Source organism: Deinococcus aerolatus (genome assembly GCF_014647055.1).
In the GTDB taxonomy this organism is placed as follows: domain Bacteria; phylum Deinococcota; class Deinococci; order Deinococcales; family Deinococcaceae; genus Deinococcus; species Deinococcus aerolatus.
In genome coordinates this window covers 164,840-334,916 of record NZ_BMOL01000002.1, presented here as the reverse complement: position 1 = coordinate 334,916, position 170,077 = coordinate 164,840, and the positions used below count along the sequence as shown (strand labels likewise).

Here is a 170,077-nt window from a genome sequence, read left to right as displayed (position 1 = left end):
ACCTGATGGGCTGGCTCGGGGTCTGCGGATGGCACTACCGCATCCGGATCAAGTCCAGCCTGATCCTGGCCGCCCCCGATGGCCAGCGGCTCTGCAAGGTGCGTGACGTGCAGCTCTTGCCCAGAGAAACTCGCTGTTTCCACAACATCACCCTCACACGGAAGCATTTCGGTCCCGTTCATATCGCTCTGGGCCGTCCGTCGGACGGCCCAGGGCAGTGGCAGGTGGTCAGCGACGAACCGACGAGCGTGGAGACCTTTGCCGAGTACGGTGAGCGCTTCCAGATTGAGGAGGGCTTTCTGGACGAGAAAAGCGGGCTCTTCGGGTTGGGAGATTCCAGACTGCGCGATGCCGCCAGTCTGGAACGGTTGATCCTCGTGCTGGCCGTGGCGACCCTACTGCTTGTGTCCGAGGGCATTGAGGTGGTGCAGCGTGGGGATCGACGACACGTCGATCCCCACTGGCGGCGCGCAATGAGCTACCTCAAAATCGGTCTGCGCGCGGTTCACTACGCGTTGAGCCGTGGTCAGGCGGTCTTCTCGCGCCTGACGCTCCAGGGTGGGCCTGACCCTGAGCCCCCAGGTCAGTGGAAACGCCCCCACGCCCCTCCTCAAACCAAACTGGAGGTCGGCTGGCAACTCGTTTTCCGTCCAATCTCATAAAATCTGTCAGGCCGCCAGCTCCGGCCCCTCCAGTTGTCCTCACCCTGCCACGACAGGCGGCCTGGCGCTTGGGCGTGTCTGTTCTGCCCCCAGACCGCCAAGCGACCACAGCCGACGGCTGATAGGCTGCGCCGAGTCAGCGCCCGCGCCGGTAGTGCAGGGCGACCGCGCCATTGCGCAGCGGCTTCGCCGAGACCAGCTCGAGCCGTCGCGTACTGGCCAGCCCGCCCTGGTACAGGGTGGGGCCATGGCCGGCGATCCTGGGATGGACGAGCAGCTGATACTCGTCGATCAGATCCAGCTGGTCCAACTCGGCGGCGAGGGTGCCGCTCCCCAGGAGCACGCCGGCCGGCGTCGCGTCCTTGAGTCTCTGCACGCCTGTTCGCAGGTCGCCAGCGATGTGGTGGCTGTTGGCCCACGGGAAGTGCGTTCGCGTCGACGACACCACGTACTTCGGTTTGGCCTCCAACTTGACTGCCCAATCGCGGATCGCTGGCGGCGCCTCCACGTCGCCGCGAGCAACCGCCGGCCAGTCACGCTCCATCATCTCGTAGGTGATGCGCCCCCACAGCATCGCCCCGCTCTCATCCATCAGGCGGGTGAAGAACGCGTGCATCTCGTCGTCCGCGATGCCCTCCTGATGGTCGACGCAGCCGTCCAGGGTCACGTTGAGGCTGAAGGTCAAGAGTCCCATGCGACGAGCCTACGCCCTCCGCTCGAAAGACGGAGCGCCATGAGTCGCGGTTGACGGTCAACGTCCGCGATGGGGCCTGTGTTGCTGATTCGTCCTGTTGCCAAACGCCAGCCCCAGTTCCGGTCAATGGGGTGATCAAAAAGGAATCTCACCAGGCTGATCGGCAGATCGCGCTCCCCGCGTGACCGCCCATGCTCCGAGCAGGGATCCCCAGGCCTGACAGCGGGGGCGGAAATTGTCATCTGATCGTCGGAGTTGTTGCGCGCAAAAGCAAGATTTTGCCGCTGGCCCAGGCTTCTGGACGAAGTCTCAATTCACCTCAGACTGTGCGGAATCCTGTCAGGATCTGCTTGGTAGCTTGCCGTCTCCATGCGTAGCCGCTTCAGTCTGCTCCTGACCGCCTGTGGCAGCGCCCCCCCGCCCTCGGGCATGGCCGCCCTGGCGGTCAACATCGCCGGTGTGCCCAACGACGCGGTGGCTGACGTCACCGTAACGAGTCTCGGCCAGTACGACGCCTTCGTGCAGATGATCGGCCAGTAGGTCAAGGCGTCACTCCCGGCCACACTTCGCTTCAGAATGTCGGCCCCTCCCATTCGGTGGCGTGCGACCCGTTGTCAGCCAGCGTCGGCGCGTCAGCGCCCCCGGAAAGAAGCGTGCGCAGGTCCTCGGAGATCATCTTGAGGTGATCAGCCAGGGCCTGCAGATGGTTCTGCAGCACCATCTGACGTTCCTCGATGCCGGCGAGCGTGCTTTCCAGGCCATCCAGCCGACCCATCAGCCGCTTCACGCTGGCCGGCGGCACCGGTTCGACGAACAGGTCCAGCGCCCGTTCCAGCGCCTCACGGAAAATCATTCCGGGATGCTCCAGCATCAGCGTCCGCGCACGCTGCATGTCGTTGATGGTCTGGTCGTCCAGTCGACGCTCGATGGTCCGCTCGGTGAGTTGCGCGTACACGTCGAGCCATTTTTGGACCGTCGAGGAGTTCACGCCGAGTTCGTCGGCAAGTTCTGATCGAATCATGCTTCAACTGTAGCCAGGGGGTCTGCGGTCCACCTGGCCGTGTGTCGTCTGAGGCTTTCCGAGTTGTCCAACTGCGCGGGCTGGACATTCCGGGCTCCGACAATGGTGTTGCACTGAGGCGTGCGGTGTCGTGCAACTCACTGGATCGGCTGTGTGCACGTCCGTGGAATGTGATCCTTGTGGAGTGCTGAACCATCGGTGCGCTGGGCGGCGTAGGGGCATTCTCATGTTCCGACGGCCAGGGCCGTCCAGACCGAGGAAACGTAACCCTGCAACACTTTGAATGACCTAGAACTCCTGACGGTGTGCTGGTGCATCCGGTCTACCCACCGAACCGCCGAGACTGGCGTCCCGGCGCGGGCTGCTGCGTGACCCAGGCGCGCGCCGCGCCGTCCCTGCACCAGTGCTGTGGGCCGCTCCAGCCCAGGCGCGGGCCATGAGGCATCCCACGCCCGCACCCACCATGCGTTGCGTCGTGTGAACCCACTGCGTGACCGAGTCCGCCGTCCGTCACTCGACCGCACGCACCCACCACGGGCGCGCCCTAGGCCTTAACCCATCACCGGCGGTCCATGCCGGTTGAGCCCACCAGCGGTTATGTGCAGCGGCTGGGATGACATCACGGGACGGGGGAATGCGTGATGGGCGTACCACGGGACAGATGTGCGCGCTCGCGCAGCACCAGTCCGGCGGACCTGCTCGTGCATGCTCGCGGGTCACCGCGCGCAGCGCGCCCATCACCGGTGGCCGCCGTGCGCTTCCCATCCAAGGACAGTGCGTCGCGCGTCGCCGGGCAGGAACCCAGAACGGGGAGAACAGGGACACACAGGCGAGAGGCCAGGGGACGGCAGGAGGACAGAGAAATGCAGAAACAAAGCACACACAACCTGCGCGTCAGCGTGGATCAGAGCGCGCAGCTGCGCGAGCTGGTCCGCACCGGCTGGATGCGCCAGACGACAGAGCCGGTCAGCGGCCTCGCCGGGGGCCGGGTGTACGTCCCCAACGCCGCTGCTCTCACCCGGCAGTGCGGGTGGCACGATGAACGGTTGCAGCTGGGTGACGTCAGGCTGCAGACCCAGCTGTACCGGCTCCCGACACTGGAGCAGACGGCGCTGGTGCAGGCTTCACCAGGCTACGCGCAGCACCAGGACGAGCGGCTGCTGACCCAGGGCCTGCTGGGGCAGCTGGGCCCGGCGCAGCAACGGACGTGGGTCCGTCAGGTGATTCAGACCACGTGCCAGGGCCGGCGCGCCTTGCCCGTGGTCCTGGGCGGCGGTGGCGTGCGCTGGCTGCAGGCTGGAACGCGGCTGGTGGAACTGGAGGGCCTGTGGTTCGCGAGTCTCACGTTCGAGCTGCCGACCGTGCCGCGCCGGGCAGGCGGCATTGCCATCGGGATCGATGTCGGCCTGTCGCCGCTCGTCACCGCGGCGGGGCCAGGGGCGCTCGTCCAGCTGGCCCCGCCGGCCCTGCCGGATCGCCTGCGCTGGGCGACGTTCGCCGCCCACCTCGACCTGCTGCCGCCCACCGCGCAGCGTGAGCTGCAGGGCCGGATCCAGCGCCTGCACTACGCGGCCGCCCGGCAGCAGCTTGACCAGATGACGGCCTGGCTGCTGGGCCAGGCGGCGTGTGTGGGTGTGGAGCGGCTCGACTGGAGAACGTTCAGCACAGATTTTCCGGAGCGTGGCCGGGAGATGGCGATGGTGGACTGGCTGCAGAGCTGGCTGCCGCAGCGCCTGTATGCCGCAGGGGTGCGGCTGCGCCGGGTGGCGCCGTACGGCACCAGCCAGGGGTGTCACCTGTGCGGCCGCCCGGGGGCACGGACGAACCATCAGTTCGTCTGCCTGTCTGGCTGCGGCGTGATGGACGCCCATGAGAACGCAGCGCACAACGTGCGTCACCGCGCCTGGGGCGGACGTCCGTACGCGCGCCGCAAGCGGCAGCGCCGCCGGTAATGCGCTGAAGATCCACGGCTTGGACACAGGGAGGGGAAGTGCGGGCCTGATGCCTGCCCCCCTTTAGCAACCTTCCTGCGAGCTGAAAGCGGAAGGGCGCAGAACAGAAAGGAGCAACATGCGAAATAGACACGCCTTTTCCGGCGCTGTGCGCGGCCAGCCGTCTGGGGACGGGGGGCGCCTGCCGCGCCCCCAGCAACTCGAGACCACGCTTCCGCCAGAATTGCTGGCGCTGCCGCGTTGGTTGCCGTGGGTTGCGCTCCCCCGCGACAACGGTGGATTGGGGAAGGCGCCGGCGCTGCCCCGGGCAGGGCGGCTGGCTCCAGTGGACTGCCGGAGTGGGGGAATGCCGTGGCAAGAGGCCCTGGAACTCGCGCGGGGCCACCGGGCCGGCGGCGTCGGGGTCAGCCTGCCGCCATCGGCTGGCCTGGTGGCGCTGGATCTCGACGGGCCACTGACACCCAAGATGAGGGAGAAGCTTGAGCAAATCGACGGCTATGCGGAATACTCGCCCTCTGGCCACGGGGTTCACGTGTGGCTGCGTGGAACGTTGCCGCGCTCACGGCGCGAACACCACGCCGAATGGCTCGCTGGGGGCTTTGTGACGGTGACGGGACGGTCGCTCAGGGGGCGGGGCCGCCAGCTGGGCGACCTGGAACAGGCAGAGGCGGCGCTGGGGACCGGCAACGTTCCACATCCGGCTCGGGCCATGGGCATGCAGGGTCTCCACGGTCTGAGGGTCACGGATCAGGAAGTGATCCAGCGTCTGTGACGCGCACGCAACGGCGACCGGGCCATGCAGCTGCTGTCGGGAGCGTGGGCAGATCTGGGCTACGCGTCTGCAAGCGAGGGTGACTACGCCGCCGTCCGGTTCCTCGCGTTCTGGACGCGGGACGAAGACCAGATCGAGCGCCTGCTGCGGGCCAGCGGCCTCGTCCGAACCAAATATGACCAGCCGGGCTACCTGTCGCGCACGCTGACGCGGGCGTTGGCCCTGGGCGGCCCGGTGTACTCCGGGAAAGGGGAGAACGAATGACCCACAACTACGAATTGACCCTCTGGCCGGCTCCGGCGCAGGCCGCGCGGCTGCGCCGCATGGGATTGGCCCAGCGGCGGCTGGAACGGGCGGCGGACCAGGCGTGGGCGCTCGCCGTCCAGACGGGCACGGAGCCGGCCGGGGCAGGGCAGACCTGGGCGGCGGCGGCGGGCTTGCCCTGGGTGCTGATTGACGCCGTGGGCGCCCAGGCACGCGCAGCGGCGCTCGCGGGCTGCGTCCATCCGCCGGCGCGCCAGCCGGCGCTGACCGGGCCGGGGCTGGTGACGCCACTGGCACCAGGCTGGATTCAGGTGGCGGGTGTGCCGGGGCCCATCGCTGCGGGCACGGGGGATGCGCGGCAGCTGCCGCGCTGGGCCCGCGAGGTGCTGGGGCGAGAGTACGCCTCAGCGCCTGCGGGCCAGCTGGCGCCGCAGGCGCCGGCGCACGGGCTGGCCCACCGCATGGACTGGGCGGACATCCGGGAGGAACCTTACGGCTGGGTGCTGGAATTAAGCTTCGGCTGGGACGAGTTCGGGCCGTGGGCACTCAGCTGGACCGAAGCGGAGGCCAATCCTCACGACGCGCGGCTGCAACTGCTGATGCGCTGAACAAAGGGAGCGGGGGCGCAGCGCCCCCGCTCCCTTTCACTTTTGGACACAGGGGAGGCTGGTTGTGATGGGCGCTGAGCGGTACGGGGCGTTTTTACAGCTCGACCACCGTCGGGAAGCCCGGCGCGGACCGGTGCGCCTCGGGCGTGACCGAGAACAGTCCGCCGCGGTCGGCGTCCAGCAGTCGACGCGTCTCGTACATCGCGGGGATGCCGCCCTGCCGCATGTAGGTTAGCGGCGTCTGGCCGCCAAAAGGCGGCCGCCGGTTGGTCCGGTGTGGCCAGCCTGCGGCCGTGGCGTCGTCGTACAGCAGCCGCAGGGCCTTGTAGATGCCCACCACCAGGCTCAGCCGAGTCAACTGGTCCTGGCTCAACTCAGGGCCGTGCCCGTCTTCGCCGCGTTGCAGGCTCCGGACACTCAGGCCCAGCAGCGAGGCCTGTTCTTCGCGGCTCAGACCCAGGGCCTGCAGCATGTGGACGCCGGCCGGCAGACCACGCGACAGGCGGCTGGCGGTGGCTGGATCGGTCAGATTCGGCTTCTCCTGGTGCATCAGCGGCTCCCTCATTCTGTGCGTCCCCATCTGTCTCCTTTCGGATTCCTGTCACCAGAATACATGCCTGGAGTTCTGTGGGTGCCGTAGCGCCAGGTGACGGTGAGGGGGAGGTCAGCACCAGGAGCGGTTCCAACGAGGGCGTGTTGGGGCTGAATGGGGGGAGCCTGTGCCAGAGACTCTTGGACTGAGTCATCAGGCAACGGAATCTGAGCGCCGCGAAGATGTGCGCGCCACAGAAAAGAGAACCTGCTCAGCTGAGTCGACTGTCTCCGCCCTTGGCACTTCAATCACACTTGAATCTGCTTGCAGTGGAACTTGAGCCGACAAAGGGGCACGTGCTGACCAACCTGCCAGAAAAAGTCAGGGGACGTCTGCACTCAGGATGTTGTCGTTGGCGCGGCTTGCAGGTGGATTCGCAGGGTTTCGAGTGCCTCCCGCCAGCCTGAGCGCCCGCCCAGTGGGGGCGCGGCGGTACTGGCCGACTACGGCACCCTGGGACGGATGGTCGTTGCTTGAATGATCAGCCGCCGATAGGTGAACCAGACTTAACAAGGAGGCGCTGGCTGTCAAGGCGCTGTGCCGGTGTTGCAGGAGCTCCGCACCTGCCGCAGCGTGGTGGCCACGTTGGGGTAGGTGCCTGGTCTGGGTGCCCCAGAGCGGGGAGGGCCGCCAGAAGCAGGGGCAAGCGCTCTTCCCGGTCCGGCCCGGGGATGGACACAGGGGGGCTCGCCCGAGTGCAAGACCGGCAGAACAGGAGAAGAAGGGGGCCGCGTCCCCCCTGGCACCGGTCAGCCGAACACAATTTCGCCGAACAGCGCCAGCTGCACCGCCGCGTCGGCCTGCTGCGCGTCCAAGACCGGCGGTCCGTAATCGCCGAGATCCAGGTGTCCCCGCGCTGCCTCGCGGCAGTAGATCTGCGCGACCGCGTGGCGCAGCCGGGGAATGCTCAGGCGAGCCTCAGGCATCTTCGGCTCACAGGGGACGAACACCCAGGTGGCCCCCAGCAGCGGCAGGTCCTCGAAGCACGGCGTGTCACCAGTGTCGGTCGGCTCACCGCGCAGCGCGCTGGCCTGCTCGGGTGTCAGCCGGTCCGGAACCGCGTCGCGGTCCTCGACGCGGAGCTCATCGCACCAATAGGCGCAGCCGGACAGGGCCATGCCCAGCACACCCACCAGGTGCCGGTCGGTGACCTCCTGGGGCGTGGTCGGGAAGCTCTTGTCTGTGGGGTCGAATTCGTCCTGGGTCAGATACATACAGGTTCAGTCTCCGTACCCACCCTGCGGTCCCAGACTCTGGCGTACTGCGCCGGCCAGCTCCGCAGAGAGACCTCCCTACGCCACCGCTGCATAGGTCGGCGCTGAGGGCGTTCTGACGCCGGGGGATGGCGGGGGGACGGCTGCAAATCTACGCGCGAAGTCGTCCCCGCCCACCTTTCCTGACGACATGAACAAGCTGCTTCCTATCGCGTCGCCACTGCTCAGGGTGACTCTGGCCCCGTGCCGTGATCCATGGCGGCTGGGCCCCATGCTGATCACATGGCCGGACCGCATGGCCGGTCATTCTGGGCCCATCACGGGCCATGGCGGGCGGTCCAGATCCCACCGCGGGTGGCACGGACGGGGGGCACCGTCAAACCCATCGTCAGCACCACACTGGAACCCTTGAAGCCACCATCGGCGGTTTGCAGCAGCCGCCAGAACCACCACGGTCCATCGGGTGCGGGCCATGGCCCACCGGGCGCCTTCAGCCGCAGAGGGGCTGCCCCCGGCACGTTCCTGTGGTCATAACGGCGGGCGTGCTCCCGCCCTGGGGCGCGCGGTGTCGTGCAGCTCACCCGTGCCAGGCTGGAACGGTTGGGCGCAGGTGCCATGGACTGTGGTCTCGGTGCAGTACTGAATTTGCGCGCGCCGCGTGTCCCGCCGGTGCGCTCATGATCGGACGTCCAGTGCCGTCCAGGCCGGGGGAACGCATCTCCGCAAAACTTTGAATGACCTAGAACTTCCCGCCACCCGGATGGCCTCAGCCGTTGCATCTGGTCTGCCCGCCGAAGCGCGTAGATCGGCGCCCCTGGGCGCGCCGCTCCGTCCCTGCGGCAGCGTCACGCGCCGTCCGAGCCCACGCCCAGCCCATGCCATCACCCACCATGCGCATGCATCGCGTGCACCCACCACCAGTCATCACGGGCCGAGGCGTCCCCCACGCTGGGCTGCTGTCCACCGGCGTGCCCCCACCACCCGCCATGTGGGCCGGGTGATGGGGGCACCCCGTGGGCCCACCAGCAGCGCCCAGGGGCACCACAGAGACGAGCGCAGGAGGGTCACCTGGGGAAAGTGAAAAAATCCTGTACTGAACGGGACTTAATGCACCCATCCCCTCAGTCAGGAGCAGGAATGCACCACACCCACCACACCCACCACGTGATCCGCGTGGACCGCAGCGCGTATCCGCAGCTCAAACAGGCGGTCGCCTCGGGACAGCTGCAGCCCAGCGCCGAGCAGCTGGACGTGATGACCCACGGGCAGGTCTACCGCCCCGCCGGCCCGCTGCTGACCGCCCAGATGCTGGTGCATGACCGCGAGCTCCAGCTGGGGCATCTGGCCATTGCCGGCGAGTTCTATCGCCTCCCAGAGGCGGAATACACCTCCATCATCACCGCGTCGCTGGGGGTCTATCGCCAGTACCCGGACGTCTATCCGCTGCTGACCGCGCTGCTGACCCCGATGACGCCGGCGGACGAGACCAGCTGGTGGCAGGACGTGCGCGGGGCTGCCGTCCAGGGCCGCCAGCTGGCGAGCGGCGCGGACATGGTCGACGACATCTGGACGCCGACTGCGTGGCTGCGTGACCGCACGCGGCTGATCCGGCTGGGGGGCGAGTGGTTCGTCGTGCTGTACGTCGCCCAGCCCCCGCGCCGCGCCGTACCAGAGGGGCACGACGTGATCGGTGTCGACATCGGGCTGCACCCGCTGGCCACCGCAGCGTGGGGACAGCAGCACGCGGTGACGTGGAGCCTGGCGCAGCCCGCTGTGCCCGCGGGCGAGTCGGCCGAGGTCCGCACGCTCGCCGAAGTTCTGACGTACGCCGCGGCGCGCGCGGCCCTGGAGGATCTGATGGTGCAGGTGCTGCCCCAGGCGGGCACGCTGGTGCTGGAGACCATCGGCTACGCGCAGTTCCGGGGCGATTTCACGGTGGCCGCCCGCCGGCGCGCGGTGGCGGACTGGCACCAGTCGTGGGGGCCGCAGCGCGCGTACGCCCGGGGCATCCGGGTGGTGCGGGTTCCGGCGGCGTTCACCAGCCAGACGTGCAGCGCGTGTCCGGCGCACACCCTTGGCACGCGTCAGGGCCCGACGTTCACGTGTCCCCAGGGCCATGTGCTGAACGCCCACATCAACGCGGCGAAAAATCTGGTGCGCTGCTACTGGGGGCTGCAGGCCCGCGCCCGGCGCCGGCGCGCGCCGGCAGCACCGGGCGTGGTGCGCCCTTGACGCACAACCGGGAGGGCAAAGCATGTTGCTCTCCCACTTTGCCCCGGCTCGATCACCTGCAGACCACGCTGCCGGCGGAATTGCTGGAACTGGAGACCTGGCTCCCGTGGCTCTCCCTGCCGCGTGAGAACGGCAAGGTGGGCAAAGTCCCGGCTCTCCCCAGAGCCGGCGTCCTGCGGCCTATTGATTGCCGTGGGGCCGGGGTGACACTGGCGGAGGCCCATGACCTGGCCCGCCGGCACGGCGCCGGCGGCGTGGGCGTGGTGCTGGCCCCGGATCTGGGGATGGCTGTCCTCGATCTCGACGCGCCGCTGACCCGTCCTGCCCAGACCCTGCTGCGGGACGTTGCCGGCTACGCGGAGCGCTCGCCCGGCGGTGGCGTCCATGTGTGGCTGGGCGGCAGCCTGCCACGTAATCGTCGGCAGGCGGGCACCGAGGTGTTGGGGAGCGGGTTCGTGGCCGTGACCGGCGCGGCGCTGGGTGGGCGAGGCTGTGCGCTGGGCACACTGGGGCCTGTGCTGGAGCAGCTGGGCGTTGCGCCCCCGGCGGCGGCCCCCACCCTGGCGGACCGTGAAGTGCTGACTCGGCTGTACTCGGCGGCCAACGGCGCCCGCGCGCGGGGGCTGCTGGAGACCGGGGACTGGGCCGGGCCGGGGTACCCACCGGCCAGCGAGGCTGAGCTGGCCGCAGCGCGCCTGCTCAGGTTCTACTGCACCGATCCGGAGCAATTGGCTCGTCTGATGCAGGGCACGGCGCTGCGCCGGCCGAAATGGCAGCAGGGCGATTACCTGGAGCGCACCATTCGGCACGCGCTCGAACTGGGTGGGTCCGTGTGGCGCAGTCCGGCCGCCTGACCAGGCCTGCCGTGCAGTCGATTTTGGGCACAGGGGGGGAGGTGGACAGGCCACCACACGAGAGCCCTGCGTGGGCGTTTAGGGCTCGCCCACCGTCCTGAAGCCTGCCGCCGCGCATGTAGTCCATCGGCTTCTGACTGCCAAAAGGGGGGCGCCCAGCGGCGGCGGGGCTACCGGGCGGCCAGCTGCAGGTTGCGGCGGGCCTGACTCGTCTCACTCGAACTTGCGACGGTGCTGTTCGATCAGCTCAGGGAAATGGATGAAGGTCTCTTCTCCGGCGGTCACGTCAAGGTCGCTCAGGCCCGGGTTCTCACAGTCGAAGTACTGCTGGACCATCAACGCGTACCCCGCGCGGTAGCAGAGCAAGAGCCTGGCGCGGTCGTGAGCGGTGGTGGGCAGCGCCACCACATGTTCATCCTCATAGGTTACGTCCCAGTCTGGAGTGTGTCTGCCCAGCGCGTCGTTCTCGATCATATTGATCACAGTGACCCGACGGTGATCCGGAACTGGGTAGCCGTAAGACGTATCGATCGAACCCGGCCCCACAGCCTTTGCAGCGTCGAATTCGACCAGCACGTCACCGTCCAGCACGCCCCAGCGCAGCGAGAATCTCACCAGCTCATAAGCACTCACTCGCTCGTAGTCTCCCGACAGTTCGTTGCGGCAGGTCAGGCCCCCGTCGACTTCCGGGCGCTCATCAAACGCGACGGCGGCAGCCAGGATCACGGCGTTGCCCAGCGCCAGCGCCAGCGCGGCCAGGGCGCGGGCGGCCACATAGTCGCGGTGCGCCTTGCCGAAATTGGCATTTCCGAGCAGCACTTCAGCGCCGCGATCGGCCTCGGTGTCCGGATCGCCACCGTCTTCTGCGGCCACCACGTTGGCGCGCATCACGATGGCCACGACGATCAGGTCTGGGGTGGTCAGGCGGCGAGCGGTCGCCGCAAGATCGGCGCCAAGACGGGCGGTCTGGGGGGTAGTTTGTCATCATTGGTCCTCTCTGGAGTGAATGGGGGCGGTAGAATTTCCAGCTCGGGTCGTCAGCTGGGTACCCGGAGCGCCGGGCGCAGGTGGGTCAGATTTCCTGATAGGGCCGAGCTTTCTCCGACGCAGGTTCAGGCTAGAGTCGGAGCCCCGCCCTTTACCCCCCCGCGCCGACGTGTTTTGTCCTGGCGCACATTTTTCGAGGCGGCTGTTGCAGCGCACTTGAATCTCGGGGAGATTCGCCTCAGCGCGTGACAAATGTTGGAGGCAAGGGGCGACGCTGCGTACGCGCGAGGGCAGATGGGGCGAACTTCCGACAGGGCGGTGTGACAGGGTGCTGGAAGTGGACGGGGGAGCTGTGTTGGAACTGGATTTAGAACGGAATGTGGACGTGAAGCCGATTTTGAACTCCGGCGACCGAATGACCTACTGGAAGCGACATGACTGTCACGCCTGAAGGGCACGCGCGGGGCGCTTTTCTGGGCATGATCCTCGCTGGACCGCCGCTGCACCCGGACGCGGTGACTCTAGGCCTGCGGCTGACGGATGGGCAGCTGGCCGGCGCGCTCGCGCTCGCGGCTGAATGGACCGGGCGCTGTGCGGGTGAGCGCTTTTCTATCCGGCAATGCGGTTCCGGGACGCAGCGCAATGCAGGCTCTGACGGGCCTGGACCTGATGCTTCCTCTGACGGGCTTTACATGGACCTGGACGCTGTTTCGACGGCCATCATCGTGACTGCGTTGGTGGCCGAAATGGAATAAAAAAGCATCGAGGGCTTAGCGGTCTAAGGGCACTCAACCGCTCTAAATCCTTAATACCGGAGCTCAAGATTGTTCGCGGCTCCGGTACTCACGGACGAGAAGGTACATGGCATGTCCGGCCGACTCCACGCCGTATTCCTTGGCGAGCGAATCGATTGCGCAGGAGGAGATTGAAATCTTCCTGCAGAGATTTCTGGACACACGTTCGCATTCGTCGTGATCAGCATCAGACCAGGGAAGGGTAAAGTCCATTTTGCGGCAGCGACTTTTGATGTGGCAGTACAGGTTGTGAACACTTTCCCATTCTTTTTCAAGCCGGTTCAGGGTGAAGGCTACTTCCTCTGGTCCACCAGCCTCAGCCAGGGTCCACCGTGTCATCGTGCGCACTGCCCGGGCAGTGCGGTCTGGGTCCTGTATCAATGGGCGCAGGGCCGCGGCCAGAATGTGAGGAGTCGTGGGAGAGAGGGCGAGGATAGTGCCGTCGTGTGGGTCGTACACAATTCCATCAGTGAGCGCGTTCTGGGTTGCGTGAGGCAGCAATTGCCGCAGAGCCAAGTAAGCGCGATGCTGCTGGGCTGGGGGTAGCGCGACTCCAACAAGAATTTTGCTGAGTGCAATACAGCGATCGTTCTTATCACAATACGTTCGTCCGGCAGTTCGAGCGGGAATGGCGAAGGCCATGATCCGGCACCGATCCGGGGGAAGTTGTCTGTCCAAGTGCCGCGCGACGATCGGCAGTTGACCGGAAAGATGACATGCCCAGCTGAACAAATCCTGCCGAAGATCCAGCCGCGACGTCAGCAGCTTGAGCGTAGGCGAATCGGCCAACTTGATCACCCTGATCAAAACCGCCAGAAAGGCGCCGTCGCACGGCGTTCGACGGCGCCAGACGGTTGGGCGCTGCAAAGGCTGATGGGGCGATCGCTCAGAGGATCGCTTCCCGCCAGCCTGTAGGTACAGGAGGGGGGGATGACCAACGTCAGCGGCTGCGGAACCTGCCAGGCCTCCAGTCCCTTCAGGAATCGGTTCCACTGAAATACGCCTCGACGCGGCGGAGCCAGCCATGCAGGTCCGGCAACCCTTCCTCGAAATACTCGATGCCGCCCCAGCCGTCCTCCGCCGGGTCTCCCGGCCGGGGCAGCGGCGTGTCCTGGGCGTTCACGGCCACCGGCGCCTGTTGGGGCTGACCGGCAGGGAAGCGCACGCCGGCTTTGCCGCTGCGCTCCGCTTCGCGCATCTCCGCGAGATCGAGCAGGTTCTCGGTCTCCCGCATCCACTCGAAATAGCCTTCCGGGTCGAGTGCGAGCAGCGCCGCCATGGCTGCCTGCAGGCCCAGCCACGCCGCGGCGGTGTCGCCCAGGCAGGCGCGCAAACGCAGGTCGCGCACCGCCCCGCGCAGCGCGCCGGCGGCGCCCTGGTGCGTATCGATGTCCAGCCCGAACGCCGGGCGCCACTGCGCGGCCAGCCGCCAGGCCAGCGCCGCGTGGCCCCGGCTGTGCTCGGCCGCGCCGCCGGGGGTGAGCTGCACCAGGCTCCCGTCGTAGCGCGCCTAGCCGCTCGCGGCGCCGCAGCGCGTGATCTGCGCGTGTCCCCGCAGCAGCAGCCCGGCCGCGTTCACGCGCGCGTCACGCACGCAGCGGTCGATCGTCTTCTCGCTGCAGCCGCCCAGTTGGGCGAGCACGCCGCGGGTGACCATGAACGCGCTGGGGGCCTGACCGGGCGCGCGGCCGGTGATCAGCGCCCCCACCAGGGCCACGGCGGTCAGCAGCCCACGGGACGTCGCCGGCAGCTCACCCTGCCCGGCGGACCACAAGCGCGCCTGGGTGACCAGACCGGCCAGCCCGCCCAGTGTCACGGGGCCCGCGGGATCCTCAGGCGGGCCAGCGATCTCGTGCCACTCTCCACTCAGCTCGTCGTACGCCAGGTCGGGGGTCCACCCGAGGGTCTGCCGCTCCGCCGCCTGGGCGCGCTGACGGGCGTGGTGGAGGTCATTCAGCAGCGACACCGCCACCTGGTTCAGCAGCGGGGACTGCTGCTGGAACGGCTGGTTGCGGTCCACACCACGGGCCACCGCGGCCCGGGCGATGGTGCGGACGTTCGGTGACGTGGCCGCTTTCCGGGCAGAATGGGGGGGAGGGGAGAGGGGCATGGTGGCCATTTTGGGGTGCCCTGGGTCAGGTTCACACCCATGCCAGAACGCCCTGGTTGCGGGGCACTCTCATGCAGGCGCCGGCGTGTCGGGCGAGGACGGCCCAAAGGCGTGACAGACGCGGTCCGCGAATGTCCAGACTTCTCCAGGTACACTTCCCTGCCTTCGACAGCAGCCCTTTTTTATAGTGTGGACATGCCTTGCGCTGCCTCAGGGACGGCTTTTTGCGGAGGATGCCTTCCTGTTGCCGTGGGGCCCCAGGCCCCGCCCTGCCCAGTGGGCGTGCCAGCACGGTGCAGTCCGTGAGAATTTCCTTCCCAAACTCCATCGTCCGCCATTTCTTGGAACCGGTGCAACCCGGAACCTGCGCGGGGGTCGCTGGCCTGCCGCTGAGGTGGCCAGGACTGGCTTCTGGGGTCCGGCATACCAGCAGCCCAGACCCTTTCAAATTCAGGGCGCTTCCCGGGCGATCGGGAGCCCTCCATGAACACCACATTTCTGTCCGTCTTTTCCCAGAACCTGCGCGTCCAGCTGCGCCACCCACTGACCGGACATAACTACACCCTCCTGCGCGCCGTCGAAGTTGCAGCCGTATGCAACGAACCGCTCGTGTATGACGGCCTGTTCCGCGCCCGCCGGCAAGGACAGCCCTATGCCGTCACGGGGGCGGAGGCTTTCTGACCTCGGCCGCGGCGGGCTGGCGGGACGGCACGCACTTCGTGTTCCTGCTGTTTGACGACGCAGCACACGTGGTGGGCGCTCTGGACGTGAAATTGGCCGAGCGGGACACGGGCGAGGTGGGCGACTGGCTCGGCGCCGCGCACTGTAGGCTTCGTGCGCCTGTGGGCCAGACCCGACGCCGACAACAGCCGTTCGCTGGCGCTGCTGGACCGCGCGGGATTCAGCGCCTACGTCCCGGTCGACGCCCACGTGAACACGGCGTATCTCGAATGCCACCTCCGAGGCGAGCGCTGGTGGCGCCGGCACCAGCAGTGACCCGCCGGCCCACCTGCCAGGGTGAGTCCTGATATCTGCACCCGCAGGCGTCAGGTGGCTTGCAGGCTGCATCTCAGGCTTGCGCCAGCCCCTGCCTTGACGAATGGGTTGAGCGAAGTCGGGTCACGGCAGACATCGCTTTGCATTTTGTGTGTCCTGGATGCGGCATTCCTGTCGGGCGCTATGCTGCGCGGATGCCCGATCTTATCGGGGCGCCCGCCGCGCCTTCCTCCCTGGCTGAGCACCTCCAGGACGTCACCGAAGCCCTCGCTGCTGCCACCACTTCCGCGCAGGTCTTCGACATCGTCCTCCGGCCTGCCCTGGAGGCGGTGGGCGCGGTTGCCGGCGCCGTTCTGCTGGTAAGCCCCGCGGGCGATTGCCTCGAGATCGCGGCCACGCATGGGCACGCGGACGGTGCGCGGACGGTCTGGCAAGGTGGCCGGCTGGACGACCGCGTGCCTGCTGGGGACGCCCTGAAACAGCAGGTCGCATTGTTCTTCGAGGACGAGGACAAGTTGACGGCGGCGTATCCCGGGTTCGAGCAGCGTAGCAGTGCTGTGATCCCGGTGGCCAGCGCCGTCCTGCCGATGGTGCTGGCGGGGCAGGCCCTGGGCGTCATCATGCTGGAGTTCCGCGAACCGCATCACTTCACTCCAGGAGAAAAGCGCTTCCTGAGCATCCTGAGCACGCAGTGCGCCCTGGCCCTGGGCCGTGGGCGCCACTCGGCGGCCCTGCAAGGTCAGGTGGCCGCGCGCACCCTGGAGCTCGAGCAGGCCAGGGCCCGCGCCGAAGTCCTGGCCACCCTGGGTGACGCGTTGCAAGGCGCCCGCTCGCCGGACGCTGTGGCGGCCCTGGCCCTGGAGCCCCTGGCCCAGGGGCTGGGCTTGAGCAGCGCCATGGTCGTGCAACTGGGGCGCGGCGCCCTGGAGGCGGCGGCCAGCTGGGGGGAAGTCCTGCCCGCGGCGGCGCACTTGCAGGCCGGGGGCGCCGCTCTGGTGGAGGTGCCCGTGCTGGCCAGGGTCGCCCGCACGGACGAGGGGGAGTACCACGCCGATGACTGCGTGGCCTGGGGCGGGCCCACCAGCCTGCCCATGCGGGCGTTTGCGGTGGAGCCTATTCACACGCCCGGGGGCAGCGTGGCTGGGTTCCTGTGTGTCTGGCGGCGCTCGGAGGCCGAGCCCTGGCCAGGGGGCGACCGCGACCTGCTGCGCCGCGCGGCGGGCACCCTCGGTCAGGCCCTGGAGCGCACCCAGAACACCGCGCAACTCGAGTCCTACGCGCAGCAGATTGAGGAGCAACGCGCGGCGCTCGACGCCTTCGTCGCGTACAAGACCGCGGTGGGCAGCGAGAGCGACGTGCTGGCGCTGGCGCGCCAGGCCGTGAAGGTGGTGCGCGCGGGGCTGCCGCACGTGAGCGTGGCGTACTACGAACTGGACGGTGAATTGTGGACTGCGCGGGTGTGGTCTGACGATGTGCCGCCCGAGGTTGCCGCAGAAATTCAGGCGGGCGTTCCCGTTGACGCCCCCGACTTCAAAAAGGCGGCGCACACGCGCGCCGCGGTGTTTGCCGACGGGTGGGAGGCGGAAGGCAACGGTCTGCCCAGCACGGTGGCGTACGGCGCCGTCGCTCTTTTGCCGCTGGTCGTGAACGGCCAGACGCGCAGCCTCTTCGCCGCGGGCACCCGCGACGCCCATGCGTGGCAGGAGCGCGAGAAAGCCCTGATTCAGGCAGTGGTGCGCGGCCTGGATCTCACGCTGGACCGCACGGAAATCACCCGGCGTCTCCAGGAACAGAACGCCGAACTCGACGCGCGCTCCCGGGCACTGGAGGGCTTTGCCAACCTCACCCGCGACCTGAGCGTGGAGGTGGAGACACCCACCCTGGTGGCGCGCGCCCAGGAGGTGGTGATGTCGCTGCTGACGCCGGGCTACGCGCTGTACTACGAACGCCGCAGCGGGTTGTGGCGCAACACAGTGCAGACCGGGGCTCTGGGCCGCATGCCTGGTGAAGGGGAGGCGCTCCAGGCGGTGATCGACGCGGGCTTCCCGTACGACGGCCCGCAGAGCCTGGTCGTGCCCTGGACGACCCGTCAACCCTTCTACCAAGACACGTATCAGCGGGGCAGCGACACCGACGCGGCCATCGTGCAGCACGTCAACACCGTGGCCACCCTGCCGGTGTTCGTGAACGGTGAGATCGTGGGCATCATCTGCTTCGTGCTGTTCGACGCCCGCACCTGGACCGGCACCGACAAGGCGGTGATGGTCACCGTGGTGCGCAGTCTGGGGCTGGCCCTGGAGCGCGCGCGGGGCGTGGCGGAACTGACCCGGGTGTCGCGGTTCAACGAACTGGTGCTGAACAGCATCGGGGAGGGCCTGACGACCATAGACCGGCAGGGGCGCACCATGCTGGCCAATCCCGCGGCACTGAAGATGCTGGGCTACGCAGCGTCAGATTTTGTGGGCCGCCCGCAACACGCGCTGATTCACCACTCGTACCCGGACGGTTCTCCCTTCCCCCAGGAGCAGTGCGGCATCTACGCAAGCTTCGCGGACGGCTCAGTTCACACTGGAGCAGACGAGGTGTTCTGGCGCGCTGACGGAAGTTCCTTTCCGGTGGAGTACATCAGCACGCCCATCCTGAACGAGGCAGGGGAGACGGGAGGCTCGGTGCTGGTGTTCCGGGACGTGACCGAACGCCAGCGGGCTGAGGAGACGCTGAAACGGGCCAACGAGGAACTTCGCCGGTCCAATGCCGAGCTCGAACAGTTCGCGTACGTCGCCAGCCATGACCTGCAAGAACCCTTGCGGACGGTGACCAGCTTCTCGCAGCTGCTGGCCAGCCGCTATGCCGGGCAGATCGACGATAAGGGCCAGCTGTACATCCGTATGATGGGCGAGGGCACGGCCCGGATGTCCCAGCTGCTGCACGATCTTCTGGCGTTCTCGCGGGTGGCCAGCGGCGCGGCGCCGCCTGTGCGGGTGAACATGACCACCCTTCTGACCCAGGTGAGGCACGACCTGGACGCGCAGATTCAGCAGGCTGGCGGGGAGGTTGTTCTGGGCCAGGTGCCAGACGTGCTGGGCAACGCGTCCCAGCTGCACCAGCTGTTCCAGAACCTGATCGGCAACGCCCTGAAGTTCGCCCACGCCGGGCGCCCGCCCACCGTGCACGTCGAGGCCACGCGGGGCGGGGACTGGGTGCGCTTCAGCGTGCAGGACAACGGCATCGGGGTCGCGCCCGAATATTTCGAGCGCATCTTCACGATCTTCCAGCGGCTGCACACCCGCGAGCAGTACGAGGGCAGCGGCATCGGGCTGTCGATCGCCCGCAAGATTGTCGAGCGGCATGGGGGCCAGTTGTGGCTGGAGAGTACGCCGGGCGCCGGCACGACCTTCTTTTGCACCCTCCCGGCGCCGCGGGGCGCATGAGTCGGGCGCCCGCAAGACCGTGGTGCGGCATGGGGGCCGACTGTGGCTGGAAAGGACGCCGGGCGCCGGGCCGACGTGGGGCGATCAGGCCGTGCAGATTGACCGTGGTCCGGTACCGCCGGAAGATCCTGGGGTGATGCGGGTCCTGCTGGTCGAGGATCATGTGGTGGACGCCCTCCTGCTCTCGGAGTGGCTGGAGGGCCTGGCGTGAGAGGTCATTCACGTGCGGACCTTCGCGGCAGCGGCCTCGCGCTGGGAGGGGGACGGCTTCGGCGTCCTGCTGCTGGATCTGGCCCTGCCGGACGGCTTTGGATTGGACCTGGTGAGCCGGGGGCTGGCGCTGGCCGGCGAGGTGCCGGTGGTGGTGCTGAGCGGACTTGAGGATGGGGCGGTGGCCGCGCAGGCGGTGGAGCTGGGCGCGCGGGTCTACGTGGTCAAGGGCCCAGGCGCTGTGCAGGATCTGCGGGCGGTCCTGTAACAGCTGGGACGTTCAACTTTCCAGGCCACGCGCCGCTTCTCTGTCCGCCGGCACAAGCGGGCAAGCTGCGGAGACGTGTGTTTTTTGCACTTCGCGGCTCAGGACTGATTCGCAACTGGGCTTGAATCGAATCATGACGCCCGGCCCGTTCCAGGAGCCCACGAGGGTCCGGGATGGCTGGCGTCCGTCTGGAACCACGCCGCGTTCGGCCAGGGCCTGGCCGCACAGCAAAAGGGGGCGTTGGACGCGCTGGTGCCGGACATGCCGCAAAGCAGCGCGAGCGAGGGCGAGCAGTTGGACGCGCAGCAGGTGCGCTCTTTTCTCGCCGCCCGCCCTGGCCTGGAGCCAGCGGGATTTCCTGAGCGCGGCCTGCGCGCCGAAGGCCCGGCCACCTGACGCCACGCAGCGCTGTTCCCGATGGGGCGCGTATGTTGGGCGTCAGCGGGGCCTTTACGGCATTGATTGTGTTGCGCCGTCGCCCTCGCCAGCACTGAACCCGCCCATTGTCTGCTGGGCGCCCAGCTGGACCACCTTCCGTCGGCTGGCCAGGTGGGCATCGTGGCGGCGTTATCCAGGTGCTGGCCATGCGCAGTGGCGCTGGTGAACCGAACCGCCCTGAATGATCCAAGACGGTGTCGAGGTCCAGTCGGCGGCAGCGGTGTCTGAGCGGAATCTCGTCTCCGTGCCCAGCGTGACGGGGTTCCACGGCCAGCCTGAGTGGCGTGTGACTCAGACAGGGGACAACCGCTCCAGCGACTCAGGACGGGGAAAACGAACCTGGAACGAAGCGGCAGCGCGTGGGGCAACCAGGGGTCTGAAAAGGCGTTCTGGCTGGATGGTGATGCGGCGTCAGGGTGTCCAGGATCAATGGGGGATGAACGCTAACCAGAAATACAAATCCCCACATCTGGCTGCCCTGGCGGGCAGCGCTGCCGGGGGAAAGCCGGCAGACGCCCTGCGGGCCCTGCTCGGGGTCGGTGACCTTCCCCACGCTGAGTGCGTGCCGCCTGTTCTGGACCTGGCCGAGCGCGCCATGGGCGGCCAGTTTGGCCTGAGCGCGCGTCTGAACCGCGGAGCCGGGGAGCTCAACCGCCTGGTGGCCCTGGCACACCGGGCGAAGCCGAACGGACTGGACCGCGCCACCCTGCTTGCGGCCCACCAGACGGTTGGACTCGTGACCGGACATCTGCTCAGCCTGGCGGAACTGGTCGCCCTGACCCAGGGTGCTGGACGGCCGATCCTCGACCTGTACATGGTTCGCTACCGCCTGTTGAGCGGCTCCGGCCCGCTGGACGGACGCGCCACGCCGCACGTCTGGCAGCGGCTGGACCGTGCCGATCAGGCGTCGCGTCTTGTGGAGTGGCCGACGCCCGTGTCTGTGCGCCACCAGGACATTGCGACGCGGGATCGTCAGGTCGACGCCCTGCCGAACATCAATCTGCGACTGGGCCGACAGGGGGGCGACGGTTCACGTCGCCCCCCTGCCCCTTCAACTACTGCGCAACAGGTCTTCAGATGAGCGGGCCCGGACTCACCCGGCCGGGCCCGCTTGGGCTGTAATTCCATCGCACGCCATCTCACAGCGTTGCGCCTTGCCCCAGGGGCCTGTGCAGGAGTGAGCTTCCGCCCCGGCAGAACGTGCAAAGCGAGGTTCGCCTGCTCTGGAGGGTGATGTCTGTAGGGGTCCTCCCCTGATTCATGAGTCGCACACGTTCTGATGGGGAGGTGAAAGTCCGCCTGGGGCTATACCGTCCGGCCATGACTTCCCCCCCCGAGATTTCGCGCCTGACTAAGGTGATGCCTGCTGAGATTCTGGCCCTGGCGTTGGCCGGGCGCGCCCCCCGGCTTTGCACCCTGCACTTGACGGCCCGTACCCTCCAGGCGGCCCCCGAGTTGCAGCCCCGCCTGCTGGGCCACATCACGGACGGCCCCTCTGAACTGGCCCGACTGATGGGACTGGACGAACCGCTGGCCTGGGCCCTGTGGGGCCTGTGGTACGGTATTCAGCACGAACCGGTGTCCGCCCGGATCGCTCAGCTGGACCGCCAGTTGCACGTGGACGTGTTCCTGACGTCCGGTTATGGCCACCTGCGGGAGGAATACGAGCGCGAACACGGTCTGATCTGAGCCGCATCTCGTTGCTTTCCGGCCGCCGCTGACGTGCCGCTTGATGCAATGGCTGCAGCTCATGCTAGACATGAACAGGGCAGCTGCTCGCCACTGTCGGGACCGACCACTCTCAGGACGCTGAGGCAGCATGGACGGTGGTCCGCGCCCTGAATTGGTGGGCTGGTCCGCTGGATTCGGAGGGGGCTGGCGCCAACCCGCGACGCAGCACGAGACAAACGAGAGGCCGCGTCTCTGTCGGGGAGACGCGGCTTGAAGGCGGTGTGGCCTCGGCTGCCAGCGAGCGCTTCCCTCGCCACGCGGCAACAGACACGGCAATCCCGGGGCTGTTCGGCCGCGGAGCAGCGCAGCGCATGTCCAGCAATACGAAAGAGAATTGTTAGACCTCAGCCCCGACACTTTCCAGTAGACAGTTGCTGAACTTGATGTGGTGCAGGCACATGTCGGTCTTCACCTTGTCACATCATCTCTAGGAGATCCGCTTGTATGCGACTACCTGCCCTCTTTCTTCTCACCACGCTGCTGTTGGCCGGTTGTCAACAAAGTGCCAGCGGACCCCCGATTCCAGCTCAACCCACGGTTCCGACACCCACACCGGCGACGCAAGTCGTGGTCGGCGCCCCCATTGCGGTCACCTTCAGCGGTCTTGACCGCGCGCTGCCCTCCGTCAGTGTCCGTTCCCTGGGTCAATTCAAGGGTCAGGCCTTGACCAACACAGGTGGAGTGACGGTCGGCTCTACGCCCACAGTGCGGAGCAGCACGGATATCATCCCGCCAGGGCAGGCCCGCACGGCGGGTTACCGTTATCTGCACGTGACGCTGCCCGTCAGCGTCACAGGCGCGGCCATCACCAACCTCACGCTGCTGGGGGCCGCCCTCACGGGCAACTCCGCAGACAGCGCAGTCCTGAGCCTGGAGAAATATCCGGGTGGAACCGCAGCGCCCTATACGTCCGCGGAACTGTCCACTCTTGCGGCGGCGATCAATCCTGCCAGTCCGGTGACCCAAGACATCTTCACCCAGACGCCCGCGCTGGTGCCAGGCGAGGAAGACGCCCTCCAACTGTACGACGAGAGCGACATCAGCGGCCTGACTCTTCCCAGTGGTCAGACAGGCAGCGTCTTGCCTTACGGATTTGTGGGGCACGCGGGCGCCAGCCGCACGATCCCAGTGGGCACCGATACGGGCACCGTTACGCTGTCCATCAAGATTCCTTTACAGGCCCAGGCCAAAGATGATCCATACACCGTCGCCCTGACCTTCGTGCCCGTTCAGGACACGGTGACGAGCATCACGGAATCTCCGCAGGCTCAGCTCCCCGGAAACCAAGCTGCATTCCAGGCGGCCATTGACCGTCTGGGTACCCCTGTCCTGAAAACACTGCCTGGAACAACACGGACAGGCACGATCTTCTGTGGCGTTCGGACAGCAGGCGCACCCAACGCGGCGACGGCCTCGCTTGATGGATCGGTTGCTCCGGTGAGTCTGGCCGTGGGGGCCACAGCCAGAATTCCTGCCAATGCCACAGCCTGCCTGACTGGGGGCACGGGCGGCGCGGATTACACGATCATTCCCTTCAATACGTCCATCACAGCCAGCCGATCATTGACGGTCACCACCTCCAACACGACCGCCACCGTCGGGGCGCAGTCCCTCCAGGAGGGCGGCCCTGTCAGGACCCTGTCGGCAGACCGCAGCACACCAGCAGGGCTGACTCTCGCTGGAGTACAGACTCAGCAGACGTCAAATTCGCAGGTCACCACTGAGAGCGTAACCTCACCTCTCGCCAGGCTACAGCCACAAGGCCTGCCGTCAGGAACGCCACCCGTCGGTTCGCAAGTCGTGATCGAGACGAGCATGGGCTGTACGGATACGCCCAGCCCCCGCACCGGAACCGTTCGTGCCGTCGGCCCCAACGCCGTTCTGGTGACCGATGACCTCAATCCAGCGGGCGGTCTGACCCTCCCGGACTACCAGGAAATTGTCGATACCGTCACCAACGTCATCTGGCCTTCCATCACAGAAAATCTGGGCCTGCCTGCCGACGCGGACAACAACGGCGGGCGCGTCGTTCTGTTTTATACCTCCGCCGTCAATGCCATGACGCCAGCGGGCGCGTCCAATCCAGTCGTTGGTTACTCCCTGGCCCGCGACGAGTACGCCACGGCCAGCTGCGCGCTCAGCAACGTGGGTGAGGTCATTTACCTGGCGGCAGCCGACCCCACGGGCAGCGTGAACAGCAACGTCCGGACAGTCTCTTTTATCAAGGGACAGGCGCCGTTGATGATTTCCCGTGAACTCTCGCGCGTGATCAACAACTCGCGCCGGATCCGCGACACGGGCGCGCCCCTGGAGGAGGCGTGGCTCAGCGAGGGCCTCGCAGACAGCGCGGCTGAATTTGTCTTCTATAAGGCGACGAATATGACTGCTGTGGGCACGGCCATCACGCCGGGCCTGAATCCCCGCAGCAATATTGCCCTGAGCGATCTGACCACGGGCAGCAATGCCAGCCGCCGGGTGGGGGCGTTCAATACGTACGTCAATCTGGACTACGGCCTTTACCGGACGTTCCTCCAGAATCCGAACCAGATCGGGCCGTACTGGGTGAACCCCAGCACGGCCAACTTGACGAATGCTGGGCGCGGGGCAGCCTGGAACTTCCTGCGTTACGCGGTGGACCGGTACGTCCAGACCACGGGAAAGACGGAAGCCAGCTTCTGGAAAGCGCTGGTCGACTCCAACACGACGGGTCTGACCAACTTACAGGGCGTCCTTGGGGCGGACCCCGTGACCTGGATGAACGATTGGGCCGTGGCTGCGTACGCCGACGATGCCGTCCCGGGCATCGCTTCCGTCTTCAATGCACCCAGCTGGAACTACCGCTCGGTCTTCGCGGGTCTCAGCGGCTTTCCCCTCAACCGCCGTGCCCTGACCAGCGGCACACCGTTGACCCTGACCTATGAGAAGACGTCCGCCAGTTACCTGCGCGCCCGCGTCAACGCCAATCAGCAGGCGGGCGTGACGGTGACTTCACCCGAGCCGGGCGACTTCACCGTCACGGTGCTGCGAACGCAATAGGAGTGCCATGAAGAAACTTTTGCCTGTCTTTCTTGGCGCGCTCCTTCTCGGAGCATGCAATCAACCGCTGAGCCAGCCGGCGCCCACCGCGACGACGCTCACGCCCGTTGGCCAGCCGTTCACACTGACGTTCACAGGACTGGGGACAGCTGCATTTGAGGTTCAGTTGACCCCCCCATTGGGTGGGCAGACCCTGACCGACCAGCAGGGTCAGGTTGTTCCCGTACGCGTGCTTGGTAGGGGCAGCGTAGATATCGTTCCCAGCGGTCAGCCCCGGACGGCGGGATTCCGGTACGTGTACTCGGTGGTCAGCGTCACCAGCTCCGCTGCGCTGAGCAACGTCAGCTTTGTGGGTGTCCGCACAACGAGCAGCTTGCCCGTTAATACGAATGATACGGCCATCAGTGCCATGGTTCGCGCTCCAGGCGCGCCCCTTTACACTCCGGCGGAACTCAACGTCCTCTCCCTGAACACCCAACCGGCTCAGGCCAGCACCGTCAATCCCACCACCGGCGCGCTTCAAGTTCTGCGCAACACCGACGACACGGTGCAGTACCTCCCGGAAAGTGACCTGTTCACCCCGCCGGGCATGCTGGGCCTGCTGCCGTACGGCTTTACGGTCCTCAACAGCAGTGGCGCAGGCCGGACCCTCGCCATCGGCACAGAAGCCAACCGGATGGTGATTGGCATGAAGGTGCCCTTACAAGTGAACTCGCAAGATGATCCTTACGCGTTCAGCTTCACGTCCATTCCCGTCAGTGACAGTGAAACCCGTGTGACCCAGAGCCTCGAAGGCGTGCAGAGCACCAACAACACTGGTGTACAGGCGCGGGCCAGCGAGCTGAAGGGCACCATCACCGTCTTGAGCGGAAGCCCACTTGCGGGTGACCTGGTCCTGTCGGGTGTGCGGACGGCGGGTAAAGTGGGGACCGCCACGCGGGTCATAACACTCCCCACGCCCCCCTGAAGCATTCCTGGGGCCCCTCTGGGCGAAGCAGATCATTGTGTTTGTTAGGGAATTGTGTCTTTAAAAATCACGTCATTAACGGAGAACTATGATGAAGAAACGACAGGCGATGTGGATGTTGATGCTGGGCCTCTCGGTGGCTCAGGCACAGAGCGGCGGTGAGGTAACGATTCCCACCCCCGCGGGGCTGACTTTATCTGCCGCTGACGAGGGGAAAGTGCTCATCGTGCGCCAAGGCAAGCTGGTGCTGATTGATCCCCGAACGATCCCCAACTTACGTGGCCCTGTAGGACCGCAGGGTCCTGCTGGAGACAGAGGTGCGGTGGGTGCTACAGGCGCACAAGGACCTACCGGAAAGGGAGAGAAAGGCGATGCTGGGGCAGCAGGTCCCCAGGGCCCAGCCGGAGCCAGGGGCGAGACAGGTTCAGCCGGTGCGACGGGTCCACAGGGTCCAGCCGGTGCCGTTGGTTCGCAGGGTCCAGCGGGACCGGCGGGCGATAAAGGCGAGCCTGGTGCACAAGGCCCAATCGGTCTGACGGGTCCAGCTGGTGCTGTTGGTTCGCAAGGTCCAGCGGGACCGGTGGGTCCGCAGGGGAACACGGGTGCGGTCGGTCCAGTTGGTGCCGTTGGTGCTGTTGGTTCGCAGGGTCCAGCGGGACCGGCGGGCGATAAAGGCGAGCCTGGTGCACAAGGCCCAATCGGTCTGACGGGTCCAGCTGGTGCTGTTGGTTCGCAGGGTCCAGCGGGACCGGCGGGCGATAAAGGCGAGCCTGGTGCACAAGGCCCAATCGGTCTGACGGGTCCAGCTGGTGCTGTTGGTTCGCAAGGTCCAGCGGGACCGGCGGGCAATAAAGGCGAGCCTGGTGCACAAGGCCCAATCGGTCTGACGGGTCCAACTGGTGCTGTTGGTTCGCAAGGTCCAGCGGGACCGGTGGGTCCGCAGGGGAACACGGGTGCGGTCGGTCCAGCTGGTGCCGTTGGTGCTACTGGTCCCCAAGGTCCAGCTGGTCCCCAGGGTCCAATTGGGCCAGCTGGTCCCCAAGGCCCTGAAGGACCACAGGGTCCTCAAGGACCAGCTGGCCCAAGCGTCATACCTCTAGGCCGAATGAAACACCTTTTTGAAACGCCGCTACTTTAAAGCACCGTGCAACGTAACCTGAACATCGCCCCGCATGAGCGGGGCGATGTCGTGTGTGACCGCCAGACCGCGTCTGGGCCCGCGGGCTCTCGGGCAGTCAAGGCGGGCGCGACCGGATCCGTCGGTGGCGGCCCTGAACCTGAATAGCCCCTGGCCCACGCTGTTCGCAAGGAAAGACAGGGCGGCCGCGCGCGACAGACTGGGCCGGTCCGGTCCTTGAAAGGGCGACGGGACCAGCCAACGCAGGCGCGGCCCACCTCCCTGTGCCGGGCCCCGGCAAGGTCGCGCCGCCCTGGCGGCCGGGTGCGGTAAGGTCACACCACATCGCCGCCGTTCCCCGCCTTCAAGGAGTGTTTCCCATGTCGCTTCCCGAGACCCTGCTGCTCCGTCAGCCGGCCCTGAGTGCCGAGCACCTCGCCTTCGTGTATGCCGGAGACCTCTGGCTCACTGGTCACCGTGGACAGAACGTCCGGCGCCTGACGGCCACACCCGGCCACAAGCAGACGCCGCACTTCTCGCCGGACGGACAATTCGTGGCCTTCAGCGGCAACGATGACGGAGCCGCGAGCGTCTACGTCGTGCCGGTCGAGGGCGGCACGCCCCGGCGCCTCACCTTTCACCCGGGCGACGACCTGGTGCGCGGCTGGACGCCCGCGGGTGAGGTGCTGTTCGCCTCCGCCCGCCACACCATCTCCGCGCGCGTTCGCCGCCTCTACACGCTGTCCCCGGAAGGCGGGCACCCGGCAGCCCTGCCCATGCCGATGGCCGAGCGCGGCGCCTATTCCCACGACGGCCGCCTGGCCTACACGCCGTTCGCCGAGCCGTTCTGGTCCTGGAAGAGATACCGGGGCGGCATGACCGTGCCGATCCGCCTGCTCGATCAGGACACGCTCGACGAGACCGAGGTCCCGCACGAGAACGCGACCGACACCTTTCCCTGCTGGCTGGACGGCACCCTGTATTTCCTCTCGGACCGCCGCGGGGTGGTAAACGTCTGGCAGCACGGGCCGGGAACCGGCGACGTCAGGCAACTCACCTTCCACGACGACTTCGACGTGCGCTCGCTCACGGCCGGCGCCGGCCGCCTCGCCTACGAGCAGGGGGGACGGGTCCATTTCCTGACGCCCGGTGAGGCGCCCGAGCCCCTGCAGATCACGGTGAACGCCGACCTGCCCAACCTGCGGCCCCGCCGCGTGAAGGCCGCGCCACACGTCACGTCGTTCGGCCTCTCGCCCACCGGGGCGCGGGCCGTGTTCGCCGCCCGCGGCGAGATCGTGACGGTACCTGCCGGCAAGGGCGATCCCCGCAACCTCACGAACACGCCCGGCGTCTTTGCGCGGGACCCGGCGTGGTCGCCGGACGGACAGTCCGTCGCGTACCTGTCCGACGCGGGCGGCGAGTACCGGCTCGTGGTCGCCGACCAGAAGGGCGCCGTTCTCCGCACCTACCCGCTGAGTGAAACGCCGACCTTCTACTACAGTCCGGTCTGGTCCCCGGACGGCACCCGCATCGCCTTTACCGACAAGGCGCTGAACCTGGCGTACGTCGTGCTGGAGACGGGCGAGGTGACGCGGGTGGACACCGACACCTACGACCACCCGCAGCGCAGCCTGGATCCGGCGTGGTCGCCGGACGGACAGTGGCTCACCTACACCCGGCGCCTGCCGAACCACCTGCGGGCCGTGTTCGTCCACGACGTGTCCCGCGGCGGGTCGCATCAGGTCAGCGACGGCATGAGCGACGCGGTCAGTGCCCGCTTCAGCCGGGACGGGCGCCTGCTGTACTTCGCGGCGAGCGTGAATTACGGCCTGAACACCGGCTGGCTCGACATGTCCTCCTACGAGCGGCGGGTCACGCGCAGTCTGTACGTGGCGGTCCTGCGCCGGGGTGACCCCTCGCCCCTGGCGCCGCAGAGTGACGAGGAACCCGGGACGCGGCCCGAACCCGGCGCCCCCGAGTCCGGCAGTCCGGTGGCGGCGCCTGCGCCGGAGCCGGTGCGCATTGACCTTGACGGGCTGGGCCAGCGCATTGTCGCCCTGCCGGTGCCTCCCGGCGAGTACTCGCGTCTGGAGTCCGCCGAGGACCGCCTGTTCTACCTGGAGCGCGACCCCACCGCCGAGGTCAACCCGGAGCAGGCCCCCGAGCGGCACGTGCTGCGCGTCTGGAACACCAGGGAGCGCGAGGCGTGCGCGTTCATGCCGGGGGTCAGCGACTACCGGGTCAGCGCCGACGGGAAGCGGCTGATGTATGCCAGCGGGCAGCCCGCCACGTACGCCGTCGTCGGCGTGACCGACACGCCGAAACCTGAGGACGGCCGCCTGAACCTGGACAGCGCCCGGGTGCGCGTCGACCCGCGCGCCGAGTGGGCGCAGATCTTCGAGGAGGGCGTGCGCATTCACCGCGACTTCTTCTACGACCCTGAGATGCACGGACTGGACTGGGTGGCGGTGGCTGAACGCTACCGGGCCTTCCTGCCGCACGTCGGGCACCGCGAGGACCTGAACTTCCTGCTGGCCGAGCTGTCGGGCGAACTGGTCGTGGGGCACGCCTATGTCACGGGAGGGGACGTGCCGCGCGGGGAGGACCCACGCGTCGGGCTGCTGGGGGCCGATTACGAGATCGCGGACGGCCGCTACCGCTTCCGGCGCATCCTCAGCGGCCTGAACTGGAACCCGGACCTGCGCGCGCCCCTGACCGAGCCCGGGGTCAATGTCCGTGACGGCGAGTACCTGCTGGCGGTCAATGGCCGGCCGCTGCACGCACCTGAGAACCTCTACGCCCTGTTCGAGCAGACCGCCGAGCGCGTCACCGAGCTGCGCGTGGGCCCCACGCCGGATGAGGCCGACGCGCGCACGGTCACCGTGCGTCCGGTGGCCGACGAGCGCCGCCTGCGGCTGCAGGCCTGGATCGAGGCGAACCGCCGCCGCGTGGACGAGCTGTCCGGGGGGCGCGTCGCGTACGTCTACATGGCCGACACCGCCCGCGCCGGCTACGAGGCCTTCAATCGGTACTACTTCTCGCAACTGGACCGGCAGGGCGTCGTGCTCGACGAGCGTTTCAACGGGGGCGGCTCCGTCGCGGACTACGTGGTGGATCTGCTGGACCGGCCCCTGCTGAGCCTCTGGGCGACGCGTGAGGGCCGCCCCTTCGCGTCGCCCAATGCGTCGATCTTCGGTCCCAAGGCCATGGTCATCAACGAGCTTGCTGGCTCCGGCGGGGACGCCCTGCCGCATTTCTTCCGGCGGCGCGGGCTGGGCCCCATCGTCGGGAAGCGCACCTGGGGCGGCTTGATTGGCATCTACGACTATCCGCCCCTGATCGACGGCGGCACGCTCACCTCACCGCGCCTGGCCATCTTCAGCCCGGAGGGCGAGTGGGAGGTGGAGAACGTGGGCGTCGCGCCCGATATTGAGGTCGAGTTCACCACGAAGCTCGCCGCCCAGGGCCGCGACCCACAGCTGGAGCGCGCCGTGCAGCTGGTCCTGACCGCCCTGGAGGCCAACCCGCAGCCGCGGGTGCCGCGCCCCGCGCCCGATCCCCGGGCCGTTCGCGAACCGGCGGGGGACGGGGACTGGGCGCCAGACGCCGCGCGTGACAGCAAATGACAGAAGAGTTGCGTTGGGAAGTCAGGTGTCATCAACTCCCGGACCGACACCAGGCCATCCAGAATTCTTCCAGGATTGCGCATCTTTTCTGCTAGAACTTGGCGCTGACCTTGAGCTGGCTTAATTTCAGGGAATCGCCCAACACGCTGCTGCCGCTCAACACCTGTACTCCGAAGTACCCGTGCCCGGCTCTGGCCGCCTCATCAAGCGCCTGGCCCGAAAGAATCAGGTCCGTGACCTTCCCATTTTGCAAGTTGAGTGTGCCGATACGCTGGGCGCTTTCGCCGTCGGGAGCGCAGAATTGTGCCGACATACCCGAGACGCGATCACACGAGGGCAGGCTGCTGCGAAGGAAGATGGCCACGCTCCTCAGATTGCCCGCACCGGAGTACAGCGCCTGACCACTCAGCGAGACGTTGCTCAGGACATCGGGCATCGTGGCACCGTCAAAAGCATCGTCACCATCGTAAATCACAGCATTTTGCGCGCTGGTGCTGACGGGCAGGCTCAGGGTCTGGTCAGGGATGGCAACCGGAGGCAACGACACGATGCCGCAGCCCGATAGCAGGGCAGTGGCGGCAACAGGCAACAGCGATCTGTTCATGCGTTAAGCGTAAGGCTGGCCTCTTAAAGCAGTCTGACATCAGCCTCAAAAGCCTTGAATGAGGGAGATCCTGCTCCTGACCAGACCTGTGCAGTTGACCGATACTCATGTTCAGGGCGAGATCGTCAGCAGCTTGACCCTGGAGCATTTGACAGAAAAGAAGCTCCAATCGAATCAAATTCGGGATGGCCTCGAACTACTCCAGAGGTTGCCCTGGCTTCATTCTGAAACACAACTATTCTGCCATTTGCTGCGGTGCCCGAATGGGAGGGTCGGGTGGGCGTGTTGGCCGGGTGAGGCGGCTCGTCGCCTGAACGGTGGATCACGGCGCCCGGCTGCTCCAGGTGGGTCTGCGGGTCCGCTGAAGCCGGAGGGCGCTGGCACTGCCCAGCGACGCAGCGCCAACCCAACGAAAGGCCGCGCCCCTGTCGGGGGGACGCGGCCTGAAGGCGGTGCGGGCTCAGGTGCCGGCGAGGACTTCTCTGGCCAGGCGGCTCGCCACGGCACCGTCGTAACGTCCGTCGTACTGGGCCTTGAGCACCTTCATCACGGCGCCGATGTTGCCAGCGCCGCCCGTCACGGCCGCCGTAATGGCCGCGCTCAGGTCGGCCTCGGACATCAGCAGGGCCGATTTCTCGGCGTCCTGCTGCGCCTTGATCCCGCTGCCCTCGTCATGCAGCGCCTGGAGAATGCCCAGTTCCCGGCCCGCCACGTCGGTGCTGCGGCCCAGCGTGGTGAGATCCTGAACTTCTTTTTCCAGTGACGCGCGCTGCGCGCCGGTGACGCCGGCGATCAGGTCAAGCTGGGGCGTGGCCGGCTTGTTCTTGGCCTGGGTCTCGGCGTCGCCCAGCACGCGGCCCAGCACGGCGGCTTCGGCGGCGGCGTGGGGATCGGTGCGGGCGGCCTTGCGGGCCGTCAGGTGGCGGGTTTTCAGGGTGGTCAGGTCCATGGTGGGGCTCCTTTTTACGTCAAGGGTGGGGACAGGGTGCCTGGGGCAGGCGGCTGAGAATAGAACCGGAATGAGGCGCTCCAGTCCTGCTGGCGAGCGGGTTGGCCTGGAGGGTGTCGAGCAGACCGCGCAGCCCGTGAACCGCGACCCCCATGGGCTGGGTGACGCCCGGCTGGAAGCAGATGACGGTGTCGCCCGGGCTCAGGGCGCGCTGCGGCTGGTCACTGACCAGCCGCGTGGGGCCTGCGGGCACGTCAGCGGCCTCGTCCGCCTCCATGATGCGCCCTTCGGCGCAGTCGATCAGCGAGAGCTGCACGCGGCGGGCAAAATCCTTGCGGGTCTCGGCGCCCTGGCGGGTCCAGGTCTGCGCGCCGCAGCGCACCACGGCGGCGCGGGTCAGGTGGGGCGCGGCCAGCAGGGACAGCGGCATGCCGCGGCCGGCCTGGGCGTTCTGGCGGGGTGGTGACGGCGCCGCCCCGCGGGCGAGCCTGGGCAGTATGTCTGCTCCCGCCCCAACAGGCCCCCAGTCCGGTCCGATCACCCGCCTGCGCCACGCGCCTCACCCTGAACGGCTGCGCCAGCGCTTCTGGGCGCAGGTGCGGCGCGGCGCGGAGGCGGAATGCTGGCTGTGGGCCGGTGGAACCGGCAACAGCGGGTATGGCCTGTTCCGGCTGGGCCCCCGCAAGGTGGGCGCGCACCGCGTCGCCTGGATGCTCACGCACGGTGAGTTGCCCCCCAGCGCGCTGCATGTCTGCCACACCTGCGACACGCCGCTGTGCGTGTGCCCAGCGCACCTGTTTCTTGGCAGCCACCGCGAGAACATGCGCGACGCGACCGTCAAGGGCCGCAAGAAGGGCCGGGGTGGGCGGACAGGGGAGGGCAACGGGCGCGCGCGTCTGAACGCGCCCACGGTGATTCGTCTGCGGGCGCTGCCCTACCGCCGTGGCCTGGACACCGAGCTGGCCCGGGCGCTGGGGGTCTCGGTCTCGGCCGTGTACCTGGCGCGGACTGGCCAGACCTGGACGTCGCTGCCGATGCCGGGCGCGCCGGGCTGGGAGGCCGCGCTCGCGCGCCCTGATTGAGCGGGAAGCGCACCTTCTTACCAGTGGATAAGAGCTCCGGCTGGGGCGTCAGGAATCGTGTGCCGCCGGGCCTGCCGGCGGCGTGCTGGTGTGGTAAATTGTCCGTGCTTACCGCATAAGCGCGTGCTGTGGCTCTTGATTGAGACGTATTTAGCCTCAAAATCGAGCGGGAAACCGTGGGGGTTCGAGTCCCCCCATCGGCACCACCACGAGCACAAGCCCATGCGTCTGCGTGGGCTTTTTGCGTGTGCTGGGGCGGGCGGTGCGTGACGGTCAAGCTTTCAACCCGCCTGGACGGCATACCTCGGCTCAACTCCAGTCAACTGGCGGCTCCTGTGCCGAGTGACTGTTCCTTGCCCGTTGATGACGGGCGTTGACATGTTCCCAAAAGGGGAGACCGGAACTCCCGGCTCAAGCTTCCAGCCATGCACCGGGCCGCTGGAGCCGCTGGTCATCCCCGCTGGCCGCACTGGTAGGCACGGCGGCGCGACGCGGAAGCGATGAGTCCAGAGACGCCCCGCTCCTGACGCGGTCCGTACGCTTGTAAGCGACTTGTGAGAGCCCTTGACGCACCCTTACTGGCAAGACCGTTGACCCACACGGCATTCACCTTCCCACCAGCGTTCGATCACCCATCAGCGTCCCGTCCTGCGGCGCTGCCCTCCTATCACATCCCTGCAGGCCTTTGCCCCCTGAAGGAGTTCCATGATGAAACGCGCCCTGTTGCTGCTGTCCTTGCCCCTGCTCGCTGCCTCCTGCGGCTCTGTGTCGCCGGTGCCGACGCCGCCTGCTGCTGCTGAGCCAACCTCATCTGAACTTGTGTCGCTCAGGATCAGCGCAGCCGGCAACGTCAAGACCCAGGGTCTGGCTGGTGACTTTCCCGCCGCCCACTTCGACGTGCGGGTGCGGGACGCCAGCAATCAACCTGTTGCGTTTAACGGCGGCAATTACGATCCCACCGGCAAGGGCGCCCGCGTGCTGACCCTGAACACCTCCAATAGCTTCCAGCAGACCCTGCTGCTGCCGGCAGGCGAATACACCTTCGAGAATGCGGTGCTTGACGATTCCACGGGGAAAGTCCTGCTCGCCTACGGTCCTGCCAGTGAGAACCCAGGCACCATTCGTGGCGAGGGCAGCATTGTCCAGCTGAAGTTTCACGCTGTCTTTGATAAATCCGTCAGCACCCTGGCTCCCGCCATCAGCCTGCCTCAGCTGTTTACCGGGCGCACCTTCAACCTGGCCCTGAACCCGAAGACCGCCCCCGTGGGCGGGCTCAGCGCCGTCATCCCAACCGCTGACCTGGGCAACGTGACGTACACGCTGGGCAATCCCACCGACGGAGTGTTGAACAACGCCGGCGGCAAGGTGGGGGTCAACGTCACCGCCCGAGGCACGGCCAGCGACGCGGTGCTGAACGTCACAGCCTCCTTTAGTGCCTGGATTCGCAACGCCGGCACCGACACCGCGTCGTTTGGGCCAACGACGCTGGAATACGCCCAGAAGATTGAGCTGAGTGCACTGGTGGCCGACCTCAAGGTACCGGTGCTGACATTTGCGCCAGTGGGTAATGCGGTCCGCAACGTCTCAACCACGCTGTCGGGAACGGCAACCGACGACGTGCAGTTGGGTGCGGTCCGGGTGTACGACAACGGGGCGCTTCTGGCAAGCTCCGAGCCGGGTGAGGCCGCAGCCAGGATCGCCATTGCGGCTGGCGGGAGTTGGACGGTGGGCTGGACGCCACAAATAGCGGGCAGCCACACGCTGACGGCTGTGGCCACCGACAGCAGCGGCAACGAGTCGCGTGCCCAGCAGACCGTTGAGGTGGCGGGAGGGACGGCGCAGTCGACCGGAGAGTTCATCTTCAGCCCGGACACCCGTAGCGTGGAGTTTGACCTGCAAAACGGGGTGCCCCGAACTTTCCGGGTGGTGGTGCCTGCCGGCATGTCTGCCGATTACCTGGCCCTTTTCAATCCGGGGGATTGCATCCAGAGAGACTCGTTCTGCCTGCCTCAGGGCATCAAGCGCTTCTCCACATCCATGGTGAACGAGAAGGGTCAGGGCGTGCCGCTTGAGGAATCGATTTTTGATGTCACCGACGTGGGCGAGATCAAATACGATGAAACCACTGTTGGCCTCACGTCAGGCGAGTACTGGGTGACGGTCAAGCCCACTGCCGACACCCGCGTGTCCCTGTACGGCTACACCAACTGAGGATACAGGCGGACACTGCTTCAGCTTCAAGGCAGGTACATCGGTTCTATATGCGTGCAAACGTCCCACCCACGGCCGGTCATGGCGGGGTGGGGCTTTCAGCGTTCTCCTGGAGTTGTGTCGCGTGCGCCGGCCAGTGTCAGTCCCGTGGGTGCTGCGGAACCGGACGCTGGTGTATCCTGGGACCGCGCGGGTGCCGGACCCTCAACAGGCGACAAACTGCCCAGGGACGCGTTCTATTTGGGCACCCCACCAACGAGGTAAACCATGATCCTGAACCTATTTATCGTGCTGTTCGCGCTGATCTGTGTAGCGCTGGTGTTTTTCATCCTGTTGCAGGTGCCCCGGCAGGCGGGTCTCTCGGCCAGCATGGCGTCCGGCGGCTCCCTGTTGGGGGGGCGTGGAGTAGAAGGCGGTCTGGTTCGCATCACCAGCGTGCTGGGCGGCTTTTTCATGTTGATCGCGCTCCTGATCAGTCTCGTCTCTCGCTAGGCAGATCACCCGTCCCGGAACGCCACTGATGGGAGTGGCTTCCGGTTTTTGCTGACGGCAAAAGCAAGAATTACCTCTCAGACGTAAAGTGATGGGGGTAAGGATGGCCCTTGTAGAAGGAAAGGTGATTTCACGCTTGACCTTCTCTAAGCCAATTCATATATTGACCGCGCTGGAAACCCCACGACAACTCGGTATCCGTTTGGCCCAGGCCGGAACGGAGCCACTTCCAGAACTCAAGTTCTAAAGTTGTTGACCCATTCCCCGGAGGAATCACATGAAGAAAGCTCTTTTCCTGGCCCTGGCCATGACCGCGACCACCTCGATGGCTGCCCCCTTCGTCTACCCCGCTGCCTGGACGGGCGACACGAACACCGCCAACAAGACCGGCGGTGAGTTCCGTGACTTCACCATCTCGGACTTCAAGACCATCAACCCCTTCACCAGCGCCGAGGCCACCAGCATCCCCGGGACCATGGAAGTGGGCGCAGGCCTGTTTACCCAGGACCCCCGCAACGACGACTACATCCCCAAGATGGCGGCCGGCCCGGCTGTGGTTAGCAACAACAACAAGCGTTTCGTGGTCAAGATTCGCCCCGACATGAAGTTCAGCGACGGTCAGGCCGTCACCGCTGACGACTGGATCACCACCTGGAAGATCCACACCGACGACAAGGTCGGCTCCAACAGCTACGACAGCTTCTTCATCAACGACAAGCCCATCACCATCAAGAAGATCGACAACCTGACCCTGCAGTTCGACTTCCCCTCGCAGAGCTCCACCGCCCTGGCCACCATGAGCTTTACCCCCTGGCCTGACCACGTGTTCGGCAAGGCGTATAAGGCCGGCGGCGCCGACGCGATCAAGAAGATGTGGGCCCTGGGCACCAACCCCAGCGAGATCGTGAGCCCCGGTATGTGGGTTCTGGAGAGCTACAAAGCTGGTGAGCGTGTCGTGTTCAAGGCCAACAACAACTACGGCGGCTGGAACAAGGACGCCAAGGGCAACTCCGTGCCCTACCTGGACAAGTACTCCTACCGTGTCGTTGCTGACCAGAACGCTGGTTTGGCCGCGTACCTCGCCGGACAGATCGACACCTTCGGCGTGCGCAACGCGGACGATCTCGCCCAGATCAAGAAGGCCACCGACGGCGGCAACCTGAGGGCCTTCCTGAAGGCCAACGTGAGCCCCCAGGCGCAGTCCTCCTGGATCGTCTTCAACTGGAACAAGGCCGGCGACCCCGCCAAGCAGACGCTGTTCCGCGACGTGCGCTTCCGCCGCGCCATGAGCCACATCGCCAACCGCGACGCCATGATCAAGCTTGCGCTGGGCGGCTTGGGCAGTGAGAACTACTTCAGCGTCTACCCCATCTTCAAGGCGCAGATCGACGCCGGCATTGCCGCCGGTGCGCCGCGCTACCAGTACGATCTGGCGCAGGCCAGCAAGCTGCTGGGCCAGATGGGCTACACCAAGAAGAACGCCCAGGGCTACCTGACCGGCAAGGACGGCAAGGTGCTGGAATTCAACCTGGCCACCAACGCGGGCAACACCACCCGTGAGCAGCTGGGCCGCATCTTCGCCGACGAGGCCAAGAAGGTAGGCGTCAAGGTGAACTTCACCCCCATCGACTTCAACACGCTGGTGGGTCAGCTGACCGCCAAGGGCGAGAACCGTCCCTTTGATGCGATCCTGCTGGGACTGGCCAACGGCACCAACACCTGGCCCTTCGGCGTCAACGTGGTGCCCTGCGGTACCAACCTGCACAGCTATAACAACCCCACCGATGGCAAGTGCCTGACCAGCCAGGAACAGCTGATGACCAAGCTGTTCTACCAGGGACAGGCCGAGCTGAACACCGCCAAGCGTCTGGCCGTGGGCGCACAGATCATGAAGACCGAAGGCGAGCTGCAGCCGGTGGTCTACCTGGTGGGCAACAACTACCACGTCACCTTCAACAGCCGTGTGGGCGGACAGTACGACGACAAGATGATGGACGCCTACTACGGCAACCGCGACATCGCGCTGACCTACATCAAGTAATCGGGCCCTTTCATAGCCTGGGGGGTGGTCTGCTGTGGGCGGACCACCCCCCATCCCTTGAGCGCCTGTCCAGATCGATATTCAGAATTCCAATGAATTTCCAGAAGCTACGGAGTGAGGCATGTTTCCATTTCTTGTAAGGCGCTTTTTCCAGGCCATTCCCACGCTGCTTCTCGCCAGCGTGCTGATCTTTTTCGTGATCTCGCTGGCTCCCGGTGACTTTCTGACCCCGGCCCGTCTCAATCCCGGCATCAGTGAGCAGCAACTCGCCAACCTCAGCGCGACCTTCGGGCTCGATAAGCCGGCCTACGTCCAGTACTTCTACTGGATGCGCAACATGCTGCAGGGCGACTTCGGGCTGTCGTTCCAGTACACCCAGCCGGTGCTGCCGGTGATCTGGCCACGCATCGTCAACTCGGTGTATCTGGTGCTGCTTAACCTGGTGTTCTTCTACGCCATCGCCATCCCCATTGGCGTGTACGGCGCGGTGCGGCAGAACTCGTTCGGCGACAAGTCCATCAGTCTGGTGCTGTACTTCCTGCTGGGGTTTCCGAGCTTCTTTCTGTTTCTGATCGTCATCTACTTCATCTTGCAGATTCGTAACGTCACCGGCTGGGATATCCCCCTGGGCGGCATGACCAGCAACAACTACGAGGAACTTTCCTCGCTGGGCAAGTTCTGGGACGTGCTCAAACATCTGCTTATTCCGGCGGCAGTGCTGGCGATCACCGACGCTGCGGGTCTGACCCGCGTGATCCGCGGCCTGATGCTGGAAGTGATGCGCTCGGATTACATCCGCACAGCGCGGGCCAAGGGCGTCAGCGAGCGCACCGCTATCTGGAAGCACACTTTCCGCAACGCCATTTTGCCCATCGTGGCGGGAATCGGCGGCCTGTTGCCGGCGGCCATCAGCGGCGCGGGCTTCGTGGAGGTGGTCTATGCCTACCCTGGCATCACTCCCATGCTGCTGACCGCCATTACCGCGCAGGATCTGTATCTGATTGCGGGCTTCACCGTAATCTCGACGATCTTGCTGATCATCGGCAACGCGATCTCGGACATTCTGCTGGCCGTGGTCGACCCACGCATCAAGGTCGGCTGAGGCGAACATGACCACTGCACCCACTACCCAGACCAAGAAATTAAACGCGCAGGGCCAGTCGCAGTTCTCGGTGGCCTGGGGCCAGTTCCGCAAGAACCGACTGGCCCAGACCGGCGGCGTTCTGCTGATCCTGATTTACCTGATGGCCGTCTTTGCACCTGTTATCGCACCGGATGGACTGTCCAGCTACTCCACTTCCAACATCACGCGCTTTCATCCGCCTACCCCCATCCAGTTTCGTGATCCCGAGACGGGTGCCCTGACCCGGCCTTTCGTGTTCAAGTATGGTCAGGAACTGAACATGAACACCTTTGTCAACGAGTACAAGCCCACCGCGGAGCAGTGTCCCGTTTATTTCGGAGTGCGCGGAGCAGAGTACAAGATCCTGGGCTTTATTCCCGGGAATATTCACCTGTTCGGCACCGGGCAGGAAAAGCCCGACTGTAATGTCTTTTTGTTTGGCGGCGAGGCGCTGGGTCGCGACCTGTTCACCCGCACGCTGTACGCCTCGCAGATCAGCCTGACCATCGGGGTGCTGGCCGTGTTGCTTAGCACGGTTATCGGCCTGCTGATGGGCGCGCTGGCAGCCTTCTTCGGCGGCGTGGTCGACACCGTGATCATGCGTCTGGTGGAAGTGATCTCGGCCATTCCCTACCTGTTCTTGCTGCTGCTGTTGCGCTCGGTGTTCCCACAGAACATCAACCCCATCTTTGCGCTGTATGTAATTCTGGGCATTCTGGCCTTTATCGGCTGGGGTGGACTGGCCCGTGTAACACGCGGTCAACTGCTGAGCGTTCGCGAGCAGGACTTCGTGTCGGCGGCGCGTGCGCTGGGGGCCAGCGACAACCGCGTGATGTGGCGGCACATGTTGCCCACCATGACCACCTACATCATCGTGACCCTCTCCCTGAGTATTCCGGGCTTCATTCTGCTGGAGTCGGGCCTGAGCTTCCTGGGCATCGGCGCCGTAGAGCCCTACGTCAGCTGGGGCAGCCTGCTGGCGCAGGCGCAGGAAGGCGGACTGTCCAGCCTGAACACCCGGCCCTGGGTGCTGATTCCCGGCTTCTTTATCGTGTTTACCGTGGGCTGCTTCCAGCTGCTCGGCGATGGACTGCGCGACGCCTTCGACCCGCGCAAGCGGCAGTAGGCCCGCCGTGATGACACAGGATGTGAGAGAGGCATGTATGATGCGTTACGTGCGAACAATGGAGGAAAAATGACCGACCGCGCCACCAAACAGGCCGAGGTGCTGCTGGCCGTTAACGGCCTCAAGACCTATTTCAACACCGATGACGGGGTGGTCAAGAGTGTGGACGGCGTGACCTTCCACATCAACAAGGGCGAAACCCTGGGCGTGGTGGGCGAGTCTGGCTCCGGCAAGAGCGTCACGAGCCTCTCGATCATGCGGCTGATCCCGATGCCGCCGGGCGAGATTGCAGGCGGGGAAATTCTGTTTACCGGGTCTGGTGGCCAGCCCCAGGACATCGTGAAAATGTCGGAAGCCGAGATGCGCAAGATTCGCGGCAACGAGATTTCGATGATCTTTCAGGAGCCGATGACCAGCCTGAACCCGGTGTACACCGTGGGTGACCAGATCGCCGAGGCGGTGATGCTGCACCAGGACAAGAACCGCAAGGACGCCATGGGCGTGGCCACCGATATGCTGCGGTTCGTGGGCATTCCTGCCCCGGAAAAGCGCGTCAACGAGTACCCCCACCAGCTGTCCGGCGGGATGCGTCAGCGCGTCATGATCGCCATGGCCCTGTCGTGCAATCCGGCCCTCCTGATCGCCGACGAGCCGACCACCGCGCTCGACGTGACCATCCAGGCGCAGATTCTGGACCTGATGCGCAAGCTGCAAAAAGACATCGGCATGAGCATTCTGTTCATCACGCACAACTTAGGCGTGGTGGCCGAGATGGCAGACCGCGTGGTCGTCATGTACGGCGGGCGCGTGGTGGAAGAGGGCGACGTGATCGAGATCTTCAAGGCGCCGCGCCATCCCTACACCATGGGCCTGCTGAACAGCATCCCACGCCCCGGTGTGGACGCGCACGTGCCCGGCACGCCGCGCAAGCGCCTGGAAGCCATCCCCGGCAACGTTCCCAACCCGCTGAACCTGCCGCCCGGCTGCGCCTTCGAGCCGCGCTGCAAGTTCGCCATCCCCGAATGCAGCAAGGCAGTGCCCCCGCTGGAAGATACAGGCGGCGGCCACATGGCCCGCTGCATTCGCTGGCAGGAATTTGCCAAGGCTGATCAGGAGGTAACGGCATGAGCGCTCCCGCAATTGCGAGGACGTCCGCCGCCGATTCGCGCGGCATGACGCAGAAGGGCGAGACGCTGCTGGAAGTCCGCAACCTGGAAAAATACTTTCCGATTCGCGGCGGGCTGCTGTCGCGGGTGGTGGGCAACGTCAAGGCCGTCAACGACATCAGCTTCACGCTGGCACGCGGCGAAGTGGTGGGTCTGGTGGGCGAGTCCGGCTCCGGCAAGACCACGGCGGGCCGCGCCATCCTGCGCCTGATCGAACCCACCGGCGGCGAGGTGATCTTCAACGGCACCGACGTGACCAAACTGTCCAAGGGGCAGATGCGCGACTACCGCCGCGAGATGCAGATCATCTTCCAGGACCCCTTCGCGTCGCTCAACCCGCGCATGACGGTCTCGGACATCATCGGCGAGGCCATGCAGATTCACAACCTGAATCCGGGCAAGGGCCGCATTGACCGGATTGCCGAACTACTGCAGAAGGTGGGCCTGCGCCCCGAGCACATGCGCCGCTACCCGCACGAGTTCTCCGGCGGCCAGCGCCAGCGCATCGGTATCGCCCGCGCCCTGGCGGTGGACCCCCTGTTCATCGTGGCCGACGAGCCGGTCTCGGCGCTGGACGTGTCGATTCAGGCGCAGGTGGTCAACCTGCTGCAGGACCTGCAGGAAGAGCTGGGCCTGACCGTGCTGTTTATCGCGCACGATCTGGCCGTGGTGGAATACATCTGCGACCGGATCATCGTGATGTACCTAGGGCGCATCATGGAAATCGCGCCCAGCCACGAGCTGAACAACAACCCCAAGCACCCCTACACCGAGGCGCTGCTGTCCGCCGCTCCGGTGCCGGACCCCACCGTCAAGCGTCAGCGCATCATCCTGGAAGGCGACATTCCCAGCCCGATCAACCCGCCTTCGGGCTGCGTGTTCCGTACGCGCTGCCGCTATGCCATCGACGACTGCGCCAAGGTGGTACCTGAGCTGCGCGAGGTTGCGCCCCAGCACTTCAAGGCCTGCATCCGGGACGACATTCTCTAGGCCCGTTCGTCCAGTTCGGGATTTAATACGGGTCCGCCTCCGCTGTGGGGCGGACTTTTCTAATTCCCGTCTGACTGACCCTCTCACATCTCATAAAGTGCCATCGGCAACCATACGGGCATGAAACGAACCCTGCTGGTGGCCTCGGCACTGACCCTTGGCGCGGCCCACGCCACCGATCTCCGGATCTACCCCTCGTTCGCCGAGGTGCGCCAGCCTGTCAGTACTGCGGGCAACACCCTGAACGTCTCGCTGCCGCAACAGGCCTGGGAAAACGTGCTGGCCGGTTCCCTGGACCTGGAAGGTCTGGCCTTTAACAGCGCCGTGCAGAAGCAGGAGGCCAACTGGCTCAGCGGGCTGGAGGGCAAGACCGTGTTCCTGGCGCGGAACACGGACGGCGGCGAGAAGACCGAGCCCGTGACCCTGATCCGCGCCCGCGATCTATTGGTCAAGGACGCGGCGGGGCGTTACTTCAACGTCCGCTACGAGCAGCTGCGCTTCGACACCCCGCCGCCCACCAATCCGCTGAGCCCCTCGCAAACGCTCAGCTATAACCTGCCGAAAGCCGGCAGCGGCACGCTGGTCTACCTGACACGCAGTGTGGGCTGGTCGCCGCGCTACACGCTTAAAGCCAGCACTGCGGGCGCGCAGCTGTCCGCCCTGGCCGACATCCGTAACACCACCGAACTGCCCTACGACGTGAAGGACACCGAGCTGTATTCCGGCGACGTGAACGTGCAGGCCAACCCCAACGCGCAGGCAAACTTCGAGGCGGCAGACATGGTGATGCGGGGGGCTCCGGCGCCCATGACCGCGCAGGCGCCCAAGATTGGTGGCGGCTCCGAACTGCGCGGCCTGTACCGTTACGCGCTGTCCACCCCGTTCACGCTGCCGGCCAACAGCGTGGTCACCCTGCCGTTCCTGACGCCCAAACTGAGCAGCTTCGAACGTTACGTGGGCCTGAACACCTTCTTCAACGTCGCCACCCAGAGCGGCACGCTGGACCGCTCGTACCGCTTCAAGGCCGACGCCCGCCTGCCTGCCGGGCCGATCACGGTGCGTGAGGAGGGCCGTCTGGTGGGCCAGACCCGCCTGGACGAGACGCGCGAGGGCGGTACGGTGGAATTCAGTCTGGGCGATGACCCCGATGTGGAATACACCCGCACGGTGCAGACGGCCAACCAGAGCAAGGACAGCAAGGGCAATGTGGTCAAGACGACCTACAAGGTCACCTACGCCTTTGAGAGTAGCAAGGAGCGCAGCGTTCGCGCCGAGATCACCGAACGCGTCGGCGGACGGACCATCATCATTGACAGCGCGGCGCCCACCAAGAACGGCGGCATTGCTACCCTGAAGGTGGACGTCCCGGCCAAGGGGAAGGTCAGCAAGAGCTTCACGGTGGTGGTGGACAACTCGTAGGCCACAGCATGGAAGGCGCCGCCAGAGTGCAGATGCTCTGGCGGCGCTTTTGTGGATAGGATTAAAGTGTTGGTGTCGGCGGTGTCGGGGTCCCGGCCTGACAGTCCGGGCAGATGCCCTGCAACTCCACCCTGGCCCCGGTGATCTGCCAGTCGTGGCCCTGCCCCTGGGGTTGCAGGTCCGGCAGGCTCAGGGCCACATCCAGCAGGGTGCCGCAGCCGTTGCACCGCAGGTGAGAGTGCGGGGTGAGGTTGGTGTCGTACCGGACCTCGCCGCCGCCGCCGATGACCTCGCTGACCAGCCCATGCGCGCTGAAGACGCGCAGGTTCTGGTACAGCGTGGCGGTGGGAATGGGTTCCCCGGCCAGCCGGAAGCGTTCGGCGATCTCCTCGGGCGTGAAATGCCCGTCAGTCTCGGCAAAGAATTGCAGGAGCCGCAGGCGGGGCTGGGTGGTCCGCAGGCCGCGCCGTTCCAGATGCCGTTGCAATTCAGAGAGGGTCATCATGCACCACGGTCCTGGGTGGAGGGCTGGCGGTCCATGTTCCAGGCCAGCCCCCCAGCGTCGACGGGCACCCCCAGCTGCCCTCAGGCCGTCTGGGTCTCACGCTGGGCGTCTTGCCTTTCCTTCGTCTGACGCGCGGCCTTCAGGCCCTCGTCTACGCGGCGACCATAGTCAGGGTCGCATTTCGTGAACAGTTCCACCATGCGGGCCTGTACCTCGGGAATGGCCGCGGAGATGTTCTCGACGAGGTTGTTGATCAGATCGTCGCGCTCGCGGTCGTCAAAGGCACGGTAGCGCTCTCCGGCCTGCTTGAAGTCGTTGGTGCGCTCGATGCTGGCGCGCTGCAGGCGGCCCTCGACGTGCGGGCTGTGCTCGGGCAGGTCACGGGGGGCTTCCTTAGGCCCATTCATGCTGGACGGCTCGTAGTTGACGTGCGGGTTCTGCCCCGGCACGGTGTCCACGTGGTAGGCCATCTGACCGTCACGCTGGTTGGTGGCCACCGCCGCGCGCGGCGAGTTGATAGGCAGCTGCAGGTAGTTGGGGCCGACGCGGTAACGCTGGGTGTCGGAGTACGAGAAGGTGCGGCCGACCAGCATCTTGTCATTGCTGAAATCCATGCCGTCCACCAGCACGCCGGTGCCGAAGGCCGCCTGCTCCACTTCCGCAAAGTAGTTCTCGGGGTTGCGGTTCAGGGTCAGCATGCCCACCGGCATCATCGGGAACTGGTCTTCTGGCCAGATCTTGGTGTCGTCCAGCGGATCGAAGTCCAGCTCGGGGTGCTCGCCGTCCTCCATCAGCTGCACGCGCATCTCCCACTGGGGAAATTCGCCGCGCTCAATGGCGTCGAACAGGTCCTGGGTGGCGTGGTTGAAGTTCTTGGCCTGGATCGCCTCGGCCTCCGGCTGGGTCAGGTTTCTGACGCCCTGCATCGGCTCGAAGTGGTACTTGACCAGCGTGCCCTCACCCTTGTCGTTGACCCACTTGTAGGTGTTGACGCCGCTGCCCTGCATCTGGCGGTAGTTGGCGGGAATGCCCCACGGAGAGAACAGCCACGTCAGCATGTGCACCGCCTCGGGCGTGTTGCTCATGAAGTCGAAGATGCGCCCGCCGTCCTGGCGGTTGGTGACGGGATCGGGCTTCAGCGAGTGGATCACGTCCGGGAACTTGATCGCGTCGCGGATGAAAAAGACCTTGAGGTTGTTGCCCACCAGGTCCCAGTTGCCGTCCTCGGTGTAGAACTTGACGGCAAAGCCGCGCGGGTCACGCAGCGTTTCGGGCGAGTGGCCCGAGTGGATCACGGTGGAGAAGCGCAGGAACACCGGGGTTTCCCTGCCCTCGGTCTGGAACAACTTGGCGCGGGTGTACCGGCTGATGCTCTCGTCGCCCACCCGGCCATAGGCCTTAAAGACGCCGTGAGCGCCGGCGCCGCGTGCATGCACGACGCGTTCGGGGATGCGCTCGCGGTCAAAGTGGCTGATCTTTTCCAGAAACTGGTAGTTCTCCAGCGTGGCCGGGCCACGCGTGCCCACGGTGCGCTGGTTCTGGTTGTTGCTGACGGGATGGCCCTGACGGGTGGTCAGGGTCTGGCCGCTGTTCTCGTTCTGCTTGCTGTCTTTCGGCTCGATCATGGAAACTCCTTGGGTGGTCAGTGCAGGCCACGGGCGCACTTCACCGGAATGGGAAAAGCCGGGCACAGAATGCGGGCCCAGTCCCCGTAATCATAATGATTATGAATTAAGATGTCCACCACAAATGGCAAACGGCTCTACACAATGCCGCCCAGGTATTCCACCACATCCGCCTTGATGGGCATGAAGTAAGCGTGCTGGCCGCGCTCGCGGGCGAACGTAAGCAGTTCGGCAGCAAACCGGCGGTTCCACTCCAGCGTGGGCTGGAACTGCCGGGGAAACACCGCGTGGTTGCGCGTGCGCCAGTAGCCCAGTGAGCCCTCGGACGTGACGGACGTGGCCCCCCACCACACCTCCACGCCCTCCGGCAGCAGGTCGGCGTAGGTGTCCATCAGGCGCAGGTCGAAGAAAGGCTGGGTGAAAAAGCCACAGGCCCCGGCCTCCAGCTTGCGTTCCAGGTAGTCCTGCTCACGCGCGAGCGACTGGCGGTAGGGGTCCAGCCCCGCATAGACCTTCAGGTGCGGCAACTCGCGGCGAATGCGGCGTATGGCCTGCTCGGCGTCCACGTTATAGACCCTGGCGCGCATGTCACTGGGCGCGTCGCCGGTAATCACGATCACCTCGTCAATACCGTGTTCGTTCAGCTGCGCGGCCATCGGGAGCGGTTCATGCGGATTCAGGTCCACCGCCCGGATGTGCGGAATGGCCCGGTAGCGGGGGCGGGCAAAGGCGCAGCCGTGCCACGAACGCGTGCTAAAGCGTGGAAAGTCCGGAATGTTGATGGTGTCCGCGCCGGGCAGGTGTTCGGCCACAGCCGCGAGTTCTGCCCGCAGCCCGGAGCGCGAGCGGGGAACCAGTTCGATGGAGACGCGGGTCACTGCGGGTGGCCTGCGGCGACAGTTGCAAGGGTCTGGGGGGCATCGCTGCTTATGAATGTCGGTTCCGCCGGGTCATATGCCAGCAAAGGCCCCAGCCAGCGCTCGGCTTCCTCCACGCTCCAGCCCTTGCGCCCGGCGTAATCCTCCACCTGATCACGCCCAATGCGGCCCACCGCCAGATACCGCGCTTCCGGGTGGGCAAAATACAGGCCCGACACGGCGGCGGCAGGGGTCATGGCGCAGGACTCGGTGAGGTGCAGGCCGATTTCCCCGGCCCCCAGCAGCGAGAACAGCGTGCGTTTCTCAGTATGGTCCGGCTGGGACGGGTAGCCGGGTGCGGGGCGGATGCCGTCGTAGCGCTCGCGGATCAGGTCATTGTTGTCCAGCGTCTCAAGGGGCGCGTAGCCCCAGTGCCTCACCCGCACGTCGCGGTGCAGCTTTTCTGCAAAAGCCTCGGCCAGTCGGTCGGCCAGCGCCTTGATCAGAATGGCGTTGTAGTCGTCATGGTCTGTCTCGAAGGCGCGGGCCAGTTCCTCTGCGCCGTGGATGGCCACCGCGAATGCGCCGATGTGGTCTCCCCGGTACGCGATGAAGTCGGCCAGCGCCCCGTTGGGTGTGGCCTGATCGCGCTGCTGGCGCAGGGTATGCAGGACGGTGTCCTGCGGCAACGCCTCGCGTCCTGCCGCGATCTCATGGGTCTGATGGTCCAGCGTGTCGCGCACCCCGATGCCGTGCGTTCCCGCCTCCGCCTTCACCACGATGTCGTCGCCACGCCGCTCGGCGGGCCACAGGCCGATCACGCCCCGCGCCGTCAATAAGCCCTCGTCGATCACGCGGCGCAGCAGGGCCTGGGCGTCGGCAAACAGCGTGCGGGCCTGTTCGCCGCGCAGCGGATCGGTCAGGATGTTGGGGTAGATGCCCTTCATCTCCCAGGCGATGAAGAACGGCGTCCAGTCGATGTAGTCCAGCAATTCGGTCAGCGGCTGCTCGATGATCTGCCGTCCCGGTTCGCGCGGCGCGGGGGGCAGGGCGGGGGAGACGCGCGGGGCACGTTCGCGGGCCGTCTCGATGGGAATCAGGCGCACCTCGCGCTTGCCGTGGCGTTCGCGCAGGGCGTCGTATTCGGCCTGGATACGCTTCTGCACCCCTGCCGGATCGGCCAGGATGTCAGCGGTGGTGGTGACGGCGCGGCTGGCATCCAGCACATGCACCACCAGCCCAGCGTAGGCCGGATCAATCTTGACCGCTGTATGCGCCCGACTGGTGGTGGCCCCGCCGATCAGTAGCGGCAGCGTGCCGCCCCGGCGGGTCATCTCGCGGGCCACGCCCACCATCTCATCCAGGCTGGGGGTGATCAGGCCGCTCAGGCCGATCACGTCCGCGCCGATGCGCTCGGCCTCGTCCAGAATCCGCTCGGTGGGCACCATCACGCCAAGATCGGTGACCTGATAGCCGTTGCAGGCCAGCACCACGCCCACGATGTTCTTGCCGATGTCGTGCACGTCGCCCTTGACCGTGGCCAGCAGTACCTTGCCCTTGCCGCCGACCTCCTGCTTCTCGGCCTCCATGTAGGGCGTCAGGTGGGCCACGGCGCGTTTCATCACGCGGGCGGACTTGACCACCTGCGGCAGGAACATCTTCCCGGCCCCGAACAGGTCACCCACCACGTTCATGCCGTCCATCAGCGGCCCCTCGATCACCTTCAGCGGCGAACCCAGCTCGCGGTACGCCTCCTCGGCGTCCTCCACCACGAAGTCGGTGATGCCGGAGATCAGCGCGTGCTTGAGCCGCTCGTTCACAGGACGCTCGCGCCACTCGCTCTGGGCGGCGGCCTCGCGCTTCACCCCCTTGTAGCTCTCGGCCAGCGCCAGCAGGTTCTCCGTGGCATTCGGTGTGCGGGCCAGAATCACGTCCTCCACCGCCTCGCGCAGTTCCGGCTCGATGTCCTCGTACACCGCCAGCATCCCGGCGTTCACGATGCCCATGTCCAGCCCGGCGCGGATGGCATGGTACAGAAAGACCGAGTGCATCGCCTCGCGCACGTGGTTGTTGCCCCGGAACGAAAACGACACGTTGCTGATACCGCCCGACACCAGCGCTCCCGGCAGGTTGGCCTTGATCCAGCGGGTCGCCTCGATGAACTCCAGTGCGTAGCGGTCATGCTCTTCCAGGCCCGTCGCCACCGTCAGCACGTTGGGATCAAAGATGATGTCCTGCGGCGGAAAGTCGGCCTGTTCGGTCAGCAGCCTGTAGGCGCGGGCGGTGATCTCCTTGCGCCGTTCCAGGTTATCGGCCTGCCCCGTCTCGTCAAAGGCCATAACGACGGCGGCGGCCCCGTAGCGCCGCAGCAGCCGCGCCCGCTCCAGAAACTTGGCCTCGCCGTCCTTGAGGGAAATGCTGTTCACCACGCACTTGCCCTGCACCCGCTTGAGGCCCGCTTCCAGAATCTCCCACTTGCTGCTGTCCAGCATCAGCGGCACCCGCGAGATGTCCGGCTCCCCGGCCAGCAGGTTCAGGAACTTGACCATTGCGGCCTCGCCGTCCAGCATGCCCTCGTCGAAGTTGATGTCCACGATCTGCGCGCCGTTCTCCACCTGCTGCCGCGCGATCTTGAGGCCGGTGTCAAAGTCCCCGGCCAGAATCGCCTTGTTAAATCTGGGGCTGCCGGTGACGTTGGTACGTTCACCTACGTTGACAAAGTTCAGTTCTGGGGTGACCGTCAGCGCTTCCAGGCCGCTGAGGCGCAGGAAAGGCGGCAACTTGGCGGCGGTGCGCGGCTTGATCCTCGCCATCTCGTTGGCAATGGCGCGGATATGTTCTGGTGTGGTTCCGCAACAGCCGCCCACGATATTGACCAGCCCCTCGCGGGCGAAATCAGCCAGCACCGACGCCGTGTGTTCGGGCGTCTCGTCGTACTCGCCGAAAGCGTTGGGCAGACCCGCGTTGGGGTGGACCGACACCAGCGTTTCGGTGTTCGCTGCAATGGCCCGCAGATGGGGCCGCAGCAGGTCCGCGCCCAGCGCACAGTTCAATCCCAGGCTGAACAGGTTGGCGTGCGCCGTGCTGATGGCGAAGGCTTCGGGCGTCTGTCCACTCAGCGTGCGGCCCGAGGCGTCGGTGATGGTGCCGGAAAGCATCACCGGCAGCGTCCTGCCCGTGCGCGCGAACGCCTCCTCGCAGGCGAACAGCGCGGCCTTGGCATTCAGCGTGTCGAACACGGTTTCCAGCAGCAGCAGGTCGGCCCCGCCCACGATCAATCCCTCGGCGGCGGCGGCGTAGGCGTCTACCAGGCTGTCGAAGGTGACGTTGCGAAACTCTGGTCTTTCCACGTCCGGCGACAAGGTGGCGGTGCGGTTCGTCGGCCCGATGGCCCCGGCCACCCAGCGCGGTTTGCCGTCGGCGGCCTCGAACTCGTCGGCCACCTCGCGGGCCAGCCGTGCGCCGGCCTCGTTCATGGCGCGGGCCAGGGCTTCTGTGCCGTAATCCGCCTGCGAGATGGTGGTGCTGTTGAAGGTGTTGGTGCTGGCGATGTCCGCGCCCGCCCCGAAATACGCGCGGTGGATGTCCCGGATCACGTCCGGGCGGGTCAGTTGCAGCAGATCGAAATTGCCCCGATACATCCGCAGGGGATCGGCTCCATCGAACCTGAAATCCGCCTCGTTCAGGTTGGCCCGCTGCAGCATGGTGCCCCACGCGCCGTCCAGCACCAGGATGCGTTCACGCGCCGCAGCGCGAATATCCCTGTTCATTGTCCACCTCTTTGAAACCAGACCGCGTGTGCGGCCTGAACACGTCGTTGCGCCCTGTCCCGTGCGGCGCCCACTTCCGGCCATCGCGTCCCGCCCGCGCCATCGTCGGCGCACCCCAGCAGGAGGCTTTTCTGAAAGGCACCGTGGCCGCGATGGGGGCCGGTTGCCGCGCCGTCAATGGGCAGAAAAAACCCTCGGACGCTCTGGATGACCGCGCTTTGAGGGCGCGATAGGGCAGAGGATAGCGCGGCGTAGAGGGATCAAAAGGGGGGTGGGGTGGACAGGTTGGCTTTGGGACGGTGGTGGCCACCTGTCTGGCTGCGCCCTGCCAGCCGAACCGTGATGGTTGAGGACGACGAGGCAGCCCTCAGCCGACTTCTCAACGAAGAGAAGGACGAAGCGTCTGGGAACGGCCTTCTAGGCCTGGGCCATATATCGGTTGTTGCCCCCGCCCGCGTTCGCCATGTGTCCACATGTCAGAGCGAGGTGCGGGAGCGGCAGTCGGCGTAGGGGCCGGTTGAACCTTACTTCTTAACCTTACTTCGTCATTTCATTTTTCAATTTCTCGAAGGCTTCTGGGCGGTTCAGGAGGCGCCAGTTCAGGACGCTCGGGCCGCTCAGTTCGCCGACGCTCTGGCTGGCGCAGTCGTACTTGGCGTTGGTTTTCCGCATGATTGGCCAGACTGCCGCCGCTGCACGCCCGGCCACGTCCCGGCGGGGAATGGTCCCCAGCATGCGCGAATCCTCCGAGCCGTTGGCGGTGCGGTTGTCCCCCATCACGTAATAATGACCCTCGGGAACGGTAATTTCCGGCTCTGTGGGCACCACGCCGTAGGGTTCAGATGAGAAAGCATTGTTCGCCAGTGAGCTCTGGGCATCCCAGCAGCCCTGCTGCCGCCAGTAGTCGGTGGTCCAGCTGGAATCGAGTTTGACGCTGTTGACGTACACCTCGCCCGCATCCACCCGGATGCGGTCGCCCGGCAGGCCAATTACGCGCTTGATCAGAAATGGGCGGTATTCCCACAGCCCGAAGAAGTCTTTGCGCAGGTTGGGCACTTTCTCAAAGGCCTCGCGCGGGGGCTTGAAAATCACGATGTCGCCCCGGCTGAAGTCGCCCACGCCCGCCTTGTGCAGCCACGTCTCGTACTTGGGCACGAACACGCGCTCGCGGTCGCGCAGGTTGGGCATCATGCTCACGCCGTCCACGCCCACCAGCGTCGCCACGAACTGGGTGATCACCACCGCAAAGACAATGGGTTCTAGAAAATCCTTCCACACCTTCTGAAGGGTGGTGGGTGCGGCGGACTGAAGTCTGGTCATGCACCGCGCAGGATAGCGGATTGAGGGTTGGCAGAGGGTTAACGGGTCAGCCCGTCCAGCGCCCTTTCCTCAACTGCCGTCCAGGAGTGCTTTCAAACGCGGCAGTTCCGCCGTCGCGGCGTCCCGCCCCGCCGCGATGGCCTGCCCGGTGCGGTTGAAGTCCATCAGGTCGATGCTGCCCAGATCCGGGCGCAGCAGCACCTCGGGGCGGTAGAGGCTGAGACGGGCGTCGGTCAGCTGCGCCTGCATGATCTCCACCGCGCGCCGCAGCGCCCGCACCGGCCCCAGGTGGGCCTCGCGTTTCCAGATCAGGACCCGGCGTTCGTGCAGTTCCAGGGCGTCGGGGGCCGTCACGTCCACCGCCAGCACCTTTTGTACCCCCAGAAACAGCGCGGCGTCCACCGGTACTTGGTTCAGGATGCCCCCGTCCGAGAGCAGCATGTCGCGCATTGGCACGCTATCCAGCGCCCCCGGATACGCGCTGGTGGCCCGCAGGGCGTCATGCAGGCTGCCGCGCGTCAGGTACACGCCCCGGCCGGTCAGCATGTCGGTGGCGGTGATGGCCAGCGGGACCGTCAGTTCTTCGAAGGTCAGCGGCAGGTGCTGGGCCAGCCAGCCTTCCATGGCCGAGATCTTCAGGAGTCCGGTGCCGGGCCGCCAGTCCAGCAGGCGCCGCCACGACACCGTACCCGAGATGCGTTCCAGTTCCGCCCCGCTGTAGCCCGCCGCGATAAAGGCCCCCACCAGCCCGCCCATGCTGGTGCCGGTCACCACGCTGGGCGTCAGGCCGGCGTCCTCCAGTACCTGCCACACGCCGATGTGGGCCAGCCCGCGTGCGCCGCCCCCGCCCAGCACCAGCCCGAACCCCTTCATGGCCCTGCCCCACGCCCGACGCTGCCCATGTCCGCGATTGTAGCCCCGTGCGGCGGCCATCATGATTCCGGGCACCGTGGGTGCCCCATAAGCCTCGGCCGGCCCAGCCTTTTGATCTTTATTGATCGACTCTGGCGGCGGTTCCATGCGCTACTGTATGGACAATGGCTCTGGCGGGACAGGTGGTGGGCGACGGTGTGCGGCTGATCCGGCCCATCGGACGCGGCTCTCACAGTCTGGTGTATTTTGCGGTGGACGCCCAGGGGCAACCCTGCGCCGTCAAGGTGTTTCTGCCGGAGATGCAGGACTTCGCCGAGCGTGAGTACCAGCATTCCCGCGGCCTGGATCACCCCCGCCTGGCGTATGTGCTGGGGCGCGGTGCCCTGGAGGGCCGCCCTGTGCTGATCAGCACCCTGGCCCGCGGCGAGGTGCTGTTTTCGCGCTACACCCGGCGCCCTGCCCTGCGGGTGGATCGCCGCGCGTTTCTGCTCACGCTGGCGCATCTGCTGGACGCGCTGGCATACCTGCATTCGTGTGGCCTGGTCCACCGCGACATCAAACCGGAGAACATCGTGGTGGAGCCGGACGGCAGCGCCAAGCTGGTGGACCTGGACCTGTCCGGCCCGGCCCTGGAAGCCTTTCCGGTGCCCACCCGTTTCGGGACGGCGGCCTTCCAGAGTCCCGAAGCGTCCCGGGGCGAACCGCTGGGGCCAGAGGCGGATCTGTACGGCGTGGGCATGCTGCTGGGCTGGGGCATCTTCGGTGCGCTGCCGGACCCCACCGGTTCTGCGCCCTACCACCCGGACCCGCTCTGCCCGCTGTACCTGACCCTCACACGTCAGGACCGCGGGCAGCGCCCTGCTGACGCCGCCTGGGTGCGGGAGAGGATTCTCAAGCTGTCGAACCTGAACATCTGATAGCGGCCAGGGCTGGCCGGACCGAGAAGTCCAGAAGCCTACGTCAGGATGATGCGCGCCTCGTTGGGCCGCAGGCCCGCGCCGCTCCGGGGCTGATCGTTGCGGGAACTGAGCAGCGTGTGTCCCGCCGCCACGTCACCCAGGACATGCTCACCCGCGCCGAAGTTCAGCAGGATGGTCAGCGTCTCACCACCCAGGCTGCGGCGGAAGGCGAACACGTCCTCGTGACCGCTGTCCACGCTGTGGTACGCGCCGCCCACCAGGGCCGGGTGCTGCTGGCGCAGGGCGGTCAGGGCGCGGAAATAGCTCAGGTCGCTGTGCGGGTCCGCCTGCTGCGCCTGGACGTTGGTGGTCTGATAGTCGTCCGCCAGCGGCAGCCAGGGCGTGGCTGCGGCAGGGCTGAATCCGGCGTTGGCCGTGGCGTCCCACTGCATGGGGGTGCGTTCCGGGTCGCGGCTGGCGGCGGGGGAGTCGGGCTGCTGCAACCCTGCCGGGTCCACCATGCGTTCCAGGGGAATCCTGACGTTGTCCATGCCGATCTCGTCGCCGTAGTACACCGTGGGCGTGCCGCGCAGGGTCAGCAGCAGGGTCTGGGCCACCCGGTACTGCGCCGCGCCCACCCGTGATTTGAAGCGGTGCTGATCGTGATTGCCCAGGACCCAGTTGGGCCAGGTGCCGATCTTGAGGCACGCGGCGTCGTAGCTGTCGGCGAACTCGCGCACCGCCTGGGCCTGCCAGGGCCGCAGAATCAGGTGGAAGTTGAAAGGCAGGTGCACCATCGCCGCGTCCTCGGTTCCGGCGTAGGGCAGCAACTGCTCGACCGGCAGGTAGATCTCGCCCACCATCATGCGGTCCTCGAATTCGTCCAGCACGGCCCGCATCTCGCGGATGTACTGGTGGGTCTCCGGCTGGTCCTGGGTGTAGATGTGCTGCACGCTGTTGTGCTCAATGTCGCCCGGCAGCCACTCCGGGTTGACGGGTTCGTCCAGAAAGCGCTCGTCCTCGGCCAGCAGCCAGATCACGTCCACCCGGAAGCCGTCCACGCCCCGGCGCATCCAGAAGCGCAGCACGTCGAACATCGCTTCACGTACCGCCGGGTTGCGCCAGTTCAGGTCCGGCTGGCTGGGCAGGAACTGGTGCAGGTAGTATTGCCCGCTCGCCTCATCCAGGGTCCACGCCGGGCCGCCAAAAAAGGATTTCCAGTTGTTGGGTAACCCGCCGTCCGGGCCGGGGTCACGCCACACGTACCAGTCGCGCTTCTCGCTGCCTTTGCCCTTCAATGCCTCCTGAAACCACGCGTGGTCCGCAGAGGAGTGGTTGGGCACATAGTCCAGCATGACCTTGAGGCCCAGGCCGTGCGCCTCCTGGACCAGTGCGTCAAAGTCGTCCAGGGTGCCGAACAGCGGGTCGATGTCGCAGTAGTCGGCCACGTCGTAGCCGAAGTCGTGCATGGGGGACGTGAAGATGGGCGAGAGCCACGCCGCCTCCACGCCCAGGCTTTTCAGGTATGGCAGCCGCGCCGTGATGCCGCGCAGGTCACCCACGCCGTCGCCCGTGCTGTCCTGGAATGAACGCGGGTAAATCTGGTAGATGATGCCCTTCTGCCACCATTTGAGCTGTGCGGCCATCGCCTGCGCGGGTGCTGGATCGGTCATGCGGTCAGAGTAGCAGCAAAATCGGCATGACTTAATCGATACAGATGAGTGGGCGTGGCTGATCAGGAGGCGCTGAATCTGACCACTCCCGGATGTCGCTCCTGCGTGGCTCAACCCTGCACGGGGGACGCTTGCCGGTCCCTCCCTCCGGGTCAGTTGGCAGGAGTGTCGCTGCCGAGCCACACCGTCACATCCGCGCCCGGTACCCCTGGAACCTCAACCACCCGCCCGTACCCGACATCGCGCAGGACACGCTCGGCCTGTGGCCCGGACCCGGTGATGGTGGTGATGTCGGTGGCCTGGGTGCCGTTGGCAACGCTGACCCGCAGGTAGCCCAGCCCCTTCAGGCGGTCTTTCAGGCGGCGGGCGCTGCCGGCAGGAGCGGCAGTGTTGATCACGGCGACGCTCAGGCGACGCGGATCGTTGGGATCGCTGAAGTGGCGGTCCACCAGCGCCGACAGTGCGGCGCGGTCCGCCACCCAGGTGCCGCCCCCGCCGAAATTGCCCGGAACGGTGTGCATGGCAATCCTGGGGCCGCCCAGGGCCGCGCCCAGCAGCCCGGCCACCTGGTCACGGCTCAGGTTGCTTTTCATGTTGCCGTCCACCGCACCCACCATGCCCGGCACCCTCCACCAGTTCAGCGGATTCCTGACCTTGTTCATCAACGCGCCCAGAAAGTTCTGCTGCCGCGCCACCCGGCCGATATCGCCCAGGTTGTCCTTGCGGAAGCGCAGGTAGCCCTCGGCCTCCTCGCCGCTCAGGTGCTGCCGCCCCGCCTTGAGGTCGATGTGCAGGTTGCCGGCGTTGTCGTCGTACTGCATGTCCTGGGCCACGTCCAGCGTGACCCCGCCGGCGGCCTGGGTCATGGCACGCATGGCGTTCAGGGACAGCAGGACGTAGGCGTCGGCCCTGACGCCTGTCAGGGTCTGCACGGCGCCCACCAGCGCCTCCGGGCCACCGTGCGGATTGGACCCGTTGATCTTGCCCCAGCCGCTGCCGGGCACGTTGACCCAGGTGTCACGCGGAATGCTGAGCATGTTGGTGGTTCCGTCGGGCCGTACCTGGGCCAGCACGATGGTGTCGGTCAGGCCGCTGTAATCCTCAGGGCGGGTGGGCCACGGCCATACCGGAGCGCGCTCGTCGTATTTGGGGGTCACGCCGGCCAGCAGCACGGTAACCGGTCCGTCGGCCCTGTCTGGCAACGCCGCGTACCGGGACAGAAACGGAAAGGCGGGGGCCGCAAGGGCCACCCCGCCGGCCAGCACAACCAGACCAATCACACGACGCCGCACCCGTAGAGCATAGCGGCAAACAGGCGGGCCGGGCGAGCGCCTTTCGGATGAACTGTCTCAGGGCCAGCTGTGCCGGTTGCTGCCGTGAGTACAGCACGTGAAGACGGAAAGGGCCGGACCCTTTACCGGCCCGGCCCCTTCGTGCGTTTTGTTTTAGTTCAGGGTGACTTTGTTGGCAATAAGCGTGCTGGCCGACTCGTCGATCTCGCCCTCGACGGCCACGCTGGCGTCGGCGCGGTCACTGCCGAAGAACTCCTCGGCGGTGGTAGCCGAACCTTCAAACACCGTTTCTGGCGTGATGGTCACGGCGTAGTTGGCGTCGTTCTCGTTCAGGGTAAAGGTCTGGGCGGTGCCGTCGAAGTCGGTCACGGTGCCTTCCAGGCCGTCGCCCACGGCCATGTCGATTTCCTCGCCGACGGTGGCGTCGTCATCGTTGGTCATGGTGCTGTCCACGCCGGGGTCGGCGGCGTCGTCAGTGGCACCCTCGCCCTCACCGATGGCGTCGGTGGTGTCCACCGTGTCAGTCGTGTCAGTGGTGGTATCGACCACGGCCGGATCGGTGACGGTGGTTTCGGTGGTGGTGGTGGTGGTTTCTTCCTTGGGTGTGCAGGCGGCCAGCATAGAACCGGTCAGCAGAATCATAAGAATGTTTTTCATGCCCCAATTGTCCGTGCAAGGTTCATGACCCACATGAAAGGGGTTAGGCCTAACCTTTATCTCCGCCGGGCGTCGGCCTGATGCATGGGGTCACGGGCCCCGAGCGGGTCATCCTGTAAAGACGAAGATCCCGTCCTGGACCCCGACGTCCATGTGACCTCCGCCCTTCAGCGTGCCGAACAGCAACTCGTCGGCCAGCGGGCGCTTGATGCGCTCCTCGATGACGCGGGCCAGCGGCCGCGCGCCCATCTGCGGGTCGTAGCCCAGTTCGGCCAGCCGGGCACGGGCCTCGGCGGACACGGTCAGGGTGACCTTGCGCTCGGCCAGTTGAGTTTCCAGCTCGCGCAGGAACTTGTCCACGATGCCGGCCATGACCTCGCGCGACAGGGCGCGGAAGTAGATCACGGCGTCCAGCCGGTTGCGGAATTCCGGGGTGAAGGTGCGCTTGACCGCCTCGGCCTCCTCGCCTGCGCGGCCCTCGCGCCCGAAGCCCAGCGCGGGGCGGCTGGCATCGGCGGCCCCGGCGTTGGTGGTGAACACCAGAATCAGCCCGCGCCCGTCCACCTTCTTGCCTGCGTGATCGGTCAGGGTGCCGTGGTCCATCAGTTGCAGGAAGATGTTGTACACATCCGGGTGGGCCTTCTCGATCTCATCGAGCAGCAGCACCGCGTGCGGGTTCTTGGCCACCGCATCGGTCAGCAGGCCGCCCTGATCAAAACCTACGTAGCCGGGCGGCGCGCCGATCAGCCGCGCCACCGTATGGGCCTCCTGATACTCGGACATGTCGAAGCGGGCCAGATGGATGCCCAGCCGGTCGGCCAGCGCGCGGGCCAGCTCGGTCTTGCCCACGCCGGTCGGCCCGGCGAACAGGAACGTGCCCTGCGGTTTTTGCGCGTCACGCAGGCCCGCGCGGGCCAGTTTGACCGCACTGGCCACAGCCTCCACCGCGGCGTCCTGACCATAGACCCGGCCCTTTAGATCGCTTTCCAGCGTGGCAAGTGACTGGATTTCCTCGGCCTTGACCGCACCCACCGGCACACGGGCCATGTGGGCCACCGTGGCCTCAATGTCGGTCACGCCGAGCTGCCCTCCCGTCCCGGCGCTGCTGCGGGCGGCCCCGGCCTCGTCGATCACGTCAATGGCCTTGTCGGGCAGAAAGCGGTCCCGCAGGTGACGCACGCTCAGGCGCACGGCGGCGTCCAGCGCATCGGGCGTATAGGTAACGCCGTGGTGGTCGGCGTACCTGGGGGCCAGCCCGCGCAGAATTTCCAGCGCGTCTGTCTCGGACGGCTCGGCCACCTCCACGGTCTGGAACCGCCGCCACAGCGCCCGGTCCTTTTCCAGGTGGCGCAGTTCCGCCGGCGTGGTGGCCCCCATGACGCGCAGTTTGCCGCGGGCCAGCGCAGGCTTCAGAAGATTGGCGGCGTCGACGTTGCCACCTTCTGTGGCCCCTGCCCCCACCAGGGTGTGCAGCTCGTCGATGAACAGCACACTGTTCTTGCCGTCCAGCGCGGCCAGCACCGCTTTCAGCCTTTGCTCGAAATCACCCCGGTAGCGCGTCCCGGCCAGCAACGCGCCCAGGTCGAGCGCATAGACCGACGCCCCCTTCAAGAATCCCGGCGCCTTGCCGTCGGCCACGCGCTGCGCCAGCCCCTCGGCCAGTGCCGTCTTGCCCACCCCCGGCTCGCCCACCAGCACGGGGTTGTTCTTGCCGCGCCGCGCCAGGATATGCACCGCGCGGGTCAGTTCGGCGTCGCGTCCGATCACCGGGTCAAAGTCCCCGGCTTTTGCGGCGGCGGTCAGGTCCTGGGTGTAGGCCTCCAGGGGATCTTGCTCAGCTTCCGCCTCCGGCGCCCCCTCCTCGACACCGACCACGCGGCGCTCGCGGCTACGGCCTTCCACCTTCGCTGTGCCGTGAGAGACGTAGGCCAATACGTCCAGCCGGGTCACGCCCTGGGCCTCCAGCGTGGCGCGGGCCGGGGAGTCGTCTTCCTCCAGCAACTCCACCAGCACGCGCGCTCCGTCGGCGTCCTCGCCCCCCTTGCCGCTGGCGTGCAGTTGCAGGACTGCGCCCTGCACGACGCGGTGAAAACCCAGCGTGAAGTCCGGCTCGGCGTCCTCCACCGATTCCATCCCGTCCAGTTGCCTTTCCAGTTCGTCGCGCAGGCGTTCCACATCGGCCCCCACGGCCAGCAGCGCCTCACGGCCCTCGGGGTCATGTGTCAGTGCCAGCAGCAGATGTTCCAGCGTCACGTACTCATGCCCGGCCGTTCGCGCGTAGTCGGCGGCGCGGGCGATGGTGACCTGCAGATGATCGCCGATCATTCCTCTGCCTCCGGTTCGGCCACCACGCGCAGCGGATGGCCCTCCTGGCGGGCGTGGGCGGTCACCTGCGCCACCTTCGTCTCGGCCACGTCGCGGGTGTAGATCCCGGCCACACCCTGGCCCTTGTGATGCACCGCCAGCATGATCAGTTCGGCCTCCTGCTGGGCCTTGCGGAAGTACTGGGACAGCACCATCACCACGAAGTCCATCGGGGTGTAATCGTCGTTGAGCAGCAGCACGCGGTACAGCCGGGGCCGCCGCGTTGCAGTTCGTTCCAGGGTCTGGGTGCGGCCTTGTTCGTCACGGCCACCGTCACGGCGCGTCATGGGGCGAGTGTAGCGGGCGCGGCCAGCAGGCGGCGGGGCCGAGGTTACGGTGGCCCCAGAGCCGGAGACCGCGGTCCCCGCTGACCGTCCCGCCATTTCGCGTTCTGGCCCCGGAAAATCCGGTTCCGGCGTATTCTGGACCCATCTATGACCCCTACATTGCCGGACGCCTCCGTGCACGTCCGTGACCTGAAAAAGCAGTACGCCGTCCACGAGAAGGAGCCGGGCTTCATGGGCAGCCTCCGCAGCTTCGTGAGCCGCAAAACCAGGTACGTGGAGGCCGTCAAGGGCGTGTCGTTTGACCTCGCGCCCGGCGAGGTGGTGGGCTTTCTGGGGCCGAATGGGGCGGGGAAGACCACCACCCTTAAAATGCTCTCGGGGCTGCTGCACCCTTCGGGTGGCGTGGCGCGGGTGGCGGGCTTCGAACCGCGCAGACGCGAGACAGCCTTTCTGAAGCAGATCACCCTGGTCATGGGGCAGAAGCAGCAGCTGATCTGGGACCTGCCCGCGCTGGACAGCTTTCTGGTCAATCAGGCCATCTACGAGATTCCCGATGACCAGTACCGCGCCACCATGCGCGAATTCACGGACGTGCTGTCGCTGGACGGCATCCTGAAAAAACAGGTCCGCAAGCTGAGCCTGGGCGAGCGCATGAAATGCGAGCTGGCCGCCGCCCTGCTGCACCGCCCGAAAGTGCTGTTTCTGGACGAGCCGACGATTGGCCTGGACGTGAACATGCAGGAGGCCGTGCGCGCCTTTATCCGCGACTACAACGAGCGTTACGGGGCCACCGTGATCCTGACCAGCCACTACATGGCCGACGTGACGGCGCTGGCCCGGAGAATCCTGGTGATCGACCGGGGCCAGCTGGTGTTCGACGGCGATCTGGCGCGGCTGGCCGAGCAGGGCAGGGGCGGCGGCAAGACCGTGAAGCTCAAGCTGCGCCAGGCCGTCAGTGCCGAGCAGCTGGCCCGTTACGGCCACGACGTGCGGGTGGACGGCCTGAGCGCCGAACTGACCGTCCCCCGAGCCGAGGTCAGCGTGCGGGCTTCCAGACTGCTGGCTGACCTGGACGTGGCGGATCTGACGGTGGAAGACCCGCCCATCGAAGCGGTGATGGCGGAGCTGTTCGGGGCCGGCGAGAGGGCGGACGCGGCAAAGGAAGCGGCAAAGGAAGTGGTGGGCGGATGAAGAGGCTTGCCGTCTCAGTCTGGACATGTTCTATCCACGTCAGTCGCTCCCGCCAGAGGCACCCATGATCCGCAAGACCCGCGTTCTCTTCGCCACCCGCTTCGCGGAAATGGCCGAGTACCGCGCCGAGGTCATCATCTGGATGCTGTCGGGCACCATTTCGCTGGTGATGATGCTGGTATGGATGGCGCAGGCGGCGGCGGCCCCCGGCGGACAGATCGGCGGCTATGACGGCTCCGAGTTCGCCACCTATTTTCTGAGCGTGTGGCTGGTGGGGCAACTGCTGGTGGTGTGGGTGGGCTGGGAGCTGGATTTCATGATCCGTCAGGGCACGCTGTCGCCCAGGCTGCTGTGCCCGATGGATCCCATGTGGGCGGAATACGCTGCTCACGTCGCGGAGCGCTTCGTCCGTATAGGGCCGATGCTGGTGCTGCTGGCAATCTTCGCGTGGCTGTCCGGCGCGTCGTTTACCCGCGAGTGGTGGGCGTACCCGGTGGCGCTGGGCCTGTGCATTCTGGGCTTCACCTGCCGTTTCCTGTACGAGTACTCGCTGGGATTGCTGGCCTTCTGGACCGAGAGCAGCACCGCCTTCTCGGAGGTGGCGTGGCTGCTGTACGCCGCACTGGGCGGGCTGTTTGCCCCGCTGGCCTTTTACCCGCAGTGGGTGCAGAACATCGCGGTCTGGACGCCGTTTCCGTACATGCTGGGCCTTCCAGCGCAGCTGCTGGCGGGCAAGGCCACGCTGGGCCAGGCCGGCTTCGGCGCGCTGATCCTGTTCGGCTGGGTGGTGCTGTTCTGGTTTGTCCGGCTGGCCGTCTGGCGGCTGGGTCTGAAGAAGTACGGGGCGGTGGGGGCGTGAGCATGTTTGCAGCCTCCCCGATGACTCTCGGTTCTCAAGTTCAGAGGCCCGCATGACCCGTTACCTGCGCCTGATCCGCATTTTCACCGGGGCCACTATCTCGGCGCAGCTGGAATACCGGGCCAACTTCATCGGCGCCGTCCTGAGCAGTCTGGGACAGGTGGGCGTGGCGCTGCTGGCGATTGGCGTGCTGTTCGGACAGGGCATCGACACGGTGGGCGGCTGGACATTCCGCGAGGCGCTGCTGGTCACCGGGTTTTTCATCCTGACTGAGGGGTTTATTGCCGTGTTCGTGCAGCCCAACATGAGCCGCATTGCCGAGGCCATCCGTACCGGCAACATGGATTTCACCCTGCTCAAGCCGCTGGACGCGCAGTTCAGCGTCAGCACCCGCTACCTGAACGTGCTGCGTGTGCCGGACCTGTTGATCGGGCTGGGCCTGATCGTGTACGCGGCCTCGGCGCTGACCATTACCCCCGGCGGGGTGCTGATCGCCGCCGTGCTATACGCCTCGGCGCTGACCATCGTGTATTGCATCTGGCTGGCGCTGTCCACCACCGCGTTCTGGTTCGTCAAGACGCAGAACGTGGCCGAACTGTTCAACGGCATCTTCGGCGCGGGGCGCTTTCCGGTCACGGCCTTTCCGCTGCCCGTGCGTTTCGCCCTGACCTTTATCGTGCCCATCGCCCTGATCACCACCGTGCCCGCGCAGGCCATGACCGGTCGCCTGTCGCCCGCGCTGGCCGTGACCTCGCCGCTGCTGGCTGCCGGCCTGTTCGCCGTGACCCGCTGGTTCTGGCTGCGCGCGGTGGCCAGCTACACCAGTGCCAGCAGTTGAACGCGGCGGAGAGGCTGGAACGGCTGGCCGCCGCGCTGGCGCGTGAAGGTGTGGCCCTTCGGGAGGCGGCGGACCTGTCCAGCCGCGCCGCGCTGGAGGCCTCGTTGCAGGCGCAGGCCATCGCACTGAACGCCGACGCCCTGCGGCGGGTGGCCTGGGCCGCACTGGGGCAGCCCACGCCACGGGGCATCCAACCCACCCCTGAAGCCCGCGCCCGCCTGTCCCACCTGACCGAGCTGCGCGATGTGTTCTCGCCCTCTGATGCCGAACGGGTGGGCCGCGAATTCGCGGGCGAGCGGTGGCTGGCTCCTGATCTGCTGGCCGTGCGTCCGTGGCTGGACTCGCGCATCCCGCCGAAAGAGGTGGTCCGCGCCGTGATGCACTCGCAGTGGTCCGGACTGGTGGCGCTGCTGGGCGAATATGGCCCGTGGGTCTACGCCGCGAACGTGGCGGATTTGCAGCTGCTGGGGCGGCGGTACGGCGCACTGGTCCGGGCGGCCTCGCTGGCCCCGGAAGACACTGCCCTGGACGCGGCGTTGGGGCAGACGGACCATCCCTCCCTGCTGGCCCGGCTGGAAGCTGCGGACTACCGCCAGTCCGCCGGCCATTCGGGCGACCTGAAGGCGCTGGAAGTCGCCTTCTGGGACACGGCGCAGGCCCAGGCCCGGCGTGACTGGGAGGGCTGGCAGGCCCGGCGGGGTGGATAGGCTGGGCACCATAACGAATCGACTTGCCGGCAGGCGGGGCGTTCGCGGCGAGTGGGTCCGGTCCCTGGCACCGCTGTTCGCTGCGGGCATGGCCCTGGCGCAGTCCTCGCCTGCCGCAACGTTCGATCTGGGCGTGGGTGGGGTCAGGCGGCTCTGGGCAGTTCCATACTTCAGGGTGCCCGTGGCCTAAGTTAACGCCTTCCGGCGTGGTTAGCAGGTGCCTTTCCCCAGCCTAAAGCATGATCCAAGCCTAAGCATCGGCCATCTGGCGCACTTCACGGCGCAGCCCTACATTGACCGCATGCCCGACACCACGCCCAGACTGTTTCAACCGCTCAAACTTCACGGCCTGACCCTGCCCAACCGGATCGTCGTGTCGCCGATGTGCATGTACAGCGCCCAGAATGGGCTGGCCAACGATTTTCATCTGGTTCACCTGGGACAGTTCGCGCTGGCCGCGCCGGGATTGATCTTCACCGAGGCCGCCGCCGTCTCGCCTGAGGGCCGCATCAGCCCCGGAGACCTGGGCGTGTGGGCCGATGAGCACATCGTTCCGCTGGGCCGGATCACCGACTTCATTCACGCCCACGGCGGGCATGTCGGCATTCAGCTGGCTCACGCCGGGCGCAAGGCCAGCACCTACGCGCCGTGGCGCGGCAAGGGGGCCGTGCCGTACGAGCACGGCGGCTGGGGCGTGATCGGGCCGGACACCCACGCCTTCTCGCCAGAATACCAGCCTCCCCGCGCCATGAGCATCGATGATATCGAGCGCGTCGTTCAGGACTTCGTCTCGGCCACCCAGCGTGCGGAGATGGCGGGCTTCGACGTGGTGGAGGTACACGCCGCGCACGGGTACCTGCTGCACCAGTTCATGTCTCCGCTGTCCAACATCCGCACCGACGACTACGGCGGCTCCTTCGAGAACCGCACCCGCCTTCTGCTGCGGGTGGTGCGCGCCGTGAGAAGCGGCTGGCCCATGCACAAGCCGCTGTTCGTGCGCGTGAGCGCCACCGACTGGGCCGAGGGCGGCTGGGACCTGGAGCAGACGGTCCGGCTGGCCGCGCTGCTGGAACGCGAGGGCGTGGACGTGCTGGACGTCAGCAGCGGCGGCCTGACCACCGAGCAGCAGATCACGGCTGGCCCCGGCTATCAGGTGCCCTTTGCGGCGGCCGTCAAGGCGGCGGTGGACGGCCTGCAGGTCATGGCCGTGGGCATGATCGAGAACCCCGAGCAGGCCGAGGGCATCCTGCGAAACGGCGACGCCGATCTGATCGCGCTGGCCCGCCCGTTCCTTGGCGATCCCCACTGGGCGTGGCACGCCGCGCAGCAACTGGGCGTGGCCCCGGCAGTGGTGGCGCAGTATCAACGGGGCAACCGGCTGGATTAGCCCAGCACTTTTGCCGTCCCCCTGTCCCCCTCAGCCGTACACCGGCAGCTGGTCCGTGAAATGCCCGTCCAGCAGGTGCAGGACCCGGTCGGCATAACCGGCCAGCCGCTCATCGTGGGTAACCAGCAGCACCCCGGCGCCTTCCTCGCGGGCCAGGGCCACCAGCAGGCCCGCAACCGTGGTGGCATTAGCGCGGTCCAGGCTGCCGGTCGGCTCGTCGGCCAGCACCACCGCCGGGCCGGAAGCCAGCGCGCGGGCCACCGCCACCCGCTGGCGTTCCCCGCCGCTCAGCACCTCGGGCATGCTACTTTCCCGCCCAGCCAGCCCCACGCGTGACAGCAGGGCGTGGGCGCGGGCGGGGTCATGCTGTCCAGCCAGCCGCATGGGAATCAGGACGTTGTCCAGCACGTTCAGGTCCTCAAGCAGGTAATGGTGCTGGAACACCAGCCCCACCCGCCCGGCCCGCCGCACCGCCCGCGCCTGGGTGTCCAGGGTATCAGCCCGCTGCCCGGCCCACCAGACCTCGCCGGCGTCCGGCACGTCTAGCCCGCCCAGCAGGTGCAGCAGCGTGCTCTTGCCGCTGCCCGAGGGGCCGGTCACAGCGACCACCTCGCCCGGCTGAACCTGAAGAGAGACGCCGTGCAGCACGGTCAATTCCCCAAAGCTGTGGCGGACATTCAGGGCCTCAAGCGCGGCGGGCGGGTGGGCAGGAGCGGTCACGCGGCGCATCTTAACCCGCAGGCCTGCCGCTGACCCACAGGTCTTGCACTGGTTTGATGGCTTCATATTGCAACCCACTTTCCGTTTTCCCACGCTGTTCTCACGCTAGGCTGTGGCGGATGCCCGTCCTGGCCCAGTTGAAACGTAATCCTCTTTTTCTTGGCGTGGCCGACAACGCGCTGCGCGAGGTGGCCGGCGTGGTCACCCGCCGCCATTTTGCGGTGGGAGAGGTGGTGCTGGAGCAGCAGGCCACGGGCGAGGCGCTGCATCTGCTGGTCTCCGGTTCGGTGCGCGTTAGCCGGGTGGGGCCGGGCAGCCACGGGCGCGTGATGGGTGACGTGTACGCCCCCGGCGTGATCGGGGAGACGGCGGTGCTGGGCGGCGGCGAGCGCAGCGCTACGGTCCACGCCCTGAGCGACGTGGAGACCCTGATGCTGTACCGCACGCATTTCGAGCAGCTGCTGTCGCGCCACCCGAAGATGCTCTGGAACCTCAGCTCGATGCTTGTGGCACGGGTCACCCAGCTCAACGACGAGCTGATCGCCTTCGGCCTGAACACCGAGGCGGCCCTGAGTCACATCCTGACTGGCCAGTACCGTCAGCGGCTGGCCGCCGGCGTGCCCAACCCGGCGACGCTGCCGCTGAGCACCACCGACATCATGTCGCGCGTATCGGCCAGCCGTGAGACGGTGATGCGGGTGTTGCGCAAGCTGGAGCGCCAGGGTTTCCTGGTCACCACCCCCCACTGCGTGACCCTGCTGGACCCCCAGGCCATCGAGGACGTGGTCCTTGAGGAGCTGAACGCGGCCGAGTAGACCGGAGGCCCCGCCCGCCGACCCGCTATTGTGTCGTTATGAAACTGGTCAGAATGGAGTGGAACGGTGGAGCACACTGGGGCGAGGTCAGCGGGGAGACGGTGCACTTTACGGCCGGCATGGCCGGCTCCCGTACTGGCGAGGCGGCCCCCTTCAATGAAGCGGCGCTGCTGCCGCCTGCCGAGCCCACCAAGATTGTGTGCGTGGGCCGCAATTATCTGGACCACATCCGCGAGCTGGGCAATGACAAGGGTGACCTGCCCACCGAACCCGGCATCTTCCTGAAAGGTCCCAACGCTCTGGCCGAGCCGGGCGGCACGGTGGACGCCCCCGACTGGAGCGACAACTTCCACTTCGAGGGCGAACTGGCGCTGGTGATCGGCACGCGGGCGCGTGACCTGACGCCGGAAACCGCCCTGTCTGCCGTGGCGGGCTACACCTGCGGCCTGGACCTGACCGCCCGTGACCTTCAAAAACAAGATCTGCAATGGTTCCGCGCCAAGGCCGCCGACCGCTTCTGCCCGCTGGGGCCATGGCTGGAGACCGAACTAGACCCGGCGGACCTGCGCCTGCGGACCCGCATCAACGGCGAGACCAGGCAGGACAGCCGCACCAGCCTGATGATCTTCGACGTGCCGGCCATCCTGACCTACGTGACCCGGTTCGTGACCCTGGAACCCGGCGACGTGGTGCTGACCGGCACGCCGGAGGGCGTCGGCCCCATCAAGGCGGGCGACACCGTTGAGGTCGAGGTCGAGGGCGTGGGGGTGCTGGTGACGCGCATCGGGTGAAGTCTGGTAGACGGAACCCGGCACCCCAGTGAGCGCCGGGGGGGCCGAACTTGTCTGATCATCTTGAACTTCAGGTGGCTTGTACTTGTGGTTCTGGCGGGTGCGGTGTTCCCGGCTGCAGCACCGACGGCGCCCGTACCCGGTCCAACCTGCACCGTCAAGCCCTCCTCCGGCGTCGAGGGGGTCCTGCGGGCGATGGTGGGCGGAGAGCCGGTCCCCACTGGTGTACGAGTCTGTATCTCCTGTATGGCGGCCCACGCCAGCAAGGTATGGGCGTGGGCGGATGAGCTGGCGAGGAACGGTCGCCTGACTCAGGTGGGGGAACGCATGAAAAGAGCGGCCCGGAATCCATAGCGGATTGGCCCTCTCTCTGGACCCGACCGGGCGGGATAGACTGCCCGCCATGATTGGAAAAACCTACACCACCATGCTCGGCGGGCGCGAGCTGAGCATCGAGACCGGCAAGCTCGCCAAGCTGGTCAGCGGCAGCGTCACCCTGCGCTACGGCGACACCATGCTGCTGGTCACCGCCCAGGCCCGCGACGACAAGAGCACGCTGGACTTCCTGCCCCTGACCGTGGAATTCGAGGAACGCCACTACGCCGTGGGCAGGATTCCCGGCTCGTTCCACCGCCGCGAGGGCCGCCCCGGCGAGAAGGCCATCCTGGGGGCACGTATCACCGACCGGCAGATCCGCCCCCTGTTTCCCAAGACCTACCGCCACGAAACGCAGGTAATCATCACCGTGATCAGTGCCGACGGCCAGAATGCGCCGGACGTGCTGGGTCCGGTGGGTGCCTCGGCGGCCCTTTCCCTGAGTGACATTCCCTGGGCCGGGCCGACCGCCTGCGTGCGCGTGGGTCAGATTGACGGCCAGTACGTCATCAACCCCACCGCCGATCAGCTCAAGACCAGCCGGATGGATCTGGTGGTGGCCGGAACGAAGGACGCCGTGATGATGGTGGAGGCGGGCGCGCAGAACGCTTCCGAGGAAGATCTGGTGGCCGCGATCGAGTTCGCCCACGCCGAGATGCAGGGCGTGATCTCGCTGATCGAGACCATGCGCGACGAGATGGGCCAGGAAAAGTTCAACTTTCTGGAAGAGAGCGACCTGACCACCGATCTGGTGCCCGAAATCACCGAGAAGGCCAGGGCGGGCGGCCTGAGAGACGCGCTGCTGACCGTCAAGAAGAAAGACCGCAGTGCCCGCACCAAGGCGCTGCGGGACGGCATCATCGCCGGCTACGAGCCGGACCCCACCGCCGAGGGGGCCAAGGAGCGCATCACCGCGCTGAAGAACGTCTTCTACAAGGTGGAAAAGCAGGAACTGCGCCGCCTGATTCTGGAAGAGGACCTGCGCGCCGACGGCCGCAACTCCAGAACCGTGCGCCCCATCTGGATCGAGGCGCGGCCCCTGCCCCGCGCGCACGGCAGCGCCATCTTCACGCGCGGTGAGACGCAGGTGCTGGGCGTGACCACCCTGGGCACCGAACGCGACGAGATTCTGGTGGACGATCTGAGCGCCGAGGACAACGACAAGTTCCTGCTGCACTACAACTTCCCGCCGTACTCCACGGGCGAGGTCAAGCGCATGGGCGGGCAGTCGCGCCGCGAGATCGGGCACGGCAACCTGGCCAAGCGGGCCATCCGCGCCGTGCTGCCCTCCTTCGAGGAGTTCCCCTACGTGATCCGGATCGTGGGCGAGGTGCTGGAATCCAACGGGTCGAGCAGCATGGCCACCGTGTGTGCCGGAATCCTGTCGCTGATGGATGCGGGCGTGCCGATCAAGGCCCCGGTGGCCGGGGTGGCGATGGGTCTGGTCATGGAAGGCGGCAGCTACCGCGTTCTGACCGATATCCTGGGTTCAGAAGACGCGCTGGGCGACATGGACTTCAAGGTCTGCGGTACGGCGGAAGGCGTCACGGCGCTGCAGATGGACATCAAGGTGGGCGGCATCACCCCGCAGATCATGCGCGAGGCGCTGGCGCAGGCCCGTGACGGCCGCCTGCACATCCTGGGCAAGATGGCCGAGGTGCTGGCCGCGCCGCGCCCGGAACTGTCGCCTACCGCTCCGCGCATCATCACGGTCAAGATCAACCCCGAGCTGATCGGCAAGGTTATCGGGCCTGGCGGCAAGCAGATTCGCGAACTGGAGGCGATGGGCGCACAGATCACGGTGGAGGAGGACGGTACCGTCCGTATCTTCAGCGCCGAGAGCGCGAATGCCGAGGACGTGCGTGACCGGATCATGAGCATCACCCGTGAGGCCAAGTCGGGTGAGGAATTTGACGGCACGGTGGTCAAGACCACGCCGTTCGGAGCCTTTATCAACCTGTATCCCGGCCAGGACGGCATGCTGCACATCTCACAGATGTCCGAGGAGCGCGTGAACGCGGTGGAGGACGTGATGAACGTTGGCGATAAGTTGCGCGTCAAGATCGTGAACGTGGATGACCGGGGCAAGATCGACCTGATCCGCCCGGAACTGGAAGGCAAGATCGCCCCGCGCGAGGCCCGTCCGCCGCGCAGTGGTGGGGACCGGGGTGGCCGGCCCCCCAGACGCGACTGACCAGACGCGACTGAGCCCTGGACCGCGCCCGAAAAGAACGCCCGCTCTGCCAGATCTGCAGAGCGGGCGTTTTCCTGTGGTGGGATCAGCGGGTGGCGATCTTGGTGCGTTTCTCCAGCTGATCGGTAAACAGCGTCAGGACGGTGGTCAGGGCCAGGTACACCACGGCCACGGTGGTCAGCACCGGAATAGGCTGGAAGCTCTCGCTGCTGACCCGTGAACCGGCCAGTGTCAGTTCCAGCAGCGCGATGCTGGACGCCAGCGAGGAATCCTTGAGCAGCGCCACAATGTTGTTGACCAGCGGCGGCACCACGATCCGCAGCGCTTGGGGCAGCACCACAGTCGTCATGGTCTGCGGGCCGCTGAGGCCCAGGCTGCGGGCCGCCTCGCTCTGGCCACGCGGAATAGCCAGAATGCCGGCGCGGATGACCTCGGCGTTGTACGCGCCCACGTTCAGCGACAGGGCGATAACGGCGGACCAGAATTCGTTGAGTTGCAGGTCAATGCCGATGGCCGCCAGGATGCCCGGCAGCGCGTTGTACACGAACAGGATCTGCACCAGCAGCGGCGTGCCGCGCACCAGCCAGATAAAGAAGTTGGCGGGCGCCCGCACCCACGCGCTGGCACTGGTCTTCTGAATTCCCGCGATCATGCCGATCACGAGGCCGATCAGGCCGCTGACCACCGTGAGTTGCAGGGTCATCCGCGCCCCCTCTACGAACAGGTCAGCGCGCGGGCCGATCGGATCGGGCATCTGGCGAAGGACGAACGTGATCACGAAGAACAGCGCCAGGAACGCGGCCACTGCCCCCAACAACCACAGAAAGATTGAGGGGCCACCCGACTGGGGAGGACGAACAGCTTTCGGCGCGGTCATGCGCGGCGCTCTAACGGCAGGGGCAGACGGTGGCGAACACGGGATTTCATTTCGCCGATGATGCCACAGCTCACGTTGCCCGTTGCAGGTTGCCCCGGGGATGAGGCGGCGCGCCGGGCGCCCACCTGCAAAAAGCCGCACCTCCAGAAGGGAGGCACGGCGGGGAAAAGCTGTGGTTGAGAGAGGTTAGTTGGGGCGGCGGGCGGCGACGTTGGTCACGGCGGTGGTGGCTGCACTGCGCGCGCCGAAGATGCTCGCCAGCAGCGTCAGACCGGCCACCAGCAGCCAGCCCCAGCCGGCGGTACTGGCCGCACCACGGGCCGCCTGCTCGGCACTCTCCAGGGCCTGATCAGCCTGCTTCTCGAGGCGGTCCACCGACTGGTTGACCTCGGCCTGCACGTCCGTAGCTTCGGCGGTGCTCAGGCCCTGACGCTCCAGACGGGTCACGAACTGCGGACCACTAAGGGCCTTCTTGATCGAATCCACGCGGGCCTGGGCGAAATCGTCGATGTTGGCCAGGTCCACCTCGCCCAGATCGTTGCTGGCGCGGCGCACGATGCCCGAGATGACGTTGGCGGTGGCAGTCACCTGTTCCTGATCCAAGTCGGTGTTGTTGGCGATCAGTCCTTCGGCGTCGGCGGGCGTGATGTTGGCAAAGAAATTCTGAATGCCGGGCACCTGCGCGCCGCCCACACCAGCAGCGGTCGTGGCCGTGGTTGCTGCGCCCACCACACCGCTCAAGGCGTTGGTGGCCGTACCGAGAACGCGCGAGGCGCTATTAAAGGCGAACATCGTGGTGATCAGGACCAGCACGCTGCCCATGACCAGACCGGTCAGGGTGGCGTCGTCGTTAGTCATGGCCGCAATGCCGTCGTCGCTGCGGGTGGCGGGGGCGCTGGATCGTACGGCGGTCAGGCCCGCGAGGTATGCGCCCACCAGCGCGGCAATGCCAGTCCAGATGGCAGCCGCGATACCGACGCCGGTCAGGGTGAGCCCGGTTAGGGCCGTGATGATCAGACCCAGCGCGATGACGGTAAGGGTCGAGACCAGGCCGACCACCAGACCGGCCAGGACGCCGCGCCAGGAAAGACGGTGAGAATTGTAGTCACGGTTCAGGGTCATACTTGCTCCTTTTGCGCCGGCATGTGGGGGGCGAGATCAGGCCGACGCCGCGCCTCCGAACCGCTCTGGTTGCCGGAAACGCCTTTCATGGACCCAACTTAACTGGACCCGGCGAAATAGCGTGCAGCCCTAGGCTTAACGTGCTACTCATATGAAAACATTGTTTGGAACAGCGAAACGCCCGATTGAGGCTGGCTTAAAGAAGACCCATGGAAAAGGGGATAAGTCCATCTGGCTCTCATCCCCTTTTCCGTGGGTGTAGTTCAGACGAAGGCGCTGAGCCCGGTGATGGCCCGGCCCACCACCAGCGTGTTGATCTCGTTGGTGCCCTCGTAGGAGTAGATCGCCTCGGTGTCGGCGAAGTGCTTGGCGACGCCGTATTCCAGCAGAATGCCGTTGCCGCCGAAGGTCTCGCGGGCGAGGGCCACCGTCTCGCGGCAACGGGCCGCCGTGAACACCTTGGCCAGCGCGGCGTGCTCGTCCTTCATGTCGCCGCCGTCGGCCATGTGACTCAGGCGCAGGCACAGGGCAAACATGCTGGTCACGTTGCCCAGCATGTGGACAAGGTGGTTCTGGATCAGCTGGAACTCACCGATGCGCTTGCCGAACTGCTCGCGCGTTTGGCTGTACTTGACGGCCAGCTCATAGGCGCCCATCGCGCAGCCCACGCCCTGCCACGCCACGCCCGCGCGGGTGATCTTGAGGACCTCGGCGGTGGTGCGCCAGCCCTGCACGTTCTGAAGGCGGTCACTGTCCGGCACGCGGCAGTCGTCCAGGGTGATCAGGCCGTTTTCCACAATCCGCAGGGCGGTCTTGCCCTCGATCTTCTCGACGTTGTAACCGGGCGTTCCGGCGCGCACGATAAAGCCGCGCACCTCCTGCGTGTCCACGTCGCGTGCCCAGATCACCGTCAGGTCGCTGAAGGTGCTGTTGCCGATCCATTTCTTCTGGCCACGCAGCGTCCAGCCGTCGCCGTCGCGCTTGCAGGTGGTCCGCATGCCCTGGCTGACCTGCGAGCCGCCCTCCGGCTCGGTCAGGCCGAACGCACCGATGACCTCCAGATCCAGCATCCTGGGCAGCCACTCGGCCTTCTGCTCGTCGCTGCCGCCCAGCGCGATGCTGGCAAAGGCCAGACCGGCATGCACGCCGAAGAAGACGGCGGTGGACACGTCCACCTTGCACGCTTCCAGCGTGACCAGCCCCTCCATGACGGTGGCGTTGGGCTTGCGGCTGCCGTCCTCGTTCCAGATCTTGCGCAGCAGGTCGAGTTTGCGCAGTTCGGAAATCAGCTGTCTGGGGAACTCGTCGCGGCTCCAGTACTCATTCATGATGGGCGCGACGTGCTCGTGCATGAACTGCCGGGTGGCGTGGGCCACCTCGCGTTCGTCGCCGGTCAGGGTGTCCATCTGGCCGTAGAAATCGCCATTGGCCTCCGGCAGTTCCTTGTCGCTCTCCTCACCGGCGCCCGCCAGCAGGCGCGAGAGCTGCTTGAGCTGTCCGTCACTCATGCTGGACGCCGCCTTGAGCAGGCCAGGAAGGTCCACTTTCTGGCTCAGGCGGCCCAGGGCGTCCATGTCGATCTGCGCAAGCAGGGCCATCGGATTGGGGGCAGATTTGGTCATGCCTTTGTTGTACCGCGTCCACTGTTTGCCGACAGGGTTAGAGCGCCCAGGACAGCATTCACCGATTCTTTACGGGCCGCCCGTGCGAACCCGGCGTAACATGGAGGCATGACCGCCTCTGCCGAGCGGCCCACCCGCCCGCTGGCCGCCAAGCCCGGCGGCTACGTGGAACTGGCCCGTTATTCCAGCCTGTCGCGCTTCTGGGCCCTATTGGGGGGGGCACAGCGCTCGGGCCGCCGCGTGAGCGGCGTGCGCGGCGACGCGCTGGATGTGTGCCGCCGCCGCATCGGCGGGTACACGTTGCCCAATGCCTCTATCTTTCTGGACACGGCCCGGCTGCTTAAAGAACTGGAAGACGGCTTCGAGCCGCATCCGGCGCTGGTTGACCTGCTGTCCGGCGATCCCTTTCCGCTGCGCGCCGAGATGAACGCTCATTTCGAGCTGCGCGCCGATTTTGTGGTGGCCTTCACGGCCCGCCGCGACCTGATCGCCCGCCCCGAGTTCCGCTTCGTGCCTATCGTGCAGGGCCTGAGCAGCCTGCCCGAGGGGCTACCGCTGGATGCTCGGCGGCTGGGCCGGGACGAGCTTCACCTGCTGCTACAACGGGCCTGCGGCGTGGCGTAGGGGCCGGCGCCCCGTGGCGGCCGGAGACAGAAGGGCGCGGCCAGGCCAGGTGACCCTGCCTCTGCCGTCTTGGCCGCTCAGGGCTGTTCGCTGTCTCCCAGGGGCAGGCTATAGGTCAGCCGGGCGCCATACCCCACCTGACCCGCCACGGTGCGCCCGCCGCTCACGTTCAGGCCCACCTCACCCCGGTTCAGCGCGGCTGTGACCTCCAGACCGGCGCGCAGCGGCGTGCTGGCGGTGCGCCACGGCTCGTAGGCCGCGTACAGCCGCGCGGTGCGGCCCGGGCCGAGAAGCTCGCCCGCGTCCACGCTGCCGGTCACGCCAAACGCTCCAGGGCCGATCAGGGTGTCAAGGCCCAGGTTCAGCCCGGACCCGGCAGCGTAGGACACGCCCCCGGTGACGCCCAGCACCGCCTGACCCGCCCGCACGCCTGCGCGCCAGCCCAGCGTGCCGGTGGTCTCGGTCTCGGGTGGGTCGCCCGGCTGCGCGTCCTCTGCCGGCGGCAGGGTGCGGGTCAGGTCACGGCGGCCCTCTACACCCAGAAAGCCCATGTTCTGCGCGCCGAATTCGCCGCCCGCCACTGCAATCAGGGTCCGGCTGACGCGGTAGCGGGCGCTCAAATCCGCCGCGAGGCCACGGTCCCGGCTGTCGGTGGCCGCAAAAGCCCACAGGGCCAGCGGATCGATGCTTGCCGCCGAGGTGCTGAAGCCCGCCGCCCCCAGGTTCAGGGCCACCGGACCCACGCTGCCACCCAACCGGGTGGACGCCCGTACGCCGCCCCGCCATGCCAGGGCCACGTCCGCACGGGCCGTCACCGCGCCCAGCGGCGGCAGCGCCAGACTGCGCGAGTAGCCCACGCTGGCGGCGTGGGTGGACAGGCCCGCTGAGACCCGGCCGCCCAGCACGTTCACGTCCGACACCCCCGCCTGCGCCCAGCCGCCGCCCTGCGCGCCCGCGTGGTAGGCCACACCGAAGTTCAGCTGCGCTGCGCCCGCCATGCCGGCCAGTGTCAGGATTAATGTGGGTGCCATCAATTGGGGTGCCGACGCCCGTCCCGCCCGTTGCTTGCTCATGGCCGCAGGGTAGCAGCGACGGCCCACCGGGATAGCCTGTCAGCCCATTCTAAGGTGATGGAGGTAGGCTCCTGACATGCGCCTCCTGTTGCCCGCCGTTCTCCTCGCCTGTGGTCTGGTTGCCTGCGCGCCTGCCTCGCAGGTGTTGCAGGTGCCCACCATCGACGTACAGACAGTGCGTCTGACCCGCCTGTCGCTGCCGGGCGGGCTGGGCGGCCCACCCGTGGCGGATCTGAAACTCCGGCTGCGCGTGACCAACCCCAACGCGGTGCCCCTGAAGATGAGCAACATCGTGGCCGCGCTGGTCATTGACGGGGCGCAGGTGGGTCAGGCGGAGTTTCCCCGCGTGAATGTCCCGGCGCGCGGCTCGGCGGACCAGGACGCCGACGTGTCCATTCCCGTCACCCTGGGCACCGCCGCCTCCTTCCTGAAGGTGGCGCGGGGCCAGCAGGTGACCTACCGGCTGGACGGCACCTTCACTGCCGACTTCGGCCCGCTCGGTCCCAAGAATTTCGGCCCCTTCACCCTGAGTCAGGGGGTATGGAAGCAGACTCCGATTCTTCCGTTCTGACCCCTGGTGGGAATGCGGGGTAGAGAGCGGGTGATGGGTTGAGTGCGGCCACGACAGGGCGATGGCGTATGCGGCAGCCTCCTCGTGCCGGACGTGCACCTCGGGTCTTCCCGGTCCCGGAGCCTGGGTCAGCGCTGGGGCTTCAGCTGCCCGGCCTGCCCTGGGCAGCGAGCTGGCCAAGCAACCCCTCCACCCGCCGCCTGGCCTCGCCGTCCAGCTGTTCTTCGCCGGTCAGGGCGCGGTCGCGTTCCAGCGCCGCAGCAATCTGTGCCATGCGGGTGTGTCCCAGCGTCCCGGCGGTGCCGACCAGGCGATGGCCCTGCTGGGACAGCTCGGCCCCGTTTCGCTCGCCGCGCTGCACCGCTTCCCAGGTGGCCCGCAACCCGGCCATCAGCGCTGGGAAGTCCTGTGCGAAGCGGGCGCTGAGCCTCGCCAGTTCCTCCTGATAGCCCTGGTCATGCTGTGCCTCGCGGTCCGGGGGGTGGAGCTGCACCAGTCCCCGCAGATCGTCGGCAAGGGTCATCGGCTCAAAGGGTTTGGAAATCACGCCGGCCGCGCCGAGATCCAGGTACGACTGCACCTCGCCCTTCTGCACCTTGGCGGTCATGAACACCACCGGCACGCTGGCCCCGCCGGGCAGGGCACGCAGGGCCGTCAGCGTCTCGGGACCGGACATGCCGGGCATCATCACGTCCAGCAGCACGAGGTCCGGGCGGAAGGTCGGGAACCGGGCCAGCGCCTCATAGCCGGTGTCACAAGCCAGTACCTGCAGGCCGCCGATATCCTCCAGCGCGATCAGCGCCACGGCTTGAATGTCCAGGTCATCTTCGACCAGCAAAACGCGGTGCAGTTCTTCAGTCATGGGGGGCTCCTTTGTTCAGGGGGCGAATCAGGGCGCGGATGGTTTCAACCAGCTGCGTATTGGACGTGCGGGACTTCACCAGCGCCGCCGTGACCTGCTCCGCGCTCGCTCCGTCGGGTTCTCCTGCCGAGAACACCAGGACCGGCAGGGACGGGGAGGCCGCCCGCAGCTCAGGCAGCAGGTCCAGACCGTTGCCGTCCGGCAGGCCAGGGTCAAGCAGCACCAGATCGAACGGCTCACCGCGCAGCGCCTCACGCGCCCGTGCCAGGCTCTCTGCCGCCTCGACGTGTGCGGTGCCGTGCAGGATCTCCCGCACCACCTGTCGTAGATCGGCGTCGTCCTCGACGTGCAGAATGCGGGGCGGACGGTCCGTCCCGCGCTGGAGTGCCCGCCCCACCGCGGCCAGCAGCCGGCCCGGGTCCAACGGCTTGTTGATCCAGGCCACAACCGAAACGGCGTCCCCGTTGATCAGGTCCCGGTGTTCGTCAGCCACGGCCGACACCACGATCACGGGCAGGCCAGCCGTCTCGGGCCTGAGCTGCAACCGCCGGAGAAACGCCGCTCCGTCCTGGCCGGGCAGCAGAAGATCCAGCACCAGGGCGTCGTACGGTTGACCGGCCAGCCTGTCCTCGGCTTCCCCGGCAGTGTGGGCGACATCCGAGCCGAAGCCTGCCTGGCGCAGGATCAATTGCAGCAAAGCCGCGGCGTCGTGATCGTCCTCGCATATCAGGACGTGGCCGAGCGGAAGGCCGGGACCGCCCACCGGGGAGGCCGGGGACTCAGGCTCGGCGAGCGGCAGCTCGAAGGTAAAGACAGTGCCGCCCTGTGGGTGGTCCTCGAAGAAGAGCCGGCCCGCGTGCCGCTCCACGATGGCCTTGCTGATGCTGAGCCCCAGGCCCGTTCCACCCTTCTCGCGGGTGACCGAGGCGTCGGCCTGTGCGAAGCGTCCAAAGATGCGGGCGCGGAAATCTGGTGGAATACCGGGGCCACGGTCACGCACCGACACCCACACCCGGTCGTCTGCCGCACCGGCCGAAACGGTCACGGCGCTGTCCCTGGGGGAAAACTTCACAGCGTTGGAGATCAGGTTGGTCATCACCTGCAGCAGCCGGTCCCCGTCCCCGGACACGACGACCAGAGCTGGGGGCACGTCTACCTCCAGCGCCACGCCGAATTGCTGCGCGTAGGCGCGGTTGTCCTCGGCAGCCCGCTGGACCAGGGGTGGGAGATCCAATGAGTGCATGTGGAACTCCAGCTGGCCGGATTCGATCTTCTCCATATCCAGCAGGTCGTTGATCAGCCGCACCAGCCGCTCACTGTTGTTCAGCCCGATCTGCGCCAGCTTTGTGGCGCGTGGCGGCAGCTCTCCCAGCGCCCCGCTCGCGATCAGGCTCAGTGCGCCCCGGATAGATGTGAGGGGGGTGCGCAGCTCATGACTGACGGTCGAGACAAACTCGGTTTTCATGCGCTCGACGCGTTTGAGATCGGTGATGTCCCGCGCGATGATCAGCACCTCCTGACCCGAGACGGGAACGGTGCGGGCCTCGAAGTCAAGTGCTGCCGGGGTGGCGGGCGTCACGGCGGACATGTCCATCGTGAACTCAGTGGACTGCGGCTTCCCTGTGCGCAGGCTGCCGCTCACCCCGTCCATCAGCGGACCTGCCACGTGCGGCGGCAGGACGTCCGGGATGCGGTGGCCGACCATGGCGTTGATCCAGGCCTCATTCCCGGCCTCCACTGGCGGCTTGAACGACCGGATCTCGCCCCCGGCATCTACGGTGAGCAGGATGTCCGGCACGCCGGCGATCAGCGCCCGGTGCCGGGCCTCGCTGTCGCTCAGGTTCGCCAGCGAAATGTCCCGTTCGCGTTCCCGGCTGAGCAGGGCGCGGGCCATGGTGTCGAGGTTGGCCGCGAGGGCCGCGACTTCCATGATCGCGTGCGGGGGCAGCGGCGCCTCGACCTGGCCGTGGGCGATACCGGCGGTGGTTGTGGAGAGGTTGCGCAGCAGCCGGGCAACACTCGACGCGGTCTTTGTAAACACCAGGTACAGCGCCAGCACGGCCAGCAACACCCCCAGCACCGTCACGAGAAGCGCGGTCTGAAGTGCAGACGAACTCGCCCGGGCAAGCTGGCGCTGCCGGGCGAGCTCCTCCTCCTGCAGGGCGTCGATGGTCCCCCGGATGGCGTCGACCAGCCGCTTGCCCTGCCCGCTTTTCACATGCCCCACGGCAGCGGGATAGTCCGTGCGGGCCAGCCGCAACGCCAGGCCACCGCCGCTTCGCTCCCACTCGTTGATCAGCTGCTCGACGCGGTCGACGCGCTGGATCTGCCTTTTCCCGCCCGAACCAAATCCCGTCCGCAGCGCATGCCTGAGGGCCAATAGATGTTGAGGCAGCCGGGCCTGCGCCAGCGTGTACGGTTCCAGGAATTGCGGATCGAGCGTGATGATGAATCCGCGCTGACCGGTTTCCAGGTCGACGACGTCGTTCAGGACGTTCTCGGCGAGCGTCAGGTTCTTCTGCGACTGCTGGACGAGGTCGGCGAACTGGGCATTGCGGATGACCGACCACGCCACCGTGAACGTGACGAGCAGCAGCAGCAGCAGCGGTAACCACAGCGGGCGCAGAAGAAAGGCCCGCAGCGGCAGGCCGCGCGGTGTCCGCAGAATCTTCGAGAGACGCGCTGGGGGGGCGTCGGCGTTTGGCATGATCGGGAAAACATCCTCCACAGAGAGGTCGGCAGGCGCTGGAATGGCTGGGGTGGGGCTGGGTGCTGACGCAGTGTATCCGGTCCATCTATACCCTTCACGCCGGTTCGTTCACACCCTGGACACAGAAGCTTGCCCGGCTACGCAGGGTAACCTTCGCGGCGCGGACGGCGGCGTCTGGTCCGGTTTGTGACAACACTGCAACGGCCCTGACGTTAGAACGGAGCGAGACAGACGCCGCCCGACGCTCCCTGACCCATGAGGCCCCTGCATGACGCATTCCCCCGACAGCCCAGCCGTGACCGTCTTGCTGGTGGAGGACGACGTCGTGATCCGCACCCTGCAGCGCTACGTGCTGACCCGGGCGGGTCTGGGTGTGGTGGAGTGCGCCGATCTCTCGGACGCGGAAACCTACCTGCGTGCCCACACGCCCGATGTGATTGTGCTGGACCTCAACCTTCCTGGCGGGCATGGCCTCAACCTGCTGCCCGAGATTGACCGCCGCCGCACGGCGGTGCTGGTGATGACCTCCATGGGCCAGCAACACACCCAGGACACCAGCGGGGACCTCAGCGACGACTTCATGACCAAACCATTTGACCCGAACACCTTTGTCTTACGGATTCAGAAGCTGGCGCGGCAGTGGCAGGCATGAAAGGCCACCGGCTGCTTCTGGGGTTCGGGGTCCTCAGTCTGGGGATCAGCCTCGCGTTGACCCTGCTGATTCTGGCCACGGGCGTGACCCTGCTCACCGAGCATCTCCACCCGGGGACCCGGAGCATCTGGCCAGTGCTGCTTTTTACCTGCGTAGTCGGCGGGCTTTGCTGCGTGATCCTGAGCACCCTGCAATTCGTTCAGCTGGGTGCTCAGCGGGACGCCGAATTGAACGCCACGGTTAACGAAGCCCGGTGGGGCGAGGCCCTGCTCGCGTGGGCGTACGCGGATGTTCCGCTGCCTGAGCGGCTGGATGAGGCTGGCGTGCGGACCCTGTTGAAACTGCGCGATAGCCTGAGCGGCGAGGTGGCCGACCGCCTGCAGGGCCTGTACGGTGAACAGGGCTGGCTGTCACGCGATCTGCGTGTGCTGGCCGGACGCTCGGCGTCGGTGGTGGCCCGCGCGGAGGCCATCGAGCGCCTGGCTCTTCTGCGCGAACCGCTCGCCCTGGACGCCCTGCAGCGGGAGCTGCGTCACCGGCACCCCGAGATTCGGGCGCTCGCCCTGCTGGCGCTGTCGCGTAGCGTCGGGCGCCTCGGGTTGAGCCGCCACGAACAGACTTCGCGCCTGCGGGCGCTGCACGGTGCCATTACCTGCGGTGAATTCAGCGTCGGCCAGGTTCAAGAAGCCCTGACACTGATGGGCGAGGCGGGCGGAGCGCTCATCAGGGAGCTGCTGCTGGGCGCCCCCGATATCCTGCGCGCCGCCACGCTCGACGTGCTGGCTCGGCAACGCTGTGGGATGCTGCAGCGTGAAGTGCTGACCCTGCTCTCGAGCCCGAATGCTGAACTGCGTGCCGGCGCCCTGCGGGTTCTGGTGAGCAGCACTCAGGTTCCGGCTGAAAGCGCGCAGGCGGTCATGAACCTGACCGAGGATCCCACAGCGTTCGTCCGTCTTCAGGCCACCAAGGCCGCCGCGTACCTCGATCCGGTGCCTGCCGAGCGACTGTGGAGCCTGCTCGGCGACCCGCACTGGTGGGTGCGGCGGGCCGCTGCCCAGTCCATGCTCCGTATCCCTGACGGAGAGCGTCTGCTGGGCGACGCAGCGGTCAGCCACGCCGACCGCTACGCACGTGATATCGCCCGCACCGCCCTGCAGGAATATGGCGAGCGTCTGCCGAGAGTCTCCTTGAACCTTCAACCGGTCTGGTCCCCTCTCGCGTACGCTCCGGCGGGCACGTGACCACCCCGGTCCTCGACGCCATCGAGTTGCTGATCTTGCTGTACTTCACGGCGCTGAACAGCTTCTATGCGGTGGCGGTCTACGTGGCCACCCGCGAACTGGGGCGTCACGTCCGCCGGCGCCAGAGCGTCGGGCTGAGCGAGCTGCTCAACCGCGAGTTCTACAAGCCGGTAAGCATCCTGGTGCCTGCCTACGGCGAAGAGGAAACCATTGAGGCATCGGTCAATTCCTTCCTGGCGCTGCACTACCCGGAGTTCGAGGTGATTGTCGTCAACGACGGGAGCAAGGACGGCACCCTGCAGGCCCTGATCGACGCGTACGATCTGGTGCCCACCGAACGTCACCCCAGCCGCGTGCTGCACACCAGACCTGTCCGCGGCGTCTACCGCTCGCGGCGCATCCCCAGGCTCACGGTGGTGGACAAGGAGAACGGTGGCAAGGCCGACGCGTTGAACGTGGGGCTGACCTACGCGACGTTTCCGCTGTTCTGCGCGGTGGACGCAGACAGTCTGCTGGACGCTGAAGCGCTGCTGCGGCTGGCCCGGCGGTTTATCGAGAATGACAGGCTGGTCGCTGCCGGCGGAAGTGTCCGGATCATGAACGGCGGGATGATGAGAGACGGACGCGTCACGGAACTGCGTCTGCCCGTCACCTGGGTTGAGCGCGTGCAGATTGTCGAGTACGCCCGCGCCTTTCTGGCTGGACGAACCACCTTCAGTGCGCTGGGTCTGCTTCTGGTGATCAGCGGGGCGTTCGGGCTGTTCAAGCGCAACGACGTGATGGACGTCGGCGGCTTCCTGGAGGGCACCGTTGGCGAAGACATGGAACTGGTCTTGCGGCTTCACCGACACATGCGGGAGCAAAAGAGGCCGTATGACATCGAGTTCGACGTGGATCCGGTGTGCTGGACGCAATGCCCGGACAACATCAGGATTCTGGGGGCGCAGCGTGACCGCTGGCAGCGTGGGCTGTGGGAAGGCCTGTGGGCCCACCGGAAGATGTGGTTCAATCCCCGCTACGGAAGAATTGGCATGGTGGCGCTGCCGTACTACCTGCTGTTTGAGGCCCTGGCCCCCGTCATTGAAGTGCTCGGGTACGCCTTCATGATCGTCCTGGCCCTGACGGGCCGCCTGGACGGCACCTTCGTCGCCCTGTTCCTGCTGCTGGCCCTGCTGTACGGCACGGTGGTCAGTGTGGCGGCGCTCAGCATCGAACTGTTTATGCGTGTGCATTTCCGCCGACCGGGCGACCGGGTCATGCTACTGCTCACAGCGCTCGGCGAGAACTTCGGCTTCCGACAGTGGCATGCCTGGGTGCGTTTCCGCGCGACGCTGAAACTGGGTCAGAAAAAGGGCCAGTGGGGCACCATGACCCGCACACGGATTCAGGCGAAATAAAGCGCGCCGCATACCTGCGGCCCTGCAAGGCTGAGTGGGCTGGTGGGCTGCGGTGAGGCGGGCCGCCATTTCGTCGCGGTTCCCGAAGGTGCAACGCCCACCACACGGCCGGCCTGGACCGTGGACCGAACGTGCTGCGCGTCCGGCAAGTGCGGGTTATGGGCGCGGAAGAAATCAAGACGGGCAGTCCCAAAACCATCAATTCCCAGCAAGATATTCACCTGCCGCCCTCGTTGGTGGCCGTGCTGCGAAACCACCGGGCAGATCAGACTAAGGAATGGGAGACGGCGGGCAGCGTGTAAGCCGGTACGGACGCGGTGATGGAAGCGACGTTAAGCTACTACAGGACTGATCCGACCCAGCGCGGCTGGATCTGCAGACGGGGAAGCGGTCAGTCTGGCAGGGCGTGTCACAAGAGAAGCGGGCGGCTCTGATGGCAGCAGGACAAGGCAGTGAACAGCTGCCCAGGATGAGCTGTGCCATACCTTTACCACGCTGGCCCTTCGCCGGGGCGTGTCTGTGGAAATGGTGTCGAAGGTGCTGGGCCGTGTGCGGGTGTCGATCACGCTGGACGAGTACCGGCATGTCATGGACAACAAGAGGCGGGCACCGGTGGACCTTTTCGACGCGCCGCTTATGGCCTCGGCCTTCACCGTTCCGGCGCTGAACTGATGCGCTACTACACTGCTACTACAGCGGGCGACGAGAAATGAACCCTATACAGTCACAACAAAAAAAGAAACACCGTCTAGGACGGTGTTTTCTTTGGTGGAGGCTTGGGGATTCGAACCCCAGACCCTCCGCTTGCAAAGCGGATGCTCTCCCGCTGAGCTAAGCCCCCTCAGCGGGGCGCAGACTAGCAGACGGCGGGGCCAGATGGCAAGGGGGGAGAGGCAGCTCGTTCAATTCAACCGGGTTGTGGTGGAGTACGCAACTCGAAAAGCTGAGCGGCGACGGACCACAGGGAAACGCAATTGACCCCCCGCAACGAGCGCCAGGCGCCCCGTTCCTCCCCCTTCCCTACCCTCCGATTCTCGCCCCAGTCCTGGCCTGCATCTCTTCCAGGGTCACGCCGGGCGCAAGCTCCACCAGCTTTAAGCCGTCCCCGGTCACGTCCAGCACGCCCAGATCAGTGATGATGCGGTCCACCACGCCCACGCCGGTCAGCGGCAGGGCGCACTCTTCAAGAATCTTGTGCGTGTCACCCTTGGCCACATGCTCCATCAGCACCACCACGCGCTGCACGCCTGCCACCAGGTCCATCGCGCCGCCCATGCCCTTGACCATCTTGCCGGGAATCATCCAGTTGGCCAGGTCCCCGCGCTCGCTGACCTGCATAGCCCCCAGAATGGCAAGGTTAATGTGTCCGCCCCGGATCATGGCAAAGCTATCTGCGCTGGAGAAAAAGCTCGCGCCGGGCAGCGCCGTTACCGTCTGCTTGCCCGCGTTGATCAGGTCCGGATCCACCTGTTCTTCGGTGGGAAAGGGACCAATGCCCAGTAGGCCGTTTTCCGATTGCAGCATCACCGACACGCCCTGTGGAATGTGGTTGGCCACCAGCGTGGGCAGGCCGATGCCCAGATTCACGTAGTAGCCGTCCTGCAGTTCCTGGGCGGCGCGGGCCGCCATCTCATCACGGTTCCAGGGCATGTTTAGGCCTCCTCTCCAGCGGCGGACGGGGCACTTGGCCGCACTGTCCGCTGCTCAATGCGCTTTTCAGGCGTGGCGTTCAGAACCACCCGCTGCACGTAGATCCCAGGCGTATCGATGCTGTCGGGATCCAGCTGGCCCACCTCCACGATCTCCTCGACCTCGGCCACCGTGACCCGGCCGCACGTTGCCACCACCGGGTTGAAGTTGCGCGCGGTCTTGCGGTACACCAGATTGCCGCTGGTGTCTGCCTTCCAGGCCTTGACCAGACTCACGTCCGCGACGATACCGCGTTCCAGAATGTAGCGTTCGCCGTCAAATTCCTTTTCTTCCTTGCCCTCAGCCACCACCGTCCCCACGCCGGTTTTCGTGTAGAAGCCGGGAATGCCCGCGCCGCCGGCACGCATCCGCTCGGCGAGAGTGCCCTGCGGCGTGAATTCCAGCTCCAGCTCGCCTGCCAGGTACTGGCGCTCGAACTCCTTGTTCTCACCCACGTAGCTGGAGATCATCTTCCTGATCTGGCGGGTCTGGAGCAGCAGGCCCAGGCCCCAGCCGTCCACGCCTGCGTTGTTGCTCACGGCGGTCAGGTTCCGTACGTCGCTGTCACGCAGGGCCAGGATCAGCGCCTCAGGAATACCGCACAACCCGAAGCCGCCCACCGCCACGGTCTGACCGTCGGCCACCACATCCGAAAGCGCCTCGGCGGCGCTGGCATACACTTTATTCATGTGCCGCCCAGTCTAGCGGGCTGGTGTTACGGCAGGGTCACGCGGTGGGGCCGGCCACACAACGCTCCCCTGCTATGTTTCGCAGGGGAGCGTTGTGTGGGGCTCTTGAATGGGGGCGACGGGCTTAGCCCTTGGCCGGCCCCGGGTCGCTCTGAACCTTGGCCTTCAGGGCGGCCATTGCGTCTTCCAGATCGCGGTCCCGGCCCAGATCCTTGAGCTGGGCGTCAATGTCATTCTCGCTGCGCAGCTCGGTCATGGCCTTGTTGCGGTCTTCCATGCCCGCGACGCGCTGCTCCATCTCCTCGAAGGCGTCCATGGCCCCGCCGGCCTTGTTGAAACCGGTGGCGCGGTCCAGGGTCTCGCTGGCCTGCGCGGTCTTCTGGCGGGCGGCCAGCAGCGACTTCTTCGACTCCATCTCGTCGATCTTGGCTTCCAGCGCCCGGAGCTGGGTCTTAAGCTGGTCCACGGTGCTGCTCTGGGTGGCCCGCTGTTCGTCGAAGCCCTGGGCCAAGTCCTTGGAGTTCTGGGCGCGGCGCAGGGCCTCCCTGGCCAGTTCCTCGTTGCCGCCGCGCAGGGCTTCTTCGGCTTTCTTGCCGTATTCGTCGGCCAGGCGGCGGTTGGTGTTGGCCTCGCGCTCCATCTTGGCGTTCTGGCTCATGGCCTCGGCGACCTCGCTGCGGGCCTCGCCGTAGGCAGCGCGCATGTCGCGCAGGGCCTGCTCGATGATCTTGCCAGGGTCCTCGGCCTTGCTGATCATGTCGTTGACGTTGGCGCGCAGCAGTCGGGACAGTCGGTCAAGAATACTCATGGGTGAATCCTCCTTGGGAAGTGAACACCGCCCGTGGTGGGCGGTTGATTGCAGCTATGATTACGCACTTCGCGGCTTCGAGGTTGCCCCCGGCATCGCAATGAGCCGAACCCTAAGAGCATCTGAAGACGCTGCGGGCAGGTCGATTCAGCTCGAGCACCACGAAAAGGCGGTGGCGGACGGCCCGTCCGCCACCGCCAGCCACAGCGAGGCCGGCGCCAAGTGCTCTAGAACACGATGGGCCTGAGACCGACGCTGTCGGACCCGCACGCCACGGTCAGGTTGGTGCCCGCCGGGGTGACGGTGCAGCCCAGCGAGCGCAGACCGTCCAGGGGAAAAATCAGGTTGGTGCCGTCGGTGGCGGGCGCGAGCGGCAGTTCCACCGAGCCGTTGGAGGTCTGCGCGGCCTTGCGGCCCACGGTGACGGCCAGCACCGAGCCGTCCTCGGTGGTCAGGCGGTAGCTGCCGCCGCCCTGACTGGTCACGTTGACCACGCCTGCCAGATCGCGTCCCAGCACGTAGGGCTGGCCCTTGACCACGCCGGCGGGGGTGGCCGGCTTTGCGGCGGTGGGCGTGGCCTGCGCGGCGTCCACCACCACTAGGCTTTCCTTGTCGTTCAGGGCGCTGAGCAGCACGAAGGCGCCCAGCGGTCCGCCGGCCTTCTGGCTGACCAGCAGCGTGCTGGTCTTGCCGGTCGTCTTCCAGCCTGCCGCCGTGCGCCCGCTGAGCTTGCCGGCGATCAGGGGCCGCAGCGACGCCGAGCCGCTGGGCACGTACAGACAGACCGCACGCGGGCTGAGCTTCAGGCTGGCCGGGCAACTGATGATCTGGCCCCTGACGGCGGCGCTGATCTCGACGGCGACGGCGCTGGCCGCCTGCGTGGTGGCGGCAGAGGCGGCGGCGGGTCGGGGCGCGGCGGTCTGGGCCAGAGAAGGGCCGGACAGCGACGCGGCGGCGAGGCTTGCGGCCACAGCAAGCATCAGCGTCCGCGCGGAGGTGCGCGGGAAGATCAGGGGGGCCAGCTTCAGGTGCGGGGACATATGGGGGCATCCTAAGCGCCGTGCATGAGCGTCTACTTTGAGGCGGCTGCCGGACGCCGCAGGAGATCCGGCGCTGGCGCGATTTACCCCCGCAGCCGCGTCAGCGCCCGCTGAAAGACCTGCAGGCTGCCCACGTCATACAGCACGACGCGCACCTCCAGCGCGGGATAACGCTCCAAAACATCTAGGATGGTCGCCAGGGCCACCGGCGCGGCCTTCTCGCCGGGATACCCGTAAACGCCCGTGCTGAGGGAGGGAAAGGCAATGCTGGGGCAGCCGTGCTCCACCGCCAGGTCCAGGCTGCGGCGGTACGCCCCGGCTAGCAATTCGGGCTCGCCGTGGTGGCCGCCGCGCCACACCGGCCCCACGGCGTGAATCACGTACCGGACGCCCTGGGCCTCCAGCCCGAAGGCCGGGGTGATCACGGCCGTCCCGGTGGGCGTGCCGCCAATGCGGCGAAGGGCGCGCAGCAGTTCAGGCCCGGCGGCGCGGTGGATCACGCCGTCCACCCCTCCGCCCCCGGCCAGTTCCCTGTTGGCGGCGGTGACGACGGCGGCGCAGTTCTGCGCGGCGATGTCGCCCTGGATCAGCGCAAGCGGCACTCCTTTCCGCCTACGAATCCACGACGCGCTGCAGATCCTGCGCGTCCAGGCTGTCGCTGCGAACCGCCTGCGCCGCCGTCACCGCCGCCCGGTCCTGCTCGGTCCATTCGCTGGCGGGCACCTGCGCGGCGCGCTCAGCGCGCTGCACGGCCAGCAACTCGCCCACGGCGCGGTCCAGATCATCGTTCACGATCACGTAGCGGAAGGCGTGGGCCTCCTGAATCTCCTCGCAGGCGCGGCGCAACCTCTTCTCGACGCGCTCGGGGGTCTCGGTGGCGCGGCCTTCCAGGCGGCGGCGCAATTCGGTCAGGCTGGGCGGCATGATAAAGACCAGCACGGCCTCGTCGCCCATGCGCGCCTTGACCTGCATGGCCCCCTCCACCTCAATCTCCAGCACCACGTCCTGCCCGCGGGCCAGCGCGGCCTCGATGGGTTCGATGGGCGTGCCGTAGCGGTTGCCCACGAAGGCGGCGTGCTCCAGAAAGCCGCCAGCCCGGGCCTTACTCTCGAACACTTCCGGCGGCACGAACACGTAATCCACGCCGTGCCGTTCGCCGGGGCGGGCCTCACGGGTGGTCCAGGACGTGCTGTAGAACACGTCCTGGCCGGCCAGCCAGCGTTCGCGCAGTGTGCCCTTGCCGACGCCGGACGCGCCGGTAATCACGATCAGGAGACCCCGGCGGGCCGGGGGAGATGAAGCGGTCAGGGCGTGGTCGAGCGTCATTGCCGCCCACAATACCCGCAAGGCGGGCCGGGGGGAAAGGGGCCGGTGTCGTGGTCCTGGGGCCGCCCCCGTGCGCCGGGAGTGAATCAAGCGCGCCGAGTGTGACCTGAAAGATAAGCCCCGTCCAGCGTTTGGCTGCGCTGCGCCCTTACACTGAAAGGTGTCGCGCCGCCTGCCCACCCTTCTGCTGGCCCCCTTCGTGGGGGTGCTGGCGCTGGCCGGCTGCACGCCGCTGTACGTGGTTCGTCCGGCCCGCACCCCGGCGCTGAACCTGCAGGGGCCGGCGCCGGACGTTGTGATATTCAGCATGTCCGGTCGCTGCGGGCCGCCCTGTCTGGCCCCGCGCGACAACTGGGATTACCTGGAATCACGCGGCACGCTGGATCGCCTCGCCAATGTGTTTACAGCGGCAGGCTACCGCGTGCAGGTGGCCGGCTATGCCAGCAACCCCGCCGCCCGGTTTTCCTCCAGCTACGTCAGCGGACCGCAGCGGGGGTACGAGGCGCTGCGCCTGGATTTTGCGGCCGTGGCGGCAACCTGGATGAAGGCGGCCCGCCCGCCCCGGCTGATCCTGCTGGGCCACTCGCAGGGCTCGGTGTGGCTGCACCACCTGTCGCGGGTCAACCCGCACGTGCCGGTGGCCCTGCAGGTTGACCTGGACGGCCTCTGCGTAGCCTGGAAGTCTGATTTTGGGGCCGGCATCCGTGCGTTGGCCGATGCCTACGGCGACGAGCCGTCCCCGCTGCAGGCCTGCGACGCCTTCACGGTGGCCGGGCGCACGGTGGGGGTCAAGGACATCGTGTGGCCCAGCGTGGCGCTGAATCTGGAGGTTCAGAGCAAGCGTCTGCCGGCCCGGCCCACCGTCAGCGGCGGTTTTCCGGTCAACTACCTGTTTGAGGTCACCCCCAACGTCCGGCTGGACGGCACGCACACTGGTATTGAGCGCTTTATCTCCTCGCGCGAGGACCACAGCGCCATCTCCTATCCCAACAGCGACGCGCTGGCCTGGGTGACCGGCAAGGCGGCGGTTATCGCTGAGGGGTGGCGCGCGGAGGAGGCCCGGCAGAACCACCTCAAACCGGGTCGTTGACGGCTCCGGCCTCCGGCTCCGCGGCGCCGTACCCACGGGCCTGCAAGTTATACAGCGCCGCGTACTGCCTGCCGTTCGCCATCAGCTGCGCGTGGCTGCCGGATTCGACGATCACGCCGCCGTCCAGCACCACAATCTGATCGGCCAGCCGCACGGTGGAGAAGCGGTGAGAGATCAGCAGCGTGATGCGGTCGGTGGTCTGTGCCCGCAAGGCCTCAATCGTTTCCGATTCGGCGCGGGCGTCCAGCGCCGCCGTCGGCTCGTCGAAGACCAGCACCGAGGCGTCCCGGAAGTACAGCCGCGCCAGCGCCAGCCGCTGCCACTGCCCGCCCGACAGCTGCCGTCCGCCCTGAAACAGCCGGCCCAGCGGCGTGTTCAGCCCCTCGGGCAGCTCGTCCACGAACTCCGCCCCGGCCCGCTGCACGGCACCTTCCACGCCGCCCTCCTCTGAGAGCCGCGCCACCTCAGCCAGCGCGACGTTCTCGCGGGCGCTCATCTGGTACTGGCCGAAGTCCTGAAAGATGATGCTCATCTGCCGCTGCACGCTGCGCGGGCTGAAGCGGGCCGCGTCCATGCCGTTCAGCAGGATGGTGCCGCTGCTGGGTTCGAACAGCCGGGTCAGCAGCTTGACCAGCGTGGTCTTGCCCGCGCCGTTCTCGCCCACCAGCGCCAGCGCCTGCCCACGCCGCACGGTGAAATTCACGCCGCGCAACACGTCGCGCGTGGTGAGCGGGTAGCGGAAGCCCACGTCTCGGAACTCAATGGTGTCGATCGGCCCGGCCCAGTTCTCCCCGGCGTCCAGGTCGCGGCTGGGCAACTCCAGAAAGTCAAAGAGGTTACGCATGTACAGCAGGTTCTGGTAAATGCCGCTGACGCCGTTCAGCAGGTTGCTGACCGTGGCCTGCACCTGCGCGATGCCCAGCACGAAGATGGAAAAGTCGCCCACGCTGATCTGTCCGTCCGCCGCCCGCCGAAGGATCAGTGCGCTGGCCAGACCAATCAGAAGGGCCGAGGCCAGCGCCGCCGAGAATCCCCACGCCGAGCGGCGGCGCACCAGATCCTCCAGCGTCTTGCGGAAGCCCAGGTAGTACTCGCGCCAGCGCCCCAGCAGGTGGTTCTCGAAGCCGAAGAGGCGCACCTCCTTGACCAGCGTGTCGGAGGTGAGCAGGCTGCCCAGATAGTTCTGCACGCGGGCGTCGTGGGTCTGGCGGCGCAGCATACGGTAGCCCTCGATGCCGAAGCGGTTGCTGACCATCACCCCCGGCACGCTGGCCAGCAGCACCAGCGGCAGCACCCACACGCCCAGCCGGGCCATCAGCGCCCCCACCGAGATCAGCGTCACGGCGGCCCCGGCCAGCCCCACCAGTTGCGTCGCCACGCCCAGTGGCCGCGAACCCACCTCGCGGTACGCCTGTTGCAGCCGGTCATACGTCTCGGCGTTCTCGAAGGCCTCGACCGACAGGCCCGAGGCCTTGTCCAGAATCCGGCGGCTGACGCTGTGCTGCAGGCTGTCGCCCAGCAGCTGCTGCGAGGCCGTACCCACCGTGCTCAGCAGGCTGCCGAACACGCCCAGCGCCACCTGAACCGCCAGCAGGGTCAGCAGGGCCGCGTAGGTCACGCCGCCGCCCGCCGCCCGCGCCACCTCATCCAGCAGCAGCTTGCCCACGTACAGGTTGGCGGCAGGCAGGGCGCTGGCCAGGAGGGTCGCCGCCGCATAGGTGACGCTGTGCCGGGGGCTGGCCCGCCACACCAGCCCCAGCGTGGAGGCAAGGTCCCGCAGCCGGTGGGAGAGGGCCACATTCTCGTTCTGGGCTGTCTTTTTCTGGGCGGCGCCGGTCATTCGCGCCGAGTCTGCCGCATCTGGCGGCGCAGCACCGTGATCAGGGCCGTCCGCTCAGGGTGATCAGCGTGGAGTTCCCCTCCTGATTCGCCAGGTACTGGACTTCCGGCACACCCGCCCGTCCCAGGAACGCCGCGTAGTTGCCCGGCCCGATCGGCTCGTCGGTGATCTGGAGGTACCCGCCCGCCTTCATCGCCGGAAGCAGGGCACGCGGCTGCCAGCCCGGCACACGGTACTGCTCCACCCGCGTCTGGCCCGACTGCACCTCGGCGCGGTAGCTGTTGCTCTGCGGGCATTCCGGCTGAAATCCGGGGGGTAGCGGGGCCACGCCGTTCCAGACGGTTCCGGCCTGCCCCACGCAGTACAGCGGCCCCCTGGCCCCCGCCTCCCGCGTCAGCCACACGCCGGCGAACAGGCCCAGCACGGCCAGCGCCGCCAGCACCGCACCCAGCCGCAGCCAGCGGCCTGTGCTGCCCGCCGGTCTATTCCCGCGCATGTTCCAGGGCGCCCTCGATCAGCATGGTGACGTGGTGGTCCAGCAGGCGGTAGTACGCCACGCGGCCCGCTCTACGAAAGGCCACCACGCGTCCGTCCCGCAGCAGCCGCAGCTGGTGGCTGACGGCACTCTCGGACAGGTTCACCACCGCCGCCAGATCACAGACGCACAGCTCGCGGGTGTTCAGGGCGCTCAGGATCTTCAGCCGGGTGGGATCGCCCACCAGCTTCAGGAAGGCGCTGGCCGTGTCCACGTCCCGTCCTCCCGGCAGGGTGGCCCGTGCCTGGGCCACCGCCTCGGGATGAACGCAGTTCACCTCGCAGACGTCCTCCTGCATCCTGCCCTGTTGAGAATCCGTTCTCATTTGCTCAGTGTAGCCCCCCGTGCCGGACAGGGTGCTCACGGGTTCCCCGCCAGCGCCGCCAGAATGCCGGGCCGCTGGTCATTGAAATACCCAGAAAACACCTGACCACCGATAACCGTTACAGGCGCGATTCGCACGCCCGCCCGCACCTGCATCTCGGCCAGGGCCGCCGCGTCCTCCCGCACGTTCTTCTCGGTAAAGGCGGCCCCCTTGCTGTTCATCAGCTGCTTGACCGCCTCGCAATCGGCGCAGCCGGGAACGGTGTAGACGGTGATGTCCGGCACGGCCTACACGCTTCCCGGTGCATGAAGTTCACGCGGCGCGCGGGCCAGCCGGACGCCGTGCCCCTTCCAGCCCAGCAGCCTCAGCGCGTTGGCGGTCACGATTGCGGTGGCTCCGGTGTCGGCCAGGATTGCCATCCACAGGTTGGTGTAGCCCAGCAGCGTGGTGACCAGAAAGATAGCCTTGAGGCCCAGCGCGAAGCCGATGTTCCACCTGATGTTGGTCATGGTGTCGCGGGACAGTTGCACCAGATCGGCCACGTCGCCCACCCGCTCGCGCAGCAGCGCCGCGTCGGCCGTTTCCAGCGCCACGTCGGTGCCGCCTCCCATCGCGATGCCCACGTCCGCCTGCGCCAGCGCGGGAGCGTCGTTGATGCCGTCGCCCACCATGGCCACGCCGCCGTTTTTCTTCAGTTCGGAAATAAGGCGGAGCTTGTCCTCGGGCAGCAGCCCGGCCTGCACGTCCAGCCCCAGCCCGGCGGCGATGGCCTGGCCCGTGCGGGCGTTGTCGCCGGTCAGCATCACGCTATGGACGCCCATGGCCTTCAGGCGGGTGATGGCCTCGCGGGCGTCCTCGCGCGCCTCGTCTCGGATCGCCAGGGCGCCCAGCACCGCGTCCGCGCTGTGCAGCACCACCGCCGTCTTGCCCTGCTGCTCCAGCGCGGTCAGTCTGGTCAGGAGGTCAGGGGTCACGTTCAGGGTGCTGGCCGCGTGCTGCGGAGAGCTGATGAACAGGCCGCGCCCCTCCACCGTCGCGCTGACGCCCTTCCCGGCGATGGCCCTGGCGTCGTGCGATACAGGCACGCGGACGTTCTTTGCGGCGGCCTCCTTCGTGATCGCCTGCGCCAGAGGGTGGGCGCTGCCCGCTTCCACGGCGGCGGCCAGCCGCAAGACCTCGCCCTCGGTCACGTCCATGCCCAGCACGTCGGTCACGCGCGGCCTGCCCTCGGTCAGCGTGCCGGTCTTGTCGAAGGCCACCGTCTTGACCGTGCCGATCGTTTCCAGCGTCGCGCCGCCCTTGATCAGCAGGCCGCGCCGCGTGCCCGCGCTGATGCCGCTGGTGATGGCCGCTGGCACGCTCAGCACCAGCGCACACGGGCAGCCGATCAGCAGCAGCGTGATGCCCCTGTACAGCCACGGATACCACTCCGCCGCCAGCAGCAGCGGCGGCACCAGGGCCACCAGAGCGGAGACCAGCACCACGCCCGGTGTGTAGTACCGGCTGAAGCGGTCAATAAAACGCGCCGTGGCCGCCTTGCTGCCCTCGGCTTCCTCCACCAGATGAATGATGCGGGCAATGGTGTTGTCGCTGGCCTCGCGGTCCACCCCTATGGTCAGCGCGCCGTCGGTGTTGATGCTGCCTGCGAACACGGGATCGCCCACCGTCTTGGTCACGGGCATGCTCTCGCCCGTCACCGGGCTGTCGTCCAGGCTGGACGTGCCGGTCAGGATGGTGCCGTCGGCTGGAACGCGTCCGCCAGGGCGCACCTGCACGGTCTGCCCGATCTGTAGCGAGTCAGCCGGCACCTCGCAGGTGCCGCTGCCTTCCACCAGCAGCGCTGTCTTGGGGGCCAGCGCCGCCAGCGCCTGAATGCCCGCCCGCGCCCGGCCTGCCGCCACGCCCTCGAGCAGTTCCCCGATGGCGAAGAAGAACACCACCACCGCGCCCTCGGCCGCCTGCCCGATCAGCACGGCGCCCACGGCGGCCAGCGAGACCAGCATGTTGATCGAGAAGGGATCGCCCAGCCGCGCGCTGGCGTACGCCTGCCGCGCCAGCGGCCACACGCCCAGCACCGTGGCCGCGACGTAGCCGTACACCGCGAACTGGGGCGCGACGAAGCTCAGGGCCCACGCCAGCGCCAGCAGCACCCCCGAGAAGATCACCAGTTTGCCCTGCCGCCCCCGGTACCACGGCGTTCCAGCGGGCAGCACCTCGTGGACGTGCCCGGCATGGTGATGTCCTTCCGCGCCGTGACTGCCGCCGTGATCGTGGTGACCGGCTGCCGCGCTTGCGTGCGCCGACTGCGCCGTTTCCTGCAGCGCCGGCGTGTACCCTAGCGCCAGCAGATTCTTCTCCAGCGTGGCGCGTGGGGTCTGCGCCTCGTCCAGTTCCAGTCGCAGCGTCTGCCGGGTGAAACTGGTCCTGACCCCGGCGGTGCCGGGCAGGCGGCCCACCATCTGCTCAACCTTCTGCACGCAACTCGCGCAGTCCATGCCGTCCACGAAATACAGCAGGGGCGCGGCACCGGACGTGGGGGGGGTGGAATCCATGGACATCAGTATATATGAACAGTTGCTCAGATATCATGGCAGTGCCGGTTCGGTGAGAGGCTCTGGGCCATGCCCGACGCCAATTACCTCCGGTCCATCGGCGTGATTCCCGTCGCGCCGGGAGCGGGCCTTCGCCTTTTCCGTTGGAACCCACATCACCCTGGCCCTGGGCGTGGACGGCCTGTGGACGGACCTGACCAGCGGACGCATTTATCTGTCGCGCGGTGGTACGTGTCAGGCGTTCTACCGCACCAACAAGTACGCCCTGCTGGTGCTGGCCCTCGCGGCGGTGCTGCTGATCACGCCTACACCCCAGTGGCCAAGGTCTCCGATCTCTCGGGCCGCGTGCCCTCGGCGGTGCTGTTCAACGTCGTCCTGCTGGGTTCTCAGTTCCAGTTCTTCCTGCGGCGCCGCCCGGTCATCGAGTGGAAAGAACCGTAGGCCCGCGCCGCAGCCGCCTGAACAGACACTTAGACCTGTGGCCCCCGGCTGCCTGCTCAGGCGCGATACTGCCCGCATGCCCCGCGTGTGGAAATTTGGCGACAGCGTGAACACCGATGACATCCTGCCCGGCAAGTTCGCGCCGTTCATGGCCGGCGAGGACGTATTTCAGAGTTTCGCCTTCCACTACACCCGTCCGGAATTCGCGGCGCAGGTCCGGCCCGGCGACGTGCTGATCGGCGGGCGCAACTGGGGCCTGGGCAGCAGCCGCGAATACGCCCCGCAGGCCCTCAAGAAGCTGCAGATCGGGGCCATCGTCGCCCCCAGTTTTGCGCGCATCCACTACCGCAACCTGCTGAACCTGGGTATTTCGGCCTTCGAGGCAGACCTGACCGGTGTGCTGGAGGACGGCGAGACGGTCACGCTGAACGTCGAGACCGGCGTGTTGACCCACCCGCGCGGCACCGTGCAGCTTCCGCCCCCACCCGAGTTTCTGCGCGAGGCCCTGGCAGAGGGCAGCATCCTGGCCTTCTTCAAGAAACATGGCCGTTTCCCCGGTGAACGCCCAGACCCCGTAGACTGAAAATCATGGCAACGCTGGAAATTGAATGCCCCATTTGCGCCGAGGTGCTGGAACTGAGCGATCAGGACCGCGCCGAATTGCAGCCGGGCGACGTGATCGTGTGCGACTCGTGTAACGCGGAGATGGAAGTGACCCGCAGCGGCGGCGGCGACGATTTTGAGCTGGAGCTGCTGGGCATCCTGACCACCTGCCCCAGTTGCGGCGAGGAGTTTGAGGTCACCGAGGAACTGCTGGCCACTGCGCCCACCGTGGAGGCCGCTGACGGCAGTGAGGTGAGTGTGGTGCCCTGCCCGCACTGCCATGCCCGCATTGAGCTGGAGTTCGAGGAAGAGTCGGATGGCGCCGATCTGTCTAGACAATATCAATCGAATAGTTAGAATCCAATTAACCTATCAATCGAGAGGAGAAAATATGACTACCATTCAATTTGAAAATCCTGATACCGGTGCAGCCATTGAGTTGAGCAACCCTGAACTCGGTGAACTGGTGATCGACGACGAAACCGGCGTGGAGTACGAGGTGGTCTCGGTGGACCCCCCGCGTCTGGCCGCCGCCCCGCAGGAAGCGGAGGACTGGGGAGAGTAAGCCTCCTGCGGCGTCGGGTGGCCAGTGCGACACCGCACTGGCCGCCCGACGCCGAGGGCTTTTCCCTGTTTCTGCCATGGCCGAGCTTGCCGTTCTGTATGACCGTATCCGTCCCGACGAGAAGATGCTGTTCGAGGCGCTGGACGCCCTGGGCACGCCCTACGACAAGGTGTACGTTCCGCACCTAAAACTGACCTTCGACGAGGCAGGGGCGGCGGCCGTGCCGTGGAAGGTGGCCATCGAACGCTGCGTCAGCCAGACGCGTGGGCACGCCGTGACCCGTGCGCTGGAGGGTTTTGGCGTGCAGGTGATCAACCCCGGCCACGTCATCGAGCTGTGCGGCGACAAACTGGCCACCAATGCCCGCCTGTACGCCGCCGGGTTGCCCACCCCGCGCACCGGCGTCTCGTTTGACGGTGACGCCGCGCTGCAGCAGATCGAGGCCCTGGGCTACCCGCTGGTCCTCAAGCCCACTGTGGGCTCGTGGGGGCGCATGGTCAGCCGACTCAATGACCGCGACGCCGCGGAGGCCGTGATCGAGCACAAGGCGGTTCTAGGCGGTCCACAGCACGGCATTTTCTACGTGCAGGAGCTGATCCGCAAGCCGGAGCGCGATATCCGCGCCTTTGTCATCGGCGGCGAGTGCATCGGCGCGATCTACCGCACCTCGGACCACTGGATCACCAACACGGCGCGCGGCGCAAAGGCCAGCAACTGCGAGGTCACCCCCGAACTCCGTGATCTGGCGGTGCGGGCCGCCGCCGCCGTGGACGGCCGGATCGTGGCCATTGATCTGGTGGAAGACCCGCAGTCCCGGAACGAGTGGGGCGGCCTGCTGGTCATCGAGATCAACCACACCATGGAGTTCAAGAACAGCGTGTCGACCACCGGCGTGGACATCCCGCGCAGAATGGCGGAGTACGCCATTGGGCTGCTGGCCCAGCCGACTGGGGCGCCGTCGGCCTGAGCTTCTCAGGGCCCGGCCCCGCCTTTCTGCTGACTTTCCGGTCCCGAATGCTCTAGCCTCGGGGTCATGACCACAGTTCATTCCGCCGGACCGCCCCGCAGCCTTCCCACCCGCGCCGACGTGCCCCGGGAGCAGACCTGGGACATTGAGGCGCTGTTTGCTACCCCTGAAGCCTGGGAGGCCGAGGCCGAGGCGCTGCCGGGGGCCATCGACGCGCTGGCCGCCTACGCCGGAGGCCTGACCAGCCCCGAGGCCCTGCTGGCCTATCTGCAGGCAGCCGACAACGTGGAACTGCGTCTGGCCCGCTTCTTCTCCTACGCCAGCATGAGCGCGAGCGTGGATGGTCACGACGCGGTGGCCGCCGCCCGCCGTGACCGCGCGAGCAGCATCGCCGCGCGGTACGGCAGCGTGTCGGCGTTCTTCCGCCCGGAACTGCTGGCGCAGGACGAGGGCACGGTCAACGAATGGCTGCAGCGTCCGGATTTCGCCGATCAGCGCGTGCGGCTGCAGCGCATTCTCCGCAACCGCCCCCACGTCCGCAGCGCCGAGGTCGAGGAACTGCTGGGCGCGGTGGCCTCGCCCTTCGCCTCGGAGCGCGGCATTCACCCGGCGCTGGCCAACATGGACCTGCGCTTCGGCACGGCCGGGGGTGTCAAGGTCACGCAGGGCAACGTGGACAGCCTGGTCAGCGGCCCGGACCGCGAGGTGCGGCGCGAGGCCTGGGAGAACTACGTCGACGCCCACCTGGCGGCCCGCCACTCACAGGCCGCCATGTACGTCACCAACGTGCGCCAGAGCGTCTTTCTGGCCCGCGCCCGCCATTACCCCGATGCCATCACCGCCTCGCTGGCCCCGGACCGCATTCCCACCGAGGTGGTGACCACGCTGCTCTCGACCTACCGCGCCAACACCCCCATCTGGCACCGCTACTGGCGCGTGCGCCGCGACTGGCTGGGCCTGAAGGAACTGCGCGAGTACGACGTCAAGGCGTCGCTGGTGCCGCCCCGCAAGGTGGAGTACGCGCAGGCGGTGGACTGGATCGCCGCCGGCATGGCCCCGCTGGGCGAGGAGTACGTCCGGGACCTGCGCTTCGGCCTGACTGAGGACCGCTGGACCGACTACGCCGAGAACGACGGCAAACGCCAGGGCGCGTACAGCAACGGTGGCGGGCGGGTCAAGCCATTCATCTTCATGACCTGGAACGGCACGCTGGGCAGCTACAGCACCCTGGCCCACGAGATCGGCCACTCGATGCACTCCCTGCTCTCCATGCGCGAACACCCGTATTCGGTGCCGCGCTACACGCTGTTTCACGCCGAAGTCGCCAGCAATTTCAATCAGGCCATGGTCCGCAAGCACCTGCTGGAACAGGCCCGCGCCGCCGGGGACACGCAGCTGGAGGTCGCCATCATCGAGGAGGCGCTGGGCAACTTCCACCGCTACTTCTTCATCATGCCCACGCTGGCCGCCTTCGAGCTGGAGTGCTACCGCCGCATTGAGGCGGGCGGCACCCTGAGCGCCCCGGACCTGAACGAGCTGACGGCCGATCTGCTCTCGCAGGGCTACGGCGACGGCGTGACCATGGACCGCGAGCGCAGCGGCATCCTGTGGGCGCAGTTTTCCACCCACCTGTACGCCAATTTCTACGCCTACCAGTACGCCACCGGCATCAGCGCGGCGCACCAGCTGCTGGAGCAGTTCGGCCAGGACGAGGCCGCCGCCCGCGAGAATTACCTGCGCTTCCTGAAATCCGGTGGCAGCCTCGATCCAATCGACGCGCTGAAGCAAGCGGGCGTGGACATGCTCAGCCCGGAGCCGGTGGAGGCGACATTCCGTACCCTGGCAGGCTATGTGGACCGGCTGGAGGAGCTGCTTGGCAAGGTCTGACCCTGGCGGCCGCGCCCTGACACACAGGCGTGACGGAGGGGGACCCATAGTCACCGGGTCCCCCTCCTGTCGTCACGGCAGCACGTAGGGCGCTGGCAACCTGAGAAGGTGCAGCGACACCTCTGCCGTGTCTGGAATGTCGCCGGCCGTCAGGCGAGCCAGCAGCTCCGCGATGATCTGCGCGCTGTCCTGCACGGCCTGGTTCATGCTGGCCTCGCTGAGGTAGGGGTACGGACGATCCAGGGTGAGGTCTCCGGGCTGCCCGTAAAAGACCCGCAGGTCGTCCAGCCGGTCGGCCAGCGCCTCTGTGGGCAGGAAGGTGAGGGGAGAGGAGGGATTCGCTGCGCCCATCACCACCTGTGAGAACACGTTGTCCGGCACATCGCGCAGGTATTTGTGGTCCAGGCCGTACCAGTCGTCCTTCACGCGGTTCCAGGTGGCGGCGCGGTTCGCGCTGAACTCCGCCGCAAACATGTCTTCGCAGGGCTGGCCGATCAGATGCATCCACAGGTTGTCAGAGACCAGATGCGTGAAATAGCCCACCACAAAGCTGGCGGCCTGCCGGTCCTCCAGCAGAGTCGGGCGCACGAAGTCGCGGTAAAATTGCAGGTCCCGGATGCGGCCCTCGTCCTCTCCTGGCCGGAGGAAATGAGTCTCGGTCTTGGGCGGGTCAAACGCCGTCCAGTCCGCATTTGGACGCCCGGAGTCGGGTGCGACGTTGCCCAGGATGAATGCCTCGGCGTCGAGGTCGGGAAGGTGCTCGAGCAGGCGCTCGGCAATACGGAAATGGCTGATCCAGGTGCCCATGACCGGAGTGTAGGACGAGCCACAACGCGAAAACGCCCCCATTCCGTTGCCGGGTGGGGGAGTTTGGGTGTCTGCGATCTACTTCAACGCGTCGTTCATGCCGATCACGTCCGGCACCTTCAGGCTCGCGCCACCCACCAGCGCGCCGTTCACGTTGGGCTTGCCGCAGATGCTGGCAATGTTGTCCGGCTTGACGCTGCCGCCGTACAGGATGCGAATGCCGTCGGCGTCACCACCGAACCTCTCGGTCAGTGCGTCCCGGATGGCGGCGGCCAGTTCCTCGGCGTCGTCGGCCGTGGCGGTCCTGCCCGTGCCGATGGCCCACACCGGCTCGTAGGCCACCACCACGTCCGGCCCGACGCCCGACAGGCTGCCCTCCAGTTGCCCCAGCGTGTAGGCCACCTGCTCGCCCTTCTCGCGCACGTCCAGGCCCTCGCCCACGCAGACAATCGGAATCAGCCCGTTGGCCTGCGCCTGCCGGGCTTTTGCGGCCACATCGGCGTCGGATTCGTGGTGGTACTCGCGGCGCTCGCTGTGGCCCACCACCACGTACTTCGCGCCCACGTCCACCAGCATGGCGGCGCTGATCTCGCCGGTGTACGCGCCGGACTCGTGGGCCGAGACGTCCTGCGCCCCCAGCGCCACGCCGGGCGGCAGGTGCGCGGCCAGTGACGGCAGCGCAATGGACGGGGCCATGACCGCCAGCTCGGCCTCGCCGGGCTCCAGTCGCTCACGCAGTTCCTCGGCCCAGCCCCTGGCCTCGGCGGGGGTCTTGTTCATCTTCCAGTTCAGGGCCAGCAGGTTCTGAGTGCTCATGCCATCGCCTCCACGCCCGGCAACGCCTGGCCTTCCAGCAGTTCCAGGCTCGCGCCGCCGCCGGTGCTGATGTGCGAGACCTTGTCGGCCTGCCCGCTCCTGTTAATGGCACTCACGCTGTCGCCGCCGCCGATGACGGTGTAGGCGTCACCCAGGTTGCCCACGGTGGCGGCAATCGCGTTCGTGCCGCCCGCGAAGGCCTCGAACTCGAAGACGCCCAGCGGCCCGTTCCAGAACACGGTCTTTGCGCCCTGCAGCGCCTCCGTGTAGGCCTTCACCGTGTCCGGTCCGGCATCCAGCCCCTGCCAGCCGTCGGGAATCTGGTCACTTGGCAAGACTTTGGTGTTCGCGTCCGCGCTGAAGGCGTCAGCGGCAATCACGTCGCTGGGCAGCATCAGCTTGTCGCCGAATTCGGCCAGCAGGCGGGCGGCCAGACCCAGCTGGTCATCCTCGTGAATGCTGGCCCCAATCTGGCCGCCCCGCGACTTGATGAAGGTGTAGGCCATGCCGCCGCCGATCAACATGCGGTCCACGCGGGGCAGCAGATTCTCGATGACCTTGATCTTGTCGCTGACCTTTGCCCCACCGATGATCACCACGTAGGGCCGCGCCGGATCGTGCAGCAACTGGCCCAGCGCGTCCACCTCGCGCTGAAGCAGCAGGCCCGCCGCGTGCGGCAACTCGGCCGCCACGCCGCTGACCGACGAGTGCGCCCGGTGGGCGCTGCCGAAGGCGTCCAGCACGAAGGCGTCGCCCAGTCGGGCCAGCCGGGCATTCAGCGAGGTATCGTTTTTCTCCTCGCCGGCCTCAAAGCGCACGTTTTCCAGCAGGGCCACGCCTCCCGCGCCCAGATTCCGCACCGCCACCAGCGTCTCGTCGCTGGACGGCAGGCTGTCGATAAAGGTCACGTCCTGCCCAAGTGTTCTAGACAGTACGTCCGCCACGGGTTTCAGGCTGTATTTCGCCTCCGGCCCGTTCTTGGGCCGCCCGAAATGGCTCATCAGTACCACTGAGGCCGCGCCCATCTCCAGCAGCTTATTAATGGTGGGCAGGCTGGCGGTCACGCGGGTGTCGTCCTGCACCACGCCGTCCTTGACCGGCACGTTGTAATCCACGCGAACCAGCACGCGCTTGCCGCTCACGTCGAGTTGATCGAGGTTTTTCATCGTTTCTCCTGTCGGTAAAAAAGATGGCAGAAGGCGTGTGCCCTCCGCCATCTTCCGTCAATGTTTAGACGCCTTTTTCCTGAACCAGTTCCACCAGATCGGCGATGCGGTTGCTGTAACCCCACTCGTTGTCGTACCACGAGAAGAACTTGACGAGGTTGCCCATCGCCATGGTCAGGCCGCCGTCGATGATCGCGCTGTGCGGGTCGCCCACAATGTCCTGAAGCACAATCGGGTCCTCGGTGTAGCTGATGATGCCCTTGTGGGTGGTCTCGGCGGCCTTGCGGAACACGTCGTTGACCTCGTCCACGGTCACGTCGCGGCCTAGGATGACCACCACGTCGCTGATTGAGCCGACGGGGGTGGGCACGCGCAGCGAGGTGCCGTCGAACTTGCCCTTCAGCTTGGGGTACACCTGCGAGACGGCCTTGGCCGCGCCCGTGGACGTGGGGATGATGTTGATGGCGGCGGCGCGGGCGCGGCGCAGATCGCTGTGCGGCAGATCCAGGATGCGCTGGTCGTTAGTGTAGCTGTGGACGGTGGTCATGATGGCCTTCTCGATGCCGAAGGCCTCGTCCAGCAGTTTCATTGGCGCGCCCAGGCTGTTGGTGGTGCAGCTCGCGTTGCTGATGATGTGGTGGTTCTTGGGGTCATAGTCCTGCTCGTTGACGCCCAGCACGATGGAGAAGTCCTCGTTCTTGGCCGGCGCGGTGATCAGGACCTTCTTGGCGCCGCCCTCCATGTGCTTGCTCGCGCCCTCGCGGCTCGTGAAGATGCCGGTGGACTCAATCACGATCTCGGCGCCCATCTCGCCCCACTTGATGTTGGCGGGATCGCGTTCGGCCAGCGTGTGAATCTTCTGTCCGTTCACCGTCATGCTGTCGTCGTCGTACTCTACCGTGCCATCGAAACGTCCGGCGGTGGAGTCGTACTTCAGCAGGGTGGCCAGCGTCTTGTTGTCGGTCAGATCGTTAATGGCCACCACGTCCACGCCGCGTTCCACCAGAATGCGGAACACCAGACGCCCGATGCGGCCAAACCCGTTGATGCCCACTTTCATCTTGCCCGTGTTGTTTCCTGTCATGTTGCCTCCAGTCCTGAGGGCCGCCGTCCACGCTGGGCGGCGACTGACCTCTCATGGTTCAGTCTAACGGCTCAAATCCGTTCCGGCTTGGTGTCTTATCTACACCAAAGCGTAAGGCTGGTCACACAGCGGCGCAAACCTCCAGGCCGGATGGTCAGGGGGGCGGCAGCCAGCATAAGGCAGGCCAGGAGTCCGTCCCGCAGGGAGAGCGCACGCCGGGGGCAGTGTATTGAACCGAGACAGGGTGGTGGACCCGGCCCGCATCCAAGGTGGCCCTGATTGGGGAGTCGAGGGGTGGCAGCCGACTCTTAGAGGGTTGGTGTGCTTCTTGGGTGGCCGCCGAGCAGGCCGATGCCTTTCCTCAGCCCCAGGAGCGGAACGGTGAACCGCGCCGTGCTGGTGTCGTGGATCGGCGGCCTAGTGCTGCTGGCAGCTGAGCTGGCAGCGCTGTCCCGCCTGTCTGCCCTGGGGGCCGGCGGCGTCCTGCTGTGGGGGCTGGCCGGAATTGGTCACGGGGCCTCGCACGGACAGGCCGTTCACGTATTGCACGCGCTACACGCCGGGGCCATGTGCATGTGGGTGGGTGGCGTGTTTGCCCTGCTGACCCGGGCGGGGGCCAGCGCCGCCCTGGCCCGCCGGTTCACCCCCTACGCCCTGGGCGCGGTGTTGACCCTGGGCGTAAGTGGCGTGTGTATGTCCCTGGAACACGCGGGTAACCCTCTGGGGCTGTCCACCTCGGCCTACGGGCGCACGCTGCTGTTCAAGGTGGCGGTGGTGGGGCTGGCACTGCTGGCCGCCATTCTTGTGCGCCACGCCTTTGCCACCGGCCAGGGCGTGCGCCGCCGCCTGGCCGCCGAGGCGCTGACCCTGCTGGCGGTGCTGGGGGTCACGGCCTCGCTCTCAGGTCAGCCTCCGCCGATGCACGCCACGGGGACGGACCATTCGGGACACTGAGGCTGAATTCGGTGGGAGCGTCGCGGTGGGCCTCAATTCTTTTTTCATGTGCTGACCAGACTTCCCCCTCCTCCCCCCCCAGCGTCGCCCCATACTGGGTCCCATGAGCGACACCCTTCTCGTGATGAAATTCGGCGGCACCAACATGCAGGACTCGGCAGCCATTCGCCACAGCGCCTCGCTGGCGGGCCGCAGCGTCTCGCTGGGCGTGAAAGTCGTGGTGGTGGTGTCCGCGATGGCGGGCGTGACCAACGGACTGCTGGCCCTGGCCGACGCCGCCGAATCCGGTGACATCGCCGCCGCCAACGACGAGATCGCTGCGCTGCGGACGCGCCACTTCACGGCGGCCCAGGAGCTCGGCGCGGCGCCCGACAGCGCCACGGTGCGCGACATCCGCGAGATGCACGAGACGCTGCGTCAGGCGGTGTACGGCGTGTACCTGCTGCGCGAGCTGACCCCGCGCAGCCGTGACCTGATCGTGGCCTTCGGCGAGCGGCTCTCGGCCCCGCTGATGGCGCTGGCGCTGGAGGGCCAGGGTTTCCGGTCCCACCACCTGACCGGCGGTGAGGCAGGCATCCTGACCGATCAGCACTTTGGCAATGCCAAGCCGCTGCCCACCACCTACGAACGCGTCAGGGACCGGCTGAGCGGGCTGCTGGCCGCCGGGGTCACGCCGGTGGTGTCGGGCTTCATGGGGGAGACCGAACGCGGCGCGATCACCACCCTGGGGCGCGGCGGCACCGACTTTTCAGCCACAATCATCGGCAAGGCGCTGGGCGCCGACGAGGTCTGGGCCTGGAAGGACGTGGACGGCGTGATGAGCGCCGACCCACGCGTGGTCAAGGATGCCCGCAACATTACCGTCCTGAGCTACGGCGAGGTGATGGAACTGGCCTATTTCGGCGCAAAGGTGCTGCACCCGCTGGCAGTGACGCCCTTGCAGGAAAGCGGCATCCCCCTGCGGGTCAAGAGCGCCGCCGATCCCGACTTTCCCGGCACGCTGGTGCAGGCCCAGGCCCAGGACGAGGCCGGGCACCCGGTCAAGGCCGTGACTGCCATCCGCAACGTGTCGATCATCAATATCAGCGGCGCGGGTGTGCTGGGCATCCCGGAGGTGATTGCCAGCGTCTTTGACGCCATTGCCCGTGAGAACATCACCCTGCTGATGGTCTCCCAGAGCAGCTCCATGAGCAACGTCTCGCTGGCGGTCCAGAGCGGTGACGCCGAGCGCACCCTGTCCGCCCTGCGGGCCGGGGTCAGCCGTGAACTGAAGGTGGACCGGCAGTCTGACGTGGCGGTCCTCGCTATCGTGGGCAGCGGCATGCGCGGCCAGCGGGGCGTCTCAGCGCGACTGTTCACGGCTCTGGCCTCGCAGGACATCAACATCTTGATGATTTCCCAGGGCAGCAGCGAGCTGAACATCAGCGTCGCCATCGAGGGCGATCAGGTGGACGAGGCCACGCGCGCCGTCCACGCCGCCTTCGGGCTGGGTCAGCCTGTGGCGGTGGGCAACTGACGAGGCCAGGAAAACATTATTTAAGTAGGGAACAAGAATTTCACGAGCACAAAATATCGTGAATTAAATCACTAGAAGAGAACGACCAATGGGCCAGAATCCGAGAAGTGGAGTCAGGCCGCCCACACGGACGGTCTGATCCGCTGGACCCACCCAGGGCAGGCGGACCCTGGCCGACTCGTCCCCAACTTGGAAGGCATACGCTCCGGGTACTACGCTGCCGGGGCGGTGCCGTTCAAAATGGGCGACACGGTGCTGGGTGAGACACCCGCTTCCCGCGCCACCTGCATCAGCGTGACGGTCCCAGATACAGGACAGCGCCTGACTGGCCCAGTGGGTCACCTGATAGAAAGATCGTAATTTGTTGAACGATCCGAGTTTGGTTGCTTTCGAAAGTGCTGTTGAGGCGTTGCCGGCTGGAGATTTCAGGAGCATCTCTGCCAGATGAAACCCTTACCGCGTGTGGTCCCGCTCCCGTTCCCTCTGCGGCAGGGCATGGTCGGCGGGTGACCGGGTATCGCCAAGTCCGCCCGGAGAGTTCCGCAGGGCCGGCCAGCGCCGAGCCATCAGCAGGTACAGGCCATACGCCCAGGCCGCAGCGCTCAGAAAGCCCACGATCACATCGGTGGGGTAGTGCACGCCCAGGTAATTGCGGCTGGCCGCCACCAGAACGCCCCAACACACGCCCAGCACCGCCACGGGCCAGCCCACGCGCGACCGCCAGAAGACCAGGCCCAGCGCGATGCCGAACGCCGCGTTGGACATCGCGTGCCCGCTGGGAAAGCTGAAGCCTGCCTCCACCAGCACGGCGCCCAGCTCATCCGGGCGGGGGCGCTGGAAGATCACCTTGGCCAGCACATTGAGCAGCGCGGCCCCCGACAGGGCAAAGGCCAGATACCACGCATGGACGCGCCCACCTGCCCGCGCCAGCAGCAGCGCGATGCCCAGCGCGATGAGCGGCAGCACCTTCACCCCACCGATCACCCCCAGCGCAACGGCCAGTCCTGTCAGCGTCGGCGTGCGGTGCGCCCGGTACCACTCCAGGATGGCCCCGTCCCAGGCGAACCCACCGTCGCGGAAGAGATCCTCAGTCAGCTCGGCGATTAGCACCAGCGGCAGCAGGACGCCCAGCAGGAGCATCAACAGGCTACGCCAGTGGGCCCTGACGAAGGCAACGATCTCCCGGGGCAGCTGCGACAACACGCCGTTATTACACTCCGCCCGGCGTGTCTATGCGCTTGGCGGATGCTTAACGCTCCGCGCCTGTTCTTGTCCACCGCCCGCTGTGGACCCGGCCCGCAGGTGGTCCAGTCATCTGCGCCGCTAGGCCAATTTGCCCAGCCGTGATCAGCCACCCGTCCGATGTGCTCAGGGGGCCGCGCGGCGCACCATAGGTTCATCCGCGCTGGACCCCAGGATGCCGCAGTGGCAACCAGCGCCCACAGGGAACACACCATGCATTTTGACCTTCAGTACGGCCAGCAACGCGCCCAGGATTTCCAGCAGGAAGCCGCCCAGGCCAGCCGCGCGAGACAGGCCCGCCCCGCCCGCGAGGACCGCCCCCGCCTCAGCCTGCGCGCCCTGTTCCAGCGGCTCCGGCCCGCGTGACCGCGCAGGACCACCCCACCAGACACCGCCCCCTTCGAAGTTGAAGAGGGCGGTCTTCCTTGATCCTGTGAAGATTTCTGCCGTTGTGCTGAACGTTGGGGACAGAACTGTGCTCCATGCTTTCTGAAGAAGAAAAGGGCAGCGCAGACCGCGCTCAGTACAGCGTGCCACCCGTGCTGGCATACACGTTGCCGGTCATATAGCTCGACTCTTGCGAGGCCAGCAGCACGTACAGCGGCGCAATCTCGGCCGGCTGGCCGGGGCGGCCCAGCGGCACCTTCTCGCCAAACTTCATCACGCTTTCCTGCGGCTGTCCACCGCTGGGCTGCAGGGCCGTCCAGTACGGACCAGGGGCCACAGCATTGACCCGGATGCCCTTTGCCGCCACCTGCTTGGCCAGGCCACCGGTGAAGTTCGCCATCGCTGCCTTGGTCATCGCGTAGTCCAGCAGGTTCTGGGACGGCTGACTGGCCTGGATCGAGGTGGTGTTGATGATCGTCGATCCCGCCTGCATGTGCGGCAGCGCGGCCTTGGTGATCCAGAACATGGCGTAGATGTTGGTCTTCATGGTGTCGTCGAACTGCTCGGTGGTGATGTCGGCGATGTCGTCCACTGCCGTCTGCTTGCCCGCGTTGTTGACCAGAATATCCAGCCCTCCCAGGCCGTCCACCGCCCGTTCCACCAGTTCCTGGCAGAACGCCTCGTTCTTCAGGTCACCGGGAATCACCACCGCCTTCTGTCCTGCCGCCTCAATCAGCCGGACCACTTCCTCGGCGTCGCTTTCCTCGACGGCCAGGTAGTTGAGGGCCACGTCCGCGCCTTCACGCGCAAAGGCAATGGCCACCGCCCGCCCGATGCCCGAGTCGGCCCCGGTGATCAGCGCCCGCCGGCCCTTCAGGCGGCCAAAGCCGACATAGCTGTCCTCACCGTGGTCCGGCTTCGGATCCATCCTGCTGGCGAGCCCCGGCGCAGGCTGCGGCTGCTTCGGGAACGGCGGGCGCGGGTACTGGCTAAGCGGGTCGCGCATCTCGTACTGGTTGGTCACGGGGTCGTTGGTCATGTCCGGCAGTGTTGCCGCCGGGGCCGGGCAGGAATCCACACCCCCACACACTTGAAAGGTTGTGACAAGGCGCGGTGTGCAGACGCTGAACCGTTAGCCCAGCGGCACCCGATTGGCCTCACGCTGGCTCAGAAATTCCTTGACGCTCTGCGCGGCCCGCGCGTTCATGCCCGGCACGGCGGCGATCTGCTCGACCGGGGCGGCGGCCAGATCCTCCAGGCTGGAGAACTCCTCCAGCAGCGCGTCGCGCCGTTTCTGCCCAATGCCCGGCAGATCGTCGAAGACGCTGCGCAGCATGTCCTGACCGCGCAATTTGCGGTGGTAGGTGATGGCGTACTGGTGAACCTCGTCACGCACGGCGATCAGAATGCGCAGGGCCGGATGGGTTTGCAGCAGCAGCATCTCGCGGTTCACGCCGACCTCGGTGCCCGTATCCAGCCACCACTGCGCTCCGTAGCGTCCCGGCAGGATGATGGTTTCCTCGCGCTTGGCCAGCCCCACCACCGGCACCCGGATGTTCGCCTCTTTCAGCGCGTCCAGTGCCGCGTTCACCTGCCCGCGCCCGCCATCGATCACGATCAGGTCCGGCAGCGGCAGCTTGTCGGCCAGACTGCCCGTGAATCTGCGGGACACGGTCTGCTTCATGGAGGTGTAGTCGTCGGGGTGATCGAGGCCCTTGACCTTGAACCGGCGGTGCTCGCCGCGCCGCGCCCGTCCACCCTCGAAGACCACCATGCCGGAGACGATGTTGGTGCCGAACAGGTTCGAGTTGTCATAACCCTCGATGCGCCACGGGCGGTCCGGAAGCGCCAGTACCTCGCGCAGCGCGTCCAGCCCCGGATGGTCGCCCCGGCGTTCCAGAAGTGCCAGTTCCGAGTCCAGCCCGTTGACCGCGTTGCGCTGCGCCATCTCCACGAGGTCCACCTTGTCGCCGCGCTTGGGCGTCCGCATGGCGGTCTTGCGCCCGGCCTTCTCGCTCAGAAACACGCTCCACAGCGGCGCGTCCTCGAATTCGGCGGGCAGCAGAATCAGCGGAGGCACGTGCGTCGCCTGGGTGTAGTAATCCTGCACGAAGGCCCCCACGATCTCGCCGGGCGTGCCTTCCTCGGCGCTGGTCAGGAAACGCTTGTCGCGCCCGACCACCCGCCCGCCGCGCATACGGAACAGCTGCACCATCGCGTATTCCCCGGCCTGCGCCACGCCCAGGAAGTCCAGGTCCGTCTCGTCACTGACAAAGGCGTGCTGTTCGGTGCCGAACAGTTTTTGAACCGCCTGCACGCGGTCACGCACGCGGGCGGCCTGCTCAAAGTCCTGCCCCCGCGCGGCCACCTGCATGTCTTCTTTGAGGCGGGTAATCACCGGCGCGGCGCGGCCCTCCAGCAGTGATTTCACGTCATCCACGACGCGGGCGTACTGTGCCGGATCGGCCTTGTCCACGCACGGCCCCAGGCAGCGCCCCATATGAAAGTTCAGGCAGGGGCGCGGCTTCTTCTGCATCGGCAGGCCGCTGTTCTTGCGCAGCGGAAACATGGTGTCGATCAGGTGCTTGACCCGCCGCACCGCCGAGGAATCCGGGTACGGGCCGTAATAGCTGCCGCCGTCCTTGAGCACCCGCCGCGTGACCACCAGCATCGGGAACGGCTCGTTGGTCAGCTTCAGAAAGGGATAGTGTTTGTCGTCCTTCAGTGTGACGTTGTAGTGCGGGCGGTGCTGCTTGATCAGGTTGGCTTCCAGGACCAGGGCCTCAACCTCATTGCGGGCGGTGATGAATTCCAGCGACTCGGCCAGCGCGGTGAACTTGCCGCTCTTGCCGCCCGCCTTGAAGTGCTGTCCCACCCGGCTGCGAATGTTGTTGGCCTTGCCGATGTAGATCGGCACACCCCCCTTGCGGAAGATGTACACACCAGGGGTGGTGGGAAGCACAGGCAGGTCGTCGAAATGCACCTGCCCAGCATAGGGGAGAGGCGGGGAAAAGACCGTGATCCAGGCAAACCCGGCATTCATGGTGAGTCGTCCATTTTAAGAAAAACTAATTGACATTCTGTGTATGACGTACTAGTGTCGTGAGTGTGACAATCCGGCGCGGCAGCATCCGCAGCCGAAAGGAGTTTCTGATGAGCATCCCTGGTTCAGCGCATCCTCCCATTGTCGACCGGGCCAGCTGGCAGCGGCGGCGGGACGCCATTCTTAACCTTGAAAAGGCCGCCACCCGCCTCTCTGATTCCATTGCCACCCAGCGCCGTTTTCTTCCCATGACCGAGGTCGAGAACTATGTGTTCATGGGTGAGGACGGCCCCATCACCCTCACCGACCTGTTTGGGGGGCGCCCGCAACTGATCGTGCACCACTTCATGTTTCAGCCCGAGTGGGAGCGGGGCTGCCCGGCCTGCACCTATGGGGCCGACAACAGCAAACTGCACCTTCCCACCCTCCACGCTGCCGACATCTCATTCGTCCGAATCTCCCGTGCGCCCATTGAGAAGCTGCAGGCGTACGGTCAGGAGAAGGGCTGGGACGTCCCATGGTACTCGTCATTCTCCAACACTTTCAACCGGGACTGGGGCTGGACCGGCGAGGACGGAGGCGAACGCCCCGGCTACAGCGCCTTTCTGATGGTGGACGGCCGACCGTACCTCACCTACTCCACCTCCGGGCGCGGTGTCGAGAACCTGATCGGCATCTACGGCTACCTGGACATCGTGCCGTACGGACGGCAGGAGGCGTGGCAGGACGTGCCGGAAGGCTGGCCGCAGAGCTAGCCGCCCGCGACGCAGCCCATCCTGGCGGGGGAAAAGTAGGTCAGGCCAAATTCTGCGTCCAGCCCCCGTCTAGACTGACGCGGATGCCTGCGCCGCTGTCCGTTCCCACCCCTGGCGAGCAAGTCGTGACCCTGACGGTCAACCGTTACGCGCCTGCTGACCGGCGTGCGGGGATGCGGCGCATGGCCACCGATCACGCGCATCTGCGCGGGCTGCCGGGCCTGACCTTCTACCGCCTGCTGGGCACCGGGCGCGGCTCCACCCTCTCGCTCAGTGTGGATCTGGGCCGCTGGGCGCGTTTCGCCGTGTGGCAGTCGCGGACCGCCTTTGACCTGTTCGAGGACAGTCCCTGGCGCTGTCAGGAGCGGGAACAGGTCGCCGACACCACCACCCTGCTGCTGTCTCCCCTGCGCTGGCACGGGCGCTGGGCCGGCCAGGAGCCGCTTGGCCCGCCTGTCGTGAATGCTGCGGCTGATCACCAGCCCATCGCCGTCCTGACCCGCGCGGTGATCCGGCCCTCCCGGCTGGCGGCCTTCTGGCGGGCGGTGCCAGGCACCCAGGTGTTCCTTCCGGACCAGCCCGGCCTGGTTTCAGCGATGGGCCTGGGCGAGTGGCCGGTGCTTCAGCAGGCCACCTTCAGCGTGTGGCAGGATCAGTCCAGCATGCGCGCCTATGCGTACCACGGGCAGGCGCACCGCCATGCCATTGCCCGCACCCGTCAGGAACACTGGTATAGCGAGGAACTGTTCGCCCGCTTCACGGTGCAGGAGGTCCGGGGCGTGTGGGAAGGGCTGACGTCCGTGGGTCCCGGAATGGCTACACTCGGGCTGTGACCTGTTCCGCACCCGCTTCCCGCCTGTTCCTGGCCCGCCACGGGCAGACTGCCGGCAACGTCGAGGGGGTCCTGCGCGGCCCGGACAGCCGGCATGACGGCCTGACAGCCCAGGGCTACGCCCAGGCCCACGCGCTGGCCCGCAGGATTGCCGCACTCAATCCCGATTCACCGCGCATTTTCGCCAGCACCTACGCCCGCGCCCAGCAGACCGCCGCGCCCGTTGCGGACCTGCTGGGCGTCACTGTTACGGTGCTGGACGGTCTTCAGGAGATTGATCCTGGCGCGTGGCGGGGGCGGCCCTACAGCGATCTGGACGGGCGGTTCGACGAACTTGTCGGTCCGGGTGACCGCGTCGCGTTTCCGGGCGGCGAGAGCCAGCAGGACGTGGCAGATCGTTTTGAGGCGGCGCTGAAACCTGTGCTGGAAGGGGGCGGGACACCCATTGTCGTGTCGCACGGCGGCGTGCTGATCTCGGTGCTGATTCGGCTGCTGGGTGACCCGGTGGTCCAGACGTGGCGCTCTGGCCGTTTCACCCACACCAACGCGGCCCTGACCCAGTTAAGGCAACTGGAGGGGCGCTGGAACGTCGAGACCTTGGCTGAAGATATCCAGTGAACTAAAATTTCACGAGTATGGTCTATCGTGAATCTTTTCACTTGTATGGAGAAGCTGAAGTGAATGAGATGGAACTCGTCCATCCTCAACCTCTTAACCGGCCCGGATCACCCGCTCGTAAGCCTCCAGATACTGCGGCACGATCAGGGCAGGGGAGAAGCGCGTGGTGGCCGCATGCCGCGCCGCCGCCCCCATGCCCAGGTACAGCTGACGGTCCCGCAGCACCCTCAGCGCCGCGTCGGCCATGCCGTCCACGTCGCCCACCGGGTGCAGGAAGCCGGTTACGCCGTCCTCCACGACCTCGGGAATGCCTCCGGCGCGGGCGGCCACCACCGGCACCTCGCAGCTCATGGCTTCCAGGGCGGCCAGACCAAAACTCTCGTTGCTGCTGGGCAGCAGGAACAGGTCGCTGATGCCCAGCACCGTCTCCACGTCGGGAAACGAGCCCAGGAAATGCGTCCGGCCGATCACGCCGAGCTGCTGGGCCAGTTCAAAGGCGCGCGGGCGCTCCGGGCCGTCGCCGATCATCAGCAGCCGGGCCGGCATCTCGGAGGCCACGCGGGCAAACACCTGCACCACGTCTTCCACCCGCTTGACCGGGCGGAAATTGCTGACATGCACCAGCAGCGCCTCTTCTGGATGGGCGAAGCGCAGCCGCACCTCGGGATCGGTGATGCGCCGGAAGCGCTCGGCGTCCACGAAGTTGTGAATGACCTCTATCTCGCGGTCAGTACCGAAGACCTCGCGTGTCTGGTCCGCCAGGAACTGCGAGACGGCGGTGACGTGGTCGCTGCGTTCAATGGCGTGACGGGTGGTGTGGCGGAAGGCCGGTTCGGCGCCCACCAGCGTGACGTCAGTGCCGTGCAGGGTGGTCAGCACCCGCCCGGAGCCCACGATGGCCCGCGCGTGAATGGCCGCCGTCGCATGCGGAATGGCGTAGTGCGCGTGCGCCAGCTGCACGCCGTATTCCAGCATCACCTCGGTCAGGGTGTTGGCGGCGGCCAGTTCCGGGTAAGGCTGCTCGAACAATGCGTAGGCAAAGCCGCTGACCTGATGAAAGTACGGCCCGTGCATGCCGCCCTGGCCCGAGAGCCGGAACGGCTGCGCCGAACCCACGAAATGCACCTCATGGCCGGCTCGCGCAACCTTCAGGCCCAGCTCGGTGGCCACGACACCCGAGCCGCCCGCGCTGGCATGGCAAAGCACCGCGATTTTCAAGGGCGGCGTCCGTGCGGTGGGCTGGGAAAGGCAGGCGTAGGCATGGCTGCGAAGTATAGCGGCCCCATACAATTTCCCTGTAAACCTTAAGATTGCTGCTCAAGATCCACCGCTGGCACCCCCCCCCACCACCCCCAAAGTACTGACAAGGACGAGAAAAACAACACAGACGCCCAGATGAGCTGGGCCTGAGAATTGATGAATGATCGCTGTGCTGACCGACTCGACCTGTGACCTCCCCATGGAGGAAGCCCTCAAGCTTGGCGTCCACATCATTCCCCTGACGGTGCACATGCAGGAACGCGACCTGCTTGACTGGCAGGACATCGATCCTGACGCGGTCTACATCCACATGAAATCGGGCGGAACCGCCACCACAACGCCGGTGGCCGTTACGGCCTTTGCCGCACGCTACCGCGAGTTGCTGGACACCCACGATGAGGTGATCAGCATTCACCTGTCGGGCAAGCTCTCGCAAACCGTGGAACATGCCCGGCGGGCCGCCGCGCTGCTCAAGATGGAGCGGCGGATCCACGTGCTGGACAGCGGACTGGCCAGCACACCACTGGCCGAGGCGGTGCTGGCCGCCCGCATGGCTGTCTTGAATGGGGGCGACGCGGTCAGCGCGGTCCAGGCCGCCGAGGCCGTGTGTGCCCAGATTCACGCCGAGTTCAGCGTGCCAACCCTGGAGTACCTGCGCCGGGGAGGCCGGATTGGCCGTGCCCAGGCTTTCTTCGGCAACATGCTGGGCGTGCGTCCGATCCTGGGTTTTGAGGGCGGTGAACTGAAACCCCTGCGGCGCTGCAAGTCGGACCGCGCCATTCAGGACATGCTGGACGGTGTGCGGACCCGCTTCGGGGATCAGCCGCTGTGCATCTCGGTCATTCACGCCGGGCGGGACAGCGGCCGCATGCAGACGCTGCGCCACGCCGTCACCACCAGCGGTCTGAATGTCAAGCAGGCCCGCATGCACATGCTGGGCCCGGTGGTCGGCGCACACGTGGGCCCCGGCACCTTCGGCTTCATGGCCCGCCCGGCCTGAGCGGCCCACGTCCAGCAGTAGGCTGAACCAGAAGAGAAGAGCGGGGACGCGGCAGAAACCAAGCCGCGTCCCCGCTCTTCTCAAATTCAGGCCGTCAGTCCGTCTGCCTCCAGCCGCTCCAGGTACGCCGCGCCGCCTTCCACCTCGGCCCGGAAGCCGGACGCCTCACCGAAAACCAGCGTCTCGGCCAGCGTCTCGGACACCAGGTACTCCTGCCACGCCTCGGCGGCGGCCCTGGCGTCGCCCTCCAGCGCCAGGTGCAGGGTGATGCGGTCCTGAACCTCAAAGCCCGCCTTCTTGCGCCCGTCCTGAATGCCGCGCACCAGGTCGCGGGCCAGCCCCTCCAGCGTCAGCTCGCGCGTCAGCGTGGTGTCGAAGGCCACCAGATACCCGGCCTCCTCCTGAGCGGCGTAGCCTTCAGGAGACTGGGCGTCCACCAGCACCTCGTCTGGCCCCAGCTCGAAGCGTTCGCCGGTGGGGGCCACCACTTCAAACTGCTTGCCGTCCCGCACCGCCCGCGCGATCTCGGAGGCGTCCGCCGCGTTCAGGGCCGCGCGCACCTGCGGCACCGCCTTGCCGAACTTCTTGCCCAGCAGCGGCAGGTTGGGGCGCAGCGCGTAGCTGACCAGCTCGGCATACTGGTCCAGCAACTCCACCTCCTTGACGTTCAGCTCCTCGCGGATCTGCTCGCCGAAGCGGCCCAGCGCCGCCGTCATCTGGGGCGTGCGGGCACGCAGCATCACGCGGGGCAGCGGCTGCCGCTGGCGCATGCCGCTCCCGGCACGCACCGCCCGGCCCAGGCTGACCACCCGCAGCACGGCGTCCATCTCGCCCACCAGCGCCGGGGCCGAGAGCGACTCGTCCACCACCGGCCAGCTCGACAGATGCACGCTTTCCGGCGCGGTGTCATCCACGCTGCGCACCAGATTCTGGTACAGCGTCTCGGCCAGGAAGGGCGTGAACGGCGCGGTCAGTTGTGTCACTGTGACCAGCGCGTAGTGCAGCGTGGCGTACGCGCTCAGGTCCACCGTGCCGTCCCCGCTCCAGAAGCGCCTGCGGTTGCGCCGCACGTACCAGTTGCTCAGGTCCTCGGTCACGAAGTCCTGGAGGGCGCGGCTCGATCCGGTGGGATCGTAGTGTTCCAGCCGCTCGGTGACCGTGGCGATCAGGGCCTGAACTTTTGCCAGCAGCCAGCGGTCCACCTCCGGGCGTTCCTCCAGCGGCGGGGCGGCCCGCAGGTCCGGTTTGTCCAGATTGGCGTACAGCACGAAGAAGCTGTAGGTGTTCCACAGCGTCAGGAAGTAGCTGCGGAACGCCTCGCCCACCAGATTCATGCCGAAGCGCCGGGACAGCTCTGGCGGCGCCGAGACATACATGTACCAGCGGGCGGCATCGGCCCCGTACTGCCCGAACACCTCCCAGGGGTCCACGATGTTGCCCTTGCTCTTGGACATCTTGAAGCCCTTCTCGTCCAGGATGTGCCCGGAGCAGATCACCGACTTGTACGCCACCGAATCGAAGACCATCGTGCCGATCTGGTGCAGGCTGTTGAACCACCCGCGCGTCTGGTCAATCGCCTCGGCGATAAAGTCGGCGGGAAAGCCGCCCGCCTCGAATTTCGCCCTGTTCTCGAACGGGTAATGGTGCTGCGCAAACGGCATCGAACCGCTGTCGTACCACACGTCCATCACGTAGGGGACGCGCTTGTACGTCTCGCCGTCCAGTTCGAAGGTGATGTCGTCGACGAACGGGCGGTGAGGATCGAAGTCCGGCCCGGTCAGCTCGGGCCGCCCGCTGAGTTCCGCCAGTTCGGCGTAGCTGCCAACGACTTTGTACTTGCCGCCGTCCGCCGTCTCCCAGATCGGCAGCGGCGTGCCCCAGTAGCGGCTCCGCGAGAGATTCCAGTCGATCAGGTTTTCCAGCCAGCCGCCGTAGCGCCCGTTTTTGATGTGCGGCGGGTGCCAGTCGATGGTCTGGTTCAGCTCGATCAGCCGCTGTTTCAGGGAGGTGTTGTTCAGGTACCAGCTCTCGGTGGCGTAGTACATCAGCGGTGTGCCGCAGCGCCAGCAGTGCGGGTAGGAGTGCATGAAGTTCTTGTCGCGCCACATAACGCCGCGCCCCTTGAGGTCACGACTGATGTCCGTGTTGGCGTCGCGGAAGAAGACGCCCTTCCACGGGCCATAGCGGTGCTTGCCCTCCGGGTCCACGCCCACGATCACCGGGAAGCCGTAGTTTCTCGCCAGCCGCATGTCGTCCTCGCCAAAGGCCGGGGCGGTGTGGACGATGCCGGTGCCGTCGCTGTCGGAGACGTAGGTGTCCAGGCCGCTCATCCAGACGGGTGCGCCGTCACCCTCCGCGTCATACGCCTCGGTGTAGAGGGGGGTGTAGCTCAGGCGGTCCAGCTCCGTGCCCCGGAACGACTTCACGACCTCCGCGCCCTCGCCCAGCACCTCATCCAGCAGCGTGCGGGCCAGGATCAGCACCTTGCCGTCCTTGTCCTTCGCGGCCACGTACTCGAAGTCCGGGTGGAGGGCGACGCCCACGTTGTACGGCAGCGTCCACGGCGTCGTTGTCCAGACCAGAAAGGCCGCGCCTGCCTCCAGCCCCAGCCTTTCCGGCTCCAACAGGTCAAGCGTGACGTAGATGCTGGGATCCTGGATATCCTTGTAACCCTCGCTGACCTCGGCGTTGGACAGGGTGGTGCCGTCTTTCGGGCAGTACGGCGCGACGCGGAAGCCCCGGTACAGCAGCCCCTTTTTCTCCAGCTCGGCCACGCTCCACCACACCGATTCGATGTAGTCCTTGTGCAGCGTCATGTAGGCGTCGTCCAGATCCACCCAGTAGCCCATGCGCTGGGTGAAGCGCCGCCACTCGGCCTCGTACACGAAGACGCTCTGGCGGCACTCGGCGTTGAATTTGTCGATGCCGTAGGCCTCCACCTCACGCTTTGAATTCAGGCCCAGCCGCTTCTCGACGCCGATTTCCACCGGCAGGCCGTGCGTGTCCCAGCCCGCCTTGCGCGGCACATGGAAGCCCTGCATCGTCTTGAAACGCGGAAACAGGTCCTTGAAGCTGCGGGCCTGAACGTGGTGGATGCCCGGCTGTCCGTTGGCGGTGGGCGGCCCCTCGTAGAAGGTGTACACCGGGCCGTCGGCGGTGCCTTCCAGGCTGCGTTCGAAGATCTTCTTTTCATTCCACCACTGCAGGGTGGCCTCTTCCAGCGCGGGGAATTTGGGGTTGGCTTCGACGGGATTGAACATGGACATGGGGAGACCTCGGTGGGGGAGACTTGGAGATACAGGGCTAGTCGACGATAAACAGGCTGGCTCCATCTGCTGTGCTGGAGCGGTGCGCTTCGGCCTGATCGGCCACCTGATAGCTCTGGCCGGGCGTGAGGGTGAAGGTGCGGCCGTCTTCCAGTTCAGTGTTCAGCTGACCGTCCAGCACCAGCAGGATGTGGCCCTTGCGGCACCAGTGGTCCGCCAGATAGCCGGGGGAATACTCCACCATGCGGACGCGGATGCCGCCGAACGTCTGCGTGCGCCAGTGGGCCACGCCACTCACGCCCGGATGCGTGGTGGCCGGCACCGCAGACCAGTCGGTGACGCCAAACGGAATGTCCTGCATCTGCATGGCTTTTCCTCCCATCATGAAAAAAGACGACGCGCCTCAGCTTCAATGCTGGGACGCGCCGCCCGTGAAGGTCATGTGCGTGGTACCACCCAACTTTGCCGCTAGATGCTCGCGGTCTCGTTGCAAGGCCCTCTGCCGGGGGGCGTCCGGACGGGTCTAGTCGGCCTGTGCGGGCCTTTCTTCCGTCTGCGCGGGAGGTGATGTTCGGCGTGGCGGCTGGTTTGTCAGGCTCCCACCGTCCCTGACTCGCTCCCGACTGCCCTGCGCTGGCCTACTGTCCTCGCGTTCGCATCTGCGTGCTCACCCCGTTTTCAGGAGTGACCCTCATGGTAGGGCGGCGGGACCGTGCGGGTCAATGCGCCGGTCAGTGCCGCGTCAAAGGCTGCGCCATACCCGCAGCGCAGGACGTCAGGGCGCGCTGGGGGTATGCTGGGTGTCGTCTCCGCCTGCCTCCCCCTCTGCCTCCGCGTGCCCTCACGGTGTATTCGGCGGCGGGCGCGTACAATCCTTGTCAGGGAGTATCCAATGAAGTTGCCTTGTCATTCTCAACCGAGCCGTTACCACATCAATATCCAGCCCACCCCAGCCCGGGACGGGTGTCCGCAGTGACCGATTTCAGCGGAGCCTCGCCCTTTACGGCTGCCCTGCCGTATCAGGAACTGCAGCAGAAGATCCTGCCCGAGCTGCACCTGATCGCCGCCGGGTACGGCATCGACAACTACCGCAAGCTGAAGAAGGACGCGCTGGCGCTGGCGATCATGGAGCACCAGGCCGACGCTGAGGGGCAGCTGCTGGCACGCGGTTACCTGGAAATCAGCGCCGACGGCTACGGCTTCCTGCAGTCGGACCTGCTGGACCCCAACAGCCGCACGGTGCTGGTCACGGCCGGGCTGATCAAGGCCAACCATCTGCGAACCGGCGACGACGTGATCGGCCGCGCTCGCCGCCCGCGCGAGAACGAACGCTTCGGCTCCCTGGTGCAGGTGGAGGCGGTCAACGGTCTGGACCCTGAGTCGGCCCGCCGCCGCCCGCGTTTCGATGACCTGACCCCCACCTTTCCCGAAGCGCAGCTGGTGCTGGAAGACCCCGGCAACCCCGACGGCCTGAGCCTGCGCGTTGTGGATCTGCTGGTGCCCATCGGGCGCGGACAGCGGGCACTCATCGTCGCGCCGCCCAAGGCCGGCAAGACGACTCTGCTGAAGCAGATCGCCAACTCCATTGTCAAGAACTACCCCGACGTGACCGTGATGGTGCTGCTGGTCGACGAGCGTCCGGAAGAGGTCACCGATTTCCGCGAGAGCGTGCAGGGCGCGCAGGTGGTGGCCTCCACCTTCGACGAGCCGCCACAGCACCACGTCCGGGTGGCTGAATTTGTCCACGAACGCGCCCGGCGCATCGTGGAGGACGGCGGGCATGTGGTGATTCTGCTGGACAGCATCACCCGTCTGGCCCGCGCCAACAACCTGGTCACGCCGCCCACCGGCCGCACGCTGTCGGGCGGTCTGGACAGCAACGCGCTGCACTGGCCCAAGAGATTCCTGGGCGCGGCCCGCAACATTCGCGAGGGCGGCAGCCTGACCATCCTGGCCACCGCGCTGGTGGAAACCGGCAGCCGCATGGACGACGTGATCTTCGAGGAATTCAAGGGCACCGGCAACGCCGAACTCGTCCTGTCGCGCCGGCTGGAAGAGCGCCGCATCTTCCCTGCGCTGGACATTCTCAAGTCTGGCACCCGTCGCGAGGAGCTGCTGCTGCAGCCGGAGGTCCTGAAGAAGATGTGGCTGCTGCGCAAGGTCATCAGCGACATGGACCCGGCCGACGCGATGGAAATGCTGCTCTCGCGCATGGGCAAGACCCGCAACAATGTGGAGTTCCTGCAAAATCTGGCGGGCGGCTGACGCCCACCACCTGACCTGAATCCGGAGTATCTGACGCTTGACTGTCCTTTCACCTGCCCCCCTGTCTCCTGTCCGTCGTTATGCCCGCGTCCTGCTTGGGGCTGCCCTGCTCCTGGCAGCCTCACCCGTGGCCCACGCTTCCGCCGCGCTGCCTGAACGGCTGGCCGCGCTTTTCCCCACGCCTGTCGCTCTGTTCGAGGCCGAACCCGATGTGGTGCTGCAAAGGGCACCGGGCGGGCTGTCGGTCCAGATCATCACGGCGGGCCAGATCACACCCAAGGTGCTGGCCCGGCGTTACGGCGTGACGACAGGAGCGGTGCGGACGCTGAAATCGGCGTCCGACTGGCGGCTCAGCGAGATCCGGCTGCCGGGCCGCGCAGCGGTGCGTGCCCCGGCCCGGCCCTCCTCGGTCCACAGCTACGCGGCCCGGCCCGGCGACACGCTGAGCGCGGTGGCGACGCGCCACGGCCTGAGCATGGTGGACCTGCTGGGGGTTAATCTGGACCGCCAGAGTCTGGACACCCTGCGGGCCGGCGAAACGCTCAACATCCCCACCCGCGAGCGTGGCCTGCTGGTCCGCATCAAGCCCGGCCAGTCGGCCCTGTCGCTGATCGCCGGGTATGGCGCGGATCTGGTGGCCACCGCCCACGCCAATGACGTGCTGCCCACCGAACTGCAGGTGGGCGACGAACTGTTGCTGCCGGGCGTACGCGCCGAGGGCTTCCGCCTGCAGCTGCTGGCCGCCCGCGAGGCCGAGCGGCAGGCGCAGCTGGCCTACGAAAAGCAGCAGCGGTACGAGGCGTATCTGACCTGGAAGAAGGACCGCGATCGCCAGCGCTTGCAGGAAAAGTACGCCCGTCAGCAAAAGTACGAGGCCTACCTGGCCTGGAAGGACAGTCCGGAGCGCCGCAGGCAGCAGGCGGCCTACGAGCGTCAGGCCCAGTACGAGGCCGCTCAGGCCGCAGCGCGGCAGCGGGCCGCCACTGCCGCAGTGAGGCCGCAGGCCAACCTTCCCGCCACCGTGCAGACGGCCAGCACCGGGCGGGTGGGCGGTCTGGCGTGGCCGCTGCGCTCCTTTACCCTGACCAGCCGCTTTGGTGAGCGCGACATTGCGTTTCACCGGGAGGTGTTTCACGGCGGCATCGATCTGGCCGCGCCCTTCGGCACACCGATCTACGCGGCCAGCGGGGGCACGGTCTCGGCCAGCGGTTATGGGGCCTTTGGCCTGAACGTCTTGACCGTCAGCGGCAACAGCACCGTGATCTACGGCCATATGAGCCGCACGGCGGTGGTGGCCGGGCAGACCGTGCAGCCGGGCCAGCTCCTGGGCTACATCGGCTGCACCGGCATCTGCACCGGGCCGCACCTGCATTTCGAGGTCCGGCTGGGCGGACAGGCCATCGACCCGTTTGCCATGCTGCCGTGACGGCGTACCCATGACGGGCGGGCCACAGCTGACCACCCCGGAGGGGACGCGGCGGCCCCTGCAACTGCTGGTGGTGGACGACGAGACCCAGATTCTGGAACTGCTGGACCTGACCCTGCAGATGCGGGGGTACGCTGTGAGTCTGGCCGCCAGCGGCCCGCAGGCGCTGGAAATCTGCCGTCAGCGCGACATCGACGTGATTGTCATGGACGTGCTGATGGCCCCCTGGGACGGCTTTGAGACGGTGCGGCGGTTGCAGGCCCAGTATCAGGCCCACGGCGGCCAGCCTTCCCGCCAGATGCCCCCGGTGGTCTACCTCTCGGGGCTCAATCCCCCGGCAGCTTCCAGCTCCCGCGGCGGCGTGGTGCAGGCGTACCTGGTCAAGCCTTTCCGTCCCGCCGAACTGGCGCTGACCATTGAGCGCATCTGGGAAGAGTGGCATCGTACATTGAAGACTGACCCCACCTAAACTGCTTTTCTGGCCCTATGAATGGGGGCAGTTGCGGCCTATGCTGCGGCCATGAGTGACTCCACCCCCCAGGACCAGCAGAACCAGCTTAACTTCGGATTCGCCGAAATGTTCAAGGGCGGCGTGATCATGGACGTGGTCACGGCTGACCAGGCCCGCATTGCCGAGGCGGCCGGGGCCACCGCCGTGATGGCCCTGGAGCGCGTTCCAGCCGACATCCGCGTGGACGGCGGTGTGGCCCGCATGAGTGATCCCAAGATGATCAAGGAGATCATTGCCGCGGTGACCATTCCGGTGATGGCCAAGGTCCGCATCGGCCATATCGTCGAGGCGCAGATCCTGCAGGCGCTGGGCGTGGATTTCATCGACGAGTCCGAGGTCCTGACCCCCGCCGACGAGCAGTTTCACATCCTCAAGACCGACTTCAAGGTGCCGTTCGTATGTGGAGCCAAGAACCTGGGCGAGGCGCTGCGCCGCGTGGGCGAGGGTGCAAGCATGATTCGCACCAAGGGCGAGGCCGGGACCGGCAACGTTGTGGAAGCCGTGCGCCACGCCCGCACCGTGCTGGGCGAGATCCGGGCGATCCAGGCCCGCCCCACCGAAGAACTGATGACGGTGGCCCGTGACCTGCAGGCCCCCTACGAACTGGTCAGGTACGTTCACCAGCACGGCAAACTGCCGGTGGTGAACTTTGCCGCTGGCGGCGTCGCTACGCCTGCCGACGCGGCCCTGATGATGGTACTGGGGCTTGACGGTGTGTTCGTGGGCAGCGGCATCTTCAAGAGCGACAATCCCGAGCGCCGTGCTCAGGCCATTGTCAAGGCCGTGACCCACTTCCAGAACGCGGACGTGCTGGCCGAGATCAGTGAGGACCTGGGTGCACCGATGACCGGCATTAACATCGACGACCTGATTCCCGCCGAGCGCCTCGCCTCGCGTGGCTGGTAAATCGTCCCGGATTGGCGTCCTGGCCCTTCAGGGCGCCTTTCGTGAACACCGCCGCATTCTGGAGTCGCTGGGAGCGGCGGTGACAGAGGTCCGGTTGCCTGCCGATCTGGCGGAACTGGACGGATTGGTGCTGCCGGGAGGGGAGAGTACGACGATGGCCCGCCTCCTCACGGTATATGCCCTGTGGCAGCCGATTCGCGCTTTTCACGCTGCGGGTGGGGCCATATGGGGCACATGCGCCGGAGCGATCCTGCTGGCCCGCGAGGTCCGGGGAGCGCCGCCGCAGTTTGGTGGCAAGCAGGAAAGCCTGGGATTACTGGACGCCGTGGTGCAGCGCAATGCCTTCGGCCGACAGATCAACTCGTTCGCGGCTGCCCTGCCGGTCGCGGGCCTGGACGCGGCCTTTCCCGCCGTCTTCATCCGCGCTCCGGCGTTCACCGCCCCAGGCCCTCAGGTCAACACGCTGGCCACCTGGGAGGGTCAGGCCGTGATGCTCAGTCAGGGCCATGTGCTGGCAACGGCTTTTCATCCAGAACTCAGCAGCGATCCCCGCGTCCACGCGTTGTTTCTGAAGATGGCTGTCGAAACGAAGAGTGAAATAGCCTAGCAAATATCAATTTCACGATCTAGGTTTATCGTGAAACAATTCACTTAGTCTGGAGAGATCAGCGATGCAGGTTCGCTGATCTCTCCAGACTATTTCCCGGACTTCTCCAGCCCCACCTCTTCCAGTTGAGCTGCGGAAACAGGGGAGGGGGCCAGGGCCATCAAATCGGCGCCCCGATTGTTCTTGGGAAAGGCAATAACTTCCCGGATGCTGCTGGCGCCCGACATGACCATGACCAGGCGGTCAAAGCCCCAGGCAATGCCGCCGTGCGGGGGGGTTCCGGACTCCAGCGCGTCCAGGAAGAAGCCAAACTGTTTCCGCGCTTCCTCCGGCGAGAAGCCGATGGCCGTGAACATCTGCTGCTGCACCGCCGGGTCGTGAATACGGATGCTGCCGCCGCCGATCTCGAAGCCGTTGAGCACCAGATCGTAGGCCTGGGCGCGAATCTCACCCTGCCGGGCGGTGCCGAACAACGCCACGTCGTCAGGGTGCGGGGCGGTGAAGGGGTGGTGCATGTAGGTCCAGGTGGCACTTTCCTCGTCGTATTCCAGCTGGGGGAAATCAGTGACCCATGAAACGTGGAACTGCGGACCCGCCGCCGCCAGGGAAAACAGATCGCGCAGGCCCAGGCGTACCGCACCCAGCGCCGTGACGGCCCGCTTCCACTCGCCCGCCGCGAACAGCAGGATCCCGCCCTCCGGCAGGGCAGTCCGTTCGAGCAGCGCCGCCGTCTGCGCCGTCAGGAACTTGCTGATGCCGCCAGTGAAGCCCTCGCCACTGCGTCTGGCCCAGGCCAGGCCCTTCGCGCCGTTCTGCTTGGCCACCCGCTCTAACTCGTCGATCTGTTTGCGGGTCAGGTCCGGGGCGGCCAGTACCTTGACCGCCCCGGCATCCGCGAAAGCGGCGAAGTCCCCGCCCGCGAACAGGTCGGTCACGTCCCCAAACGCCATGCCGAAGCGCAGGTCCGGCTTGTCGGAACCGTAACGGTCCATCGCGTCCTGATAGCTCAGGCGGGGAAAGGGAAGCGGCAACTCCACGTCCAGCACCGTCTTGAACACATGTGACAGTAATCGCTCCTGCAACTCCAGCACGTCCTCCTGCTCCACAAAGGACATCTCCATGTCGAGCTGCGTGAAGTCCGGCTGACGGTCCGCCCGCAGGTCCTCGTCGCGGAAGCAGCGGGCCAGCTGGTAGTAGCGGTCAAGGCCCGCGATCATCAGCAGCTGCTTGAACAGCTGCGGACTCTGCGGCAGCGCGTAGAACTCGCCGGGGTTCAGGCGGCTGGGAACCAGGAAATCTCGCGCGCCCTCCGGGGTGGATTTGGTGAGCATAGGGGTCTCGACGGCCACGAAACCCTCGGCGTCCAGGAAAGCGGTGACGGCCGCCGTCGCCCGGCTGCGCAACATCAGCGCCCGCTGCATCTCCGGCCGGCGCAGGTCCAGGTAGCGGTACTTCAGCCGGATGTCCTCGGCCACCTCTGCGCCCTTTTCCAGCTCAAAGGGCGGGGTTCTGGCGGTGTTCAGCACCTTGACGCGCGAGGCAATCACCTCGTAATCCGCCGCATTTCCCTTGCGCTGGCCCTCGGGACGCAGCTGGTACGTGCCCTCAATCTCGGCCACGTACTCGGCGCGCAGGCGGTCCGCCTGGGCAAACGCCGGAGAATCCGGCTCCACCTGCACCTGAATCAGGCCGCTGCGGTCGCGCAGCTCCAGGAAGATCAGGCCCCCCAGGTCACGGCGGCGGCCCACCCAGCCCTGCAAGGTCACGGGTTGCCCGGCGTGGGTGGGGGAGAGCTGGCCGATCATGGCGGTGCGTTTCATGGAGACTCCTTCGGAGGCATGGGGGGAAGAGGGAATAGGTGAGGCATCAGTTCGCGGCCTCGAGGAACGCCGACAGCTCCGAGACATGGACCACGCGCTGCTCACCGCTGCTCAGGTTCTTGAGGCTCAGGGTGCCGTTCCCGACTTCCTGCGAGCCCAGCAGGGCAATCCAGCGTGCGCCCCGGCGCTCGGCGTCCTTGAAGGCATTCCCGGGCTTCATGGCACGGTAGGCGAACTCGGTGCGGGCCACGGCGCGGGCTTCCAGCGCCAGTTTTGCCGCGTGCGGCACGTTCGCCTCGTCCAGCGCGACGATATAGAGGAGCGGCCCCCCGGTTGCAGGAAGGTCCACGCCCTCGGCTTCCAGCGCCAGCAGCAGCCGCTCGACGCCGAAGGCCCAGCCGATGCCCGGTGTGTGCGCGCCGCCCAGAACCTCCGCCAGCCCGTCGTAGCGCCCGCCGCCGCCCAGCGCCGACTTTGCGCCCACGCCCTCATGATGCAGTTCCCAGGCGGTGCGTCGGTAGTAGTCCAGCCCGCGCACAATGCTGGGGTCCAGGGTGTACGGCACGCCCCAGTCCTGCAGGTGGCCCTGAACGGCCCCGAAGTGCGCCCGCGCGTCGTCGCCCAGGAAATCGAGCATGGGTTTGACGCTCAACTCGGCAATCAAAGTCTGATCACCCTCGCTCTTGCTGTCCAGAATCCGCATCGGGTTGCGGGTCAGGCGGTCTTTGGAGTCGTCGGACAGACGCTCAACGTGAGCTGTAAACAGCTCGCGAAGGTAGGAGTTGTACGCCTCTCTGTCCTCGGGATCGCCGATGCTGCCCAGCTTGACGCGCACGTCGCGCAGGCCCAGTTCACGCACCACGTCCACCATCAGAGCAATGGCCTCGGCATCCACGAGGGGATCGGCGCTGCCCAGCGCCTCGTAATCCACCTGATGAAACTGGCGGTACCGGCCCTTCTGCACGTTCTCGGCACGGAAGTTCGGCCCCGAGGTCCAGAGCTTGAGCGGCGTGGGCAGCTGCTTGAGCCCGTTTTGCAGGTAGGCGCGCACGATGCCGGCTGTGCCCTCCGGCCGCAGGATGAATCCGCCGTGGTCCCCGAAGTAGTGGACTGTAAACATCTCCTTGCGGACGATGTCGGTGCTGTCGCCCACGCCACGTTTGACCAGATCGGCTTCCTCGAAGACGGGCGTCTCGATGCGCTGCGCTCCGGCCCGCTCCAGCACGCGCCGCGCCGTCCCGGTCAGCCAGGTGTGCGCGGCGGCGCTGGTCACGGGTGAGAGTTTGGGACTGCCGGGTGGCAGCAGATCATTGGTCCCCTTGGGGCGGGTAATCGCCATAACCTGTGGAGTCTACGGGTCCGGGGGTCCAGCGGTCAAAGACGGCATCAGGAGAACAGGAAAGAGGCCGCCCGCCCGCAGTGGGGGAGGCGGCCTCACGGCAAGAGGGTTTACTGCCGGACGCTGTAGGGCAGGCCGGTGGACTGCTTGCCCGCCACTTCCACGAACAGCCAGCTGCCGCCGATGGGCGCGTCGGCAGGCAGGGTCAGGACGATCTCGCTGTCGGTCCAGGATTGAACGGCGGTGGCCGGGAAGAGGTAGCCGCCCTTGCCGGACTCGTCGGCGCCCAGACGCACTCGTCCGTTGGTTGGTCCGCCCAGGTAACGTCCCTGGATGGTGAGTGAGCCGCCGCGGGGGGCCGCCTCGGAGACCTTGATCAGAACCGGGGTCACGGTCACGAAGCGGTCAGCAGATTGAGAGGGCGCACAGGACGCCAGGGTCCCCACCATGAGTAAAGAAGCAACCAAGTAACGCAGCATAGCAACAGCCTCCGAATTCGCAGTCTAATGAAAGGTCAGATGACAGGTCAAACCTCCCCCCCCGTCCCCCCCGAACAGCCCACCTTCCAGCGCGTGCTGGTGGTCTTCAACCCCAAGAGCGGCAAGGGCGACAGCGACCTGCCGGAATTCGTGCGCCTGCTGCGCGAGAGCGGCGCCGAGGTGGAGGAGCGTGAGCTGAACCGCGACACCCCGCTGACCGAGCAGGTCCGTGACCTCGCGGACTTTGATGCCCTGGTGGCGGCGGGGGGCGACGGCACGGTCAGCAGCCTGGCCTACGCCACCCGCGACTCCGGCGTGCCGCTGCTGGCCTTTCCTGCCGGCACCGCCAACCTGATCGCGCAGAACCTGGACCTGCCCACCACGGCGGAGGAACTGGCCACCCTGTTCCAGGCCGGGCACAGCATCACCGTTGACCTCGGCGAGATCGAGGTGCGCGGCGAGAAGAGCGGGTTTGCCATGCTGGCCGGCGCGGGTGCCGACGCCGCCATGATCAAGGGCAGCGAGGATCTCAAGGATCAGTTCGGCGTGATGGCCTACGTCCTGAGTGCCATGAAGCAGCTCAATCCCAAGAAGACCACCTTCACCCTGACCCTGGACGGAGAGAAACGCGAGTTCGTGGGCATCGGCGTGATGGTGGCCAACTTTGGGATGGCGAACTACCGCATGCCCATCACCACCGACATCGATCCTGCCGACGGCCAGTTCACGGTGGTGCTGCTCAAGGCGGGCAACCTGCTGCGGCTGATTCCCAACCTGATCGACTCGGTGCGGGCCAAGCTGCATCTGGGCGATCCGCTGTTCAGCGACAACCTGGAAACAGTACATGCCCGCGAGATCACGGTGGATGCGGCCGACGCCTTTCCCCTGCAGTACGACGGCGAGTTGATGGTGGAAACCACCCCGTTCACAGCGCGCATCCTGCCCAGGGCGGTGCGCTTCATCACGGCGGCCACCGAGGAAGATGTAGAGACCTGAAGACGGAGAGACAAAGGACTACTGGAAAGCTTCCACCACGGCTTCCAGGTCATCCTCAGGCAGCTCAACATAGCGGCGGGTGGTGTCTACCTGCTCGTGGCCCAGAAAGCTGGCAACGCGGGTGAAGTCCTTGACCGCCGCGTAGAGCTGTGTTCCGGCATATTTGCGCCCTGCGTGAAAGCCCCTGAATTCATGCTCCCGCCCGCATTTCAGGGCCAGACGTTGCAAGCGCTCGTAGGCACTTGAATACGCCTTGATCGAGAACAGCCGCCCGGTGCCCGCAGTTTCGGCGCGCAGCGCAGCCAAGGCTTCACGCAGACGGGCGCTGAGCGGCACCACTCGGGCCTTGTCACCCTTGCCGTGGGCCACCAGCAGCCTCTTTCTGGTCAGGTCAACATGGGACCATTCCACCGCCAATGCTTCGGCAATTCGCAGCCCTGCGTGCGTGAGCAGCAGCAGCAGCACCTGCTCCTGAACGTCGGCCTCGGCCAACATCGCCTGTACAAAATCGGCCCGGTACGGCGGGTTCTTGACCACCCCGCGTGTGGCGTCTCTGGGACGCTTGACATCCGCAAACGGGTCCGAATCCGTTGCGCCTGCCCAGCGCAAGGCGCGGTACAGGGCACTGGCCGCCGCAATTCGGGCCTGCACGGTGGCCGGCTTGAGCCCCAACGCCATCAGGGACCCCACGTACAACCCTGGTTGACGCCGTCCGGGATGCAGCAAGTTCCAGGCATTGCTCATGGCGTGATCGATCAGCACCTCGACACCTTTTTTGTACGCACGCAGCGTGTGGGGGCTGAGGCGTACGCCTGCGCTGGTCTCGCTGCTGAGGCAGGCCAGCGTCAGGTCCCACAGCAGCGCCGCATCCTTGTCGCGTGCCGCCGTCACCGCTTTAACACGCAGGCTGTCATCACTAAGCCCGGCCAGTGCGCGGGCCTGAGTTAAACGATCACCCGTGTAGCGTTCCATTGATTCGGACATGTGCGCCGATGATAACATTCATTATCAACGTCGCACGTTTTGCCTCACCCCCATGCCTTGGCGAGACTGGCTAGCTACGCTCCCGCCGGTCCACCCGCACCCCGTATCCGATCATCAGAATTGACAGCAGCAGCGCGGGCCAGTCGCCCACCCGGTTGAACAGCGTGCGGCCCGTCAGCAGTTTCGGACGCACGCTCAGCGCCTGTGTGGTCTCGCCGCTGGAGACCACGCTGACCGGCTGGCCCAGATCGTTGACTGCTCCGGCCACACCCCGGTTCACGCTGCGGACCAGCCAGCGGCGGTTCTCGATGGCGCGGACCCGGCCCATCATGAAGTGCTGCTGCACGCCCCAGCCGCTGTACCAGCCATCGTTGCTGGGATTGACCAGCAGCCGCGCGCCCTGCCGGGTCAGGCTGCGGGCCACCCACGGAAACACGCTGTCGTAGCAGATGTACGCGCCATACTGCACGCCATTCAGCCTCAGCGGCTGAACACTGCTGGCAGGCACAAAGCTGGGCAGGGTGAAGTTCAGCGCGTTTTCAATCACCGCGTAGACCGGGCGCAGCGGACCGTTGTAGAAGATGAAGTATTCCCCGAACGGCACCAGCTTGCCCTTTTCCTGCCGCGAGATGATTCGCCCAGCCGCATCCAGGCTGACCACGCTGTTGCGCTGGGGCCTGGCCCCGAAGGGCGTGCCCAGCCCGCTGATCCCCGGTCCCGGAAACTGAGCCAGAACCCGGTCCGTCATTGGGGCCGTCAACGCCGTCTCGCTCCAGACCAGGATCTCGTCGGGCTGCCTGCCCGCCGAGGCTTCCAACTGGGCCTGTAACTGTTCCCCAGGCGACAGGCTGCCCACCGCGCGCCCAAACGAATCGAAACTGGTCCGCAGCACCCGCACCGGCTGAACTGGCCCCTCGCCTGCGGTGCGGGTCAGGCCGTAGGCCAGTGCGGCCGCCCAGCACAGGGCGGCCACGATCAGGGGACGCCCTCTCCCCCGGCCGCCCAGCACCAGACCCGCCAGCGCTGCTGCCGAGAGGGCCACCAGCACACTGCCCAGCAGCACACCTCCCAGGTCCGCGATCTGAATGGCGGGCGTGGGCAGCAGGCTGTAGCCCAGCGTCGGCCAGGGAAAGGCCAGCGGTCCCAGGAAGCGCGTCCATTCCAGCACCACCCAGCCGCCGGCCAGTGCCCAGACCCGCGCCTGGGGCGAGCGGACCAGCCGGGTCAGCGGGTAGGCCATCGCCAGCAGAAACAGCCCCTCCAGCGCAAACAGCGCGAAGGCCAGCACGCCCGCCGGCGGAAACTGAAAGATCTTGCCCAGGAAATCGGTCAGCCACCACAGGTGTACCGCGAAGTATCCGGCCCCGGCCCAGAATAGTCGGCCCGCCACGCCTTCCCGGCTACGGGCCGAAGCCGCGTGGGCCAGCAGTCCAGCCAGGGGAAACACGCTCAGGACACTCCAGGGCAGCGGCAGGCCGCACAGGCCCAGCAGTGCGCCCAGCAGCAGGGCCAGGACCGGGGGGGGAACAGCAGCAGTCACGCGCGCCATGATAGGGCCAGCGTCCCCCGGCAGCATGCCGGACATGCCATGACCTCCCGCCGTACGGTGGGTTAGGATGAAGGCACCTTGCGACTGGCCTTCATCAGCGACATTCACGGAAATATCCATGCCCTGACGGCAGTCAAACGGTTCCTCGCCGAGAACATTGTCAATCAGGTGATCGTGGTGGGCGACCTCGTGGGCTACGGGGCCAGCCCAGGCCCGGTGATCGACTTCGTCAAGCGTGAAGGCTGGGCCACCGGCCTGGGGTCCAGCGACATGCGCGTCGCCATTGACCTCGGAGACCGCGAGGGACGACGCGGCGTGGCCGATCAGGTGCTGACCTGGACCAAGAAGGTACTGACCCCCGAGCAGACCGAATTTCTGCGCCGCCTGCCGCCTGGCGGGCGCATCATGACCCCGCAGGGCCGGGTGCGCTACTTCCACGGCAGCCCACACGACCCCGAACAGCGGCTGGATCTGATGGCCAGCGAGCGCGAACTTCAGGACCTCGCTGACACGCTGGGCGCGCGGGTGATCGTGGTGGGCGGCTCTCACGTGCCCTTTACGCGGGCCATTGGCGAGTCCACCTTCGTCGATCCGGGCAGCGTGGGCCTGAGCCTCAACCACGAGCCGGGAGCGGACGTGGTGATCGTGGACTTTATCGGGCGCAAGCCGAAGGTCTCGCTGCACAAGGTAGCCTACGACTATGCGTCGAGCGCCTTTGACATCATGGCCTGGAGCCTGCCCCCGGTGATCGCCGACGTGATCAAGACCGGGCGCATGGGCTAGGCCAGCACATCAGGGTTGGTCCTCTCCCAGCGCGTCAGGCCGGAACCCCCTGCACGGCATCGTCGAAGCGGTCCGCCAGACCGCGCTCCCCCAGCAGGTCTTCGAGCGCCACCATCAGGGCGCGGTAGGGGCCGGGGCGGGCCGCCTCGCCCATCAGCCCCAGTCGCCAGATCACGCCCGCCGTGGGGCCAAGGCCGCCGGTCACGCTGATCTCCCGCGCCCGCAACGCCTGACGCACGCCTGCGTCGTCGAAGCCCCCCGGCAGGCGCAGGGCCAGCACGGTGGGCAGGCGGTCCTGCGGGCGGCGCACGTAGGGCGAGAAGCCCAGCGGGGCCAGCGCCTGGACCAGTGCCTCCCCCACCACCTGCACGCGGCGCTGGCGGGCCTCCATGCCTTCCTCCAGCGCAGCTCGCAGCGCGGCGTGAAACGCAAAATGCAGGTTGACCGGCACCGTGTGGTGGTAGGTGTGGCGGGTCCAGTAGTCGCGCAGGCCCTCGAAGTCGCAGTACCACAGCGGGGTGGGCGTGCGCCGGGCCGCGTACCGCGACAGCGCCCGCTCGCTGATCGCCACCGGAGCCACGCCGGGCGGGGCGCTCAGGCACTTCTGGGCACCCGTATAGGCGTAGTCCACACCCCACTCCGCCATGTGGAACGGCTCCATTCCGGCGGTGGTCACGGCGTCCACCGCAAGCAGCGCACCTGTGTCGCGCACCAGCCGGGCAATCTCGGGCACCGGATTCAGCACGCCGGTGCTGGTCTCGCCGTGCACGACGGCCACCATACGGATGTCGCCGCCATGGGCCAATTGGGCAGCCACGTCCTCCGGGCGGATCGCCTCGCCCAGCGGGGCCGTGACCAGCCGCACACGCGCGCCGTAGCGGGCCGCCATCTCGGCCATGCGCCGCCCGAAGCTGCCGTTGGCACAGACCAGCACCTCGTCGCCCTCCTCCACCAGATTGGCGAAGCCCGCCTCCATGCCCAGGCTCCCGGTGCCGGCCAGCAGCGCCGTGAAGCCCTCGGGGGCCGCGCCGTACATCACGCGCAGGTCCGCCTGAATCTCGCGGTTCAGGGCGAACACCTCCGGGTCCATGTGGCCCAGCATCGGCCGGGTCAGGGCGTGCAGGGCGCGCGGGTGAATCGGGGTGGGACCGGGGGTCAGCAGGATGTGCTCGGGGTAGGCGTCGAGGGACATGGGCGAAGCATAGTGCCTTCGGATGCATCAGGCAATCCTGTTGCGTAAGTCAGTCTATATTGCCTTATTCAGACAATAAAGTTGCTATAAAAAGATTCATACGTTTGAATTGCGCTGTCTGCCGCCAGGTTCAGGATGGATTCAGCCTGCCGTCACCCCATGGGGCGGCAACGTCTCTAGGATGGGGCAATGACGTCGCCGCGTTTTGCCCCCTCCACCCTGCTCCGGGCTGTGCTGTTCGACCGGGACGACACCCTCGTCTTCACGGACCACGAGATCTACGCCGAGGCCGCGCGCTGGGCCGCCCGGACCTACGGACTGGATGCCCGCGAGGTGGGCGCGGCGATGCTGGGACAGTGGGAGGAACGGGCAAAGACGTGGTGGACCCTGCGTACCGAGGCCGACGAGACGGCCTTCTGGGAGGGCTACGGTCTGGAACTGGTGGACCGGGTGGGCCTGCGTGCGGGTGACGCCGCCGCGTTCATGGCCGAATACCCCTACGAGCGGTTCATGAAGCCCGTCCCGCACGCCCGTGCGGTGCTGGGTGAACTGCGGGCCCGTGGTCTGAAGGTGGGGGTGCTGAGCAACACGCTGCCCAGCATCGGCCGTACCCTGGAAGCAGTGGGACTGGCCGATCTGGTGGACGTGGCGGTGGCCACCTGTACGGTGGGCGTTCACAAGCCCGACGCGGGAGCGTTCCTGCACGCTGCCGAGGCTCTGGACCTGCGCCCGGACGAGATCCTGTTCGTGGACGACAAGCCTGAGAATGTGCAGGCTGCCCGCGCCCTGGGCATGCAGGCGACCGTGATCGACCTGCATGCCCAGAACCCGGAGGCCATCCACGACCTGCGCGGCGTGCTGCCTCTGGTGGAGGACCGGGTGGGCAGCCCGTGCTGATCGATGGGCACCTGGACCTGGCCTACAACGCGCTGAACGGCCGCGATCTGACGCTGGACCTCGACGCCCTGCGTGCGAGCGATCCGGTAGAAGGACAGACCGCGACCACCACCTTTCCCGAACTGCGACTGGCGGGGGCGCGGGTATGTTTCGGCACACTGTTCGCGCTGCCGCTCTCGGCGGACTCCCCGCGCGGCTATACCGACCACGCCGGGGCGCGGGCGCAGGCGCTGGCCCAGCTGGATATGTACCGCCGCTGGGAGGACGGCGGCTTCATCACCCTGCTGCGCTCGGGGGCTGGGGTCACGGCGCATCTGGCCGATCCCCATGCCCCACCCGGCGTGGTGCTGCTGATGGAAGGGGCCGATCCGGTCCGCAACGCCGACGACCTGCCGTTCTGGATCGACGCTGGGGTGCGGCTGATTGGTCCGGCGTGGGGCGCGACGCGCTACGCGGGCGGCACCGGAGCGCCGGGGCCACTCACCGACGCGGGCCGGGCGCTGGTCACGGCCATGCGGGACCTGGGCATCGCTCTGGACGCTTCCCATCTGGATGACGCTGCGTTCTGGGACGCCGCCGAGATCGGGCCGAGAATGCTTGCCTCGCATTCCAACGCCCGAGCGCTGGTTCCTGGCAACCGCCACCTGAGCGACGATATGGCCCGGGCCATCGCCGCCCAGGACGGCGTGATCGGACTGGTGTTCCTGAGCTCGTTCATCCGGGAAGGGGCCGAGCGCGGCGCGACGCAGAACGATCTGGCTGCGCACGCACGGCATTACGCCGGGCTGGTCGGCTGGGAGCGGGTGGGACTAGGCAGCGACATGGACGGCGGATTCGGGGCCGAGAAGACGCCTGTGGGGATTGAACGCTACCGCGACCTCCCGCGCTTTTTAAATGAACTGCCCGCCGAACAGCGGGCCGGCGTTGCAGGTGCCAACTGGCAACGCTGGCTGACCGCGTACCTGTAACGCCGCCGCGCCCTGGCCTGGAATTCCCGCTACCCTGTCGGGCATGGTGCCCATCCCGCCCGATCCCCGGACCCACGCCCACCACCACGACACCCAGCAGGCTGAGGAAAGCCTGCGCGGTCAGCTGGAGGGCAGCGGCTGGACGTTTGTTATACCCCGCCCCGTGTCGGCTGCCGCCCGCCTGGGCCTGCGCGCCGCGCCCCGCGCGGACGCGGCCCAGGTCACCGAAGCGTTGCCCGGCGAGGCGCTGGAGCGCCTGTGGGACGACGGGCACGGCTGGGTCTACGTCCGGACGGTGCAGGACGGCTACCTGGGCTGGACGCGGCTGGACGGCCTGACCGCGCCGCAGGGCGGCGAGACCCTGACCGTCACTGCCCTGCGCGCCCACGCCTTCGCCGGGCCGAAGGTCAGCCAGCCGATTACTGGCGAGCTGTGCCTGGGGGCCAGGGTCACCCGTGCGCCGGGTGAGGTGGTCGAGGAAGGCGGGCGGCGCTGGGTGCCTGTGGTGCTGCCGGATGGCACGGACGCCTGGGTGGGCGAGACCATCCTCTTGCCCCTGCCGGGCGCGGACCCGGCGGCGCTGGCGCTGCGATTTCTGGACACGCCGTACGTCTGGGGTGGGCGCAGTGCCTGGGGACTGGACTGCTCGGGCCTGAGCCAGCTGGCCTTCGCGGCCTTCGGTCGGCCGCTTCCCCGCGACGCGGACCAGCAGCAGGCGGCACTGGCGGCCGTCACCGCTCCTCAGCGCAATGATCTGGCCTTCTTCCCCGGTCACGTTGGGGTCATGCTGGATGACCGGCGCATGGTCCACGCCAACGCCACCCACATGCGCGTCACGGTGGAAACCCTGGGCGAGGGCGAGTACGGGCAGCGTTTGCAGGCGGGCTGCACTGGCTTCGGGCGGTGGACCCCGTGAGCGTGGCCCCCACGCACGTGACCTGGGAAACCCTGGAACTGCACACCGCCCAGCCCTTCGGCATCGCGCGCTGGACGCACAGTGTCTACCCGCGGACCATCGTGACCTTCACGCAAGGTGGCGTCTCGGGACGTGGTGAGGCCGCCCCCAATGCGTTCTACGGCGAAACGCGCGGCACGGTGGAGGCGGTGCTGCCCCTGCTCGCGGAGGCGTTGACCGATCCCTGGGACTGGGACGGCCTGCAGGCGGGTCTCTCGGCACGGATGCCGCACGATCACCCCTCGGTCAAATGTGCGCTGGAGATGGCGGCGCTGGAATGGTGTGCGGCCTCAGCAGGCCAGCCGGTGTGGCGGCTACTGGGCCTCTCCCCCGCTCCGCTGCCGCGCAGCAGCTTCACGGTCAGTCTGGGCGAATTGCCCGACATGCGGCGGCAGGCCCGCGAGGCGGTGGAGGCCGGGCACACCGTCCTCAAGGTCAAGCTGGGCACCGGGCGCGACACGGCCATTCTGGAAGCGCTGCGCGAGGAGGTGCCGGACGTGACCCTGCGTGTGGATGCCAACGCTGCCTGGACCCGCCCGCAGGCCAAACGTATGCTGGGCGTGCTGGACGCCGCCCGCGTGGAACTGGTGGAGCAACCCCTGGCGGCGGACGATCTGGAGGGGCACGCCGAGCTGCGCCGCGTGTCCCGCGTGCCCATCGTGGCCGACGAGAGCCTGCACCATGTCCGCGACGTGATCGCCCTGGCTGACGCCTTCGACGGCGTGAACCTCAAGCTGGCCAAACTGGGCGGGCCGCTCCGGGCGCTTGCGGCCCTGCGGCTGGCCCGCGCCCACGGCATGGGCGTCATGATCGGCTGCATGATCGAGAGCAGTCTGGGCATCGCCGCTGCCGCGCATCTGGCCGGCCTGTGCGACTGGGCCGATCTGGATGGGGCGCTGCTGCTGGCTGACGATCCGTACATGGGCCTGGAGTGGACGGCCGGCGATCTGGCCCGGCCCGTCGGTGTGGGCTGGGGCGTGTCGCGCCGGTGACGAACGCGGCGCTGCCGGAGGTAACCGTTGCCATTCTGGGCTGCGGCAACCGGGGCGGCGACGTGTACGCCCGGCATCTGGCGGACCAGGGAGCACGCGTTACGCATCTGGTGGACCCCCGCCCTGTCCGGCTCGCCGAGGTGGCCGCCCGGCATGGGCTGGCGCCGGAGGCCTGCTTTCCAGACTGGGACGCTTTTTTCGCGCTGGGGCGGGTGGCCGACGCTGTGGTGATCGCCACCCCCGACGACGCGCACGTTCAGCCGTGCCTGCGGGCGCTGGCGCTGGACTACGACGTGCTGCTGGAAAAGCCGATCTGTCTGGCCGAGGCTGAGCTGGACGCGCTGCTTCAGGCTGAGGCACGCTCTGCCGGGGGCGTCACCGTCTGCCACGTCCTGAGGACCACCCCGTTCTTCAGGGAAGTCCGGGCGGTGCTGGACTCCGGACGGCTGGGACAGCTGGTGGGCATCCAGCACGCGGAGAATGTGGCGTACTGGCACTACGCGCACTCGTTCGTCCGGGGCAACTGGCGGGCCTCGCCCCCAGCCGCGCCCTTTGTTCTGGCCAAGAGTTGCCATGATCTGGATCTGCTGCGCTGGTTCGCGGGGGCGCCGCCGTCGCGGGTGGACAGTCAGGGCGGACTGCACCACTTTCGCCCGGAACACGCGCCGCCTGAAGCGTCGGACCGCTGCGTGACCTGCCGGGTGCAGGACTGCCCTTACGATGCCCGCCGGATCTACGGCTCCCGCCCGCCCGACGCGTGGCCCAACACGGTCCTCACCGCCGGGGGCCAGTCGCTGTCTGAGGCGCTGGACACCGGGCCGTACGGTGACTGCGTGTATCTGGGGAAGAACAATGTCGCCGACCACCAGACTGTGGGCGTGACCTTCGAGAACGGTGTGACGGCCAGCCTGAGCGTCAGTGCCTTTACCCACAACAACACGCGGACCCTCAAGTTGCTGGGCACGCACGGCGAACTGCGCGGCCAGATGGAACTTGGTCAGCTGGAAGTGCACGATTTCCGGAGTGGCCGTGTTGAGACGTGGACAGTGGAGGCCACTGGCAACCACGGCGGCGGCGACAGTGGCTTGGTGGCCGCTTGGCTGGACCATCTGCGGGGACAGGCTGCCCGCCCCACTCCCCTGTCGGAGTCGATTGATTCACACCGCATGGCATTTGCCGCCGAGCGCTCCCGTCTGGGCTGATTTATGACTTCTGCCGGTGCAAACTATCTCAATCGGATCGAAGTAAGTGAAATCATTCACGATAAATCCATATTGTGAAATTTTTATGAACTATCTCATAACTGTGTGTAGAAAATCAAGCGTGTACCGGGCAACAGTCTTGGGGAAGGTATCGGTCAGGGCGTGGGTTCCGCCCCTGATTTCACAAACGAAAGCGTCTGGAATGGCATTGCGAATGGCATCGAGGGTCCACTGCCGGATCACCGGGTCTGAGGTTCCATCGACCAGCAGGGTGGGCACCTTGATTCGCGGCAACAAGGGACCGGTGAAGTGGTCTTTCTGGTCCTGAGCCAGCCGGAGCATGCGGCGTGGGCCGCAGCGCAGATAGGCGCGCATGCCAGGCAGGGCCAGCTGGGGCCGCTCACGCGGGAGATCTGCCATCAGCCTGGCCATCTGGGCCAGCACGCTGGGGTTCTCGGGGACGCCTGTCGGCGCGCAGGCAATCAGGGCCCCCGCATGCTGCGGGTACCGCGCCGCCAGATCGAAGGCCACCTCTCCTCCCAGCGAGTGGCCGAAGATGGGCACGCCGCGCAGGCCAGCCGCGTCCAACCACGCGGCCAGATGATCTGTCAGCTGCTCGATGCATACCGGCAACTGGCGCATGCCCTCACTGTGGCCATGACCCGGCGGATCGTACACATAGACCGTTCGGCTGCGCGCCAGTTCGCGCGACACCCGCACGTACATCCAGGAGGCGCAGCCCAGCCCCGGCAGCACCACCAGCGGCGGGCCGCTGCCCCTGACCCAGGCATGCGTGCTGAGCCCATTCACCTGCAGGTACAGCGCCCGGCCCCGGCTCATCCGCTGGCCCTGGGGCCATCGACGAAGCGCAGCACGGCGGCGTTAAATTCATCGGGCGCGTCCACCATCACCACGTGTCCGGCGTGGGAGATGGTTTCCAGCCGGGCACCGGCGATGGAGCTGGCCAGCAGCTGGCCCAGAGGAAGCGGCACCAGCGCGTCGCGCTCTCCCCACACCACCAGCGTTCTGGAGGTGATCAGGGGCAGACAATCCTGCACGCTGTCCTTGAGCAGATCTCTGGCATTGCGCCACAGGTTCAGCGGGCCGGCCAGCAGCGCGTCGGTCAGGATGCGCGGCACAAAGCGTTTGCGTCCGGTGACCAGGGCACGCGGCAGATTCAGCGCGGTGCGGTAGGCACTGGCCTTGAGCAGCCCGCTGGCGGCGACCAGTATCAGATTTTCAATGCGCTGAGGGTGGCCCGCCGCGACCCGGATGCAGATGTGGCCGCCCATTGAGTGACCGACCAGGGTCACGTCGCTCAACTGCTCTGCTTCCAGCCAGTTCCCGATCAGGGCGGCGCTGTCACGCACGGTCAGGGCGCGCTGACGGCGAGAAGAACCGTACCCCGAGAGATCCAGCGAGTACACCCGGTGATGACGCGTGAGAGCGTCCAGGTTCCTGCGCCACCAACGCGAGGACCCGCTCAGGCCGTGGACCAGCACCACCGGCGACCCCTCTCCCGAAACGCGGTAGTGCATTCTGACTCCTGACCGCTCGTAGACACCGCTGGACACAGCGCGCAGCATAGCGCGTCGGTCTCCTTACACCCTCCGAGCTAAGGATTAGGCGAAGCTATGTGAAAGTATTCACGATAAACTTGTTCGTGAATTTTGTGTCCTCTTTACTTACCGTTGGAGAGACACGTTAACGACAGTTCCACCATCAAAAGGATGGACGTTCACCACCCGGCCCACATCCACCAGAAAGACGTTCCAGCCCTTCTGAAGTGCAGCCTGGTAGCCCTTGTTGGCCGTCACCGTCACGTCCGCGCCGACCCAGGGAAGAAACAGACTCGCCTTCCCGACCATCGGCATCACCTCGCGCAGGGCCTCATTCTCGTCGCGGCGGGCATTGCCATTGTGATCGCGGTACACGAAAAACTTCAATTCGCCCGCCTGCACGGCCGCACTGACCTGCACCGGATCGATCACACCCGGCCAGGACACGTTTTGCGGGGTCAGCACGGCCTGGGCGCGGGCAGGCGGCACGGCTGTGGGAAGGTCCAGCCGGAACCTGCCGCCGTCAATGGCGGTGCTGACCAGTTCCTGCACCGGTTGGCCAAACGGCGTGACGGCAAACCCAGCGATACGGGTTTCCGGCGCGACGTTGCCCTGCACCACGCCCGTGACGGTCAGGGCCGAGGCCGTGGCCACGGACAGGCCCAGCGCCAGGGGAAGCAGGAAACGGCGTTTCATGCCTGCAGTGTATGCCCGGAGGCTGACCCGGACGTGACGCCCGATCACGCACCGACAAGCCCCTCGCAAAACACACAAAGAAAAGAGACTGCCGATCAACAGGCAGTCTCTTCTTAAGGGGTGGGGCTGGAGTCTTGGTCTGGGGTTATTTGTTCAGCGCCGCCTTCACCAGATCGATGATCTCGGGCATGGTGTCGGCCACCGGCACATTCGCGTCCTTGAAGGCCGCCAGCTTGCTCTCGGGGGTGCCGACGTTGCCCATGATGATGGCTCCGGCGTGGCCCATGCGCTTGCCAGCCGGGGCGCTGCGTCCGCTGATAAAGGCCACGACGGGCTTTTTCATGTTGTTCTTGATGTACTCGGCGGCCGCTTCCTCGTCCGCACCGCCGATTTCACCGATAACCACGATGGCGTCGGTGCCGTCGTCGGCCTCGAACATGGGCAGCACGTCCGCAAAGGTGGTGCCGATCACCGGGTCACCGCCGATGCCCACGGTGGTAGAAGTGCCCATACCGGCGTCGTTCAACAGCTTGGCGGCCTCGTAGGTCAGGGTGCCGCTGCGGCTGATCAGGCCGATGCGGCCGGGCTTGGTGTAGATCTTGTTGGGCATGATGCCCACCTTGGCTTCCCCGTTGGTGACCAGACCGGGGCAGTTGCCGCCGATCAGGCGCACGCCCTCGCCGCCGGCCTCGCGGCTCTGGGCGTCGAGCAGCTTGACTTCCTGTACGGCCTTCATCATATCGACCGTGGGCACGCCCTCGGTGATCAGGATGACCAGCGGGATGCCCGCGTGCGCGGCTTCCAGGACGGCGTCGGCAGCCCCGGCGGGCGGCACGAAGATGATCGACACGTTCGCGCCGGTCGCCTTTTTGGCCTCGGCCACCGAGTTGTAGATCGGCCAGCCCTCGAAATCCATGCCGCCCTTGCCGGGGGTCACGCCCGCGACGACCTGGGTGCCGAATTCCTTCATGGCGCGGCTGTGGCTCGCGCCCTCGCGTCCGGTCATGCCCTGAACGATGACCTTGCTGTCTTTGTTGACGAGAATGCCCATTTACTTATTCGCCTCCTTGGCGGCCTCGGCGGCGGCGTCGAACATGTTGGGGAACATCTGGATCAGGGGGCTGTTGACCTCGGCCAGCAGCGCCTTGGCTTCCTCCTCGGCGGTGCCGGCAATGCGCATGCGCACCGGCTTGGTCAGAATGCCGTCCTTGAGCGCCTGAATCACGCCCTTGGCCACTTCATCGGCGCGGGTGATGCCGCCGAAGATGTTGATGAAGATCGCCTTGACGTCGGTGTCCTTGCTGACCAGCTTGACCGCGTTGTACACGATCTCGGCCTTGGCGCCGCCGCCGATGTCCAGGAAGTTGGCGGGTTTGGCCCCGGCGCGGTTGACCACGTCCAGCGAGGTCATCACAATGCCCGCGCCGTTGCCCAGCACGCCCACGTTGCCGTCGTCAAGCTTGACGTAGGCGAAGCCGTACTTGCTGGCCTCAATCTCCAGAGGGTGCTCGGCTTCCAGCTCGCGCCAGTCGGCCAGGTCCTTGTGGCGGTACATGGCGTTGTCGTCGATCTCGAACTTGGTGTCCAGGGCCAGGGGCGTGCCACTGGCGTCGACGAACAGCGGGTTGATCTCGACCAGCACGGCGTCACGCTCCAGCGCGGCCTGGCTGAGCTTGACCATCATGTCGGCAATCTTGTTCAGGTTGCCCTTGAAGCCGGCCTGGATGGCGACGGCACGCGCCTCGTAGGGACGCAGACCGGTCACCGGATCGACACGGTAGTGCACGATCTTCTCGGGGGTTTCGGCCGCAACTTCCTCGATGTCCACGCCGCCCTCGGCCGAGGCCATCAGGGTAAAGCTCTGGACATTGCGGTCCACGATCATGCCGATGTAGTACTCGACGCCCGCGTCAATGTCCACGGCTTTGGTCACGAGGACCTTGTTGACGGTCAGGCCCTTGATGTCCATGCCCAGGATCTTCTCGCCGTTCTCGAAGGCCTTGTCAGGGGTGGGGCTGAATTTCACGCCGCCGGCCTTGCCACGTCCGCCGACATGCACCTGCGCCTTGACCACCACGGCGTCGCCGTAATCGCGCGCGATCTGACGCACCTCGTCGGGGGTCGTGGCGACCCGGCCTTCTTGCACGTTGACGCCGAACTGGCGCAGAATTTCCTTGCCCTGATATTCGTGAAGCTTCACGGTGTCCCTCCTTGGGGATGGGGCCTGGGGTGGCCCGCTGTTGCGAATCTCGTGTTGTCCCGATAGAGGAGTATAAGCGTCCCGTCCGATTGAAAGGCGACGCGCGGGCAAAATCTTAACGGCAGGTTGTCTCCTGAACGGGGACAGGGTGGGAGCGGCGGCACCGACAGCCGGCCCGCAAGGTGTTAGCGTCTTGCTTTATGAGCCAACTGCAACAGTTGAGAGACGCGATGAATGACGCGGGCGTGCACGCCCTGTGGGTCAGCGGACCGGCCAACGTGCGCGCGCTGACCGGATTCTCCTCCCCGGAGGACGGCCGGGTGCTGGTCACACCGGACGCCGCCACGCTGTATACCGACGCGCGCTATACCGTGCAGGCGCGTGAGGAATCGAGGGTGCCGCAGTTCATCGCCCGGCCCCCGGAAACGTTTCAGCACGCGGCGGACGCCCTGAAGGGCCAGCGCGTGGGCTTCGAGGCCGAGCACCTGACGGTGGCGGGCCTGGACGACCTGAAACAGCACTGGCCGGAAGCGGAACTGGTGCCGCTGCGCGGCATGATCCAGGGGCTGCGGCAGCTCAAGATGCCCGAGGAAATCAGGGCCATCCGGGCAGCCCAGGCTCTGGCAGATCAGGTGTTCAACGAGGTGCGCCCCATGATCGTTGCCGGGGCGCGCGAACTGGACATTGCGCTGGAGATCGAGACGCGGCTGCGGAAGGCGGGAGCGGAAAGTGCTTTCGGCGTGATCGTGGCCAGCGGGCCGCGCGGCGCCATGCCGCACGGCCACGCCTCGGCGCGGGTGATCGAGGACGGCGAGCTGGTGACCGTGGACATGGGCGCCCGCCTGAACGGCTACAACAGCGACATGACCCGCACGGTGGCGGTGGGGCAGCCCTCTGACGAGATGCGGCGCGTATACAACGCCGTGCTGGAGGCCGAGGAGGCCGCTGTCCGGGCCGTGAAGCCAGGGGTGCGGGCGGCGGACCTGGACAAGGTGGCGCGCGACATCCTGACCGGGCACGGCCTGGGCGAGGCCTTTGCGCACTCGCTGGGCCATGGCGTCGGGCTGGAGGTCCACGAGGGGCCGGGGCTGCGCGGAACCAGCGAGGATGTGCTGGCGGCGGGCATGGTCATCACCATCGAACCAGGCGCGTACCTGCCGGATGTGGGCGGCGTGCGTATTGAGGACCTGCTCTTGGTTACCGAGGACGGGTACGAGGTGCTGAGCCACGCCCCGAAGGAGCCGGTTTGAAACGCCCCGCCCTGGCGCTGGCCCTGCTGCTCTCCCCTCTCGGCTTGGCGGGACAGGGCACGGCCCACGCCGCTGGCCAGGTGTTTCAGAGCGGCTCGGCGGTGTACTACGGGGGCCGTGCCGCGCGTCAGACGGTCATGACCGCCGCGCACCGCAGCCTGCCCTTCGGCACCTGGGTCCGCGTCACGCACAGCGGCACGGGCCGCAGCGTCGACGTGATGGTCAACGACCGGGGGCCGTTCGGGAACTCGCGGCGGGTAATCGACCTGTCCCGCGCCGCCGCCGCCTCGCTGGGCATCCTGGGCCAGGGCGTGGCGCCGGTCACCCTGAGCGTCCTGTCCAGACCCTGACGGCACACCCCCCGCGTCTTGCACCCAGGTTCAAGGTTTTCCACAGGCGGCAGGTGTTAGAATCGTTCGGGTTTCAACCACGCCATGATTTGAGTAGAGTTGAGCTTTACCCCCTGAGGAGGATGGTTTTAATGACGATGGAAACGGCACTGCTGACCCTGGACACGCTGGCGAAGTACCTGAAGGAAAAGGAAGTCCAGCTGGACATGGAAGAGAACAACGGCCAGCGCTTTATTCGCATGGGCTGGCGTTTCGAGATGGGCGACGCCGCCGTGCTGGTAAGCGTCAACGACGGCCCCAACAACACCTCGCGCCTGGAAGTCACCTGCGTGACCCAGAAGACCTACACCGACCGCCGCGACGAGGTGGTCAATATGCTCAACGACCGCAACCGCGAGCGCGCCTTTGCCCGCAGCATTGACGCCGACGGCAACGTCTGGCTGGAGTACGTGGGCTTCTACCCCACCCTGGCCGAGATGCCCCAGGAAACCTTTGACACCCTGTTTGGCGGCGTGCTGATGCACTTCCAAGACGACTACGCCACGCTGGAAGGCTTTGTGCCCGGTCCCCAGTTGCAGCAGCCCCAGGCCTGAGCTTCCGAGCTTGATGAGCAGGCGGGCCTGGACCCGCCTCTCTTCAGTGTTGCCTAGTGAAAGTGTTCACAACAAGTCCAGATCGTGAATTTTTTGTTCGCAAGCTATTTCTTTTCGGCTGCCTATCCGCTCCCTGAAGTTTGCGCCGGTTCCGGCCCGCACCTCATCCAGGGTGGCGCCGGGCATCAGCTCGGTCAGGCTCAGTTCCCCGTCCACAAACTCGAAAACGGCCTTGTCGGTGATGATCATGTCCACCGCCCCCCGTGAGGTCAGCGGCAACGTGCAGTTCTCGACGATCTTGGGCGTGCCGTCCGGGTCCGTATGGGTCATGGTCACGATCAGCCGCCGGGCTCCGCTGGCCAGGTCCATCGCGCCGCCCACGCCCAGCAGCGGCTTGCCCGGCACCGCCCAGTTCGCCAGATTGCCCGCCGCATCCACCTGCAACCCGCCCATGACCGCCACGTCCACATGCCCGCCCCGGATCATGCCGAAGCTGTGGGCGCTGTCGAAGTAACTCGCGCCCGGCAGGGCCGTGACTGGAATCTTGCCGGCATTCACCGGGTAGCTCATCGCGCCGCCGCCCTCCGGCGCGGGGCCGACGCCCAGCATGCCGTTCTCGGTGTGCAGGTTGACGTTCATCTCCGGCGTGATCAGGTCCGCCACCAAGGTAGGAATGCCGATGCCCAGGTTCACCACGTCGCCGGGCCTCAGCTCCTGAAGCGCGCGGCGGGCCATATGCATTCTGACCTCATCCACCCGCTTTGCGCCGCCCTTTACGTCCGCGCTGCTGCCCAGGTCCGCCAGGGTCAGGGTGGCCTGCACCAGATAGTCCACGTACAAGCCGGGGGTGTGGACATGTTCGGGGGCGATCTCACCCACCGCCACGATTTCCTCAGCCTCCACGATCACCAGGTCCGCCGCTGTGGCCATCGCCGGGTTGAAATTCTGCTCGGTCAGCCGGTACTGCAGATTGCCCGCCGTGTCGGCCCGCCACGCGCGGATCAGGGCCACGTCGCCGCGCAGGGCAGGAACAAAGACCATCTCCTTGCCGTTCAGCACCCGGACATCCGCGTCCCCGGCAATCACCGTTCCGGCAGCCGTGGGCGTGTAAAAGCCGCCGATGCCCGCACCCCCGGCCCGCAGCGCTTCCGCCAGCGTGCCCTGCGGGATCAGGTGCACCTCCAGCGAGCCGTCCTGGGCCGCCGCCACCGCCTCGCGGTTGGAGGTGAAGAACGAGCCGATGGCCTTTTTCAGTTGCCCGTTTCGCAGCAGGCGGCCCCCGCTCAGGCCCGCCTCGCCGACGTTGTTGGCCACGAAGGTCAGGTCACGGGTGTCCGTCTCGGCCAGGGCGTGAACGAGATGCACCGGGTTGCCGGTCATCCCGAAGCCGCCCACCAGCAGCATGTCACCGGACTTGACCAGCGCGGCGGCCTCGTCGGCAGAGATGACCGGAACAGTCTTCACCCCTCCGCCCGTTCAATGATCGCCGCCTCGCCCTGCCCCACGCCCACGCACAGGGTGGCCAGCCCGTAGCGCCCGCCGCTGCGGCGCAACTCGTGGGTCAGCGCCACGATCAGCCGCGCGCCCGACATGCCCAGTGGGTGGCCCAGCGCAATTGCGCCGCCGTTGACGTTGACCTTTTCCAGGTCCAGGCCCAGTTCGCGGATCACGGCGAGGCCCTGGGCGGCAAACGCCTCATTCAGCTCGATCCGGTCGAGGTCACTGGTGTTCAGACCGGTCCGCTCCAGCAGCTTACGCGTGGCTGGGATTGGTCCCAGGCCCATCATGCGCGGTTCCACGCCCGCCGCCGCGCCGCCCACCCAGCGGGCCAGCGGTGTGATGCCCAGTTCCCGCGCCTTGCCCGCACTCATCAGCACCAGCGCCGCCGCGCCGTCGTTGAGGCCCGAGGCGTTGCCTGCCGTGACGCTGCCGCCCTTGCGGAAGGCGGGTTTGAGGCCCGCGAGTTTCTCCGCAGAGGTATCCAGCGTGAAGGTCTCCCCGTCGCGCGTGTAGCGCGGGTGCTCATCGGTGTCGAAGACGGTAACGCCCTTACGGCCCTTGACCTCGACAGGCACAATCTCGTCTTTAAAGCGTCCAGCATTCAGCGCGGCCACTGCCCGGCGCTGCGACTCCAGCGCGAAGGCGTCCTGATCGGCTCGGGTGATCTCGCCGCCCGCGTAGGCACCGTCGCGGCTGCGGTCCACGATATTTTCGGCGGTCTCGCCCATCGCCTCCAAGGGGAACAGTTCGGCCATCGCGGGATTGGGGAAGCGCCAGCCCAGCGTGGTGTCGTAGGCCGTGACGTTGCCGTTCTGGAACGCCCCGGCCCCCTTGGGCATCACCAGCGGGGCGCGGGTCATGCTCTCCACGCCGCCGGCCACGTACACGTCGCCGTCCCCGTTGCGGATGGCGCGGGCCGCCGTGTTGATGGCCGAGAGGCCCGAGGCGCACAGGCGGTTGACCGTCAGGCCCGCCACCGTGTCGGGCAGTCCGGCCAGCAGCGCGGCCATGCGCGCCACGTTGCGGTTGTCCTCGCCGGCCTGGTTCGCGCAACCGAGTATCACTTCCTCAATCAGTTCGGGGTTCACGCCGCTGCGTGCGACGGCCGCCTTGATGATGTGGGCGGCCAGATCATCGGGCCGGACGGTGGACAACGCGCCGCGAATGGCTCCGATAGGGGTGCGGACGGCGCTGACGATCACCACGTCGCGGTCGTGGGATGGGGTGGCATGGGTCATAGGGTTCTCCTTGTCGGGACTGTCGGGAAGGTATGTTTCACGGCACCCGGCGCGCGGGCATCCGTCTCCGGGCCGAGGACAGGATAGACGGCGGGGGCTGGTGGATGCTCTGCGGCCCGCACCTGCCCCGGCTGCGCCGGTCTGCCGAAGGCTGAATTTCACGTCATACAGAGGCTTTATGCGGCCCCCACCCGCATCCAGCAGCCCTTCCACCACTCACGGGTGGAAGGGCCTGGGTGAACGGCAGAAACCACGCCAGCGCGTCGGGCGCGGTCAGGCCTTTCGCAGCGGCAGATACTGGGGCAGCCACGCCCGGTCCCGGATCACCGCTTCGAGTTGCTCGTCGGTCATGGTGCGGATGCGGCGTTCGGCGCACACACCGTCGGTGATGGCCTGACGCGCCACGTTCACTGCCACCCGGATGCTCAGCTCGCGCAGGGCGCTGATCGGCGGGTACACGCGCTCCCCGTACTGCTCGGTGAACTCGGCCAGCGTTCTGGCCGAGGCCATCACCATGTTGTCGGTGATCTCGCGGGCGCGGGCGGCCACGGCCCCGAAGCCCAGGCCCGGAAAGATAAAGGCGTTGTTGCCCTGGCCCACCGGGTAGGACTGGCCTCCGTATTCCACGTCCGGGAAGGGGCTGCCGGAGGCCATGATCGCGCCGCCCTTTGTCCACTCGATCAGGTCGGCGGGGCGGGCTTCAACGTGGCTGCTGGGGTTGCTCAGGGGAAAGATGATCGGGCGCGGCGTATGTTCCAGCATGGCCTCCACGCTTTCCTGCCGGAACAGCCCCGGCACGCCGGTAAAGCCCAGCAGCGCGGTGGCGCGGGCATTGACAATCACGCCGTGCAGCGTGGGATAGTCACCCGCGTAGGTCCAGTCGGCCAGGTCTTCCTTTCGGCGCACGAAGCTCATCTGCTGCGCTTCCAGGTCATCCTGGCCTTCCATCAGCAGACCGTGACGGTCCACCACATACACGCGGGCATTGGCCTCGGCGTAGCTCAGGCCCTCGGCTTCCAGGCCCTGGCGGATGGCGGTAGCGACGCCAATGCCCGCCGCGCCCGCGCCCACAATCACGAAAACCTGCTGAGACAGGCGCTCGCCCTTGATGCGGGCCGCACTCAACACCCCGGCCAGGGCCATTGCCCCGGTGCCCTGGATGTCGTCGTTAAAGCTGGGGACCACCTTGCGGTAGCGCTCCAGCACCCGGAAGGCCGTGCCGCGCGAGAAATCCTCCCACTGGATGATCGCCTTGGGGTAACGGGCCGAGACCGCCTCCACAAAGGCGTCCAGGAACTCGTCGTACTCTGCCCCGGTCAGGCGTTTGTGGTGCACCCCCAGGTACAGCGGGTCGTCGATCAGGTCCTGTCGGTTGGTGCCCACGTCCAGCTCTACCGGCAGGGTCTTGTCGGGGCCGACGCCGCCCGCCGCCGTGTACAGCGAGAGCTTGCCGATGGAGATGGCCATGCCGCCAAAGCCCTGGTCCCCGATGCCCAGAATCGCGCTGCTGTCGGTCGCCACGATCATCCGTACGTCGTTGACCGACACGTTTTCCAGCATGTCCTCCACGCGGTCAATGTCCTGGGTGCTGACGGTGAAGCCGCGCGGGTAGCGGTAGTTGCTGGAGAAGAACTTGACCGCGTCACCCACCGTGGGGGTGTAGATGATCGGCAGCATCTCTTCCAGGTGGTCTTCCAGAACGGCGAAGAACAGCACCTCGTTGCGGTCTTGCAGGGCGCGCAGGTACTCATGCTTTTCCAGATCGTTGCTGCAGCGCTGGTAGCGCAGGTAGGTGCGCTCCTTCTGCTCTTCAAAGCTGCTGATGTGCGGCGGGATCAGCCCCTCCAGGCCCAGATCGCGCCGCTCGTCGGACGTGAAGGCGGTGGTCTTGTTCAGCAGCGGGTTCTGGAGCAACGCTAGGCCGCTGACCTGCACGTCGATAAACCGGTTGCCCTGTTCATCGCGCTTGACATCGTAGTACCGGGACACGGGAGGGGACTTGGACATACTTTCCCAGCATAGCGGGCCGGGACACACTCACGCCCGGCTTAGTTAGAAGTCAAAGTGGTTTATCGCCCCAGCCGGAGTGTGAAGGAAGCGGGCCGCGTGGCACCGGAGTGCGCCTATGAGTTGTCGCGCGTGTGGGCGGCCCAGCGTGCCCGCAGCGTCTCGAAATTGGCATCGATGCGCGTCTGCGGCAGCACGAACTGGGTGGTACTGCCGTGCCCGATCTCGTCGCCCAGCTCGGTTACGGCCCGCATACCGGCGTGAACGCGGCGTCCCTCCTGCGCGGTCAGGGTGGCGGTGACGGTCACGGTCATGCCGGGCAGCGCCGGGCCGGTGTGGATCACCTCCACCTGCGACCCGATTCCACCCTCGCCGTCTTCCAGAAACGGCAGGATGATCTTGCGGCCCGCCTCCTCAAAGTGTTTGGCCATCCAGTAGGTGGCGTAGACCGGATGAACTGCCCCGAGTTCTCCGAAGTCGACGGTCATCTCGTCAGTGACGGTCACGGTCAGGGTCTGGGTGAAGTCGGCAGGAATGGGACGCATACCTTCAGATTAGGTCAACCGGGGCAGCCGTGGCCCGCCCGGTAGACTGCCCTGCATGAGGTTCACGTCCGCCGACCTGCTCACCCTGTTGCGCGACTCCGCACTGGCCTTCAGCCAGGACAAGGCGCCGCGGCTGGCCGCCGCCATCGCGTACTACGCCATCTTCGCCATTGCGCCGCTGCTGTTCTTCGTGCTGGCCGTGGCCAGCGGCCTGCTGGCCAACGTCGACGTGCAGGAGCGCCTGTTCGAGTTTCTGGCCGAGAACCTCAACCAGAGCGCCGTGGAATTCGTCAAGGGCATCGTGCCCGACGGCAGCCGCCTGCAGCAGTCCACCCTGCTGGCCAGCATCGCGGGCTTCGTGACGCTGTTCATGGGCTCCACCGGCCTGTTCGTGCAGCTCCAGGACGCTCTGAATACCCTGTGGGGGGCAGAACCGGCCACCGGCAACGGCATCCTGAACGTGATCAAATCGCGGCTGGTGTCGTTCGGACTGGTGCTGCTGATCGGCGTGATCATTATCGCCTTTCTGATCGGCAACACATACCTGGCGGCCTTCGCGGAGCAACTGGGCGAGATGATAGGGCTGGGCACGTTCTTCGTGCGGGTGGCCACCTTCGTGGTCAGCGCGGGCATTCTGACGGTGGTGTTCGCCGCGCTGTACAAGGTGCTGCCCAACGTCAGGCTGGAGTGGCGCGAGGTCTGGATCGGCTCGGCCATCACCTCGGTGCTGTTCACCGTGGGCCAGCTGGGCATCGGGCTGTATCTGGGCCAGTTCGCGCCGGGCAGCGCCTTCGGGGCCGCCGGCTCGCTGGTGCTGCTGCTGCTGTGGATCTACTTTTCCAGCATGGTCTTCTTCTTTGGCGCCGAGGTCACCTGGGTCTACTCGCAGAAGTTCGGTTCCGGCGCGGGCGGCGCCGGTAGCGTGGACAAGAAGGCGGCCCTGGCCGGCAAGGGCGCGCACATCAGCCCCGCCCCCACCGCGCAGGAGCTGGCCGCGAGCCGCAGGGAAAAGGAGCGGGGACCGGCGCTGCCGGGCAGGCTGGGCGAGATCCTGGACACGGCCAACGCAAAACTGCCCCGGGTGCTGCCGCACGCCCCCACCCGCGCCGAGGGGCGGCTGCTGCCCACCGTGCGCGGCACGCTGTGGAATGCCGTGCGCGCCGTCCTGGCCGTGCCGGCCGTGATCGTGCTGCGGCTGCTGGGCTGGACCGGGGGCAAGGGCCGGAAGTAACAGCGGGACGCAGGGCCGCCGCAAGGGGGAAGGGCTGGTGCGACCAGCCGAGTTACAGGCGGACCGGATAAGGCAGCGTGCCCTCGTAGATGGCCCGGCCCACGATGGCCCCCTCGATGCCTTCCTCGGCCAGCAGGCGCACGTCGTCCACGTTGGCAACGCCGCCGCCCACGATCAGGGTGTTCAGCCACAGCCGGCGCACCGCCTGCATCAGGGCGCGGTCCAGGCCCTTTAATGTGCCGTCGCGGGTCACGTCAGTGAAGATCAGGGTTTCCAGGCCCGCGTCGGCCAGCCGGGGCGTCAGCTCAGCCACCTGCACGCCGCTGCCCTGTAACCAGCCATGGGTGGCGACTTCCAGCCCGCGGGCGTCCAGGCTGACCACCACCCGCTCGGGGCCGTGCGCGGCGATCAGCTCGGCCACCAGTTCCGGCTGCGCCACGGCGGCGGTGCCGATCACCACGCGGTCCACCCCGCTTTTCAGCAGCGCCTCGGCCCCGGCGCGGTCGCGGATGCCGCCGCCCACCTCGACCGGCGCACCCAGTTCGGACACGATCTGAGCGATCACTGCGCGGTTCTCGCCGCGCCCGGTGGCGGCGTCCAGGTCCACCAGATGCACCAGGCCTGCCCCCAGCCTGACCCAGTGCCGGGCGGCTTCCAGCGGCGACTCGAAGTACACGGTTTCACGGTCCGGATCACCCTCGTACAGGCGCACCGCACGGCCGGACTGGATGTCCACGCAGGGAATGAGCAGCGGAGGGATGGTGGCAGGGCGAGCAGTCATACCCGGCAGCATAGCGAGGAGCGACTGGGCAGCGCTCAAATCGTCTCACGGGGAGGTGGAGCAAGCGGGAAATCAGGGGGCGGCAGCGGCGCGGCCCACATGACGTGTCCGGCCTCCGGCAGCCTGCCAACCCATTCAGGCCCCGCACCATGCTCTAGACTGCCGCCCAGCGTGAGAATTGGAATCATCACCGCAACCTACCTGCCCTCCCGCAACGGCGTGGCCACCAGCACGGCGCTGTACGCGCGGGGTCTGCGGGAGCGCGGCCACGAGGTCCGCGTCTTTGCCCCGCGCCATCCTGTCATGCCTGCGCGGGAGCACGGCGTGTACCGGCTGAACAGCTCGTTCATGGGAGCGCGGGCGCTGGGCGCACCGGCGGATTATCCGGTGATGCTGGCCCCCGGTCCGCTGCTGACCTCGCGCCTGCCGCTGCGCGATCTGGATGTGCTGCACACCATGCACCCGTTTCTGGCCGGGGGACTGGCGCTCAAGTGGTCCCGGCTGTCGGGCGCGCCGGTGGTGTTCACGGCGCACACCCAGTACGACGAGTACCTGCACTACACCCCCATGTCCCCCAGGCTGGGCCGCGCCATGCTCCGCCCGCACGTCAGCGCCTTTGCCCGCCGGGTAGACGCCGTGCTGGCCCCGGGCCGGGCGATGGTCCAGATGCTGCACGAGTACGGGTACGGGGGCCATGTCGAGCTGTCTCCCAATCCGGTGGATCTGGCCGCCTTCCGGACCGCCGATGGACGCGCGTTCCGGGCCGAGCACCACGTGCCGCCGGACGCGCCGCTGGTGATGTACCTGGGCCGCCTCGCGCCAGAGAAGAATCTGGATGTAATGATCCGGGCCTTTGATCAGGCGCGGGCCAGCCGCCCGGAACTGCGGTTGCTGGTGGTGGGCGACGGCCCCAGCCGCGTGGCGGCGGCCCGCAACGCCCCCGAAGGCGTGAGGTTCACCGGGCCGGTGCCTTACAGCCGCGTGCCGCAGGCGCTGGCCGCCGCCGACACGTTCCTGACCGCCAGCACCAGCGAGGTGCTGCCCATGAGCATGATCGAGGCCCTGGCGGCGGGCGCCCCGCTGGTGGCAGCCCGCAGTCCTGCCGCGCTGGACCTGATCGAGGAGGGCGTGAGCGGCACGGTGCGCGAGGCGACGCCGCAGGCGCTGGCCGACGGCCTGCTGTTCGCCCTGCACCCGGACCGGCTGAGCGCGTTGCAGGCAGGCGCGCGGGCCAGCGCCGCCCGGTACGACCTGCCCGTGCGGGCGCAGGCGCTGGAGGCGGTCTACAGCGGCGTGCTGGCCCGGCGCCGTCGTCCGCCGGGCTGAGAACGGCCCTCGCCCCGTGTCCCGTCCGGCACCCTGGACCCGCCGCACCGACAACCCAGCGCCGCCTCTGCCATAATTCCGCGCATGGCAAGTCTTTCCAGCATTCATGACCTCAAGAACCACATCGGCCAGAGCGTCACCGTTCACGCGTGGCTGACCGACAAGAGCGGCAAGGGCAAGCTGCAGTTCCTGAAACTGCGCGACGGCAGCGGCTTCGTGCAGGCCACCGTCTTCAAGGGCGACGTGGAGGAAAGCGTGTTCGAGGTGGCCAAACGGCTGACCCAGGAACAGGCCGTGACCGTGACCGGCGAGGTCCGCGCCGACGAACGCGCCCCCGGCGGTGTGGAGCTGAGCGTGCGCGAGGTCACGCCGATTTCCGAGAACCACGCCGAGTACGCCATCACGCCCAAGGAACACGGCATCGAGTTCCTGATGGACCACCGCCACCTGTGGCTGCGCCACCGCCGCCCCTGGGCCGTGATGCGGGTGCGCGACTGCGTGCAGCGCTCAATCATGGATTTCTTTCACGGCGAGGGCTTTATTCGCTTCGACGCGCCGTTCTTCACACCCAACGCCGCCGAGGGCACCACCGAGCTGTTCGAAATTGACCTGTTCGGCGAGGACAAGGCCTACCTGTCGCAGACCGGACAGCTTCACGCCGAGGCGGGCGCGTTTGCTTTTGGCAAGGTCTACACCTCCGGTCCCACCTTCCGCGCGGAAAAGAGCAAGACCCGCCGCCACCTGCTGGAATTCTGGATGATCGAGCCGGAGGTGGCCCCCAGCAACCACAAGGACAACCTGGACCTGCAGGAGCGGATGCTGAGCTTCATCGTGCGCCGCGCGCTGAACGAGTGCGCCCCGGAACTGGAGGTGCTGGGCCGCGACACCGCCAGGCTGGCCGGGGCTGCAGAGGGCAACTACCCGCGCATCACCTACACCGAGGCGCTGGAGATCGTGCGGCAGCATATCGAGGCCGGGGACCTGCCGCCCAACGTACAGGACGACGTGCAGCCGGTGGAATGGGGCGACGATCTGGGCGCGCCGCACGAGACGATTCTGGGCCACCACTTTGACCGCCCGGTGATCATCGAGAAGTACCCGGCGGCCATCAAGGCGTTCTACATGCAGCCGGACCCCGAAGACCCCCGCGTGGCCCTGTGCGACGACGTGATCGCCCCCGAAGGCTACGGCGAGATCATCGGCGGCAGCGAGCGCATCCACGACTACGCCCTGCTGAAGTCGCGCATCGAGGAACAGGGGCTGCCGCTGGACGCCTTCGACTGGTATCTGGACCTGCGGCGGGTGGGCAGCGTGCCGCACGCGGGATACGGCATGGGCCTCGAGCGCGTGATCGCCTGGATCTGCGGCCTGGACCACATCCGCGAGGCGATTCCCTTCCCGCGCATGCTGACGCGGATGCGGCCCTGAATACCAGAGGCTCATCGGGGTGCTGAAGGCACTTCCCCCGATGAGCCTCCCAGCTCATCCGTTCAGTAGCTTCACCGCGCCCTCTAACACCCGGACCCGGATTGCCGTCACCTGACCGTGCAAATCGCCGTCCAGATGCAGGGGCGTGGGTGCGGCCCAGCGCACCGTGACCTCACGGCCCTGCGCGGCGTGAACCTGGGGCTGCCCCAGGTGACTGCCGCGCAACACGCGCAACATCAACCGCAGCAGTTGCAGCCGGTTCATCGGACCGCCCGCCACCACGTCCAGCAGGCCGTCGCGCGGGCTGGACTGCGGGCTAATCTGAAAGCCACCGCCGTAGCGGGTGCCGTTCATCACGGCAACGATGGGGCTGGGGCCGCTGTAGAACGGCTGTCCGTCCAGCGTGATCTGCACGTCCGAGAGGTGCAGTTCGCGGATGGTGGCGACGGCGGCCCAGGCATATCGCGCGAAGCCCTGAAAGCGGGCCGGCGCGTGGGCCATGTTGGCCGTCACGGCGGCGTCGAAGCCCAGGCCCAGGCCGTTCAGCAACACATGGGTGCGGCCCGCGCCGTCGCCCTCCAGAATGCGGACCTCCAGCGCATCCACATCGCGCGGCTGGAAGTTCAGGCGGTCCAGGGCCTCGGCAAACTGCCCAGTCTTCAGGCCCAGCATGCCCGCGAAGTCGTTGCCGGTGCCCAGCGGCACCACCGCCAGCGGGCGGCCCGGCCGTTTCGGGACCGAGACCAGCGCGGGCAGCAGCGCCCCCACCGTGCCGTCCCCGCCCACCGCCAGCACGCCAATGCGGGGGGGCAGGGCCTGGATGCGGGCCAGGGCGTCCTCACCGCTGCCCTCCAGAATCAGCTCGAAAGGCTGGCCGCGCCGCTTCAGCTCGGCTTCCAGGCGCGGCCACTCGCGCGTGGCCAGCCCCCCGCCCGCATGGGGATTGAGGACGACGGCCAGCGGGGGAACCGAGGATTCAGGGGCGCTCACGTGGAACACAGCATACGCGGCGCAGCGGAAATCTCAGCCCCAGGCGTCAGGTCCAGTCATCCGGACGCTCGCCCAGGCCGAAGTGCCACGCGATGGCCCGCGCAATGCGGCCAGCCGCCTGACCATCGCCGTAGGGGTTGCGGGCCTCACGCATCTGCCGCAGGGTGTCGGGGCTGTCCAGCAGGCCATTGAGCACGGCCTGAAGCTGTGCGGAATCATTGCCCGCCAGCTTCAGCACGCCGGCTTCCAGCCCCTCGGGGCGCTCGGTGACGTTGCGCAGGACGGCCACCGGCACGCCCAGCGCCGCACCTTCTTCCTGCAAACCGCCGCTGTCGGTGGCCAGCAGCACCGAGGCCGCCATCAGCGGGGCCATGTCGCTGTAGTGCAGCGGGGCGGTCAGCTCGAAGTTGGGCAGGCCTTCCAGCACCGGACGCACCGCTTCCTGCACGGCGGGCGACAGGTGAACCGGGTAGATGAAGTGGTGGTCCGGGTGCGCCTGGGCCACATGGGCCAGCGCCTGCGCCATCTCGCGCATGGTGGGCTGGTTCTCGCGTCGGTGCATGGTCACCGTCACCAGCGGCTGTCCAGCGTCCACGCGGGCCTGCCAGTCTGGGCGTAGCGGCACCCGCCCGGCCACCTCGCGCACGGCGTCCACAGCCGTCTGCCCGGTCACGAAGATGCCAGCCTCCGCCTTGCCCTCGCGCAGCAGATTGGCCCGGCTGCCGGAGGTGGGCGAGAAATCCAGGGCGCTCAGCACGCCGGTCAGGCGACGGTTGGCCTCTTCCGGAAAGGGTTCGCGCATGTCACCGCTGCGCAGGCCCGCCTCGACGTGGCCCACCGGAATGCCCTCGTAAAAGGCGGACAGGGCCACGCAGAAGGACGTGGAGGTGTCGCCGTGGACCAGCACCAGGTCCGCGCCCATCTCGCGCAGCACGCGCCCCGCCTGCGGGACGATGCGGGCGGTCAGGTCCGCGAGGGTCTGGCGCTCGGTCATCACGTTCAGGTCACGGTCTGGGGTCAGGCCGAAGACGCTCAGGGCGCCGTCGAGCATCTCGCGCTGCTGCCCGGTGGACAGGATCAGCGGGCGCAGGCCCGGCTGGGCGGCCACCGCCGCGTACACCGGGGCCATCTTGGTGGCCTCCGGGCGGGTGCCGAAGGCGAGAACGATGCGTTTGTCAGTCATGGGAGGTCCTCAGGAGAAGCGTCAGGGCGGGAATCAGGAACAGCAGCACACACCACGCCGGCGGCTGGCGTGGTCATCAGGTCAGCTTACAGGACGTCGAGAACGTTCAGCCGGTGGCCTGCCGGTCACCCTGCCGAGGCGGGTGGTGAAGCCGCGCTCGTACGTGACGTCCAGCCCAGGCCACAGCCGGCGAACAGCACCAGTCACCCCGGTCAGACACCCCGCCGCTTCGTCCCCTTCATGGGCGCGTGGGTCCAGGGGTCATCCGGCCAGGGGTGCCGGGGGTAGCGGCCCCGCAGGTCCTTGCGAACCTCGAAGTAAGAGGAGTTCCAGAAGCTGCGCAGCTCCTGCGTGACCTGCACCGGCCGCCCGGCGGGCGACAGCAGGTGCAGCAGCACGGGCGTGCGGCCCCCGTTGACCGTGGGCGTCTGCTCAAGTCCGAACAGTTCCTGCAACTTGACCGCCAGGATCGGCGGCGAACCGTCGGCGCGGTACTCCAGCCGGATGCGGCTGCCGGTGGGCACACTCAGGTGCGTGGGTGCAAGGGCCTCGAGTTGCTGCGGCAGCGGCCAGGGCAGCAGCGCCTGAAGCGCAGGCAGCAGGTTCAGTCGCCCCAGATCGTCGCGAGTGCGGGCCATGCCGAGCGAGGGGCCGAGCCAGTCTTCCAGCGTGTCCAGCAGCGCCGCATCAGAGAGATCCGGCCAGTCGCCCTCCGGGTGCCAGTGGCGCAGGGACTGCACGCGGGCACGCAACGCCTCGGCCTCTCGGGAGAAGGTCAGCAGGTGCAGGCCCTCGGCGCGGATGGCCCCAGCCAGCGCCGCCACCCGCAAGGCCGCGGGCAGATCTTTCAGCGGGCGGGTTTCGAGGATCAGTGCCCCCACGCGGCGCTCGCGCTGGGCCAGTAGCGTGCCGGTCCGGGCGTCCCAGCGTACCGCCTCGGCCCACTGTGCGCGGGCGTCCAGGGTGGAGAGCCCCAGCGGCGCGGCCAGATAGATGCGGCCCTCGGCGTTGCTGGGGTTCAGGGCGCGGGCGTCCAGGTGGGCCACCGCCAGCGCCGGCGCCCCGGCCAGGGCGTCCCCCTCCGGCAGCGCCACGCCCTGACCGCCCGCCAGCAGGAAGCGGCCCCGCACGCCGCCGGGCAGCACCTCACGCGCCAGCGCCAGCCGTTCGGGGTAGGCCAGGGCAATCAGCTCGCCCAGGTCATAGGGGTCCGGTGGGGCGTGGTCCGGCTTCACGTTCAGCAGACCGCGCCACTGCTTCGCCAGCCGCTCAATGCGTTCCAGCACGGCCACATCCCCCCTGCCGGCGCCTCCGGTCCGCCAGCACCGCAGCGCCTCCACTCGCTCGGTCAGGTCCGCCCCGGAGCCGGGGGGCAGGGGATCGCGTTCCTCCAGCAGCGCCGCCAGATCGGCGGCCAGCGGCCCCAGTCCGGCCCGTGCCCCGCCCGTCAGCAGATGGGCCAGGCGCGGGTGGGTGGGAAACTCCAGCAGGCGCTGGCCCTCAGGGGTGACGCGCCCTGCGTCGTCCAGGGCACTCAGACCGCGCAGCAGGGTCCGGGCCGTCTCCACACGCGGGGCAGGCGGCGCGTCCAGCCACGCCAGGGCGGCAGGGTCCGGCGCACCCCAGGCAGCCAACTCCAGCACCAGCGGCGCAAGGTCCGTCTCCAGCACTTCCGGGGGCCGGGCAGGTGGCAGCAGCGGCTGGGTGCGCTCGGACCACAGACGGTAGGCCACGCCCGGCGCGGTGCGGCCCGCCCGCCCGGCCCGCTGGGCGGCGCTGTCGCGGGTCACGCGGCCCGTGACCATGCGGCTTAATCCGGTGGCCGGGTCAAACGCCTGGGTGCGGCTCTGCCCGCCGTCCACCACCACCCGCACCCCGTCAATGGTCAGCGAGGTTTCCGCGATGCTGGTCGCCAGCACGACCTTGCGCCGGCCCTCCGGATCGGGCAGGAGGGCACGCCGCTGGTCTTTCACGCTCAGGTCACCGTACAGCGGCAGCACCAGCGCGTCCATGTCGGCCAGTTGCGCGGCGGCCCCCCGGATCTCGCGCACGCCGGGGAGAAAGGCCAGAATGTCGCCCTCGTCCTCGGCCAGGGCCTGCCGGACCTTGCGGGCCACCGCGTTCTCCACCCGGCCCACCGGGTCTGTGGGCAGATAGCACACCTCCACCGGGTAGGCGCGGCCCGCGCTTTCCACCAGCGGCGCACCCAGACGGGCGGGAAGGTCTGGGTTCAGGGTGGCGCTCATCACCAGCACCCGCAGGTCATCGCGCAGGGCGCCCTGCACCTCGCGCAGCAGGGCCAGGGCCAGATCGGCATTCAGGCTGCGTTCGTGGAACTCATCCAGTATGACCAGCCCTACCCCGGCCAGTTCCGGGTCCCGTTGCAGGCGGCGGGTCAGGATGCCCTCGGTGACCACCTCCAGGCGGGTCTGTCTGGATACGCGCGACTCGAAGCGCACGCGGTAGCCCACGGTCTGCCCCACCGTCTCGTTCAGGCCCTCGGCCAGCCGGGACGCCACCGCCCGCGCCGCCACCCGACGGGGCTGAAGCATGATCACCGCCTGCCCGGCCAGCCAGTCCTCGTGCAGCAGTTCAAGCGGCAGCGCCGTGCTTTTGCCCGCGCCGGGTGGGGCCTGCACCACCACCAGCGGGTGCGCCGCCAGGGCTGCGCGCACTGCCGGGATGACCTCGGCGATGGGCAGGACGAAAGGTGGGGCCGACATAGGGGAATGGTAGCGGAGACGGGCAGGCATCTGTTGCGCCGCCCGGTAACCCGCAGCCTGGATGAGAGGTGGCAGGCCAGGGAAGTCCTCAGCCCGGGTCCAGAAAGGCGTGTTCTTCTAGGGGACCCGCACCGCGGCCCCTTTTCGGGGGCACTGCACGGGTATACTGACGCGCCCTGACAGTTCCCCTGCGGGCCGCCCGCATGGAGACCCTGCCCTGATGACCCCAGACCCGCCCACCAGCCCGAACCCCACCCCACCCGCACCCCTGTACTCGCCCGCACGGGTACGCGACCTGCTGGCGCAGCACGGCCTGCGCCCCACCAAGAGCCTGGGACAGAATTTCCTGATCGACGGCAACATCCTGCGTGCCATTGCCGAGGCAGGGCTGACGGGCGGCCCGGCCGAGGGCACCCCGGTGCTGGAGGTCGGCCCCGGCCTGGGCGTGCTGACCCGCGAGATCGCCCTGCGCGGCGCGCGCGTTACCGCGCTGGAAAAGGACGAGAAGCTGCGACCGGTGCTGGCCGAGACGCTGGCCGACGTGGACGTTCAGGTGGTCTGGGGCGACGCGCTGGATTTCGATTACGCCTCGCTGCCGCAGGGCACGCGGGTGGTGGCCAACCTGCCGTACTACATCACCGGGGTGCTGCTGTCGCGGTTCATGCACGCGCCCGCCATCGTCTCGGCCACCGTGCTGGTGCAGAAGGAGGTTGGGCAGCGGCTGGCCTCCAGGCCGGGAGACGACAACTACGGCTTTCTGAGTGCGCTGGCCGCGCTGTACGGCACGGTCCGGCATGTCCGGGACGTGCCCAAGGGGGCGTTCTTTCCAGCCCCCGACGTGACCAGCAGCGTGATCCGGCTGGACTTTGACCGCTCCCGGCCACCGCCCCCCGCCGCCCTGCTGAAGTTTGTGGAGGCGGCCCTGCACCACCGCCGCAAGACGCTGCGCAACAACCTGCGGATGATCGGGCAGGACGCGGCGGCCATCGACGCGGCGCTGGAGGCCCTCGGCCTGCGTCCGGACGTGCGGGCCGAGGACGTGCCGCTGGGCGCCCTGCGCGATTTGGCCGAACGGCTGGGCGTGCTAGGGTAACGCTTACGAATTTGTGTCTGCTCTCCACTGGCCTGACCCTCCCGATCACGGGGCTGTCCGCCCCGGCTGTGCCGGCTTTTCAGTGACGTTGCCCGCGCGACATCACCTTCCCAAAACGGGGTCCGCCCCGGAGGTTTTCCCTTGAAGTTCTACGTAATCGGCGACGTGACCGTTGACCACCTGTATCACCTGAACAAACTGCCCCGGCCCGGCGAGGAAGTGACTCCCCTGCGCGCCAGCATGAAGCCCGGCGGCGCGGGCGGCACCATTGCCGTGACGCTGGCCCGGCTGGGCCACACCGTCACGCTGGCCGCCTGTGTCGGCGACGATCCCTTTGCCGACTACGCTCTGAGCCGCGTGCGCGAGAGCGGCGTCAGTGAGGCCGCCATCCAGCGCAGCGCCAGCCACCTGACCAGCACCATCACGCTGATGCAGACCGCCGACGGCCAGCGGACCATGATCAGCGACGGCGCGGCCAACCGGCAGCTGGACCCGGCCAAACTGAAGAAGAAGGACGTGGAGGTGTGCGACGCCCTGATCGTCAACGCCTACAGCCTGATCGAGGGGCCGCAGCGCGAATTCACCCTGCAGGCCGTCGAGTACGCCCGCAACGCCAAGAAAGACGTGCCGGTCTTTATCGATCTGGGCACCGGCGCCGTCAACAAGGTGGGCACCGGCCTGCGCGACGAGGCGCTGCGCTCGAACTACCTGACGCTCAACCAGCACGAACTTCAGGCGCTGACCGGAACCCGTTCGATCAGCGCGGCGCTGAAGCAACTGGGCGAGGCCGGGGCGCAGCGGGTGGTGGTCAAGGTGGGCAAGATGGGCAGCATCATCTGGACCCCCACCGAGACTGAGCTGGTCGACGCCGTGCCGCCGCAAGGCGCCGCGGTGGTGGATTCCACCGGTGCGGGCGATACCTTTACCGCCACTTTTGCCCACGCGATCCTGTCGGGGGCCAGCATGGCTGAGAGTGCGCGCGCCGCCAACGCCGCTGGAGCGCTGGCCGCCACCGGCTTCGGCGCGCAGGAACACCCGATCACCGCCGCCGATCTGGCCGTCGCGGTCCCGAAAAGCACCAGGAAGTAGGTTTCAGCACCGCAGGCATAGAAACAGGGAGTCACCGGGCGAATGTCGTCCCGGTGACTCCCTGTTTTTCCCCAGCCCTGGGTCAGGCCCGCAGCGCCGGGGGGTCCGGCAGGATGCGCTTGACATACGGCTTCCAGCGGCCCGAGGGCTGATTGCGCGGAATCGGCTGCCCGGCGTCGTTGACGTACACCATGCGGAAGCGCCAGCGCCTGACTTCCAGCTCTCCGGCCTCGCGGTAGTGCAGTTCCACGTCCAGGTTGGTGGCGGCGGGGTCCGTGTCGCGGGCGGCCAGCAGGTTGAAGTCGGTCAGTTTCTGGGGGCCGTACAGCTCACGGGTGGCCTTGACCGTTTGCTTCTTTGGCGGCGTGCCCTGCGCGGGCAGCAGCCGCGACATGCTGGAGTAATCCCGTTTCTGCCAGCAGGACAGGAATTCGGTCAGTGCCTGTTGTGGAGTCGGGGTGTTCATCGGTCCATTGTCGCAAATCTGGCCGCACGCCGCCTTGAGCGTTGTGGCGTATTCGGGGGGAAGGCACAATGGCGAATGCAGGGCACGGCGGTTGACGCCGCTAGAGTGCGGGAATGCTGCGCCCCCTTGACCTGACCACCTGGCCCCGTCGCCAGATTTATCAGCACTTCCGGCAGAACCCCTGCACATTCAACGTCACGGTCTCTGTGGACGTGACGTCGTTCAGGGAACGGCTGAAAGAAAGAGGGTGGCCCTTCGTTCCCGCCCTGATCTATTCCATCTGCGCGGTGGTCAATCGGCTCCCCGCGCTGAGGATGGGCCTGCTCGACGGCACCCAGCCCGGCATCTGGGACAGCGTCCTGCCCCTCTACACCGTCGTTCATCCGGAGACAGAGACCTTTTCGGCGTTGTGGACAGAGCTGGGCAGCAGCCTCGGTGAATTTCTGGAACACCATCATGCCGACGCCCAGCACTACGGCCCGCTGCCGGACTATCTGCCCAAACCAGGGACGCCGCCCAACGCGCTGAACATCTCGGTCACGCCGTGGCTGGGCTTCAGCGCGTTCGAGCTGAACATTCAGGATGCAGCGGATTATCTATTGCCCGTTGTCACAGTGGGACGCTACGAGCGAAGCGCGGGGCGGTTGCGAATGCCGGTGGCGCTGCGCGCCAACCACGCCGCCTGCGACGGCATTCATATCGCGCAGTTTTACCAGGAGCTGCAGCGGGAACTGGACGCCTTCATGCCCCAGTCCTAACCCTCCACCAGCACCCGCCGCGCCGCGTCCTCGGCCTGCTTGATGCTCAGCACGCGGCTGGCCCCGCTGCCGTCGGTGGTCACGCCCCACAGGGCGGTGGCGACTTCCATCGTGGCCTTCTGGTGGGTGACCAGCAGAAACTGCGCGCCGCGTGCGCTGAAACGCTCCAGAAAGGCGGTGAAGCGGCGGATGTTGGCCTCGTCCAGTGGGGCGTCCACCTCGTCCAGCACGGCCAGGGGCAGGCCGCCCGCGCCGCCGTCGCCGCCCGCATGGTTCAGCGCGAACAGGAAGCCCAGGCCGGCCATGGTGCGCTCCCCGGCGCTCAGGAGGTTCAGGTTGCGGGTGCGCTTGCCCCTGGGCTGTACGGCCAGCCTCAGGCCCGTCAGGCGGCCCGAGTCGCCGGTCTCGGTTTCCAGTTCACCCTCGCCGCCCAGCAGTTCGGCGCTGTACTCGCGGAAGGCGGCATTGACGCGGGCGAAGGCGGCGCGGGTGGCGCTGTCCTCAGCGTCCTCCAGTTCACCCAGATGGGCACGCAGTTCGGCGGTGGCCCCCTGCGCGTCGGCGGCCTCGGTGCGCTGGGCCTGGAGCTCGTGCAGTTCGGCGGCGTGATCGGCCTCGGCGCGGGCGTTGACGGTGCCCAGCCCGTCCAGTTCGGCGCGGGCGCGATTCAGTTCCGCCGTCCACTCGCGCGGAGTGCCGGACGGAACGCAGCCGTCGGACAGGGGTTCAAGGCTGCCCTCGCGGCGGGCCACCAGCACCCGCAGATCGTCCAGGCGGGCGCGCACCCGGTTCTGGGTGCCGATCAGGTTGGCGTAGGCCAGCGCGGCGGCCTCGCGGGCGGCCTCGGCACGCTGAAATTCGGTCTCATCCAGGTCCACCAGGGCGACCTCACGCCGCGCCAGTTCGGCGGCGGCGGCCTCCAGATGCGCGTCCTGGGCGGCAGCGGCCCCGGCATTGGCTTCCAGGCGCACCCGCAGATCGGCGGCGCGGGTCTGGGCCGCACCGTAGGCCCGCCACGCCGAGGCCAGTTCGCGGGCCAGGGCCAGTTCCTCGGCAGCCCCGCGCTCGGCCGCCCGGCCCGTCTCGGCGGTGTGCCGGGCGGCAGTGAGTTCGGCTTCCAGCCCTTCCACATCCGGCAATTCTGGAGCAGAGGGGGCCTCCGCCTCCGGCACCAGCCGGGCCAGCAGACGGTCCCGGTTCTCGTTCAGGCTCCTGATCTGCGCGGTCAATTCGGTCACGCGGCGCTCGGCGTCCCGTTCCTCGCGGACCGCGCGTTCGCGGGCGGCCAGCAGCGCGTCGTGGCGTTCACTGCCGCCGTTCAGGGTCATCCGCGCCTGTTCCAGCTGCGCCGAAAACCGCTGAGCCAGCGCGTCGGCCTCGGCCAGTTCCGCCTCCAGCTCCTGAAAGCGCCGCTGATCGCTCAGGACGCCCGCGCCGCTGTCGCGCAGGCGCCCCCCGGTGATGGCCCCGCCGGGTTCCACCAGTTCGCCGCCCAGCGTGACCAGGCGCGGGCGGTTGCTGTGCGAGCGCGCGATCCGGTTGGCCGCCCGCAGGTCCTGCACCACCAGCGTGTCGGCCAGGATTGCCTGACCCACCAGCGGCGGATCACTGGGGCACAGGTCCGCCAGATTGCCCACCACGCCCGGCTCGTGCAGAAACCCGGCGTCGCGGCGCGGGCGGGCACGCAGCAGGTCCAGCGGCAGAAAGGTGGCCCGGCCCCCGGCGCGTTTCAGTTCCTCGATGATGTCGCGGGCGTCGTCGGCGGCTCCCACCACCACCTGTTCCAGCCGCCGGCCCAGCGCCGCCCCGATGGCGGTCTCATATTCGGCGGGGACCGTCAGCAGGTCCGCCACCGAGCCCACGATGCCGGGGTGGTCCAGCCGCAGTGCGTTGCGGGCGCCCTCGCCGTAACGGGCGTAGCTGTTCAGGGTGGCCTGGAGACGCTCCCGTTCGCGCCGCAGCGGGGCCACACTGGCCTGGACACGGGCCAGTTCGCTGGCCACATGCCGCTCCTGGGCAGCGGCGGCCTCGCGGGCGGCGGCCAGCGCGGCGTACTGCCCCTCCGCGTATTCGCGGGCGTGAGCTGAGAGGGCGAGGCGTTCGGCGGCAGCCTCCAGCGCGTCACGGGCGGTTTCAAGGTTGCCCTCGGCCCGCTCCAGTTCGGCCCGCAGGGTCTCGCGGCTGGCCTCGCTGCGGGCCAGCCCCTCGGCGGCGCGGGCGGCCAGCGTGCGGGCACGGGTCAGTTCGGCGTCCAGCGTGCGGGCGCGGCGTTCGGCGGCCTCGGCGTCGCTGCGGATGCGGGCGGCGCCGGCCTCCAGCGCAGCCAGATCGGCGGCGGGCTGGGCCGGGGCCGAGGTCGGCAGGCCCGACAACTCTGCCTCCAACGCGGCGGCCTCACCGCGCAGGTGCGCGCGGTAGCGTTCGGCCTGCGCGTGGGCGTCGCGGGCCGCCTTGAGGGCGTCCAGGGCGCCGGCATGCGCGTCGCGGCGGGCACGGGCGTCCTGCGCGGCCTCGCGGGCGGCCTCCACCCCGGCGGCGGCGGCCTGCACCCCGGCGGCCAGCCCAGCACTCTGCAGTTCCAACTGCGCCGTCTCGGCCAGCGCCCCGGCGATCTCTCGGTGTAGCGTGGCCTGCCGCTCGCGTTTCAGGGCGTCTTCCAGTGTCAGGATTCGCAGGCCCAGCTCGCGCCAGCGGCGGGCCAGCGCGGCGGCGCGTTCCAGGCGCGACACGGCGGCCTCGCGCTCGTCCAGCACCAGCCGCAGGCGGTCGAGATGCGCGTCGGCCTCCCTGAGCCGCGCCTCGGTTTCCTGGCGGGCACTGACGGCGCGTGACAGGCCGGCGGCCTCCTGCACGTAGCCCAGCAGCGTACGGCCCTCGGCGCCCACCACGCCGCTCACCTCGCCCTGGCCAATCACCGCCAAGCCGCCCGGCCCCAGCCCCGTGCCACGCAGGGCCGCCTGAACGTCGCGGGCACGCACGGGCCGCCCGTTCAGGTCCTGCTCCCCCGCGCCGTCGCGGTAGATGCGCCGCGACAGGTTGAGTCGGCCCTCCGGGGTCTGCAACTCCAGTTGCACCTCGGCCAGCCCCAGCGGGGCCTTGCTGCCGCTGCCGTGAAAAATCAGCTCGCTGCCGCGCCCGGCCCGCAGTTCACGGGCCCGCGCCCCGTGGGTGACCCAGCGCAGGCCCTCCACGACATTGCTCTTGCCGCTGCCGTTGGGGCCGATCACGGCGCTGACACCGGGACCGAACTCCAGCCGGGTGCGTTCGGCGAAACTCTTGAAGCCCTGCAGGGTGATGGTTCGCAGCATGGTGGCGCGTCCAGAAAGCTGAACTTCTGAGGTCCGAAGACCAGAACGGCTCAGGGGCCAGTCCTTGGTGGCCTTCGGACCATCAGACCCTCAAACCCTCAGACGTCTCCCCCTCTGCACTGGCTGCCTATTCATCGGCGCAGTCCTGCCGGGTGAACGGCTCGCGCAGGTTGATCTGGCCCAGGGTGTCAGCCGGCTGTCCATCCAGCACGAAGGTCACGTCCTCACCGCGGGTGTCCAGCAGCGTGCGGGTCAGGGTACACAGCAGCATGCGCTCGCCGCTCGCGCCGTAGCGCAGGTTGGCGTAGGCGGCAGGCAGGTCCACGTAATAGTGGAGGCCGCGAATATAAACCTTGGGGGCCGCCGTACCAGCCGGCACCACCGCCAGATTGGCCTCCTTGCTGGGGCCGGTGGCCCACACGTTCAGGGCGGCCTGGGCCACGGCCCGTGGGTTGCTCTGGGTGACCTGCACAGTGCGCGTCTCGGCCTTCATGGCGCGCACCTGCGGATCGGTGAAATACACCTGAACATTCATGGCGGTTCGTTCGGCCAACTGCAACTTGGGCGCCTCGGGCGGGGTGGGCTGCTGCTGCACTGCCTGATACGCCAGCGCGGCGGCGGCCAGCAGCGCGGCGCTGATCACATTGAACAGCGAGAACAGGCGGCGGATCACTGCCCGCTCCCCGCCGGACTCGCGGCGCTGACATTGGCGTTGTTGTTGGCGCGCGCGGTCAGGTAGGTGGCCACCGAACGGGCCACCGCCACCGACAGCGCCTGCAGCCGCCGCTCCACGGCCAGATTGGCCAGGTCCCTGGAACTGCTGGCCCAGCCCAGTTCCAGCATCAGCGCGGCCTGCGGGGCCTGTTCCAGGGTCAAAACCCGCGAGAGACTGCCCTGCTTGGCGGTGATGTTGCCGCCCTTGAGTTCGCCCTGCAGCAGTTCGCTCAGCCGCCGCGTGCCGCCGGTGTCGCCCACCACCAGCGAGCCGTACGGCGGCGCACTCCCCATCCGCACACTGTTGACCAGCTGCGATGGCGCGGGTCCGGACGGTTCGTAGACGGTCACGCCGCTGCGGGGCGAACCTGGAAAACGGCCCATGTTCAGGGCGAGGTACACATCACTCTCGCGCGCCAGTTGCAGCGTCTGCTCGCGGCTCAGGGCGGCGGCGGTGTCGCGGGTAACCTTGACCTGCCAGCCCGCCCGGGTCAGCATCTCTGCCGCCCGGCGCGCGACGTCCAGCGTGGGATCACGGCCAATCCCGGCAGTCTTGACCGGGTCCAGCACGATCAGCGGGCGCGTGACCCGTTCCAGAATTGCCGGACTGCTGCGTGGAATGCCCGGCCCCAGGTCCAGCACCACCCGCGTTCCCGACGGACGGACCACCTTGTAGACCCGGTAGCCGCTCGCGGCGGTGATCGGGGCGCTCAGGATCAGGTCGTCGCCGTCGCGGCTGACCTCGGCGGTCGGCAGGAATGCCCCGCGCGTGGTGTATTTCCGGGGCTGCCCCTGTAACCCGCGCAGGCGCACCACGACGCGGCTGCCGCGGGCCTCGTCGGTCAGTTGCACGTCGCGGCTGAGATCCAGCACCAGCCGGTCACTGTCCTGTCCGGCGCGGCTGCTGACGCCCAGCAGTTCGGGCCGCGCCAGCGTCAGCTGTCCCTGCACGTAGGTGGCGCCCAGTCCGCGGGCCACGGTGCTCAGGGGCAGGTAGACCGAGCCGTTGACCAGCGTGGCCGCCTGCCCCTGAAGCCGCTGGGTGTCGATCTGCACGGTGTTGAAATCGGTGGTGGCGCGTTCCTGGTCCAGGTCAATGGGCAGCAGCAGGGTGTGGCCCAGCCCGCTGACCCGCATTACTGAGCCGTCCCGTACCACATTGACCAGCTTGCCCAGCGCGTCCCCGGTCACGTACTCGGAGCCGTACAGGCCGATGCTCTCCACCTGCTGGCCCGCCAGATTCAGCTTGCCATAGGTGATCTGCGCCCCGGCCAGTCCTGCCAGCAGCAGGGCCGCGGCCAGCACCGGCCAGGAACGGCGCAGGCCGCCGCGCCCACCCGCACGGCCCACTCCAGGCATTCTGGGGAAAAACGGCTTCACAGCGCCCGCAGTTCCCGCTGCACGGTCTTCTCCGCCTCGGCCCGGCGCTTGTCATGCAGCTTCTTGCCCCTGGCCAGCGCGAGTTCCACCTTGAAGTACCGGCCTTTGACGTACAGCCGGGTGGGAATCAGGGTCAGGCCCTTTTGCTCCAGGCCGCGCTTCATCTTCTGGATTTCCTCGCGGTGCAGCAGCAGACGCCGGGTGCGGCGCGGCTCGTGGTTGTTGTAGGTGGCCTCGGTGTAGGTGGGGATATACAGGCCCTCCAGATCGACGTTGCCGCCTGCCAGCCGGGCAAAGGCGTCGCGGAAATCAACGCCCCCCGCGCGAATGCTCTTGACTTCACTGCCGGTCAGGCTGATGCCCGCCTCGAAGCGCTCCAGCAACTCGTACTCGTAATGGGCGCGTCGGTTGGTGTACACGCCCCGCAGTCTAGCAAAGCCGCCGCGCAGTGGTCTGGAATCTTCACCACCCGGTCCCCAGAGTTGCCCGCGATCAGCTGAGCAGGGCTGACCTGCGCTACGCGACGCCCGGTCCTTACCTCGACGGACCTGCCCTGAACACGGATGGTCTGCCCTGACGAGCCGCCGGAGGCCCGCTCATATAGAAAAAATCAGGTGCCGGGCGTGGATGAAGTTGCCGGACACCTGATTGTTCTGTCGCCGTTCCGGCCAGATCATCCTCAAGGACGACCCCGCCTGGCGCGAAATTACTTCTTCGGGGGCTTGCTGGGACGCACCTCGACGCGGCTGGGCAACGTGCGGGCGGGCATGTTCAGCAGGTCCACCGTGAGCTGCGCGATGTCCTCCGGCTGGATCTTCCAGGCGTCGGCGTCAGACGGGGTGTGTCCGGCGAAGTAGGTGGCCACGCTGCCGGGCATGATCTGCGTCACCTTGATGTCGTGCTGGCGCAGGTCCAGGGTCAGCACCTCGGACAGACCGTTCAGCCCGAATTTACTGGCGTTGTAGGCTGCGCCGCCCGCGAACGGATTCTTGCCCGCCAGACTGGACAGCGTGAAGATGTAGCCGCCGCCCTGCTTCAGGGCCGGCAGGGCCGCCTTGACGGTGTAGAAGGCCCCCGACAGGTTGGTGTCGATCACGTCCTGCCACTCCTGAATGCTCATGTCGGCCACGTTGGCGAAGTTGCCCACCCCCGCGTTGACGAACAGTACATCCAAGCCGCCGAAGGCGTCGGTGTGGGCAGCGACCTCGCGCTCCAGGGCTGCCGGGTCCCGCACGTCGCACACCACGCCGCGCGCCTGTCCGCCAATCTTCCCGGCGGCCTCGGTGATCTCGTTCTCGTTGCGGCTGGTGATGGTCACGGCGTACCCCGCCGCAGCCAGCGCCCGCGCGACCTCGTAGCCGATGCCCTTGCTGGCCCCGGTGATGAAGGCGCTGCCGCGCGTTCCTGCATCTTTGTGTGCTGTCTGGTCAGTCATGGGATGACGCTAACACGCTCTGGGGTGGTGGCAATGAATGAACAGGCGCAGTTAGAGCCGGTTCCCCTGGGGAGGGCCACCTCGCTGGGACGCGGCCGGGACCGTGTATTCAGGCTGGATCTCGGGGTCCCCGGAATGCCGGATGCAAGAGTTGACCGCAATGCCCATGGCGGTCAGCAGGGCTCCTGCCAGGGACAGCCCAATCAAGCCAAGTCCCCCCATCCCCACCGCAGTGGCCAGCGTCAGCCCCGCCAGCCCTGCTGCCAGAACCCAGATGGCCCGGCGGCGCATGCTGATTGCTGCGCAGCGCCTCAAGTATGTATTTTTTGTTACAGCTGTTTTCATCCCGGCCATCATAGACCAATTCTCACCTATGACTCATTGGGTTATCATGGCCGCAGAGCGTGCGGCTCAGTTAAATTTCGGCAAGGCCAGTAACTCCACTGTTCAGGGCAGCCTCTGGGCCAGCTGGTCATACACAAAGTTGGCAGCCTCGGCCTGATGCTGCCAGACGCTCAGGAGACCGAAGTCCTGCGCCACGCTAACCCGCTCGCCGCCGGGCAGGGTAAAGTCCAGCCGCGCGGTCAGCTTGAGCCAGGGCAACAGCGCACTGGGGGTCTGCAGCACCGGGGTCACGCGAATGGCCTGTGGGCTGGCCGCGTCCAGGCTGATCGTGGCGCCCGGATACCGCCGCTTGAGGGCACCTGCCGAGTCTCGGCGCATGGCCGCCA

154 protein-coding genes, 1 tRNA gene and 1 pseudogene (1 of these 156 only partly in view) are annotated in these 170,077 nt (G+C 67.1%); 77 read left to right on the top strand and 79 right to left on the bottom strand.

Translation table 11 applies throughout. From position 1 onward, the window contains the following. Positions 1–662, top strand: a pseudogene (locus tag IEY31_RS04460) (transposase); the annotation flags it as partial. 136 nt (positions 663–798) lie between these two features. Here IEY31_RS04460 and IEY31_RS04455 read toward each other — a convergent pair. Further along, positions 799–1,356, bottom strand: coding sequence for a dihydrofolate reductase family protein (locus tag IEY31_RS04455; protein WP_188969381.1), 558 nt, complete (start codon positions 1,354–1,356; stop codon positions 799–801). A 369-nt stretch (positions 1,357–1,725) separates the two neighbouring features. Between IEY31_RS04455 and IEY31_RS04450 the strand changes: the two genes are divergently transcribed. Continuing rightward, positions 1,726–1,896 (top strand): hypothetical protein, encoded by a 171-nt coding sequence (locus IEY31_RS04450; protein ID WP_188969379.1) that lies wholly within the window; start codon positions 1,726–1,728, stop codon positions 1,894–1,896. A 31-nt stretch (positions 1,897–1,927) separates the two neighbouring features. On the opposite strand, the gene IEY31_RS04445 is transcribed toward IEY31_RS04450, so the two are convergent. After that, positions 1,928–2,377: a thioredoxin domain-containing protein gene (locus IEY31_RS04445; RefSeq protein WP_188969377.1), complete on the bottom strand. Its 450-nt coding sequence runs from the start codon at positions 2,375–2,377 to the stop codon at positions 1,928–1,930. An 863-nt stretch (positions 2,378–3,240) separates the two neighbouring features. Between IEY31_RS04445 and IEY31_RS04440 the strand changes: the two genes are divergently transcribed. The 4 genes from IEY31_RS04440 (at position 3,241) to IEY31_RS04425 (ending at position 5,973) form a co-directional block, all read left to right on the top strand. Continuing rightward, complete coding sequence (locus IEY31_RS04440; RefSeq protein WP_188969375.1) at positions 3,241–4,329, top strand: zinc ribbon domain-containing protein; 1,089 nt, start codon at positions 3,241–3,243, stop codon at positions 4,327–4,329. Positions 4,330–4,675: 346 nt separating this feature from the next. After that, positions 4,676–5,101 (top strand): hypothetical protein, encoded by a 426-nt coding sequence (locus IEY31_RS04435; RefSeq protein ID WP_188969374.1) that lies wholly within the window; start codon positions 4,676–4,678, stop codon positions 5,099–5,101. Positions 5,102–5,125: 24 nt separating this feature from the next. Then, positions 5,126–5,365, top strand: coding sequence for a phage NrS-1 polymerase family protein (locus tag IEY31_RS04430; RefSeq protein WP_188969373.1), 240 nt, complete (start codon positions 5,126–5,128; stop codon positions 5,363–5,365). Continuing rightward, complete coding sequence (locus IEY31_RS04425) at positions 5,362–5,973, top strand: hypothetical protein (RefSeq protein WP_188969372.1); 612 nt, start codon at positions 5,362–5,364, stop codon at positions 5,971–5,973. Before IEY31_RS04430 ends, IEY31_RS04425 begins: the two co-directional genes overlap by 4 nt. A gap of 94 nt (positions 5,974–6,067) precedes the next feature. Here the strand turns inward: IEY31_RS04425 and IEY31_RS04420 are convergent, their stop codons facing one another. Continuing rightward, on the bottom strand, positions 6,068–6,538 hold the full coding sequence (locus tag IEY31_RS04420; RefSeq protein ID WP_188969371.1) for an antitoxin Xre-like helix-turn-helix domain-containing protein: 471 nt from the start codon (positions 6,536–6,538) through the stop codon (positions 6,068–6,070). A gap of 776 nt (positions 6,539–7,314) precedes the next feature. Further along, positions 7,315–7,779, bottom strand: coding sequence for a hypothetical protein (locus IEY31_RS04415; protein WP_188969370.1), 465 nt, complete (start codon positions 7,777–7,779; stop codon positions 7,315–7,317). 1,137 nt (positions 7,780–8,916) lie between these two features. On the opposite strand from IEY31_RS04415, the gene IEY31_RS04410 reads away from it, so the two are divergent. Then, positions 8,917–10,011 carry a zinc ribbon domain-containing protein gene (locus IEY31_RS04410; RefSeq protein ID WP_188969369.1) on the top strand — a complete coding sequence of 365 codons (1,095 nt, stop codon included), beginning with the start codon at positions 8,917–8,919 and terminating at the stop codon, positions 10,009–10,011. A 38-nt stretch (positions 10,012–10,049) separates the two neighbouring features. Beyond that, positions 10,050–10,865 (top strand): phage NrS-1 polymerase family protein, encoded by an 816-nt coding sequence (locus IEY31_RS04405; protein WP_188969367.1) that lies wholly within the window; start codon positions 10,050–10,052, stop codon positions 10,863–10,865. 213 nt (positions 10,866–11,078) lie between these two features. On the opposite strand, the gene IEY31_RS04400 is transcribed toward IEY31_RS04405, so the two are convergent. Beyond that, complete coding sequence (locus IEY31_RS04400; RefSeq protein WP_188969365.1) at positions 11,079–11,765, bottom strand: hypothetical protein; 687 nt, start codon at positions 11,763–11,765, stop codon at positions 11,079–11,081. A 521-nt stretch (positions 11,766–12,286) separates the two neighbouring features. Between IEY31_RS04400 and IEY31_RS04395 the strand changes: the two genes are divergently transcribed. Then, positions 12,287–12,607: a hypothetical protein gene (locus IEY31_RS04395; RefSeq protein WP_188969363.1), complete on the top strand. Its 321-nt coding sequence runs from the start codon at positions 12,287–12,289 to the stop codon at positions 12,605–12,607. Positions 12,608–12,670: 63 nt separating this feature from the next. Here the strand turns inward: IEY31_RS04395 and IEY31_RS04390 are convergent, their stop codons facing one another. The 3 genes from IEY31_RS04390 to IEY31_RS04380 form a co-directional block, all read right to left on the bottom strand. Continuing rightward, entirely contained in the window at positions 12,671–13,444 is a 774-nt protein-coding gene (locus IEY31_RS04390; RefSeq protein WP_188969361.1) for a hypothetical protein, read from the bottom strand. Between the two features lie 178 nt (positions 13,445–13,622). Beyond that, a complete protein-coding gene (locus tag IEY31_RS04385) occupies positions 13,623–14,135 on the bottom strand; it encodes a hypothetical protein (RefSeq protein WP_188969359.1) in 513 nt (170 codons plus the stop codon). 21 nt (positions 14,136–14,156) lie between these two features. Beyond that, positions 14,157–14,756: a hypothetical protein gene (locus IEY31_RS04380; protein ID WP_188969358.1), complete on the bottom strand. Its 600-nt coding sequence runs from the start codon at positions 14,754–14,756 to the stop codon at positions 14,157–14,159. A gap of 483 nt (positions 14,757–15,239) precedes the next feature. Between IEY31_RS04380 and IEY31_RS04375 the strand changes: the two genes are divergently transcribed. From IEY31_RS04375 to IEY31_RS04335, 8 genes are all read left to right on the top strand, one after another. Beyond that, the gene (locus IEY31_RS04375) at positions 15,240–15,437 is read left to right on the top strand and encodes a hypothetical protein (protein ID WP_188969357.1); all 198 of its coding nucleotides are present in this window, start codon (positions 15,240–15,242) and stop codon (positions 15,435–15,437) included. A 509-nt stretch (positions 15,438–15,946) separates the two neighbouring features. Beyond that, the gene (locus IEY31_RS04365) at positions 15,947–19,183 is read left to right on the top strand and encodes an ATP-binding protein (RefSeq protein WP_188969355.1); all 3,237 of its coding nucleotides are present in this window, start codon (positions 15,947–15,949) and stop codon (positions 19,181–19,183) included. Between the two features lie 223 nt (positions 19,184–19,406). After that, a complete protein-coding gene (locus IEY31_RS04360) occupies positions 19,407–19,661 on the top strand; it encodes a response regulator (RefSeq protein WP_229723311.1) in 255 nt (84 codons plus the stop codon). Positions 19,662–19,838: 177 nt separating this feature from the next. Next, positions 19,839–20,057, top strand: coding sequence for a DUF4172 domain-containing protein (locus tag IEY31_RS04355; RefSeq protein WP_308424308.1), 219 nt, complete (start codon positions 19,839–19,841; stop codon positions 20,055–20,057). A 478-nt stretch (positions 20,058–20,535) separates the two neighbouring features. Continuing rightward, entirely contained in the window at positions 20,536–21,180 is a 645-nt protein-coding gene (locus tag IEY31_RS04350) for a hypothetical protein (protein ID WP_188969353.1), read from the top strand. Between the two features lie 239 nt (positions 21,181–21,419). Then, positions 21,420–21,788 (top strand): hypothetical protein, encoded by a 369-nt coding sequence (locus IEY31_RS04345; protein WP_188969352.1) that lies wholly within the window; start codon positions 21,420–21,422, stop codon positions 21,786–21,788. A 723-nt stretch (positions 21,789–22,511) separates the two neighbouring features. Continuing rightward, on the top strand, positions 22,512–24,866 hold the full coding sequence (locus tag IEY31_RS04340) for a hypothetical protein (RefSeq protein WP_188969351.1): 2,355 nt from the start codon (positions 22,512–22,514) through the stop codon (positions 24,864–24,866). A 166-nt stretch (positions 24,867–25,032) separates the two neighbouring features. Beyond that, entirely contained in the window at positions 25,033–25,833 is an 801-nt protein-coding gene (locus tag IEY31_RS04335) for a hypothetical protein (RefSeq protein WP_188969350.1), read from the top strand. A 424-nt stretch (positions 25,834–26,257) separates the two neighbouring features. On the opposite strand, the gene IEY31_RS18905 is transcribed toward IEY31_RS04335, so the two are convergent. Continuing rightward, the gene (locus IEY31_RS18905) at positions 26,258–26,830 is read right to left on the bottom strand and encodes a hypothetical protein (protein ID WP_268238919.1); all 573 of its coding nucleotides are present in this window, start codon (positions 26,828–26,830) and stop codon (positions 26,258–26,260) included. 500 nt (positions 26,831–27,330) lie between these two features. Between IEY31_RS18905 and IEY31_RS04325 the strand changes: the two genes are divergently transcribed. Further along, entirely contained in the window at positions 27,331–30,576 is a 3,246-nt protein-coding gene (locus IEY31_RS04325; protein ID WP_188969346.1) for a S41 family peptidase, read from the top strand. 91 nt (positions 30,577–30,667) lie between these two features. Here the strand turns inward: IEY31_RS04325 and IEY31_RS04320 are convergent, their stop codons facing one another. From IEY31_RS04320 to IEY31_RS04310, 3 genes are all read right to left on the bottom strand, one after another. After that, a complete protein-coding gene (locus IEY31_RS04320) occupies positions 30,668–31,180 on the bottom strand; it encodes a hypothetical protein (protein WP_188969345.1) in 513 nt (170 codons plus the stop codon). A gap of 460 nt (positions 31,181–31,640) precedes the next feature. Further along, positions 31,641–32,129 carry a GatB/YqeY domain-containing protein gene (locus IEY31_RS04315; RefSeq protein ID WP_188969344.1) on the bottom strand — a complete coding sequence of 163 codons (489 nt, stop codon included), beginning with the start codon at positions 32,127–32,129 and terminating at the stop codon, positions 31,641–31,643. Between the two features lie 19 nt (positions 32,130–32,148). Beyond that, positions 32,149–32,559, bottom strand: coding sequence for a hypothetical protein (locus IEY31_RS04310; protein WP_188969343.1), 411 nt, complete (start codon positions 32,557–32,559; stop codon positions 32,149–32,151). A gap of 67 nt (positions 32,560–32,626) precedes the next feature. Between IEY31_RS04310 and IEY31_RS04305 the strand changes: the two genes are divergently transcribed. The 9 genes from IEY31_RS04305 to IEY31_RS04265 all read left to right on the top strand — a co-directional run bounded on the left by IEY31_RS04305 (position 32,627) and on the right by IEY31_RS04265 (position 43,779). Beyond that, positions 32,627–33,211 carry an HNH endonuclease signature motif containing protein gene (locus IEY31_RS04305; RefSeq protein WP_188969342.1) on the top strand — a complete coding sequence of 195 codons (585 nt, stop codon included), beginning with the start codon at positions 32,627–32,629 and terminating at the stop codon, positions 33,209–33,211. A gap of 705 nt (positions 33,212–33,916) precedes the next feature. Then, a complete protein-coding gene (locus IEY31_RS04300) occupies positions 33,917–35,422 on the top strand; it encodes an Ig-like domain-containing protein (RefSeq protein WP_188969341.1) in 1,506 nt (501 codons plus the stop codon). A gap of 267 nt (positions 35,423–35,689) precedes the next feature. Beyond that, a complete protein-coding gene (gene secG, locus IEY31_RS04295) occupies positions 35,690–35,914 on the top strand; it encodes a preprotein translocase subunit SecG (RefSeq protein ID WP_188969339.1) in 225 nt (74 codons plus the stop codon). Positions 35,915–36,191: 277 nt separating this feature from the next. Continuing rightward, a complete protein-coding gene (locus tag IEY31_RS04290) occupies positions 36,192–37,955 on the top strand; it encodes an ABC transporter substrate-binding protein (protein ID WP_188969337.1) in 1,764 nt (587 codons plus the stop codon). 121 nt (positions 37,956–38,076) lie between these two features. Then, a complete protein-coding gene (locus tag IEY31_RS04285) occupies positions 38,077–39,057 on the top strand; it encodes an ABC transporter permease (RefSeq protein WP_188969335.1) in 981 nt (326 codons plus the stop codon). Positions 39,058–39,064: 7 nt separating this feature from the next. After that, a complete protein-coding gene (locus IEY31_RS04280) occupies positions 39,065–40,204 on the top strand; it encodes an ABC transporter permease (protein ID WP_188969333.1) in 1,140 nt (379 codons plus the stop codon). Between the two features lie 69 nt (positions 40,205–40,273). Further along, complete coding sequence (locus IEY31_RS04275) at positions 40,274–41,332, top strand: ABC transporter ATP-binding protein (RefSeq protein ID WP_188969331.1); 1,059 nt, start codon at positions 40,274–40,276, stop codon at positions 41,330–41,332. Then, complete coding sequence (locus IEY31_RS04270) at positions 41,329–42,360, top strand: ABC transporter ATP-binding protein (protein WP_308424307.1); 1,032 nt, start codon at positions 41,329–41,331, stop codon at positions 42,358–42,360. The genes IEY31_RS04275 and IEY31_RS04270 overlap by 4 nt, the downstream gene beginning before the upstream one ends. Before the next feature lie 120 nt (positions 42,361–42,480). Continuing rightward, positions 42,481–43,779, top strand: a complete 1,299-nt coding sequence (locus IEY31_RS04265) for a DUF4139 domain-containing protein (protein ID WP_188969329.1) — start codon at positions 42,481–42,483, stop codon at positions 43,777–43,779. A gap of 61 nt (positions 43,780–43,840) precedes the next feature. On the opposite strand, the gene IEY31_RS04260 is transcribed toward IEY31_RS04265, so the two are convergent. The 6 genes from IEY31_RS04260 to IEY31_RS04235 form a co-directional block, all read right to left on the bottom strand. Further along, positions 43,841–44,284, bottom strand: a complete 444-nt coding sequence (locus IEY31_RS04260; RefSeq protein WP_229723310.1) for a Fur family transcriptional regulator — start codon at positions 44,282–44,284, stop codon at positions 43,841–43,843. Positions 44,285–44,364: 80 nt separating this feature from the next. Beyond that, on the bottom strand, positions 44,365–45,909 hold the full coding sequence (locus IEY31_RS04255) for a catalase (protein ID WP_188969327.1): 1,545 nt from the start codon (positions 45,907–45,909) through the stop codon (positions 44,365–44,367). A 137-nt stretch (positions 45,910–46,046) separates the two neighbouring features. Continuing rightward, positions 46,047–46,787, bottom strand: coding sequence for a methylenetetrahydrofolate reductase (locus IEY31_RS04250; protein ID WP_188969326.1), 741 nt, complete (start codon positions 46,785–46,787; stop codon positions 46,047–46,049). After that, positions 46,784–50,536, bottom strand: a complete 3,753-nt coding sequence (gene metH, locus IEY31_RS04245) for a methionine synthase (protein WP_188969323.1) — start codon at positions 50,534–50,536, stop codon at positions 46,784–46,786. The genes IEY31_RS04250 and metH overlap by 4 nt, the downstream gene beginning before the upstream one ends. 537 nt (positions 50,537–51,073) lie before the next feature. Beyond that, a complete protein-coding gene (gene lepB / locus IEY31_RS04240; RefSeq protein WP_188969321.1) occupies positions 51,074–51,856 on the bottom strand; it encodes a signal peptidase I in 783 nt (260 codons plus the stop codon). A gap of 69 nt (positions 51,857–51,925) precedes the next feature. Next, positions 51,926–52,729 (bottom strand): patatin-like phospholipase family protein, encoded by an 804-nt coding sequence (locus tag IEY31_RS04235; RefSeq protein ID WP_188969319.1) that lies wholly within the window; start codon positions 52,727–52,729, stop codon positions 51,926–51,928. A gap of 164 nt (positions 52,730–52,893) precedes the next feature. Here IEY31_RS04235 and IEY31_RS04230 point away from each other — a divergent pair, with 164 nt between their 5' ends. Then, a complete protein-coding gene (locus IEY31_RS04230; protein WP_188969317.1) occupies positions 52,894–53,646 on the top strand; it encodes a serine/threonine-protein kinase in 753 nt (250 codons plus the stop codon). A 38-nt stretch (positions 53,647–53,684) separates the two neighbouring features. Here the strand turns inward: IEY31_RS04230 and IEY31_RS04225 are convergent, their stop codons facing one another. From IEY31_RS04225 to clpS, 5 genes are all read right to left on the bottom strand, one after another. Then, positions 53,685–55,301: an alpha-amylase family glycosyl hydrolase gene (locus IEY31_RS04225; RefSeq protein ID WP_229723309.1), complete on the bottom strand. Its 1,617-nt coding sequence runs from the start codon at positions 55,299–55,301 to the stop codon at positions 53,685–53,687. 152 nt (positions 55,302–55,453) lie between these two features. Beyond that, positions 55,454–56,593, bottom strand: coding sequence for an LCP family protein (locus IEY31_RS04220; RefSeq protein ID WP_188969316.1), 1,140 nt, complete (start codon positions 56,591–56,593; stop codon positions 55,454–55,456). A 153-nt stretch (positions 56,594–56,746) separates the two neighbouring features. Then, positions 56,747–57,250 carry a hypothetical protein gene (locus IEY31_RS04215; RefSeq protein ID WP_188969314.1) on the bottom strand — a complete coding sequence of 168 codons (504 nt, stop codon included), beginning with the start codon at positions 57,248–57,250 and terminating at the stop codon, positions 56,747–56,749. Positions 57,251–57,358: 108 nt separating this feature from the next. After that, positions 57,359–59,575, bottom strand: coding sequence for an AAA family ATPase (locus tag IEY31_RS04210; protein ID WP_188969312.1), 2,217 nt, complete (start codon positions 59,573–59,575; stop codon positions 57,359–57,361). Next, entirely contained in the window at positions 59,572–59,901 is a 330-nt protein-coding gene (clpS, locus tag IEY31_RS04205; RefSeq protein WP_188969310.1) for an ATP-dependent Clp protease adapter ClpS, read from the bottom strand. The genes IEY31_RS04210 and clpS overlap by 4 nt, the downstream gene beginning before the upstream one ends. 147 nt (positions 59,902–60,048) lie before the next feature. On the opposite strand from clpS, the gene IEY31_RS04200 reads away from it, so the two are divergent. From IEY31_RS04200 to IEY31_RS04180, 5 genes are all read left to right on the top strand, one after another. Then, positions 60,049–61,092: an ABC transporter ATP-binding protein gene (locus tag IEY31_RS04200; protein ID WP_188969308.1), complete on the top strand. Its 1,044-nt coding sequence runs from the start codon at positions 60,049–60,051 to the stop codon at positions 61,090–61,092. Positions 61,093–61,156: 64 nt separating this feature from the next. Further along, positions 61,157–61,951: an ABC transporter permease gene (locus IEY31_RS04195; protein ID WP_188969306.1), complete on the top strand. Its 795-nt coding sequence runs from the start codon at positions 61,157–61,159 to the stop codon at positions 61,949–61,951. 52 nt (positions 61,952–62,003) lie between these two features. Continuing rightward, entirely contained in the window at positions 62,004–62,789 is a 786-nt protein-coding gene (locus IEY31_RS04190) for an ABC transporter permease (protein ID WP_188969304.1), read from the top strand. Then, positions 62,786–63,496, top strand: a complete 711-nt coding sequence (locus IEY31_RS04185) for a hypothetical protein (protein WP_188969302.1) — start codon at positions 62,786–62,788, stop codon at positions 63,494–63,496. Before IEY31_RS04190 ends, IEY31_RS04185 begins: the two co-directional genes overlap by 4 nt. 301 nt (positions 63,497–63,797) lie before the next feature. Beyond that, a complete protein-coding gene (locus IEY31_RS04180) occupies positions 63,798–64,883 on the top strand; it encodes an NADH:flavin oxidoreductase/NADH oxidase (protein WP_188969300.1) in 1,086 nt (361 codons plus the stop codon). Positions 64,884–64,913: 30 nt separating this feature from the next. On the opposite strand, the gene IEY31_RS04175 is transcribed toward IEY31_RS04180, so the two are convergent. Then, the gene (locus tag IEY31_RS04175; RefSeq protein WP_188969298.1) at positions 64,914–65,612 is read right to left on the bottom strand and encodes an ABC transporter ATP-binding protein; all 699 of its coding nucleotides are present in this window, start codon (positions 65,610–65,612) and stop codon (positions 64,914–64,916) included. Positions 65,613–65,722: 110 nt separating this feature from the next. Here IEY31_RS04175 and IEY31_RS04170 point away from each other — a divergent pair, with 110 nt between their 5' ends. The 3 genes from IEY31_RS04170 (at position 65,723) to pnp (ending at position 69,778) form a co-directional block, all read left to right on the top strand. Continuing rightward, complete coding sequence (locus tag IEY31_RS04170; protein WP_188969296.1) at positions 65,723–66,418, top strand: Crp/Fnr family transcriptional regulator; 696 nt, start codon at positions 65,723–65,725, stop codon at positions 66,416–66,418. 38 nt (positions 66,419–66,456) lie between these two features. Further along, positions 66,457–67,209: a fumarylacetoacetate hydrolase family protein gene (locus IEY31_RS04165; protein WP_188969294.1), complete on the top strand. Its 753-nt coding sequence runs from the start codon at positions 66,457–66,459 to the stop codon at positions 67,207–67,209. 403 nt (positions 67,210–67,612) lie between these two features. Continuing rightward, complete coding sequence (gene pnp / locus IEY31_RS04160) at positions 67,613–69,778, top strand: polyribonucleotide nucleotidyltransferase (RefSeq protein ID WP_188969292.1); 2,166 nt, start codon at positions 67,613–67,615, stop codon at positions 69,776–69,778. Between the two features lie 85 nt (positions 69,779–69,863). Here pnp and IEY31_RS04155 read toward each other — a convergent pair whose 3' ends face one another. From IEY31_RS04155 to IEY31_RS04145, 3 genes are all read right to left on the bottom strand, one after another. Beyond that, positions 69,864–70,655: an amino acid ABC transporter permease gene (locus IEY31_RS04155; protein ID WP_188969290.1), complete on the bottom strand. Its 792-nt coding sequence runs from the start codon at positions 70,653–70,655 to the stop codon at positions 69,864–69,866. 186 nt (positions 70,656–70,841) lie between these two features. Beyond that, positions 70,842–71,777, bottom strand: coding sequence for a hypothetical protein (locus IEY31_RS04150; protein WP_188969288.1), 936 nt, complete (start codon positions 71,775–71,777; stop codon positions 70,842–70,844). 263 nt (positions 71,778–72,040) lie between these two features. Then, the gene (locus tag IEY31_RS04145) at positions 72,041–73,399 is read right to left on the bottom strand and encodes an acyl-CoA dehydrogenase family protein (protein ID WP_188969286.1); all 1,359 of its coding nucleotides are present in this window, start codon (positions 73,397–73,399) and stop codon (positions 72,041–72,043) included. 108 nt (positions 73,400–73,507) lie between these two features. Here IEY31_RS04145 and IEY31_RS04140 point away from each other — a divergent pair, with 108 nt between their 5' ends. Then, positions 73,508–74,023, top strand: a complete 516-nt coding sequence (locus tag IEY31_RS04140; protein WP_188969284.1) for a hypothetical protein — start codon at positions 73,508–73,510, stop codon at positions 74,021–74,023. 77 nt (positions 74,024–74,100) lie between these two features. Here the strand turns inward: IEY31_RS04140 and IEY31_RS04135 are convergent, their stop codons facing one another. Continuing rightward, positions 74,101–75,096: a hypothetical protein gene (locus IEY31_RS04135; protein WP_229723308.1), complete on the bottom strand. Its 996-nt coding sequence runs from the start codon at positions 75,094–75,096 to the stop codon at positions 74,101–74,103. A 76-nt stretch (positions 75,097–75,172) separates the two neighbouring features. Between IEY31_RS04135 and IEY31_RS04130 the strand changes: the two genes are divergently transcribed. Beyond that, complete coding sequence (locus IEY31_RS04130; RefSeq protein WP_188969282.1) at positions 75,173–75,667, top strand: LEA type 2 family protein; 495 nt, start codon at positions 75,173–75,175, stop codon at positions 75,665–75,667. Between the two features lie 142 nt (positions 75,668–75,809). On the opposite strand, the gene IEY31_RS04125 is transcribed toward IEY31_RS04130, so the two are convergent. Together IEY31_RS04125 and IEY31_RS04120 are read right to left on the bottom strand one after the other, a co-directional pair. Further along, a complete protein-coding gene (locus IEY31_RS04125; RefSeq protein ID WP_188969280.1) occupies positions 75,810–76,529 on the bottom strand; it encodes a response regulator in 720 nt (239 codons plus the stop codon). Then, a complete protein-coding gene (locus IEY31_RS04120; protein ID WP_188969278.1) occupies positions 76,522–79,236 on the bottom strand; it encodes a response regulator in 2,715 nt (904 codons plus the stop codon). The genes IEY31_RS04125 and IEY31_RS04120 overlap by 8 nt, the downstream gene beginning before the upstream one ends. A gap of 271 nt (positions 79,237–79,507) precedes the next feature. Here IEY31_RS04120 and IEY31_RS04115 point away from each other — a divergent pair, with 271 nt between their 5' ends. The 4 genes from IEY31_RS04115 to IEY31_RS04100 all read left to right on the top strand — a co-directional run bounded on the left by IEY31_RS04115 (position 79,508) and on the right by IEY31_RS04100 (position 83,201). Next, entirely contained in the window at positions 79,508–79,891 is a 384-nt protein-coding gene (locus IEY31_RS04115) for a response regulator transcription factor (protein ID WP_188969276.1), read from the top strand. Next, the gene (locus IEY31_RS04110) at positions 79,888–81,132 is read left to right on the top strand and encodes a HEAT repeat domain-containing protein (protein WP_188969274.1); all 1,245 of its coding nucleotides are present in this window, start codon (positions 79,888–79,890) and stop codon (positions 81,130–81,132) included. The genes IEY31_RS04115 and IEY31_RS04110 overlap by 4 nt, the downstream gene beginning before the upstream one ends. Next, positions 81,129–82,529 (top strand): glycosyltransferase family 2 protein, encoded by a 1,401-nt coding sequence (locus IEY31_RS04105; RefSeq protein WP_188969272.1) that lies wholly within the window; start codon positions 81,129–81,131, stop codon positions 82,527–82,529. The genes IEY31_RS04110 and IEY31_RS04105 overlap by 4 nt, the downstream gene beginning before the upstream one ends. 519 nt (positions 82,530–83,048) lie before the next feature. Next, positions 83,049–83,201: a hypothetical protein gene (locus IEY31_RS04100; protein WP_188969270.1), complete on the top strand. Its 153-nt coding sequence runs from the start codon at positions 83,049–83,051 to the stop codon at positions 83,199–83,201. Between the two features lie 94 nt (positions 83,202–83,295). Here IEY31_RS04100 and IEY31_RS04095 read toward each other — a convergent pair. From IEY31_RS04095 to gmk, 7 genes are all read right to left on the bottom strand, one after another. After that, positions 83,296–83,370: transfer RNA gene (locus tag IEY31_RS04095), tRNA-Ala, on the bottom strand. A gap of 179 nt (positions 83,371–83,549) precedes the next feature. After that, the gene (locus IEY31_RS04090; protein ID WP_188969268.1) at positions 83,550–84,179 is read right to left on the bottom strand and encodes a CoA transferase subunit B; all 630 of its coding nucleotides are present in this window, start codon (positions 84,177–84,179) and stop codon (positions 83,550–83,552) included. A gap of 2 nt (positions 84,180–84,181) precedes the next feature. Then, positions 84,182–84,907, bottom strand: coding sequence for a CoA transferase subunit A (locus IEY31_RS04085; RefSeq protein WP_188969266.1), 726 nt, complete (start codon positions 84,905–84,907; stop codon positions 84,182–84,184). A gap of 124 nt (positions 84,908–85,031) precedes the next feature. Continuing rightward, positions 85,032–85,715 carry a PspA/IM30 family protein gene (locus IEY31_RS04080; RefSeq protein WP_188969264.1) on the bottom strand — a complete coding sequence of 228 codons (684 nt, stop codon included), beginning with the start codon at positions 85,713–85,715 and terminating at the stop codon, positions 85,032–85,034. Positions 85,716–85,942: 227 nt separating this feature from the next. Next, positions 85,943–86,755: a hypothetical protein gene (locus IEY31_RS04075; RefSeq protein WP_229723307.1), complete on the bottom strand. Its 813-nt coding sequence runs from the start codon at positions 86,753–86,755 to the stop codon at positions 85,943–85,945. 83 nt (positions 86,756–86,838) lie between these two features. Next, complete coding sequence (locus tag IEY31_RS04070) at positions 86,839–87,357, bottom strand: macro domain-containing protein (RefSeq protein ID WP_188969262.1); 519 nt, start codon at positions 87,355–87,357, stop codon at positions 86,839–86,841. A gap of 10 nt (positions 87,358–87,367) precedes the next feature. Continuing rightward, positions 87,368–88,081, bottom strand: a complete 714-nt coding sequence (gene gmk / locus IEY31_RS04065; RefSeq protein ID WP_188969260.1) for a guanylate kinase — start codon at positions 88,079–88,081, stop codon at positions 87,368–87,370. Positions 88,082–88,241: 160 nt separating this feature from the next. Here gmk and IEY31_RS04060 point away from each other — a divergent pair, with 160 nt between their 5' ends. Next, on the top strand, positions 88,242–89,171 hold the full coding sequence (locus IEY31_RS04060; RefSeq protein ID WP_229723306.1) for an alpha/beta fold hydrolase: 930 nt from the start codon (positions 88,242–88,244) through the stop codon (positions 89,169–89,171). Here the strand turns inward: IEY31_RS04060 and IEY31_RS04055 are convergent. Genes IEY31_RS04055 through IEY31_RS04035 form a run of 5 tightly spaced genes read right to left on the bottom strand, consistent with a single transcriptional unit; the run spans position 89,155 to position 94,429 of the window. Then, positions 89,155–91,011, bottom strand: coding sequence for an ABC transporter ATP-binding protein (locus tag IEY31_RS04055; RefSeq protein ID WP_188969258.1), 1,857 nt, complete (start codon positions 91,009–91,011; stop codon positions 89,155–89,157). The two genes, IEY31_RS04060 and IEY31_RS04055, sit on opposite strands and share 17 nt — an antisense overlap. A gap of 40 nt (positions 91,012–91,051) precedes the next feature. Continuing rightward, positions 91,052–91,507, bottom strand: a complete 456-nt coding sequence (locus IEY31_RS04050; RefSeq protein ID WP_229723305.1) for a hypothetical protein — start codon at positions 91,505–91,507, stop codon at positions 91,052–91,054. Further along, the gene (locus IEY31_RS04045; protein WP_229723304.1) at positions 91,494–91,871 is read right to left on the bottom strand and encodes an ArsR/SmtB family transcription factor; all 378 of its coding nucleotides are present in this window, start codon (positions 91,869–91,871) and stop codon (positions 91,494–91,496) included. The genes IEY31_RS04050 and IEY31_RS04045 overlap by 14 nt, the downstream gene beginning before the upstream one ends. Before the next feature lie 35 nt (positions 91,872–91,906). Continuing rightward, on the bottom strand, positions 91,907–92,155 hold the full coding sequence (locus IEY31_RS04040; RefSeq protein ID WP_188969256.1) for a glutaredoxin family protein: 249 nt from the start codon (positions 92,153–92,155) through the stop codon (positions 91,907–91,909). Positions 92,156–92,158: 3 nt separating this feature from the next. Then, entirely contained in the window at positions 92,159–94,429 is a 2,271-nt protein-coding gene (locus IEY31_RS04035) for a heavy metal translocating P-type ATPase (RefSeq protein ID WP_229723303.1), read from the bottom strand. 309 nt (positions 94,430–94,738) lie between these two features. On the opposite strand from IEY31_RS04035, the gene IEY31_RS18900 reads away from it, so the two are divergent. The 6 genes from IEY31_RS18900 (at position 94,739) to pepF (ending at position 98,886) form a co-directional block, all read left to right on the top strand. Further along, positions 94,739–94,864 carry a hypothetical protein gene (locus IEY31_RS18900; RefSeq protein WP_268238918.1) on the top strand — a complete coding sequence of 42 codons (126 nt, stop codon included), beginning with the start codon at positions 94,739–94,741 and terminating at the stop codon, positions 94,862–94,864. 76 nt (positions 94,865–94,940) lie between these two features. Beyond that, entirely contained in the window at positions 94,941–95,447 is a 507-nt protein-coding gene (locus IEY31_RS04030; protein ID WP_188969254.1) for a LeuD/DmdB family oxidoreductase small subunit, read from the top strand. A gap of 5 nt (positions 95,448–95,452) precedes the next feature. After that, positions 95,453–95,824, top strand: coding sequence for a hypothetical protein (locus IEY31_RS04025; RefSeq protein WP_188969252.1), 372 nt, complete (start codon positions 95,453–95,455; stop codon positions 95,822–95,824). Between the two features lie 34 nt (positions 95,825–95,858). After that, positions 95,859–96,032 carry a lysine biosynthesis protein LysW gene (gene lysW, locus IEY31_RS04020; protein WP_188969250.1) on the top strand — a complete coding sequence of 58 codons (174 nt, stop codon included), beginning with the start codon at positions 95,859–95,861 and terminating at the stop codon, positions 96,030–96,032. Between the two features lie 76 nt (positions 96,033–96,108). Continuing rightward, positions 96,109–96,999, top strand: a complete 891-nt coding sequence (lysX, locus tag IEY31_RS04015; RefSeq protein WP_188969248.1) for a lysine biosynthesis protein LysX — start codon at positions 96,109–96,111, stop codon at positions 96,997–96,999. Between the two features lie 66 nt (positions 97,000–97,065). Further along, entirely contained in the window at positions 97,066–98,886 is a 1,821-nt protein-coding gene (gene pepF, locus IEY31_RS04010; protein ID WP_188969246.1) for an oligoendopeptidase F, read from the top strand. Positions 98,887–98,958: 72 nt separating this feature from the next. Here the strand turns inward: pepF and IEY31_RS04005 are convergent, their stop codons facing one another. From IEY31_RS04005 to gap, 4 genes are all read right to left on the bottom strand, one after another. Next, positions 98,959–99,693 carry a zinc dependent phospholipase C family protein gene (locus tag IEY31_RS04005; protein ID WP_188969244.1) on the bottom strand — a complete coding sequence of 245 codons (735 nt, stop codon included), beginning with the start codon at positions 99,691–99,693 and terminating at the stop codon, positions 98,959–98,961. A 78-nt stretch (positions 99,694–99,771) separates the two neighbouring features. After that, on the bottom strand, positions 99,772–100,509 hold the full coding sequence (gene tpiA, locus IEY31_RS04000; RefSeq protein WP_188969242.1) for a triose-phosphate isomerase: 738 nt from the start codon (positions 100,507–100,509) through the stop codon (positions 99,772–99,774). Continuing rightward, on the bottom strand, positions 100,506–101,675 hold the full coding sequence (locus tag IEY31_RS03995) for a phosphoglycerate kinase (protein ID WP_188969240.1): 1,170 nt from the start codon (positions 101,673–101,675) through the stop codon (positions 100,506–100,508). The genes tpiA and IEY31_RS03995 overlap by 4 nt, the downstream gene beginning before the upstream one ends. A gap of 64 nt (positions 101,676–101,739) precedes the next feature. Further along, a complete protein-coding gene (gap, locus tag IEY31_RS03990; RefSeq protein ID WP_188969431.1) occupies positions 101,740–102,735 on the bottom strand; it encodes a type I glyceraldehyde-3-phosphate dehydrogenase in 996 nt (331 codons plus the stop codon). Positions 102,736–103,140: 405 nt separating this feature from the next. On the opposite strand from gap, the gene IEY31_RS03985 reads away from it, so the two are divergent. Together IEY31_RS03985 and IEY31_RS03980 are read left to right on the top strand one after the other, a co-directional pair. Continuing rightward, the gene (locus IEY31_RS03985; protein ID WP_188969238.1) at positions 103,141–103,713 is read left to right on the top strand and encodes a CopD family protein; all 573 of its coding nucleotides are present in this window, start codon (positions 103,141–103,143) and stop codon (positions 103,711–103,713) included. A 103-nt stretch (positions 103,714–103,816) separates the two neighbouring features. Next, complete coding sequence (locus IEY31_RS03980; protein WP_188969236.1) at positions 103,817–105,229, top strand: aspartate kinase; 1,413 nt, start codon at positions 103,817–103,819, stop codon at positions 105,227–105,229. A gap of 212 nt (positions 105,230–105,441) precedes the next feature. On the opposite strand, the gene IEY31_RS03975 is transcribed toward IEY31_RS03980, so the two are convergent. Then, a complete protein-coding gene (locus tag IEY31_RS03975) occupies positions 105,442–105,519 on the bottom strand; it encodes a LacI family DNA-binding transcriptional regulator (protein ID WP_229723315.1) in 78 nt (25 codons plus the stop codon). Positions 105,520–105,682: 163 nt separating this feature from the next. Beyond that, positions 105,683–106,432, bottom strand: a complete 750-nt coding sequence (locus tag IEY31_RS03970; protein WP_229723302.1) for a phosphatase PAP2 family protein — start codon at positions 106,430–106,432, stop codon at positions 105,683–105,685. Positions 106,433–106,684: 252 nt separating this feature from the next. Between IEY31_RS03970 and IEY31_RS03965 the strand changes: the two genes are divergently transcribed. Beyond that, positions 106,685–106,837: a hypothetical protein gene (locus IEY31_RS03965; protein ID WP_188969234.1), complete on the top strand. Its 153-nt coding sequence runs from the start codon at positions 106,685–106,687 to the stop codon at positions 106,835–106,837. A 154-nt stretch (positions 106,838–106,991) separates the two neighbouring features. Here IEY31_RS03965 and IEY31_RS03960 read toward each other — a convergent pair whose 3' ends face one another. Then, positions 106,992–107,897 (bottom strand): SDR family oxidoreductase, encoded by a 906-nt coding sequence (locus IEY31_RS03960; protein WP_188969232.1) that lies wholly within the window; start codon positions 107,895–107,897, stop codon positions 106,992–106,994. 93 nt (positions 107,898–107,990) lie between these two features. Continuing rightward, positions 107,991–109,841, bottom strand: coding sequence for an excinuclease ABC subunit UvrC (gene uvrC, locus IEY31_RS03955; RefSeq protein ID WP_188969427.1), 1,851 nt, complete (start codon positions 109,839–109,841; stop codon positions 107,991–107,993). 119 nt (positions 109,842–109,960) lie between these two features. Here uvrC and IEY31_RS03950 point away from each other — a divergent pair, with 119 nt between their 5' ends. The 3 genes from IEY31_RS03950 (at position 109,961) to IEY31_RS03940 (ending at position 112,106) form a co-directional block, all read left to right on the top strand. Then, positions 109,961–110,656: a DUF899 domain-containing protein gene (locus IEY31_RS03950; RefSeq protein ID WP_229723301.1), complete on the top strand. Its 696-nt coding sequence runs from the start codon at positions 109,961–109,963 to the stop codon at positions 110,654–110,656. Positions 110,657–110,739: 83 nt separating this feature from the next. Next, positions 110,740–111,489, top strand: a complete 750-nt coding sequence (locus IEY31_RS03945) for a spheroidene monooxygenase (RefSeq protein WP_188969230.1) — start codon at positions 110,740–110,742, stop codon at positions 111,487–111,489. Then, a complete protein-coding gene (locus IEY31_RS03940; RefSeq protein ID WP_188969228.1) occupies positions 111,486–112,106 on the top strand; it encodes a histidine phosphatase family protein in 621 nt (206 codons plus the stop codon). The genes IEY31_RS03945 and IEY31_RS03940 overlap by 4 nt, the downstream gene beginning before the upstream one ends. 93 nt (positions 112,107–112,199) lie before the next feature. Here IEY31_RS03940 and bshA read toward each other — a convergent pair whose 3' ends face one another. Next, positions 112,200–113,324 (bottom strand): N-acetyl-alpha-D-glucosaminyl L-malate synthase BshA, encoded by a 1,125-nt coding sequence (gene bshA, locus IEY31_RS03935; protein ID WP_188969226.1) that lies wholly within the window; start codon positions 113,322–113,324, stop codon positions 112,200–112,202. Positions 113,325–113,526: 202 nt separating this feature from the next. Here bshA and IEY31_RS03930 point away from each other — a divergent pair, with 202 nt between their 5' ends. Beyond that, on the top strand, positions 113,527–114,366 hold the full coding sequence (locus tag IEY31_RS03930) for a DegV family protein (protein ID WP_188969224.1): 840 nt from the start codon (positions 113,527–113,529) through the stop codon (positions 114,364–114,366). A gap of 86 nt (positions 114,367–114,452) precedes the next feature. On the opposite strand, the gene ileS is transcribed toward IEY31_RS03930, so the two are convergent. Beyond that, on the bottom strand, positions 114,453–117,632 hold the full coding sequence (gene ileS / locus IEY31_RS03925) for an isoleucine--tRNA ligase (RefSeq protein WP_229723300.1): 3,180 nt from the start codon (positions 117,630–117,632) through the stop codon (positions 114,453–114,455). Between the two features lie 37 nt (positions 117,633–117,669). Next, complete coding sequence (locus IEY31_RS03920) at positions 117,670–117,999, bottom strand: DHCW motif cupin fold protein (RefSeq protein WP_188969222.1); 330 nt, start codon at positions 117,997–117,999, stop codon at positions 117,670–117,672. A gap of 605 nt (positions 118,000–118,604) precedes the next feature. Between IEY31_RS03920 and rho the strand changes: the two genes are divergently transcribed. The 5 genes from rho to pdxT all read left to right on the top strand — a co-directional run bounded on the left by rho (position 118,605) and on the right by pdxT (position 123,347). Continuing rightward, positions 118,605–119,897 (top strand): transcription termination factor Rho, encoded by a 1,293-nt coding sequence (gene rho, locus IEY31_RS03915; protein ID WP_188969220.1) that lies wholly within the window; start codon positions 118,605–118,607, stop codon positions 119,895–119,897. Between the two features lie 127 nt (positions 119,898–120,024). Continuing rightward, positions 120,025–121,323, top strand: coding sequence for a M23 family metallopeptidase (locus IEY31_RS03910; protein WP_229723299.1), 1,299 nt, complete (start codon positions 120,025–120,027; stop codon positions 121,321–121,323). Positions 121,324–121,333: 10 nt separating this feature from the next. Then, positions 121,334–121,792, top strand: a complete 459-nt coding sequence (locus IEY31_RS03905) for a response regulator (RefSeq protein ID WP_188969218.1) — start codon at positions 121,334–121,336, stop codon at positions 121,790–121,792. A 51-nt stretch (positions 121,793–121,843) separates the two neighbouring features. Further along, positions 121,844–122,740 (top strand): pyridoxal 5'-phosphate synthase lyase subunit PdxS, encoded by an 897-nt coding sequence (gene pdxS, locus IEY31_RS03900; RefSeq protein WP_188969216.1) that lies wholly within the window; start codon positions 121,844–121,846, stop codon positions 122,738–122,740. Beyond that, positions 122,730–123,347, top strand: a complete 618-nt coding sequence (gene pdxT, locus IEY31_RS03895) for a pyridoxal 5'-phosphate synthase glutaminase subunit PdxT (protein ID WP_188969214.1) — start codon at positions 122,730–122,732, stop codon at positions 123,345–123,347. The genes pdxS and pdxT overlap by 11 nt, the downstream gene beginning before the upstream one ends. An 89-nt stretch (positions 123,348–123,436) precedes the next feature. Here pdxT and aspS read toward each other — a convergent pair whose 3' ends face one another. The 3 genes from aspS to IEY31_RS03880 all read right to left on the bottom strand — a co-directional run bounded on the left by aspS (position 123,437) and on the right by IEY31_RS03880 (position 126,985). Continuing rightward, a complete protein-coding gene (aspS, locus tag IEY31_RS03890; RefSeq protein ID WP_188969212.1) occupies positions 123,437–125,167 on the bottom strand; it encodes an aspartate--tRNA ligase in 1,731 nt (576 codons plus the stop codon). 46 nt (positions 125,168–125,213) lie between these two features. Next, complete coding sequence (gene hisS, locus IEY31_RS03885) at positions 125,214–126,506, bottom strand: histidine--tRNA ligase (protein WP_188969210.1); 1,293 nt, start codon at positions 126,504–126,506, stop codon at positions 125,214–125,216. A 110-nt stretch (positions 126,507–126,616) separates the two neighbouring features. Beyond that, positions 126,617–126,985 carry an IPT/TIG domain-containing protein gene (locus tag IEY31_RS03880; protein ID WP_188969208.1) on the bottom strand — a complete coding sequence of 123 codons (369 nt, stop codon included), beginning with the start codon at positions 126,983–126,985 and terminating at the stop codon, positions 126,617–126,619. A 39-nt stretch (positions 126,986–127,024) separates the two neighbouring features. Here IEY31_RS03880 and IEY31_RS03875 point away from each other — a divergent pair, with 39 nt between their 5' ends. Further along, the gene (locus IEY31_RS03875) at positions 127,025–127,981 is read left to right on the top strand and encodes a diacylglycerol/lipid kinase family protein (RefSeq protein WP_188969206.1); all 957 of its coding nucleotides are present in this window, start codon (positions 127,025–127,027) and stop codon (positions 127,979–127,981) included. Between the two features lie 18 nt (positions 127,982–127,999). On the opposite strand, the gene IEY31_RS03870 is transcribed toward IEY31_RS03875, so the two are convergent. Both IEY31_RS03870 and lnt read right to left on the bottom strand, forming a co-directional pair. Next, complete coding sequence (locus IEY31_RS03870; RefSeq protein WP_188969204.1) at positions 128,000–128,965, bottom strand: tyrosine-type recombinase/integrase; 966 nt, start codon at positions 128,963–128,965, stop codon at positions 128,000–128,002. A gap of 70 nt (positions 128,966–129,035) precedes the next feature. Next, positions 129,036–130,505, bottom strand: coding sequence for an apolipoprotein N-acyltransferase (gene lnt, locus IEY31_RS03865; RefSeq protein WP_229723298.1), 1,470 nt, complete (start codon positions 130,503–130,505; stop codon positions 129,036–129,038). 87 nt (positions 130,506–130,592) lie between these two features. Between lnt and IEY31_RS03860 the strand changes: the two genes are divergently transcribed. Continuing rightward, the gene (locus IEY31_RS03860; protein ID WP_188969202.1) at positions 130,593–131,297 is read left to right on the top strand and encodes a metallophosphoesterase family protein; all 705 of its coding nucleotides are present in this window, start codon (positions 130,593–130,595) and stop codon (positions 131,295–131,297) included. A 34-nt stretch (positions 131,298–131,331) separates the two neighbouring features. Here IEY31_RS03860 and IEY31_RS03855 read toward each other — a convergent pair whose 3' ends face one another. Then, positions 131,332–132,489 carry an alanine--glyoxylate aminotransferase family protein gene (locus IEY31_RS03855; protein WP_188969200.1) on the bottom strand — a complete coding sequence of 386 codons (1,158 nt, stop codon included), beginning with the start codon at positions 132,487–132,489 and terminating at the stop codon, positions 131,332–131,334. Positions 132,490–132,678: 189 nt separating this feature from the next. On the opposite strand from IEY31_RS03855, the gene IEY31_RS03850 reads away from it, so the two are divergent. From IEY31_RS03850 to IEY31_RS03830, 5 genes are read left to right on the top strand one after another with little or no spacing between them, the layout of a single operon-like run. Further along, positions 132,679–133,386, top strand: a complete 708-nt coding sequence (locus IEY31_RS03850) for an HAD family hydrolase (protein WP_188969198.1) — start codon at positions 132,679–132,681, stop codon at positions 133,384–133,386. Further along, positions 133,380–134,354 carry a dipeptidase gene (locus IEY31_RS03845; protein WP_188969196.1) on the top strand — a complete coding sequence of 325 codons (975 nt, stop codon included), beginning with the start codon at positions 133,380–133,382 and terminating at the stop codon, positions 134,352–134,354. The genes IEY31_RS03850 and IEY31_RS03845 overlap by 7 nt, the downstream gene beginning before the upstream one ends. A gap of 43 nt (positions 134,355–134,397) precedes the next feature. Then, complete coding sequence (locus IEY31_RS03840; RefSeq protein ID WP_188969194.1) at positions 134,398–135,270, top strand: C40 family peptidase; 873 nt, start codon at positions 134,398–134,400, stop codon at positions 135,268–135,270. 2 nt (positions 135,271–135,272) lie between these two features. Continuing rightward, a complete protein-coding gene (locus IEY31_RS03835; RefSeq protein WP_373289110.1) occupies positions 135,273–136,301 on the top strand; it encodes a dipeptide epimerase in 1,029 nt (342 codons plus the stop codon). Then, on the top strand, positions 136,298–137,503 hold the full coding sequence (locus IEY31_RS03830; RefSeq protein ID WP_229723297.1) for a Gfo/Idh/MocA family protein: 1,206 nt from the start codon (positions 136,298–136,300) through the stop codon (positions 137,501–137,503). The genes IEY31_RS03835 and IEY31_RS03830 overlap by 4 nt, the downstream gene beginning before the upstream one ends. 90 nt (positions 137,504–137,593) lie before the next feature. Here the strand turns inward: IEY31_RS03830 and IEY31_RS03825 are convergent, their stop codons facing one another. The 5 genes from IEY31_RS03825 to sucC all read right to left on the bottom strand — a co-directional run bounded on the left by IEY31_RS03825 (position 137,594) and on the right by sucC (position 141,958). After that, a complete protein-coding gene (locus IEY31_RS03825; RefSeq protein ID WP_188969191.1) occupies positions 137,594–138,343 on the bottom strand; it encodes an alpha/beta fold hydrolase in 750 nt (249 codons plus the stop codon). After that, positions 138,340–139,041: an alpha/beta fold hydrolase gene (locus IEY31_RS03820; RefSeq protein ID WP_229723296.1), complete on the bottom strand. Its 702-nt coding sequence runs from the start codon at positions 139,039–139,041 to the stop codon at positions 138,340–138,342. Before IEY31_RS03820 ends, IEY31_RS03825 begins: the two co-directional genes overlap by 4 nt. 147 nt (positions 139,042–139,188) lie before the next feature. After that, positions 139,189–139,758, bottom strand: a complete 570-nt coding sequence (locus IEY31_RS03815) for a hypothetical protein (RefSeq protein WP_188969187.1) — start codon at positions 139,756–139,758, stop codon at positions 139,189–139,191. A gap of 145 nt (positions 139,759–139,903) precedes the next feature. Further along, the gene (gene sucD / locus IEY31_RS03810; protein WP_188969185.1) at positions 139,904–140,809 is read right to left on the bottom strand and encodes a succinate--CoA ligase subunit alpha; all 906 of its coding nucleotides are present in this window, start codon (positions 140,807–140,809) and stop codon (positions 139,904–139,906) included. After that, positions 140,810–141,958 (bottom strand): ADP-forming succinate--CoA ligase subunit beta, encoded by a 1,149-nt coding sequence (sucC, locus tag IEY31_RS03805; protein ID WP_188969183.1) that lies wholly within the window; start codon positions 141,956–141,958, stop codon positions 140,810–140,812. Positions 141,959–142,158: 200 nt separating this feature from the next. On the opposite strand from sucC, the gene IEY31_RS03800 reads away from it, so the two are divergent. From IEY31_RS03800 to IEY31_RS03790, 3 genes are all read left to right on the top strand, one after another. Continuing rightward, complete coding sequence (locus IEY31_RS03800) at positions 142,159–143,208, top strand: M24 family metallopeptidase (protein ID WP_188969181.1); 1,050 nt, start codon at positions 142,159–142,161, stop codon at positions 143,206–143,208. Then, the gene (locus tag IEY31_RS18895) at positions 143,205–143,558 is read left to right on the top strand and encodes a septal ring lytic transglycosylase RlpA family protein (RefSeq protein WP_188969179.1); all 354 of its coding nucleotides are present in this window, start codon (positions 143,205–143,207) and stop codon (positions 143,556–143,558) included. Before IEY31_RS03800 ends, IEY31_RS18895 begins: the two co-directional genes overlap by 4 nt. 131 nt (positions 143,559–143,689) lie before the next feature. Beyond that, positions 143,690–144,151, top strand: a complete 462-nt coding sequence (locus tag IEY31_RS03790) for a YbjN domain-containing protein (protein ID WP_039683722.1) — start codon at positions 143,690–143,692, stop codon at positions 144,149–144,151. A gap of 66 nt (positions 144,152–144,217) precedes the next feature. Here the strand turns inward: IEY31_RS03790 and IEY31_RS03785 are convergent, their stop codons facing one another. The 4 genes from IEY31_RS03785 to IEY31_RS03770 all read right to left on the bottom strand — a co-directional run bounded on the left by IEY31_RS03785 (position 144,218) and on the right by IEY31_RS03770 (position 149,441). After that, positions 144,218–145,615: a 3-oxoacid CoA-transferase gene (locus tag IEY31_RS03785; protein ID WP_188969177.1), complete on the bottom strand. Its 1,398-nt coding sequence runs from the start codon at positions 145,613–145,615 to the stop codon at positions 144,218–144,220. Beyond that, a complete protein-coding gene (locus IEY31_RS03780) occupies positions 145,612–146,889 on the bottom strand; it encodes a thiolase family protein (protein ID WP_188969175.1) in 1,278 nt (425 codons plus the stop codon). Before IEY31_RS03780 ends, IEY31_RS03785 begins: the two co-directional genes overlap by 4 nt. A gap of 273 nt (positions 146,890–147,162) precedes the next feature. After that, positions 147,163–148,896, bottom strand: a complete 1,734-nt coding sequence (locus IEY31_RS03775) for an NAD-dependent malic enzyme (RefSeq protein WP_188969173.1) — start codon at positions 148,894–148,896, stop codon at positions 147,163–147,165. A gap of 116 nt (positions 148,897–149,012) precedes the next feature. Beyond that, positions 149,013–149,441, bottom strand: coding sequence for a thioesterase family protein (locus IEY31_RS03770; protein WP_188969171.1), 429 nt, complete (start codon positions 149,439–149,441; stop codon positions 149,013–149,015). Between the two features lie 55 nt (positions 149,442–149,496). On the opposite strand from IEY31_RS03770, the gene IEY31_RS03765 reads away from it, so the two are divergent. Continuing rightward, positions 149,497–150,672 (top strand): YihY/virulence factor BrkB family protein, encoded by a 1,176-nt coding sequence (locus IEY31_RS03765; RefSeq protein WP_188969169.1) that lies wholly within the window; start codon positions 149,497–149,499, stop codon positions 150,670–150,672. A gap of 52 nt (positions 150,673–150,724) precedes the next feature. On the opposite strand, the gene hisA is transcribed toward IEY31_RS03765, so the two are convergent. Beyond that, a complete protein-coding gene (gene hisA / locus IEY31_RS03760; protein WP_229723295.1) occupies positions 150,725–151,453 on the bottom strand; it encodes a 1-(5-phosphoribosyl)-5-[(5-phosphoribosylamino)methylideneamino]imidazole-4-carboxamide isomerase in 729 nt (242 codons plus the stop codon). 171 nt (positions 151,454–151,624) lie between these two features. On the opposite strand from hisA, the gene IEY31_RS03755 reads away from it, so the two are divergent. After that, entirely contained in the window at positions 151,625–152,779 is a 1,155-nt protein-coding gene (locus tag IEY31_RS03755) for a glycosyltransferase (RefSeq protein ID WP_188969167.1), read from the top strand. An 84-nt stretch (positions 152,780–152,863) separates the two neighbouring features. Beyond that, positions 152,864–154,207, top strand: a complete 1,344-nt coding sequence (gene asnS / locus IEY31_RS03750) for an asparagine--tRNA ligase (RefSeq protein WP_188969165.1) — start codon at positions 152,864–152,866, stop codon at positions 154,205–154,207. A 54-nt stretch (positions 154,208–154,261) separates the two neighbouring features. Here asnS and IEY31_RS03745 read toward each other — a convergent pair whose 3' ends face one another. The 3 genes from IEY31_RS03745 to hrpB all read right to left on the bottom strand — a co-directional run bounded on the left by IEY31_RS03745 (position 154,262) and on the right by hrpB (position 159,103). Continuing rightward, positions 154,262–155,197 carry a diacylglycerol/lipid kinase family protein gene (locus IEY31_RS03745; protein ID WP_188969164.1) on the bottom strand — a complete coding sequence of 312 codons (936 nt, stop codon included), beginning with the start codon at positions 155,195–155,197 and terminating at the stop codon, positions 154,262–154,264. 46 nt (positions 155,198–155,243) lie between these two features. After that, positions 155,244–156,380 carry a non-hydrolyzing UDP-N-acetylglucosamine 2-epimerase gene (gene wecB, locus IEY31_RS03740; protein ID WP_188969163.1) on the bottom strand — a complete coding sequence of 379 codons (1,137 nt, stop codon included), beginning with the start codon at positions 156,378–156,380 and terminating at the stop codon, positions 155,244–155,246. Positions 156,381–156,592: 212 nt separating this feature from the next. Next, on the bottom strand, positions 156,593–159,103 hold the full coding sequence (gene hrpB / locus IEY31_RS03735) for an ATP-dependent helicase HrpB (protein ID WP_188969162.1): 2,511 nt from the start codon (positions 159,101–159,103) through the stop codon (positions 156,593–156,595). Between the two features lie 220 nt (positions 159,104–159,323). Here hrpB and rsmA point away from each other — a divergent pair, with 220 nt between their 5' ends. Next, complete coding sequence (gene rsmA, locus IEY31_RS03730; RefSeq protein ID WP_188969161.1) at positions 159,324–160,196, top strand: 16S rRNA (adenine(1518)-N(6)/adenine(1519)-N(6))-dimethyltransferase RsmA; 873 nt, start codon at positions 159,324–159,326, stop codon at positions 160,194–160,196. Positions 160,197–160,337: 141 nt separating this feature from the next. Beyond that, positions 160,338–161,285 carry a carbohydrate kinase family protein gene (locus IEY31_RS03725; RefSeq protein ID WP_188969159.1) on the top strand — a complete coding sequence of 316 codons (948 nt, stop codon included), beginning with the start codon at positions 160,338–160,340 and terminating at the stop codon, positions 161,283–161,285. 82 nt (positions 161,286–161,367) lie between these two features. Here the strand turns inward: IEY31_RS03725 and IEY31_RS03720 are convergent, their stop codons facing one another. Continuing rightward, the gene (locus IEY31_RS03720; RefSeq protein ID WP_188969157.1) at positions 161,368–161,751 is read right to left on the bottom strand and encodes a hypothetical protein; all 384 of its coding nucleotides are present in this window, start codon (positions 161,749–161,751) and stop codon (positions 161,368–161,370) included. Positions 161,752–161,864: 113 nt separating this feature from the next. Between IEY31_RS03720 and IEY31_RS03715 the strand changes: the two genes are divergently transcribed. Then, on the top strand, positions 161,865–162,509 hold the full coding sequence (locus IEY31_RS03715; protein WP_188969156.1) for a chloramphenicol acetyltransferase: 645 nt from the start codon (positions 161,865–161,867) through the stop codon (positions 162,507–162,509). Here the strand turns inward: IEY31_RS03715 and IEY31_RS03710 are convergent. From IEY31_RS03710 to IEY31_RS03685, 6 genes are all read right to left on the bottom strand, one after another. Next, a complete protein-coding gene (locus tag IEY31_RS03710) occupies positions 162,506–165,817 on the bottom strand; it encodes an AAA family ATPase (RefSeq protein ID WP_188969154.1) in 3,312 nt (1,103 codons plus the stop codon). The two genes, IEY31_RS03715 and IEY31_RS03710, sit on opposite strands and share 4 nt — an antisense overlap. A gap of 127 nt (positions 165,818–165,944) precedes the next feature. Further along, a complete protein-coding gene (locus IEY31_RS03705; protein WP_308424306.1) occupies positions 165,945–166,490 on the bottom strand; it encodes a GerMN domain-containing protein in 546 nt (181 codons plus the stop codon). Next, entirely contained in the window at positions 166,487–167,881 is a 1,395-nt protein-coding gene (locus tag IEY31_RS03700) for an N-acetylmuramoyl-L-alanine amidase (protein WP_229723294.1), read from the bottom strand. Before IEY31_RS03700 ends, IEY31_RS03705 begins: the two co-directional genes overlap by 4 nt. Positions 167,882–167,907: 26 nt before the next feature. Further along, positions 167,908–168,339 (bottom strand): SsrA-binding protein SmpB, encoded by a 432-nt coding sequence (gene smpB, locus IEY31_RS03695; protein ID WP_188969411.1) that lies wholly within the window; start codon positions 168,337–168,339, stop codon positions 167,908–167,910. Between the two features lie 278 nt (positions 168,340–168,617). Beyond that, positions 168,618–169,346: an SDR family oxidoreductase gene (locus IEY31_RS03690; protein ID WP_188969150.1), complete on the bottom strand. Its 729-nt coding sequence runs from the start codon at positions 169,344–169,346 to the stop codon at positions 168,618–168,620. 447 nt (positions 169,347–169,793) lie between these two features. Continuing rightward, positions 169,794–170,077: the 3' portion of a hypothetical protein gene (locus IEY31_RS03685; protein ID WP_188969148.1), read on the bottom strand. Its footprint extends 190 nt past the window's final position; only the last 284 of its 474 coding nucleotides appear in the window; its start codon lies beyond the right edge, outside the window — the gene reads right to left on this strand; its stop codon occupies positions 169,794–169,796.

What these genes read in the sequence shown, in the direction of transcription:
- IEY31_RS04455 (WP_188969381.1), bottom strand. Translation starts at nt 1,356, where the DNA reads ATGGGACTCTTGACCTTCAGCCTCAACGTGACCCTGGACGGCTGCGTC.
- IEY31_RS04450 (WP_188969379.1), top strand. Translation starts at nt 1,726, where the DNA reads ATGCGTAGCCGCTTCAGTCTGCTCCTGACCGCCTGTGGCAGCGCCCCC.
- IEY31_RS04445 (WP_188969377.1), bottom strand. Translation starts at nt 2,377, where the DNA reads ATGATTCGATCAGAACTTGCCGACGAACTCGGCGTGAACTCCTCGACG.
- IEY31_RS04440 (WP_188969375.1), top strand. Translation starts at nt 3,241, where the DNA reads ATGCAGAAACAAAGCACACACAACCTGCGCGTCAGCGTGGATCAGAGC.
- IEY31_RS04435 (WP_188969374.1), top strand. Translation starts at nt 4,676, where the DNA reads ATGCCGTGGCAAGAGGCCCTGGAACTCGCGCGGGGCCACCGGGCCGGC.
- IEY31_RS04430 (WP_188969373.1), top strand. Translation starts at nt 5,126, where the DNA reads ATGCAGCTGCTGTCGGGAGCGTGGGCAGATCTGGGCTACGCGTCTGCA.
- IEY31_RS04425 (WP_188969372.1), top strand. Translation starts at nt 5,362, where the DNA reads ATGACCCACAACTACGAATTGACCCTCTGGCCGGCTCCGGCGCAGGCC.
- IEY31_RS04420 (WP_188969371.1), bottom strand. Translation starts at nt 6,538, where the DNA reads ATGAGGGAGCCGCTGATGCACCAGGAGAAGCCGAATCTGACCGATCCA.
- IEY31_RS04415 (WP_188969370.1), bottom strand. Translation starts at nt 7,779, where the DNA reads ATGTATCTGACCCAGGACGAATTCGACCCCACAGACAAGAGCTTCCCG.
- IEY31_RS04410 (WP_188969369.1), top strand. Translation starts at nt 8,917, where the DNA reads ATGCACCACACCCACCACACCCACCACGTGATCCGCGTGGACCGCAGC.
- IEY31_RS04395 (WP_188969363.1), top strand. Translation starts at nt 12,287, where the DNA reads ATGACTGTCACGCCTGAAGGGCACGCGCGGGGCGCTTTTCTGGGCATG.
- IEY31_RS04380 (WP_188969358.1), bottom strand. Translation starts at nt 14,756, where the DNA reads ATGCCCCTCTCCCCTCCCCCCCATTCTGCCCGGAAAGCGGCCACGTCA.
- IEY31_RS04375 (WP_188969357.1), top strand. Translation starts at nt 15,240, where the DNA reads ATGAACACCACATTTCTGTCCGTCTTTTCCCAGAACCTGCGCGTCCAG.
- IEY31_RS04365 (WP_188969355.1), top strand. Translation starts at nt 15,947, where the DNA reads ATGCCCGATCTTATCGGGGCGCCCGCCGCGCCTTCCTCCCTGGCTGAG.
- IEY31_RS04350 (WP_188969353.1), top strand. Translation starts at nt 20,536, where the DNA reads ATGAACGCTAACCAGAAATACAAATCCCCACATCTGGCTGCCCTGGCG.
- IEY31_RS04345 (WP_188969352.1), top strand. Translation starts at nt 21,420, where the DNA reads ATGACTTCCCCCCCCGAGATTTCGCGCCTGACTAAGGTGATGCCTGCT.
- IEY31_RS04325 (WP_188969346.1), top strand. Translation starts at nt 27,331, where the DNA reads ATGTCGCTTCCCGAGACCCTGCTGCTCCGTCAGCCGGCCCTGAGTGCC.
- IEY31_RS04320 (WP_188969345.1), bottom strand. Translation starts at nt 31,180, where the DNA reads ATGAACAGATCGCTGTTGCCTGTTGCCGCCACTGCCCTGCTATCGGGC.
- IEY31_RS04315 (WP_188969344.1), bottom strand. Translation starts at nt 32,129, where the DNA reads ATGGACCTGACCACCCTGAAAACCCGCCACCTGACGGCCCGCAAGGCC.
- IEY31_RS04310 (WP_188969343.1), bottom strand. Translation starts at nt 32,559, where the DNA reads ATGCCGCTGTCCCTGCTGGCCGCGCCCCACCTGACCCGCGCCGCCGTG.
- IEY31_RS04305 (WP_188969342.1), top strand. Translation starts at nt 32,627, where the DNA reads ATGTCTGCTCCCGCCCCAACAGGCCCCCAGTCCGGTCCGATCACCCGC.
- IEY31_RS04300 (WP_188969341.1), top strand. Translation starts at nt 33,917, where the DNA reads ATGATGAAACGCGCCCTGTTGCTGCTGTCCTTGCCCCTGCTCGCTGCC.
- secG (WP_188969339.1), top strand. Translation starts at nt 35,690, where the DNA reads ATGATCCTGAACCTATTTATCGTGCTGTTCGCGCTGATCTGTGTAGCG.
- IEY31_RS04290 (WP_188969337.1), top strand. Translation starts at nt 36,192, where the DNA reads ATGAAGAAAGCTCTTTTCCTGGCCCTGGCCATGACCGCGACCACCTCG.
- IEY31_RS04285 (WP_188969335.1), top strand. Translation starts at nt 38,077, where the DNA reads ATGTTTCCATTTCTTGTAAGGCGCTTTTTCCAGGCCATTCCCACGCTG.
- IEY31_RS04280 (WP_188969333.1), top strand. Translation starts at nt 39,065, where the DNA reads ATGACCACTGCACCCACTACCCAGACCAAGAAATTAAACGCGCAGGGC.
- IEY31_RS04275 (WP_188969331.1), top strand. Translation starts at nt 40,274, where the DNA reads ATGACCGACCGCGCCACCAAACAGGCCGAGGTGCTGCTGGCCGTTAAC.
- IEY31_RS04270 (WP_308424307.1), top strand. Translation starts at nt 41,329, where the DNA reads ATGAGCGCTCCCGCAATTGCGAGGACGTCCGCCGCCGATTCGCGCGGC.
- IEY31_RS04265 (WP_188969329.1), top strand. Translation starts at nt 42,481, where the DNA reads ATGAAACGAACCCTGCTGGTGGCCTCGGCACTGACCCTTGGCGCGGCC.
- IEY31_RS04260 (WP_229723310.1), bottom strand. Translation starts at nt 44,284, where the DNA reads ATGATGACCCTCTCTGAATTGCAACGGCATCTGGAACGGCGCGGCCTG.
- IEY31_RS04255 (WP_188969327.1), bottom strand. Translation starts at nt 45,909, where the DNA reads ATGATCGAGCCGAAAGACAGCAAGCAGAACGAGAACAGCGGCCAGACC.
- metH (WP_188969323.1), bottom strand. Translation starts at nt 50,536, where the DNA reads ATGAACAGGGATATTCGCGCTGCGGCGCGTGAACGCATCCTGGTGCTG.
- lepB (WP_188969321.1), bottom strand. Translation starts at nt 51,856, where the DNA reads ATGACCAGACTTCAGTCCGCCGCACCCACCACCCTTCAGAAGGTGTGG.
- IEY31_RS04235 (WP_188969319.1), bottom strand. Translation starts at nt 52,729, where the DNA reads ATGAAGGGGTTCGGGCTGGTGCTGGGCGGGGGCGGCGCACGCGGGCTG.
- IEY31_RS04230 (WP_188969317.1), top strand. Translation starts at nt 52,894, where the DNA reads ATGGCTCTGGCGGGACAGGTGGTGGGCGACGGTGTGCGGCTGATCCGG.
- IEY31_RS04225 (WP_229723309.1), bottom strand. Translation starts at nt 55,301, where the DNA reads ATGACCGATCCAGCACCCGCGCAGGCGATGGCCGCACAGCTCAAATGG.
- IEY31_RS04215 (WP_188969314.1), bottom strand. Translation starts at nt 57,250, where the DNA reads ATGAAAAACATTCTTATGATTCTGCTGACCGGTTCTATGCTGGCCGCC.
- IEY31_RS04210 (WP_188969312.1), bottom strand. Translation starts at nt 59,575, where the DNA reads ATGATCGGCGATCATCTGCAGGTCACCATCGCCCGCGCCGCCGACTAC.
- clpS (WP_188969310.1), bottom strand. Translation starts at nt 59,901, where the DNA reads ATGACGCGCCGTGACGGTGGCCGTGACGAACAAGGCCGCACCCAGACC.
- IEY31_RS04200 (WP_188969308.1), top strand. Translation starts at nt 60,049, where the DNA reads ATGACCCCTACATTGCCGGACGCCTCCGTGCACGTCCGTGACCTGAAA.
- IEY31_RS04195 (WP_188969306.1), top strand. Translation starts at nt 61,157, where the DNA reads ATGATCCGCAAGACCCGCGTTCTCTTCGCCACCCGCTTCGCGGAAATG.
- IEY31_RS04190 (WP_188969304.1), top strand. Translation starts at nt 62,004, where the DNA reads ATGACCCGTTACCTGCGCCTGATCCGCATTTTCACCGGGGCCACTATC.
- IEY31_RS04180 (WP_188969300.1), top strand. Translation starts at nt 63,798, where the DNA reads ATGCCCGACACCACGCCCAGACTGTTTCAACCGCTCAAACTTCACGGC.
- IEY31_RS04175 (WP_188969298.1), bottom strand. Translation starts at nt 65,612, where the DNA reads ATGCGCCGCGTGACCGCTCCTGCCCACCCGCCCGCCGCGCTTGAGGCC.
- IEY31_RS04170 (WP_188969296.1), top strand. Translation starts at nt 65,723, where the DNA reads ATGCCCGTCCTGGCCCAGTTGAAACGTAATCCTCTTTTTCTTGGCGTG.
- IEY31_RS04165 (WP_188969294.1), top strand. Translation starts at nt 66,457, where the DNA reads ATGAAACTGGTCAGAATGGAGTGGAACGGTGGAGCACACTGGGGCGAG.
- pnp (WP_188969292.1), top strand. Translation starts at nt 67,613, where the DNA reads ATGATTGGAAAAACCTACACCACCATGCTCGGCGGGCGCGAGCTGAGC.
- IEY31_RS04155 (WP_188969290.1), bottom strand. Translation starts at nt 70,655, where the DNA reads ATGACCGCGCCGAAAGCTGTTCGTCCTCCCCAGTCGGGTGGCCCCTCA.
- IEY31_RS04150 (WP_188969288.1), bottom strand. Translation starts at nt 71,777, where the DNA reads ATGACCCTGAACCGTGACTACAATTCTCACCGTCTTTCCTGGCGCGGC.
- IEY31_RS04145 (WP_188969286.1), bottom strand. Translation starts at nt 73,399, where the DNA reads ATGACCAAATCTGCCCCCAATCCGATGGCCCTGCTTGCGCAGATCGAC.
- IEY31_RS04140 (WP_188969284.1), top strand. Translation starts at nt 73,508, where the DNA reads ATGACCGCCTCTGCCGAGCGGCCCACCCGCCCGCTGGCCGCCAAGCCC.
- IEY31_RS04135 (WP_229723308.1), bottom strand. Translation starts at nt 75,096, where the DNA reads ATGAGCAAGCAACGGGCGGGACGGGCGTCGGCACCCCAATTGATGGCA.
- IEY31_RS04130 (WP_188969282.1), top strand. Translation starts at nt 75,173, where the DNA reads ATGCGCCTCCTGTTGCCCGCCGTTCTCCTCGCCTGTGGTCTGGTTGCC.
- IEY31_RS04125 (WP_188969280.1), bottom strand. Translation starts at nt 76,529, where the DNA reads ATGACTGAAGAACTGCACCGCGTTTTGCTGGTCGAAGATGACCTGGAC.
- IEY31_RS04120 (WP_188969278.1), bottom strand. Translation starts at nt 79,236, where the DNA reads ATGCCAAACGCCGACGCCCCCCCAGCGCGTCTCTCGAAGATTCTGCGG.
- IEY31_RS04115 (WP_188969276.1), top strand. Translation starts at nt 79,508, where the DNA reads ATGACGCATTCCCCCGACAGCCCAGCCGTGACCGTCTTGCTGGTGGAG.
- IEY31_RS04110 (WP_188969274.1), top strand. Translation starts at nt 79,888, where the DNA reads ATGAAAGGCCACCGGCTGCTTCTGGGGTTCGGGGTCCTCAGTCTGGGG.
- IEY31_RS04090 (WP_188969268.1), bottom strand. Translation starts at nt 84,179, where the DNA reads ATGCCCTGGAACCGTGATGAGATGGCGGCCCGCGCCGCCCAGGAACTG.
- IEY31_RS04085 (WP_188969266.1), bottom strand. Translation starts at nt 84,907, where the DNA reads ATGAATAAAGTGTATGCCAGCGCCGCCGAGGCGCTTTCGGATGTGGTG.
- IEY31_RS04080 (WP_188969264.1), bottom strand. Translation starts at nt 85,715, where the DNA reads ATGAGTATTCTTGACCGACTGTCCCGACTGCTGCGCGCCAACGTCAAC.
- IEY31_RS04075 (WP_229723307.1), bottom strand. Translation starts at nt 86,755, where the DNA reads ATGTCCCCGCACCTGAAGCTGGCCCCCCTGATCTTCCCGCGCACCTCC.
- gmk (WP_188969260.1), bottom strand. Translation starts at nt 88,081, where the DNA reads ATGACGCTCGACCACGCCCTGACCGCTTCATCTCCCCCGGCCCGCCGG.
- IEY31_RS04055 (WP_188969258.1), bottom strand. Translation starts at nt 91,011, where the DNA reads ATGACCGGCGCCGCCCAGAAAAAGACAGCCCAGAACGAGAATGTGGCC.
- IEY31_RS04050 (WP_229723305.1), bottom strand. Translation starts at nt 91,507, where the DNA reads ATGCGCGGGAATAGACCGGCGGGCAGCACAGGCCGCTGGCTGCGGCTG.
- IEY31_RS04045 (WP_229723304.1), bottom strand. Translation starts at nt 91,871, where the DNA reads ATGAGAACGGATTCTCAACAGGGCAGGATGCAGGAGGACGTCTGCGAG.
- IEY31_RS04035 (WP_229723303.1), bottom strand. Translation starts at nt 94,429, where the DNA reads ATGTCCATGGATTCCACCCCCCCCACGTCCGGTGCCGCGCCCCTGCTG.
- IEY31_RS04030 (WP_188969254.1), top strand. Translation starts at nt 94,941, where the DNA reads ATGCCCCGCGTGTGGAAATTTGGCGACAGCGTGAACACCGATGACATC.
- IEY31_RS04025 (WP_188969252.1), top strand. Translation starts at nt 95,453, where the DNA reads ATGGCAACGCTGGAAATTGAATGCCCCATTTGCGCCGAGGTGCTGGAA.
- lysW (WP_188969250.1), top strand. Translation starts at nt 95,859, where the DNA reads ATGACTACCATTCAATTTGAAAATCCTGATACCGGTGCAGCCATTGAG.
- lysX (WP_188969248.1), top strand. Translation starts at nt 96,109, where the DNA reads ATGGCCGAGCTTGCCGTTCTGTATGACCGTATCCGTCCCGACGAGAAG.
- pepF (WP_188969246.1), top strand. Translation starts at nt 97,066, where the DNA reads ATGACCACAGTTCATTCCGCCGGACCGCCCCGCAGCCTTCCCACCCGC.
- IEY31_RS04005 (WP_188969244.1), bottom strand. Translation starts at nt 99,693, where the DNA reads ATGGGCACCTGGATCAGCCATTTCCGTATTGCCGAGCGCCTGCTCGAG.
- tpiA (WP_188969242.1), bottom strand. Translation starts at nt 100,509, where the DNA reads ATGAGCACTCAGAACCTGCTGGCCCTGAACTGGAAGATGAACAAGACC.
- IEY31_RS03995 (WP_188969240.1), bottom strand. Translation starts at nt 101,675, where the DNA reads ATGAAAAACCTCGATCAACTCGACGTGAGCGGCAAGCGCGTGCTGGTT.
- gap (WP_188969431.1), bottom strand. Translation starts at nt 102,735, where the DNA reads ATGAAAGTGGGCATCAACGGGTTTGGCCGCATCGGGCGTCTGGTGTTC.
- IEY31_RS03980 (WP_188969236.1), top strand. Translation starts at nt 103,817, where the DNA reads ATGAGCGACACCCTTCTCGTGATGAAATTCGGCGGCACCAACATGCAG.
- IEY31_RS03975 (WP_229723315.1), bottom strand. Translation starts at nt 105,519, where the DNA reads ATGCAGGTGGCGCGGGAAGCGGGTGTCTCACCCAGCACCGTGTCGCCC.
- IEY31_RS03965 (WP_188969234.1), top strand. Translation starts at nt 106,685, where the DNA reads ATGCATTTTGACCTTCAGTACGGCCAGCAACGCGCCCAGGATTTCCAG.
- IEY31_RS03960 (WP_188969232.1), bottom strand. Translation starts at nt 107,897, where the DNA reads ATGACCAACGACCCCGTGACCAACCAGTACGAGATGCGCGACCCGCTT.
- IEY31_RS03945 (WP_188969230.1), top strand. Translation starts at nt 110,740, where the DNA reads ATGCCTGCGCCGCTGTCCGTTCCCACCCCTGGCGAGCAAGTCGTGACC.
- IEY31_RS03930 (WP_188969224.1), top strand. Translation starts at nt 113,527, where the DNA reads ATGATCGCTGTGCTGACCGACTCGACCTGTGACCTCCCCATGGAGGAA.
- ileS (WP_229723300.1), bottom strand. Translation starts at nt 117,632, where the DNA reads ATGTCCATGTTCAATCCCGTCGAAGCCAACCCCAAATTCCCCGCGCTG.
- IEY31_RS03920 (WP_188969222.1), bottom strand. Translation starts at nt 117,999, where the DNA reads ATGCAGATGCAGGACATTCCGTTTGGCGTCACCGACTGGTCTGCGGTG.
- IEY31_RS03905 (WP_188969218.1), top strand. Translation starts at nt 121,334, where the DNA reads ATGACGGGCGGGCCACAGCTGACCACCCCGGAGGGGACGCGGCGGCCC.
- pdxS (WP_188969216.1), top strand. Translation starts at nt 121,844, where the DNA reads ATGAGTGACTCCACCCCCCAGGACCAGCAGAACCAGCTTAACTTCGGA.
- aspS (WP_188969212.1), bottom strand. Translation starts at nt 125,167, where the DNA reads ATGAAACGCACCGCCATGATCGGCCAGCTCTCCCCCACCCACGCCGGG.
- hisS (WP_188969210.1), bottom strand. Translation starts at nt 126,506, where the DNA reads ATGGCGATTACCCGCCCCAAGGGGACCAATGATCTGCTGCCACCCGGC.
- IEY31_RS03880 (WP_188969208.1), bottom strand. Translation starts at nt 126,985, where the DNA reads ATGCTGCGTTACTTGGTTGCTTCTTTACTCATGGTGGGGACCCTGGCG.
- IEY31_RS03875 (WP_188969206.1), top strand. Translation starts at nt 127,025, where the DNA reads ATGACAGGTCAAACCTCCCCCCCCGTCCCCCCCGAACAGCCCACCTTC.
- IEY31_RS03870 (WP_188969204.1), bottom strand. Translation starts at nt 128,965, where the DNA reads ATGTCCGAATCAATGGAACGCTACACGGGTGATCGTTTAACTCAGGCC.
- IEY31_RS03855 (WP_188969200.1), bottom strand. Translation starts at nt 132,489, where the DNA reads ATGTCCCTCGACGCCTACCCCGAGCACATCCTGCTGACCCCCGGTCCC.
- IEY31_RS03850 (WP_188969198.1), top strand. Translation starts at nt 132,679, where the DNA reads ATGACGTCGCCGCGTTTTGCCCCCTCCACCCTGCTCCGGGCTGTGCTG.
- IEY31_RS03840 (WP_188969194.1), top strand. Translation starts at nt 134,398, where the DNA reads ATGGTGCCCATCCCGCCCGATCCCCGGACCCACGCCCACCACCACGAC.
- IEY31_RS03825 (WP_188969191.1), bottom strand. Translation starts at nt 138,343, where the DNA reads ATGAGCCGGGGCCGGGCGCTGTACCTGCAGGTGAATGGGCTCAGCACG.
- IEY31_RS03820 (WP_229723296.1), bottom strand. Translation starts at nt 139,041, where the DNA reads ATGCACTACCGCGTTTCGGGAGAGGGGTCGCCGGTGGTGCTGGTCCAC.
- IEY31_RS03815 (WP_188969187.1), bottom strand. Translation starts at nt 139,758, where the DNA reads ATGAAACGCCGTTTCCTGCTTCCCCTGGCGCTGGGCCTGTCCGTGGCC.
- sucD (WP_188969185.1), bottom strand. Translation starts at nt 140,809, where the DNA reads ATGGGCATTCTCGTCAACAAAGACAGCAAGGTCATCGTTCAGGGCATG.
- IEY31_RS03800 (WP_188969181.1), top strand. Translation starts at nt 142,159, where the DNA reads ATGAGCCAACTGCAACAGTTGAGAGACGCGATGAATGACGCGGGCGTG.
- IEY31_RS03790 (WP_039683722.1), top strand. Translation starts at nt 143,690, where the DNA reads ATGACGATGGAAACGGCACTGCTGACCCTGGACACGCTGGCGAAGTAC.
- IEY31_RS03780 (WP_188969175.1), bottom strand. Translation starts at nt 146,889, where the DNA reads ATGACCCATGCCACCCCATCCCACGACCGCGACGTGGTGATCGTCAGC.
- IEY31_RS03775 (WP_188969173.1), bottom strand. Translation starts at nt 148,896, where the DNA reads ATGTCCAAGTCCCCTCCCGTGTCCCGGTACTACGATGTCAAGCGCGAT.
- IEY31_RS03770 (WP_188969171.1), bottom strand. Translation starts at nt 149,441, where the DNA reads ATGCGTCCCATTCCTGCCGACTTCACCCAGACCCTGACCGTGACCGTC.
- IEY31_RS03765 (WP_188969169.1), top strand. Translation starts at nt 149,497, where the DNA reads ATGAGGTTCACGTCCGCCGACCTGCTCACCCTGTTGCGCGACTCCGCA.
- hisA (WP_229723295.1), bottom strand. Translation starts at nt 151,453, where the DNA reads ATGACTGCTCGCCCTGCCACCATCCCTCCGCTGCTCATTCCCTGCGTG.
- asnS (WP_188969165.1), top strand. Translation starts at nt 152,864, where the DNA reads ATGGCAAGTCTTTCCAGCATTCATGACCTCAAGAACCACATCGGCCAG.
- wecB (WP_188969163.1), bottom strand. Translation starts at nt 156,380, where the DNA reads ATGACTGACAAACGCATCGTTCTCGCCTTCGGCACCCGCCCGGAGGCC.
- hrpB (WP_188969162.1), bottom strand. Translation starts at nt 159,103, where the DNA reads ATGTCGGCCCCACCTTTCGTCCTGCCCATCGCCGAGGTCATCCCGGCA.
- rsmA (WP_188969161.1), top strand. Translation starts at nt 159,324, where the DNA reads ATGACCCCAGACCCGCCCACCAGCCCGAACCCCACCCCACCCGCACCC.
- IEY31_RS03720 (WP_188969157.1), bottom strand. Translation starts at nt 161,751, where the DNA reads ATGAACACCCCGACTCCACAACAGGCACTGACCGAATTCCTGTCCTGC.
- IEY31_RS03715 (WP_188969156.1), top strand. Translation starts at nt 161,865, where the DNA reads ATGCTGCGCCCCCTTGACCTGACCACCTGGCCCCGTCGCCAGATTTAT.
- IEY31_RS03710 (WP_188969154.1), bottom strand. Translation starts at nt 165,817, where the DNA reads ATGCTGCGAACCATCACCCTGCAGGGCTTCAAGAGTTTCGCCGAACGC.
- IEY31_RS03690 (WP_188969150.1), bottom strand. Translation starts at nt 169,346, where the DNA reads ATGACTGACCAGACAGCACACAAAGATGCAGGAACGCGCGGCAGCGCC.